202 protein-coding genes, 1 other RNA gene and 1 pseudogene (2 of these 204 cut by a window edge) are annotated in these 230,686 nt (G+C 63.3%); 77 read left to right on the forward strand and 127 right to left on the reverse strand.

The annotated features are described in order from the left end of the window. The 6 genes from odhB to sdhC all read right to left on the reverse strand — a co-directional run. Positions 1-41, reverse strand: partial view of a 2-oxoglutarate dehydrogenase complex dihydrolipoyllysine-residue succinyltransferase gene (gene odhB / locus KSS93_RS20795; protein ID WP_217885782.1) — the start only. Its footprint begins 1,216 nt before the window's first position; the window shows 41 of its 1,257 coding nt (coding positions 1-41); the start codon lies at positions 39-41; its stop codon lies beyond the left edge, outside the window. Between the two features lie 42 nt (positions 42-83). Continuing rightward, positions 84-2,915, reverse strand: coding sequence for a 2-oxoglutarate dehydrogenase E1 component (locus tag KSS93_RS20800; protein WP_217839482.1), 2,832 nt, complete (start codon positions 2,913-2,915; stop codon positions 84-86). A 246-nt stretch (positions 2,916-3,161) separates the two neighbouring features. Further along, positions 3,162-3,866 (reverse strand): succinate dehydrogenase iron-sulfur subunit, encoded by a 705-nt coding sequence (locus tag KSS93_RS20805; RefSeq protein ID WP_012315348.1) that lies wholly within the window; start codon positions 3,864-3,866, stop codon positions 3,162-3,164. 11 nt (positions 3,867-3,877) lie between these two features. Continuing rightward, positions 3,878-5,650: a succinate dehydrogenase flavoprotein subunit gene (gene sdhA / locus KSS93_RS20810; protein ID WP_194790991.1), complete on the reverse strand. Its 1,773-nt coding sequence runs from the start codon at positions 5,648-5,650 to the stop codon at positions 3,878-3,880. A 3-nt stretch (positions 5,651-5,653) separates the two neighbouring features. Beyond that, positions 5,654-6,022: a succinate dehydrogenase, hydrophobic membrane anchor protein gene (sdhD, locus tag KSS93_RS20815; RefSeq protein WP_217839483.1), complete on the reverse strand. Its 369-nt coding sequence runs from the start codon at positions 6,020-6,022 to the stop codon at positions 5,654-5,656. Further along, positions 6,016-6,402, reverse strand: a complete 387-nt coding sequence (sdhC, locus tag KSS93_RS20820) for a succinate dehydrogenase, cytochrome b556 subunit (protein WP_217839484.1) — start codon at positions 6,400-6,402, stop codon at positions 6,016-6,018. Before sdhC ends, sdhD begins: the two co-directional genes overlap by 7 nt. A 352-nt stretch (positions 6,403-6,754) precedes the next feature. Between sdhC and gltA the strand changes: the two genes are divergently transcribed. Continuing rightward, complete coding sequence (gene gltA / locus KSS93_RS20825) at positions 6,755-8,044, forward strand: citrate synthase (RefSeq protein WP_217885783.1); 1,290 nt, start codon at positions 6,755-6,757, stop codon at positions 8,042-8,044. A gap of 99 nt (positions 8,045-8,143) precedes the next feature. On the opposite strand, the gene KSS93_RS20830 is transcribed toward gltA, so the two are convergent. From KSS93_RS20830 to KSS93_RS20855, 6 genes are all read right to left on the reverse strand, one after another. Further along, on the reverse strand, positions 8,144-8,749 hold the full coding sequence (locus KSS93_RS20830; protein ID WP_217885784.1) for an START domain-containing protein: 606 nt from the start codon (positions 8,747-8,749) through the stop codon (positions 8,144-8,146). 32 nt (positions 8,750-8,781) lie between these two features. Next, positions 8,782-9,036, reverse strand: coding sequence for a YkgJ family cysteine cluster protein (locus KSS93_RS20835; protein ID WP_217839486.1), 255 nt, complete (start codon positions 9,034-9,036; stop codon positions 8,782-8,784). 107 nt (positions 9,037-9,143) lie between these two features. Further along, complete coding sequence (locus KSS93_RS20840) at positions 9,144-9,614, reverse strand: hypothetical protein (RefSeq protein WP_217885785.1); 471 nt, start codon at positions 9,612-9,614, stop codon at positions 9,144-9,146. 60 nt (positions 9,615-9,674) lie between these two features. Then, positions 9,675-11,117, reverse strand: coding sequence for an aminotransferase-like domain-containing protein (locus tag KSS93_RS20845; protein ID WP_217839488.1), 1,443 nt, complete (start codon positions 11,115-11,117; stop codon positions 9,675-9,677). A 261-nt stretch (positions 11,118-11,378) separates the two neighbouring features. Next, positions 11,379-12,188: an OmpA family protein gene (locus tag KSS93_RS20850; RefSeq protein ID WP_217885786.1), complete on the reverse strand. Its 810-nt coding sequence runs from the start codon at positions 12,186-12,188 to the stop codon at positions 11,379-11,381. Continuing rightward, positions 12,185-12,505, reverse strand: coding sequence for a DUF4398 domain-containing protein (locus tag KSS93_RS20855; protein ID WP_437182136.1), 321 nt, complete (start codon positions 12,503-12,505; stop codon positions 12,185-12,187). Before KSS93_RS20855 ends, KSS93_RS20850 begins: the two co-directional genes overlap by 4 nt. Before the next feature lie 806 nt (positions 12,506-13,311). Between KSS93_RS20855 and KSS93_RS20860 the strand changes: the two genes are divergently transcribed. Both KSS93_RS20860 and KSS93_RS20865 read left to right on the forward strand, forming a co-directional pair. Next, positions 13,312-14,298 carry a LysR substrate-binding domain-containing protein gene (locus KSS93_RS20860; protein WP_217885788.1) on the forward strand — a complete coding sequence of 329 codons (987 nt, stop codon included), beginning with the start codon at positions 13,312-13,314 and terminating at the stop codon, positions 14,296-14,298. Between the two features lie 207 nt (positions 14,299-14,505). Beyond that, positions 14,506-15,399 (forward strand): dihydrodipicolinate synthase family protein, encoded by an 894-nt coding sequence (locus tag KSS93_RS20865; protein WP_217885789.1) that lies wholly within the window; start codon positions 14,506-14,508, stop codon positions 15,397-15,399. A 548-nt stretch (positions 15,400-15,947) separates the two neighbouring features. Here KSS93_RS20865 and KSS93_RS20870 read toward each other — a convergent pair. The 3 genes from KSS93_RS20870 to KSS93_RS20880 form a co-directional block, all read right to left on the reverse strand. Next, a complete protein-coding gene (locus KSS93_RS20870) occupies positions 15,948-16,757 on the reverse strand; it encodes a substrate-binding periplasmic protein (RefSeq protein ID WP_217885790.1) in 810 nt (269 codons plus the stop codon). Positions 16,758-16,839: 82 nt separating this feature from the next. Then, positions 16,840-17,769 (reverse strand): electron transfer flavoprotein subunit alpha/FixB family protein, encoded by a 930-nt coding sequence (locus KSS93_RS20875; RefSeq protein WP_217885791.1) that lies wholly within the window; start codon positions 17,767-17,769, stop codon positions 16,840-16,842. After that, complete coding sequence (locus KSS93_RS20880; protein ID WP_217839499.1) at positions 17,770-18,519, reverse strand: electron transfer flavoprotein subunit beta/FixA family protein; 750 nt, start codon at positions 18,517-18,519, stop codon at positions 17,770-17,772. Positions 18,520-19,059: 540 nt separating this feature from the next. Between KSS93_RS20880 and KSS93_RS20885 the strand changes: the two genes are divergently transcribed. Then, positions 19,060-20,742: an electron transfer flavoprotein-ubiquinone oxidoreductase gene (locus KSS93_RS20885; RefSeq protein WP_217885792.1), complete on the forward strand. Its 1,683-nt coding sequence runs from the start codon at positions 19,060-19,062 to the stop codon at positions 20,740-20,742. A 60-nt stretch (positions 20,743-20,802) separates the two neighbouring features. On the opposite strand, the gene KSS93_RS20890 is transcribed toward KSS93_RS20885, so the two are convergent. The 4 genes from KSS93_RS20890 to KSS93_RS20905 form a co-directional block, all read right to left on the reverse strand. After that, complete coding sequence (locus tag KSS93_RS20890; RefSeq protein ID WP_217885793.1) at positions 20,803-21,204, reverse strand: type II toxin-antitoxin system MqsA family antitoxin; 402 nt, start codon at positions 21,202-21,204, stop codon at positions 20,803-20,805. Positions 21,205-21,338: 134 nt separating this feature from the next. Beyond that, complete coding sequence (locus tag KSS93_RS20895; protein ID WP_217885794.1) at positions 21,339-22,664, reverse strand: MFS transporter; 1,326 nt, start codon at positions 22,662-22,664, stop codon at positions 21,339-21,341. Positions 22,665-22,724: 60 nt separating this feature from the next. Beyond that, complete coding sequence (locus KSS93_RS20900; protein ID WP_217885795.1) at positions 22,725-23,210, reverse strand: histidine kinase; 486 nt, start codon at positions 23,208-23,210, stop codon at positions 22,725-22,727. A gap of 144 nt (positions 23,211-23,354) precedes the next feature. After that, on the reverse strand, positions 23,355-23,831 hold the full coding sequence (locus tag KSS93_RS20905; RefSeq protein ID WP_217885796.1) for a sigma-70 family RNA polymerase sigma factor: 477 nt from the start codon (positions 23,829-23,831) through the stop codon (positions 23,355-23,357). A gap of 217 nt (positions 23,832-24,048) precedes the next feature. Between KSS93_RS20905 and KSS93_RS20910 the strand changes: the two genes are divergently transcribed. Genes KSS93_RS20910 through KSS93_RS20920 form a run of 3 tightly spaced genes read left to right on the forward strand, consistent with a single transcriptional unit; the run spans position 24,049 to position 28,600 of the window. Continuing rightward, the gene (locus KSS93_RS20910) at positions 24,049-25,227 is read left to right on the forward strand and encodes an efflux RND transporter periplasmic adaptor subunit (RefSeq protein ID WP_217885797.1); all 1,179 of its coding nucleotides are present in this window, start codon (positions 24,049-24,051) and stop codon (positions 25,225-25,227) included. A gap of 1 nt (position 25,228) precedes the next feature. Further along, positions 25,229-27,193 (forward strand): MacB family efflux pump subunit, encoded by a 1,965-nt coding sequence (locus KSS93_RS20915; RefSeq protein WP_217885798.1) that lies wholly within the window; start codon positions 25,229-25,231, stop codon positions 27,191-27,193. Positions 27,194-27,196: 3 nt separating this feature from the next. Beyond that, positions 27,197-28,600: an efflux transporter outer membrane subunit gene (locus tag KSS93_RS20920; protein ID WP_217885799.1), complete on the forward strand. Its 1,404-nt coding sequence runs from the start codon at positions 27,197-27,199 to the stop codon at positions 28,598-28,600. Positions 28,601-28,717: 117 nt separating this feature from the next. Here KSS93_RS20920 and pvdP read toward each other — a convergent pair whose 3' ends face one another. Further along, entirely contained in the window at positions 28,718-30,340 is a 1,623-nt protein-coding gene (pvdP, locus tag KSS93_RS20925) for a pyoverdine maturation tyrosinase PvdP (protein ID WP_217885800.1), read from the reverse strand. Positions 30,341-30,488: 148 nt separating this feature from the next. Here pvdP and KSS93_RS20930 point away from each other — a divergent pair, with 148 nt between their 5' ends. Continuing rightward, on the forward strand, positions 30,489-31,421 hold the full coding sequence (locus KSS93_RS20930; RefSeq protein ID WP_217885801.1) for a siderophore-interacting protein: 933 nt from the start codon (positions 30,489-30,491) through the stop codon (positions 31,419-31,421). Positions 31,422-31,562: 141 nt separating this feature from the next. Here KSS93_RS20930 and KSS93_RS20935 read toward each other — a convergent pair whose 3' ends face one another. From KSS93_RS20935 to KSS93_RS20945, 3 genes are all read right to left on the reverse strand, one after another. After that, positions 31,563-32,957 carry an aspartate aminotransferase family protein gene (locus KSS93_RS20935; protein ID WP_217885802.1) on the reverse strand — a complete coding sequence of 465 codons (1,395 nt, stop codon included), beginning with the start codon at positions 32,955-32,957 and terminating at the stop codon, positions 31,563-31,565. A 206-nt stretch (positions 32,958-33,163) separates the two neighbouring features. Continuing rightward, complete coding sequence (locus KSS93_RS20940; protein ID WP_217885803.1) at positions 33,164-34,486, reverse strand: ATP-binding protein; 1,323 nt, start codon at positions 34,484-34,486, stop codon at positions 33,164-33,166. After that, positions 34,483-35,166, reverse strand: a complete 684-nt coding sequence (locus KSS93_RS20945; protein WP_217885804.1) for a response regulator — start codon at positions 35,164-35,166, stop codon at positions 34,483-34,485. Before KSS93_RS20945 ends, KSS93_RS20940 begins: the two co-directional genes overlap by 4 nt. 223 nt (positions 35,167-35,389) lie before the next feature. Between KSS93_RS20945 and dsbD the strand changes: the two genes are divergently transcribed. From dsbD to KSS93_RS20965, 4 genes are all read left to right on the forward strand, one after another. After that, positions 35,390-37,102 (forward strand): protein-disulfide reductase DsbD, encoded by a 1,713-nt coding sequence (gene dsbD, locus KSS93_RS20950; protein ID WP_217885805.1) that lies wholly within the window; start codon positions 35,390-35,392, stop codon positions 37,100-37,102. Beyond that, positions 37,102-37,932, forward strand: coding sequence for a TlpA disulfide reductase family protein (locus KSS93_RS20955; protein WP_217885806.1), 831 nt, complete (start codon positions 37,102-37,104; stop codon positions 37,930-37,932). The genes dsbD and KSS93_RS20955 overlap by 1 nt, the downstream gene beginning before the upstream one ends. Before the next feature lies 1 nt (position 37,933). After that, positions 37,934-38,692: a thiol:disulfide interchange protein DsbG gene (gene dsbG, locus KSS93_RS20960; RefSeq protein ID WP_217885807.1), complete on the forward strand. Its 759-nt coding sequence runs from the start codon at positions 37,934-37,936 to the stop codon at positions 38,690-38,692. Positions 38,693-38,761: 69 nt separating this feature from the next. Further along, complete coding sequence (locus KSS93_RS20965) at positions 38,762-39,067, forward strand: hypothetical protein (protein WP_217885808.1); 306 nt, start codon at positions 38,762-38,764, stop codon at positions 39,065-39,067. 10 nt (positions 39,068-39,077) lie between these two features. Here KSS93_RS20965 and KSS93_RS20970 read toward each other — a convergent pair whose 3' ends face one another. From KSS93_RS20970 to KSS93_RS21015, 10 genes are all read right to left on the reverse strand, one after another. Continuing rightward, a complete protein-coding gene (locus tag KSS93_RS20970) occupies positions 39,078-39,524 on the reverse strand; it encodes a hypothetical protein (protein WP_217885809.1) in 447 nt (148 codons plus the stop codon). A 32-nt stretch (positions 39,525-39,556) separates the two neighbouring features. Continuing rightward, positions 39,557-39,850, reverse strand: coding sequence for a hypothetical protein (locus tag KSS93_RS20975; RefSeq protein ID WP_217885810.1), 294 nt, complete (start codon positions 39,848-39,850; stop codon positions 39,557-39,559). 66 nt (positions 39,851-39,916) lie between these two features. Next, positions 39,917-40,183, reverse strand: coding sequence for an immunity protein TriTu family protein (locus KSS93_RS20980; protein WP_217885811.1), 267 nt, complete (start codon positions 40,181-40,183; stop codon positions 39,917-39,919). A gap of 27 nt (positions 40,184-40,210) precedes the next feature. Beyond that, the gene (locus KSS93_RS20985; protein ID WP_217885812.1) at positions 40,211-40,465 is read right to left on the reverse strand and encodes a hypothetical protein; all 255 of its coding nucleotides are present in this window, start codon (positions 40,463-40,465) and stop codon (positions 40,211-40,213) included. A gap of 135 nt (positions 40,466-40,600) precedes the next feature. Continuing rightward, the gene (locus tag KSS93_RS20990) at positions 40,601-40,918 is read right to left on the reverse strand and encodes a hypothetical protein (protein WP_217885813.1); all 318 of its coding nucleotides are present in this window, start codon (positions 40,916-40,918) and stop codon (positions 40,601-40,603) included. A 57-nt stretch (positions 40,919-40,975) separates the two neighbouring features. Then, positions 40,976-41,320, reverse strand: coding sequence for an Imm45 family immunity protein (gene imm45, locus KSS93_RS20995; protein WP_217885814.1), 345 nt, complete (start codon positions 41,318-41,320; stop codon positions 40,976-40,978). Positions 41,321-41,348: 28 nt separating this feature from the next. Further along, the gene (locus KSS93_RS21000) at positions 41,349-41,810 is read right to left on the reverse strand and encodes a hypothetical protein (RefSeq protein WP_217885815.1); all 462 of its coding nucleotides are present in this window, start codon (positions 41,808-41,810) and stop codon (positions 41,349-41,351) included. Positions 41,811-42,018: 208 nt separating this feature from the next. Continuing rightward, entirely contained in the window at positions 42,019-42,405 is a 387-nt protein-coding gene (locus KSS93_RS21005; RefSeq protein WP_217885816.1) for a hypothetical protein, read from the reverse strand. 16 nt (positions 42,406-42,421) lie between these two features. Beyond that, positions 42,422-46,963, reverse strand: coding sequence for an RHS repeat-associated core domain-containing protein (locus KSS93_RS21010; RefSeq protein ID WP_217885817.1), 4,542 nt, complete (start codon positions 46,961-46,963; stop codon positions 42,422-42,424). A 141-nt stretch (positions 46,964-47,104) separates the two neighbouring features. Next, entirely contained in the window at positions 47,105-60,046 is a 12,942-nt protein-coding gene (locus KSS93_RS21015; RefSeq protein ID WP_217885818.1) for a non-ribosomal peptide synthetase, read from the reverse strand. A 321-nt stretch (positions 60,047-60,367) separates the two neighbouring features. On the opposite strand from KSS93_RS21015, the gene KSS93_RS21020 reads away from it, so the two are divergent. Continuing rightward, positions 60,368-60,895, forward strand: coding sequence for an RNA polymerase factor sigma-70 (locus KSS93_RS21020; RefSeq protein ID WP_217885819.1), 528 nt, complete (start codon positions 60,368-60,370; stop codon positions 60,893-60,895). Positions 60,896-61,210: 315 nt separating this feature from the next. Here the strand turns inward: KSS93_RS21020 and KSS93_RS21025 are convergent, their stop codons facing one another. Both KSS93_RS21025 and KSS93_RS21030 read right to left on the reverse strand, forming a co-directional pair. Further along, positions 61,211-62,224, reverse strand: coding sequence for a GNAT family N-acetyltransferase (locus tag KSS93_RS21025; protein ID WP_217885820.1), 1,014 nt, complete (start codon positions 62,222-62,224; stop codon positions 61,211-61,213). Between the two features lie 63 nt (positions 62,225-62,287). After that, a complete protein-coding gene (locus tag KSS93_RS21030) occupies positions 62,288-63,082 on the reverse strand; it encodes a substrate-binding periplasmic protein (protein WP_217885821.1) in 795 nt (264 codons plus the stop codon). 181 nt (positions 63,083-63,263) lie between these two features. On the opposite strand from KSS93_RS21030, the gene KSS93_RS21035 reads away from it, so the two are divergent. Both KSS93_RS21035 and ppnP read left to right on the forward strand, forming a co-directional pair. Beyond that, positions 63,264-63,815, forward strand: coding sequence for a 3'-5' exonuclease (locus KSS93_RS21035; RefSeq protein ID WP_217885822.1), 552 nt, complete (start codon positions 63,264-63,266; stop codon positions 63,813-63,815). Positions 63,816-63,887: 72 nt separating this feature from the next. Further along, positions 63,888-64,172, forward strand: a complete 285-nt coding sequence (ppnP, locus tag KSS93_RS21040) for a pyrimidine/purine nucleoside phosphorylase (RefSeq protein WP_217839525.1) — start codon at positions 63,888-63,890, stop codon at positions 64,170-64,172. 113 nt (positions 64,173-64,285) lie between these two features. Here the strand turns inward: ppnP and KSS93_RS21045 are convergent, their stop codons facing one another. Further along, the gene (locus KSS93_RS21045) at positions 64,286-64,978 is read right to left on the reverse strand and encodes an alpha/beta family hydrolase (RefSeq protein WP_225917230.1); all 693 of its coding nucleotides are present in this window, start codon (positions 64,976-64,978) and stop codon (positions 64,286-64,288) included. 50 nt (positions 64,979-65,028) lie between these two features. Here KSS93_RS21045 and ccoN (KSS93_RS21050) point away from each other — a divergent pair, with 50 nt between their 5' ends. From ccoN (KSS93_RS21050) to ccoP (KSS93_RS21065), 4 genes are read left to right on the forward strand one after another with little or no spacing between them, the layout of a single operon-like run. Then, on the forward strand, positions 65,029-66,453 hold the full coding sequence (gene ccoN / locus KSS93_RS21050) for a cytochrome-c oxidase, cbb3-type subunit I (RefSeq protein ID WP_217839526.1): 1,425 nt from the start codon (positions 65,029-65,031) through the stop codon (positions 66,451-66,453). Positions 66,454-66,466: 13 nt separating this feature from the next. Beyond that, positions 66,467-67,075 (forward strand): cytochrome-c oxidase, cbb3-type subunit II, encoded by a 609-nt coding sequence (gene ccoO, locus KSS93_RS21055; protein WP_217839527.1) that lies wholly within the window; start codon positions 66,467-66,469, stop codon positions 67,073-67,075. Positions 67,076-67,080: 5 nt separating this feature from the next. Then, a complete protein-coding gene (locus KSS93_RS21060) occupies positions 67,081-67,284 on the forward strand; it encodes a cbb3-type cytochrome oxidase subunit 3 (protein WP_217839528.1) in 204 nt (67 codons plus the stop codon). Continuing rightward, positions 67,281-68,219: a cytochrome-c oxidase, cbb3-type subunit III gene (gene ccoP / locus KSS93_RS21065; protein WP_217839529.1), complete on the forward strand. Its 939-nt coding sequence runs from the start codon at positions 67,281-67,283 to the stop codon at positions 68,217-68,219. The genes KSS93_RS21060 and ccoP (KSS93_RS21065) overlap by 4 nt, the downstream gene beginning before the upstream one ends. Positions 68,220-68,346: 127 nt before the next feature. Here ccoP (KSS93_RS21065) and KSS93_RS21070 read toward each other — a convergent pair whose 3' ends face one another. The 4 genes from KSS93_RS21070 to KSS93_RS21085 all read right to left on the reverse strand — a co-directional run bounded on the left by KSS93_RS21070 (position 68,347) and on the right by KSS93_RS21085 (position 74,285). After that, the gene (locus KSS93_RS21070; protein ID WP_217885823.1) at positions 68,347-69,462 is read right to left on the reverse strand and encodes a type VI immunity family protein; all 1,116 of its coding nucleotides are present in this window, start codon (positions 69,460-69,462) and stop codon (positions 68,347-68,349) included. A 180-nt stretch (positions 69,463-69,642) separates the two neighbouring features. Then, complete coding sequence (locus KSS93_RS21075; RefSeq protein ID WP_217885824.1) at positions 69,643-70,758, reverse strand: type VI immunity family protein; 1,116 nt, start codon at positions 70,756-70,758, stop codon at positions 69,643-69,645. 11 nt (positions 70,759-70,769) lie between these two features. Continuing rightward, complete coding sequence (locus KSS93_RS21080; protein ID WP_217885825.1) at positions 70,770-72,026, reverse strand: VRR-NUC domain-containing protein; 1,257 nt, start codon at positions 72,024-72,026, stop codon at positions 70,770-70,772. A 15-nt stretch (positions 72,027-72,041) separates the two neighbouring features. Continuing rightward, positions 72,042-74,285 (reverse strand): type VI secretion system Vgr family protein, encoded by a 2,244-nt coding sequence (locus KSS93_RS21085; RefSeq protein WP_217885826.1) that lies wholly within the window; start codon positions 74,283-74,285, stop codon positions 72,042-72,044. Between the two features lie 513 nt (positions 74,286-74,798). On the opposite strand from KSS93_RS21085, the gene ccoN (KSS93_RS21090) reads away from it, so the two are divergent. The 12 genes from ccoN (KSS93_RS21090) (at position 74,799) to KSS93_RS21145 (ending at position 86,843) form a co-directional block, all read left to right on the forward strand. Continuing rightward, entirely contained in the window at positions 74,799-76,241 is a 1,443-nt protein-coding gene (ccoN, locus tag KSS93_RS21090; protein WP_060508211.1) for a cytochrome-c oxidase, cbb3-type subunit I, read from the forward strand. After that, a complete protein-coding gene (gene ccoO / locus KSS93_RS21095) occupies positions 76,241-76,849 on the forward strand; it encodes a cytochrome-c oxidase, cbb3-type subunit II (protein WP_217839536.1) in 609 nt (202 codons plus the stop codon). The genes ccoN (KSS93_RS21090) and ccoO (KSS93_RS21095) overlap by 1 nt, the downstream gene beginning before the upstream one ends. A 5-nt stretch (positions 76,850-76,854) precedes the next feature. Next, positions 76,855-77,049, forward strand: coding sequence for a cbb3-type cytochrome oxidase subunit 3 (locus tag KSS93_RS21100; RefSeq protein ID WP_217885827.1), 195 nt, complete (start codon positions 76,855-76,857; stop codon positions 77,047-77,049). Beyond that, complete coding sequence (gene ccoP / locus KSS93_RS21105) at positions 77,046-78,026, forward strand: cytochrome-c oxidase, cbb3-type subunit III (RefSeq protein WP_217885828.1); 981 nt, start codon at positions 77,046-77,048, stop codon at positions 78,024-78,026. The genes KSS93_RS21100 and ccoP (KSS93_RS21105) overlap by 4 nt, the downstream gene beginning before the upstream one ends. A 315-nt stretch (positions 78,027-78,341) precedes the next feature. Next, entirely contained in the window at positions 78,342-79,757 is a 1,416-nt protein-coding gene (ccoG, locus tag KSS93_RS21110; RefSeq protein ID WP_217885829.1) for a cytochrome c oxidase accessory protein CcoG, read from the forward strand. 15 nt (positions 79,758-79,772) lie between these two features. Beyond that, positions 79,773-80,303, forward strand: coding sequence for a FixH family protein (locus KSS93_RS21115; protein ID WP_217885830.1), 531 nt, complete (start codon positions 79,773-79,775; stop codon positions 80,301-80,303). 131 nt (positions 80,304-80,434) lie between these two features. Then, positions 80,435-82,906, forward strand: coding sequence for a heavy metal translocating P-type ATPase (locus KSS93_RS21120; RefSeq protein ID WP_217885831.1), 2,472 nt, complete (start codon positions 80,435-80,437; stop codon positions 82,904-82,906). After that, positions 82,888-83,100: a cbb3-type cytochrome oxidase assembly protein CcoS gene (gene ccoS / locus KSS93_RS21125; protein WP_217885832.1), complete on the forward strand. Its 213-nt coding sequence runs from the start codon at positions 82,888-82,890 to the stop codon at positions 83,098-83,100. The genes KSS93_RS21120 and ccoS overlap by 19 nt, the downstream gene beginning before the upstream one ends. Continuing rightward, complete coding sequence (locus KSS93_RS21130) at positions 83,093-83,776, forward strand: sulfite exporter TauE/SafE family protein (protein ID WP_217885833.1); 684 nt, start codon at positions 83,093-83,095, stop codon at positions 83,774-83,776. Before ccoS ends, KSS93_RS21130 begins: the two co-directional genes overlap by 8 nt. Positions 83,777-83,936: 160 nt before the next feature. Beyond that, positions 83,937-85,319: an oxygen-independent coproporphyrinogen III oxidase gene (hemN, locus tag KSS93_RS21135; RefSeq protein WP_217885834.1), complete on the forward strand. Its 1,383-nt coding sequence runs from the start codon at positions 83,937-83,939 to the stop codon at positions 85,317-85,319. A gap of 187 nt (positions 85,320-85,506) precedes the next feature. Then, entirely contained in the window at positions 85,507-86,241 is a 735-nt protein-coding gene (gene fnrA / locus KSS93_RS21140) for a Crp/Fnr family transcriptional regulator FnrA (protein WP_217885835.1), read from the forward strand. A 53-nt stretch (positions 86,242-86,294) separates the two neighbouring features. Then, the gene (locus KSS93_RS21145) at positions 86,295-86,843 is read left to right on the forward strand and encodes an adenine phosphoribosyltransferase (protein ID WP_028692867.1); all 549 of its coding nucleotides are present in this window, start codon (positions 86,295-86,297) and stop codon (positions 86,841-86,843) included. 107 nt (positions 86,844-86,950) lie between these two features. Here the strand turns inward: KSS93_RS21145 and recR are convergent, their stop codons facing one another. Next, positions 86,951-87,553 (reverse strand): recombination mediator RecR, encoded by a 603-nt coding sequence (gene recR / locus KSS93_RS21150; RefSeq protein WP_217885836.1) that lies wholly within the window; start codon positions 87,551-87,553, stop codon positions 86,951-86,953. A 147-nt stretch (positions 87,554-87,700) separates the two neighbouring features. Here recR and KSS93_RS21155 point away from each other — a divergent pair. Then, positions 87,701-89,055, forward strand: a protein-coding gene (locus KSS93_RS21155; protein ID WP_217885837.1) for an IS3 family transposase whose coding sequence is annotated in 2 segments (ribosomal slippage) — positions 87,701-88,171 and positions 88,174-89,055 — 1,353 coding nt in all. Because the reading frame shifts where the segments join, the coding sequence is not laid out codon by codon here. A 457-nt stretch (positions 89,056-89,512) separates the two neighbouring features. Here KSS93_RS21155 and KSS93_RS21160 read toward each other — a convergent pair. Together KSS93_RS21160 and dnaX are read right to left on the reverse strand one after the other, a co-directional pair. Continuing rightward, complete coding sequence (locus tag KSS93_RS21160; protein ID WP_023535908.1) at positions 89,513-89,848, reverse strand: YbaB/EbfC family nucleoid-associated protein; 336 nt, start codon at positions 89,846-89,848, stop codon at positions 89,513-89,515. A gap of 65 nt (positions 89,849-89,913) precedes the next feature. After that, positions 89,914-92,001, reverse strand: a complete 2,088-nt coding sequence (gene dnaX, locus KSS93_RS21165) for a DNA polymerase III subunit gamma/tau (protein ID WP_217885838.1) — start codon at positions 91,999-92,001, stop codon at positions 89,914-89,916. 132 nt (positions 92,002-92,133) lie between these two features. Between dnaX and KSS93_RS21170 the strand changes: the two genes are divergently transcribed. Further along, positions 92,134-92,886 carry a substrate-binding periplasmic protein gene (locus KSS93_RS21170; RefSeq protein ID WP_217885839.1) on the forward strand — a complete coding sequence of 251 codons (753 nt, stop codon included), beginning with the start codon at positions 92,134-92,136 and terminating at the stop codon, positions 92,884-92,886. Between the two features lie 880 nt (positions 92,887-93,766). Then, a complete protein-coding gene (locus tag KSS93_RS21175) occupies positions 93,767-94,045 on the forward strand; it encodes a hypothetical protein (RefSeq protein WP_217885840.1) in 279 nt (92 codons plus the stop codon). Between the two features lie 229 nt (positions 94,046-94,274). Here the strand turns inward: KSS93_RS21175 and KSS93_RS21180 are convergent, their stop codons facing one another. The 4 genes from KSS93_RS21180 to KSS93_RS21195 form a co-directional block, all read right to left on the reverse strand. Continuing rightward, complete coding sequence (locus tag KSS93_RS21180; RefSeq protein ID WP_217885841.1) at positions 94,275-96,218, reverse strand: hypothetical protein; 1,944 nt, start codon at positions 96,216-96,218, stop codon at positions 94,275-94,277. A 21-nt stretch (positions 96,219-96,239) separates the two neighbouring features. Next, positions 96,240-96,665 carry a hypothetical protein gene (locus KSS93_RS21185; RefSeq protein WP_225917232.1) on the reverse strand — a complete coding sequence of 142 codons (426 nt, stop codon included), beginning with the start codon at positions 96,663-96,665 and terminating at the stop codon, positions 96,240-96,242. 117 nt (positions 96,666-96,782) lie between these two features. Continuing rightward, positions 96,783-97,394, reverse strand: a complete 612-nt coding sequence (locus KSS93_RS21190) for an SH3 domain-containing protein (RefSeq protein ID WP_217885842.1) — start codon at positions 97,392-97,394, stop codon at positions 96,783-96,785. A 1-nt stretch (position 97,395) separates the two neighbouring features. Next, positions 97,396-98,442 (reverse strand): N-acetylmuramidase family protein, encoded by a 1,047-nt coding sequence (locus KSS93_RS21195; RefSeq protein ID WP_217885843.1) that lies wholly within the window; start codon positions 98,440-98,442, stop codon positions 97,396-97,398. A 470-nt stretch (positions 98,443-98,912) separates the two neighbouring features. Here KSS93_RS21195 and KSS93_RS21200 point away from each other — a divergent pair, with 470 nt between their 5' ends. The 4 genes from KSS93_RS21200 (at position 98,913) to KSS93_RS21215 (ending at position 103,238) form a co-directional block, all read left to right on the forward strand. Beyond that, the gene (locus KSS93_RS21200; protein ID WP_217885844.1) at positions 98,913-100,205 is read left to right on the forward strand and encodes a site-specific integrase; all 1,293 of its coding nucleotides are present in this window, start codon (positions 98,913-98,915) and stop codon (positions 100,203-100,205) included. Between the two features lie 947 nt (positions 100,206-101,152). Beyond that, positions 101,153-101,362 carry a hypothetical protein gene (locus tag KSS93_RS21205; protein WP_217885845.1) on the forward strand — a complete coding sequence of 70 codons (210 nt, stop codon included), beginning with the start codon at positions 101,153-101,155 and terminating at the stop codon, positions 101,360-101,362. Next, positions 101,349-101,834: a hypothetical protein gene (locus KSS93_RS21210; protein WP_217885846.1), complete on the forward strand. Its 486-nt coding sequence runs from the start codon at positions 101,349-101,351 to the stop codon at positions 101,832-101,834. Before KSS93_RS21205 ends, KSS93_RS21210 begins: the two co-directional genes overlap by 14 nt. A gap of 594 nt (positions 101,835-102,428) precedes the next feature. After that, the gene (locus tag KSS93_RS21215; RefSeq protein ID WP_217885847.1) at positions 102,429-103,238 is read left to right on the forward strand and encodes a hypothetical protein; all 810 of its coding nucleotides are present in this window, start codon (positions 102,429-102,431) and stop codon (positions 103,236-103,238) included. Between the two features lie 540 nt (positions 103,239-103,778). Here the strand turns inward: KSS93_RS21215 and KSS93_RS21220 are convergent. After that, the gene (locus tag KSS93_RS21220; protein WP_217885848.1) at positions 103,779-104,201 is read right to left on the reverse strand and encodes a hypothetical protein; all 423 of its coding nucleotides are present in this window, start codon (positions 104,199-104,201) and stop codon (positions 103,779-103,781) included. Between the two features lie 23 nt (positions 104,202-104,224). Then, positions 104,225-104,569: a hypothetical protein gene (locus KSS93_RS21225; protein ID WP_217885849.1), complete on the reverse strand. Its 345-nt coding sequence runs from the start codon at positions 104,567-104,569 to the stop codon at positions 104,225-104,227. A gap of 177 nt (positions 104,570-104,746) precedes the next feature. Between KSS93_RS21225 and KSS93_RS21230 the strand changes: the two genes are divergently transcribed. After that, complete coding sequence (locus tag KSS93_RS21230; protein WP_217885850.1) at positions 104,747-104,977, forward strand: helix-turn-helix domain-containing protein; 231 nt, start codon at positions 104,747-104,749, stop codon at positions 104,975-104,977. A gap of 136 nt (positions 104,978-105,113) precedes the next feature. Here the strand turns inward: KSS93_RS21230 and KSS93_RS21235 are convergent, their stop codons facing one another. Continuing rightward, on the reverse strand, positions 105,114-105,485 hold the full coding sequence (locus KSS93_RS21235; protein ID WP_217885851.1) for a trypco2 family protein: 372 nt from the start codon (positions 105,483-105,485) through the stop codon (positions 105,114-105,116). 423 nt (positions 105,486-105,908) lie between these two features. Between KSS93_RS21235 and KSS93_RS21240 the strand changes: the two genes are divergently transcribed. The 5 genes from KSS93_RS21240 to KSS93_RS21260 all read left to right on the forward strand — a co-directional run bounded on the left by KSS93_RS21240 (position 105,909) and on the right by KSS93_RS21260 (position 109,537). Next, positions 105,909-106,634 (forward strand): recombinase family protein, encoded by a 726-nt coding sequence (locus KSS93_RS21240; RefSeq protein WP_217885852.1) that lies wholly within the window; start codon positions 105,909-105,911, stop codon positions 106,632-106,634. Positions 106,635-106,961: 327 nt separating this feature from the next. Next, a complete protein-coding gene (locus tag KSS93_RS26830; protein ID WP_367616818.1) occupies positions 106,962-107,315 on the forward strand; it encodes a hypothetical protein in 354 nt (117 codons plus the stop codon). A gap of 84 nt (positions 107,316-107,399) precedes the next feature. Next, positions 107,400-108,101 (forward strand): hypothetical protein, encoded by a 702-nt coding sequence (locus tag KSS93_RS21250; protein WP_217885853.1) that lies wholly within the window; start codon positions 107,400-107,402, stop codon positions 108,099-108,101. Between the two features lie 274 nt (positions 108,102-108,375). Then, positions 108,376-108,954: a hypothetical protein gene (locus KSS93_RS21255; RefSeq protein ID WP_225917233.1), complete on the forward strand. Its 579-nt coding sequence runs from the start codon at positions 108,376-108,378 to the stop codon at positions 108,952-108,954. Between the two features lie 94 nt (positions 108,955-109,048). Next, on the forward strand, positions 109,049-109,537 hold the full coding sequence (locus KSS93_RS21260) for a hypothetical protein (protein WP_217885855.1): 489 nt from the start codon (positions 109,049-109,051) through the stop codon (positions 109,535-109,537). A gap of 232 nt (positions 109,538-109,769) precedes the next feature. On the opposite strand, the gene KSS93_RS21265 is transcribed toward KSS93_RS21260, so the two are convergent. From KSS93_RS21265 to KSS93_RS21290, 6 genes are all read right to left on the reverse strand, one after another. Further along, complete coding sequence (locus KSS93_RS21265; protein ID WP_217885856.1) at positions 109,770-110,693, reverse strand: hypothetical protein; 924 nt, start codon at positions 110,691-110,693, stop codon at positions 109,770-109,772. A 350-nt stretch (positions 110,694-111,043) separates the two neighbouring features. Next, an RNA gene (gene ffs / locus KSS93_RS21270) (signal recognition particle sRNA small type) lies at positions 111,044-111,140 on the reverse strand. A gap of 428 nt (positions 111,141-111,568) precedes the next feature. Beyond that, positions 111,569-113,923: an NAD-dependent DNA ligase LigA gene (ligA, locus tag KSS93_RS21275; RefSeq protein WP_217885857.1), complete on the reverse strand. Its 2,355-nt coding sequence runs from the start codon at positions 113,921-113,923 to the stop codon at positions 111,569-111,571. 253 nt (positions 113,924-114,176) lie between these two features. Continuing rightward, complete coding sequence (gene zipA, locus KSS93_RS21280) at positions 114,177-115,064, reverse strand: cell division protein ZipA (RefSeq protein ID WP_217885858.1); 888 nt, start codon at positions 115,062-115,064, stop codon at positions 114,177-114,179. 206 nt (positions 115,065-115,270) lie between these two features. Beyond that, the gene (gene smc / locus KSS93_RS21285; RefSeq protein WP_217885859.1) at positions 115,271-118,759 is read right to left on the reverse strand and encodes a chromosome segregation protein SMC; all 3,489 of its coding nucleotides are present in this window, start codon (positions 118,757-118,759) and stop codon (positions 115,271-115,273) included. A gap of 3 nt (positions 118,760-118,762) precedes the next feature. After that, the gene (locus KSS93_RS21290; RefSeq protein ID WP_217885860.1) at positions 118,763-119,422 is read right to left on the reverse strand and encodes a GntR family transcriptional regulator; all 660 of its coding nucleotides are present in this window, start codon (positions 119,420-119,422) and stop codon (positions 118,763-118,765) included. Positions 119,423-119,680: 258 nt separating this feature from the next. On the opposite strand from KSS93_RS21290, the gene xdhA reads away from it, so the two are divergent. The 4 genes from xdhA to guaD all read left to right on the forward strand — a co-directional run bounded on the left by xdhA (position 119,681) and on the right by guaD (position 125,842). Beyond that, the gene (gene xdhA, locus KSS93_RS21295) at positions 119,681-121,135 is read left to right on the forward strand and encodes a xanthine dehydrogenase small subunit (protein WP_217885861.1); all 1,455 of its coding nucleotides are present in this window, start codon (positions 119,681-119,683) and stop codon (positions 121,133-121,135) included. Beyond that, positions 121,128-123,527: a xanthine dehydrogenase molybdopterin binding subunit gene (gene xdhB, locus KSS93_RS21300; RefSeq protein WP_217885862.1), complete on the forward strand. Its 2,400-nt coding sequence runs from the start codon at positions 121,128-121,130 to the stop codon at positions 123,525-123,527. The genes xdhA and xdhB overlap by 8 nt, the downstream gene beginning before the upstream one ends. A 152-nt stretch (positions 123,528-123,679) precedes the next feature. Continuing rightward, entirely contained in the window at positions 123,680-124,525 is an 846-nt protein-coding gene (gene xdhC / locus KSS93_RS21305; RefSeq protein ID WP_217885863.1) for a xanthine dehydrogenase accessory protein XdhC, read from the forward strand. 12 nt (positions 124,526-124,537) lie between these two features. After that, positions 124,538-125,842, forward strand: a complete 1,305-nt coding sequence (guaD, locus tag KSS93_RS21310) for a guanine deaminase (protein ID WP_217885864.1) — start codon at positions 124,538-124,540, stop codon at positions 125,840-125,842. 323 nt (positions 125,843-126,165) lie between these two features. Here guaD and KSS93_RS21315 read toward each other — a convergent pair whose 3' ends face one another. Next, entirely contained in the window at positions 126,166-126,921 is a 756-nt protein-coding gene (locus tag KSS93_RS21315) for a GntR family transcriptional regulator (protein ID WP_217839581.1), read from the reverse strand. Between the two features lie 356 nt (positions 126,922-127,277). Between KSS93_RS21315 and KSS93_RS21320 the strand changes: the two genes are divergently transcribed. Then, positions 127,278-128,627, forward strand: coding sequence for an NCS2 family permease (locus KSS93_RS21320; RefSeq protein ID WP_217885865.1), 1,350 nt, complete (start codon positions 127,278-127,280; stop codon positions 128,625-128,627). A gap of 309 nt (positions 128,628-128,936) precedes the next feature. Here KSS93_RS21320 and uraH read toward each other — a convergent pair whose 3' ends face one another. Next, positions 128,937-129,290, reverse strand: coding sequence for a hydroxyisourate hydrolase (gene uraH / locus KSS93_RS21325; RefSeq protein ID WP_217885866.1), 354 nt, complete (start codon positions 129,288-129,290; stop codon positions 128,937-128,939). A gap of 388 nt (positions 129,291-129,678) precedes the next feature. Between uraH and puuE the strand changes: the two genes are divergently transcribed. The 7 genes from puuE to KSS93_RS21360 all read left to right on the forward strand — a co-directional run bounded on the left by puuE (position 129,679) and on the right by KSS93_RS21360 (position 136,711). Then, complete coding sequence (puuE, locus tag KSS93_RS21330; protein WP_217885867.1) at positions 129,679-130,605, forward strand: allantoinase PuuE; 927 nt, start codon at positions 129,679-129,681, stop codon at positions 130,603-130,605. Continuing rightward, the gene (gene uraD / locus KSS93_RS21335; RefSeq protein ID WP_217839585.1) at positions 130,605-131,120 is read left to right on the forward strand and encodes a 2-oxo-4-hydroxy-4-carboxy-5-ureidoimidazoline decarboxylase; all 516 of its coding nucleotides are present in this window, start codon (positions 130,605-130,607) and stop codon (positions 131,118-131,120) included. Before puuE ends, uraD begins: the two co-directional genes overlap by 1 nt. 109 nt (positions 131,121-131,229) lie before the next feature. Next, a complete protein-coding gene (locus KSS93_RS21340; RefSeq protein WP_011532943.1) occupies positions 131,230-131,733 on the forward strand; it encodes an ureidoglycolate lyase in 504 nt (167 codons plus the stop codon). A 55-nt stretch (positions 131,734-131,788) separates the two neighbouring features. Beyond that, positions 131,789-133,117: a urate hydroxylase PuuD gene (locus KSS93_RS21345; protein WP_217885868.1), complete on the forward strand. Its 1,329-nt coding sequence runs from the start codon at positions 131,789-131,791 to the stop codon at positions 133,115-133,117. A 200-nt stretch (positions 133,118-133,317) separates the two neighbouring features. Then, the gene (locus KSS93_RS21350; protein ID WP_217885869.1) at positions 133,318-134,673 is read left to right on the forward strand and encodes a nucleobase:cation symporter-2 family protein; all 1,356 of its coding nucleotides are present in this window, start codon (positions 133,318-133,320) and stop codon (positions 134,671-134,673) included. Between the two features lie 118 nt (positions 134,674-134,791). Next, positions 134,792-135,577 (forward strand): outer membrane protein OmpK, encoded by a 786-nt coding sequence (locus KSS93_RS21355; protein ID WP_217885870.1) that lies wholly within the window; start codon positions 134,792-134,794, stop codon positions 135,575-135,577. 351 nt (positions 135,578-135,928) lie between these two features. Further along, on the forward strand, positions 135,929-136,711 hold the full coding sequence (locus KSS93_RS21360; protein ID WP_217839589.1) for an outer membrane protein OmpK: 783 nt from the start codon (positions 135,929-135,931) through the stop codon (positions 136,709-136,711). A 138-nt stretch (positions 136,712-136,849) separates the two neighbouring features. On the opposite strand, the gene KSS93_RS21365 is transcribed toward KSS93_RS21360, so the two are convergent. Next, complete coding sequence (locus KSS93_RS21365; protein ID WP_217885871.1) at positions 136,850-137,764, reverse strand: DUF808 domain-containing protein; 915 nt, start codon at positions 137,762-137,764, stop codon at positions 136,850-136,852. A 132-nt stretch (positions 137,765-137,896) separates the two neighbouring features. On the opposite strand from KSS93_RS21365, the gene KSS93_RS21370 reads away from it, so the two are divergent. Next, positions 137,897-138,508: a TetR/AcrR family transcriptional regulator gene (locus tag KSS93_RS21370; protein ID WP_217839591.1), complete on the forward strand. Its 612-nt coding sequence runs from the start codon at positions 137,897-137,899 to the stop codon at positions 138,506-138,508. Between the two features lie 124 nt (positions 138,509-138,632). Here the strand turns inward: KSS93_RS21370 and KSS93_RS21375 are convergent, their stop codons facing one another. Continuing rightward, the gene (locus KSS93_RS21375) at positions 138,633-139,073 is read right to left on the reverse strand and encodes a GlcG/HbpS family heme-binding protein (protein WP_217885872.1); all 441 of its coding nucleotides are present in this window, start codon (positions 139,071-139,073) and stop codon (positions 138,633-138,635) included. A 256-nt stretch (positions 139,074-139,329) separates the two neighbouring features. Between KSS93_RS21375 and gcl the strand changes: the two genes are divergently transcribed. The 6 genes from gcl to KSS93_RS21405 all read left to right on the forward strand — a co-directional run bounded on the left by gcl (position 139,330) and on the right by KSS93_RS21405 (position 147,002). Then, complete coding sequence (gene gcl / locus KSS93_RS21380) at positions 139,330-141,105, forward strand: glyoxylate carboligase (protein ID WP_217885873.1); 1,776 nt, start codon at positions 139,330-139,332, stop codon at positions 141,103-141,105. Positions 141,106-141,171: 66 nt separating this feature from the next. Further along, positions 141,172-141,954, forward strand: coding sequence for a hydroxypyruvate isomerase (gene hyi, locus KSS93_RS21385; protein WP_217885874.1), 783 nt, complete (start codon positions 141,172-141,174; stop codon positions 141,952-141,954). Between the two features lie 152 nt (positions 141,955-142,106). After that, entirely contained in the window at positions 142,107-143,000 is an 894-nt protein-coding gene (locus KSS93_RS21390; RefSeq protein ID WP_217885875.1) for a 2-hydroxy-3-oxopropionate reductase, read from the forward strand. 263 nt (positions 143,001-143,263) lie between these two features. After that, positions 143,264-144,538, forward strand: a complete 1,275-nt coding sequence (locus tag KSS93_RS21395) for a glycerate kinase type-2 family protein (protein ID WP_217885876.1) — start codon at positions 143,264-143,266, stop codon at positions 144,536-144,538. After that, positions 144,535-145,950, forward strand: a complete 1,416-nt coding sequence (gene pyk, locus KSS93_RS21400; RefSeq protein WP_217885877.1) for a pyruvate kinase — start codon at positions 144,535-144,537, stop codon at positions 145,948-145,950. The genes KSS93_RS21395 and pyk overlap by 4 nt, the downstream gene beginning before the upstream one ends. 185 nt (positions 145,951-146,135) lie before the next feature. Next, positions 146,136-147,002 carry an urea transporter gene (locus KSS93_RS21405; protein ID WP_217885878.1) on the forward strand — a complete coding sequence of 289 codons (867 nt, stop codon included), beginning with the start codon at positions 146,136-146,138 and terminating at the stop codon, positions 147,000-147,002. Here KSS93_RS21405 and KSS93_RS27020 read toward each other — a convergent pair. After that, positions 146,978-147,673 carry an RHS repeat-associated core domain-containing protein gene (locus KSS93_RS27020; RefSeq protein WP_437182059.1) on the reverse strand — a complete coding sequence of 232 codons (696 nt, stop codon included), beginning with the start codon at positions 147,671-147,673 and terminating at the stop codon, positions 146,978-146,980. The two genes, KSS93_RS21405 and KSS93_RS27020, sit on opposite strands and share 25 nt — an antisense overlap. 153 nt (positions 147,674-147,826) lie before the next feature. On the opposite strand from KSS93_RS27020, the gene KSS93_RS21415 reads away from it, so the two are divergent. The 3 genes from KSS93_RS21415 to KSS93_RS21425 all read left to right on the forward strand — a co-directional run bounded on the left by KSS93_RS21415 (position 147,827) and on the right by KSS93_RS21425 (position 152,071). After that, entirely contained in the window at positions 147,827-148,648 is an 822-nt protein-coding gene (locus tag KSS93_RS21415) for an ion transporter (protein WP_217885880.1), read from the forward strand. A 217-nt stretch (positions 148,649-148,865) separates the two neighbouring features. After that, positions 148,866-149,864: a sulfate ABC transporter substrate-binding protein gene (locus KSS93_RS21420; protein ID WP_217885881.1), complete on the forward strand. Its 999-nt coding sequence runs from the start codon at positions 148,866-148,868 to the stop codon at positions 149,862-149,864. A gap of 182 nt (positions 149,865-150,046) precedes the next feature. Further along, positions 150,047-152,071, forward strand: coding sequence for a mechanosensitive ion channel family protein (locus KSS93_RS21425; RefSeq protein WP_217885882.1), 2,025 nt, complete (start codon positions 150,047-150,049; stop codon positions 152,069-152,071). 120 nt (positions 152,072-152,191) lie between these two features. On the opposite strand, the gene KSS93_RS21430 is transcribed toward KSS93_RS21425, so the two are convergent. Next, a complete protein-coding gene (locus KSS93_RS21430; RefSeq protein WP_437182137.1) occupies positions 152,192-153,118 on the reverse strand; it encodes a class I SAM-dependent methyltransferase in 927 nt (308 codons plus the stop codon). Positions 153,119-153,164: 46 nt separating this feature from the next. Beyond that, positions 153,165-154,058 carry a DMT family transporter gene (locus tag KSS93_RS21435; RefSeq protein ID WP_217885884.1) on the reverse strand — a complete coding sequence of 298 codons (894 nt, stop codon included), beginning with the start codon at positions 154,056-154,058 and terminating at the stop codon, positions 153,165-153,167. Between the two features lie 133 nt (positions 154,059-154,191). Here KSS93_RS21435 and KSS93_RS21440 point away from each other — a divergent pair, with 133 nt between their 5' ends. From KSS93_RS21440 to KSS93_RS21450, 3 genes and pseudogenes are all read left to right on the forward strand, one after another. Next, on the forward strand, positions 154,192-154,629 hold the full coding sequence (locus tag KSS93_RS21440; protein ID WP_217885885.1) for an Lrp/AsnC family transcriptional regulator: 438 nt from the start codon (positions 154,192-154,194) through the stop codon (positions 154,627-154,629). A 565-nt stretch (positions 154,630-155,194) separates the two neighbouring features. After that, positions 155,195-156,646 (forward strand): annotated as a pseudogene (locus KSS93_RS21445) (NCS1 family nucleobase:cation symporter-1); the annotation flags it as partial. Positions 156,647-156,663: 17 nt separating this feature from the next. Then, the gene (locus KSS93_RS21450; RefSeq protein ID WP_217885886.1) at positions 156,664-157,392 is read left to right on the forward strand and encodes an aspartate/glutamate racemase family protein; all 729 of its coding nucleotides are present in this window, start codon (positions 156,664-156,666) and stop codon (positions 157,390-157,392) included. Between the two features lie 88 nt (positions 157,393-157,480). On the opposite strand, the gene KSS93_RS21455 is transcribed toward KSS93_RS21450, so the two are convergent. Beyond that, on the reverse strand, positions 157,481-158,677 hold the full coding sequence (locus KSS93_RS21455; protein ID WP_217885887.1) for a D-amino acid dehydrogenase: 1,197 nt from the start codon (positions 158,675-158,677) through the stop codon (positions 157,481-157,483). Positions 158,678-158,776: 99 nt separating this feature from the next. Here KSS93_RS21455 and KSS93_RS21460 point away from each other — a divergent pair, with 99 nt between their 5' ends. The 4 genes from KSS93_RS21460 (at position 158,777) to KSS93_RS21475 (ending at position 164,523) form a co-directional block, all read left to right on the forward strand. Next, positions 158,777-159,676 carry a LysR family transcriptional regulator gene (locus KSS93_RS21460; protein WP_217885888.1) on the forward strand — a complete coding sequence of 300 codons (900 nt, stop codon included), beginning with the start codon at positions 158,777-158,779 and terminating at the stop codon, positions 159,674-159,676. Positions 159,677-159,820: 144 nt separating this feature from the next. After that, on the forward strand, positions 159,821-162,046 hold the full coding sequence (locus tag KSS93_RS21465; RefSeq protein WP_217885889.1) for a type VI secretion system Vgr family protein: 2,226 nt from the start codon (positions 159,821-159,823) through the stop codon (positions 162,044-162,046). 3 nt (positions 162,047-162,049) lie between these two features. Beyond that, complete coding sequence (locus KSS93_RS21470; protein WP_217885890.1) at positions 162,050-163,303, forward strand: VRR-NUC domain-containing protein; 1,254 nt, start codon at positions 162,050-162,052, stop codon at positions 163,301-163,303. Positions 163,304-163,401: 98 nt separating this feature from the next. Beyond that, positions 163,402-164,523 (forward strand): type VI immunity family protein, encoded by a 1,122-nt coding sequence (locus KSS93_RS21475; protein WP_217885891.1) that lies wholly within the window; start codon positions 163,402-163,404, stop codon positions 164,521-164,523. Positions 164,524-164,531: 8 nt separating this feature from the next. Here the strand turns inward: KSS93_RS21475 and KSS93_RS21480 are convergent, their stop codons facing one another. Then, positions 164,532-164,870, reverse strand: a complete 339-nt coding sequence (locus KSS93_RS21480; RefSeq protein ID WP_217885892.1) for an FKBP-type peptidyl-prolyl cis-trans isomerase — start codon at positions 164,868-164,870, stop codon at positions 164,532-164,534. Between the two features lie 40 nt (positions 164,871-164,910). Next, positions 164,911-165,852 carry a DMT family transporter gene (locus KSS93_RS21485; RefSeq protein WP_217885893.1) on the reverse strand — a complete coding sequence of 314 codons (942 nt, stop codon included), beginning with the start codon at positions 165,850-165,852 and terminating at the stop codon, positions 164,911-164,913. A gap of 138 nt (positions 165,853-165,990) precedes the next feature. On the opposite strand from KSS93_RS21485, the gene KSS93_RS21490 reads away from it, so the two are divergent. Continuing rightward, on the forward strand, positions 165,991-166,884 hold the full coding sequence (locus tag KSS93_RS21490; protein WP_217885894.1) for a LysR substrate-binding domain-containing protein: 894 nt from the start codon (positions 165,991-165,993) through the stop codon (positions 166,882-166,884). Here KSS93_RS21490 and KSS93_RS21495 read toward each other — a convergent pair. From KSS93_RS21495 to ccmA, 12 genes are all read right to left on the reverse strand, one after another. Then, complete coding sequence (locus tag KSS93_RS21495; RefSeq protein WP_217885895.1) at positions 166,881-167,288, reverse strand: GFA family protein; 408 nt, start codon at positions 167,286-167,288, stop codon at positions 166,881-166,883. The genes KSS93_RS21490 and KSS93_RS21495 overlap by 4 nt on opposite strands. A gap of 949 nt (positions 167,289-168,237) precedes the next feature. Beyond that, complete coding sequence (locus tag KSS93_RS21500; RefSeq protein ID WP_217885896.1) at positions 168,238-169,176, reverse strand: 2-hydroxyacid dehydrogenase; 939 nt, start codon at positions 169,174-169,176, stop codon at positions 168,238-168,240. Between the two features lie 76 nt (positions 169,177-169,252). After that, entirely contained in the window at positions 169,253-169,663 is a 411-nt protein-coding gene (locus KSS93_RS21505; protein ID WP_217885897.1) for a hypothetical protein, read from the reverse strand. Between the two features lie 13 nt (positions 169,664-169,676). Next, on the reverse strand, positions 169,677-170,864 hold the full coding sequence (gene ccmI, locus KSS93_RS21510; protein WP_217885898.1) for a c-type cytochrome biogenesis protein CcmI: 1,188 nt from the start codon (positions 170,862-170,864) through the stop codon (positions 169,677-169,679). Further along, the gene (locus KSS93_RS21515; protein ID WP_217885899.1) at positions 170,857-171,333 is read right to left on the reverse strand and encodes a cytochrome c-type biogenesis protein; all 477 of its coding nucleotides are present in this window, start codon (positions 171,331-171,333) and stop codon (positions 170,857-170,859) included. Before KSS93_RS21515 ends, ccmI begins: the two co-directional genes overlap by 8 nt. Next, a complete protein-coding gene (locus KSS93_RS21520; RefSeq protein WP_217839621.1) occupies positions 171,330-171,866 on the reverse strand; it encodes a DsbE family thiol:disulfide interchange protein in 537 nt (178 codons plus the stop codon). The genes KSS93_RS21515 and KSS93_RS21520 overlap by 4 nt, the downstream gene beginning before the upstream one ends. Continuing rightward, entirely contained in the window at positions 171,863-173,836 is a 1,974-nt protein-coding gene (locus KSS93_RS21525) for a heme lyase CcmF/NrfE family subunit (protein ID WP_217843626.1), read from the reverse strand. The genes KSS93_RS21520 and KSS93_RS21525 overlap by 4 nt, the downstream gene beginning before the upstream one ends. Positions 173,837-173,847: 11 nt before the next feature. Further along, positions 173,848-174,303, reverse strand: coding sequence for a cytochrome c maturation protein CcmE (gene ccmE, locus KSS93_RS21530; protein WP_217839622.1), 456 nt, complete (start codon positions 174,301-174,303; stop codon positions 173,848-173,850). Then, positions 174,300-174,476: a heme exporter protein CcmD gene (gene ccmD / locus KSS93_RS21535; RefSeq protein ID WP_217885900.1), complete on the reverse strand. Its 177-nt coding sequence runs from the start codon at positions 174,474-174,476 to the stop codon at positions 174,300-174,302. The genes ccmE and ccmD overlap by 4 nt, the downstream gene beginning before the upstream one ends. After that, the gene (locus tag KSS93_RS21540) at positions 174,473-175,240 is read right to left on the reverse strand and encodes a heme ABC transporter permease (RefSeq protein WP_217885901.1); all 768 of its coding nucleotides are present in this window, start codon (positions 175,238-175,240) and stop codon (positions 174,473-174,475) included. Before KSS93_RS21540 ends, ccmD begins: the two co-directional genes overlap by 4 nt. 46 nt (positions 175,241-175,286) lie before the next feature. Then, a complete protein-coding gene (ccmB, locus tag KSS93_RS21545; RefSeq protein ID WP_217885902.1) occupies positions 175,287-175,955 on the reverse strand; it encodes a heme exporter protein CcmB in 669 nt (222 codons plus the stop codon). Then, positions 175,952-176,584 (reverse strand): cytochrome c biogenesis heme-transporting ATPase CcmA, encoded by a 633-nt coding sequence (gene ccmA, locus KSS93_RS21550; protein WP_217885903.1) that lies wholly within the window; start codon positions 176,582-176,584, stop codon positions 175,952-175,954. The genes ccmB and ccmA overlap by 4 nt, the downstream gene beginning before the upstream one ends. A 240-nt stretch (positions 176,585-176,824) precedes the next feature. Between ccmA and fliK the strand changes: the two genes are divergently transcribed. From fliK to KSS93_RS21565, 3 genes are all read left to right on the forward strand, one after another. Beyond that, complete coding sequence (gene fliK / locus KSS93_RS21555; RefSeq protein ID WP_217885904.1) at positions 176,825-178,396, forward strand: flagellar hook-length control protein FliK; 1,572 nt, start codon at positions 176,825-176,827, stop codon at positions 178,394-178,396. Further along, on the forward strand, positions 178,393-178,728 hold the full coding sequence (locus KSS93_RS21560) for an EscU/YscU/HrcU family type III secretion system export apparatus switch protein (protein ID WP_217885905.1): 336 nt from the start codon (positions 178,393-178,395) through the stop codon (positions 178,726-178,728). The genes fliK and KSS93_RS21560 overlap by 4 nt, the downstream gene beginning before the upstream one ends. An 80-nt stretch (positions 178,729-178,808) precedes the next feature. Further along, positions 178,809-181,556: a dermonecrotic toxin domain-containing protein gene (locus KSS93_RS21565; RefSeq protein ID WP_217885906.1), complete on the forward strand. Its 2,748-nt coding sequence runs from the start codon at positions 178,809-178,811 to the stop codon at positions 181,554-181,556. Positions 181,557-181,671: 115 nt separating this feature from the next. On the opposite strand, the gene KSS93_RS21570 is transcribed toward KSS93_RS21565, so the two are convergent. The 49 genes from KSS93_RS21570 to rfbG all read right to left on the reverse strand — a co-directional run. Beyond that, positions 181,672-182,067 carry a DUF2802 domain-containing protein gene (locus KSS93_RS21570; RefSeq protein WP_217885907.1) on the reverse strand — a complete coding sequence of 132 codons (396 nt, stop codon included), beginning with the start codon at positions 182,065-182,067 and terminating at the stop codon, positions 181,672-181,674. A gap of 1 nt (position 182,068) precedes the next feature. Beyond that, positions 182,069-182,548, reverse strand: coding sequence for a chemotaxis protein CheW (locus KSS93_RS21575; RefSeq protein WP_016393802.1), 480 nt, complete (start codon positions 182,546-182,548; stop codon positions 182,069-182,071). Positions 182,549-182,618: 70 nt separating this feature from the next. Then, positions 182,619-183,521 carry a CheW domain-containing protein gene (locus KSS93_RS21580; protein ID WP_217885908.1) on the reverse strand — a complete coding sequence of 301 codons (903 nt, stop codon included), beginning with the start codon at positions 183,519-183,521 and terminating at the stop codon, positions 182,619-182,621. Then, positions 183,521-184,309: a ParA family protein gene (locus KSS93_RS21585; RefSeq protein WP_217885909.1), complete on the reverse strand. Its 789-nt coding sequence runs from the start codon at positions 184,307-184,309 to the stop codon at positions 183,521-183,523. The genes KSS93_RS21580 and KSS93_RS21585 overlap by 1 nt, the downstream gene beginning before the upstream one ends. Positions 184,310-184,487: 178 nt before the next feature. Further along, the gene (gene motD, locus KSS93_RS21590) at positions 184,488-185,345 is read right to left on the reverse strand and encodes a flagellar motor protein MotD (protein WP_217885910.1); all 858 of its coding nucleotides are present in this window, start codon (positions 185,343-185,345) and stop codon (positions 184,488-184,490) included. A gap of 2 nt (positions 185,346-185,347) precedes the next feature. Next, positions 185,348-186,088, reverse strand: coding sequence for a flagellar motor protein (locus KSS93_RS21595; protein ID WP_217885911.1), 741 nt, complete (start codon positions 186,086-186,088; stop codon positions 185,348-185,350). Continuing rightward, positions 186,088-187,218: a protein-glutamate methylesterase/protein-glutamine glutaminase gene (locus KSS93_RS21600; RefSeq protein ID WP_217885912.1), complete on the reverse strand. Its 1,131-nt coding sequence runs from the start codon at positions 187,216-187,218 to the stop codon at positions 186,088-186,090. The genes KSS93_RS21595 and KSS93_RS21600 overlap by 1 nt, the downstream gene beginning before the upstream one ends. 45 nt (positions 187,219-187,263) lie before the next feature. Then, positions 187,264-189,486, reverse strand: coding sequence for a chemotaxis protein CheA (locus KSS93_RS21605; RefSeq protein ID WP_217885913.1), 2,223 nt, complete (start codon positions 189,484-189,486; stop codon positions 187,264-187,266). 12 nt (positions 189,487-189,498) lie between these two features. Next, positions 189,499-190,287: a protein phosphatase CheZ gene (locus KSS93_RS21610; RefSeq protein WP_217885914.1), complete on the reverse strand. Its 789-nt coding sequence runs from the start codon at positions 190,285-190,287 to the stop codon at positions 189,499-189,501. A gap of 18 nt (positions 190,288-190,305) precedes the next feature. Further along, entirely contained in the window at positions 190,306-190,680 is a 375-nt protein-coding gene (locus KSS93_RS21615; protein WP_217839637.1) for a chemotaxis response regulator CheY, read from the reverse strand. A 103-nt stretch (positions 190,681-190,783) separates the two neighbouring features. Then, positions 190,784-191,524: an RNA polymerase sigma factor FliA gene (gene fliA, locus KSS93_RS21620; protein ID WP_217839638.1), complete on the reverse strand. Its 741-nt coding sequence runs from the start codon at positions 191,522-191,524 to the stop codon at positions 190,784-190,786. Beyond that, positions 191,521-192,354: a flagellar synthesis regulator FleN gene (gene fleN / locus KSS93_RS21625; RefSeq protein ID WP_016393812.1), complete on the reverse strand. Its 834-nt coding sequence runs from the start codon at positions 192,352-192,354 to the stop codon at positions 191,521-191,523. Before fleN ends, fliA begins: the two co-directional genes overlap by 4 nt. A 114-nt stretch (positions 192,355-192,468) precedes the next feature. Further along, a complete protein-coding gene (gene flhF / locus KSS93_RS21630) occupies positions 192,469-193,779 on the reverse strand; it encodes a flagellar biosynthesis GTPase FlhF (protein ID WP_217839639.1) in 1,311 nt (436 codons plus the stop codon). Between the two features lie 11 nt (positions 193,780-193,790). Next, positions 193,791-195,920, reverse strand: a complete 2,130-nt coding sequence (gene flhA / locus KSS93_RS21635) for a flagellar biosynthesis protein FlhA (RefSeq protein WP_217839640.1) — start codon at positions 195,918-195,920, stop codon at positions 193,791-193,793. A gap of 1,110 nt (positions 195,921-197,030) precedes the next feature. Continuing rightward, the gene (flhB, locus tag KSS93_RS21640) at positions 197,031-198,173 is read right to left on the reverse strand and encodes a flagellar biosynthesis protein FlhB (RefSeq protein WP_217839641.1); all 1,143 of its coding nucleotides are present in this window, start codon (positions 198,171-198,173) and stop codon (positions 197,031-197,033) included. A 2-nt stretch (positions 198,174-198,175) separates the two neighbouring features. Continuing rightward, positions 198,176-198,952, reverse strand: coding sequence for a flagellar biosynthetic protein FliR (fliR, locus tag KSS93_RS21645; RefSeq protein ID WP_217885915.1), 777 nt, complete (start codon positions 198,950-198,952; stop codon positions 198,176-198,178). Positions 198,953-198,959: 7 nt separating this feature from the next. After that, positions 198,960-199,229, reverse strand: a complete 270-nt coding sequence (fliQ, locus tag KSS93_RS21650) for a flagellar biosynthesis protein FliQ (RefSeq protein WP_016393817.1) — start codon at positions 199,227-199,229, stop codon at positions 198,960-198,962. 21 nt (positions 199,230-199,250) lie between these two features. Further along, on the reverse strand, positions 199,251-200,006 hold the full coding sequence (gene fliP / locus KSS93_RS21655) for a flagellar type III secretion system pore protein FliP (protein ID WP_217839643.1): 756 nt from the start codon (positions 200,004-200,006) through the stop codon (positions 199,251-199,253). Next, positions 200,006-200,467, reverse strand: a complete 462-nt coding sequence (gene fliO / locus KSS93_RS21660; RefSeq protein WP_217885916.1) for a flagellar biosynthetic protein FliO — start codon at positions 200,465-200,467, stop codon at positions 200,006-200,008. The genes fliP and fliO overlap by 1 nt, the downstream gene beginning before the upstream one ends. Then, positions 200,468-200,923 (reverse strand): flagellar motor switch protein FliN, encoded by a 456-nt coding sequence (gene fliN, locus KSS93_RS21665; protein ID WP_217885917.1) that lies wholly within the window; start codon positions 200,921-200,923, stop codon positions 200,468-200,470. Between the two features lie 47 nt (positions 200,924-200,970). Then, positions 200,971-201,939 (reverse strand): flagellar motor switch protein FliM, encoded by a 969-nt coding sequence (gene fliM, locus KSS93_RS21670; protein ID WP_217839646.1) that lies wholly within the window; start codon positions 201,937-201,939, stop codon positions 200,971-200,973. A 10-nt stretch (positions 201,940-201,949) separates the two neighbouring features. Continuing rightward, entirely contained in the window at positions 201,950-202,447 is a 498-nt protein-coding gene (fliL, locus tag KSS93_RS21675; RefSeq protein WP_217839647.1) for a flagellar basal body-associated protein FliL, read from the reverse strand. Positions 202,448-202,578: 131 nt separating this feature from the next. Beyond that, positions 202,579-203,937: a flagellar hook-length control protein FliK gene (locus KSS93_RS21680; protein ID WP_217885918.1), complete on the reverse strand. Its 1,359-nt coding sequence runs from the start codon at positions 203,935-203,937 to the stop codon at positions 202,579-202,581. A gap of 72 nt (positions 203,938-204,009) precedes the next feature. Further along, positions 204,010-204,357 carry an Hpt domain-containing protein gene (locus KSS93_RS21685; RefSeq protein WP_217885919.1) on the reverse strand — a complete coding sequence of 116 codons (348 nt, stop codon included), beginning with the start codon at positions 204,355-204,357 and terminating at the stop codon, positions 204,010-204,012. Positions 204,358-204,415: 58 nt separating this feature from the next. Continuing rightward, a complete protein-coding gene (locus tag KSS93_RS21690; RefSeq protein ID WP_217885920.1) occupies positions 204,416-206,107 on the reverse strand; it encodes an ATP-binding SpoIIE family protein phosphatase in 1,692 nt (563 codons plus the stop codon). An 8-nt stretch (positions 206,108-206,115) separates the two neighbouring features. Further along, positions 206,116-206,421 carry an STAS domain-containing protein gene (locus KSS93_RS21695; RefSeq protein ID WP_217885921.1) on the reverse strand — a complete coding sequence of 102 codons (306 nt, stop codon included), beginning with the start codon at positions 206,419-206,421 and terminating at the stop codon, positions 206,116-206,118. Between the two features lie 324 nt (positions 206,422-206,745). Continuing rightward, the gene (gene fliJ, locus KSS93_RS21700) at positions 206,746-207,198 is read right to left on the reverse strand and encodes a flagellar export protein FliJ (RefSeq protein WP_217885922.1); all 453 of its coding nucleotides are present in this window, start codon (positions 207,196-207,198) and stop codon (positions 206,746-206,748) included. A gap of 3 nt (positions 207,199-207,201) precedes the next feature. Further along, positions 207,202-208,563, reverse strand: a complete 1,362-nt coding sequence (fliI, locus tag KSS93_RS21705; RefSeq protein WP_217885923.1) for a flagellar protein export ATPase FliI — start codon at positions 208,561-208,563, stop codon at positions 207,202-207,204. Continuing rightward, on the reverse strand, positions 208,553-209,323 hold the full coding sequence (gene fliH / locus KSS93_RS21710) for a flagellar assembly protein FliH (RefSeq protein ID WP_217885924.1): 771 nt from the start codon (positions 209,321-209,323) through the stop codon (positions 208,553-208,555). The genes fliI and fliH overlap by 11 nt, the downstream gene beginning before the upstream one ends. 156 nt (positions 209,324-209,479) lie before the next feature. Next, positions 209,480-210,499 carry a flagellar motor switch protein FliG gene (gene fliG, locus KSS93_RS21715; protein ID WP_217839655.1) on the reverse strand — a complete coding sequence of 340 codons (1,020 nt, stop codon included), beginning with the start codon at positions 210,497-210,499 and terminating at the stop codon, positions 209,480-209,482. Next, entirely contained in the window at positions 210,492-212,270 is a 1,779-nt protein-coding gene (gene fliF / locus KSS93_RS21720; RefSeq protein ID WP_217885925.1) for a flagellar basal-body MS-ring/collar protein FliF, read from the reverse strand. The genes fliG and fliF overlap by 8 nt, the downstream gene beginning before the upstream one ends. Positions 212,271-212,285: 15 nt before the next feature. After that, the gene (gene fliE, locus KSS93_RS21725; RefSeq protein ID WP_217839657.1) at positions 212,286-212,618 is read right to left on the reverse strand and encodes a flagellar hook-basal body complex protein FliE; all 333 of its coding nucleotides are present in this window, start codon (positions 212,616-212,618) and stop codon (positions 212,286-212,288) included. A 106-nt stretch (positions 212,619-212,724) separates the two neighbouring features. Further along, complete coding sequence (locus tag KSS93_RS21730) at positions 212,725-214,101, reverse strand: sigma-54-dependent transcriptional regulator (protein WP_217888782.1); 1,377 nt, start codon at positions 214,099-214,101, stop codon at positions 212,725-212,727. Next, entirely contained in the window at positions 214,101-215,312 is a 1,212-nt protein-coding gene (locus KSS93_RS21735) for a sensor histidine kinase (protein ID WP_217885926.1), read from the reverse strand. Before KSS93_RS21735 ends, KSS93_RS21730 begins: the two co-directional genes overlap by 1 nt. A gap of 180 nt (positions 215,313-215,492) precedes the next feature. After that, positions 215,493-216,968, reverse strand: a complete 1,476-nt coding sequence (gene fleQ, locus KSS93_RS21740; RefSeq protein WP_217839660.1) for a sigma-54 dependent transcriptional regulator — start codon at positions 216,966-216,968, stop codon at positions 215,493-215,495. A gap of 167 nt (positions 216,969-217,135) precedes the next feature. After that, positions 217,136-217,432 carry a flagellar protein FliT gene (locus KSS93_RS21745; protein WP_217885927.1) on the reverse strand — a complete coding sequence of 99 codons (297 nt, stop codon included), beginning with the start codon at positions 217,430-217,432 and terminating at the stop codon, positions 217,136-217,138. Positions 217,433-217,445: 13 nt separating this feature from the next. Continuing rightward, on the reverse strand, positions 217,446-217,841 hold the full coding sequence (fliS, locus tag KSS93_RS21750) for a flagellar export chaperone FliS (RefSeq protein ID WP_217885928.1): 396 nt from the start codon (positions 217,839-217,841) through the stop codon (positions 217,446-217,448). A 167-nt stretch (positions 217,842-218,008) separates the two neighbouring features. Then, entirely contained in the window at positions 218,009-219,418 is a 1,410-nt protein-coding gene (fliD, locus tag KSS93_RS21755) for a flagellar filament capping protein FliD (protein WP_217885929.1), read from the reverse strand. Positions 219,419-219,495: 77 nt separating this feature from the next. Next, positions 219,496-219,858 carry a flagellar protein FlaG gene (locus KSS93_RS21760; RefSeq protein WP_217885930.1) on the reverse strand — a complete coding sequence of 121 codons (363 nt, stop codon included), beginning with the start codon at positions 219,856-219,858 and terminating at the stop codon, positions 219,496-219,498. 69 nt (positions 219,859-219,927) lie between these two features. Beyond that, positions 219,928-220,782, reverse strand: coding sequence for a flagellin domain-containing protein (locus tag KSS93_RS21765; protein ID WP_217885931.1), 855 nt, complete (start codon positions 220,780-220,782; stop codon positions 219,928-219,930). A gap of 217 nt (positions 220,783-220,999) precedes the next feature. Next, positions 221,000-221,248 carry a hypothetical protein gene (locus KSS93_RS21770; RefSeq protein ID WP_217885932.1) on the reverse strand — a complete coding sequence of 83 codons (249 nt, stop codon included), beginning with the start codon at positions 221,246-221,248 and terminating at the stop codon, positions 221,000-221,002. Further along, entirely contained in the window at positions 221,245-222,537 is a 1,293-nt protein-coding gene (locus KSS93_RS21775; protein WP_217885933.1) for a motility associated factor glycosyltransferase family protein, read from the reverse strand. The genes KSS93_RS21770 and KSS93_RS21775 overlap by 4 nt, the downstream gene beginning before the upstream one ends. Before the next feature lie 52 nt (positions 222,538-222,589). Next, positions 222,590-223,534, reverse strand: coding sequence for a ketoacyl-ACP synthase III (locus KSS93_RS21780; protein ID WP_217885934.1), 945 nt, complete (start codon positions 223,532-223,534; stop codon positions 222,590-222,592). Between the two features lie 518 nt (positions 223,535-224,052). Beyond that, positions 224,053-226,956 (reverse strand): TIGR00180 family glycosyltransferase, encoded by a 2,904-nt coding sequence (locus tag KSS93_RS21785; protein ID WP_217885935.1) that lies wholly within the window; start codon positions 226,954-226,956, stop codon positions 224,053-224,055. Positions 226,957-227,009: 53 nt separating this feature from the next. Continuing rightward, positions 227,010-227,744, reverse strand: a complete 735-nt coding sequence (locus KSS93_RS21790; protein ID WP_217885936.1) for a cephalosporin hydroxylase family protein — start codon at positions 227,742-227,744, stop codon at positions 227,010-227,012. Positions 227,745-227,845: 101 nt separating this feature from the next. Next, on the reverse strand, positions 227,846-228,697 hold the full coding sequence (locus tag KSS93_RS21795; protein ID WP_217885937.1) for an NAD-dependent epimerase/dehydratase family protein: 852 nt from the start codon (positions 228,695-228,697) through the stop codon (positions 227,846-227,848). Beyond that, a complete protein-coding gene (locus tag KSS93_RS21800) occupies positions 228,694-229,917 on the reverse strand; it encodes a class I SAM-dependent methyltransferase (protein WP_217885938.1) in 1,224 nt (407 codons plus the stop codon). The genes KSS93_RS21795 and KSS93_RS21800 overlap by 4 nt, the downstream gene beginning before the upstream one ends. Then, a complete protein-coding gene (locus KSS93_RS21805) occupies positions 229,914-230,474 on the reverse strand; it encodes a dTDP-4-dehydrorhamnose 3,5-epimerase family protein (RefSeq protein WP_217885939.1) in 561 nt (186 codons plus the stop codon). Before KSS93_RS21805 ends, KSS93_RS21800 begins: the two co-directional genes overlap by 4 nt. Continuing rightward, a protein-coding gene (rfbG, locus tag KSS93_RS21810) for a CDP-glucose 4,6-dehydratase (protein ID WP_217885940.1) crosses the window boundary here: on the reverse strand, positions 230,471-230,686 show its end. Its footprint extends 867 nt past the window's final position; the window shows 216 of its 1,083 coding nt (coding positions 868-1,083); its start codon lies off the right edge, out of view — the gene reads right to left on this strand; it ends in the stop codon at positions 230,471-230,473. Before rfbG ends, KSS93_RS21805 begins: the two co-directional genes overlap by 4 nt.

The following is a 230,686-nucleotide window of genomic DNA, read 5'->3' on the forward strand; positions in this document are numbered from 1 at the left end:
ACCGATTCCGGGAAGGTTGGGGCTTTGATCTCGATAGCCATTATCAGTGTTTCCTTAAATTCGGTTTCAGGTGCGCGAAGGCGTTAGACAGTGAAGGCGTCTTGCAGCAGTTTTTCCTGCTGTTCGGCGTGCTTCGATGCGTAACCACAGGCTGGCGCGGCGGATGCGTCGCGGCCGGCGTATTCCAGGACCAGTGCCTTGTTGTGGCGGCCCAGGATACGGCGCATGTGGTGCTGACTGCTGTACCAGGCGCCCTGGTTCATCGGTTCTTCCTGGCACCACACCGCAGCCTTGAGGTTGGTGTACTGGGCCAGGATTTCGACCAGGTCATCCTCAGGGAACGGATACAGCTGCTCCAGACGCAGGATGGCAATGTCTTCGCGGCCTTCGGCACGGCGTTTTTCCAGCAGGTCGTAATAGACCTTGCCGCTGCACAGCACCAGGCGCTCGACCTTGGCCGGATCGATCGCGTCGATTTCCGGGATCACGGTCTGGAACGAACCTTCGGCCAGGTCTTCCAGGGTCGAGATGGCCAGCTTGTGGCGCAGCAGCGACTTCGGAGTCAGTACTACCAGCGGCTTGCGCAGCGGGCGGATGACCTGACGGCGCAGCAGGTGGTAGATCTGTGCCGGGGTGGTCGGTACGCAGACCTGGATGTTGTGCTCGGCGCACAGCTGCAGGTAACGCTCCAGACGCGCGGAGGAGTGCTCCGGGCCCTGCCCTTCATAACCGTGTGGCAGCAGCATGGTCAGACCGCACAGGCGGCCCCACTTGTGCTCGCCGCTGGTGATGAACTGGTCGATCACCACTTGCGCACCGTTGGCGAAATCGCCGAACTGGGCTTCCCAGATCACCAGCGCGTTCGGCGTGGTGGTGGAGTAGCCGTATTCGAACGCCAGTACGGCCTCTTCCGACAGGAACGAGTCGTACAGGTCGAAACGTGGCTGGCCCGGGAACAGGTTCTTCAGCGGTACGTAGGTGCTGGCGTCCTTCTGGTTGTGCAGCACCGCGTGACGGTGCGAGAAGGTGCCACGGCCGATGTCCTGGCCGGTCATGCGGATCGGGTGACCTTCGAACTGCAGGGTGGCGTAGGCCATGGTCTCTGCATAACCCCAGTTGATCGGCAAGCCACCGGCCTGCATCTTCTGACGGTCTTCGTAGATCTTCGCCACCTGACGCTGCACGACGAAGCCTTCCGGCAGTTCCAGCAGCTTGGCCGACAGCTCTTGCAGGGTCTTGAGGTCGAAGCGGGTGTCGTGACGCGCGGTCCAGGCGTGGCCCAGGTACGGACGCCAGTCGACGAACAGCTCGCGGTTCGGCTCCTTGACCAGGCTCTTGACCACGTGCAGGCCGTTGTCCAGCGCGTTGCGGTACTCGTCGATCTTGGCCTGGGCGCGCTCGGCATCGATACGGCCAGCCTGGATCAGCGCGTCGGCGTACAACTCGCGGGTGGTGCGCTGCTTGGTGATCTGCTGGTACATCAAAGGCTGGGTGCCGTTCGGCTCGTCGGCCTCGTTGTGGCCGCGACGACGGTAGCAGACCAGGTCGATGACCACGTCACGCTTGAACTGCATGCGGTAATCGATGGCCAGCTGGGTGACGAACAGTACGGCTTCAGGGTCGTCGCCGTTCACGTGCAGGATCGGCGCCTGGATCATCTTGGCAACGTCGGTGGCGTACTCGGTGGAGCGCGCATCCAGCGGGTTGCTGATGGTGAAACCGACCTGGTTGTTGATCACGATGTGCACGGTACCGCCGGTCTTGAAACCGCGGGTCTGCGACATCTGGAAGGTTTCCATGACCACGCCTTGGCCGGCGAACGCAGCGTCACCGTGGATCGAGATCGGCAGGACCTTGTCGCCAACGGTGTCGTTGCGGCGGTCCTGACGGGCGCGAACCGAGCCTTCCACCACTGGCGAGACGATTTCCAGGTGGGAAGGGTTGAACGCCATGGCCAGGTGGACTTCGCCGCCCGGGGTCATCACGTTCGAGGAGAAGCCCTGGTGATACTTCACGTCACCGGAGCCCAGCTCGTTCATCTTCTTGCCTTCGAACTCGTCGAACAGCTCGCGCGGGTTCTTGCCGAAGGTGTTGACGAGCACGTTCAGGCGGCCACGGTGGGCCATGCCGATGACCACTTCCTTGGTGCCGTAGGAGCCGGAGCGCTGGATCATCTCGTCCAGCATCGGGATCAGGCTTTCGCCACCCTCAAGGCCAAAACGCTTGGTGCCCGGGTACTTGGTGCCCAGGTACTTCTCCAGGCCCTCACCGGCCGTGACGCGCTCGAGCAGGTGGGTCTGCACGTCGGCGGAGAAATCAGGGCGGCCACGGACGCTTTCGAGACGCTGCTGGAACCAGCTGCGCTGCTCGGAATCGACGATGTGGGTGAACTCGGCGCCAATGGTGCGACAATATGTCTTCTCGAGTGCCTCGAAGATTTCGCGTAGGCTCGCCTCCTCTTTGCCGATGAACAGGTCGCCGGCACGGAAGGTCGTATCAAGATCGGCATTGGTCAAGCCGTAGTGATTGATCGACAGGTCTACGGGCGCAGGGCGCTGCCACAACCCCAAGGGGTCGAGCTTGGCAGCCTGATGGCCGCGCATACGATAGGCCTGGATCAGTCGCAGCACTTCAACCTGCTTCTTCTCGTGTTCTGTGCTCACGCTCCCGGCGGAAACCGGTTGGGCGCGGCGCTGGTTCTTTGCCAGCAATACGAAATGGTCGCGGATCGTCGAGTGCGATACATCGGTAGCGGTGCTGCCGTCGGCGGGCAACTTCTGGAAGTAGGTGCGCCACTCTTCTGGCACAGCGTTAGGGTCGTGCAGGTAGAGCTCGTAGAGCTCTTCCACATATGCAGCGTTACCACCTGAAAGGTGGGCGCTTTCCCACATGCGCTGCATCACGCTTTCTTGCATGCTTGGTCACCCTCGGTTAGGGGACTGATCGGCGAGAGCCATAGAAAACATGGAAAAGTCCGAACACAGCGACTGAACCACGCCACCTGGATCCTGCTGATTTTCCGGGTACCAGCCCGGAAAGCCCCTGCTGGTCTCATATCTTCATAGGTAATGGGCGCGGGCTTTGTGGGCCCTTGCCCGAGTTTTACCTCAGTGCGGGCTCACCACCCGCACCTCGGCATGCTGCAGTTACAACGCTTTGAATCAGGTGCCGCTTTGCAGCAGCATGTTACGTACGTGGCCGATTGCCTTGGTCGGGTTCAGACCCTTCGGGCAGACGTTCACGCAGTTCATGATCCCGCGGCAGCGGAATACGCTGAACGGGTCATCCAGGGACGCCAGGCGCTCCTGGGTCTTGGTGTCGCGGCTGTCGGCCAGGAAGCGGTAGGCCTGCAGCAAGGCAGCGGGGCCCAGGAACTTGTCCGGGTTCCACCAGAACGACGGGCAGGAAGTCGAGCAGCAAGCGCACAGGATGCACTCGTACAGGCCGTCCAGCTTGTCGCGGTCTTCCGGCGACTGCAGACGCTCGATGGCCGGAGCCGGCGTATCGTTCTGCAGGAACGGCTTCACCTTCTCGTACTGCTTGTAGAAGATGCTCATGTCGACGACCAGGTCACGAATGACCGGCAGGCCCGGCAGCGGGCGCAGCACCAGCTTGTTGCCCTTGACCACGCCCGACAGCGGGGTGATGCAGGCCAGGCCGTTCTTGCCGTTCATGTTCATGCCGTCGGAACCGCATACGCCTTCACGGCACGAGCGACGGTACGAGAAGCCCTCGTCCTTTTCCTTGATCAGTGCCAGCACGTCCAGAACCATCAGGTCCTTGCCGCCGGTATCGACGTCGAACGACTCCATCTTGGGGGCCGAGTCGGTGTCGGGGTTGTAGCGATAAACTTCGACTTTCAACATAGCAGCCACCCTTAGTAAGTCCGGACTTTTGGTTCGAAGGCAGGAACTGTCTTCGGCGCAAAGTTGACGCCGCGCTTGGCAACGCGCTTCTCACCCGGGTAGTACAGGGTGTGGCACAGCCAGTTTTCGTCGTCACGGTCTTCGAAGTCTTCACGGGCGTGGGCGCCGCGGGACTCTTTACGGGCTTCGGCCGCAATGGCGGTAGCTTCGGCGACTTCCAGCAGGTTCTGCAGCTCCAGCGCTTCGATGCGCGCGGTGTTGAAGGCCTGGGACTTGTCGTTGATCTTGACGTTGGCGATGCGGTCACGCAGGCCGGCCAGTTGCTCGATACCCTTCTGCATGTATTCGCCGGTACGGAACACACCGAAGTAGTTCTGCATGCAGCTTTGCAGCTCGCGCTTGAGGCTGGCAACGTCTTCGCCGCTGGTACGCTCGTTGAGCTTGTTCAGGCGGTTCAGGGCAACGTCGACATCGGTGTCGCTGGCGTCGCGGTATTCCACGCCGTCGGACAGGGCTTTTTCCAGGTGCAGGCCGGCAGCACGGCCGAACACCACCAGGTCGAGCAGCGAGTTGCCGCCCAGGCGGTTGGCACCGTGAACCGATACGCACGCCACCTCGCCTACGGCGAACAGGCCCGGGATGATGTGGTCCTTGCCTTCGGCGTCCATGGTGATGGCCTGGCCATGGATGTTGGTGGCAACGCCGCCCATCATGTAGTGGCAGGTCGGCACGACCGGTACCGGCGCAACCACAGGGTCGACGTGGGCGAAGGTCTTGGACAGCTCGCAGATGCCTGGCAGGCGGCTGTGCAGCACTTCCTCACCCAGGTGGTCCAGCTTCAGCAGTACGTGGTCCTTGTTCGGGCCCACGCCGTTGCCGGCGATGATCTCTTTGACCATGGAACGGGCAACCACGTCGCGGCCGGCCAGGTCTTTGGCGTTCGGCGCGTAACGCTCCATGAAGCGCTCGCCGTGGGCGTTGATCAGGTAGCCACCTTCACCGCGGCAACCCTCGGTGACCAGTACACCGGCGCCGGCGATGCCGGTCGGGTGGAACTGCCACATCTCGATGTCCTGCACCGGCACGCCGGCACGCAGGGCCATGCCGATACCGTCACCGGTATTGATCAGGGCGTTGGTGGTGGAGGCGTAGATACGGCCAGCACCGCCAGTGGCCAGTACGGTGGCCTTGGACTTGATGTACATGGTTTCGCCGGTTTCGATGCAGATCGCGATCACACCGACGAAGGCGCCGTCCTGGTTCTTCACCAGGTCAACGGCATAGTACTCGTTGAGGAAGGTGGTGCCTGCCTTCAGGTTGCCCTGGTACAGGGTGTGCAGCAGCGCGTGACCGGTACGGTCGGAAGCTGCGCAGGTACGGGCAGCCTGGCCACCTTTACCGAAGTCCTTGGACTGGCCACCGAACGGGCGCTGGTAGATGCGGCCGGTTTCGGTACGCGAGAACGGCAGGCCCATATGGTCCAGCTCGAACACCGCAGCCGGGCCTTCCTGACACATGTATTCGATAGCGTCCTGGTCACCGATGTAGTCGGAACCCTTGACGGTATCGTACATGTGCCAGCGCCAGTCGTCGTTCGGGTCGGCCGAAGCGATGGCGCAGGTGATGCCGCCCTGGGCGGATACGGTGTGCGAACGGGTCGGGAACACCTTGGTGACTACTGCGGTCTTGTGGCCGCCTTGAGCCAGTTGCAGCGCAGCGCGCATGCCGGCGCCGCCGCCACCGATGATGATGGCGTCGAACGAAATGGTTGGAATGTTAGCCATGAATCAGATACCCCAGAGAATCTGCACACCCCAGACGAAGTACGCGAACATCGCAACGCCGCATACAGCCTGGAACAGGAAACGGATCGCAGTCGCCGACTTGCCGAACGACATCGGCGTCAGGTAGTCGGTGGCGATGGTCCACATGCCGACCCAGGCGTGAGCGCCCAGTGCGACAAGTGCCAGCAGACTGAAGATCCGCATCGCGTTGTTGGAGAACAGACCATGCCACTGGGCGTAGTCGATGCCTGGGTGAACGGCGAGGTAGCCGATCAGGAAAATGAAGTAAGCCGCGAGAACGACCGCCGACACGCGCTGTGCCATCCAGTCATAGAGGCCCGAACGCGAGAGGTTCGTGACGTTAGTTACCATACCCAAACTCCTGCCAGAACGATCAGCACCACGGAGATGACGATCACGATTTTCGAGCCCAGCTTGCCGCCTTCCAGCGTCTCACCGACACCCATGTCCATGATCAGGTGGCGCACACCTGCGACGAGGTGGTACAGCAGGCCGGACAGCAGGCCCCAGGTCACCAGTTTGGCCAGCGGACTGGTCAGACACGCCTTCACCTCGGCAAAGCCTTCCTCGGAACCCAGCGACTTGCCCAATGCATAAAGCATGATGGCAAGGCCGAGGAACAGGATGACGCCGGAAACGCGGTGAAGAATGGACGTGTATGCGGTGATCGGGAGTTTGATGGTCCTTAGGTCTAGGTTTACAGGTCGTTGGCTTTTCACGGCTTTTTTCACACTGAAGAGCCCCTAGCGAACAGGGCAAAGTTGTTGGTAAGTGTACTGGTCAGGTACCCACCACCCAGGAGAGCGACGACACCCAGCGGGTCAGGCAAGAAAGCCTCTGGGAGTCGGCTGCCGAGTATAGACAGTTAGGTTGCTCATGACAACGCAAGGGGCTAGCCCGAATAGCGCATTGCCTTTAGTGAACAAAAGGCGTAAACGGGCGACAATTTCTTGAAAAATCAGCCTTGAGGCGGTGTTTCAACCAGCCTTTAGGCAAATTGACATTCGTTTTTATCCCTCTATAGTGGTGCGGGCCCTGCGTGGGGGGTCTGTCTGATGATTTCAAGCATTAATAGGAGGCCACATGGCTGACAAAAAAGCGCAGTTGGTCATCGAGGGCAATGCCCCCGTAGAGCTGCCCATTTTAACCGGCACCGTTGGTCCCGATGTAATCGACGTCCGCGGGTTGGGGGCATCCGGTCATTTCACTTTTGACCCAGGTTTCATGGCGACCGCCTCGTGCGAGTCGAAGATCACCTACATCGACGGCGACAAGGGCATCCTGCTGCACCGCGGCTACCCGATCGAACAGCTCGCCGAGAAATCCGACTACCTCGAAACCTGCTACCTGCTGCTCAACGGCGAACTGCCGAACGCCGAGCAGAAGGCCCAGTTCGTCAGCACCGTGAAAAACCACACCATGGTTCACGAGCAGCTGAAGTCCTTCTTCAACGGTTTCCGCCGCGACGCTCACCCGATGGCGGTGATGTGCGGTGTGGTTGGCGCCCTGTCGGCGTTCTACCACGACTCGCTGGACATCAATAACCCGCAGCACCGCGAAATTTCCGCAGTTCGCCTGGTCGCGAAAATGCCGACCCTGGCGGCGATGGTCTACAAGTACTCCATGGGCCAGCCCATGATGTACCCGCGCAACGACCTGTCGTACGCGGAGAACTTCCTGCACATGATGTTCAACACCCCGTGCGAGATCAAACCGATCAGCCCGACGCTGGCCAAGGCCATGGACCGGATCTTCATCCTCCATGCCGACCACGAGCAGAACGCCTCCACCTCCACCGTGCGCCTGGCAGGTTCTTCGGGCGCCAACCCGTTCGCCTGTATCGCTGCCGGCATCGCCGCATTGTGGGGCCCTGCCCACGGCGGTGCGAACGAAGCCGTTCTGACCATGCTCGATGAAATCGGCGACGTGTCGAACATCGACAAGTACATCGCCAAGGCCAAGGACAAGAACGATTCGTTCAAGCTCATGGGCTTCGGTCACCGCGTTTACAAGAACCGCGACCCGCGCGCCACCGTGATGAAGCAGACCTGCGACGAAGTGCTCGGCGAGCTGGGCATCAAGAACGACCCGCAGCTGGAACTGGCCATGCGCCTCGAAGAGATCGCGCTCACCGATCCGTACTTCATCGAGCGCTCGCTGTACCCGAACGTCGACTTCTACTCGGGCATCATCCTGAAAGCCATCGGCATCCCGACCAGCATGTTCACCGTGATCTTCGCCCTGGCACGTACCGTGGGCTGGATCTCGCACTGGAAGGAAATGCTCTCCGGCCCGTACAAGATCGGCCGTCCGCGTCAGCTGTACACCGGCGAACAACAGCGCGACATCGTTGAGCTGAAAGACCGCAAGTAAGCGCCCTGGCGCTGAAATGAAAAAGCCCCGGCAGTGATGCCGGGGCTTTTTTATTGGTTTGCGGGCCCGGCTTGCCGACGATAGGGCCGGGCCTGCCAATCACTTCTTTTCAGCCCGCTCGCGCAAGCTCTTCAGGGTATTGAACGGCGCATCCACCACGAACTTGTTGGCCAGCCACGACGGCACGCTGCCACCCGGCTCGGTGTGCACCTGATAAGTCACCTCGGTGCTGTCGCCCTTGGGCACCAGCTTCCAGAACCCCTCCACCTGGGCGACCCGCACGAAGCCCTTCTCCTCCGGAAGGTAGGTCGGCTCTTCTTTCAGCGTGCGAGTCACGCTGCCGTCGGCCTCCTGCACGGTGGTCACGCGCAACACCGAATCACGCGGCGTCACCGGCCACGGCGTGTTGAACTGGGTGTAGGTCCAGCTCTGGTCACCTTCATGCTTGAGCAGTTTTTGCGACTTGCATTCGTGTACCCAGGCGCAAGCGCCGGCCACATCCTCTTGCAGCGCCTTGACCTTGGCCAGCGGCGCCTTGATCACCGTCACGCCGCGGTACGCCTTGTACTTGGAGCCAGCCACTTCGCTCAGGGACACCTTGATGCCCTCCTCGTCCTTGGCCACCTGCCAGTTCTCGGCCCAGGCGCTTGGCGCCAGCACCACACCCAGGCCACACAGCAGGGCGATACGCTTGATCGATCTCATCATCTTGTTCCTTTTGTCGAAGATCCAACCTGTCACGCCGCCGTCATCTGCTCCAGCCAACCAATGATCCGGATGGCTTCGTCCCGGTCATTGCCACACACCTCCACCTCAGCCTTGAAGCCCCCACACACCTTGGGCCGTTCGGGCTTGCCGAACAGCATGCACAGGTTGTCGACATCGAGCTGCAGGCAGCGTTCACCGGCCGGCTTGCCCTGCGGCATGCCAGGGATCGGCGAACTGATGGACGGGGCGATGCAGCAGGCACCACAGCCCTCGCGGCAATTCATGAAAACAGGACTCCCAGAAGCAGAACGGGACGAACGTCCCTGGATACTAACCGCTCAAACATACGTTTGAAATTGCCAGGCAGATGAAATCGTCGGTGACCCGGCAGTCAGTTGCGGAATTCGAAATCGATGGCTGCGCCTTCCACATCACGACGGCTGTCGTTGCGCATCTGCAGCTGCATCTCGTTGCTGATCAGCCGCCCATTGAGCTGGAACGGGCTGCTGTCGGACTCAGGCTTGGCGGGGAACATCGACGGCAGCAACGGCTTGCGCACCACCGGTGCGTCGCCGACATCCGGCTCGAGCTTATTGACCATGCCCTTGGGCAGGCTCAGGTCGAGCTTGGCCTTGGGCAAGGGTTTGGCGACCGCCTTGCTCGCCGGCCTGGCCTTGGGTTTGGGTTTGGCCTGGGCTTTTGGCTTGGCTTTGGCCGGCGCCTTCGCGTCAGGCGCGCCCTGCGCTTTGGTTGCAGGTTTGGCCTGTACCTTGGCCGCAGGCTCGGCTGCCATTGCCTGCCCCATGGGCAAGGCCGGCATAGCAAAACACAGGGCAAGGATCAGGGGACGTAACGCTTTCATGGCAACCGCAGCAGAGTCTAAAGACGCTTATGCTCCCTGTTCCCCGCCTTTCTGACAAGCCTACAAAAGTGAGACTGTCGACTCCCTGCACAATTGCTGGGCCAGAAGGCCAAGAGTAATCACCGCGCGCTCGGCCTCCTTGCTCCAGGGAATACCGCAGTTGAGCCGAATGCAGTGGTTGAACTGCTCGGTGTTACTGAAGATCAGCCCCGGCGCAATGCTGATGCCCTGCTCCAGCGCGCGCACATGCAGCTCTTGGGTGTTCACCCGCCCAGGCAGGCTGATCCACAGGATGAAGCCGCCAGTCGGGCGGGTCATCTGTGTACCTTCAGGGAAGTGCTGCTGCACCGCCAGCTGGTAAGCGCTGAGGTTCTTGCGGTACTCCTGGCGGATGTAACGCAGGTGGCGATCGTAACCGCCGTTTTCCAGATACGCCGCCACGGCCATCTGCGTGACGCTGCAGGCCGAATGGGTGGTGAAGGTCTGCAGGCGCTGGATCTCGTCCTGGTAGCGACCGGCGATCATCCAGCCCACCCGCACCCCCGGCGATAGCGTCTTGGAGAAGCTCGAGCAGTAAATTACCCGGTCAAGCCGGTCATAGGCCTTGAGCGCCTTGGTGCGGCCCTGCTCGAACATCAGCTCGCCGTAGATATCGTCCTCGACGATCTGGATGTCGAAGTCCGAGGCCAGGCGCAGCAGCTGCTTCTGCCGCTCTTCGGGGATGGTGCCACCCAGCGGGTTGCTCAGCCGCGCGGTCAGCACCAGGGCCTTGATCGACCACTGGTTGGCCGCCAGTTGCAATGCCTCCAGGCTGATGCCGGTGGACGGGTCGCTTGGGATCTCGATGACCTTCAAGCCGAGCAGATCGGCCAGTTGCAGCAACCCATAGTAGGTCGGCGACTCGGCGGCGATCAGGTCGCCTGGGCGGGTGAGCACGCGCAAGGCCATCTGCAGGGCATCGACGCAGCCATGGGTGACCACCACCTCGCGCGGGTCCACCAGCACACCGGCATCACGCATGCGGATGGCGATCTGCCGGCGCAGCGGCTCGAAGCCCGGGCTGAACATGTAGCTGAACGCGCGCGGGCTGTGAAAGCGGGTGACCTTGGCCAGTTGCTGGTGCAGCGCCCGCACTGGCAGGTAGTCGACATGGGGCACTGCCGCGCCAAAGGGAAACACCCCGTCGCGCCGCGCTTCGGTGAGTACCTGCTGGATGATGCTGGCACGGGTGACCAGCCCCGGGCGCTCGACCCGGGCGATGTCCGGGGTTTGCGCGGTCAGCGCGGGCGTTTGATGCACGTAGTAGCCCGACTGAGGCCGGGCGCGAATCAGCCCCTGGTCCTCGAGGTTGGCGTAGGCCTGCAGCACGGTGGCGTGGCTGACATTGAGCTGGGCGCTCATCTTGCGTACCGAGGGCACCCGCTCGCCTGGCTGGTAGACACCACGGCGGATGTCATCAGCCAGTTGCTGGGCTATGCGCTGGTACAGCAGCAGGTTGGTCATGGCGTGGTCTCGAAGCGCGGACAGGTCGTTGTTCTTGTGTGGCCTACAGCCAGGCCAGAATACCGTAACAGTTGCAAAGTGTACTGGGACAGATCACAGATTAGTCAACAATACAGTTGCCTTACAGCGAAGCGGTGAACAACTGACCAGCGCGCTTGAAGGTATGAACGTGCGAGCGCGCTTGCCCCGCGAGAGCGGTTGAGCTGCCAACCCCATCGCGGGGCAAGCCCGCTCCCACGCACCACCAGCCCCCACCTGACCTCAACGCGCCAGCGAGAGCTTGCCTTTCTCGTCCGAGAAGACGATCTCCACCCGGCGGTTCTGCGCCCGGCCGCGCTCCGAGGCGTTGGCCTCGACCGGGTATTGGTCGCCATAGCCGAGCACTTCGATACGCGACTCCTTCACCCCCAGGTCGACCAGCATGTCGGCCACCGACTGGGCGCGCTCGCGAGACAGACGCAGGTTGTCTTCCGGGGTGCCGGTGCTGTCGGTATAACCCTCGATGCGCACGATGCGCCGCGGGTTGAGCTGGAGGAACTGCACCAGTTTGAGCACAGTGCGGCTGGCGGAGTTCTTCAGTTCGGCCTGATTGGTGTCGAACAGCACATCGCCCAGGGTCATCACCAGGCCACGGTCGCTTTGCTCAGAGGCCAGCGCGGCAATTTGCGCCTCGACCACCTTGCCCTGCTGCTGCACGCTGGCCAGCTTGGCCTCACGCAGGGCCAACTGCAGGCGCTGGCGTTCGAGGTCGAGCTTGGCCAGGCGCTCCTGATTCAGCGCAAGCTTGGCATGCTCGGCAGCGATCTCGCTGTAGCGCTGGCTCAGGTAGGCATAGTGGCGCACATCGCTGCCGGTGCCGATGTAGCCGGCCAGGCGCTCGGCCCGGCCGAGCGACTCACCGGCGCGAATCACGTCGCGCGGCGCGCTGCGCAGTACATCGGAATCGTCCTTGACCTTCTGGAACGCCGCAGTGGCATCATCCAGCGCCGATTCGCTGCGCTGGCTGGCGCACCCCTGCAACCCAACCAGGGCCAGCAGGGCCAGTGCGGCCATTGGCTTGAAGCGGCTCATGGCTGCACCTCCAGTTGCTTGCGCAGGCGCTTGATGCGCGACTGCACCACCTGCAGCTGCTCTTCGCTCTTTTGCGTCAGCACCCGGGCCTCGGCCAGCCGGGCATCGAGCTCGGCCTGCTCGGCGCGCATGCGGGCATCGCGGTAGCTTTCGCCGGCCATGTTGGCCTTGGCGCGGGCCAGCTTGTCTTCGGCCAGTTTGAACTCAGGCACCTGTTCACTGGCGCCGACAGCCTTGGCCTGCTCCAGTGCCTGCTCGGACAGGCGCATCTGCTCCTGGGGAGCGGGGTCGTTGGCACAGCCCGCCAGGCCGGCCATGGCCAGGGCTATTGCTAAGAAACGTGTATTCAAGCCGATTGAGCCTCTTACGCCTGATGACTGGGTGAGAGCCACGAACGCTCATGGCAGAGGGTTCGCGCACAAAGCGGCAATAGTAACCTTGTTGGCGGGGATTTGCGTATCTGGCTGCGGGATGTGTTTCTTTGCCGACCCCATCGCGGGGCAAGCCCGCCTTCACGCAGCAGGGTGCGTGGGGGAGCAGGCTTGCCCCGCGACAGGGTCGACGCCGAAGGCGCCGAACTCCGTCAGAACAGCACCGGTGCAGCTCGCTATACGAAGCATCGATCAAACAGATCATCTGCTGCGTTCATGAATGATGCCCGCAAGGCCCAGGCCAGAACCGCCGCAAACGGACGTTTCATGGCCTGCGACGGGCATCAGGGGCAATGAACAAGGGGAAGCCATCGTGCAGCACCGGCGTGCGGCTGCGGGTTGCCGCGGGAAAGGTAAGTGAGGTTCTTGGCCCTCGGGGTGCTATTGAACGAGCAGCTCATGGGGCAACACGCGCAAGCTCAAATTCCAGGTAAGCAAGCAGTTGAAACAGAGAAACGCGCAAACCCTGTTGCGCCCTGCACTGCCTCAGCAACTCCAATACATCGGCGATATGGCTCACTTTTATAATGACTCCCGATCAACTGTCTACGCCTGCAACAAGGCGGTTTCATTGAACACTTGAATTCGGATAATCTCGAAAGTGCCCGCCTTGTTGCCTGACCAACAGTCTATGGCCTGCTACGACGGCGCCAGAATCGACATTTTATAAGGTCTATTGGTTACCTCTTGTTATGGTCAAACATACCGAACCGGATCAGACGCTGATCAAGATGCCGTCGCTGCGGGCAGTGAAAGCCTTCGTTGCCGCCGCCCGCTACCAGAACTTCACCCGCGCCGCCGAGGCGCTGTGCGTGACCCAGGCGGCCATCAGCCGGCAAATCCGCGAGCTGGAGGAGCACCTGGGCGCCGAGCTGTTCAGCCGCACCGGCCGCGCGGTGGAGCTGACCGCCGCCGGGGCGATCTTCTTCGATGCGGTGCAGTTGTCGTTCACCAACATCGCCCAGGCCGCCGAGCGCGTGCGCAACAGCCAGTTGCCCAAGCAGCGGGTGACGCTGTGCTGCTCGCCTGCATTCGCCAACTTCTGGCTGGGGCCGCGGCTGCCGGCGTTTTTCGAAGCCTACCCCGAGATCGACCTGGACCTGGTGGTCACGCAGAACTTCCTGACCCTGGAGAACGGCCTGCGCCCGGACATCATCATCTGCAAGATGGCCAAGGGCGGCGACGGCTACCACAGCCAGCCGCTGATGTGCGACGTGATCTACCCGGTGTGCACGCCGCAGTACCTGGCGCAGCACCCCGAGGCGGCAACGCTCGAGGGCATCCGTGACAGCGCACTGCTGAACCTGAGCCCCTACGGGCGCTCGCAGGTGGCCGAGCACGTCGACTGGAAGGTCTGGTTCGCCTACCAGGATGTCGACTTTGCCCAGCGCGCCAGCCACGCACCGTTGCTGTTCAGCGCCAACGACTACAACGTGCTGCTGCAACTGACCCTGGCCCACCAGGGCGTGGCCCTGGGCTGGCACTACCTGGTCGCCCCGCTGGTGGAACAAGGGCTGCTGGTACGGCCGGTAGAAGAGCGCCTGGTACACCGCAATACCCTGCACTACCTGAGTATCAACGAAACCCGCAGCCACGACCCCAGTTGCTGCAAGTTGCGCGAATGGCTGGCAGAACAGTTCGAAGGCGAAGCACTGGAAGACGATAACGCCGATAGATAACCCCAGCTCATCAATTCATAACCTTAAATGTTGCTGTTGTACTTCACTCGCCTTCCCTACTCTTTACCTCAGCACCCTGACCGGCCCTGAGGTTTTATCCGACCTCACCCAAACCTACTGAAGTTTGAATAAAACTGGCCATTGCGCCAGCGGACTTCTGCACCTTGAAAACAAAACTTATACAAAACAATTAGAGGTCAAACCACGATGTCCGCATTCAAGTTCTCTGGCATCAACCTGGCCATCACCACCCCGTTCGACGCCCAGGGCAAGATCGACTTCGCCCGTTTTGAGGCACTGATCGAGCGTTACCTGGCGGCAGGCATACAGGGCTTCGTGCTGAGCTCCGGCACCGGCATGCACGTGTACCTGAGCAAGGACGAGTCCAAGCAACTGGTGGCCTTCGGTGCCCAGGTGATCGACGGCCGCGCCCGGGTCATCGCCCAGACCTCCGCGCTGCTGGCCGATGAAGTGGTCGAGCGCACCCGCCACGCCGCCGACTGCGGCGCCGACGGGGTGATGGTGCTGCCGCCGTTCTTCGAGGGCCCGACCGACGATGCGGGCATCATCGACTTCTACACCACCGTTGCCAGCGCCGGCCTGCCGGTCATCGGCTACAACGTGCCCCAGGCCGTGGGCGTGGAAGTGACCCCGGCCCTGTTCGAACAGCTCAGCCAGATCCCCAACTTCGTTTCGGTCAAGGACAGCAGCGGCGACCTCGCCGCCCAGGCCGCGCTGATCCGCACCGGCCTGCCGACCATGAACGGCGCCGACCCGCTGGCGCCCTACGCCCTGTATGCCGGCGCCGCCGGGCTGATCTGGGGCGGCGCCAACATGGCCCCGCGCAGTTGCGTGGCATTCGTCAATGCCGCGCTCCAGAAGCAATGGGACCGCGCCCGCGACCTGTGGCGCGATATCGAGCCGGCAATGTCGCTGATCTGGCAGGGCGACTACGTGCAGTCGGTGTATGCCGGTGCCGAGCTGGCCGGTTACGGCGCCGGCAACCCGCGCCGCCCGCTGGCGCGCCTGGGCGCCGACAAAGCCGCCACCCTCGAGGCCGCGCTGGCCCCGCTGCTGGCCCGCGAAGCCAGCCTGGCCTGAACCTTCGGAGCGCCAGGCAGTTGCAGGGGTTGGGCGAGGCGCACGAGATCCTCGACGCCAAGGGCATCCAGGCGGTGACCGGCAGCGCTTTGTACACCTCGGGCCTGTACATGCCAACCTCAGCGTGCGCGAGTGGCGGGCGGGGGCGGAGTGAGCATCAAGGCATAGGCTGCCTGCATCGGCCTCATCGCCGGCAAGCCGGCTCTCATAGAACAAACTATAACTCATTGATTTAACACGGTCCCTGTGGGAAGCGGCCTTGCCGGGGCGCCGTCCGGTCGGGATGGGGCGCGAAGCGGCCCCAAGGTCTCGGCCTCATGCAAGATTGCCGGGGCTGCTGCGCAGCCCATCCCGACCGGACGGCGCCCCGGCAAGGCCGCTTCCCACAGGGACCGTGGAGCATCTGCCAGACCAGTTCTCTGCGCGACAGCGCAGCCCGGAAGGGCTGGGGGATCTCCTACATGAACTGTTAGCCCTGCGCCTTACCTGTAGGAGCCGGCTTGCCGGCGATGAGGCCGATGCAGGCTTTACTCCCACAGAACAGCCGGTTACTGCACCGCAGGCTGCATCTGCGCCTTCCAGCGCTCCACATTACGCTGCAGCACCGCCTCCGAAGCCCCGGAAATCGGCAGCTCGGTGAGCTTCTTGGCCAACTGCCCACGCAACCAGCTGTCGTTGCACGCCGAGTTATGCGAAACCGCCAGGTACAGCCCCGGCCGGTCCACCGGCAGGCCGCGGGCGATCAGGCTGTCGCCAACCCCCAGGCTCTGCGCCAGGGCCATGCCCGAGTAGCGCCCGGCCAGAACATAGTCCACCTGCCCGAGCACCAGCTTCTGGAACGCCTGGGTCAGGTTTTGCGAAGGGTCCAGCTTGAGCTGGGCCTTGGCGAACGCCTCGAAAGCCGGGGTCAGGCGCGCCTTCTGCGAAACGCTGCCCTTGTAGCGGGCCAGGTCCGCCGGGCCGTTGAACTCCAGCACAGCGTCGTGGCGGGTCCATACCAGGTATTCGTTGAGCTGCAACGGCGGGTGAATGTAGTCCAGCGCGGTCAGCTGGGTGACCTGCATCGGCGTATCGAGCAGCAGGTCCATGCGCCCGCTGCGCACCTCTTCCAGTGCCTGCTCGCGCTTGCCGGCATGCAGCACCTCCACCTTCAAGCCCAGCTCGCCCGCCACCTGGCGCAACAGGTCGACGTTGGCGCCGATCAGGTGGTTCGGGTCTTGCGGGTCCTGCCAGGAATACGGCGGCGCATCCGGGCTGCCGGTGACTACCAGGCGCTCGCACTTGCCCGCCGCCCACACCGGGGCGGACAGCAACGCCAGTGCACAGGCCAGCACCCTTGAACTCGAACCAAACGCCATGCCCAGCACTCCTCGTCTTCCATAAAAAAAACCCGGCCCCCCATGACAGGGGCCGGGCTTCTTTATAGGTGAAGCAGGCGGATCAGACCAGCTTTTCCAGCTCTGGCACTGCTTCGAACAGGTCGGCGACCAGGCCGTAGTCGGCTACCTGGAAGATCGGCGCCTCCTCGTCCTTGTTGATCGCAACGATCACTTTCGAGTCCTTCATGCCGGCCAGGTGCTGGATCGCGCCGGAAATACCAACGGCGATGTACAGCTGTGGCGCAACGATCTTGCCGGTCTGGCCGACCTGCATGTCGTTGGGCACGAAACCTGCGTCGACCGCAGCGCGCGAGGCACCGACGGCAGCGCCGAGCTTGTCGGCCAGGCTGTACAGGTGCTTGAAGTTGTCACCGTTGCCCATGCCGCGGCCGCCGGAAACGACGATCTTGGCAGCGGTCAGCTCTGGGCGGTCGGACTTGGCCAGCTCTTCGCCGACAAAGGCCGAGATGCCGGCATTGTGCGCAGCGCCGACAGCTTCGACGGCAGCCGAGCCACCTTCGGCGGCCACGGCGTCGAAGCCGGTGGTACGCACGGTGATGACTTTGACCGAGGCGCTCGATTGCACGGTGGCAATGGCGTTACCGGCGTAGATCGGGCGCTTGAAGGTGTCGGCGGCTTCGACCGAGATGATCTCGGAGATCTGGTCGACGTCCAGCAGCGCGGCAACGCGCGGCAGGATGTTCTTGCCGTTGGTGGTGGCCGGGGCCAGCACGTGGCTGTAACCCTTGGCCAGCTCGACGATCAGCGGCGCGACGTTTTCCGGCAGCACGTGGGCGTAGGCGGCGTTATCAGCGACCAGTACCTTGGCAACACCGGCAATCTTGGCGGCGGCTTCGGCAACGCCACCGACGTTCTGGCCTGCGACCAGCACGTGGATATCACCACCGATCTTGGCGGCAGCGGCGACAGTGTTCAGAGTGGCCGGGGCTACGGCACCGTTCTCGTGTTCAGCGACAACCAGGATAGTCATTTAGATTACCTTCGCTTCGTTCTTCAGCTTCTCGACCAGTTCGGCCACCGATTTGACCTTGATGCCAGCGCTGCGGGCAGCCGGGGCTTCAACCTTGATGGTCTTGTTGGTGGAGGCCAGCGTTACGCCCAGCGCATCTGGAGTGACGGTTTCCAGCGGCTTCTTCTTGGCCTTCATGATGTTCGGCAGCGACGCGTAGCGCGGCTCGTTCAGACGCAGGTCGGTGGTGACGATGGCTGGCAGGTTCAGCGCAACGGTCTGCAGACCGCCGTCGATTTCACGGGTGACGTTGAGCTTATCGCCCGCCACTTCAACCTTGGAGGCGAAAGTGCCCTGGGCGTAGCCGGTCAGCGCGGCCAGCATCTGGCCGGTCTGGTTGTTGTCGCTGTCGATGGCCTGCTTGCCGAGGATGACCAGCTGCGGCTGCTCTTTATCGACAACAGCTTTCAGCGCCTTGGCCACAGCCAGGGAGTTCAGCTCATCGGCGGCTTCGACCAGGATGGCGCGGTCGGCACCCAGGGCCAGGGCAGTACGCAGTTGCTCCTGGGCGGTGGTCGGGCCAACGGAAACCACGACGATCTCGGTCGCCACGCCTTTTTCTTTCAGGCGGACGGCTTCTTCGACGGCGATTTCGCAGAAGGGGTTCATGGACATCTTGACGTTTGCAAGGTCGACGCCGGAGTTGTCCGCCTTGACGCGAACCTTGACGTTGTAGTCGACCACTCGTTTGACAGCTACAAGAACCTTCATGGATTCCTCGTTACTCTCCGGTGAAAAGAAGATCGCCTGGGGGCTGCCCGGCGAATGCGCGTGGGTACAAGGGCACCTCTGAAAACGTAACGCAGCAGGTAGATTTAAGGAAAACCATCACATGACCGATCAGTCTTGTTCAGACCCCAAGGGCAAAACCCGCGGGTCATTTTCTGTCGTGGCGTGTAGACTCCACTACAAAACCTGATTCGGCCCGTAAACCCTGCTCCACGCCTGGTCTTTAGGGGTGCACCTGCGCCCGACGGACAGCCTACGGCGAGCGTAAAAGCGCTCGTATCTTGACCGTAACACCCAATCGGGTCAATACGGCAAATTGGCCAGCCTCCAGCCGCGCTCCTGTGATTTTACTGGGCTCCGGCAAATTCAAACAAACGTTTGTATTGGACCCGTCAAGTGGTGTAGATATAATGCGCGGCCAAGACAAAACGGTGTAGTCCGTCATTCCCGCTGCTACAGCCCAGTCAGCCGCGCATGACCGTCCCCGCACCCAAAAAAGACAAAGCAACAGCACGAGCCTTGATGAGTAGGAGAGAACCAGTGGAACGCGAATACATGGAATTCGACGTGGTCATCGTCGGCGCAGGCCCGGCGGGCCTCTCGGCCGCCTGCCGCCTGAAGCAGAAGGCCGCCGAAGCCGGTAGCGAGATCAGCGTCTGCGTGGTCGAGAAAGGCTCCGAAGTCGGTGCCCACATTCTCTCCGGCGCCGTGTTCGAGCCCCGCGCCCTGAACGAGCTGTTCCCCGACTGGAAAGAACTCGGCGCGCCGCTGAACACCGAAGTGAAGCGCGATGACATCTACGTGCTCAAGGATGCCGGCAACGCCACCAAAGTGCCTGACCTGTTCGTGCCCAAGACCATGCACAACCAGGGCAACTACATCATCTCCCTGGGCAACCTGTGCCGCTGGCTGGCCCAGCAGGCCGAGAACCTTGGCGTGGAAATCTACCCGGGCTTCGCTGCCCAGGAAGCGCTGTTCGACGAGCAAGGCGTGGTGCGCGGCATCATCACCGGCGACCTGGGTGTGGACCGCGAAGGCAACCCGAAGGACGGCCTGTACACCCCGGGCATGGAACTGCGCGCCAAGTACACCCTGTTCGCCGAAGGCTGCCGCGGCCATATCGGCAAGCAACTGATCAAGCGCTTCGACCTGGACAACGAGTCCGACGTGCAGCACTACGGCATCGGCCTCAAGGAAATCTGGGAAATCGACCCGGCCAAGCACGAGCAGGGCCTGGTGGTGCACACCGCCGGCTGGCCGCTGGACGTGGTCAGCGCCGAGAACACCGGCGGCTCGTTCCTTTATCACCTGGAAAACAACCAGGTGGTGGTCGGCCTGATCGTCGACCTGTCGTACTCCAACCCTTACCTGTCGCCATTCGACGAGTTCCAGCGCCTCAAGCACCACCCGGTGATGAGCCAGTACCTCGAAGGCGGCAAGCGCATCAGCTACGGCGCCCGCGCCATCTGCAAGGGCGGCCTGAACTCGCTGCCCAAGATGGTGTTCAACGGCGGCGCCCTGATCGGCTGTGACCTGGGCACCCTGAACTTCTCCAAGATCAAGGGCAGCCACACCGCAATGAAGTCTGGCATGCTCGCCGCCGAAGCGGTGGCCGACGCACTGATTGCCGGCAGCGAAGGCGGCGACCTGCTCAATGGCTACGTCACCGCATTCAAGGCCAGCTGGCTGCATGAAGAGCTGTTCGCCAGCCGCAACTTCGGCCCGGCGCTGCACAAGTTCGGCCCACTGCTCGGCGGCGCGTTCAACTACGTCGACCAGAACTGGTTCGCCGGCAAGCTGCCATTCACCCTGCACGACACCAAGCCGGACTACGCCTGCCTCAAGCTTGCGGCCGACTCGAAGAAAATCGACTACCCGAAACCCGACGGCAAGCTCAGCTTCGACAAGCTCAGTTCGGTATTCCTCTCCAGCACCAACCATGAAGAGGAACAACCCTGCCACCTGAAACTGGCCGACCCGAACATCCCGATCGCCAGCAACCTGCCGCTGTACGACGAACCGGCGCAGCGCTACTGCCCGGCCGGCGTGTACGAGGTGGTGGCTCAGGAAGACGGCAGCAAGCGCTTCCAGATCAACGCGCAGAACTGCGTGCACTGCAAGACCTGCGACATCAAGGACCCGGCCCAGAACATCACCTGGGTCACCCCGGAAGGCGCCGGCGGGCCGACTTACCCGAACATGTAAGGCCCCTGCCCTTGCGGCAAAAAAAGCCCCCAGGCCTTGCGGCCCGGGGGCTTTTTCGTATCAGGCGCTGCGCACTTCATCGAACAGTTCGGGGTGGCGATCAAGCAGCTTGAACAGCTTGATCAACGCCACCGGCGGGCGGGTCTTGCCGTTTTCGTAGCGGGAGAAGGCATTGACGCCACCGCCAAAGATCTCGCCGGCTTCGCGCTGGTCGAGGTCGAACTTGCGCCGGATGGTGGCGATGAAGCCTGGGTCGACAGCCTGCGCATTGACTCGTTTGTTAAAGGCCAGCATCAGGTCGCTGATACGCCCTGACTCCTCCATATCCAATATTCCCTCGCCGCATGCCGGGCAGTAATCGCCCCGAATATCCGTAATCAACAGCGTTTGCCCCTTGTATCGATACGGCATGTCCTGCGCTTCGGCGACCAACTCAGCCCCACCACAAAGTGGACATTTCATTTCAAAGCTCCTTGAAGGGCGGACAATGGGGCGTTCTCTGTTCCATGAGAAATTAACCTTCCAGGTTATTTTTGGCCAATTGGTTATTCCAATCACCCGGAAGTCTGCCCCGCCCGAGGCCCGGCACTAGCCCCTCATTTGTCACCACACATGATCGGCGCCGGCTCTGCGACAAAGGCCAGCGGCTCGCGACGCCCGAAGTACAGCGCCGTCAGCAGCCCCACCGTGCCCATGACCAGACAAAAGCCGACACACACCCACGGGCTCCAAGGCATCAGCGCAATCAGCGCCAGCGGCGTGGTGCTGGCCCACAGGGCATAGGCCACGTTATAGGTGAACGAGATGCCCGACACCCGGATCTGTGCCGGGAACAACCCGACCATCACCGAAGGCACCACCCCCACCACCCCGCACGACAGCCCGGCCAGGGCATAGGCCAGCCAGGCCGCGCCCCACTGCCCCACCAGGCTGGCATACAGCGCGCCAATGCCCAACGGCAGCAACAGGCTGTAGATCATCAGCGCGCGCCAGGCGCCGATACGGTCCACCAGGAGCCCGGCCAGCACGCAGCCGATATTCAAAAAGACAATCCCCACGCTGCTCAGGGCGAAGGTGTGCCCGGCGCTCATGCCGAAACGCTGCTGCATCACCGTGGGGGTGATCACCACCAGCACCACCACCGCAGACGTGAGTACACAGGTCAGCAGCGCCGCCGGGATCAACGCCCGCCGGTGCTCGCTCAGCACGCTGCGCAGCGGGAAGCTCACCGGCGGCTCCCGGCGCTCACGCAGGGCCAGGAACACCGGCGTTTCGCTCAACCAGCGGCGCAGCCACACACCAATCACGCCAAACACGCCACCGAGCAGAAACGGGTAGCGCCAGGCGTAGTCGAGGATCTCCTGCGGGCTGTACAACTGCGCCAGCGCCGTGGCGGTGAGCGCGCCCAGCAGGTAGCCAAAGGTCAGCCCGGCCTGCAAAAAGCCCAGTGCATAACCGCGCCGCCCCACAGGCGCGTGCTCGGCGACGAAGGTCCAGGCACTCGGCACCTCGCCCCCCACCGCCGCCCCCTGCAAAATGCGCAGGGCCAGCAGAATCAAGGGCGCGGCATAGCCGATGTCGGCGTAGGTCGGCATCACCCCGATCAGCAGGCACGGCAGCGCCATCATCAGGATGCTCAGGCTGAACACCCGCTTGCGCCCCAGGTGGTCGGCAAAGTGCGCCATGAGAATGCCGCCCAAAGGCCTTGCCAGGTAACCGGTGACGAAGATGCCAAAGCTCTGCAGCAGGCGCAGCCACTCGGGCATTTCGGGCGGGAAGAACAACTGGCTCAGGGTCAGGGCGAAGAACACGAAGATGATGAAGTCGTAGATCTCCAGGGCGCCACCCAGCGCCGCGAGGCCCAAGGTCCGGTGGTCGCTGCGGCTGAAACGGGGCGTGCGGGCGGTATCGATGGCAGTCATGGCAGTTCCGCAGGTCGGCAAAAGGCCAAGAGGATAGCAAATGCCGGCCCTGCAGGCCGCTCAGGAGCTGCGGCTGAACACGGTGTGGCCGAAGTTCATGCGCCGGGGGTAATGCCCCGCACCTGCGGCAAACGCCTCGGGCAGCGGCACCTGCCCCACCACCAGCGGCATGTCGATGATCGCCATGAACGCCTGCAACGCGTCGTTATCGGGTGCACGCGGCAGGCTCACGCTCACCGCCTGGCGCTCGCCCGGCGGCACGGTCGGCACGCGTATCTGTTTGGAGTGGTACAGCAAGGCATGCCGGATCTGCGAACTGACCCGGCAGAACCGCGCCAAATCGACGCCGGCGTGGCTGGCCAGCTCGATGTTGCCCAGCAGCAGGTGAAAGGGTTGCAGGGCGCTGTGCACCAGGCGCTGCAGCTCGTCGAAGCTCTCCACCGGGGCGATGCGGTAGTAGCCAAGGCCATTGAGCAGCCGTTCCAGTTGCAGGCGCTGCAGAGGATGCTCGTCAGCGATGAGGATACGCAGGGATTTGTTGGCCATCGTCCGAACCCGGGCAGTCAGGTGTGAAGGTTCCATGACCAGGACTGCGCCGATACCGGCAAGCCGCAGGCTGGCTGCCCGGGCGGTCTTTCTAGAGCGTTGTCGTGAAACTGCGGGAAATCAAGTTGCCAGCATGGGAAATTTTCAGCCTTCCCACTGCCGCATGCGCTGGCGGCAGTGCTTCATGGCATTGACGATGTGCTTTTCCACCAGGCTGCGGGAGATACCCAGCCGCTCGGCGATCTGCTGGTGCGACAGGCCATCGAGCTTGCGTAGCAGAAAACACTCGCGACAAACCGCACCCAGCTCGTCCAGGGCCTGCTGCATCAGCGCCAGGCGCTGGTCCAGCTGCATGCTCTGGGACGGCGCCGGGCTGTGCCAGCGCTCGTCGCTGTCGAGTACTTCCAACGGCTCGGCCTGGCGCACCTGGTGACGCCGATGGCGATCGACCACCAGGTTCAACGCGGTACGGTAAAGGAACGCCCGCGGGTGCTCGATGCGCTCGCCCTCGCTGCGCTCCAGTACCCGCAGGTAGGCATCATGGGCGACGTCTTCGGCGGCCTGCCGATTACCCAGGCGGGCACAGAGAAAACTCACCAATTCGCGATAGTAATGTTCCACGACGGCACCTGGCGTCTCCCTGCGCAAGCGCTGTAGGCACGGGCAGCGGGTAGGCTGATATCAGCGTGCAATCTTACAAATTATAATGATTCTCAGCAACATGAAGCACAACCAGACGCTTCCTACCCGCTAAATCGGAATGTGCCGCTTTCGTTTAACTGGAGTTCTTGAGTGCAATACCGTCACTTAGCCCGATCAACCCAGGTTGGAAGCCCGCATGACTCGCACACCCGACACCCGCCGCCGCCTGCTGATGGCCACCCTTGGCCTGCTGGGCCTGGGCAGCCTGCTGGCCTGGAAGACCCTGCCGCTGGGCGGCGCTCCGGTCAGCACCGTGCCGGTAACCCGCAGCGACATCGAAAGCAGCGTCACCGCCCTGGGAACCTTGCAGCCGCTGCGCTATGTGGACGTCGGCGCCCAGGCATCCGGGCAAATTCGCAAGCTGCACGTGGAGGCCGGTGACCGCGTGGAGGAAGGCCAGTTGCTGGTAGAGATCGACCCGTCCACCCAACAAGCCGCCCTGGACGCCGGCCGCTACTCGATCGAAAACCTCAAGGCGCAACTGGCAGAGCAACGCGCCCAGCATCAGCTTGCCCAGCAGCAGCTCAAACGCCAGCGTGACCTTGCCGCCAGCGGCGCCACCCGCCAGGAAGACCTGCAAACCGCCGAATCACAGCTGAAGGTGACCCAGGCGCGCATCCAGATGTACCAGGCGCAGATTCTTCAGGCCCAGGCCAGCCTGCGCAGCGCCGAAGCCGAGCTTGGCTACACGCGCATCTACGCCCCCATGAGCGGCACTGTAGTGGCGGTGGACGCCCGCGAAGGCCAGACCCTCAACGCCCAACAGCAAACGCCGCTGATACTGCGCATCGCCCGGCTGTCGCCAATGACCGTGTGGGCCCAGGTGTCCGAGGCTGACATCGGCAAGGTCAAACCCGGTATGAGCGCCTATTTCACCACCCTGTCCGGCGGCAAGCGCCGCTGGGCCAGCACCGTGCGGCAGATCCTGCCGGTACCGCCCAAGCCCCTTGAGCAAGCCAGCCAGGGCGGCGGCAGCCCGGCCAGTGCCAGCGCCGGCACCACCGGCAACAAAGTGGTGCAGTACACCGTTCTGCTGGACGTCGAAAACCCCGACGGCGCGCTGATGGCCGAGATGACCACCCAGGTGTTCTTCGTTGCAGGGCAGGCCAGCCAGGTGCTCAGCGTGCCGCTGGCGGCACTGGGCGACACCGCCGAAGAGAACCTGCGCCTGGCCCAGGTGCTCAAGGGCGATGGCAAGATCGAGGCGCGCCAGGTGCGCACGGGCCTGAGCGACCGCCTGCGCGTGCAGGTGCTCGACGGCCTGCGCGAGGGCGAGCGCCTGGTGATCGGTGCACCAGCCGCCAGCGGGAGCTGACATGAGCACTCCTTTGATCGAGCTGTGCGACATCCGCAAGGTCTACGGCGGCATCGACTCGCCCACCGTCGAGGTACTGCGTGGCATCAGCCTGAGCATCCACCCCGGCGAGTTCGTCGCTATCGTCGGCGCTTCGGGCTCGGGCAAGTCGACCCTGATGAACATCCTCGGCTGCCTCGACCGCCCCACTTCCGGCAGCTACCGCTTCGCCGGTCGTGATGTGGCCGAGCTGGGCAGCGACGAGCTGGCCTGGCTGCGGCGCGAGGCCTTCGGCTTTGTGTTCCAGGGCTACCACCTGATCCCCTCGGGCTCCGCCCAGGAAAACGTCGAGATGCCGGCCATCTATGCCGGCATCCCGCCCGCCGAACGCCACGCCCGGGCCCGCGCCCTGCTCGAGCGCCTGGGCCTGGCCAGCCGCACCGGCAACCGCCCGCACCAGTTGTCCGGCGGCCAGCAACAGCGCGTGTCAATCGCCCGCGCCCTGATGAACGGCGGCCATATCATCCTCGCCGACGAACCCACCGGCGCGCTGGACAGCCACAGCGGCACCGAGGTAATGGCCCTGCTCGACGAACTGGCAAGCCAGGGGCACGTGATCATCCTTATCACCCACGACCGCGAAGTGGCGGCCCGCGCACAGCGGGTGATCGAGATTCGCGACGGGCAGATGGTCAGCGACTCGGCCGCCGAACAGCCCGTCCAAGCCCCGCGTGAGCAGTTGCAGGCCATTGATCTGCGCCAGCGCCTGGACCGCGGCGCCACGCTCAAGGGAGCCTGGAAGGGCGAACTGGTCGAAGCCCTGCAGGCAGCCTGGCGGGTAATGTGGATCAACCGCTTTCGCACCGCACTGACGCTGCTTGGCATCGTCATCGGCGTGGCTTCGGTGGTGGTCATGCTGGCGGTGGGCGAAGGCAGCAAGCGCCAGGTCATGGCGCAGATGGCCGCCTTCGGCTCCAACATTCTTTACCTTAACGGCAAGCACGCCACCGAACGTGAGCCTGCAGGTATCGTCACACTCGATGACGTCGCCGCCATCGGCGAACTGCCCCAGGTCATGCACGCCATGCCGGTGATCGGCGACAAACTGATGGTGCGCCAGGGCAACAACAGCCAGCAGTTCTACGTTGGCGGCAACAACACCTGGTTCCCCGAGATCTTCAACTGGCCGGTGGTCGAAGGCAGCTTCTATACCGAAGCTGATGAGGCCAGCGGCGCGGCAGTGGCGGTAATCGGGCAAAAAGTCCGCGACAAGATGTTCGGCGAAGGCAGCAACCCGATCGGCCAATACCTGCTGATCGGCAACGTGCCGTTTCAGGTGATCGGCATCCTGCTGGCCAAGGGCGCCAGCTCCGGCAGCGAAAACGCCGACGAGCGCATCGCCGTGCCCTACTCCGCCGCTGCCATCCGCCTGTTCGGCAGCCGCGACCCCGAATACGTCGCCATCGCCGCGCAGGATTCCAGCCGCGTGGGCGAAACCGAGCAGGCCATCGACCGCCTGCTGCGCCAGCGCCACCAGGGCAAACACGACTTCGAGCTGACCAACGACGCAGCATTGATCCAGGCCGAGGCGCGCACCCAGAACAGCCTGTCGCTGATGCTTGGGGCGATTGCCGCGATCTCGCTGCTGGTGGGCGGCATTGGGGTGATGAACATCATGCTCATGACCGTGCGCGAACGCACCCGCGAAATCGGCATCCGCATGGCTACCGGCGCCCGCCAGCGCGACATCCTGCGTCAGTTCCTCACCGAGGCGGTGATGCTGTCGATGGTCGGCGGCGTCACCGGTATCGTGCTGGCCCTGGCGATCGGCGCCGGCCTGTTGCTGGCCGGCATCGCCGTGGCCTTCGCCCTGCCCGCCATCGTCGGCGCCTTCGCCTGCGCGGTCATCACCGGCGTGCTGTTCGGCTTCATGCCGGCGCGCAAGGCCGCCCGTCTCGACCCGGTCAAAGCCCTTACCAGCGAATAGTCCATGCCAATCCCCAGCCGTATCAGCCTGTTGACCCTGAGCCTGTGCCTGGCCGCCTGCAGCACACCGCCGCCGCCGGCCAGCGCAATCACCCCGCCACCCGCCTGGCAAGGGCCTGCCCAAACCGCACAAGCGCAACCAGACGGGCAATGGTGGCAAGCATTCGCCAGCCCTGAACTGAACCAGTTGATCGAGCGCGCGCGCCGCAACAGCCACGACCTGGCCGCCGCCGCCGCGCGCGTGCGCCAGGCCCAGGCCAGCGCGATCATCGCCGGTGCCCCGTTGCTGCCCGAGCTGCAACTGGGCCTGGACGGCAGCCGCCAACGCCTGCTGCGCGGCGAAGGCAACGACCAGCTCGACGCCAGCAGCAGCGAACGCACCAGCACCTCGTTCGGCCTGCAGCTCAGCGCCAGCTACGAAATCGACTTCTGGGGTGGCCTGCGCGCCGCCCGCGACAGCGCCCTGCGCAGCCTCGACGCCAGCCGCTTCGACCGCCAGACCGTCGAACTGACCTTGCTCGGCGCGGTGGCCGACAGCTACCTGCAGGGCCTGGCCCTGGACGAACAGCTGCGTATCGCCCGCCTCAACCTGGAAAACGCCCGCGATGTGCTCGGGGTGGTCGAAGCCCGCGAACGCTCGGGCTCGGCGACCCGCCTCGAGCTAGCCCAACAGCGCAGCTTGGTGGCCGCCCAACAGCGCCAGCTGCCGTTGCTGGAGCAGCGCCGCCAGGACAACCGCGTAACCTTGGCCACGCTGCTGGGCGAGCCGGTCCAACAGCTGCCGACCAGCACCCAGAACATCCGCGCGCTGCGCTGGCCCGGCATCGGCAGCGGCGTGCCCAGCGAACTGCTGGGCCGGCGCCCGGACATCGCAGCCGCCGAAGCGCGCCTGGCTGCGGCCAGTGCCAACGTGCAGGTGGCCCGCGCCGCTCTGCTGCCACGTTTGGTATTGGGCGCGAACCTTGGGAGCGGCGCGCGGACCTTCGCCAATGTGCTCGACAGCCCCTACTACACCCTCACCGCAGGCCTGACCGCGCCGATCTTCAATAACGGCCGCCTGCGCGCCGAACGCGACCTGGCCAAGGCCGAGCAGCAGGAGCTGCTGGAGGATTACCGGGCCAGCATCGTCAATGGTTTCGGTGATGTGGAAAAGGCCCTGAACGCGATCGACGGTGTAGAGCGCCAGCGCCAGTGGCAGGACGAGGAAGTGGCCCAGGCGCGCATCGCCTTTGACCTTGCCCAGCAGCGCTACCGCGCCGGCGCCGAGACCCTGCTCAGCGTGCTTGAGACCCAGCGCACGCTGTACCTGGCCGAGGACGAACAGGCGCAGCTGCGCCTGGCCCGGTTGCAGGGCAGCGTGGCGTTGTACAAGGCGTTGGGTGGTGGGTGGGAGACAGTGAGGATGTAGGGGATGTCCCTTTCGAGGGAGGGTCAGGGCTAACAGGGGTTCGGCGAAGGTTATGCAGCGCCCTCAAGATCGAGCGCCGCAAGGCTCTAGACGATCACCCAATCCCCCCGCCAGCCCCTACGAAACAATATTCTTCATCGACAAATGCCGCGCATACCAAGGCCGCTGCGGCACCTTGCGCAACAACCCATCGATCTTGCCCTCCTCGCCAAAGGTGATGCGCAAGGCCAGCTTCATCACCTCCACATCCATCTCCACCGACTTGCCCGGGCGCATGCCCGGCTGGGTGCTGCAACCGTGGGTGTCCGGCCCCAGCCAGGGGTCGTCCACCTCCACCCAGCGCCCCGGGGCGAACCAGGGCACGCCGTTGACCTCAAGGCGCGTGACCTGCCCTGGGTGGTAACGCTCCTGGGCACGGAACCAGTCATCGATACGGTCGTCGATCCAGCCATGGAAGGCCCAGAACACCGGGTTGACGTGGGACGAGAACGGGTCGCCAAGAAAGTCGTTTTCGCGCTCGAACCAACGCGCAGCAAAATCCGACGGGTCTCGGGCGAACGGCACCGGTGCGCCGCTGATGGGGTCGCGCGGGACGGTCGCCCAGCACATGTGCAGCCAGTCGTGCAGGTTCATCTCAAGCTCCGACCCCAGCGCCCCCAACGACAGCTTCGACAGGTACAGCGGGTCCTGGTACTGCGATTCCCACACCTGGAAATTGCTGCAGAAGGTCTCGCCGGCCTTGATCGCCCCCACCCACTGCCCATAGGCCTGGTCACCGGGGGCCTGCCAGGGGGGCGGCACGCGGTAGCCGTCGTGGTTGTCGTAGTAGCGGGCAAAGCCTGCGCGGTCGGCCTCCACCGCCGGCTGCGGCAGCGGGAAGCGCTGCCATGACGGCAAATCCTGCAGGGTGCGCGCGTGCATCAGCATGTGCCGGTGCATGAACAGAAAATCGATTCCCGAGCCATTGCGGTGCTTGCGCGGGCCGCGCGCATCGCGCTCCAGATCCCGCGGGCCGGGCTGCCAGCCCAGGCCACGCAGGGCATCCTGTTTGCTCGTTGGCAGTTTGTGCCAGCGGTCGCGGGTGGCGTGCCACAGTTGGTGGAACAACCGGTGCTCGGCACTGATCACCCAGGCCAGCATCGCCGGTGTATAGGGCAGGCGCTCGCGGGCCTCGGGGAACAGGCGCTTGACCGCGACCAGGCGGCTGTCCTGCAGCACCAATGTCAGCGGCCGGTCCAGCCGCTGTACCCGTACGCTCAAGGTGCCGCTGCCGGCGTTGGCAAACACGCCCCACACCTCGTCCAGGCTGGCCACGCATTCGTAGTCAACGCCACCTTCGCGGCCCACCAGGCGCCAACGCACTTCGCCGCTGCCGGCACCGACCAGATCGCCCAGCACGCGGTAGGCAGGCTGCGCCTCTGCGCGCAGACCTGCACCGGTGTCGACGAAGCCACGCAGCCCACGGCCCTTGGTGGCAACGTCGAGGAACATCTCGACACCCTGCCTGGGCAGCCCCTCAAGGCCACCATCGGCACCTTCGAAACGGATATCCCACACCCCGCGTAGCAGATCCGCCAGTACCTGACCACTGTAATCGGCCAGCTCAACGCTGGCCTCGCCAGGCGTGACCACGTCATCTTCGGGGTCGTGGGTCAGCTCTTTATGCGCGTAATAGGCCGCTGTGCCGGCAGCACCCGCCACTGCCAGGCCTGCGATGAAACCTCGTCGGGAAATGGTCATTGCGCCTCGATTCGTCTGTGCTTGCTGCGGCTTCTATCCAAGCTAGGACGTACGCTGGGCGGGGAAATTTAATGGCGCACGGGGGCCGGCTAATTCAGCAGGCCAGGCACTCGTCTGTTGTGTATCCCCCGCTGCCAGAGGCAAGCCCATGACCTCCCTGCTTTCACGCCTGATCCGCCCAAGCAAGGCCACCGCCTACAGCATCTTCGACATCGAGCTCAAGGCCATCGAGCGCCTGAGCCCTTCGCTGTGCCGCTACGTGTTCACCGGTGCCGATGTGGCGCAGATGACCACCCTGGCGCCCGACCAGCGCATCAAGCTGTTCTTCCCCACCCCCGCCGGCGCGCCACCCAACCTGCCCAAGGACGGCCAGTGGCAGCAGGCGCGCCGCGACCTGGCACCCCAGCACACGCCACCGATGCGCACCTACACCATCCGTGCGCTGCGCCGCGAAGCGCTGGAGGTAGACGTCGACTTCGTCCTGCACGGTGTGAACGGCCCGGCCTCGGCCTGGGCCACCACAGCCCAGGTGGGTGACCGCCTGCAGATGGTCGCGCCCAACCTGGCCTACCACCGCGACCCCGGCGGCTACGAGTGGAAGCCGCCACACAGCGCCCAGCGCATCCTGCTGGTGGGCGACGAGACCGCCCTGCCGGCAATCGCCGGCATTCTCGAACAACTGGCCGACCACGCGCCGCAGCGCGAGGTGCAGGCGTTCATCGAAGTGCCGCTGGAGAGCGACTGCCTGCCCCTTCGCCACAGCCCCGCCACCCGCCTGCACTGGCTGCCCCGCGACCTGCTGCGCTGCGAACACGGGCAAGGCATGCACCATGCCGTGCACGAACTGGCCAACCTGCCTGGGGTGCAGGTGACCAAGGCCGTGGAGCTGGAGGATATCGATATCGACCAGCGCATTCTGTGGGAACTGGCCAGTGATGCGAAAGGCGACTTCTACGCCTGGATTGCCGGGGAGTCGGGCACGGTAATGGATATTCGCCGTTATCTGGTCAAGGAGCGCGGGTTGGCGCGGGAGAGTTTGACCCTGATGGGGTATTGGCGTGCCGGGCGTACCTTTGATTGACTGTTTGAAACAGTGGGGGCTGCTTTGCAGCCCATCGCGACACAAGGCCGCTCCCACAGGATCGCGCAAAGCCTGAACCTTGCGCCCCACCTGTAGGAGCGGCCTTGTGCCGCGATGGGCCGCAAAGCGGCCCTAAATACCTCAGGCCAACGCCGCCCGCAGCGCCTCGGCAAAGCGCCCGGCCACTTCGTCCACCTGCTCGGCGCTGATGATCAGCGGCGGCAGGAAGCGCACCACCGCACCATGCCGGCCACCCAGCTCGAGAATCAGGCCACGGCGCAGGCACTCACGCTGCACCTTCGGCGCCAGGCTGCGGTGGGCCAGCGGGTGCCCCAAGGCGTCCACTTCACCCGCCGGGTCCACCAGCTCCACGCCCAGCATCAGCCCGCGCCCGCGAATGTCACCCAGTTGCGGGTAATCGCGCTGCAGCGTCTGCAGGTGCCCGCGCAAGCGCTGGCCCATGGCTTCGGCGTGTTCGCACAGGCGGTGCTCCACCAGGTACTGCATCACCGCCGAGCCCGCCGCCATGGCCATCTGGTTGCCACGGAAGGTGCCGGCGTGGGCGCCCGGCGTCCACTGGTCGAGCCAGTCGCGGTACACCGTCACCGCCAGCGGCAGGCTGCCGCCTATGGCCTTGGACAGGGTCACCACGTCCGGCACGATGCCGGCGTGCTCGAAGGCGAACATCTTGCCGGTACGGGCAAAGCCGCTCTGGATCTCGTCGACGATCAGCGCCACGCCGGCCTGTTCGGTGATACGGCGCAGGCCGCGCAGCCACTCGATATCGGCCGGAATCACACCGCCCTCGCCCTGCACCACCTCTACGATTACCGCCGCCGGCAGCGCCACCCCGGCCTCGGGGTCGTTCAGCAGGTTTTCCAGATAGTGCAGGTTGGCGCGCACGCCGGCCTCGCCACCGAGGCCGAACGGGCAACGGTAGTCATAGGGGTAAGGCAAAAACTGCACGCCGCTGCTCAGCAGCGCGCCCAGCGGCTTCTTCGGGCCCAGGCTGCCCATCAGGCTCAGGGCGCCCTGGGTCATGCCGTGGTAGCCACCCTGGAACGCCAGCACGGTGCTGCGCCCGGTGGCAGTGCGCACAAGTTTGAGCGCCGCCTCCACCGCGTCGGTGCCGGTCGGGCCACAGAACTGGATCTTCGCCTCGCGGCGCAGCGCTTCGGGCAGCAGGGCGAACAGGTCCTGGACGAACTGGTCCTTGACCGGGGTGGTCAGGTCCAGGGTGTGCAGCGGCAGCTCGTCGGCCAACACGCGCTGGATGGCCTCGACCACCACCGGGTGGTTGTGCCCCAGGGCCAAGGTGCCGGCGCCGGCCAGGCAGTCGATGAACTGGCGGCCCTCGACATCTTCCACATGAATGCCCCGGGCGCGCTTGAGCGCCAGCGGGATGCGCCGCGGGTAGCTGCGGGCGTTGGACTCCTGTTGCTGCTGGCGCAGCAGCAGCGGCGAGTCGGCGAATTCATACAGGGCCTGGGGCTCGTTGGCCGGCAGGGCCCGGGCAAGGCTGGACGCGGTGGACATGGAGAAACCCTCGCAAGCAAGCGGATGTGCCCGCCACGCGTCCTGTAACCGGATGTGTGTCGGGTAGTTATCGCTTGGAAAACGCTTGGGCGGGGTGCGGATTTAGCGCTTGTTGCGGGATTTGTTCACCCAGGCCTGCACCGCCCCTGCAGGAGCGGCTTCAGCCGCGAACACCGGCGCAGCCGGTGCCAGATAACGCGGTGGGTTCAGCCAGCAGTGCGTGCCGGCACCTGCAGACACACCCGCAAGCCATCGGCCTGGCTGTCAAAGCGCAGACTGCCGGCGCAGCGCTGGACGATGGCATGGACGATGGCCAGGCCCAGGCCGCAGCCACCGCTCTGGCTGTTGCGCCAGAAACGTTCGGTGAGGTGCGCCAGGTCTTCCTGGCGGATGCCCGGGCCATGGTCGCGCACCACGAAGTCCACCTGGCCATCGAGCGCCTGCACATCCAGCTCCACCGCAGCATCGCCACCATGGCGCAGGGCGTTGTCCAGCAAGTTGCGCAGCGCCGCCACCGCCAATGGCGCCGGCATGCCCAGGTAAACCCGCGCCGCCTCGTCCGGCAGGTGCAGCAAGATGCGCCGGTTGTCACCACCACCGGCATCCTGGATGGCCTGCAACGCCACCTGCTCGGCGCTGCACTGCACACCGTCGTCGAACGACAGGCTGCCCTCCACCCGCGCCAGCATCAGCAACTGCTCCAGGGTGCGGTGCATGCGGTCGGTACCCTGCTCGGCATGCTCAAGGGCCTGCTCGCGCACCGCACCGTCAGTCATGCGTGCCACCTGCAGGTGGGTCTTGATAGCGGTCAGCGGGCTACGCAGCTCGTGGGCGGCGTCATCGGTCAGGCGCCGCTCGCGCTCGATGGTCTGGGCGATGCGCAGGAACAGCTGGTTTTGCGTATCGAGCAGCGGCTGCAGCTCGCTGGGCAGGTTGCCCACCTGCAACGGCTCAACGCTGTCGGCGCGCCGCCGGCGCAGGGCGTCACGCATGCGGTTGAGCGGCGCCAGGCCCTTGCCCAGGCCGATCCACAACAGCCCCAGGCTGCCGAGCAGCGCCATCAGCACCGGCGCCGAGGCGGCCAGCAGAATCGACTGGTTCAGCGCCTCGCGCTCCATGTGGCGGTCGGCGGTGGTGATGCGCACATCGCCATGGTTGTAGGTGAAGGTGCGCCACGATGCGCCGTCGATGGTCTGGTCACGGAAACCGCTGCGCTGGTCGTCCATGGCACCATCGTGCTTGTGGTTGCTGGCAAGGATTTCGCCACGCAACGAGCTGACCTGGCAGGCCATGCCGTCCGGCACGCTGAGCTGGTCGGCAGAGAAGTGCGCATCCTCACCCTTGGCCGCCAGCGGTTGCGGCAGTTGCTCCACCAGCCCGGCGACCATGCGCGCCGACGCCACCAGGCGCTGGTCGAGGGAGAACATCATCTGCTGACGCAGGTCGCGCAGCATCCACGCCGCCGCCAGTACCCAGATAACGATGAAGGCGCTGCCGAGGATCAGCGACAGGCGTACCCGCAGGCTCATGAGGCCGCCTCCCCTGGCGCCTGCGCCGGCCCCAGGCGATAGCCCAGGCCGCGCACGGTCTCGACGATACCGTTGCCGAGCTTGCGCCGCAGGTGGTGAATATGCACGTTCAGGGCGTTGCTCTCGACCTCGTCGCTAAAGCCGTACACGCAGTCCTTGAGCTGCTCGCTGGACAGCACCCGGCCGGGGTTCTGCAGCAAGGCTTGCAGCAGCGCCTGCTCGCGCCGCGACAGGTCCACCGGCTGGCCGGCCAGGGTGGCGGCGCAGCTGCTGGGGTCGTAGACCAGCGGGCCATGCTCGATGACGTTCACCGCACGCCCGGCCACCCGGCGCAACAGGGTGTGCAGGCGCGCGGCCAGCTCGCGCAGGTCGAAGGGTTTGAGCAGGTAGTCGTCGGCGCCAGCCTGCAAACCGTCGACCCGGTCGGTGACCGCATCACGGGCGGTGAGCACCAGCACCGGCAGGGTCTCGCCCTGCTGGCGCAGGCGGCGCAGCAGTTTCAGGCCGTCTTCGTCAGGCAGGCCGAGGTCGAGGATCATCACGTCGAACTGCGCGGCCTTGAGCATCTGCCGGGCCTGCGAGGCGCTGGCCACCCGGTCCACGGTCAGGCCCTGGGCCGAAAGGCCGGCGCAGATGCCGCTGGCGATCAGGTCGTCATCCTCGCAGAGCAGAACGTGCATGGGGTGGGTCTCCGGGGGTGGGGAAGCTGGCATTGCACAGGGTAGGTATTAAGGGGGGATTATGTACCGTTTCCGGGTGGGTTGGGCATTGTCTTGAGGCAGGCACGAACGCCGCCAGGCGCAGCCTTGAGATAAGATCAAGCCATCCAGGCAGGCCGGTTAACCTTTAGTTAATACCCCCCGGCCAGCATGCCCTCATTCCAAGTTCTGCCAAGGCGTCGACATGCGTGTTTTTCTCCTCCTGCTGGCATTCCTGCTCGCCGGCCCGCTCAAGGCCAACCCGTTTGACGTCAAACCGGACTTTTTGCCGGTCAATGACGCGTTCGTGCTCAGCCAAGACCGCCTCCCGGACGGCCAGATGCGCCTGTACTTCCAGATCAAGGACGGCTACTACCTCTACCAGAAGCGCCTGAAATTCGACGGCCTGCCCCCTGAGCAGCACCCGCAACTGCCACAGGCCGAGAACCACCACGACGAATTCTTCGGCGACAGCGCCGTCTATCGTCAGCAGCTCGAACTGCTGATACCGGCCAACGCCACCGGCGAGCTGCGCCTGGGCTGGCAGGGCTGCGCCGACGCCGGCCTGTGCTACCCGCCGCAAACCACGGCCATTGCCCTGGGCGGCGCGCAACCGGCAGACGCAACGCTGGCTGGCGACCAGGCCCTGGCCAGCAATCTGCAACACGCAAGCCTGACCTGGAGCCTGCTGGCGTTCTTCGGCCTGGGCCTGCTGCTGGCCTTCACCCCCTGCTCGCTGCCGATGCTGCCGATCCTTGCCGGGCTGGTGCTGGGCAACGGCGCCAGCGCCCGGCGTGGCTGGGTGCTGGCCGGGGTGTACGTGCTGAGCATGGCCCTGGTGTACGCAGCCCTGGGGGTGGTCGCCGCACTGCTGGGCGCCAGCCTGCAAGCCTGGCTGCAGCAACCCTGGTTGCTGGGCAGCCTGGCGGCGCTGTTCGTGCTGCTGGCCCTGCCGATGTTCGGCGCCTTCGAACTGCAACTGCCCGGCGCCCTGCGCGACCGCCTCGACCAGGCCGGGCGCGGCACCCGTGGTGGCAACCTGTATGGCGCGGCATTGCTTGGCGCGCTGTCGGGGCTGCTGATGGGCCCGTGCATGACCGCGCCACTGGCCGGCGCGCTGCTGTTCATCGCGCAGAGCGGCGATGTGCTGCAGGGCGCGCTGGTGCTGTTCAGCCTGGGGCTGGGCATGGGCGTGCCGCTGCTGTTGCTGGTCACCCTGGGCAACCGTTACCTGCCGCGCCCCGGCGCCTGGATGAACCTGGTCAAGGGCGTGTTCGGCTTCGTGTTCCTGGGCATGGCCCTGTACACCGTGCGCAACCTGCTGCCCGCCCCGCTGCTGCTGGCCCTGGCCGGCGCCTGGCTGATCACCCTGGGCTGGGCCGCCTGGCCGGCCCTGCAACGCCTGCCGGCCCTGCGCGCGGTGCCACTGCTCGGTGCGCTGTGGGGCGGCCTGCTGCTGGTGGGCGCTGCGGCCGGTGGCAGTGACCTGTGGCAACCGCTGCAACCTTTCACCGCCAAAACCGGTGGCAGCGCCCCCGCTGCCAGCCACGACAACTTCACCACGGTAAGCACCCCCGCCGCCCTGCAACGGGAACTGGATGCGGCCAAGGCCCGCGGCCAGTGGGTGCTGGTGGACTACTACGCTGACTGGTGCGTGTCGTGCAAGGTCATGGAAAAACAGGTATTCGCCCGCCCCGACGTGCAGGCCAGCCTTGAAGGCGTGCACCTGCTGCGCCTGGACGTGACCGCCGACACCCCGGCCAGCCGCGAGCTGCTGCAACGCTACCAGGTCCCCGGCCCGCCCAGCCTGGTGTGGGTCGGCCCCGAAGGCGACGAACGCCGCGCCCGGCGTATCACCGGCGAGGTCGATGCCGCAGCCTTCCTGCAACACTGGGCGCAGACCAGGAGCCAAGGCTGATGCTGACCGTCACCCTCGGGCCCTTGACCATGGCCCTGAACCATCTGCTGCTGCTGGCAGCGCTGGGCATCGCCAGCCTGGTGGGCTGGCGCGTGGCCAAGCGTGGCGGTGAAAACCCCGAATCGGCGCTGTTCAACCTGTTCCTGCTCGGCCTGCTGTTCGCCCGCCTGGGTTTCGTGCTGGCCTACTGGCCGATGTACCGCGACGACCTGCTGCAGGTCATCGACATCCGCGACGGCGGTTTCCTGCTGTGGGGCGGCCTGTTCGGCGTGGTGCTCGGCACCCTCTGGCAAGGCTGGCGCCGCCCCGGCCTGCGCCGCCCGCTAGGCTGGGCGCTGTGCAGCGGCGCGCTGTTCTGGGTACTGGGCAGCTTTGCCAGCCATCTGTACAGCAAGGGCACGGAGCTGCCGCAACTGAGCCTGCGCGACAGCCGCGGCCAGGCCGTGGCCCTGCACGACTACCGCGGCAAGCCGCTGGTCATCAACATCTGGGCCACCTGGTGCCCGCCGTGCCGGCGCGAAATGCCGGTGCTGCAGCAGGCCCAGCACGGCTATCCCCACGTGACGTTCCTGTTCGTCAACCAGGGCGAAACCCCGGAGAACGTCAGCACCTTCATGGCCACCACCGGCCTGATGCTGTCCCACGTGCTGTTCGACGGCAGCGGCGAGCTGGCCCGCAAGGTCGGCTCCATGGCCCTGCCCACCACGCTGTTCTACAACGCCGACGGGCGCCTGGTCGGCAGCCACCTGGGCGAGCTGTCGCGGGCCAGCCTGCGCCACGCCCTGGAACCCTTCGACCCCAGCGACGCCCCCGCGCCACAAGGAAACTGACATGCGCCTGACTGCCCTGCTGCCCCTCACCTTCACCCTGCTCGCAAGCCCGCTGCTGCACGCCGAGGACCTGCCAAAGGCCATCCAGCAACTCCAGGCCAAGGGCGCGGTGATCAAGGGCAGCTTCGATGCCCCCAACGGCCTGCGCGGCTACGCCGCCGAGTACCAGAGCAACGGCATCGCCCTGTACCTCACCCCCGACGGCAAGCACGTGCTGGTAGGCAGCCTGTTCGACGAGCAAGGCCAGGATCTCAGCGCAGAGCCGCTGCAAAAGCTGGTGTATGCCCCCATGAGCAAGGCCATCTGGGCGAAGATGGAAAACACCGCCTGGATCGCCGACGGCAAGCCCGACGCGCCGCGCATCGTCTACCTGTTCAGCGACCCCAACTGCCCGTACTGCAACATGTTCTGGCAGCAGTCGCGGCCGTGGGTGGAGTCGGGCAAGGTGCAGTTGCGCCATATCATGGTCGGCATCATCCGCGAGGACAGCCCCGGCAAATCGGCCGCCCTGCTGGCCGCCAAGGACCCGGCCAAGGCCCTGCAAGAGCACGAGAAGGCCGGCAAGGCCAGCACCCTCAAGGCGTTGGACAAGGTGCCGGAGGCTATGCAGAAGAAGCTCGATACCAACATGGCCCTGATGGAGGAGCTGGGGCTGGCCGCCACACCAGCGATCTTCTACCAGGATGAACACGGCCAGTTGCAGAGCCAGCAAGGTGCGCCGCGGCCGGAGATGCTGGGGAAGATTCTCGGCAAGCGTTAACCGGCACGAGGGTCCGATAGGGCAATTACCCTTGAATGCCCTGAACCTTGAAAGGTCGGCGCCGTTGGCGTGCAAAAACGCCACGGCGTCGGCGAATGCGGCGTACAAGCTCTGCTCGGCTGTATCGCAATCTTCAATCACATCCATCTGCGCTTGCGCGACCGTGAAGACGTAGGCCAGGTAGCCTTGCGGCTTCAACTTGAGGGCAAACTGCCGGAAGCAGCGCACGCCATCCAGCACGATGAACTCGTCGTACCCCCGGGCCTTGCCCTGCTCCATGGCCGCGACAGGGCGCTGTTACACTTCATCCTGAAACATCGATATTCACCACCGTGTGCCTTGAGACGTCTGCCCTTTACAGATGTCACGCATTAATAAGCCATCATTAGCGCCAGAGGTAGTGCAACGTCACATCGTACTCATTGTCATTCACACACAAGAGGGTATCTGGCGACTCGAAAGCGAGTGACAGATCGCAACTCGAGTGACTGGCTAGGTAACGCTGCAGAAACAAGTCGAAATCACTGCCTTGCAGCGCTACGCCTACCACGCCTTCGTACACCACCCAACCAGAAAACGCCCCTGTCAGTCCGGTCAGCGCAATGATTGCGCGCTGCAACGCAGCAGGCGCCACGGGATGCGCCAGGCGCGCCTGCAGGCCCACATCTTCAAGCGAGCGCAAACGCGTCAGAGCCAGGCGCTGCCATGCCAGCGTTTCATTGTCGAGCAAGACAACCTGATAAGCATCAACGCCTTCCAGCGTCGAGGCATAGCGTCGCGCCTTGCTGATCAGCAATCTTTCGCTCAACGAATCACGGCCCACGATGAGCATGCATTCATTCTGCCGGGTATCTGACGGCCCGCTCATCGATCCCCATACACACGGATGACTTGCCGGGTGCCTGCATCGATATCCACATGTACCCCACCCACTTCGGCGGCGGTTGCCGTCATCCAGTTCTGCGCCTTGACCTCCTCGGCATAGAAACTGACGGTGTAGTACTGCACCCCGTCGCGCTCGTGCAGTACATCTTCGAACGCGATGTTGAAATTCTCCACGTCATACCTGCCCGAGCTGACCAGATCACTCGCACGTACCGTCTCGATTGCCTTGAACAGGAACGGGGTATATTTTTTGTCCAGCCTGAACCTGTTCATAGGCCGGCCTTTACTGGTAACGCCGCTCTACTCGCCACTCTCTTCTCCTCAACTAGCTGCCGCCTATCAAGGCCTACCCATCGCGTTGAGAAACGCATCGAAGCCAGACTTGAGCTGCGAGGTATCATCAAACTCGACTCGCTTCTCCAACACAAAGCGCTCACTCTCCAAGTCCATGATCTCGGCCACAAAACTACCCTGCTCCCACACCGTGAACCGAGCCAAGAATCGCTCGTCAGCCACCTCGGCAACGATACTGTTGGTCCCCTGCTTCGAAACCTCGACCGTCAGGTCGTCCAGAGACGTCAGGTAGTGTTCGAACGCCAGAAGCATTTGGCCGCCCTCTTCCATTGGAGTCCCTCAAGGCGTGTATGGATGGTGACAGTACTGCGTTACCAGCCGCCTGACGTCGTTATCATAGGCATCGCCATTCTCGCGTTCCGAACTCTCGATTTTTTGCTCAATCAGCTGCTTGTAGGTTTCCGGCAATACGGAAAATACCTTGGCCCAGTCATCGGCATTGCCATGCATCGCCAGGAGCTTGTCCAGCGATGTATTGATCAACGGGCTGGCGGTATAGAGCAGTGACTCGGATTCCCGACAGTCGAACTTCAAATACAGAGTGCCTTGATCAAGGCGTTTGCCTCTTCCCTGGTCAACACTCCGACACCCTCATCATTCATGAATCACACCCTCTGAAAACCATCTGGGCGACAGCCCAGGTAAACCCGCGCTTTGCCAGGGCTCGGGCTACTTCAAGTGGATATAGCTGATAGCCTTCAACCTGCCCTTGACCCTGTCGTATTCCTTGACTGTATCGACAAACGCAATGAGCCCGGCATGGGCTACCTCCTCAAGCGAGGCTGGCCTGATTTCGCCCTTCAGTGAAAAACCGCACGCGTTGGCAAAGTCCCCGACCTCATCAATCACCCGCCAGAAAACAACATATTCCTGGCAGTAGAAGTAAATCTTCTCGTCATGCAATTCGGGAATCACGCAAAACTCGACACCATCACTCTGGCGCTCGAACGCTCCGGCATCCCTGTGGACGAAGTACACCTGCTTCATATCAGCGCCTCACGCGGCCATCACGCTAGTTGATCACATGCCTATCGATGCTGCCCCTCATTTGGAGCCCCCAGGCAAATCGGCCAAGACAGGCACCGGGTAGCAACGTAACAACCATACATCGGCAACGTCACATTCTGGATAAACCCAGGTACTCCAGTTGCTGACCAGCCATTCATGCCGTACCCCCACTGACTGTGTCGACTCGCACTCCCTGGGCAAACGTACCAGCAGCAGACCTGCCTTGTGACCGGTAGCGACCACAAGGCCAAACTGGGAGAAATCATCTGGCATGCTGACCAGCAGCAGGTCGACAACGGCTTCATACTGCCACTGCGCCGCACATCTGAACACGCAGCCATTGCCGAGATCGCCTGCTTGCCATTCGATAAGTCTTTCCATTGACCACCCCGCTTGGGATCAACGCCCGTCAGACGAAACTGAACGAAAAGTCCCTGAACGTCACCTCTATCGTGGCATCTTCAAAAATTATTTCGTGATGAAAGACGCCCTCCTCCAGCAGCAGCATTTCATCAATGAGCAGGTCACCATGGGTGGCTTGGCCTGCCGGCCAGACTGTCTTTCTTTTCTGTAACGCATAGCGTGAAACGCCGATGTAACGCAACTCGAGCGGGTTTCCATAGGCGCCCAGCAAGTAGAGCGTCAGCCCGCAAGAAAATGCCTCACCGTCGTGATGCTCATCCACCACCATCCGTTGAAGCTTGGCATCGTGCAAGCATCGTTGATCGCGCGGGGAGTAATGCCACTCAGCACTCATGAACTCAAAAATATGCAAAGGCAACTGCGCCTTGATACTTTGCACATAGGCGGGATAGGCACTGCTGTCCAACAGATAGCCATCGTCCCGCACGGTAAATTTGATGATGTTCATAGCTTGTGGGTTGCACCTCCAATACTCGGGGTCCGCCGATCATCGCAGAGCTGGCGGCTTGGTTCTGCGGACCAGACCCAGCGCACCGACGGCGTGTTCATCGGACCCGTACACACGAACTCCTCGCCGGGTGAGTGCTTCCAGATTTTAAATGCAGGTTGGATCTGCTTCTGAGGGCTGCTCAGCGCGACAGCCGAATGCTCTGCTTTTAGCCACCCACTCTTTGAGCCTTCCTGCGCCTGACCTCGGGAGTCAAGGCAAAACAATCCTCAAGTGGTTCGCCCTCCAATGCCCAATGGGCGATGAGCTCGCTATGCACTTGAGCATTATCGAACAGCGCGTTCAAAACCTTGACCAGCGTTTCATCTGCATGGCTGGTCCCTGAGGACAACAGGTCATTGCATATATCCAACGCCAAGGTCATCAGTTCACGCTGCCCTTGAGGGGAATAGTCGCCACTCAAATAGGCCGCAATGTATCTTTCCAGCCATTCTTTGGTCCGATACTCCTCAGAAAGCTCATATGCCCAGTCCTGTGTATATTCATCACCCAGCGGCAAGCCAAGATCACGGCCTATCTTTCTGACTTCGTTCATTTTTAACTCCCTATGATCAATTGGCGTGCGATGAGTTGAACGGGAATGATGTTCGCACCGAACCGTCTGGTTTCACCACCACCCTTGCCATGTCAGGAACGATTTCCGTCCCGTCGGGTAAGTAGCCTCGTCCTTTGATATGGCTTGGTAGTGGCATGTCATGCACACCCGGGCCTTTTTTAGCGACATCGGCAACGAACCCGGCAGCGGCGTTGTCATCCAGATATTGTCCCACCTGATGCCCTTTGCCTCGGGCCCGATCGATCAGTTGGTTCGCCTTGAGTTTCTGCCCATGGTCCAGGAAGGTGTGGCCGTAAGTGGGCCTGCTTTTCGGGTTGCCCCATTTCAGTTGATCGCAGCTCAAGCCGAGTGCGTCGACCCACCCCATGGGGTTCGGCGCATAGCGGTACAGGTTGGTACCACCCTTCAATCCTATTGGGTCCTGTTGGGTGAACCGCCCGATGTCCGGATCGTAGTACCTGAAGGTGTTGTAGTGCAGACCCGTTTCGCGATCCAGATACTGTCCTTGGAAGCGCAGGTTCTGCTGGCTGGCCTGGACGGGCGAATGCCACTCCTCCCGGGTGTTGCCCCAAACTTGGAACTCCCCTTGCCAGACGCTCATCCCCTGCTCGTCTGTCAGTTGCTCCGGCAGGCCGGCAAGGTTGGTGTGGAAGTACAGGACCTGCTCATGACCCGTTAGCCCGTCGACTCTGGCCAGCGGTTCATGGCTGGCCTCGTGCGGATACAGATAGAGGCTCGGCTTGTTGTCCTGTATCTCCTGAAGCAGGCGCACCCCCTGCCACAGAAACGCGGTACGGCTTACCGGCTCGGCATGATCACCACGGTAGACACGTTTTTCCGTTCGCCTGCCCAACGGATCATAGCCAAACTCGATCCGCTCGCGAAGCGGTCCGCGCTGCTGGCGCACCCGCACCAGACGATGCTCGGCATCATACTCAAAGTGCTGAACCAGGCGGGTTCCACTACGCTTTTCAGCCAACCGTCCGAAGCGATCGTAGCGATACCGCCGGCCTTGAAACTCTGTGACCTGATCATTGCGAACCACCCTCCCGCTCGCAAGCCCATTGGCCATGTTTCCGGCAGGGTCGTAGGCGAATTGCTCGGCCTGCGGCGCCCGATGATGCGGCATCTGACGTGATGCGACGCATATGCGCTCAGTAGGGCCGTAGCCATAGCTGGTTCTGCCCTGGAAGCTACCCTGACCAGCGGCACCAGCTTGAAAACGCCCAATAATATTCTCAAGCTCCAACCCCACCCCGCTGCCGCAGCGCTGAGTCTGGGTAAGTACTTCTGCTATCAGGTTGTCGCTGGCATCGTACTGGTAATCCTTTTGCAGCAGTGGCAGCACTGCCTGCGGGCGATCGCGGTACTCCAGAGCCCTTTGCACCACCCGGTGAGTACGGTCATGGCGCGTTCTGGTCTGCAACGCGCCCTGGGTGCGCATCACCTCAGCATGCAACTCGTCCCGCTCGAAGTCGCTGATCACCCGGCCGTCAAGGTTGATCTGGTGAAGGCGGCCACTACCGTAGTGCAGGAAGTTGATTCGCCGTTGATCCGGCAAGGTCAATGTCTGCAGGTTACCTAGCGGATCAAAGCTGTATCCGAGCTTTTGGTTACCCTGACATTCGCTCGTCAAGCGCCCCATCGCATCGTAGGTGAAGTCCAACTGCCGAGTGTGCCCGGCCAAACTTTTGAAGCAGATCGACAGCAGGTTGTCGCCATCATCGTATCGGTAAGACGTTTCACCATCGTCTGTTTGCTTGAGCAGCAAACGCCCAACCAGGTCGTACTGAAAACGCTGGACCTGGGCCGCGACCTCAGGCTGCGCAGGGGCACCGCTCGCCGCCGATTGCGCTTCGCCAGACGGGTTCAAGGTGCGCTGCAGGACATTGCCCAAAGCATCATGGGACAAACTGAAGCCACCACCATCGAGATTGCGCTGGGCGCTCAGCCGGTCCAACGCATCCCACTGAAAGCGATAGCGTTCACCGTTCTCGTTTTCCAGCCAGAGCAGACGGCCATAGGCATCCCAGCCCAAGCGCAAGGTCAAGCCCATCGCGTCAGTGCGTTGCACAAGCCGACCACTGTCATCGTACTGCCATTGGGTCGCCTGTTGAGCTGGGTCGACATGGCATGTGAGCTGACCAGAAGCGTTGATCTGGTAACGCTCGACCCTACCGTCGGCCAGTTCACGTCCAAGCAGGTGGCCCCGCGCATCAAAACGATAACGCGTGATGACCCCGGCAGCGTTGCGTTGCTCGCTCAGGTGGCCGTACAGGTCATAACGGTAGGAAGTCTGATGCCCTGAGCAGTCACGCGAGGCGATCAGTTGGCCCCGCTCATTCCAGCGAAACGCCTGCTCCTTGCCCTGCGCATCGACAATACGTTCCAACCGTCCCAAACGATCATGGCCGTAACGTGTGACTTGCCCCAACGGATCGGTTTCATTCAGCAAATTGCCGCGTCGATCATAGCTGAAGCGACTTACTCGCCCGGCGCTGTCAGTGATGCGGGTGGGCAAGACCCAATGCTCGGTGTAGGCGTAGCTTTCACAACGTCCCAGGGGATCGCAGGCGCTGACCTGACGCCCCAAGGCGTCATAGCCGTAACTCCACTCACCGCCTTGGGGGTCAATACTACGACGCAACAAACCGTCGACATGATCGTGGCGCCAGCACTGCCCAGCAGCATCGATGTAGGTGTGAACCTCGAATAGCCCACCCCAATGGTAATGTTCCACACGGCCGAGGCCATCGGTCACCTGGGTATGCCCATTCTCCAAGTCATAGCAGAAACGATAGTCCTCCCCATCACTTCCCCAATGCCGTACCACACGCCATTCGTGGTCTGGCCCTGGCTCCAATAGAGCCGGCATGCGGCTAGGGGTGCCGTCATGGTTACGCGGCTGTTCCGGGGGGCGTACAGGCGTAAACGATGCCCATTCATAATGACGCGTCGCACCTGCAGCCAGTGTGTGGCTGGCTAAAAGTCCTTGGTTGGTATACGCAAAATGCCTCGAGCGCTGCCCCTCGGCATCGACGACGGTTTCCAGCTGTCCTGTCGAAGTATATTGATACCGCACCAGACATTGGCGTTGCTCCACGACGAACGCCTGCCCCTGACCCAGGTGCAACCTGTGGACTTCCACTACCCGACGCGGTTGCTGGCTGGCATAACGAAGCTCGATGAATGTCCGTGCGTAGGTATCGCCGAGAAACTGCAATCGTCCGAACTGGTCGTAGTGGAGTTCCAGACAGTTGAGGTTGCGATCACCTATCTTGACCAACCGAGACCGCCTCGTATCCAGCGGGTCGGTATGAAATACCTGGTAAAGCCCACTGTTGAGGTCCTCGACAATGGTGCAGCCATTGTCCTGATGAAAAAATGCCAGTCCATCAAGGATGCTCACGAACGCACTACCGACCTGCAAACGGCCGAGCTCTAGACGCGATCCCTGATCGTCGACGTAGATCCAAAGCTCACCACCCTGAGGGTGCTCGATACGCTCCAGGCGCACTTCATATGGCACGCTCCACCCCATGCCGAACAGGCCATCGGTACGCTTGTCACTGCTGTCATAGCGGCGCGCCCAACTGATCGGTACCAATGCGGGCAGGCTGAAGTCGATATCCTCGGGGCCTTCCTGGAACTTGCTGCCTGTAGAGGGTGCTACAGGGTTGGCAACGCCGCATTTCATGCCCCGTTTGAGCATGCCCCGCCGGGCAATGAGCATCCCGGCCACCAGGCCGATGATCTTCGCCGCCGCACTCTTGCCATCGTGGATATCGCGCACCGTCACCGTACCGCCGCCAATGCGCACGTTAGGTGAAAACTGCATGCCGATAGGCGCATCGCAGGTGGTCTTGTCCCCCACCCGGGCAGCTGGCTGGCCATTGATGAACACCTTGTCCGAGCCCTGGGCGACGAACTGCCCAGGTTCTGGAGGGTGCTTGTCACAGGTGACTGTATCCTCGAGCGCATCCACCGAGCCTGACGCCTTTGGTGTAGTCACCGGAGGGTTGAAAATACTGTCGATGTCCTGCGCCAAACCAACCAGCGGCATCATGCCGACTGCGAGCATGGCGTAGCTGCCGATGTTTTCCAGGATGGACGGTTCTTCTGCCTGCTCCGACTGCGCATCCGGCGCGCCCGGCACACCCGCTGCGCGCGCTGCGGCAGTGCCGTTGATAAACGTGTCGTGAGAACCGCTGGTGATCTCGCCGTGCTTCTCGGGCGGGAACATCGAATTGCCGACCCAGTTGCTGAAGTCGCTGATGTGATCGCCGATGCTCTTGTCTTCGCCCGTCGGCAGGCTGGCTGCGGCACTGACGATCACGCCGGCGACCAGCGGGGTGAGGAATGCGGCTGTGCCACCGGTCCCGACCACTGCTACTACCGCACCACCAATGGCAGCACCCACCGCAACGGCGGCAGCGGCATAGACCGCAGCCTCCACCAGGCCACTGACCAGCTCGGCCGCCAACGGCGGGTGCAATATGAAATCACCCAGACGGGCGGCGTGCAGGCTGTCGTCCATGAAACCTGAAGTCCTTGCGCGGTGCGGCTGTGAAGCGGGGCAGGGTAGCATCCATGCCCGCGGCATTGACATGCTGGCAAAAGCCCATCGCAGGGCAAGCCCGCTCCCACGGGGCCCTGCGATGGTTTGAATGCCGGCCTATTACAACGCCTCAAGCTCCGCCATCAGGTCACTCAGGCGATCGACCTTGTCCTCATCCAGCGCACTGGCCTGCAGGCCCTCCACATACCCGGCCAGCTCCTCCACCGTGCTGCACTCGAACATCGCCCGCAGCGGCACATTCAGCGCCAGCACCTTCTGCACCCGCGAGGCGATCTGCGTGGCCAGCAGCGAATGCCCGCCCAGCTCGAAGAAGTTGTCGCGCACCCCTACCCGCTCGGCCTTGAGCACATCGGCCCAGATACCGGCCAGGGTTTGTTCCAGCTCGCTGCGCGGCGCCAGGTAGGCTTGGCTGTGCTGGCCGCCGATGTCGATGGTCGGCAGCGCCTTGCGGTCGAGCTTGCCGTTGGCGTTGTGCGGCAGGTTGTCGAACCAGCCCCAGTGCAGCGGCACCATGTACTCCGGCAGTTCGGCGCGCAGGCGCTGCTTGAGCTGGTCGAGCAGCGCGGCGTCGGCGGCCACGCCCTGGTGAGCCACCAGGTAGCCGACCAGGTGCTTGCCGTTGACGCCTTCCTGCACGCCTACAGCAACATCGCGCAGCTCGGGTTGCTCGTGCAGGCGCGCCTCGATTTCGCCAAGCTCGATGCGGTAGCCGCGAATCTTCACCTGGTGGTCGATGCGGCCAACGTACTCCAGCACCCCGTCCGGGCGTCGGCGGGCCAGGTCGCCGGTGCGGTACAGGCGCTCGCCCGGCGCGCCGAACGGGTGCGGGATGAACGCCTGAGCGGTACGCAGCGGGTCGCCTACATAGCCACGGCCCACCCCGGTGCCGGCCACGCACAGCTCACCCACCGCACCCAGCGGCACCAGGGCCTGGTCTTCGCCGAGCAGGTACAGGCGGTTGTTGTCGGTAGGCGTACCGATCGGCAGGTAGCTGCCCTGGGTCGAGGCGGCATCGACGCGGAAGAACGCCACGTCGTCGGAGCACTCGGCCGGGCCGTAGGCATTCACCAGGCCAATGCCCGGGTAACGCTGCAGCCACTGCGCGGCCAGCTCCGGCGGCATCGCCTCGCCGGTGGGCAGCATCCAGCGCAGGCCGTCCAGGGCCTGGTGATCGCTGGCGAGCATGCCCTGGATCAGCGACGGCACGCTCTCCAGCACGCTGATGCCGGTGGCCTGTACATGGGCCAGCAGGCCCTGCGGGTCATGGGCGATGACATTGGGCACGATCTCGACGGTGGCGCCGAACAGCGGCGCTGCGAGGAACTGCCACACCGAAATGTCGAAGCTCTGCGACGCGGTCTGGGCGATCACGTCGCGCTCGCTCAGGGCCAGGTACGGCACCTTGCTCAGCTGGTTGTTGAGCATGCCGCGCTGCTCGACCATCACCCCTTTCGGCAAACCGGTGGAGCCGGAGGTGTAGATCACGTAGGCCAGGTTGCCCGGGCCACTGTAGATGCCAGGGTTGGCCGTGGCCACGTTGCTGGCCTGCACCTCTTCCCACACCAGCAGCGTGGGCCGCACTGCGCCGGCCACTTCATCCATCAACTGGCGCGCCTGTTCGGCGCAGGCCGCGCTGCACACCAACACCGGCGTGCGGCTGAGTTCGACGATGCGTTGCAGGCGCGCCGATGGCAGGCCTGGGTCCAGCGGCAGGTAGCCGGCGCCGGCCTTGAAGCTGCCGACGATCATGCCCAACAGCGCCAGGCCGCGCTCGGCCAGCAGCGCCACCGGCTGGTCGACCGCTACCCCCGCCGCCACCAGGGCGTGGCCCAGGCGGTTGGCGGCAAGGTTCAGCCCGGCATAGTCGAACGACGCCTCCAGGCAACGGGCCACGGTGCGCTCGGGGTGCGCCGCCACCTGGGCCTCGAACAGCTCTATATAGCTGCGCTCCAGCGGGTAGGCGTGCTCGCTGCGGTTGCAGTCGTCCAGCAGGAAGCGTTGTTCATCCGCCCCCAGCAGCGCCAATGCATCCACCTGCCCGTCAAAGCCCTCCACCAGCGCCAGCAGCAGGCGCTTGAACTCGCCCAGCAGGCGCTCGACGGTGGCGAAGTCGAAGTAGCGCTGGTCGAACGACAGGTGCAGGCCCAGGTCGTCGCCCGGGTAGCACACCGCGGTCAGCGGGAAGTTGGTGTGGGTACGGCCGGAGTCGGAGCTGGCATTCAGGTGCTGGGCGTGGTCGAGCACCGCAGTTTCCACCGGGGCGTTTTCGAACACGAACAGGCTGTCGAACAGTGGCTGGCCCTTGGGCAGCTCGCTGCATTCCTGAATGGCCACCAGCGGCAGGTACTCGTACTCGCGCAACTGCATGTTGCGCTCCAGCAACCCCTGCAGCCACTGGCGCACGCTGCGGCTTTCGCCCGGCTGCGGCAGTTGCACGCGCAGGGCGACGCTGTTGATGAACAGGCCGACGGTGCGCTGCATCTGCGGCAGGCTCACCGGGCGCCCGGCCACGGTCACGCCGAACACCACGTCACGCTCGCCGCTGTAACGCGCCAGGGTCAGGGCCCAGGCCGCCTGGGCGAAGGTGTTGACGGTCAGTTGGTGGGCCTGGGCCAATTCGCGCAGGCGCGCCCCCTGGCTGACTTCAAGGCGGATGTAACAGTCGCCCACCACCATGCCGTCACCGGCATGGTCATGGCGCAGCGGCCGGTCGCTGGGCACCGCCGTGGCCCGCTCGAAGCCGGCCAGGTTGGCCTGCCACCACTGGCGCGCTTCGTTCAGGTCCTGGCGTTGCAGCCAACCGATGTAGTCGCGGTAGCGCGGCGGCACCGGCAGCTGGGCCTGACGGCCTTCGCCCAGGGCCTGGTAGATCTCGAAGAAGTCGTTCATCAGCAGCGAGCGGCACCAGGCATCGATGAGGATGTGGTGGTTGCTCATCATGAACCAGTAGCGCTCGTCGGCCACGCGCACCAGGCGCAGGTGGAACGGCGCCTCGCGCAGCAGCTCGAAGCCGGCCTCGCGCTCTTGCTTGTGCAGCGCTTGCAGGCGCGCTTCCTGCGCTGCGTCGTCCTGGCCACGCCAGTCCTGGTAGTCCACTGCCAGTTGGCCCGGCTTGTGGATGATCTGCAGCATCGCTTCGCCGGCGTTCCAGCTGAACGATGCGCGCAGCGCCTCGTGGCGCGCCACCACGGCCTGCCAGGCCTGGGCGAAGCGCTCCGGGTCCAGGGCACTGTTGATGCGGTAGCGGTCCTGCATGTAGTAAAGGCCGGTGCCCGGCTCCAGCAGGGTGTGCAGCAGCAGGCCCTCCTGCATCGGCGTCAGCGGGTAGACGTCCTCGATCTGCGCGGCCGCGACCGGCAATGCGTCGATCTGCTCCTGGGTCAGTTGCGCCAGCGGGAAGTCCGACGGCGTGAAGCTGCCGTTGCCGTCGGCCAGGCAGTGCTCGACCAGCGCCAGCAGCTCCTGGCGATAGGCATCGGCAAGGCCTGCAATGGTGCCTTGCTCATAGCGTTCGGCACTGAAGCTGAAACGCAGTTGCAGGGCGCCGCCGTACACCTGGCCATCGATGCTCAGCCAATTGGGCAGTGGCGCGTCGAGGTCGTGGGCAAGGCCGGCCGGGGCGTCCAGCGGCTGGAACAGCGCCGCGTCGTCGAACTGCTGGTCGAACTGGCCCAGGTAGTTGAAGGTGATGCGCGCCTGGGGCAACGCCGCCATGCGCTCGCGGGCCGCGTCATCGGCCAGGTAGCGCAGCACGCCGTAACCCTGGCCCTTGTGCGGCACCTGGCGCAGTTGTTCCTTGATGCGCTTGATCGACGCGGCGCGGGCTGCTTCGCTGTCGCCCGGCTCGGGGCTCAGGCTCAGCGGGTAGGCATTGGTGAACCAGCCGACGCTGCGGGTCAGGTCCATGTCCTCGAACAGGCCGTCGCGGCCGTGGCCTTCCAACTGCACCAGCACCTGCGGGTCATCGCTCCACTGGCACAGGGTGCGGGCCAGGGCGGTCAGCAACAGGTCGTTGACCTGGGTGTGGTAGGCCGCCGGGGCCTGTTGCAGCAGCTGGCGGGTTTGCTCGACGCTCAGCTCGATGGCGTGGCTGCGGGCATGGCGGTGCAGGTTGCCACCTTGCGGGTGATCGCAGGGCAGCTCGTGGCGCACGCTGCCCAGCTGGCTTTCCCACCAGCCCAGCTCGTCGCGCAGCGAATCGCTGCCGGCATAGCTGGCCAGGCGCGCGGCCCAGTCGCCCATGGCGTGGGTCTTGGCGGCCAGGGTCGCGCCGCGGTACAGCGCCTGCAGGTCTTCCAGCAGCACCCGCCACGACACACCGTCCACCACCAGGTGATGGATGGCCAGCAGCAGGCGCTGCGCGCCCTGCCCGTCGCTCACCAGCAAGGCGCGCAGCAGCGGGCCTTGTTCCAGGTCGAGGCTGCGCTGCACGTCGGTGTACAGCGCCTGGCAGTCGTCGAAGCTGGCCACGCTAGCGGTCCACAGCAGCGGCTGCACGGCCGGCTGGGCGTACTCGCCGTGCCAGCGGCCTTGCACCTGGGCAAAGCGCAGGCCCAGGCTGTCGTGGTGCTGCACCAGCGCCCCCAGGGCCTGCTCCAGCAGCTCGGCCTGCAAGGGTTGGCGCACCTGCAACAGCACGGCCTGGTTCCAGTGCTGCGGCTGCACCACTTCGCTGTCGAAGAACCAGTGCTGGATCGGCGTCAGGCCGGTACGGCCCTGGCGCGGGCCCTGGTCGATATCGCCCGGCGCCTCGCTGTGGGTGACCACCGCGGCGAGGGTCTGGATGGTCTGGTGCTGGAACAAATCGCGCGGGGTGAACTGCAGCCCCAACTGGCGGGCGCGGCTGACCACCTGGATGGAAAGGATCGAGTCGCCGCCCAGCTCGAAGAAGTTGTCCTGTACGCCGATGCGCGGCAGGTTCAGCACCTCGCGCCAAACCTGTGCCAGTTGCTCTTCAAGTTCGTTGGCCGGGGCCTGGTAGTGCTGGCGGGCCTGCTCCAGGTCCGGCGCCGGCAGCGCGCGGCGGTCGAGCTTGCCGTTGCCCATCAGCGGCAGGCTGGCCAGCAGCACCAGGTGCGCGGGCACCATGTAGTCGGGCAGGTGCTGGCGGGCGTCGGCCTTGACCGCCTCACGCAGCGCGGCCTGGGCCTCGCTGCCGGCAGCGGCCTGCTTGCACACCAGGTAACCCACCAGTTGCTTGCCGCCCGGCAGGTCGAGGGCCAGGACCACCGCCTCGTCGACATCGGCGTGCTCCTGCAGGCGGCTTTCGATTTCGCCCAGCTCGATGCGGAAGCCGCGAATTTTCACCTGCTGGTCGGCGCGGCCGACGTATTCCACCTGGCCATCGGCAAGCAGGCGCACCAGGTCGCCGGTGCGGTACAGGCGGCCACCGGCCTGGCTGAACGGGTCGGCGACGAAACGCTCGGCGCTCAGGCCCGGGCGTTCGTGGTAACCCTGGGCCAGGCCGGCGCCGCCGATGTACAGCTCGCCGATACCGCCTTGCGGCAACAGCGCCAGGTCCTCGTCGAGGATGTAGCCGGTACGCGCCCCGATCAGCCGGCCGATCGGCACGCTGCCGGCATCAATCGGCAGTTCGTCCGGGGCCAGGCAGGCCAGCGGCATGACCACGGTTTCGGTGGGGCCGTAGGCGTTGAAGAACTGCTGCGGGGCGAAGGCCTGGCGGATGCGCTGCAGGTGCTCGCCGGTCAGCGCCTCACCGCCGGTGATCACCAGGCGCACCGGCAACTGCTCGCCCTGCCCGGCCAGGTACTGGGCCAGCTGGCTGCCGTAGCTTGGGGTGAAGCCGAGGATGCTCACCTGCTGCTCGCGCACCAGCTGGCAGATTTCTTCGGCGCCCCACTGGCCCTGGGCGCGCAGCACCACGCGGGCGCCGCACAGCAGCGGGGTCAGCAGGCGTTCGCTGGCAGCGTCGAAGTTGATCGAATAGAAATGCAGCTCGCAGTCGTCGCTGCGCATGCCGAACTCGGCGATCACCGCCTGGCAGTGCATGGCGATCTCGCCATGGCTGACCACCACGCCCTTGGGCTTGCCGGTGGAGCCGGAGGTGTAGATCAGGTAGGCCTGGTGGCCGGGCAGGTTGAGGTTAGCAAGCGGCGCGGCACTGTAGGCCGACAGCTGCGCGGCGTCGTCGTCCTGGCACCAGCTGGCCACGCCCTCGGGCAACTCGCCCAGTGCATCGAGCAAGCCGCGTTGGCCGATCAACAAGCCCAGGCGGCTGTCCTCGATCATGTAGTGCAGGCGGTCGAGGGGGTATTCCGGGTCCAGCGGCACGTAGGCGCCGCCGGCCTTGAGGATGGCCAAAAGGCCCACCACCATTTCCAGCGAGCGCTCCAGCGCCAGGCCCACCCGCACCTGCGGGCCGACACCGCGCGCGCGCAGGGCCCGGGCCAGGCGGTTGGCCTGCTGGTCCAGCTCGGCGTAGCTCAGGTGCTGGCCGGCGAAGGTCAGCGCCAGCGCCTCGGGGCTGCGCTCGGCCTGGGCGGCGAACAGCCCGTGGATGGTCTGGTTCAGCTCGAAGTCCTGCTGGCCCTGCAACTGGCCGATCAGCTCCTGTTGCTCGGCTTCAAGCAGCATCGGCAGTTCGCACAGGCGCTGCTGCGGGTCGTCCAGCAGGGCCACCAGCAACTGCTGCCAATGCTCGGCCATGCGCGCGATGCGCGGCTGGTCGAACAGGTCGCGGCTGTAGGTGAAGCAGCAACCCAGGCGGCCGTCGAGGTCGGTGACTTCCAGGTACAGGTCGAACTTGGTGGCGCTGGCGTCGTTGACCAGGTAGTCCACCTGCATGCCGGCAAGCTCGCGGCTTTGCTGGAAGGCCCAGCGCTGCACGTTGCACATCACCTGGAACAGCGGGTTATAGGCGCTGGAGCGCGGCGGCTGCAAAGCCTCCACCAACTGGTCGAACGGCAGGTCCTGGTGCGACTGGGCATCGACGATGGTTTCGCGCATCTGCTCCAGCAGCGCCGCGGCGCTCATCTGCCCGTCCAGCTCGCAACGCAGCACCTGGGTGTTGAGGAAGGCGCCGATCAGCCCTTCGCTTTCCGGGCGAACGCGCCCGGCCACCGGCGCGCCGATGCGCAGGTCGCGCTGGCCGCTGTAGCGGTGCAGCAGGGCGGCCAGGGTGGCGGTCATGGTCATGAACAGGGTCAGGCCGCGCTGGCTGTTGAACGCGTGCACGCGCTGCACCAACGCCGGGTCGAGGTCGAAGCGGTACAGCTCGCCGCAGTGGCTCTGCACCGCCGGGCGCGGGCGGTCGGTCGGCAAGGCCAGCACCGGGTGTTCATCGCCCAGGCGGGCTTTCCAGTATTCCAGCTGGCGCGCGCCCTCGCCGCCTTCGAGCCACTGGCGCTGCCACACGCTGTAGTCGAGGTACTGCACCGGCAGCGGCGCCAGCGGTGACTCGCGCTCATCGACGAAGGCTTCGTACAGCTCGCCCAGTTCGCGGGCGAAGATGTCCATGGCCCAGCCTTCAGTGACGATGTGGTGCAGGGTCAGCACGAAGTAGTGTTCACGCTCGTCGGCCTTGACCAGGCAGGCGCGCAGCAGCGGCCCGCGCTCCAGGTCGAACGGCTGGTGCGCCTGCTCATCGGCCAGTTGTTGCAGCTGTTGCTGGCGTACCTCAGAGGCAAGCGCGCTGAAGTCGTGCCAGTGCAGTTGCAGGTTGGCATCATCGGCCACGCACTGGTATGGCTTGCCGTCGATGCTGGGGAAGGTGGTACGCAAGGTTTCGTGGCGCACCAGCAGCGCCTGCAAGGCACGCTCGAAGGCGTCCACGTGCAGCGCACCCTTGAACCGCGCCATGCCGCCGACGTTATAGGCGGGGCTGTCCGGCTCCATCTGCCAGAGGAACCACATGCGCTGCTGCGAGTACGAAAGCGCCACGGCCTGGCGGCGGTCGACCCGGGCGATTGCACCCTGCTGGTTGCGCGCGCCGCTGCTTTGCAGGCGCGCCACCTCGGCGCAGAACGCCCCCAGCTCGCTGGCTTCGAACAAGGCTTTGAGCGGCAGCTCGACATCCAGGGCCTGGCGGGTGCGCGAGACGATCTGGGTGGCCAGCAGCGAGTGGCCGCCGAGGGCGAAGAAGTCATCGAACAGGCCGACCTGCGGCAGGTTCAGCACCTCGCGCCAGATGGCCGCTACCTGCTGCTGCAGCGGGCTTTGCGGCTCGACATGTTCGCGTTGTTGCCACACCGGCGCCGGCAGTGCCTTGCGCTCAACCTTGCCGCTCGGGCCCAGGGGCATCTGCGCCAGGTGAATGAGCTGCGCCGGCACCATATAGGCCGGCAACCGCTCGGCCAGTGCGGCCAGCAGCGCGGCGCTCTGCTCGACGCCGCTGTAGTAGCCCACCAGCTGGGCACCGACGGCGTCCTTGTGCACCAGCACCAGGGCCTGCTCGACACCTGGCTGGCCCAGCAGCACCGCTTGCACTTCGTCAGGCTCGACACGGAAGCCGCGTACCTTCACCTGCTGATCGAGGCGGCCCAGGTAGTCCAGCGACTCGCTGCGCACATGCCAGCGGGCGCGGTCGCCGCTGCGGTACAGCCGCGCGCCGTCGCCATCAGGCTGCGGCACAAAGCGTTCGGCGGTCAGCCCCGGGCGGCCCAGGTAGCCACGGGCCAGGCCCGCGCCACCCAGGCACAGCTCGCCAGGCACGCCCGGCGCGGTCACTTCGAACTCATCATCCAGCACCCGGCACAGCACATTGCCCAGCGGGCGGCCGATGGGCGAGCGGGCGCCATCCACCGCCTGGCAGTGCCAGTGGGTGACGTTGATGGCGGTTTCGGTCGGGCCATAGCGGTTGTGCAGTTGCACCTGCGGCAACAGTTGCAGCACGCGGTCACGCAGCGCCGCGCTGAGCGCCTCGCCGCCACTGAACAGCCGGCGCAGGCTGGTGCAGCCGGCCGCCAGCGGCTCCTGCACGAACACCTGCAACAGCGGCGGCACGAAGTGCAGCGTGGTCACCTGGTATTGCTGCACCAGCTGGGCGATGCGCTGTGGGTCGCGGTGCTCGCCGGGGCCGGCCAGCACCAGTTGGCAGCCGGTCACCAGCGGCCAGAAGCACTCCCACACCGACACGTCGAAGCTGATCGGCGCCTTTTGCATCAGCACGTCGCTGTCACCCAGCGCGTAGTGGTGCTGCATCCATTGCAGGCGCTCGGCCAGGGCGGCATGGGTGTTGCCCACGCCCTTGGGCTGGCCGGTGGAGCCGGAGGTGTAGATCACGTAGGCGAGGTTGTCGCCGTGCAGGCGCAGGCCCGGGGCCTGGCTTGGCCAGCTGTCCAGGTGCAACTGGTCAAGGGCGATGGCGCTGACGCCCTCGACTTGCGGCAGTTGCTGCAGCAGCGTGCTGTCGCTGAGCAGCAGGCCGGCCTGGCAATCGGCAAGCATGTAGGCCAGGCGCTCGGCCGGGTAGTCCACGTCCAGCGGCACGTAGGCGCCGCCGGCCTTGAGGATGGCCAGCAGGCCCACCAGCAGTTGCGGCGAGCGCTCCAGGGCGATGGCCACGCAGGTGTCGGGGCCGACGCCCTTGTCGCGCAGGTAGTGGGCCAGGCGGTTAGCCTGCTGGTGCAGGGTGGCATAGTCTAGCTGGCCGCCGTCCCACAGCAGCGCGGTGCGCTCGGGGGTCAGGCGCGCCTGTTCATTGAGCTGCTCCAGCAGTTGCCGGGGCGCCGGCTGTGGCGTCTGGCCCCACTGCAGCAGCTGGGCATGGCCGGCGGCGTCGAGCAGTTGCACCTCGCCCAGGGCCAGTTGCGGCTGCGCGCACACCTGCTCGAACAGCGCCAGCAGGTGGCCGGCCAGGCGCTTGATGGTGCTGGCCTCGAACAGCCCGGCGGCGTAGTCGAAGGCCAGGGTCAGGCGGCCCTGGTGGTCCTGCTCGCTGTGCAGTTGCAGGTCGAACTTGGCTTCGCGGCTGTGCCACGCCAGTTCTTCGGCCAGCAAGCCCGGCAGGCGGCGCAAGGCCGACAGGTCGCGCTGCTGGTGGTTGAACATCACCTGGAACAGGCCCTGTTCACGGGCCTGGGGCAGCGCTTCGATAAGTTGTTCGAACGGCAGGTCCTGGTGGGCCTGGGCTTCGAGGGTGGCCTGGCGCACCTGGGTCAGCAGTTGCGCGAACGGCAGGCGGCCGTCGAGCTCGGCGCGCAGCACCTGGGTGTTGATGAAGAAGCCGACCATGCCCTGGGTTTCCAGGCGTGGGCGGTTGGCATTGGGTACGCCAACGCGGATATCGCCCTGGCCGCTGTAGCGGTGCAGCAAAGCTTGCCAGCCAGCCAGCAACACCATGAACAGGCTGGCTTGCTGGTCGCGGGCCAGCGCCTCGAGGGCGCTGGCCAGCTTTGCCGGCACCTTCACGCTGTGGCGCGCTGCCAGGTTGTGCTGCTGGCTGCCACGGGGCTGGTCGGTGCACAGGTCGAGCACCGGTAGCTCGTCACCGAGCTTGTCTTTCCAGTAATCGAGCTGGCGGGCGCTCTCGCCTTCGGCCAGCCACTGGCGCTGCCAGTTGCCGTAGTCGGCGTAACCCAGCGGCAAGGCCGGCAGTTCGGCCTTGCCTGCGCCTGCGTACAGGCGGGCGAATTCGTCCAGCAGGATGTTCAGCGACCAGCCGTCGGCAACGATGTGGTGCAGGGTCACCCACAGCTGGTGCTCTTCGTCGTCCAGCCGTGCCAGGGTGACCCGCAGCAGCGGGCCCTGGCGCAGGTCGAACGGCTGCTGAGCCTCGTCTTCACGGCGCGCAGCCACTTCGGCCGGCTCCAGGCCTTCGAGGTCGTAGTGCTGCAGGTTGAACGGCAGGCTCGGCAGGATGCGCTGCACGGCCTGGCCATCGACCTCGTCGAACACGGTGCGCAGCGATTCGTGGCGCGCCACCAGCGCGGTGAAGCTGGCTTGCAGCGCCGCTTCGTCCAGCTCGCCACGCAGGTGCAGGCCGGCCGGAATGTTGTAGGCGGCGGACTGCGGCTCCAATTGCCACAGCAGCCACAGGCGGTTTTGCGCCAGCGACTGGGGCAGCGCCTGGTCGCGGGCCTGGGTGGCAATGGCGGCGTTGGCGTTGCCGCCTTCGGCGAGAATGGCGGCCACGGCGGCGCAGTACTCGGCCAGGGTCGGCGCCTCGAACAGGGTGCGCAGGCTTAGCTGGATACCCAGCTCGTCGGCCAGGCGTGCAGTCACCTGGGTGGCGGCGATGGAGTTGCCGCCCAGCAGCAGGAAGTGGTCATCGCCCGCCACGGCCTCGACCTTGAGCAGCTCACGCCAAATACCGGCGATGCGGGCCTGCAAGCCATCACCAGTGGTTTGAACCGCGTGGGCCTGATCCGCGCTCGGGAAGCGTGCGTAGCAATCCAGGCTGCCATCGTGCATGCGCAGGCGGCAGGCCGAGCGCTGCAGCTTGCCGCTGGAGGTCTTGGGCAGCGCACCGGGGTTGAGCAGCAGCACCACTGCCGGGGCCTGGCGGCAGGCGTCGGCGATTACCCGGCGCAGGGTGTTGATCAGCGATTCGGGGCTGTGGGCCTTCTGCACGTTGCGGCTGATCTCCACCGCTACGCCGATGCCCTCCTCGCCCTGGTCATCGACGGCGAACACCGCCACCCGGCCTTTGCGCAACAGGTCCACTTCGCGTTCGAGGGTTTTTTCCAGGTCCTGCGGGTAGAGGTTCTGGCCGCGCACGATGAGCATGTCCTTCAGGCGCCCGGTCACGAACACCTCGCCCTCGCGCATGAAGCCCAGGTCGCCGGTGCGCAGCCAGGTCTGGCCGTCCATCTGCACGAAGGTGCGGGCGCTGGCCTCGGGGTTGCGCCAGTAGCCGTGGGCGATGCTCGGGCCGCCGGCCCAGATCTCGCCCACCTGGTTGTCGCCCAGCACGGCAAGTTGCTGCGGCTCGACGATGCGCACCGGGTGGCCGGGCTGCGGGTAGCCGCAGCTCATCAGCACGCTGCCCTGGCCCGGCTCGACGCGGTTGCCGGCGAATGCCTCGGCGTCCACCTCAAGCGCGGGGATGCCCTGGCCACGGCGGCTGCCGCTGACGAACAGGGTGGCTTCGGCCAGGCCGTAGCTGGCAAAGAAGCTGCCGGCATCGAAGCCGCAGCCGGCGAACTTGGCGGCGAAGGTGTCGAGGCTGTCCTGGCGGATCGGCTCGGAGCCCGAGTAGGCCACGCGCCAGCGGCTCAGGTCGAGCTCGGCCATGGCCGCCTCGCTGACCCGCTCGCTGCACAGCCGGTAAGCGAAGTCAGGGCCGCCGCTGATGGTGCCGCCGTACTCGCTGATGGCCTGCAACCAGCGCTGCGGACGGGCGAGGAAGTAGCCCGGCGACATCAGCACGCAGGGTACGCCGCTGAAGATCGGTTGCAGCAGGCCGCCGATCAGGCCCATGTCGTGGTAAAGCGGCAGCCAGCTGACGATCACATCGTCCGGGTTGAGGTCGATGCCAAAGCCGTGGCGAATCAGTTGCTCGTTGGCCACCAGGTTGCCGTGGCTGACCTGCACACCCTTGGGCAGTGCGGTGGAACCCGAGGTGTACTGCAAGAAGGCGATGTCGTCAGCAGCCAGTGCCGGCGCCTGCCATTGCCCGGCCATGGCCGGGTCGAGGCCGTCGACCGCCAGCAGCACCGGGGCATCTTCGCCTTCGAGGGCTTCCAGGCCCTGCAAGGTGCCGAGCAGCGCATCGACGGTGAGCAGCAGGCGCGGCCGGGCATCGTCGATGATCGACAGCAGGCGCTCCTGGTGGTGCTGGCGGGCGGACTCCGGCGGGTAGGCCGGCACCGCGATCACCCCGGCGTACAGGCAGCCGAAGAACGCCGCAACGTAGTCCGGGCCGCTGGGGAACAGCAGCACGGCGCGCTCGCCAAAGCCTGCACGGGCCTGCAGCGCGGCGGCGATGGTGCGCGCGCGCTGGTCGAGGTCCCGGTAGCTGAGCACTGCCTGCTCGCCGGGCGCGTCGGCCAGAAAGCGCAAGGCGATGCGCTCCGGGGTGCTGGCGGCGCGTTGCGCCAGGGCCTGGACCAGCGAGTGCGGGAGTTCGAAGGCGTCCGTCATGGAATGTTCCTGCCAGTGTCTGGGGTGAGTCGTGCCTGGGCTGTACCGCGCCGTTCAGGCGGGCAGCGCTCGGCAACCGGATGTACACAAGGGAACGGATGGAGCGGGCAAGAAATTAGACCCGCCGGGCCTGGCCGGCGGGGTATGAAACCTGTGCGATTGAAAGCGTCATGGATCGTGGCCTGGAACCAATACAAATGAAGAATCATTAACTTCCGCATTTGACAATCATTATCATCTTGAATAATTTGTCGCTCGTCGCAGGTAGCCTCCCCTTGCCGGGATGGCCTCCCTCCCTCTCTGAGACCAGGTGAAAATTCCATGGCGGAACCAATGTCCACAAGTAAGTGCGATTCACCCCTGCTCCAGGCTTTCGTCGACAACCGCAGCATCCTGGTGAAGATCGCCGCACGTATCACCGGCTGCCGCTCGCGCGCCGAGGATGTGGTGCAGGATGCGTTCTTCCGGCTCAATGCCGCGCCGCAGATCACCTCGTCGTTCAAGGCCCAGCTCAGCTACCTGTTCCAGATCGTGCGCAATCTGGCCATCGACCACTACCGCAAGCAGGCCATGGAGCTGAAGTACTCCGGCAGCGAGGAGGAAGGGTTGAACGTGGTCATCCAGAACGCCTCGCCAGAAGCCACGCACATCAACCTGGCGGCCCTTGAGGACATTGCCGAGGCGCTGAACGAGCTGCCCCAGCGCACCCGCTACGCCTTTGAGATGTACCGCCTGCATGGCGTGCCGCAGAAAGACATCGCCAAGGAGCTGGGGGTGTCGCCGACGCTGGTCAACTTCATGATTCGCGATGCGCTGATTCACTGCCGCAAGAGCAGCCGCCAGAACTGAAGACACCGCCCCTGCAGGAGATCCCCAAGCCCTTCGGGATGCGCTGTCGCGCACATGACTAGTCTCGCAGATGCACCATGGTCCCTGTGGGAAGCGGCCTTGTGTCGCGATGGGGCGCGAAGCGGCCCCAAGATCTTGGCCTCATGCAAAATTGCCGGGGCTGCTGCGCAGCCCATCGCGACCGGACGGCGCCCCGGCAAGGCCGCTTCCCACAGGGACCATGGCGCATCTGCCAGACCAGTTCTGTGCGCGACAGCGCAGCCCGAAGGACTGAGTGATCTCCTAAAGGGATCGCTGTTCAAGCCGAATCTTGCTTCACACCAACTTGCAGTGGTCGAAAAACCGCTCGCGCCCCAGGATCATCAACGCCGCGCGCTTGTGCGGGAAATCGAATTCCTTCTCGCAGTGGAAGCACTGGTCGTGCATGTAGCCGATCATCTTGCCGTTGTCGGCGCGCGGCTCGGCCACCACCCGCTGGGTGCGCGGGTCGTCGAGGAACAGGTAATGCACCAGCGCCGACAGCCAGCTGGCCACCTTGTGCGGGCCACGGTGCGCCTCCTCGCCCACCAGCATGTGGATGCCGCGGTCGTAGTCGTCGGCCGGGTAGAACGGCGCGATACGGTCCTCCTTGGCCCAGTACGCCTCGAAGTAGGCGAACGGCTGGTCGTCGAAGCAACCGATCAGGGTCAGGGTGTGCGGGTCGGCGTCGAGCTTGTCGAGGTACTCGCGGTGCTGCGCCAGGGTGCCGCCCTCCTGCCAGAACTGCAGCACCCGCGGGTTGTTCTGCCAGCGGTTGAAACGCTCAAGGTCCTGATCGACCTCAAGGGTGCGCAACGACACCCAGGCCCCCAGCCGCGCGTCGAAGCGCCGGTACACCTCGCCTCGGGGCTTGGGTGCACGCCGTGGGTGGCGCTTGCCGTTGCTCAGCTGCATCTGCTGCGGGTAAACGCCAGCGGGCGACTGGCCCAGCCAGGGCTGCGGCAGCTGCCAGAACAGGGTGCGCTCGCACAGGTACTGCCCGGGCTGCGCGCCGGGCAGCAGCAGGCCGCTGGCAACCGCCTGGGGGACGGGGTGCGGCAGTTGCCAAGCCAGGCGCTGGCAAGCCGGGTCACGGGACAGCAACCAGTAGCAAGCGGCCCACAGGGCCTGCTCGGGGCGCTCGGGGCAAAGTTGTTCAAGGTGCACTGCAAGGGGGTCGCCCGCTGCCAGGCGGACGCTGATCAAGGGCCGGCCCTCCAGGGCAAGGCTCAGGCGGCAATCGCCCTCGTCGGCCTGCAAGGTACGCCAGCGGGGCGCGGCGAGGGGCTGCGAAGCGGCATCGAACGGCATGGTCTTGGCTCACGAAAATGAAAGAAAGGCTCACCTTTCAGAACGCGTCCAGGCCCTGCGGATTTAGTCGTGCGGGGCCTCTACGGTGATTTGAAAGGGCTGGAAGATACGCAGCAGTTCGCCGTTTTCACGCAGCTGGCGCATCAGCCCGGCGAACGCCTCGGGGCTGATCGGCGCGCCGGGGCGCAGCAGCGCGTAGTGGTGGTAGACCTGATCGACGCGCTGCGAGGCCATCAGCGCCTGGCCACTGCCGGGGTTGCGACGCAAGAAATCGCTGAGGTACGAGCGGGTGACCAGGGCCATGTCGGCGCGCCCGCGCTCGACCATCGACAGGTTGCTGTCGTGGGAATAGGTAAGGGTCGCGCGGTAGCGCTGCTTGAGGTAGGCCGGGTCGGCATTGAAGCCGGCAAACGCGTAGTGGTAGCCATTGAACAGGGCCAGGCGCTTGCCTTCAAGGCTGTCGAAATAGTGCTGGCCACGCGCGGCCTGGGCGACGAACACCTCGGCGTCTTCCAGCCCCATGTCGACGCTCTGGTGCGGGATGTCCTGCCAGCCCCACAGCGGGTTCTCGAAGATAGCAAGGTCGGTGCGGCCCTGCTGGAAGTCGCCGAAACGCCGGGGAATGGAGGTGGGCACCAATACGAAGCGGTACTGCCCCTGCAGGCGGTTGAGTGCCGCGGCCAGTTGCGGCAGCAGGCCGGTGTCGGCGCCCTGCTCGGGGCGCACGGTGTAGGGCGGGAAGTGCGCGGCACCAACCTTCACCTCGACCACCTCGCCAGCCTGGATAAAGCCCGCTACCAGCGATGCGGCCAACAGCAGCAGGAAGGAGGGCACGTTGAGGCGTGGCAGTGGGATCAAGACGGGGCACTCATCGAGGGTATTGGCCTGGATGCGCTTAAGCTAGGCGTTTTCCAGGGCAGGCACAACCGCTGGATATGCCAAAGTGCCAGGGGATGCCGCGGGCGACGAGTTTGGCTACGCTCTACAGGCCTGCGTGGTCGAGCACCCGCAAACCACCTGTATTGAAAGGGAGCCTGGCATGGGCCACTGGTTGGTGATCGACCTGGAAGCCACCACCGATGACGGCGGCTGGCCGGTCACGGAGATGGAAATCATTGAAATCGGCGCAAGCCTGGTAACCCGCGACGGGCGCGAGGTGGACCACTTCCAGCGCTTCGTGCGGCCGCGCCGGCGCCCGCAGCTGACGCCGTTTTGCCGCGAACTCACGCATATCACCCAGGCCAGCGTCGACAGCGCCGAACCTTTTGCCGAGGTGTGGGCACAGTTCGAACGCTGGCTGATTCATCACCAGGCGCAGCTGCAGGCCTGGGTCAGTTGGGGCGACTACGACCGCAAGCAACTGCTGCAGGAGTGGCAGCAGCACCAGGTGCTCAGCCTGCTGGCGCAGTTGCCGCACATCAACCTCAAGCAGCGCTTCGCCAAGGCCCGCCACCTGCAACGCCCGGCAGGGCTGAACAGCGCCCTGCAACTGGCCGGGCTGCAGTTTACCGGCCAGCAGCACCGCGCCCTGGAAGACGCACGCAACACCGCCCGCCTGCTGCCCCTGAGCCTGCCGGCGGGCAACGCCTGAAACAGATGACGCAGGGGTTGGCCTTGGGCATACTGGCCAGCCCTTTTTTCAGCCTTTTTTCAGGAGTCGCCCATGTTCAAGGTCAACGAGTACTTCGATGGCACCGTCAAGTCGATCGCCTTCGAAGGCCATGAAGGTCCGGCTACTGTCGGCGTGATGGCCCCGGGCGAATACGAGTTCGGCACTGCCAAGCGCGAGATCATGCACGTGGTGTCCGGCGCCCTGACCGTCAAGCTGCCGGGCAGCGACAACTGGGAAACCTTCAACGCCGGCGACAAGTTCAACGTGGCTGCCGACAGCAAGTTCCAGTTGAAGGTGGCCGTGGATACCGCCTACCTGTGCGAGTACCGCGACTAAGCGTCAGCCTGTACCGGCCTCTTCGCGGGTAAACCCGCTCCCACAGGGATATCAGTGGTCTGAAGACCAGCTATTGACCTGTGGGAGCGGGTTCACCCGCGAAGATGCACACATCATTTCAGCAAGAACCCCGCCACCTTTTCTGCCGCCGCCTGCAGATGCTGCTCATGGCTGAACCCCGACGCCTTCAGCGGTTTCAGGTCATGGTCCCCCGCCACCAGCCAGCTCACCTCGATCGCCGGCGATAACTCATACCCCTGCACCGCCTCCCGATTGCCCAAGGCATCGCGCTCGCCCTGCACGATCAGCGTCGGCGTGCGCAAACCGGCCAGGTGCTCGACCCGGGGTTTTTCCGGCTTGCCCACGGCATAGAACGGATACCCCAGGCACACCAGCGCATCAGCACCCAGCTCATCGGCCAAAAGGCTGGCCATGCGCCCGCCCATGGACTTGCCGCCCACCGCCAACCGGCCTGCGACCAATGGCCGCACCTGCGCATACACCTCGCGCCAGCATTGCAGCAGCACCTTCTGCGGGTTGGGCGGCCGGCGGCCACCGTCGAGCCGGCGCTGGGCCATGTACGGGAACTCGAAGCGCACCACGCCTACGCCAAGCGCGGCCAGCCTTTGCGCCATTTCGTCCATGAACCCGCTGTCCATCGGCGCACCGGCGCCGTGGGCCAGGATCAACCACGGGCCAACGCCGCGATCGCCGCCGACCTTGGGTGGATCGCAGCGCAAGCCTGGGGCATTTGCAATCTGCGCCCATTGATCCCCGTCAATACCGGCACTTTGCCCATTAATCATGCTTCTCCTCGCTGTATAGCCTGCCAATAACCGTGGATGGGAACCCATACATGAACACAACCAGCAGTACCGCCTACAACTACAAGGTGGTCCGCCAATTCGCCATCATGACGGTGGTGTGGGGCATCGTCGGGATGGGGCTCGGCGTCTTCATCGCCGCCCAGCTCGCCTGGCCCTCACTGAACTTCGACCTGCCGTGGACCAGCTTCGGCCGCCTGCGGCCGCTGCACACCAACGCGGTGATCTTCGCCTTCGGTGGTTGTGCCCTGTTCGCCACCTCCTATTATTCGGTGCAACGCACCTGCCAGACCACCCTGTTCTCGCCAAAGCTTGCCGCGTTCACCTTCTGGGGCTGGCAACTGGTGATCCTGCTCGCCGCCATCACCCTGCCGCTGGGCTACACCAGCTCCAAGGAGTACGCCGAGCTTGAGTGGCCGATCGACATCCTGATCACCATCGTCTGGGTGTGCTACGCCATCGTGTTCTTCGGCACGCTGATGAAGCGCACCACCAAGCACATCTACGTGGGTAACTGGTTCTTCGGCGGGTTCATCCTCACCGTGGCGCTGCTGCATGTGGTCAACAACCTGGAGCTGCCGGTCAGCCTGACCAAGTCGTACTCGGTGTACGCAGGCGCCACTGATGCCATGGTGCAGTGGTGGTACGGCCACAACGCGGTGGGCTTCTTCCTGACCGCAGGCTTCCTGGGGATGATGTACTACTACGTGCCCAAGCAGGCCGAACGCCCGGTGTATTCGTACCGGCTGTCGATCGTGCACTTCTGGGCGCTGATCACCCTGTACATCTGGGCCGGCCCGCATCATTTGCACTACACCGCGCTGCCCGACTGGGCGCAGTCGCTGGGCATGGTGATGTCGCTGATTCTGCTGGCACCAAGCTGGGGCGGCATGATCAACGGCATGATGACCCTGTCGGGGGCCTGGCATAAGCTGCGCAGCGACCCGATCCTGCGCTTCTTGGTCGTCTCGCTGGCGTTCTACGGCATGTCCACCTTCGAAGGCCCGATGATGGCCATCAAGACGGTCAACGCCCTCTCCCACTACACCGACTGGACCATCGGCCACGTGCATGCCGGCGCCCTCGGCTGGGTAGCGATGATCTCCATCGGCGCGCTGTACCACACCATCCCGAAAGTGTTCGGCAAGGAGCGCATGTACAGCATCGGCCTGATCAACGCGCACTTCTGGCTGGCCACCATCGGCACCGTGCTGTACATCGCCTCGATGTGGGTCAACGGCATCGCCCAGGGCCTGATGTGGCGCGCGGTCAACAGCGACGGCACGCTCACCTACTCGTTCGTGGAAACCCTGGTAGCCAGCCACCCAGGCTTCGTCGTGCGCTTTGTCGGCGGCGCGATCTTCCTCAGCGGCATGTTCCTGATGGCCTGGAACACCTGGCGCACCGTGCGTTCGCCGGCGCTCGACGCCGCCCCTGCGAACGCCCAGCTGGCTTGAGGAGACCTGCCTGATGAAACATGAAGTCATCGAGAAAAACGTCGGCCTGCTGGCCCTGCTGATGGTGTTCGCCGTCAGCATCGGCGGCCTCACACAAATCGTCCCGCTGTTCTTCCAGGACGTCACCAACAAGCCGGTCGAGGGCATGAAGCCCTACACCGCGCTGCAACTCGAAGGCCGCGACATCTACATTCGCGAAGGTTGCGTTGGCTGCCACTCGCAGATGATCCGCCCGTTCCGCGCCGAAACCGAACGCTACGGCCACTACTCGGTGGCCGGCGAAAGCGTGTGGGACCACCCGTTCCTGTGGGGCTCCAAGCGCACCGGCCCGGACCTGGCCCGCGTAGGTGGGCGCTACTCCGATGACTGGCACCGCGCGCACCTGTACAACCCGCGCAACGTGGTGCCTGAGTCGAAGATGCCGTCCTACCCGTGGCTGGTGGCCGCACAGGTGGACAACAGCCACACCGACGTGAAGATGCGCACCCTGCGCACCCTCGGCGTGCCCTACACCGACGACGACATCAACGGTGCCCGCGACGCGGTCAAGGGCAAGACCGAGATGGACGCCCTGGTGGCCTACCTGCAGGTGCTCGGCACCGCGATCAAGAACAAGAGGTGAGTGCGATGGAAATGGACATCGGCATGATCCGCGGCCTGGGTACCCTGGTGGTGATGATCGCCTTCATCGGCCTGTCGCTCTGGGTCTTCAACCGTCGCCGCGACCGTGATTTCGCCGAAGCGCGCCTGCTGCCCTTCGTCGACGACCGCCTGCCCCCGAGCGGGCAGGAACCTGTCATGACTGCCGTAGTGAGGAGTAACGGGCAATGACCACCTTCTGGAGTACCTATATCAGCGTACTGACCATCGGTAGCCTGATCGGCCTCACCTGGCTGCTGCTCGGCACCCGCAAGGGCCAGGGCAACACCACCGACCAGACCATGGGCCACAGCTTCGACGGCATCGAGGAGTACGACAACCCGCTGCCCAAGTGGTGGTTCTGGCTGTTCGTCGGCACCTTGGTGTTTGCCGTGGGCTACCTGATCCTCTACCCGGGCCTGGGCAACTGGAAAGGCATCCTGCCGGGCTACGAGAACGGCTGGACCGGCGTCAACGAATGGCAGAAGGAAATGGACAAGGCCGACGCCAAGTTCGGCCCGATCTTCGCCAAGTACGCCGCCATGCCGGTGGAGGAAGTGGCCAAGGACCCGCAGGCACTGAAGATGGGCAGCCGGCTGTTCGCCTCCAACTGCTCGGTGTGCCACGGCTCCGACGCCAAGGGCGCCTACGGCTTCCCCAACCTGACCGACAAGGACTGGCGCTGGGGCGGCGAGCCGGACACCATCAAGGCCTCGATCATGAACGGCCGCCACGGCGTGATGCCCGGCTGGGCCACGGTGATCGGCGAGCAGGGTGTGGCCGATGTGGCGGCGTTCGTGCTCACAGGCCTGGATGGCCGCAGCCTGCCGGCAGACGCCAAGGCCGACCCGGCCAAAGGCAAGGAGATCTTCGCCAGCAACTGCGTGGCCTGCCACGGCCCCGAAGGCAAGGGCACCCCGGCCATGGGCGCGCCCAACCTGACCCACCCGCAGGCGTTCATCTACGGTTCGAGCTTTGCCCAGTTGCAGCAGACCATCCGCTACGGCCGCCAGGGCCAGATGCCGGCCCAGGCCGACATCCAGGGCAACGACAAGGTGCACCTGCTGGCGGCGTATGTGTACAGCCTGTCGCAGGATCAGATGCCTGAGTCGGTAACCGCCAAATAACAACACCCTGTGTGCGGGCTTGCCCTGCGATGGCGTCGCCGATCAGAGCGCTATCGCGGGGCGAGTCGGCTTGAATCACCCGACCTTTGGCCGGGTGCAAGCCAATGCGCTGGCCGCCGCAGCCTCACTACGCCTCGCCGGACCAGTACCAGAAGGTCGCGCCCCAAGGGGAACCCTTGAACTCCGGCATGACCTCGCCAGCATTGAAGAACCTACGGGCGTTCTTCTGTGCCGGGCTGAACCAATAGCCGGTGTCGGTACAGGTCTCCCCTGCCGCAATTGTTTTCGGGCTCTGCGCGGTCGGCTCTTCCTCATCAAAGCGTTCGTACCAACGCAGCGAGCGTTCCTCGTCATAGCCATTGCCATACTCGGAGTACGATTGCAGCGTATCCGGGTCTGACGCACGCAACGGCTTCAATACACGGTTAACAGCAACATAACTCTTGGGCATTTCCGTTGCTGAGCCGAGCTCAGGCAGGGCACCGGCCCTGACGATCAACCCGCCGCCGTACTCGAGACAATGGATGCCTCCTTGAGAGGACAGCTTGCGGCGTACCGAGTCCAGGCCGCCCAGACGCTCTAGCAGCGTTCGGCTCACGATGGTGAACCAGTTGACGCCCTTGATAGACCCTATCAGCCTCAGCGAATGAGCCATGGCCAAGGTATCGACCTCTAACCCCGGATACTTTTGCGAAAGCTCATATTCGACAGGCATGTACTTATCGAAATCATACGGCAACAAAGTGGAAAGACCGCCATAGCCGTGCTCGGCATCAACTTGCTCGCTGAGGTACTGCACCCATGTCTGGAAACGCTCGACGCCGCCAGGTGTATCCAACATCGACCATGGGACTGTCATTTTCATATACGATCTAACGTGATCACCATTCGACTCGCGAGTATTGAGCACCGTCAAATCGTATGTACTAGCTTCGTAAACGGAACCTGCACTGTTCACTGCAAGCTCAAATCGATTCGACCCACTAGTGATTTCCCCCAAGGCGAGCCCCATTGCCTGCGGGGTGTATTTTTTATACCGTTTGTACATAATGCCGCGCAAAACGCCACCAAACTCTTCCGAAAACTTTCTAAAACAAGCCGCTATACTTTCCTTCACCGCCGGTACGTAGCCATTTCGAAAATACAGCGTAACAACCACACCCAACCTGACTACCGGAACGCCTTCAAAAGAGTCGAACTCAAGATTGCCGAGTTCTTGTTTGATTTTTTCAATACCGCTCATTTTCACTCCCTGGATTGTTCAGGGTAGCCTTCGAGGGAGGACACCTTGCTTCCATAACATACGCGGCAGCCTGCCGGGTTGTGAGCGATAACCCTGCTGAATGCCTTGCTTGACTAAACAATGAAATGCCGGGGCTGGAGGCAGAGGAGAATCTTCACCGCGACGCAGTCACCTGCCTCATTACTCCTCGCCAGACCAGTACCAGAAGGTCGCCCCCCAAGGGGAACCCTTGAACTCCGGCATGACCTCGCCTGCGTTGAAGAACCGGCGGGAGTTCTCCTGCGCCGGGCTGAACCAATACCCGGTATCGGTACAGGTATCACCTGCCGCAATTTTTGTTGGGCTCTGCGCAGCCGGTTCTTCCTGGTCGAAGCGTGCGTACCATCGCAGCGAGCGTTCCTCGTCATAGCCATTGCCATACTCGGAGTACGATTGCAGCGCATACGGGTCTGACGCACGCAACGGCTTCAAGATGCTGTTGGCAGCAACGTACAGCTTGGGCATTTCCGTTACTGAGCCAAGCTCAGGCAGGTCACCGGCCCTGACGATCAACCCGCCACCGTACTCGAAACAGTGGATGCCTCCTTGAGATGACAGCTTGCGGCGTACCGAATCCGGGCCTCCCAGGCGCTCAAGCAGTGTTTTCCCCAAGACAGTGAACCAATTGACCCCTTTAATCGATCCAATGAGGTTCAGCGAAAAGGCCATGGCCAGGGTATCGACCTCTAACCCCGGATATTTTTGCGAAAGCTCATATTCGACCGGCATGTATCTATCGAAGTCAAAAGGCAACAAAGTGGAAAGACCGCCATAGCCGTGCTCGGCATCCATTTGCTCGCTGAGGTACAGCACCCATGCCTGGAACCGTTCGACGCCATCAAGCGTGCCCAACTCCTCCCAAGGCACGGTCATCTTAATGTAAGATCGTAGAGAATCGCCGCGCTCTTCACGGGTATTGAGCACCGCCAAACTGTACACACCAACATCATAGGCGGAGGAAGCGCTACTCAAATGCAATGCAAATCTGCTCGGCTTCTCTGTAATCGCGCTCAAAGCGCTCTCCAGTGACTTACGGGTATATTTTTTATATCGCTTAAAATACATACCCCGAAGAGAACCCTTAAACTCTTCAGAAAATCTCTTAAAGCAACCCGCTATGCGCTCTATGACCTCAGGAATATAGCCATTCCGAAAGTACAGCGTGACGACCACGCCCAACCTGACTACCGGAACACCTTCAGAAGAGTCGAACTCGAGATTATCGAGTTCTTGTTTGATTTTCTCAATATTGTTCATTTTCATATCCATCAAGCATTCGCACCAACAAGTGCCGCAGGCGCACTCAGAATAGGCACAAGTTTCGTCCAGAACAAATGAGCCATCCGAACCAAAAACGCAAGAGCAACTATAAGAGATGCTGGAATAGCAGCAACAAAAGCAACCACCGTCGATGCATTCGCGACGATAACCACCAAGGCAACGCCCCCGGCGATTATCCCCAGCCACTGCACCCAAGTAATCTCCTTCAACATCTCAAGGGATAGATCCGTGTATTTCTGCACCTCCTTCCACATCTCTCGCACCTGCTCATCTGTCCATCGCATCACTTCTCCCGTGCTCTCACTCACCCACTCCCAGGCTTTCCCGGCCTCCTGGCGGATCCACTCACCTTTCTGCGTCAGCCAGGCACTGACGTCCTCGAAATACTGCCTTACCTCTTGAGACAAGGCCTCGATTGCGTTTTTTCCGTCCTCACGCAAACCCTCCACCACTTCTTGTGCAAGCGTCCAAGCTTCAAGATAAGCGGGTTTCGCTGTCGGCGCAGGACCATAAACGGGTACTGGTGTCGGTGCCTCCTTCGGCCGTTCGACGGGGAATAGCCATTTCCGGGGGTCCGACGCTAGCGTCGGATTGGTCTGAGCATTATATTCACGGTCCTTTTCGCGCTCTCCGTTATCTCGGCAGTCGGTCACTTCCAGCACCGAAAATTTTTTCGGTCCACCCGCAATCTCGATATAGTCCGAACGCTGCTCAGGTCCTAGTTCATCACCCGGAAACTTTACCTCGACGATACGCTCCAGATTATCCGGATGCACAACACCCTGATGATCCGGACCCGCTTGCCCCGGCCACCTGACACTCTTGTCCTTCACAATTGTGATATCAGGCCGCCTTAATTTCCCTCCAAGGAACCCTTTCGGAAAAGGCGTCAATGAATGCCGTCGCCCTGGATCCTGCGCGCCTAAAGAGGAACTCAGAAACGGCCTGGGCGGCTCAAATCTCATATCAAAGCTCACTTCAGCCTTGTAGTCCCAATTAAAGCCAAAACGGTACTCATCCGCCCTGATCAAGCCGCTCATGACAATTTGCTTTAGCTCAATGGAATATTCATCCCCACTCTTACTGCCCCGTATGCCCAGCCTTGGAAACTTGATGGCAAACTCGGCCTTTTCCATCAAATACTTTTTATTTCCGGGAGAAGGCAGCGGGGCTTCCTTCACCGTACCCTCGATACTTGTAGTGGTACAACCCTGCGGCAGTTCTGGCAATCGTGGCGAAACCATGCGTCATCCCTCTGACTAGATATCTTTGTGGTCCATGTTCAATTCCTGCGGCGCAGCTTCACCCGCCCGGAACAATTGCTCTACCGGCTGAGGCTTAAGTTGCTGCGTCAGCAAATTCAGATCCGCCGGCCCCTCTGTCACGACCTGGAAGGTGTACCCCTTGTCATCGCTGTACCCCGCCAACCGCGTCCCGTCGGGTTGTACGAGCACGTAGGCCGCCCCCACCAGAGGCTCACCGGTTTTCTCGTCAAGCAACTGATAACGCGCACGGTGCTTCTGGAGGGCCTCAGGCACCTTGCCCGCCAACGCCGTGGCCGCTGCCCCCGGCAACAACGGCGGCAGAATGCCGATGCCACTGCCACTGCCCGGCGAGCCGCCAGCATTGAGCAGCACCTGCGCCCCCATCACCGTCACCCCGCCGGCATCGAGGGTGATAAAGCTGCCGCCACCGCTCAGGCTGATCTGCATGCCGGCGTCGATCACCACTTTGTCGCCGGCCTTGATGTGCACTTCCCGGCCGGCTTCCACCAGTTGCGCGGTGCCGATTTTTACGTGCTGGTTGTTGCCCACGGTCAGGTGGTCGTCCACCTTGATCTCGGTCTTGCGGTCGCCCACTGTGGTGCGGTGCTCTTCGGACTGGAACTTGCTGTAGCTGTTGGCTACCACCAGGTCATGGCGCTCGTTGCCGACGTGGATCTTCTGATCGTTCTGGATGTTCTGGTCCCAGTCGCGCTGGGCGTGCACGAAGATCTGCTCCTGGCCTTTCTTGTCCTCGATGCGCAGTTCGTTGAAACCACCGCCGCCGGGGCTGCTCAGGGTCTTGAAGGTGCTGCGGGTCTTGTGCATCGGCAGCTCGTAAGGCACCGGGTTGACGGCGTGGTACAGGCAGCCGCTGACCAGCGGCTGGTCGGGGTCGCCTTCGAGGAAAGTCACCAGCACTTCCATGCCCACCCGCGGGATGGCCACGCCGCCATAGCGCTCGCCGGCCCAGCTGGACGATACCCGCAGCCAGCAACTGGTGGTTTCGTCGCCCTTGCCTTCACGGTCCCAGAAGAACTGCACCTTCACCCGGCCATATTCGTCGCAGTAAATCTCCTCGCCCTTGGGGCCGGTGACCACGGCGCTCTGGCTGCCCAGTACCTGGGGTTTCGGGTGTTTGAGCTGGGGGCGGTAGAACACGTCCCATGGCGTTGCGAAGAAGCGGTTGCGGTAGCCCTGGTGGAAGTCGTCCTTGTCGTCGGTGGTGTCGCTGGTCACCGACTCTTCCAGCACCTGCGGCTGCTTGCCTTCGTGGTGCACCTCGGTCAGCAGCCACAGGTCGTTCCACTCCACACGCGGGTGCTCGGACAACTCCATGAAGTGGCCGCTGACCAGCCGGGTCACGTCACCGCGGCCTTCGGCCAGGCGGTAGTCGGCGCGGTGGCGCTCCAGGGCGCGCTGGCTCAGTTGCTTGCCGCGGGCGCGGTCGGTGAAGCCGGCCGGGTAGTCGTAGTCTTCCAGGTCCGGCTCGTCGATGGTCGGCTGGTCGGGCTTGTAGGCGGCCTCCATCAAAAGGCGCGGCTTCTCGAAGTCGTAGTCACGCCGGCTGACGCGGCTGGTGCGGGTTTCAAAGCGCACGTTGAAACGCTTGATCACCGGCTCGTCGGCGACCATGCCGGTGTCCTGCACGTAGGCAGCCGGCTGGCCGAGCTTGGGGAAGAACGCCTGGTCGTCGCCGAACACCAGCAGGTGGCCATCGCGGCTGTGCTCGAAGTGGTAGTGCAGGCCCTCCTCTTCGCACAGGCGCTGCACGAAGTGCAGGTCGGACTCGTCGTACTGCACGCAGTATTCGCGCACCGGGCACGGTGTGCCGAGGCTGAAGCGGTAGGCGTCGCTCTGCAGGCCGTGTTCTTCGAAAATCTTGGCGATGATCTGCGGCGCGGTCAGTTGCTGGAAGATGCGCTGGTTGGTGCGATGCGCCAGGTAGGCCAGGTGCGGTACCAGCACCAGCCGGTAGCGGTGCAGGCGCTTGCCCGAGTCGCCCTGGGCGACCTGGTACACCTGGGCGTGGATGCCGTTGCCGTCCGGGTCGTAGGCGAGAAATGCCTGCTTGTGCAGCAGGCTTTCCAGGTCAATGTCGGGGCGCTCGCTGACCAGCTCCACCTCGAAGCGGTACGGCTGGCTGATGGCTTCAAAGCCTTCGAACGAGAGCACCTGGAAGTCGACATCGATCTCGTCGAAGGCCAGCGTGAAGTTGGCCTTGAGGCCTGAATGCAACATGGCGGCGGTTCCCTGTGCCCGAATTGGACGGGAACCGTAGCAGTTGAGGGGGTGGCATTTGCTGGGTCAAATGCTGTTAAGGAATGCTCCTACGTAGCACAAGGAGCATTCCTACTTGGCGTCACGTTCAGCAACACACCATGGCGACCTCATTGATACGGACGAGCCTCTCCCCCCTGCGCGCTCCAGGCCCTCCCTTGCACCCCCTCCGAACGCAACTAAGCTTGTTGCCTCAGTGGCTTCGCTCTGTGAAGAGCGCAGCAGACGTGGCGCACAGCCTGACGCCGCGCGTTAAAAAAGATTGACCGTTCGATCAGAAAAAGGCGAAAAACGGTACACATTACAAAGATTTATTTGTGTACAATCGTTCAGCCCAATCACCCCGGGACGGTGGTGCAGAGGGCCTGGACACGGGTCGGCGCAAGTCTCCTTGCGTTGCCATAACCCTGGTGGTTATAGAAACTGGCGCCGATTTCAACCAACAAGAATGACCCAAAACCGTGGAACCTTAGCATGAGCACAGCAATCAGCCCGACTGCTTATAACTATAAGGTCGTCCGCCAGTTCGCCATCATGACGGTGGTCTGGGGGATCCTTGGCATGGGGCTCGGCGTCTTCATCGCCTCGCAACTGGTCTGGCCCCAGCTCAACCTGGACCTGCCATGGACGAGCTTTGGCCGCCTGCGCCCGCTGCACACCAACCTGGTGATCTTCGCCTTCGGCGGCTGCGCCCTGTTCGGCACCAGCTACTACGTGGTGCAGCGCACCTGCCAGACCCGCCTGATCTCCGACAGCATGGCCGCCTTCACCTTCTGGGGCTGGCAGGCGGTAATCGTCGGCGCGCTGATCACCCTGCCGATGGGCTACACCACCACCAAGGAATACGCCGAGCTCGAGTGGCCGCTAGCGATCCTGCTGGCCATCGTCTGGGTCACCTACGGGCTGGTGTTCTTCGGCACCATCGTCAAGCGCAAGACCAAGCACATCTATGTCGGCAACTGGTTCTACGGCGCCTTCATCGTGGTTACCGCGATGCTGCACATCGTCAACCACATCTCGCTGCCGGTGAGCCTGTTCAAGTCGTACTCGGCCTACGCCGGCGCCACCGACGCGATGATCCAGTGGTGGTACGGGCACAACGCGGTGGGCTTTTTCCTCACCACGGGTTTTTTGGGGATGATGTACTACTTCGTGCCCAAGCAGGCCGAGCGGCCGATCTACTCGTACCGGCTGTCGATCGTGCACTTCTGGGCGCTGATCACCCTGTACATCTGGGCCGGCCCGCACCATTTGCACTACACCGCCCTGCCCGACTGGGCGCAGTCTCTGGGCATGGTGATGTCGATCATCCTGCTGGCGCCAAGCTGGGGCGGCATGATCAACGGCATGATGACCCTGTCGGGGGCCTGGCATAAGCTGCGCACCGACCCGATCCTGCGCTTTTTGGTGGTGTCGCTGGCGTTCTACGGCATGTCCACCTTCGAAGGCCCGATGATGGCCATCAAGACCGTCAACTCGCTGTCGCACTACACCGACTGGACCATCGGCCACGTACACGCCGGCGCCCTCGGCTGGGTGGCGATGATCTCCATCGGCGCGGTGTACCACATGATCCCGAAACTCTACGGCCGCGAGCAGATGCACAGCGTCGGCCTGATCAACGCGCACTTCTGGCTGGCCACCATCGGCACCGTGCTGTACATCGCCTCGATGTGGGTCAACGGCATCACCCAGGGCCTGATGTGGCGCGCCATCAACGACGACGGCACCCTCACCTACTCGTTCGTCGAAGCGCTGCAAGCCAGCCACCCGGGCTACATCGTCCGCGCCCTGGGCGGTGCGTTCTTCGCCTCGGGCATGCTGCTGATGGCCTACAACGTGTTCCGCACCGTTCGCGCGGCCAACCCGGTACAGGCTGAGGAAGCCGCCAAGATCGTCGTCGTGGGAGCGCACTGATGAAGCATGAAGCCGTCGAGAAGAACATTGGCCTGCTGGCCTTCTTCATGGTCATCGCTGTCAGCATCGGTGGCCTTACGCAAATCGTCCCGCTGTTTTTCCAGGACGTCACCAACAAGCCGGTCGAAGGCATGAAGCCGCGCACCGCGCTGGAAGTCGAAGGCCGCGATATCTATATCCGCGAAGGTTGCGTGGGCTGCCACTCGCAGATGATCCGCCCGTTCCGCGCCGAAACCGAACGCTACGGCCACTACTCGGTGGCCGGTGAAAGCGTCTGGGACCACCCGTTCCTGTGGGGCTCCAAGCGCACCGGCCCGGACCTGGCCCGCGTAGGTGGCCGCTACTCCGACGACTGGCACCGCGCGCACCTGTACAACCCGCGCAACGTGGTGCCTGAGTCGAAGATGCCGTCCTACCCGTGGCTGGTCGAGAACAAGCTCGACGGCAAGGACACCGCCAAGAAGCTCGAAGTGCTGCGCACCCTCGGTACCCCTTACACCGACGAAGACATCGCCGGTGCCCGCGACGCGGTCAAGGGCAAGACCGAGATGGACGCCCTGGTGGCGTACCTGCAAGGCCTTGGCACCATCATCAAGAGCAAACGGTGACGCTGATGGATATCGGGATGATTCGCGGCCTGGGCACCGTGGTGGTGCTGGTGGCTTTCGTGGGCCTGGCGCTGTGGGTGTTCAGCCCGCGGCGCAAGCAGGACTTCGATGAAGCGACGCAATTGCCGTTCGCGGACGACCCCGAGGCCATCCGCCACGTCGAGCAAGCGAAAAACGCTTCTGGGAGCAAACAACAATGACAACCTTCTGGAGTCTGTACGTCACCGTACTCACCCTGGGCACCATCTTCTCGCTGACCTGGCTGCTGCTGTCGACCCGCAAGGGCCAGCGCGAGGAGATCACCGACGAGACCGTGGGCCACGCCTTCGACGGCATCGAGGAGTACGACAACCCGCTGCCCAAATGGTGGTTCTGGCTGTTCGTCGGCACCATCGTGTTCGCCCTGGGCTACCTGGTGCTGTACCCGGGCCTGGGCAACTGGAAAGGCGTGCTGCCGGGCTACGCGTACCTGGACAACGACAAGCAGACCGAGTTTTCCAACGGCCAGGCCGGCTGGACCGGCGTGCACGAGTGGGAAAAGGAGATGGCAAAGGCCGACGCCCGCTTCGGGCCGATCTTCGCCAAGTTCGCCGCCATGCCCCTTGAAGAGGTGGCCAAGGACCCGCAGGCACTGAAGATGGGGGCGCGGCTGTTCGCCTCCAACTGCTCGGTATGCCACGGCTCCGACGCCAAGGGTGCCTACGGCTTCCCCAACCTCACCGACAACGACTGGCGTTGGGGCGGCGAGCCGGAAACCATCAAGACCACCATCATGGGCGGGCGCCACGGGGTGATGCCGGCCTGGGGCACGGTGATCGGCGAGCAGGGCGTGGCTGACGTGGCGGCCTTCGTGCTGAGCAACCTGGACGGGCGCAAGCTGCCCGAAGACGCCAAGGCCGACCCGGTCAAGGGCCAGCAGATCTTCGCCACCAACTGCGTGGCCTGTCACGGTCCCGAAGGCAAGGGCACCCCGGCGATGGGCGCACCCAACCTGACCCACCCGCAGGCGTTCATCTACGGCTCGAGCTTCGCCCAGCTGCAACAGACCATCCGCTATGGCCGTCAGGGCCAGATGCCGGCGCAGGAGCAACTGCAGGGCAACGACAAGGTGCACCTGCTGGCGGCTTATGTGTACAGCCTGTCGCATCAGGAAGCGGCTGCGCAGAAAACGGAGTAAGCAGGCATAGCCTCTTCGCGGGCAAGCCCGCTCCCACAGGTGCTGCGCAACCCTTGAGCGAGCAGTGAACTTGTGGGAGCGGGCTTGCCCGCGAAGAAGCCGGTACAGGCAACTCATTTCCCGCTGCTCCATGACCTGGATCAATTGACACCCGCCATATCACGTTTATCCAAGCCGCCCAACGCGACTAAGTGTCGCAGCAAGGCCCCGGCGCGCCATCACAGGCGTATCATGGGCCGCAGAGCGCCGTAAGAGCGCGCCAGACCGCGGCCAAGCACGGGTCGCGGCGTTTCTCCACTGCCGTGGGACTTGATGATGAGCAAGCAAATACCGGTACATGACGTCACCCCGCCTGCCAGCAAAGGGAAGGATTCCGTCGACCTCTACGCCTCGCGCGAAAAAATCTACACCCGCGCCTTCACCGGCCTGTTCCGCCGCCTGCGCATGGTCGGCGGTGCTGCGCTGTTCTTGCTGTACTTCGGCACCGTGTGGCTGAACTGGGGCGGCCGCCAGGCCGTGTGGTGGGACCTGCCCGAGCGCAAGTTCTACATCTTCGGCGCCACCATCTGGCCGCAGGACTTCATTCTGCTGTCGGGCATATTGATCGTCGCCGCCTTCGGCCTGTTCTTCATCACCGTGTATGCCGGGCGCGTATGGTGCGGCTACACCTGCCCGCAAAGCGTGTGGACCTGGGTGTTCATGTGGTGCGAGAAGGTCACCGAGGGTGACCGCAACCAGCGCATGAAGCTGGACAAGGCGCCGATGAGCGCCAACAAGTTTTTGCGCAAGCTGGCCAAGCACAGCCTGTGGCTGCTGATCGGCCTGGTCACCGGCCTGACCTTCGTCGGCTACTTTGCCCCGGTGCGCGAGCTGGTCATCGAATTCTTCACCGGGCAAGCCGACGGCTGGGCCTACTTCTGGATCGGCTTCTTCACCCTGGCCACCTACGGCAATGCCGGCTGGCTGCGCGAGCAGGTATGCGTGTACATGTGCCCCTATGCGCGCTTCCAGAGCGTGATGTTCGACAAGGACACCCTGATCGTCAGCTACGACCCGCGCCGCGGCGAAACCCGCGGCCCGCGTAAAAAGGACGCAGACTACAAGGCCCAGGGCCTGGGCGACTGCATCGACTGCACCATGTGCGTGCAGGTGTGCCCCACCGGCATCGACATCCGCGACGGCCTGCAGGTCGAGTGCATCGGCTGCGCCGCGTGCATCGATGCGTGCGACGCGATCATGGACAAGATGAACTACCCCAAGGGCCTGATCAGCTACACCACCGAGCACAACCTGTCCGGGCAGAAGACCCACATGCTGCGCCCGCGCCTGATCGGCTACGCCATGGTGCTGCTGGTGATGATCGGCGCCCTGGCCACCGCCTTCGCCACCCGTTCGCTGGTAGGCTTCGATGTGGCCAAGGACCGCGTGCTGTACCGCGAGAACGCCCAGGGCCGGATCGAGAACGTGTACAGCCTGAAAGTGATGAACAAGGACCAGCGCGACCACGTGTATGTGCTGGACGCCACCGGCGTGCCCGACCTGCAACTGACCGGCCAGCGCGAGATCCGCGTGGCCGCCGGCGACATCGTCAGCCTGCCGGTGCAGCTGTCGGTGGCCCCGGAAAAACTGCCCTCGACCACCAACGAAATCATCTTCACCCTGAAGGACGCCGACGACAGCGGCCAACAGGTCGAAGCCAAGAGCCGCTTCATCGGCCCACAGATCCGCTGAGAGAGACCACGCACCATGCCTGCCGCTACCGCCACCAGCCCCTGGTACAAGCACCTCTGGCCCTGGATCATCATCGGCATCCTGACCACCTCGGTGTGCCTGAGCCTGACCATGGTCAGCATTGCCGTGCGCAACCCCGACAACCTGGTCAACGACAACTATTACGAGGCCGGCAAGGGCATCAACCGCTCGCTGGACCGCGAGCTGCTGGCCCAGACTCTCAACCTCAAGGCCAGCATTCACCTGGACGAACTGACCGGCGAAGTGGACGTGCGCCTGAGCGGCAACAGCAACCCGCAAACCCTGGAACTGAACCTGATTTCCCCCACCCAGCCGGACCGCGACCGCAAGGTGCAACTGGCCCGCAGCGAGCCTGGCCGCTATGTAGGCCAGCTGGACGACAAGGTCGAGGGGCGGCGCTTCGTCGAGCTGCTGGGCAGCCAGGATGAGCATGTGTGGCGCCTGTTCGAAGAAGAGAAGGTCGAGCATGGGGTGGCCTTGCAGTTGGGGGATGAGGCATTGCAAGGTGCCGAGCACCAGCAGTAGCCGCACCGCCGCCCCCTGTGGGAGCGGGCTTGCCCGCGAAGGCGTCTGGCCTGCAATCTTCATTGCCGGAACCATCGCATTCGCGGGCAAGCCCGCTCCCACAGGGTCCGCACCAGCCAGTAGATAATCTTATGACCCACCCCACCCCCTGCTACCACTGCGCTCTGCCCGTCCCCGCCGGCAGCCGCTTCACCGCCGTGGTCCTTGGCCAGCCACGGGCGTTCTGCTGCCCGGGCTGCCAGGCGGTGGCCGAGTCCATCGTCGCCGGGGGGCTGGAGCATTACTACCAGCACCGCAGCGACAGCAGCGCCAACCCCGAGGCCCTGCCCAAACAGTTGCAGGACGAACTGGCGCTGTATGACCGCGACGACGTGCAACGCAACTTCGTACGCCACGAGGGCGAGCTGGCCGAAGCCACCCTGCTGGTCGAGGGCATCAGCTGTGCAGCCTGTGGCTGGCTGATCGAGAAGCACCTGCGCAACCTTGCAGGGGTCAACGAAGCGCGCCTGAACCTGTCCAACCACCGCCTGCTGGTCAGCTGGGCCGACGACCAGTTGCCGCTGTCGAGCCTGCTGGCCGAGCTGCGCCACATCGGCTACGCCGCCCACCCCTACCAGCCCGACCAGGCTGCTGAACACCTGGCCGCCGAAAACCGCAGCGCCCTGCGCCGCCTGGGGGTGGCCGGGCTGCTGTGGTTCCAGGCGATGATGGCGACCATGGCTACCTGGCCTGAATTCAACATCGACCTGTCGCCCGAGATGCACACCATCCTGCGCTGGGTCGCACTGTTTCTGACAATCCCCATCGTGTTCTACAGCTGCGCGCCGTTTTTCAAGGGCGCCGCCCGCGACCTGCGCACCCGCCACCTGACCATGGACGTATCGGTGTCGCTGGCCATCGCCCTGGCCTTCGGCGCCGGTATCTGGACCGCCATCACCGGCAGCGGCGAGCTGTACTTCGACACCGTGGGCATGTTCGCGCTGTTTCTGCTCACCGGCCGCTACCTGGAGCGCCGCGCCCGCGAGCGCACCGCGACGGCCACCGCGCAACTGGTCAACCTGCTGCCGGCCTCGTGCCTGCGCCTGGGCGCCGATGGCCAGGCCGAACGCATTCTGCTGGGCGAGCTGCGCTGCGGCGACCGCGTGCAGGTGCTGCCGGGGGCGGTGATCCCGGCTGACGGCTGCATCGTCGCCGGGCGCTCCAGCGTCGATGAGTCGCTGCTGACCGGTGAGTACCTGCCGCAACCCCGGCGCAGCGGCGACCGGGTCACCGGCGGTACGCTGAATGTCGAAAGCACCCTGACCGTCGAGGTTCAGGCCCTGGGCCAGGACTCGCGTTTGTCGGCCATCGTGCGCCTGCTCGAGCGCGCCCAGTCGGAAAAACCCCGCCTGGCCGAAATCGCCGACCGTGCCTCGCAATGGTTCTTGCTGTTCAGCCTGGTGGCGGCGGCGGTGATCGGTTTGGTGTGGTGGCAGCTGGATGCGGGGCGGGCGTTCTGGATTGTCCTGGCCATGCTGGTGGCCACCTGCCCCTGCGCCCTGTCGCTGGCCACCCCCACCGCGCTGACCGCAGCCACCGGCACCCTGCACAAGCTTGGCCTGCTGGTGACCCGTGGCCATGTGCTCGAAGGCCTGAACCAGATCGACACGGTAATCTTCGACAAGACCGGTACGCTCACCGAAGGCCGCCTGGCCCTGCGCAGCATCCGCCCGCTGGGCCGGCTTGACGCCGACCAGTGCCTGGCCCTGGCTGCGGCACTGGAGAACAGCTCCGAGCACCCCATCGCCCGCGCCTTTGGCCGCGCCGCACAGGCCGCCGAAGCGGTCAACGCAGTGCCCGGCCTAGGCCTGGAAGGCGAGGTGGACGGCCAGCGCCTGCGCATCGGCCAAGCCACTTTCGTTTGCGCCCTGAGCGGCGCCGAAGTGCCCGCCGTACTCGAACCACGCGGCCAATGGCTGCTGCTGGGCGACCGCCAAGGCCCGCTGGCCTGGTTCGGCCTGGACGACCGCGTGCGTGACGACGCCGCAGACCTTGTGGCCGCCTGCAAGGCCCGCGGCTGGCAAACCCTGCTGTTGTCTGGCGACAGCTCGCCGATGGTCGCCGAGGTGGCCGCGCAACTGGGCATCGACCAGGCCGTTGGCGGCCTGCGCCCGGACGACAAGCTCAGCCGCCTGAAGCAATTGCAGGGCGAAGGGCGCAAGGTGTTGATGCTCGGTGACGGGGTCAACGACGTGCCGGTGCTGGCCGCCGCCGACATCAGCATCGCCATGGGCAGCGCCACGGACCTTGCCAAAACCAGCGCCGACGCCGTGCTGCTGTCGAACAACCTGCAGGCGCTGGTGCAGGCCTTCGCCCTGGCCCGCCGCACGCGCCGCAACATTGTCCAGAACCTGCTGTGGGCGAGCCTGTACAATGGCCTGATGCTGCCGTTCGCCGCACTGGGCTGGGTGACCCCGGTCTGGGCGGCAGTCGGCATGTCGGTCAGTTCGCTGATCGTGGTGCTCAACGCCCTGCGCCTGACCCGCCAGGGCAGCGTTGCCAGCCCTGCCACCTGCGCGTCGCCCACGCCTGGAAGGAAGACCCTATGCCCGCCCTCTACGTGATGATCCCCGCCGCCCTGCTGCTGGTTGGCGTGGCCGTGTACATCTTCTTCTGGGCGGTGGACAGCGGCCAGTACGACGACCTGGAAAGCCCAGCCCACAGCATCCTGTTCGACGACCAGGACCCACGCCACCAGGCCGCAGTAAAACCTGAAGACGAAAAGCCCGACGACAAGGACCCTGCCCCGCGTGCCTGACCTGCTCCCCCTGCTGGGCTCGGCCCTGGTGCTTGGCCTGCTCGGCGGTGGCCATTGCCTGGGGATGTGCGGCGGCCTGATGGGCGCCCTGACCCTGGCTATCCCCCCCGAGCAGCGCGGCCGCCGCTTGCGCCTGCTGATTGCCTACAACCTCGGGCGTATCTTGAGCTACGCCACTGCCGGGCTGCTGCTGGGGCTGGCTGGCGTCGCCGTGGCCAGCAGCCCGCTGGCCATCGGGCTGCGGGTGGTGGCGGCGCTGCTGCTGATTGCCATGGGGCTGTACCTGGCCGGCTGGTGGAGCGGCCTGACCCGCATCGAGGCGCTCGGGCGCGGTTTATGGCGCCATGTACAGCCCGTGGCGACGCGGCTGCTGCCGGTGTCCAGCCTGCCCCGGGCGCTGCTGCTGGGGGCGCTGTGGGGCTGGCTGCCGTGCGGGCTGGTGTATAGCACCCTGTTGTGGGCAGCCAGCCAGGGCGATGCGCTGCACAGCGCGGCGCTGATGCTGGCGTTCGGCGTAGGCACCTGGCCGGTGCTGCTGGCCACCGGGCTTGCGGCGCAGCAGGTTGGCGCGCTGCTGCGCAACCGCGGGGTGCGCATGGCCGGCGGAGTGATGGTGATGTTGTTCGGGGTGTGGACATTACCCGGGCCGCATCAGCATTGGTTGATGGGGCATTGAACGAATCGCGGGGCAAGCCAGCTCCCACGGGTACAAACGCGCAATCCTGTGGAAGCGGGCTTGCCCCGCGATCGGCAGGCCAGCTTGATGCAAATCAACATGCCCTCCCCGGCTCCGCCCTAGACTCCGGACACTGCAGCTTTATCCGGGGACTACCCACATGCTCGACGACCTACGCTGGGACGCCGACCTGATCCGTCGCTACGATCTGGCCGGGCCCCGTTACACCTCCTACCCGACCGCGGTGCAACTGCATGGCGAAGTGGGCTCGTTCGACCTGCTCCACGCCCTGCGTGAAAGCCGCCGGGCCACGCGCCCGCTGTCGCTGTACGTGCACGTGCCGTTCTGCGCCAACATCTGCTACTACTGCGCCTGCAACAAGGTCATCACCAAGGACCGTGGCCGCGCCACGCCTTACCTGCAGCGCCTGGAGCAGGAAATCCAGCTGCTCGCCTGCCACCTCGACCCCAAGCAGCGCGTCGAGCAGTTGCACTTTGGCGGCGGCACGCCGACCTTTTTAAGCCATGTGGAGCTGCGCCAGTTGATGGCCAGCCTGCGCCAGCACTTCAACCTGCTGGACGACGACTCCGGCGACTACGGCATCGAGCTCGACCCGCGCGAAGCCGACTGGTCGACCATGGGCCTGCTGCGCGAACTGGGGTTCAACCGCGTCAGCCTGGGCGTGCAGGACCTCGACCCGGCCGTGCAACGCGCGGTCAACCGCCTGCAAAGCCTGGAACAGACCCGCGCCCTGACCGAAGCCGCGCGCACCTTGCAGTTCCGCTCGGTGAACCTCGACCTGATCTACGGCCTGCCCCGGCAGACTCCGGAAGGCTTCGCCCGCACCGTCGAAGAAGTCATCCGCCTGCAACCGGACCGCCTTTCGGTGTTCAACTACGCGCATTTGCCCGAGCGCTTCATGCCACAGCGGCGTATCGACGAAAGCGAGCTGCCCAGCCCTGCGGCCAAGCTCGAGATGCTGCAGGCCACCATCGAGCAACTGACCGGCGCCGGCTACCGCTATATCGGCATGGACCACTTCGCCCTGCCCGACGACGAGTTGGCCATCGCCCAGGAAGAAGGCACCCTGCAGCGCAACTTCCAGGGCTATACCACCCACGGCCACTGCGACCTGATCGGCCTGGGGGTGTCGGCCATCAGCCAGATCGGCGACCTGTACTGCCAGAACAGCAGCGACCTCAACACCTACCAGGACGCGCTGTCCAGCGCCCAGCTGGCGACCCAGCGCGGCCTGTTGTGCAACCAGGACGACCGCCTGCGCCGGGCGGTGATCCAGCAACTGATCTGCCACTTCGAGCTGGATTTCGAGGCCATCGAGCGGCAGTTCCTGATCGATTTTCGCGGCTACTTCAACGAACAGTGGCCCGAGCTTCAGGCCATGCAGCGCGACGGCCTGATCAGCCTCGACGCCAAGGGCATCCGCGTGCTGCCGGCCGGCAGGCTGCTGGTGCGCTCGGTGTGCATGGTGTTCGACGCTTATCTTGCCCAGCACAACCGCCAGCGTTTTTCCCGGGTGATATAGCGGTAATTGAGGCGTTTCACCGCATGGACAGCGCGCCTTGCCAGGCACACTATGGACAGTGGAAGGCCCCGGCACACCCTTGCCAGGGCCGCCACCAGCACGCACCAAAAATGCGCACGCTGGCCTACTACCCTAGCCGTGGGTTACCCTTACGGCTTATGTGTGCTTTACCACAAGGATTAAAGCTATGCCCGAGCCAGTCAAACTGCGCCCCCACAACCAGGCCCATTGCAAGGATTGCAGCCTGGCCCCCCTGTGCCTGCCTTTGTCCCTCAACCTCGAGGACATGGACGCACTGGATGAAATCGTCAAACGCGGGCGCCCACTCAAAAAAGGCGAGTTCCTGTTCCGCCAAGGTGACAATTTCGGCTCGGTCTACGCAGTACGCTCCGGCGCCCTGAAAACCTTCAGCCTGAGCGACGCCGGCGAAGAACAGATCACCGGCTTCCACCTGCCCAGCGAGCTGGTCGGCCTGTCGGGCATGGACACCGAGGCCTATCCGGTGTCGGCTCAAGCGCAGGAAACCACCTCGGTGTGCGAGATCCCGTTCGAGCGCCTCGACGAGCTGTCGGTGCAATTGCCACAGCTGCGCCGCCAACTGATGCGGGTGATGAGCCGCGAGATCCGCGACGACCAGCAAATGATGCTGCTGCTGTCGAAAAAGACCGCCGACGAGCGCATCGCCACCTTCCTGGTCAACCTGTCGGCACGCTTCCGCGCCCGCGGTTATTCGGCCAACCAGTTCCGCCTGAGCATGTCGCGCAACGAGATCGGTAACTACCTGGGCCTGGCGGTGGAAACCGTGTCCCGCGTGTTCACCCGCTTCCAGCAGAACGGCCTGCTCAAGGCCGAGGGTAAAGAGGTGCACATCCTCGACCCGATCCAGCTGTGCGCGCTGGCCGGCGGCGCAATGGAATCCTGACCCGGGCGTTAACAGGGTATACTGGCGCCTTGGTTTTTCAGGATACCCGCCCCATGCACAGCGACACCTTCGACCTCAAAGCCCTGATTCGCCCGGTAGTGGACTTCCCCAAGCCGGGCGTCATCTTCCGCGACATCACCCCGCTGTTCCAGTCGCCGCGCGGGCTGCGCTATGTTGCCGACCAGTTCATCGAGCGCTATGTCGAGGCCGAGTTCAGCCACATCGGTGCCATGGACGCGCGGGGCTTTTTGATCGGATCGATCATCGCCCACCAGTTGAACAAGCCACTGATCCTGTTCCGCAAGCAGGGCAAGCTGCCGGCCGATGTGTTGAGCGAGGGTTACCAGACCGAGTACGGCGAAGCCTTCCTCGAAGTGCACGCCGACAGCCTGTGCGAAGGCGATTCGGTGTTGATTTTCGATGATTTGATCGCCACCGGCGGCACCCTGCTGGCGGCGGCCAACCTGGTGCGCCGCACCGGCGCGCAGGTGTTCGAGGCGGCGGCGATCATCGACCTGCCCGAGCTTGAAGGTTCGCGCCGGTTGCAGGCGGCAGGTGTGCCGACCTTCTGCCTGACCGAGTTTTCGTTGAGCGAGTACTAAGTCCGGCCAGAAAACCATCGCGGCACAAGGCCGCTCCTACAGAGGGTCGTGTAGCCCTGTAGGAGCGGCCTTGTGCCGCGAAGGGCCGCAAAGCGGCCCCCTTCATATCAAAGCGAAATCGGCTTGCGCCCGGCAAACGCGTGGGCCAGCGTACCGCCATCCACCAGCTCCAGCTCCCCGCCCAACGGCACGCCATGGGCAATGCGCGTGGCTGCCAGCCCCTTCTCGGCCAGCAGCTGGGCGATGTAATGGGCCGTCGCCTCCCCTTCCACCGTCGGGTTGGTGGCCAGGATCACTTCATTGAAAGTGCCCTGCTCGTCGATACGCGCCATCAGCTGCGGAATGCCGATGGCATCCGGCCCCAGCCCGTCGAGCGGCGACAAATGCCCCTTGAGCACGAAGTAGCGCCCGCGGTAGCCGGTCTGCTCCACCGCATACACATCCATCGGCCCCTCCACCACGCACAGCTGGGTATCGTCGCGGCGCGTGTCGGCGCATTGCGGGCACAGCTCCTGCTCGGTGAGGGTGCGGCACTGACGGCAGTGGCCAACCCCTTCCATGGCCTGGCTCAGGGCCTGGGCCAGGCGCGTGCCGCCGCTGCGGTCGCGCTCCAGCAGTTGCAGGGCCATGCGCTGGGCGGTTTTCTGGCCGACACCGGGCAAGATGCGCAGGGCGTCGATCAGTTGGCGGATGAGGGGGCTGAAGCTCATGGGAAAGGCCTGATAAATCGGTAAGAGGCGGTTTATACCGACGTGGGGCAGTAGCGTCAAATTTGCCATGACACCGATAGCATTACCGACGCTGTACTTGGACTGCCCCCAAGAAGTTGGACAAAAAATCCAACCCTTGGGGGACCTATGAGCAAATACACAGAGCAGTTCAAGCTCACAGCCATCTCAGCGTACCTGGATGGCAATAATGGCTTCCGCAAGGTGGCCCAGCTTTTCGGTGTCGACTACAGCTTGCTACGCCGGTGGGTTTCAAGCCATCAGAGCAAGTTCAGCCTTTCTCCGCGCTCTAACGGGCAGCGCTATGACGACGACTTCAAGCGGCAGGTGCTGAGCTTTATGCACGAGCATCGTCTTTCCATGCGTCAAACCGCAGCGCATTTTGGCCTCGCCCAATCGTCGCAGATAGGCAATTGGCAGCGGCAGTACTACAGTGGTGGCCTTGTAGCTCCTGTAGACCGCCAGAAAAAGCCGATCAAAGTGCCGAAGAAGATCAAACCAGCAAAACCCACAGATACCGACGACTCGCAAAAGCCCCGAGACCAGCTGTTGGCGGAGCTCGAATACCTGCGGATGGAGAATGCTGTCTTAAAGGAGCTCAAGGCTTTGCGGGAGGAAAAGGAACGAATACCAGGCAAAAAGTCCTGATCGCTTCCAAGCTCAAGCCTAGGTTCCCTTTGCCTGATCTGCTGCGGCTGATCGGGCTGGCTCGCAGCACCTTTTACTATCAGGTGCAGAGCCAGCAGAAGCCGGACAAGCATGCCGAGCTAAAAGAGAAGATTCAGCAGGTCTATCACAAAGAGAAAGGGCGCTACGGCTATCGACGCGTTGCACTCGTGATCAGGAAAGGTGGGGTGCTGGTCAACAAGAAGGTCATCGAGAAGCTGATGGTTACCCTGGGTCTGAAATCACTGGTGCGGCCCAAAAAATATAAGTCGTACCGAGGTACTGTTGGCAAGATAGCGACGAATCTGCTGGAGCGAAATTTCGTCGCCCAGCGTCCTAACCAGAAATGGGTGAGTGACGTAACCGAGTTCAAGGTGGCTCAACAGAAGCTCTACCTTTCGCCAGTGATGGATTTGTACAACGGGGAAATCATCGCCTACGAGACGGCTACTCGCCCTCAGTACAGCCTGGTTGGAAACATGCTCGACAAGGCGCTCAAGACCTTGGGAGAGAAGCCCAGGCTAGTGCTCCACACCGACCAGGGGTGGCAGTACCAGCAGGCTCAGTATCGCCACACGCTCCGCAGTCGCGGCGTGAAACAGAGCATGTCTCGCAAAGGCAATTGCCTGGACAATGCAGCTATGGAAAGCTTCTTCGGCACGCTCAAGTCAGAGTTTTTCTACCTCAAGCGTTTCGAGAGTATTGATGAATTGAAAGCGGGCTTGGATGAGTACATTCACTACTACAACCATGACCGCATCAAGCTAAGGCTTAATGGCCTGAGCCCTGTCGATTACAGGACCCAGGCGGCAGCTTAAAACTGTCCAACTTTTGGGGGGCAGTCCATACTTGTGGGAGCAACTGTCTTGCTCGATTTCTAAATGCTGGCGTCCACCCTGTGGGAGCGGCTTTAGCCGCGAACACCGGCAACGCCGGTGCCATCCACCGCGTCGTCTGTTTCGCGGCTAAAGCCCCACAGGTACAGCGCCAGATTCAGGATCTGTGCAATCCTGTGGGAAGCGGCCTTGTGTCGCGATTGGGCCGCACAGCGGCCCCAGAATATCGGCATCCTGCAAAATCGCCGGGGCTGCTGCGCAGCCCTATCGCGACACAAGGCCGCTTCCCACAAGAATCGAGTCGGCTTTTAAAAATTGAGCAAGACACTTGCTCCCACAGGGAATGGAGCACGCGTTCAAAATGAGTTGTACGCCTGTATACGCACAAAAAAACCGCCGGTGGTTACCCATCGGCGGCTTTTTGAACAGACCGGATGCCTTAGAACGGCATCTTGAAGCCTGGCGGCAGTTGCATGCCGGCGGTCATGCCGCCCATTTTCTCCTGGCTGCTCTGCTCGATCTTGCGCACGGCGTCGTTCAGCGCGGCGGCGATCAGGTCTTCCAGCACTTCCTTGTCGTCTTCTTCAGTCGACATCAGGCTCTGGTCGATGCTCACGCGCTTGACGTCGTGGCGGCCGGTCATCACCACGCTCACCAGGCCACCACCGGACTGGCCGGTGACTTCGGCGTTGGCCAGCTCTTCCTGCATCTTCTGCATCTTTTCCTGCATTTGCTGGGCCTGCTTCATCAGGCCGGCCATGCCACCTTTCATCATGGGGAAGTACCTCGATCTGGGTCATGTAATACAGCCGGGCACAAGGCCGGCTGCATGGTTATCCGTTATTGGCCCTGGCTGGCCAGGGCGTCTACAGGCTCAATAGTATCCTGCCTCACCGTCGCGCCGAACTGCTTGATCATCTGCTGGATGAGCGGGTCTTGCTCGATCGACAGCACGGCGTCGTTCTGGCGCTCGGCGCGCTTGCGAGCGGCGGCCTGGGCCGGGGTTTCCTGCTCGGGGCGGATCAGCTCGATCTTCAGGCGGATCTCGCGGCCCAACTGCTGGTTGAGCGCATCGTTGAGCCGGCGCTGCTGCGTCGAGTTGAACAGCGCGCCCTGGCCCGGGTCCAGATGCAGCAGCCAGTCGTCACCGTCGGCGGCGATCAGCGTACAGTTCGCGGCGATGTTGCCTGTCATACCCGAGACAGGCAACTGCGGGAATAATTCCAGCCATTGCAGGGCCAGGCCTGTAGCCGGCTTGGACGCCGGCAGCGGCTCGGGGGCCTTGGCGGGCGCTTCTTCCTGCACGTGCTCGGCCAGCTCGTCGAGGTAGCTGAAGCCGGCCGGGTCGACGTCGGGGGCGTAGTAGTCTTCGTCTGCCGGCGGTTCGTCGTCGCGGTCCATGCCTGCCGGGTTATAAGCAGACGGATCGAACGGCGGCTCGTCGTAGTCGGGCTGGCTGAAAGCTGGCGCGGGCGCAGGCTCGGGCTCGGCGACTGGCGGCGGCGCGACCGGCTCGGGTTCCAGCTGGGCAGTGGCAACAGGCTCTTCCCAAGGCAGGTCGATCACCTCTTCCACGGGAGCAGGCTCGGGCTCTGGTTCCGGCTGGGGCTCGGGCACTGCTGATTGCGGTTCAGGCTCAACAACAGGGGCTGGCTCAGGCTCAGGCTCAGGCTCAACAAGCGGCTGCAGCGGCTCGCTGGCGACCGGGGCTGGAGCCGGCACAGGCGCTGCAACGGGCGCCGCCGGGGCAACGGTAGCCACCGCGGCCACCGGTGTTGCCGGATCAGCTGTGGCCGGGCTGATCCCCACTGGCTTTAGCACCGGCCGTGGTGCGTCGTCGCTGTCGGCCGGGCGGAACGCCAGCATGCGCAGCAGCACCATCTCGAAACCGCCACGCGGGTCTGGCGCCAGGGGCAGGTCGCGCCGGCCGATCAGGCCCATCTGGTAGTAGAACTGCACGTCTTCTGCCGGCAACGCCTGGGCCAGCGCCAGCACGCGCTCGCGGTCGCCCTGGCCGTTGTCGACCGCCTCAGGCAGCGCCTGGGCAATGGCCACGCGGTGCAGCACGTTGAGCATCTCAGACAGTACGCCGTTCCAGTCCGGGCCCTGCTCGGCCAGGTCACGTACCGCCTGCAGCAGCGCCCGGGCATCGCCTTCAAGCAGTGCCTGCAGCACGCCGTACACCTGGCCGTGGTCGAGGGTGCCGAGCATCGCCCGCACATCGGCGGCCAACACCTTGCCTTCACCAAAGGCGATGGCCTGATCGGTAAGGCTCATGGCGTCGCGCATCGAGCCGTCGGCTGCGCGGCCCAGCAGCCACAGGGCATCGTCCTCGAACGGCACGTTCTCGGCGCCGAGCACGTGGCTCAGGTGCTCGACTACCCGCTCCGGGCTCATGTTCTTCAGCGAGAACTGCAGGCAGCGTGACAGGATGGTGGCCGGCAGTTTTTGCGGGTCGGTGGTGGCGAGGATGAACTTGACGTAGGGCGGCGGCTCTTCGAGGGTCTTCAACAAGGCGTTGAAGGAGTGCGTCGAGAGCATGTGCACTTCGTCGATCAGGTAGACCTTGAAGCGCCCGCGGCTCGGGGCGTACTGCACGTTATCGAGCAGCTCGCGGGTGTCTTCGACCTTGGTGCGGCTGGCGGCGTCGATCTCGATCAGGTCGACGAAGCGGCCCTCGTCGATCTCCCGGCACACCGAGCAGGTGCCGCACGGGGTGGAGGTGATGCCGGTTTCGCAGTTCAGGCACTTGGCGATGATACGGGCGATGGTAGTCTTGCCCACGCCACGGGTACCGGTGAACAGGTAGGCGTGGTGCAGGCGCTGGTTGTCCAGGGCGTTGATCAAAGCCTTGAGCACATGGGTCTGGCCGACCATTTCGCGGAACGAGCGCGGGCGCCATTTACGTGCAAGAACCTGATAACTCATCAAAAAACCATCGTGACCGGAGCGGGCGGAAAGAGCGCTAATGCTAGCGGAGCGAGGGGGAAATTGCACCCTGCGGTTCTGGTCTAAGCTCACTGGCAGGCATGGCGCAGGGCTGATCAGGGAGGATGGGGCGTGCGGCGAGTCCTGGCGATGCTGTTGTTATGGGCCACCCACAGCCTGGCCGGGGCGGCAGAGCTGCGTTTTTCCATTGCCGAAAGCTGGAGCATGCCGCTGGTACGCATCGAGCACGAGCAGCCGGTTGAAGGCATCATCTACGACATTATCCAGGCCATCGCCCAGGAAACCGGCATCACCCCGCGCTACCACGTGATGGCCCGGCTGCGTGTGGAGGAGGCCATGCAAAGCGGCGACATCGATGTGCGCTGCTACGTCGCCACACAGTGGCTGACCGACCGCCCTGGCGAATATATCTGGAGCATTCCGCTGATCGAGCAGCGCGACCTGCTGGTCGGCCGCCCCGGCGACACTACCCCTACCTCACCTGAAGCACTGCCAGCCCAGGCCATCGGTACGGTGCTGGGCTACACCTACCCGACGCTTGAGCCGCTGTTCGCCAGCGGCCGGCTGCAGCGTGAAGACAGCCGCAGCCAGTTGCTGGTACTGCGCAAGCTGCAGGCCCAGCGTTACCGGCATGCGGTGAGCAACCAGCTGTCGCTGCAGTGGTACAACCGCCAGTTGCCGCCGGAGCAGCGTTTGCAGGTGCTGGCCGTGCTGCAGGAGCAGGCACTGGGCTGCATGGTGCGCAGTGACCCGGCACTGCCGACCCAGGCGGTGCTGCGGGCGTTGGTGCGGATCAAGCAGTCGGGGGAGATCGAGCGGATTATTCGGCGGTATACCGATGGGCCTGCTGCGCCATCGAGGTAGGGGGTGGTTTGTTGGCGATGGGGGTTGCGGTCGGGATTTCGAGGGGATTGCATCAGGGCTGACAGGTGTTCGCCGGAAGTTCGTGTCAGGGCCGCCAGGTGTTCGCCACAGCCCTTGCAGCGCCTATGAGATCGAGCGCCGCCCGCGCGGCGCATCGCGGGCAAGCCCGCTCCCACATTTGTTTCGGGCCAGTCTGTTCTGTGCCATCACCTGGTCCGCCTTGTTGGTACTACGCGGTTTCAGCGTGGGCGTGGCTGCCGCCCCATATGACTCAAGGCATGCACCAAGGCAGGCGCCGGTACTTGCACAGAAATAACTGGCCCGAAACAAACTGTGGGAGCGGGCTTGCCCGCGATGCGCCGCGCGGGCGGCGCTCGATCTCATAGGCGCTGCAAGGGCTGTGGCGAACACCTGGAGGCCCTGACACGAACTTTCGGCGAACACCTGGCAGCCCTGACACAAACACCTTGAAAGCGCTGACTCGCCCAACCACCGCATTGTTTGCGCCTGGACCGGCCTCATCGCTGGCAAGCCAGCTCCTACAGAGGCATCGGCCGAGCTCAAGGAAGCGCCCTACGCATTCGCCAGATATTTCCCACACCACCACGAACACCATGGAAATATCCTACGAAACCTGTCGATGTGCGTCTGATTGTCCGGGGAATCACTGCCCACTAGGCTCTGCCGGTCGCTGAGGGTTCAGCGATCGGGTGTGGAAACCCGCATAAGTATTCAGGTACGTGTCGTCATGGCGGCTGTGCGCGGGAGGCTCTATGCCTCCCGGGTATTCCTGAATGCGCCCGGGTTTCCACCCCGTGTACAGCTGCCACCCTTTCGTGTGGAAACGAGCGGTGCAGCATTCATGCATTCAGGTGACCACATGAAAAAAATCGTCCCCGACCCACCCCATCAATTCATCCTCCCCCCTGAAAAGTCCCTCGCCCGCGCAATCCAGGATGGCGTGGTACCGATGGAATACGTGCTGATGAATGTCTCCCACTACCTGATGTTCGCCTTCAGCGACAGCCACCGCGCGCTGGACCGCATCAAGGACGAGGAAACCCGACAGTTGCTGCAGCTCGGCCTGCGCGCCATGCAGATTGCCTGGGGCCAGGCGGATGCGCTGGCTAGCGCTGTGGAGAACCGTACAGAGCATTGAGACTGTGCCGGCGATGAAGCCCAGCAGGTGCCTTGAAGTGATCGCATCAAGGCTGACCGGTGTTCGCCGAAAGCCTTCTGGCGCCTAAGAGATCGAGCGCCGCCCGCGCGGCGCATCGCCGGCAAGCCGGCTCCTACATTTGTTTCGGGCCAGTCTCTTGCGCCTGGGCCGCCCTCATCGCCGGCAAGCCAGCTCCCACGCTGGTGCAGTACCCCCGGCGCAATGCCCATCAGTACCCGTGCAACTCCCGGAACGGCTGCCCTTTGTGGTAGTCGATCCACTCCTGCACGTCATACGGCAGGTACAGCTGCCGGCGCGCCCGGGACAGGGCGATATACACCGCGCAAATACGTGCATCGAAGGCATAGGCATCGCGAAACGGCTGGGTGCTCATCAGCTCCGGGGTCAGCAGCACCTGGTCGAACTCAAGGCCCCCGGCCTCCTGCGCCATCATCAGCGTGAGGCTGGCGCGGGTATCGCTGACCCGCGCATCCAGGCAGGTCAGGTCGGCGAACTTGTAGCCGCCCTGCAGCCGCGCCTCGACCCACAGGAACGACTCGTCGAAGCGTTCGGACTCGCGCACCTGCTGCCAGTCGGGCAAGTGGGCAAAGTACGGGTGGGCATCGGCTGCATCCTGGCCGCTGGCGTAGAACGCCGCGCGGAACAACCCCACCGCGCTGGCCATGAAGCGGCGCATATCGGGCCAGTCGGGGAACGCCAGCAGGCAGTTGCCCTCGGCCAGTTCCATGGCCCAGCGCATGGTGTCCCAGCGCGAGGCGGTGAGCACCACGCAGCCTTCGGGCGGCACGAAGCCCTGGGGGTAGTGCTCGATGCCCACATCGACACTGCGCGCCGCCTCGAACTGCACCTTGGACTTGCGTGAATGCATGCCGATCAGCGGGTTGATCAGGCGCTCGACCTTGGGCCCGGAACGCACGGCAAAAGCCATGTCCTTGTGCCGCACCTGGCGTTCGCGCCGCACCACCTCGCCAGTGGCCTTCTGGTATTCGTCGCCCAGGGTGATCAGCACCTGGCGGCCGCGCTCGATGATCTGCAGCAGCGAGGCCGGGGCGTCCTGGCTCTCGTCGATGATCACGTGGCTGAAGCGCCCGGGCACGCTGCAACCGGCAAGGCTGGCACGCTTGATCAGCAGCAGCGCCTCAAAACCGGTCTGCGCACCCCACGCCGGGTTGGCCTCCAGGTAGCGCCACAGGCGGCTGGCGTATTCGAGCAGCGCCTGGGCATCCGCCGCGCTCAGGGCCTGGCGGAAGAACGGCAGGTGGCGGTTGGCCAGGCTGTAGTCGCGGCTCTGGCAGTAGCTTTGCAGCACCTCCAGGCAGATCTCCAGGGCGTGTTCGGCGTCGTACTGGCGCAAGCCCAGAATGCCCAGCTCCTCGGCCAGCTTGCGCTTGCCCGGCACCGGCGTGCGGCTGTTGGCCGGGCGGGCATCCTTGAGCAGCACGCGGGCGAACTGGCCAAAGGTGGTGCCAACCTTGGCCTGGGCATCCAGGCCCATGCGCTGGCGCAGCGCGCCGAGCTTGGCCGGGGTGCGCGCCAGTGCGAGCACCCGGCCGCCGGGCAGGCAGTCCATCAGCGCGCCGAGCAGGTAGCTCTTGCCGATACCGGCATACCCCTGCACGTGGATATCTTCGTCGAGGTTGGCGCGGATCACCTTGAGCAGCTTGTCCTGCTCGACGGTGAGCCAGCGCTCCTTGTCAAAACCTGTGACCACCTGCTGGCTGAACGGGTTGTCACCCTGCTGACGGCGAATGCGAAACTCGAAGTCCCACTTTCCATCGGCCAGCAGGTACTCGCGGGCGGCCACTTCTTCGGCATCCAGCAGGCGCAACTTGGAGCCTTTGATCACCTCAAGGCCGAAGTACAGCTTGCGTGCATCGAACAGCCGGCGCGCTTCCGACAGCAGCCCCACCCCAGGCGAATGAACACCCTCGACAGCCCAGGCCAACAGTTTGCCTAGCACCTTTTCTGCGCCGCGCGCATCCAGCTGGCCCTGGCTCTGGGCCAGGTTCTGGATCACCAGCAGCGCCGCCAGCTCCGGCTCGCTCAGCGCGTCCAGCTCAGGCGCGCCTTCGGCCTCGAGCAGGCCCTGGCACACCTCGAGGGTGATCGGCAAAAAGACCGGACGGGAAAAGTCGAAGTGTTCAGGCTGCATGTGGGCTCAGGGTACAAGGGTTCATTCAGGGTTGGCCGGTGGCTCGCCCACCGCCAGTTCGAAGCGGTAGGCGCCCAGCGAGCCGGCCATGTCGCCGGCGTGGCGGGCGTCGGTTTCAGGCTCGTCGAGCGCGCCATCCAGTTCGTGCAGGGCCAGTTCCAGCAGCTTGCGCAGGTCGCGGCGGTTGGCCGCAGACACGCTCAGTTGCAGCTCAAACGCGGCAGCCACAGGGGCCGGTGCTGGCGGCACGGCTTCGGCGAGAATCTGCTCGTGCTCGTCTTCCATCTGGTCGAGCACCCGCGACAGCTCCAGCACCCGCTCGGGCTGGCTGGCCATCTGGTCCTTGATTTCCAGGCGGCGCGCCTGCCACTCACGGATTTTTTGACGGGTAAGCTCGTCGACGTGTTCCACGGTCGCTGTCTCCTGGCCGAACGGACGGGTGCGCATGATAAGGCGCCACGCGGGATCGTGCTGGAATTAAAACCCTGGGAGGACGAGAGGGAAAGAGGCAGGGGCGTAAGAAAAGTCGACGGGGCCGTGGTTCGGCCCCGAAACCACGCAGGCTCAGCCTTGTGGCGGTACCAGCTTGGTGAACTGATCGGCGCGGATCCAGCCCTTGAACGAGCGGTCATCGCCGTTGACGTACTCCACCCGGGCCCAGCCATCCTTGTACTCGAGCACGCCGACCACATCGTTCTTGATGATGTAGGGGCGTTTGCCGGCTTTGCTGCCCGGGTTCTTGAGCAGGTAAGCCTTGTCGGCAGCAATGCTGACCAGGCCGATCCAGGGCCGGGTGTCGATGCGCTGCAGTGGCAGGCCTTTGGCGATCATCGGCCCCAGCACACTCGAACAGCCGGGGTGTTCATCGCCGCGCGCCACGGTCAGCACCACGCCTTTATCGGACGCCGCAATGCTGCCGGGCAGCGCCTCTGTGCGCCAGGTGGTGATCGGCGCGGGCGACGGGCCATCGATCGCCCCCTGGAGGTAGAAGGTGCAACGCCGGCTCACGCCTTCGCCCAGCTCTTCGAGGTAGTAGCCCTGGACCTGGTGGTCCGGGGTCACTGCCAGCATCATCGCATCGTAGCGGCCAGGCTTGATGGCACTGCCGGCGGCAAACAACGGCGTCGCCACCAGTGCACCCAGTGCCAGCAGGCCTGCACAAAGAATCCGGTTCATATCAGCGCTTCCCTTCCAGTTTTTCGTAGGCTTGCTTGATCAGCACGTCATAGTTGCCGTAGTCATCGCCATTGTAACTTTGCGCCATGCCGGCGTAGTTCTTGGCCTTGGCCGCGGGGATAAACGCAGGGGTTTTCTTGCAGTAGTTCAGAAACGCCTCGAGTTGCTTGCTGGCGTTGATTTTCATTGCTGCCACAAATTCGAACACGTTCTTGTGACCGCACTTTCCATAGTTGATGCCGAGGGTCTGGAACATGCCATAGGAGGCCGATTGCAACGCCGCGTCCTGGTCCAGGGCAAAGGCGGTGGCCAAGGTTTCCCAGGCTTTGTCCTGGTCCTTGTTGTTGTGCTGCCACTGCGGGCCGGCTTTTTTCTTGTAGCGGTACGACAGCAGCGGGTGGGTCTGGTCGTATTTGCCGTTGGTCAGACGCTGGAACCAGTGCCCTTCGAAGGCAATGATCGGCAGGCCGTTTGGCGCAAAGCCAGAGCGGCCACCGGACTCCACCTGGGCAAAGGCCTTGATCAAGTTCGCCGGGATGCCATCGCCCAACTGGGTGGCGGCGTACTGGTAATCGGCGTCACTCAGGGTGGTGCCGCCATCGCAGGTGGATTTGAGCGCCTGCTCGCGGTTGCGCCGCTCGGCCTCGATGATCGCCCGGGCGCGCGCCAGGTAGTTGTTTACCGTAGCCTGGATCATGTCCGGGCCCTTGTTGCTGAAAGCATTGAAGAAGGTCGGCAGGCGCAGCGTGGGGTGCTGCTTGACCGGTACGCGCAGGGCCTCTTCGATCAGGCTGTTGAAGGTGCGCCCGCCTGGGTCGACCACCCCGTCAGGGTGCGCGTACTTCAAATGGCGGAACTGGTACTGGGTGATGCACTGCACCAGTTGATTGTCACACCGGCCGTTTTCCTGCAATGGCAGGCCCAGCCTTGGAATGATCAGATTGAACAGGTACTGGATGCACTGAACATCGGCAGGCACATTGCGGGCCTTGCCCGGCGAGCCTACCGAAGCCGAGATAAGCTTGGGCAACCCTTTCAGGTTTTTCATTGCGTACATCCTTGTTAGTTGATGCGGCGATATCAATTTGATATCAGTCCATTGCCGTAGTCATATATTGAAACATATGGCGTGCGAAAACTAACAAGGTGGTTTTGAGTTGTCCAGAGATGGACTTTGAAGTTGTGAAGCAGATACGCGAAGACACGCAAGAAGCGTGGGCGGCGACTGGGAGGCAGGTATCAGCAGAGGTGGACCGTGGGCCCAAAATGGAGGCGGCCCCACCAGCCACACCCCGGCACTCGATGTTCCCGCTATGGCTGCTCCCTTCCGGGCCATGCCTAGGTCGCATGCAAGCATGCTGGTAATCAATGCGGGGCTTACGGGGCAAGGGTTTGAGGCTGATGAGGTGCCAACATGTCTATCCGTCCAGGCACTCAGCGTGGGCGCTCAAAGCTTGGGGTGCGGCCAGAATTGTTCCACTCAATTGGTCCACTTTATTGGTCCACTCTGGTGTTTCCATGGCCTACATCGTCCGTCGTCAGTCCGTTTACTACCTCAACCTTCGACTACCAAAGCATCTGTTTCCGACCCGCCAAACCCTACGTATCTGTCTCGGCCTCAGAGAACGTCAAGCCGCCACGTTTCTCGCTAGCACACTGGCCCGGCAAGTACATCACCACCTCAGTGAGCACCCTCTAGAAGACCTCCAGACGCTACGTGCCCTTTGCACGCAGTGGCGAGAAGCTACCCTTCAACCAATCATCCAGAGTGCATCACGGAGGGTTACAAGCGTTACCGTCGCACCACGGAGCGATGGCCCTACCCTCGCCTCTCTGTCGAAGCTCTACATTGAGGAAGGCAAACGGGGCAGCACATGGCGGCAGGGCAGCGTCGAAGAAGTGGAGCGTGCATTGTCCGATCTGTTCGAGCTGATGGGCGATATGCCCGCTGAATCCTTCGACGCTCAGCAAGCCCGACTGCTGAAGGAACGACTCAGCCGGTGCCCCCAGTACTTCGGCTTACGGCCCGAATTCAAAGGAAAGAGCCTGAAGCAGGTAGTAGAGTCGAGCAGCACGTACAAGACCATCACCGCAGTGACCGTAAACAACCGACTAAGGAAGCTCACCGCCTTTATGAACTGGTGCAAGGCAAACGGGTACGTCGCTGACAACCCCTTAGCGGGAATGAAGGTCATGACAGGATCAGCCAAAGAAGCCCGACTTTCTTTTGACCGCCACGACCTTGCAACCCTGCTCGACCATGAGACCTTACGGAACGAAGCCCGCAAACATCCTTGGCGGTACTGGTTGCCGCTCCTTGGGCGCACTACTGGGGCACGACTGGAAGAACTGTGCCAGTTACGTGTCGATAACCTCATAGAACAACATGGCATCCACTGCATCCGCATTGATGACAATCATGAAGACCAAAATCTCAAGAACGCTAGCAGCCGTCGTATCCTGCCCATCCACCCCGTACTGCTCGACCTTGGCTTCCTACAGCACGTCGAGTCGGTGAAATCTACTGGAGCAGTTCGGTTATTCCCCGAATTGGAAGCTGTCCGAGGCAAGCTAGGTCATGCTCCATCTAAATGGTTTGGCAGGTACAAGACAAAGCTGGGTATCACTGACACCCGGAAGACCTTCCACAGCTTCCGTCACACGCTCATTGATGACCTAAGGGATGCAGGCGTTCAGGACTCGTTAATCAAGCGCATGGTGGGGCACGAGGACAGCTCTGTCACATTTGGTATCTACGGAAGCAGGACACCAATAAGGGCGATGCAGGAGGCGCTAGCCCACATCAAGTAGCATTCAAGGCAGTCTAGTATTTTATTAGTTACGCCATTGAAGCATATAAAAGGTACGCCCGTGCTCCATTCTCAAGCTGGAATGGGGCACGCCTTCCGCACTATCACATCCGACACATACGTTAAGGGCGTGCCTGTTGAGGTTACTGCTGATATGCTGAGGAAGTTGTTCTGAAGAATAACGTGAAAGTATTAGTGACGAACAAAGCAGCCTGAAAGTACTTTCAAGAACATATGTAACGCTATTGACTTTTTTGTGTATTTCCATTACAATATGAATGTAATCAGCAATAGTATTTTAGTGCCTCCTAGTCTTCGCGGCCATTCGGCTCGCAGGTCAGTTTTACCTAGTAAACCAAACTCATCAAAGTTAATTCCATTGAATTTTATTCCTGACGGCTACTTGTTGCCACTCCTTCAATAAGTTGTCGCCTCGCTACTGACAAGTACCCCGCAGGTCAGTAGCACTTTTTCCTTCTCCATTTCTCCCGAGGGCCGTTACAGGTCTTCGGGGGATTTACTTTATCCACAATAATATCTGTTAAAAGTTAAACAACTCATTGCCCTATGGAGGTATTTATGAAAGACATTCGCTTGTGCAAGACCTGCAATAAGTCAATTAATAATATGCGTAGTCACGCAATCACGTGCAGCAGTAGTTGCCGTGGAAAACTCTTCAGGGCAAATCGAGCCAATTACACTTTGATTCATTTCAAAGTACCCAACGATATCCATACAGACTTGTCGATCGCAGCATTCCAAGCTGGAAAAGGCATTAGCCAATATCTTAATGAGATGGTGATTAAACATGGATAATAAATTCATTTGCAGTCAGATAAAGTATCATCAAGCCCTAAGGGCTGCCGCTTTGGCAACCGGCAATCGAAGTGAGTTTCAACGCTGCTGCGAGGCCATTGAATCTTTGAATAAACAATGGGTGTTCAGGGCATGAATGACGTCTTTATCACTGGGCTGAAGCGTGCCATTGTTCGAAGAGAAAAGCTCAATGAGAAACAACTTACTATTACCAAGCCTACTCAGCCCGACACAACCGAAGAAGTTTCTGACGACCTAGATGAGGCTTACAGGATCAAGATTATCACTCAGACGATTAACTACATTAACAAACAAAAGGAAACGCTCAATGACCGCAGCTAAAGAGAAGATCACGATCAATGGAACCCCTCCAAAGTGGAGTGACGCCGAATTTCAAACCCGCGTCGAGTCATGGGTCAATGTTTATCACAACACTACAAATAGTATGGAGTTAGTCCAACACCCTCTCCCACACGGGCACTTGCAAGCCGTTATTGATAAAGCAGCAGCCGGTTATACTATTGCAATAAACTATCCAGTACATCATGAAAGCTTGCACCATGCATGCTACATGACCAAGCCACAGTCAATGCAAGCTGAGGACATTGCGGATATCAAGGTCAAGGTCAAAAACGAATATGTTGAATGGCTCGAATCAGAACACGCACGGTATCAAGATTTGCTAAGGCAGCAGCTGATCCAAACTCAACAGGAAAAGGAACTGAAAGTCCAGGAAGACAAGAAGGCCAAACAGCTTGCAGAGATTGAGAAGCAAGTTCAGGCGTGCTACAAGCCTCTTGTGATTCCAGAGTAACCGTCAACTCGACCCAGGCTCAATAACAATGAAATTAACAGAGTGCCCGCATCAGCTTTTGGTTGGTGCGGGCTTTTCTTTGCATAGGGAAAGGTGGTTTCACTTCGATAAACATTGGGGATGAGCGATCGAGTGCTCAGCACACCCAACATTCGCACAGAAACTTCGTCAGTTTTGAACGAATAGGACATTTGTTCTTTTTATTGAGAGATAATATTGAAATTGCGGCAGGAAGGCGTCAAGCGATTGATTCTGAACGTTTTAACTCGCCGGGCATGGACGGGTGGCGGGTCGAGGCTATCGTTGCTCAAATCGAAACAGGAAAGTATACAGAGACTTGATGTGTAGTAGATGAGAATTGATTTTATCTAAATAAGAATTGCTTGCATTTGCGACCGATTTCGTGTAGAATACGCACCCTAAATCCAGTACACCCCGGTGCTACGCGCCCATCTCCACACGACCGCTTTCGTAAGAACGAACTGCGCATCATAGGGAGCTTCGTCGTGTCTGCGATTTGAGAATTTGCACCGAAACCAAACCGGCACCACCCGAGAGGAAATGCCATGAACAGAACTTGAAAAGGACGAAATAATGAAAATTCAAAACGCCGCTGCTTCCAAAGCTTTTGATGCCAACCTGGCTGCAAATGATGACGCTCGCATCCAGCAAATCATGGAATTGCACCTGACAGGTATGTCTCGCCGAAACATTGCTGCTAGCACAGGTGCAACCGAGCATTTTGTCCGCAAAATTACTCAGGGTGTGCCGGTGGTGAAACAGCAACCAAGAACAACGTTCGAAAAATCAGCAGCTCAAGTTTACGAGCTTGCGACCCGAGGGCAAGGAATCAAGGACTACGAACTCCGTAGCATTCTGCACCATGAGTATGGTTGTGCATGGAACCATTCTGAAGGACTTTACAAAAGCCTGTATGACCAAGACACCATCAAGCGGGTCAAGACGAAGGTTCGGGAACAGGCTACCACCAGTGGGCAAGAGGCCAAATTCATTCCCGACTGGATTGACAATTCAGCTCCAACTGCAAGCCGCGTAACTCTTGAGCAGGCTGCAAGCGTGCTTTCTTCTCGCCTTGATGAACTGATGGATGAATTCATGTTTGAGTTCAGCAGTAATGAAAATACCGACTCTGTTAGCAAGCAGCGATTTGCGGCTCGTCGCCATGTACTCAAGCTCGTTAGTGGATTGGGTCAAGAACCTGTGTCCACTTTGCTCGAAAGAACGAAAAACATTACTGACGTGCTTGATGGCTATGTCGATAGCCCTGCACCAAAGCGAGTAGCAGGTCAGCTGGCAGTCGATAGGTTCATCCCAGAACCTAACACACATGACTACTTCCTCGATTTCGTCGAAGAGCAAGGGTGGCTGAAATCGGCGGCATGACTGCCCATTCACCCAGTCGCGCCCACCATATCTTAGAGTGGGCGAGAGTGTGTGGGTGAAGCGAATGTGCTTACTTGTTCGTTGACGAACGATAGGTTTCTTCAGGGTGTACACCCTGCAATGATTCTCTGAGGAATTGGAAAGGAGAGGATGGGTAAACCATCCCAAACTAGAGAGAAGATTACTCTTAGCTTCGCTAATAATATTGCTTTCCTGTACTGAGTACAGAAGACAGATCAAGAGAGTGGTAGGCTGTCTGCCTCCCTATTGAGAAGCATTCACTCACTCTGTTCGCTCACCTGCGATCACTGAGTGTATGAGAGATGATTTTCTGATTGTCAATCAGTGATCGCCAAGGAAACCGGTAGGTTGACGCTCTTGAGGATTCATCCTCGACAATCATTCTTCAGCGTCAACGCTGAATAGGGTAATCCTAGATCATCCGAAAGTGAAGGTGAGGAACGATCCCACAAACACCGTGTCATCATCCTCACCGTTCGACGGTGTGAACTGCCACCGCTTGCACGTGCAAGGAATTCGTCAGTAAGACGATGGGCGAATGTCCAACATTGGTTGGAATGCAATGCGGAAAGTTTGGCTTTCACCAACCTCAATCCATGTAGCCACTTCCCTTTTGAATTGAGCGTTCCCTGAGCAAGGTCCAGCCCCTTGAGGGTCGGAGCCAACACCAACGAGCCTTCTACCGGACTTCACATGGAAGCTGGCCTTCTCGTTGTTATCTAGTCGAGCGACAAGCTTCCCATCAAGATAAATGCCGAAGAAACAATGACCACCCTGGGCAGCTCCTTCACGAATCACAGTGACCGTGCCGCCCTTGCCCTGCTCCTCTCCTTGCAGTGCAAGAAGTCGGTTAGCCGGTGCTGGGATAGCCTGACCAATGGAGGGCGGTGCAGCACAGCCGCTGAGAACTGCAATCGCAGCTGCGGCAATCAATTTACGCATGACCTTCGTCCTTGTTCTGAAATTCATTGCTCGCCAGCAAGAGCATGAGCTACTTCTTTCTTGCATTCAGCATATTCTGCCTCCGCAAAGTCCTGGATAGCTCTCTTCTTGTACTCTTCGCCGCTGTAGAAAGGCTTGGCATATGCCTTGTCGATCAGGTCGTGCAGAAACTCATGGTCTTTGTGATGCTCCATTTCATCCGGTAGCGTAATACCTGCTTGCCTATCCCCCATGATCTGCTCAGCGACTTGGTACGAGGCCATACAGTTGACCTTCTGAGCCAACTCCTTGGCGGAAGGCTGAGCAGCGTTGGAGACGCCAATGACCGCATACGCAGCCAAACCAAGATAACGAATTTTGCCCTTCATTTTTTCCACTCCAAATCATCACCGTCAAATCAGGACGCGATCCCACACCTGCCATTGAGAGCTGACGCACAGCACCCCATGACTTCCATGGTGCCATACGCATCCATTTTTTCACAATATATTGTGAAGACCGGACCGCCCACACCCCCGAAAGTGCTCCTTCAGCGGCGTGGAGCGATGGCATTGGAAATCGGGATAGCTTTTGGGCGTGTACTACGGCAGAAAAGACAAGAAGCAGGTCTCACTCAAGAGCAGCTGGCGTTGGAAGCAGACGTACAACGCAATTACGTCAGCTTGATAGAGCGAGGCATCAACCAACCTACGATTGCTGTCTTGTTCAAGCTAGCCGGCGCGCTGAAGTGCAGCCCATCCGCCCTCCTCCTCTTGGTAGAGGAGGAGTTAAGGTGACACGGGGTGTGCGAATGCATTGATGCTGAATGAAATAATCTCTATGACTATCTGGTCCAGAGCTACACCGTGTTTTCCCGCCTAGCATGATGCCCCTTCCGGCTACACACAGGAAGGAGCAACTTCCATGGCAATTTTATGCATCATTTCGCTTAGAAGGGAAAACCATCGGTATCCCAAATTGAATGCGGGAAGTACTACCAGACTTGTCTGTAGCCTCGGCACCAGCATTCAGGCCAAATGACGCAATACCAACCTTCAGTCCTCCCTTACCCGACTCAGAGCTTTCAGCAGAGACAGCAACGTCAAATTCAACACGCTCCACAATCCTGCCTTGTTCAGGGACAGCCGCCTTTAACGTACGTCCGTAGCCTTGAGCAGCATTCGAGTATGTCTGCATGTGTGTGGGGTTAACTTGTGCATCAGTGCCCCCAAGCGCCTCACTTGCAGTCAGAATCCCCTCAGCGATCTGGGTAAGGCTGGTGGCGATGAAGTCTTTTAAATCCATTTGTGTATCCTCTAGGTTGACGTGTGCTCGGTGTACAAATGCCGTTGCAGGGTCTAGCCAGATTCCCCTATACCCCATGTCGATTTCGCCTCAATCTCATTTTCGATTGTGCTGGTAAGCTCAATTGTTCAAGCTTCCCGGTGTAAGGCTCTGATTCTGATTTGGGTGACACAATGAGTAAGGACGTCTTGCTGATGCTAGTCACCATCACTGGTGTGGTCGCTGTGTATCGGGCTAACCGTTATGGCGATAAGGCTGGTCGTACGAGTGCCGTCATGATTTAAGTGATGGTGTCAAGGAAATATATTTATTGCTATTACATTCCTAATACGACCGACTAAGGCTTGTTACAATCCTTGAAGGCCAGTAGAATGACCAACATCAGCAAGGCAAGGTGCCAAGCAGAACGAGATTGGTTATCAAATGAAAGTCATTGCCTACTATCGTGTCTCTACCAAGTCTCAGGGCGAGAGTGGTTTGGGTATCGAAGCCCAGCACGACTACATCGCTGTAGCTGCTGAACAGAATGACTGGGAAGTGATTGCTGAGTACACTGATACAATCTCCGGTTCTGTAGCACCAGCAGAGCGCCCTGAATGTGCCAAGGCCATCGCGGCGTGCAAGGAACATGACGCCATACTGGTAGTTGCCAAGCTGGACAGGCTCAGCCGTGACGTTGAGCACATCGCTGGCATGATGAAGCGCAATAACTTCAAAGTGGCTACCATGCCCCACGCCACTACTGTTGAGCTTCACATTCACGCCATGTTGGCTGAGCAAGAACGTACCTTCATAAGCGAACGTACCAAGGCCGCTCTCAAGGCGTTGCAACAACGTGCAGACAAGGGTTGTGTGGAAAGCCAAGCAAAGATTGCTCGTCGCAATGCTGCACCTGTAGAAGCCCGTCGCAATGCCACTGGTAAAGATGGAGCAGCAACCCAAGCGAACGTGAAGAAAGCAACAACCCATGCCGCCATGGTACTACCACACATCAAGGAATGTCTCTTCGACAATTGCACCACGTTGCGTTCTGTAGCTGAATGCCTGAATGCCAAGGGTGTAACCACTTCACGCGGGGGGGAGTGGAGTGCAACAGCAGTGATGCGGGTAATGACCGCCCTCAACTTGTCATTTAAAAAGGCTGCGTAAAGCAGCCCAATACAGAGCTTTTCAGCCTCACCCTGTGGGGGTAGAGTGGATAGTACATCAAACGCCTCGCTAGGAGCTTCCTGTAAGTTCTGGCGAGGCGTTTTCGTTTCCACATACCATCAGCCAGCATTGGATTTTCAAAATGTTAGGCATCGGCCTACTCGACAGCGCGAGGGGCGTTAAACCCAATAGATCAATCTCCGTGGCGGATTTCTGTAATCAGAACGATGCCGGCTCTGCTCGAGAACCAAACCTGAAATTGCGGGGGGATTGGGTCTGTGGCAAAAGGGTGTACGCTCACCCGATCACATCTGACAGAGCCTTACCATGGATGACGACAAAGCCGCAGTAGCCGCAGACACGCTTGAACTGCTGATGATGAACCAAACGGCCATCCGGGCAGCCCTGGAAGAGCTTTCTCTGTGGATCTGCCAGCGTGGCTCGACGCACATCCACTCCAACGTACTCACAGCCCTGCAGACGCTCGATACGAACGCACAGAGCATTGTGCCAAGGGATTGCCCGTCTCCGTTCAGAACAGAGCTGAGAGAAGGTTACAGACATACTGAAGCCGCCTACGGGCGGCTTTTTCATGTTCGTGATATTCAGGAGATGATATCGATGGTGCTAGAGATAGAACGGGAACGGCAAAAGCACCGAGCCAGTCGGCATGACCAATAGCCCAAACGACGAAATAATCACCTGCACATTCCAAGCCGCGACAAGGATGAAGTACAGTGGCTTATCAAGGATAAGGAGAGATTTATGGATAGTAAGCGGGCGGTCGAACTTGGCGCCAAAGTAATGGCACTTCAGGCACTGATGATCGCCTATGTGACTGACGGACGAACCTCTGCACAACCAGCTGAATATCGCGAGCTTTATTCAGACGTCACAATTGATCTAGAAGAAGCCAAATACGCAAATCCTAACCCGCACAACTCCCTAGAAGTCCTTATGGCCTTCTGCAAACTCCAAGAAATGACCACATATGCCAGCCGCCGAGTATACATTCAAGAACTATACTCAGACATACTACTAGACCTAAAACGAAAACAGCGTCACGCCCCTTCTCCTCGCGGCTGGGAAAAGGCGAACACCGCTTTAGGTGATGAACTAACACCAGTGCGCTCTCAATGGCTCAAGGCCAAAAACTTCATCTTTTCCGCGACACCCGATTTCGAAAACTCAATTAAAGAATCAATCAACTCCATAGAGTCGAGCCTAATGATCTTACTCAACTCTCCCAACGGCACACTTGGAAAGATAATCAAGAATGCAAACCTTGATACAGATATAGAGCGTCTAATATCCCAAGCTTACGGTTATGCAAGCAACAAGAGCTTTGTGAGGCATGGTGGAACTAGTGACTCGACTCTTTCCAAAGCAGAGGCCGAGTTCTTCCTGGAATTCGCTGCAACAGCAATAATATATATCACTCAAAAGCTCAAGCCACGCAAGCCATAACCCCCGACAACGCTACAGGCAAGCCATCATGGGAAATTTCTCGAAGTCACTATCAGAGAGAAGCAAGCACACTAGTATATCCAAAGGGCACTGCTTGATATGCGGACAACTAGGCCAACTCTCGTGGGACCATGTACCCCCCCGAGGCAGCATCTCCATCACCAAAGTCGAGCAAGTGCACCTAACTGAGATGCTTGATCTTCGCCCGCCTACAGTACAAGGAATCACATCCCCTAACGACAGCAAGTTCAAAACTATATGCCGGGCGTGCAACATGACAGCATTAGGACAGAACGACGGAGAAATTTCCAAAATTTGCAAGACCCTGAGCCAGAAGATCCGAGACTTCTATATATATGCAAATAACCCAGTTTCTTTCGTAAGCGCTCCTATTAATGCAGAAATGTACGCAAGAGCAATGATTGGACACATTCTCTCCGCCACGTCGGTAACCGAGTGTTTAAAACCCAGTAATCCCGCCCCATATTTTGACCCACTTAAAAGATTTGTGCTCGGCGATAGCAAGGCGCTTAACGAATCGCACGACATATACTACTGGTTCTTCCCTCACCGCCACCACCAAAGCATAAAACTTTTCGGATTCAGAAACAAAGGCAACACTTGCTGCATGAGCCTACTCTCTTTTTATCCACTTGCATTTCTGCTTACGGAAAAAGGCAAGGGCATCTATCCCGCCGGAGCACAAAAACTAGACTTATCTGACAAGAAGATTACAGTCAGCCTATCGCTTCACAACGTTCATTTCTCCACTTTTCCTGCGGTTCCTCTCGAAGGAGATCAGATCGCAGCGCTAATAGACAGCTCGTCCATCATTAGCTTTCCGGTAAAATAGGTAAATAACTCAAATAACAACCCGCTGGAAACTTGAAGAAATCTTAGTTAAGATAACAAGCCAGAAACACTCCCTCAAACCCAAAGTACACAGAATGCAAACAAGCGAAATTATCAGCATGGGCGGCCTACTCACAACAATAGCGGTCGCAGCAGGTGGTTGGCTTTGGCAACGCTGGCAGGAGCGCACTAGTGTACGTGTCGCTATTGTTGCAGAGGTACTAGCACTCCAGCAGATTGCCAAAGAGCGAAATTATCAGTCCACTTTAGGCGAAGTAGCAGAGTCTCTACTCGCAATACCAGAAGCACAACGCTCACCAGTATCATTGCAAGTTCCGATTCCAGAACACTACTGCCGGGTCTATCTTGCCAATCTCGGTAAACTTGGCTACCTCCCACCACGAGACGCCCAACTAGTGGTCAGCTTTTATCAGTACATGGACAGTGTTGTGCGAGACGTGACACCAGGCGGAATCCTTTACGGAGGGTGCAACGACCCCGACGCCTTTACCAACTCGGCCAATGTGCTTAAGCTCGGCACAGATGCCGCTCAAAAACTCGCAGATCGATATGCAAAAAACTGAGCAGACCAATACCCAATTAAGCGAAATCGATTTAGGCTGAAGATATACCTACCCGATAAATTAAGGGCAACACCAAATCAAGCCGCCTAAAGGCGGCTTTCTTATACCTATGATATTAGGATCATGACAAGCAATACTTAGCCAACACAACAACACTTAAACCAGCTCTAAACATTGACGAACTCAAGCAGCCTACGCATAAACCATCAGTCAGCGCATTAGCTTTGAAGTCTTACCGGAGCCCATCGAAAAGATTCTTAGCAGTCAATGGCACTCGGTCTATTTGACCAGCCTCAAGCACCCTAACAATAGAGTGGTCCTGATCACCCTCCACCCGGCCGTAGAAGAGGTAATAACGGTCCCGCTCAAACGTCTGCCAAGCACGGGACTCAAAAATATCCAATTCGCAATGACCACTGAGCTCATGCCCTGGGGATTTGAAGTTAAAAAACACCCTGCCGTACGCACCTTTAACGATAGACGTCGGCTTACCGAAAAACAGGAAGCTCTTACCCAAGTAGGGCTTTATATTCCGCTGAGCTTTTTCAATCGAAACTATTAGATCATGTAACCGAATGGCATCTTCTTGTCCAAACTGAACAGCAATGTTCAAGTTTACTTGAGCCAGCTGTACCAATCGCTTGACGGTCTTGAACCGCCCCGGGTTTAGCAGATTTCCGTCTGCGTCGAAGAAGTTCTCGAACCCTCCTCTTCCATTTACTGCGGTGCCATTCTGAGCCTCTTTCCTTTTGGGCTTGGGATAATCGTCGTCATCGTCATCCCCTTCAGGCTCCTCATCGTCCGCAAGGCTCTTCCAACCCGCAAAGGTCACAAGGTTGATCGCTCGCTTTTCTTTGGCAGCTTCATCGCCACCTCCTCCCGCCCCACCTTTCTTTCTATGCGGGCAGTCGACCGTATCGAAGCCTGGTAGGTGGAAGTAGAAGGCATCAACCCCATCCTTTCTCTTTGGTGCTTTACGAGGTCGTCTGCTGCACATGACACCGCAATCCGGGCAGTAGACTCGCCCGTGGTGCTCATCATCAATGTAAAGCTCAGGAGGAAGCTTAGGTGAGGCTTTGAGGTCCGCTGGATCTACAGATTCTGGCTGCGGGTCGAGGGGGTGGAAAGCAAGGTAAGGGATCGATATCTGCGACATACATTCCTTTGCATAACTGGAATTTGGCTGGCTGTGCTGAGCACCACCTGGACACCAAGTGTCCTGACCGCAAGTAACGGAGAATCAACAAAGCGATGACACGATCGCAGCTAGCTTGGCATTGGAGCTCGACACGCATGCCGCGACGCGGATAGTAGCTTATTGCCACATAAATTTTTGCGGGTCAATTGCGAGTTGTGAACGGATGCGAGCTTGAGCTTGGGCAGAAAGCCCCTGGGAGGGTAGAATCGGGCACAGTGCACCACTCAGGTGTACTACGGCACTGGTCCACTTCGAGATTCTGAGAGAAAAAAGCCCTTTAGAATTAAGGACTTAAAGATTGGAGGCAACCCCACCAGCCACACCCCGGCACTCAATGTTCCCGCTATGGCTGCTCCCTTCCGGGCCTGACCAGGTTAACGGGTAATCAATGCGGGGGGACCGGTGGGGCCACCATTACGCAGCTCGCTAAACAGCGAGCCGCGCCATTGTACCGTTCCGTGGCGAAGATACAACCGTTGAGGGAGAAAAAAGCATCATTTCTCAAGGACTTGTGCGGCGAAGGCCGGGTAACGTCGGGCGCAAGCCTGCTCTGGCCCCACCGCAGGCGAGGCCTGCTCCCACAAGGGTGTGCAGAGCCTCGGCCCGGCGCGTATCTGTAGGAGCGGCTTTAGCCGCGAAGCAGGCAGCGCGGTGGCTGGCACCGGCTCCGCCGGTGTTCGCGGGCAAGCCCGCTCCCACAGGATCGTGCTTAGCCTTACTCCAGCGCTGTACCTGAAGCTGCCTTATGCCGCGATTGGGGCCGCAAAGCAGCCCCGGCGATTTTGCATGGGGTCGAGATCCAGGGGCTGCTTTGGGGGATTGCCAGGTCGTGCCTACAGGCTGATGCCCTGCCCCGCCATGAAGGCGACGAACTGCTCTTCGTCCAGTACTTTGACCCCCAGCTCGTTGGCCTTGGCCAGCTTGGAGCCGGCACCGGGGCCGGCGACCACGCAGTGGGTCTTGCCCGACACGGAGCCGGCCACTTTCGCACCCAGGCTTTCCAGCTTCTCCTTGGCCACGTCGCGGCTCATGCGCTCCAGGGTGCCGGTGAGCACCCAGGTTTGCCCGGCCAGGGGCAGGCCTTCGGCGGTTTTCTTCTCGCACGACCAGTGCATGCCGAACTCGAGCAACTGGGCTTCGATGGCACGGGCCAGTTGCTGGTTGGCCTCGACCTTGAAGAACTCGCGCACGCCTTCGGCCTGCTTGGCGGCCAGGGCCTGGCGCAGGTCGATGCCGTCGGCGGCGATGATCTTGTCCAGGGTGCCGAGCTTGTCTACCAGCTTTTCCGCACCGGTGGGGCCCACCGAGGGGATGTCGAGCTTGGCCAGCATGCCGGCCAGGGTGGTGCTGGCGGCGAATTCTGCGGCCAGCTCGCCTTCATCCTGCAACTGCATGCCGGCGGCCAGCAGCGCCTGGATGACCTCGCGGTTGTGCGTGTCTTCGAAGAAGTTGTGGATCTCGTATGCCACTTCCAGGCCGATATCCGGCAGGTAAGTGAGCACTTGCGGCAACGCCACCTGCACCCGTGCCAGGCTGCCCAGCGCGCGGGCCAGCACCTTGGCGGTCTCCTCGCCCACATCAGGGATGCCCAGGGCGTAGATGAAGCGCGCCAGGGTCGGGCGTTTGCTGGCTTCGATGGCGGCCAGCAGCTTGTTGCTGGACACCTCGGCAAAGCCTTCCAGGCCGACGATCTGCTCGAAGTGCAGCTTGTACAGGTCGGCCGGCGAGCGGATCAGGCCTTCGTCCACCAACTGCTCGACGCTTTTTTCGCCCAGGCCGTCGATGTCCATGGCGCGGCGCGACACGTAGTGGATGATTGCCTGCTTGAGCTGCGCGGCGCAGCTCAGGCGGCCTACGCAGCGGTACACCGCGCCTTCGCTGGTGGTTTCCTTGCCCTTGCTGCGCTTGACCAGCTGGGTGCGCTCGACCTGCGAGCCGCACACCGGGCAGGCGCTAGGCACCTGCACCGGGCGCGCGCCCTCGGGGCGGCGGTCGAGCACCACCTGCATCACCTGCGGGATCACGTCGCCGGCACGGCGGATGATCACCGTGTCGCCGATACGCAGGCCCAGGCGGGCGATTTCGTCCATGTTGTGCAGGGTGGCGTTGGACACGGTCACACCGGCCACCTTCACAGGTTTGAGGCGCGCCACCGGGGTGACGGCGCCGGTGCGCCCGACCTGGAACTCGACGTCGAGCACTTCGGTGAGCTCTTCCATGGCCGGGAACTTGTGGGCGATGGCCCAGCGCGGCTCGCGGGCACGGAAGCCCAGCTCGCGCTGGGAGGCCAGGCTGTTGACCTTGAACACCACGCCGTCGATCTCGTAGGGCAACTCGTTGCGCCGGGCGCAGATGTCGCGGTAGTAGGCCAGGCACTCTTCGATACCGGCGGCATGGCGCAGCTCGCGGCTGATGGGCATGCCCCAGGCCTTGAGCTTTTCGAGGATGCCGATGTGGCTGTCGCCAAACGGCTCGGACACCTGGCCGACGCCGTAGCAGCAAAACTCCAGCGGGCGGCTGGCGGTGATCTTCGAGTCCAGCTGGCGCAGGCTGCCGGCGGCGGCGTTGCGCGGGTTGGCGAAGGTCTTGCCGCCGGCTTCGGCCTGGGCGGCATTGAGCCGGTCGAAACCGGCCTTGCTCATGTACACCTCACCGCGTACCTCGAGCACCGCCGGCCAGCCCTCGCCCTGCAGCTTGAGCGGGATGTTGCGCACGGTACGCACGTTGGCGCTGATATCCTCGCCGGTGGTGCCGTCGCCACGGGTGGCGCCCTGCACCAGCTGGCCGTCGCGGTACAGCAGGCTCACCGCCAGGCCGTCGAGCTTGGGCTCGCAGCTGTAGTCCACCGCATCGCCCGCTGCGAACAGGTCGCCGGCGGGCAGGTCGAGGCCCTCGTTCACCCGGCGGCCGAAATCGCGCAGGTCGTCTTCTTCGAAGGCGTTGCCCAGGCTGAGCATCGGGATTTCGTGGCGCACCTGGCTGAACGCCGACAACGCCGCGCCGCCCACGCGCTGGGTGGGCGAGTCGGGGGTAACCAGGTGCGGGTGCTCGGCCTCCAGGGCCTTGAGCTCGTTGAACAGCCGGTCGTATTCGGCGTCGGGCACGCTGGGCTCGTCGAGCACGTAGTAGCGGTAGTTGTGCTGGTCGAGCTCGGCGCGCAGTGCGTGGATTCGGGTTTCGGCGGTCATTTTCGGGTCTCTTGCAAGACAGGCGGGCATGCCCTTGGCCTCGTGCTGCCCCCTCAAGCAACGGGGCCGCTGTGCGGCCCATCGCGGGCAAGCCCGCTCCTACAGGGGTCGCGTATTACCTGTAGGAGCGGGCTTGCCCGCGATGGGCTGCACAGCAGCCCCGATCGATGGAGGTGACAGCACCAGCCCCTGGCTACTCACTTGCCTGAATCATCGCAGCGCGGGCCGAGGCTGGACCCGCGTGCCTGGATACTTAGCGCTTCTGGGTCAGCGCGCGGCGCTCGAACTCGACGATGCGCTGGCGGTAGTGCTCGATGGTCTGGGCGGTCAGCACGCTGCGCTGGTCGTCCTTCAGTTCACCGTTGAGCTCGTGGGCGAGCTTGCGGGCAGCGGCGACCATCACATCGAACGCCTGCTTGGGGTGACGCGGGCCAGGCAGGCCGAGGAAGAAGCTCACCGCACGGGTGCTGAAATGGTCGATGTCGTCCAGGTCGAACACGCCGGGCTTGACCGCGTTGGCCATGGAGAACAGCACTTCGCCGTGGCCGGCCATGCTTTCGTGGCGGTGGAAGATATCCATCTCGCCAAAGCGCAGGCCGCTTTCCAGAATGTTCTGCAGCAGTGCCGGGCCCTTGAAACCGTTCTCGTCGCGGGAAATGACGCTGATCACCAGCACCTCTTCCACCGGCGGCAGGTCCTTGGCGGCGTTGCCGGTAGCGGCAAAACCACTGTTGCGGCTGTTTTCTGCGGCCAGCTCGTCATCGCTGTCAGCGAACAGGTCGGGCTCGCGCTGTTCGGCGGCCAGGTTCAGGTCGCCCTGCTGTGGTTCGCTGTTGTTGCGCTTGCCACGCTTGGGCTTGGCCGGCTTGGCTTCGCGCTCACGCTCGCGTTCACGGGCAGGAGCGCTCACCGACGGCAGGTCGGTCTCGTCCAGCTCAGGTTCTTTTTGCGTTTCCAGCACGCGGGACGGGCCGAGCACCTCGGCGCTGCCTTCGTCGTCCGGCACGTTGGCGTAGCTGCGGTCCAGGCGGAACTTCAGCTTGCCCTTGCCGCCACGCATGCGGCGCCAGCCATCAAAAAGAATACCGGCGATGACAATGATGCCGATGACGATCAGCCACTCGCGCAGACCGATTTCCATGTAATCCCGTGCCTCTATAAAAAATATGCTTGAAAACAAAGGCTTCAAAGGCCTTTAACACGTGGCGCCAACTCTATGTTCTGACAGGCGTTTTACCCACGCAAAAAACAAGTGACATAAAGCTAGCACGACCAAAGGCAACTTTACACCGTCTGTCGCATTTGCCAGGGGCAAATACCTGCACGATACCGCCCGATCTGCGTGAATCACGCATCGACCATGGCCATGGCTGCCTCCACGTCAACTGCAACAAGACGTGAACAACCTGGTTCATGCATGGTCACGCCCATCAATTGATCGGCCATTTCCATGGCAATCTTGTTATGGGTGATGTAGATGAACTGCACGGTTTCACTCATTTCCTTGACCAGGCGGGCATAACGCCCGACGTTGGCGTCGTCCAGCGGTGCGTCGACTTCGTCGAGCATGCAGAACGGCGCCGGGTTCAACTTGAAGATGGCAAACACCAGCGCCAGGGCAGTGAGTGCTTTCTCGCCGCCGGACAGCAAATGGATGGTGCTGTTCTTCTTGCCCGGCGGGCGCGCCATGATCGTTACCCCAGTATCGAGTAAATCTTCGCCCGTCAGTTCCAGATAAGCGCTGCCGCCACCGAAAACTTTTGGGAAAAGTGCCTGTAATCCGGCATTTATCTGATCAAAGGTATCCTTGAAGCGGTTGCGGGTTTCCTTGTCGATCTTGCGGATGACGTTCTCGAGGGTCTCCAGCGCTTCTACAAGATCGGCGTTTTGCGCATCCAGATAACGCTTGCGCTCGGACTGCTGCTCGTATTCTTCGATGGCCGCGAGGTTGATCGCGCCCAGGCGCTGGATGCGCGCCTCGACCTGCTCAAGCTCCTGTTCGCAGCCTTGCTCGCTGGCATCGGCCTCAAGGGTGTCGAGCACCCCCTGAAGATCGTAGCCGTCGGCGAGCAATTGTTCCTGCAAGGTCGTGCGCCGCACATCCAGGCCCTGGGACTCCAGGCGCTGCTGTTCCAGCTGGCCGCGCAGCATCTGCGCCTGTTGCTCGGCCTGGGTGCGGCGGCGCTCGGCGTCGCGCAGCTCACGGTCGGCTTCGTCCATGTGCAGGCGCGCCTGGCGCATTTCTTCGTCCACGCCCATGCGCCGTTCCAGCAGCTCTTCGAGCTTCAGGCGCAGTTCTTCGAGCGGGGCCTCGCCCTCTTCGAGGTTCAGGCTCAGTTGCTCCTGGCGCTCGCTCAGGCGCGCGGCCTGCTGCTCCAGGCGCTCCAGGGCCTGGCGGGTGGAATCGTGCTGGGCACGCAGCGAACCCAGGCGCACGGCCAACTGGTGGGCGTGGTCCTTGTGCTGGCGGGCCTCCTGGCGCACCCGATCGAGGCCTTCACGCAGGGTGTCGCGGCGGGCCATCAGTTGCTCGCGCTGCTCGGTGTGCTGGGCCATCAGCTCCAGGGCTTCCTGCAGCAGCAGGCGGGCCTCGCCCAACTGCTCGTGCTCGATGGCGCGCTGCTCCTGCAGCTCGGCGAGTTCTTCCTGCAGGCGCCGGCGGCGCAGCTCGAGCTGCTCGGCACGGGCACGGCCGGCAGACAGCCGCGCCTTCAGCTCGCCATGCCGGCGGCCTTCGTCCTGGCCCTGGCGGCGCAGTTGTTCGCGCTGTTCTTCATGCTCGAGCTGCTGCTCGCGCAGGCGCTGCAACTGCGCGTCCAACTGCTCGAGCAGCGCTTGCTGCTCCAGTTGCTCCTCGCCCAGGCGCTCGATTTCCTGACCGCGGGCCAGCACCCCGCCCTGGGACTCACCACCGCGGCTGACCCGCAAAAAGTGCCGACCAACCCAGTAGCCATCACGGCTGACCAGGCTCTGGCCGTCAGCCAGCGAGGCACGCTGGGCCAGCGCCTGCTCGAGGTTTTCCACCGGCCGCACCTGGCCCAGCCACGGCGACAGGTCAGTACGCCCCTCGACCTTGTCCAGCAGGCTGCCGGCGATACGCGTGCCCTCACCCGCCCCCAGCAGCAGGCGCAGTTCGCCCTGCTCCAGCTGGTTGAAATCCAGGTTGGCGAAGTCATCCAGCAACACAGCCTGCAAATCGGCGCCAAGCACGGTCTCGACCGCCAGCTCCCAACCGGGCTCGACCCGCAGCCCTTCGGCAAGCCGCGGGCGCTGCTCAAGCCCCTGGCCGCGCAGCCAGTCGGCGGCGCCGGCACCTGGCTCGAGGGCGGCCTGCTGCAAGGCCTCGAGGGAGGCCAGGCGGCCGCCCAGGCGTTGCAGGTCGCCTTGCTGTTGCTGCTGGGCCTGGCTTGCCTGCTGCAATTGCTCGCGCACGCCTTCCAGTTGCTCGACCACCTGCTGTTCTTGCAGGTGCAACTCTTCGAGCAGCATTTCGCTGCTGGCCAGTTGCTCGGCCAGCTCGACGGTTTCGGCGCCCTGCGGGTCGGCGCCCAGTTGCTCGCCTTCTTCGCCCAGCTTGCGCTGGCGTTCGGCCAGGCGCTCCAGGCTGCTTTCCAGCTGCGCCAGGCGCGCCTGCTGCACTTCGGCCTGGCGGCGCGGCTCGGCGGAGCGGGTGTTGAAGCTGTCCCACTGCTCCTGCCAGCCGTGCATGCCCAGCTCGGCTTCTTCCAGCGTGGCGGCGGCCTCTTCGGCGGCGGCGAGGGTCAGCTCCTGCTCGGGCTCGATCATCGCCAGCTCTTCGCCGAGGGTGGCCAGCAGGGTGCGGTCATGGCCCAGGTGCGATTCGGTTTCCAGGCGGGTGCGCTCGGCCTCTTTCAGGTCGTCCTGCAACTGGCGCAGGCGCTGCTGGCCGTGCTGGATGCTCTGCTCCACCCGGGCGATATCGCCGGCCACCGAATAGAAGCGGCCCTGCACCTGGTTGAAGCGCTCGGACAGCTCATGATGGCCATCGCGCAGGCGCTCGATGCTGGCATCGGCGTTGCGCTGCTCGGCCACCAGCGCCTCGAAGGCTACCTCCTGGTCGCCAATCACCGTTTCGCGCTGGCGCACGCGCGCGTCCAGGTCGCGCCAGCGCAAGGCCGACAGGCGCGCCTTGAGCTGGCGTTCCTGGGCCTTGTACTCGCGGTACTTCTCGGCGGCCTGGGCCTGGCGCTGCAAGCGTTCGAGCTGGCGCTCGAGCTCTTCGCGCAGGTCGGTCAGGCGGGCGAGGTTCTCCTGGGTGCGGCGGATGCGGTTCTCGGTCTCGCGGCGGCGCTCCTTGTACTTGGATATGCCGGCCGCCTCCTCGATGAAGTTGCGCAGCTCTTCGGGCTTGGCTTCGATCAGCTTGCTGATCATGCCCTGCTCGATGATCGAATAGCTGCGCGGGCCCAGGCCGGTGCCGAGGAAGATGTCGGTAATGTCGCGGCGCCGGCACTTGGTGCCGTTGAGGTAGTAGGTGTTCTGCGCGTCGCGGGTGACCTTGCGGCGGATCGAGATCTCGGCGTAGGCGGCGTACTCGCCCACCAGGGTGTTGTCGCTGTTGTCGAACACCAGCTCGATGCTGGCTTGGCTGACCGGCTTGCGGCTGGTGGAGCCGTTGAAGATCACGTCGGTCATCGACTCGCCGCGCAGGTTCTTCGCCGAGCTTTCGCCCATCACCCAGCGCACCGCGTCGATGATGTTGGACTTGCCGCAGCCGTTGGGGCCCACCACGGCGGCCATGTTGCTGGGGAAGTTGACCGTGGTGGGGTCGACGAACGACTTGAACCCGGCCAGGCGAATGCATTTGAGGCGCATCGGTCAGGCCCGCGCCATGGCCGCCAGCACCAGCTCGCAACTGCGCTGGCAATAGGCGGCGAGTACCTCGCGAATACCCGCCAGGTCGCGGGCGACCACCACTTCGAGCAGGCGCGCGAACAGGCTGAGGTAATCGTCCATGTTGGCCTGGCGCTGGTCCAGCGCCAGGTAATAGGCGCGGCTCATGGCCGGGTGCAGGTTCTCGACGGTTTCCTGCAGGTACGGGTTGTTGGCGAACGGGTAGGCGGCGCGCATCACCGCAAAACTGTCGGCGACGAAGGCTTCGATATCACCACGGGCATGGGCCTGCTGCAGGCGCTGCTGGATCTCCAAAAACGGGCGCAGGTCGGCCTCGAGGCGCCAATGTTGGGCAACTGCGTTACCCAGCAGGATGTAAAGCTCGCCCATCAGCGTGCACAGGCTGCGGATGTTGTGCTCGTCCAGCTCGGTCACGTGGGCACCACGGCGCGGCAGGATCGCCACCAGGTGGCGGCGTTCGAGGATCAGCAGCGCCTCGCGCACCGAACCGCGGCTGACGTTGAGGGCCTGGGTGACCTTCTGCTCCTGGATGCGCTCGCCGGGCGCGAGTTCGCCGCGGATGATCCGCTCGGCCAGGTAGTGGGCTATCTGCTCGGAGAGGCTGTCCGGCGCCTTGAACGTCATGGTTTTCCTTCAAAATCGGGAGGCTATGCACAAGCGCGCGATTGTAGCGCACTTGCTGCTTGCGCGAGGCGCTTTGTGTGACCGCAAGGTCAACCTTTGCGCCCGGCCCGAACTATGCTTGGGAAAAGGCACATTGCGGCGGTTCGGGCGGCGCTCGGGCAGATTCCTGACCTTTGAGTCAAAAATTTATTGACCACGGGGTCAGGGGTTGCTTAGAGTCCGCCGGAACAACAATAAAACCATTGCGAGGCCTTCCCCGTGATCCAGTTTCTCGTCAACCAGGCGCTGCACAGCGAGCACGCCCTGGACCCGAACATGACGGTGCTGCAGTACCTGCGCGAGCACCTGGGCAAACCCGGCACCAAGGAAGGCTGCGCCAGCGGCGACTGCGGTGCCTGCACCGTGGTGGTGGGCGAGCGGGTGCTGGACGAGCTGGGCAACGACAGCCTGCGCTACCGCAGCCTCAACTCTTGCCTGACGTTCGTCTCCGCCCTGCACGGCAAGCAACTGATCAGCGTCGAAGGCCTCAAGCACCAGGGCGAGCTGCACAGCGTGCAAAAGGCCATGGCCGATTGCCATGGCTCGCAATGCGGTTTTTGCACCCCGGGCTTTGTAATGTCGCTGTTCGCCCTGCAGAAGAACAGCCAGGGCCACGACCTGCACCAGGCCCAGGAAGCCCTGGCCGGCAACCTGTGCCGCTGCACCGGCTACCGGCCGATCCTCGAGGCCGCCGAACAAAGCTGCGCCCGTCCCTGCCAGGACCAGTTCGACGCACAACAAGCGCAGACCATCGCCCGCCTGAAGGCCATCGCCCCGCAGCAAACCGGCGAGCTGAACACTGGCGACAAGCGCTGCCTGGTGCCACTGACCGTGGCCGACCTTGCCGACCTGTACAGCTCGCACCCAGAAGCGCGCCTGCTGGCCGGCGGCACCGACCTGGCCCTGGAAGTCACGCAGTTCCACAAGACCCTGCCGGTGATGATCTACGTCGGCCACGTGGCCGAGCTCAAGCGCATCGACAAGACCGCCACCCACCTGGAGATCGGCGCCGCCACCCCGTTAACCGACTGCTACGGCGCGCTCAACCAAGAGTACCCCGACTTCGGCGCCCTGCTGCACCGCTTCGCCTCGCTGCAGATCCGCAATCAGGGCACCTTGGGCGGCAACATCGGCAATGCCTCGCCGATCGGCGACTCGCCGCCCCTGCTGATCGCCCTGGATGCGCAGATCGTGCTGCGCCAGGGCGAGCGCCAGCGCACCCTGGCGCTGGAGGATTACTTCATCGACTACCGCGTCACCGCACGCCAGGACAGCGAGTTCATCGAGAAGGTCATAGTGCCGCGCGCCAGCAACGCCTGGACGTTCCGCGCCTACAAGGTTTCCAAGCGCCTGGACGATGATATTTCTGCAGTATGCGCCGCCTTCAACCTGCACCTGGAAAACGGCCTGGTCAGTGACGTGCGCCTGGCCTTCGGCGGCATGGCGGCCATCCCCAAACGCGCCCGCGCCTGTGAGGCCGAGCTGCGCGGCAAGCCCTGGACCCAGGCCAGCATCGAGCGAGCCTGCCAGGCCCTGGCCGAAGACTTCACCCCGCTCAGCGACTTCCGTGCCAGCCGCGAATACCGCCTGCTGACCGCGCAAAACCTGCTGCGCAAGTACTTCATCGAACTGCAATCGCCGCACATCGAAACCCGGGTGACCGCTTATGTCTAACCATCACGCCGTCAAGAGCCAGGCCGAAATGGCCGCACTGTTCAGCCAGGACCTGACCACCGGAGTCGGCCGCAGCCTCAAGCACGACAGCGCCGACAAACATGTAGCGGGCGAAGCGGTGTACATCGACGACCGCCTGGAATTCCCCAACCAGCTGCACGTGTATGCGCGCACCGCCGACCGCGCCCATGCACGCATCCTGCGCATCGACACCAACCCCTGCTACCAGTTCGAGGGGGTGCGCATCGCCATCACCCACGAGGATATTCCGGGCCTGAAAGACATAGGCCCGGTGGTGGCCGGCGACCCGCTGCTGGCCATCGACAAGGTCGAGTTCTTCGGCCAGCCGGTGCTCGCCGTGGCCGCCCGCGACCTGGACACTGCGCGCCGCGCGGCCATGGCTGCAATCGTCGAGTACGAGGACCTGGAGCCAGTGCTGGATGTGGTCGATGCGCTGCGCAAGAAGCACTTCGTGCTCGACAGCCACACCCACCAGCGCGGCGACTCTGCCGCCGCCTTGGCCAGCGCCCCGCACCGCATCCAGGGCAGCCTGCATATTGGTGGCCAGGAACACTTCTACCTCGAGACCCAGATCAGCTCGGTGATGCCCGGCGAAGACGGCGGCATGATCGTCTACTGCTCCACGCAAAACCCCACCGAGGTGCAAAAGCTGGTGGCCGAGGTGCTGGATGTACCCATGCACAAGATCGTCGTCGACATGCGTCGCATGGGCGGTGGCTTTGGCGGCAAGGAAACCCAGGCCGCCAGCCCCGCGTGCCTGTGCGCGGTGATCGCGCGCCTGACCGGCCAGCCGACCAAGATGCGCCTGCCGCGGGTCGAGGACATGATGATGACCGGTAAGCGCCACCCGTTCTACGTCGAGTACGACGTGGGCTTTGACGACACGGGCCGGCTGCACGGCATCAACTTCGACCTGGCCGGCAACTGCGGCTACTCGCCGGACCTGTCCGGCTCGATCGTCGACCGCGCCATGTTCCACTCCGACAACGCCTACTACCTGGGCGATGCCACCGTGCACGGCCACCGCTGCAAGACCAACACCGCCTCCAACACCGCCTACCGCGGCTTTGGCGGCCCGCAAGGCATGGTGGCCATCGAGCAGGTGATGGACCACATCGCCCGCCACCTGACGCTGGACCCGCTGGCGGTGCGCAAGGCCAACTACTACGGCAAGACCGAACGCAACGTCACTCACTACTACCAGACCGTCGAGCACAACATGCTCGAAGAGATGACCGCCGACCTTGAAGCCAGCAGCGACTACTTCGAGCGCCGCGAGTCGATCCGCCGCTTCAACGCCAACAGCCCGGTGCTGAAAAAAGGCCTGGCGCTGACCCCGGTAAAATTCGGCATCTCGTTCACCGCTACCTTCCTCAACCAGGCAGGTGCATTGATTCACATCTATACCGACGGCAGCATCCACCTCAACCACGGCGGCACCGAGATGGGCCAGGGCCTGAACACCAAGGTGGCGCAGGTGGTGGCGCAGGTGTTCCAGGTGGACTTCGAGCGTATCCAGATCACCGCCACCAACACCGACAAGGTGCCCAATACCTCGCCCACCGCCGCCTCCAGCGGCGCCGACCTGAACGGCAAGGCGGCGCAGAACGCGGCCGAAATTCTCAAGAAACGCCTGACCGAGTTCGCCGCCCGGCACTTCAACGTGACCGAGGAAGACATCGAGTTCCGCAACGGCCATGTGCGCGCCCGCGACCAGATCGTCAGCTTCGAGCAGCTGGTGCAGCAGGCCTACTTCGCCCAGGTGTCGCTGTCGACCACAGGCTTCTACCGCACCCCGAAGATCTTCTACGACCGTAGCCAGGCCCGTGGCCGGCCGTTCTACTACTACGCCTTCGGCGCCGCCTGTGTGGAAGTGATCGTCGACACCCTGACCGGCGAGTACAAGATGCTGCGCGCCGACATCCTGCACGATGTGGGCGACTCGCTGAACCCGGCCATCGACATCGGCCAGGTGGAAGGCGGCTTCATCCAGGGCATGGGCTGGCTGACCACCGAGGAGCTGGTGTGGAACGCCAAGGGCAAGCTGATGACCAGCGGCCCGGCCAGCTACAAGATCCCGGCGGTGGCCGACATGCCGATCGATATGCGGGTGAAGCTGGTGGAAAACCGCAAGAACCCCGAGGACACGGTGTTCCATTCCAAGGCCGTGGGCGAGCCGCCGTTCATGCTCGGCATCGCTGCCTGGTGCGCGATCAAGGATGCGGTGGCGAGCATCGCCGACTACCGCGTGCAACCGAACATCGACGCGCCGTCGACGCCGGAGCGGGTACTGTGGGGCTGCGAGCAGATGCGCAAGGCGGTGGCTGCGGCGCAGCCTGCGGAGCCCGAACTGGAAACCGTCACCCACTGACACCGCGCCCCCTCTGTAAGAGCGGCCTTGTGCCGCGAAAGGGTCGCGCAGCGGCCCCAGGATCTGTGCAGCAATGAAGATTTTTGGGGCTGCCGTGCAGCCCTTTCGCGGCACAAGGCCGCTCCTACAGGGGAACGAGGAGGATTGAAGACATGCACCAATGGATCAACGCCCTCGCCGACCATCAAGCCCGCGGCGAACCCTGCGTGCTGGTGACCATCATCGAAGAGCGCGGCTCCACCCCGCGCAACGCCGGCTCCAAAATGGTCGTCAGCGCCAGCGCGCTGTACGACACCATCGGCGGCGGCCACCTGGAGTTCAAGGCACTGCACATCGCCCGGCAGATGCTCGAAGAGCACCGCCACACCCCGCACCTGGAGCGCTTCAGCCTCGGTGCCAGCCTGGGCCAGTGCTGTGGCGGCGTCACCGTGCTGCTGTTCGAACCCATGACCGGGGTGCAGGCCGAAATCGCCGTGTTCGGCGCGGGCCATGTCGGCCGCGCTCTGGTACCCTTGCTCGCCGCCCTGCCCTGCCGGGTGCGCTGGATCGATTCGCGCGAGCAGGAGTTCCCCGAGCACATCCCCAAAGGGGTGAGCAAAATCGTCAGCGAAGAGCCGGTGGACGAAATCGCCGAGCTGCCGGCCGGCAGCTACTGCATCGTCATGACCCACAACCATGCGCTCGACCTGGAACTCACCGCCGCCATTCTCAAGCGCAACGACTTCACCTGGTTCGGCCTGATCGGCTCGAAGACCAAGCGCGTCAAGTTCGAGCACCGCCTGCGCGAGCGCGGCTTCGAAGATGCCCTGCTGGCGCGCATGCGCTGCCCCATGGGCCTGGCCGAGGTCAAAGGCAAGCTGCCGATCGAGATCGCCGTGTCCATCGCCGCCGAGATCATTGCCACCTACAACGCCTGCTTTGGCCAGCACGACGCTGGCGCCAATGCAGGCCCCATTGCCCAGTTGCTGCCGCCTTCCCGGCGCAGCCAAGCCCTCTGACGAGCGTATTCAATGACCGCTACACGCAAAGCCTACCGCGCCGCCATCCTGCACAGCATCGCCGACCCCGCCGAAGTGGGCCTGGATGCCTCGCAGCAATACTTCGAGGACGGCCTGCTGGTGATCGACGACGGCCGCATCAGCGCCGTCGGCCATGCCAGCGAGCTGCTGCCCACCCTGGCTGCCGACATCGAAGTGCTGCATTACCAGGACGCGCTGATCACCCCAGGCTTCATCGACACCCATATCCACTTCCCGCAGACCGGCATGATCGGCTCCTACGGCGAGCAGTTGCTGGACTGGCTGAACACCTACACCTTCCCCTGCGAGAAGCAGTTCGCCGACAAGGCCCACGCCGACCAGGTGGCGAAGATCTTCATCGAGGAGCTGCTGCGCAACGGCACCACCACCGCCTTGGTATTCGGCAGCGTGCACCCCGAGTCGGTCAACGCCCTGTTCGAGCAGGCCCAGCGCCTGGACCTGCGGATGATCGCCGGCAAGGTGATGATGGACCGCAACGCCCCGGACTACCTGACCGACACGGCTGAATCGAGCTACCGCGAGAGCAAGGCGTTGATCCAGCGCTGGCACGGCAAGGGCCGCCTGCACTATGCCGTGACCCCGCGCTTTGCCCCCACCAGCACCCCGGAGCAGTTGAGCGTGGCCGGCCAGTTGCTCAAGGAGCACCCGGGCGTATACATGCACACCCACCTGTCGGAGAACCTCAAGGAGATCGACTGGGTAAAAGAGCTGTTCCCCGAGCAGAACGGCTACCTGGACGTGTACGACCACTTCGAGCTGCTGGGCGAGCGCTCGGTGTTCGCCCATGGCGTGCACCTGTGCGACAGCGAATGCCAGCGCCTGGCCGAGACAGGTTCGGCCATCGCCTTCTGCCCCACCTCCAACCTGTTCCTCGGCAGCGGCCTGTTCAACCTGCCCCAGGCCGAGCGCCACAAGGTCAACGTGGGCCTGGGCACCGACGTGGGCGCCGGCACCAGCTTCTCGCTGCTGAACACGCTGAACGAGGCGTACAAGGTGATGCAGATGCAGGGCGCGCGCCTGCACCCGTTCAAGTCGCTGTACCTTGCCACCCTCGGCGGCGCCCGCGCGCTGCGCCTGGACGACCGCATCGGCAGCCTGCGCCCGGGCAACGATGCCGACTTCGTGGTGCTGGACTACAAGGCCACGCCGCTGCTGGACTACCGCATTCAGCAATCCAAAAGCATCGAAGAGACCCTGTTCGTGCTGACCACCCTGGGCGATGACCGCACCGTGCGCGAAACCTACGCTGCAGGGCGTTGCGTGCACAAACGCTGATCAGCGCCCTCCCTGTGGGAACAACTGTCTTGTGCTGCCTGTACTGGCCTCATCGCCGGCAAGCCGGCTCATAGAACAAACTACAACTTATTGATTTGACACGGTCCCGGTGGGAAGCGGCCTTGTGTCGCGATGGGGCGCGCAGCGCCCCCTGGATATGCCTGCTATACGTTGAAATTCTGGGGGCCGCTACGCGCCCCATCGCGACACAAGGCCGCTTCCCACAGGGATCGCGTCAGCTTTCAGAAATTGGGCAAAGCAGTTGCCCCCACAGAGGCCGCTCCTACAGGGAGCAACGCAGGCCCTGAGGCCGGGGCAAACGATCAACCCTTGAGCGAAGCCTTGGGCTTTTTCAGCAGATGGGAGAACACCGCATGCAGGTCGTCCGAGGCGCTTTCTTCGTCCAGGTTGAGCTTGCTGTCGATGTGGTCCATGTGGTGCATCATCAGGCTCACCGCCTGCTGCGCGTCACGCGCCTCGATGGCGTCGATCAGTTGCATGTGTTCATCGTACGAGCAGTGCGAACGGTTGCCGCTTTCGTATTGGGCGATGATCAGCGAGGTTTGCGACACCAGGCTGCGCTGAAAGCTCACCAGGGGTGCGTTGCCGGCAGCTTCGGCCAGCTTGAGGTGGAACTCGCCGGACAGGCGAATGCCGGCGCCACGGTCGCCACGGGAGAAGCTGTCACGCTCCTCGCGGACCATCTGGCGCAGTTCTTCCAGCTGCTCGCGGGTGGCGTGCTGCACGGCAAGTTCGGTGATGGCGCGCTCGACCATGCGCCGCGAGAAGAACACCTGGCGCGCTTCTTCAACCGTAGGGCTGGCCACCACCGCACCGCGGTTGGGGCGCAGCAATACCACGCTTTCGTGGGCCAGGCGCGACAGGGCGCGGCGGATGATGGTGCGGCTGACGCCAAAGATTTCGCCCAGCGCTTCCTCGCTCAATTTGGTGCCCGGGGCAAGGCGCTGCTCGAGAATGGCCTCGAAGATGTGCGCATAGACGATGTCGTCCTGGGTACCGCTGCGGCCGGCCTTGCCAATGCGCGCAGGTTTTTTCAGAGGTTGCAGCTGTTCGTTCATGGGCTCTCGAGCACGAAGGATCTGCCAGTCGGACCGTGACTGTAACGCCTGTCGACGGGTGGGTGGCAAGTCCGGAAGTTGGTAATAGGCCAAGGTATGGCGCCATTGTACACAGGCTGACCCGTTTCTGCAGGTGGCCTTTTACCTATATAGCCGTTGTACGGCGGTTTTTGCACGGGAAAGATAAAACATTATTTGCATTCTTTGTACACAAAAGCATAATCCTCCGAGCAACTTACTGACCCAAAAGTCAACAAACTGGTCGGTTGTCTGCCACACCCCTCCCACGAAGCCCCCAAGTGCATCGCTCAGGACCAGGCTTCGATAAAACAAGAAAGACTTGAGGAGTACTCGCTGTGGAAAGCCGCAAATCCGAAGCCCCTACGCTGGATCTTGCCCCACCGCTCGAAACGAGCTGGCTGGAGCGGATTTTCAAACTCAAGCAACACGGCAGCACCGTAAAGACCGAACTGATCGCCGGGGTGACCACCTTCATCACCATGGCCTACATCATCTTCGTCAACCCCAACATCATGGCCGATGCCGGTATCGACCATGGCGCAGCGTTCGTCGCCACCTGCATCGCCGCCGCCCTCGGCTGCCTGCTGATGGGCCTGTACGCCAACTGGCCGGTGGGGTTGGCGCCGGGCATGGGGCTCAATGCGTTCTTCACCTACACCGTGGTCGGCACCATGGGCTACAACTGGGAAACGGCACTGGGGGCGGTGTTCGTCTCGGGTGTGCTGTTCATGTTCCTGACCCTGTCGAGGGTGCGCGAGTGGTTGCTCAACAGCATCCCGGTCAGCCTGCGCCATGCCATGGGGGCCGGGGTCGGCTTGTTCCTCGGGCTGATCGGCCTGAAGACCGCCGGTATCATCGTCGCCAGCCCGGCCACTCTGATCAAGCTGGGCTCGCTGCATGAGCCTGGGCCGCTGCTGGCAGCACTGTGCTTCTTGCTGATCGCCATCCTCAGCTACAAACGGGTGTTCGGCGCCATCCTCATCAGCATCATCGGCGTGACCCTGGCCGGTTGGGGCCTGGGGCTGGTCAAGTTCGGCGGGGTGATGTCGATGCCGCCGAGCCTGGCACCGACCTGGATGGCCATGGATGTGGCCGGCGTGTTCAACGTGAGCATGATCAGCGTGGTGCTGGCGTTCCTCTTCGTGCACATGTTCGACACCGCCGGCACCCTGATGGGCGTGGCCCAGCGCGCCAACCTGGTGGCACCGGACGGGCGTATCGAAAACCTGTCGCGGGCCTTGAAGGCCGACAGTGCTTCGAGCGTGTTTGGCGCGGTGGTGGGCGTGCCGCCGGTAACCAGCTATGTGGAAAGTGCTGCGGGTGTGGCGGCAGGCGGGCGTACTGGCCTGACTGCCGTGGTGGTGGGTTTGCTGTTCGTCGCGGCGATGTTCTTCGCCCCGCTGGCCGGCATGATCCCGGCCTACGCCACCGCTGGCGCGCTGATCTATGTGGCGATGTTGATGATGGGCAGCATGGCGCATATTCATTGGGATGACGCCACCGACAGCATCCCGGCGATCGTCACGGTGATCATGATGCCGCTGACCTTCTCGGTGGCCGACGGCATTGCCCTGGGCTTCATCAGTTACGTGGCGCTCAAGGCCGGTACCGGCAAGTACAAGGAGATCTCGGCCAGCCTGTGGGTGCTGTGCCTGATCTTCATTGCCAAGTTCGTGTTCCTTTGAGCTGAGCCGCTGCACAAGAAGGGCGCCATAGGCGCCCTTCTTTGTTGCCCTCAGCAAACCACGCACTTTCCCCGCCTGTAGGAGCGGCCTTGTGCCGCGAAAGGGCTGCAAGGCAGCCCCGGCAGTTTTGCATGATGCAGATATCCCGGGGCCGCTACGCGCCCCATTCGCGGCACAAGGCCGCTCCTACACAGGCCGCGCCAAGGCGACATGCCTTAAAGAAGCAGCCCGCACAAAAACTACAGACGAAAAAAAGCCCGCCAGTGTGAGAGCGGGCCAAGGACCTACGAAGATTCTTCTAGCGACCAACTAGCTTCCACGGTAGGTCGAGTAACTGTACGGCGAGATCAACAGCGGCACGTGGTAGTGCTCCTGCTGCTCGTCGATGCCAAAGCGCAGCACCACCACGTCGAGGAACGCGGCATCCGGCAACGCCACGCCTTTGGCGCGGTAGTAGGCGCCAGCGCTGAACTGCAGCTGGTAAACGCCGGTACGATAGTCATCACCCTGCAGCAGCGGCGCGTCGACGCGGCCATCGCTGTTGGTCAGGGCGGTGTTCACCAGCTCCAGCTGCTGGCCTTCGACACGGTACAGCTCGACCTTGATCGAGCTGCCCGGGCAGCCATGCGCGGCATCCAGTATGTGTGTAGTCAAACGTCCCATTTGCTTGTCGCCTCTTGTCGTATGCGTGGGCAAAAAATACACGCCAGCCACCGGGCGCACTGCCCGTGGTGGGTGGGAATGGGGCCATTAAGACAGTTTCCCGATAAATTGTACACAATTTTTTGAACCCTTCTGTCTTCCGCCCCAGCCCTGCCCCACAACGGTGCCAACAGTCGCAAATACAGGCCCGGTGCTGGCGCAATCGTGCTTAGCTGACCAATCAGGCAGGTTTCTTGCAATGCTTTTCAGCCTGACCGACGGGAAGAAATGCTGAAAAACAGGCTTACAAATGATTTCAGAAGTTGTATACAATCACCCCATCCGGTGGTGCGACATCCCGACGCGGCCCGCCCACCACCCGCACTAACGTACAAGAAGGAAGACTGCAGTGAGCGCTGACTACCCTCGCGACCTGATCGGTTACGGCAACAACCCACCTCATCCGCAATGGCCGGGGAATGCCCGCATTGCGCTGTCCTTCGTGCTCAACTACGAAGAAGGTGGCGAGCGCAACATTCTGCATGGCGATAAAGAGTCCGAAGCCTTCCTCTCTGAAATGGTCGCCGCCCAGCCGCTGCAGGGCGCGCGCAACATGAGCATGGAATCGCTCTACGAATACGGCAGCCGCGCAGGCGTCTGGCGCCTGCTCAAGCTGTTCAAGGACAGCGGCGTGCCGTTGACCATCTTCGCCGTGGCCATGGCCGCCCAGCGCCACCCCGACGTAATCCGCGCCATGGCCGAAGCCGGCCACGAGATCTGCAGCCACGGCTACCGCTGGATCGACTACCAGAACATGGACGAGGCCCAGGAGCGCGAGCACATGCTCGAGGCCATCCGCATCCTCACCGAACTCACCGGCGAGCGCCCGGTGGGCTGGTACACCGGCCGCACCGGCCCGAACACCCGCCGCCTGGTGATGGAGGAAGGTGGTTTCCTCTACGACAGCGACACCTACGACGACGACCTGCCCTACTGGGAGCCGAACAACCCCACCGGCAAGCCGCACCTGGTGATCCCCTACACCCTGGACACCAACGACATGCGCTTCACCCAGGTGCAGGGCTTCAACTGCGGCGAGCAGTTCTTCCAGTATTTGAAAGACGCCTTCGACGTGCTCTACGAAGAAGGCGCCGAAGCGCCGAAGATGCTCTCCATCGGCCTGCACTGCCGCCTGGTCGGCCGCCCGGCACGCCTGGCCGCGCTCAAGCGCTTCGTCGACTACGCCAAAAGCCACGACCAGGTCTGGTTCGCCCGTCGCGCGGATATCGCCCGCCACTGGCACGCCACCCACCCGTACAAGAAAGAGAACGCCTGATGACCGCCTTCACCACCCTCAAGCCCTCCACCCTGAGCCGCGCCGCCTTCGTCGAGGCCTTCGCCGACATCTACGAGCACTCGCCGTGGGTCGCCGAAAAAGCCTACGACCTGGGCCAGCTGGGTGAGCTGGACGAGATCGAGGCGCTGCACCAGCGCATGAGCGACATCCTGCTCAGCGCCAACCACGCAGACCAGCTGGCACTGATCAACGCTCACCCGGACCTCGCCGGCAAGGCCGCCGTGCAGGGCGAGCTGACCGAATCGAGCACCAACGAGCAGGCCGGCGCCGGTATCCACCAGTGCACCGCCGAGGAGTTCGCCCGCTTCACCGAACTGAACGACGCCTACAAGGCCAAGTTCAAGTTCCCGTTCATCATGGCGGTCAAGGGCAGCAACCGGCACCAGATCCTCGCCTCCTTCGAAAAACGCATCCACAACGATACCGATGCCGAGTTCAAGGAAGCCCTGGCGCAGATCAACCTGATTGCCCTGTTCCGCCTGCTGCAGCTTTGAGGACTGAGCGCCGCCGTGGCCCGAGTGCGTGACGCGTCCGCACCCAGGGCCTGGCCGGCAAGCCGGTCCACCCTATTTTGATAACAACGAACATAGAAGAGATAACCGCATGCGCACCCTGATGATCGAGCCCCTGACCAAAGAAGCCTTCGCCCCTTTCGGTGACGTGATCGAAACCGACGGCAGCGACCACTTCATGATCAACAACGGCTCGACCATGCGCTTTCACAAGCTCGCCACGGTCGAAACCGCCGAGCCTGAAGACAAGGCGATCATCAGCATCTTCCGCGCCGACGCGCTGGAAATGCCGCTGACCGTACGCATGCTGGAACGCCATCCGCTGGGCAGCCAGGCTTTCATCCCGCTGCTCGGCAACCCCTTTCTGATCGTGGTCGCGCCAGTTGGCGATGCACCTGTATCAGGCTTGGTCCGTGCCTTCCGCAGTAATGGCAGGCAGGGCGTTAATTACCATCGCGGCGTTTGGCACCACCCGGTGCTGACGATCGAAAAGCGGGATGACTTCCTGGTGGTTGATCGCAGTGGTTCTGGCAACAACTGCGATGAGCATTACTTCCCCGAGGAACAGATGTTGATCCTCAATCCCCACCAATAAGAAAAGGTCGGTCATTCAGGCTCGCCTGAAAGGTGACCGGCGAGAGGTACATACTGTGGAAGCACACCTTCACGAATGGCTGAACCTGAGCATTCGCTGGGTTCACATGATCACCGGTGTCGCCTGGATCGGTGCATCGTTCTACTTCGTCTGGCTGGAGAACCACCTGAACCGCAGCAACCCGCGCGATGGGTTGTCGGGTGACCTTTGGGCCATCCACGGTGGTGGTATCTACCACCTGGAAAAATACAAGCTCGCACCGCCGAAAATGCCCGAGAACCTGCACTGGTTCAAATGGGAAGCCTACTTCACCTGGATGTCCGGGATCGCCCTGCTGTGCGTGGTGTTCTACTGGAACCCGACCCTGTACCTGCTGGCACCCGGCAGCACCCTGAGCGGTGCCGAAGGCGTGGCCATCGGTATCGGTTCGCTGGTCGCCGGCTGGTTCATCTACGACTTCCTCTGCGACTCGCCCCTGGGCAAGCAACCGGCGCTGCTCGGTGGCGTACTGTTCGTGCTGATCATCGCTGCCTGCTTCGGCTTCAGCCTGGTGTTCAGCGGCCGCGGCGCCTACCTGCACACCGGTGCGATCATCGGCACCATCATGGTCGGTAACGTGTTCCGCATCATCATGCCGGCCCAGCGCCAGCTGGTGGCGGCGATCGAGAACAACCAGACCCCCGACCCGGTACTGCCGGCCAAGGGCCTGCTGCGCTCGCGTCACAACAACTACTTCACCCTGCCGGTGCTGTTCATCATGATCAGCAACCACTTCCCGAGCACCTACGGCAGCCAGTACAACTGGCTGATCCTGGCCGGCATTGCAGTCGCTGCGGTACTGATCCGCCACTACTTCAACACCCGCCACGACAGCAACAAGTACGCCTGGACCCTGCCGGTCGGCGCCCTGGCGATGATCTGCCTGGCCTACGTCACCGGCCCCAAGCCGCTGCCGACCGCCCCTGAGCAGGCCGCTGCCAAAGTCGAGTACCAGCCGCTGCCGGCCACTGCAGTCGGAGGCAAGACCGCCGCCCAACTGCGTGAAGAAGAAGCCGCCAAGGCCGCTGCCGCCCCTGCCGCCCCGGCAGAGCAGCCAGCCCAGGCCAGCGCCCAGCCGCCAGCCGGTGGCTTCGACAAGATCCACAACGTCATCCAGGAGCGCTGCACCGTGTGCCACTCGGCCAAGCCGACCAGCCCGCTGTTCAGTGCAGCCCCTGCCGGCGTGATGTTCGACACCCCGCAGCAGATCCAGGCCCAGGCCGCGCGCATTCAGGCGCAAGCGGTTGCCAGCCAGATCATGCCGCTGGGCAACATCACCCAGATGACCGTCGAGGAACGCAAGCTGGTAGGTGACTGGATCGCCAAAGGCGCCCAGGTCAACTGACTCCCAGGCAACCTGCTCACCTGTAGGAGCAGGCTTGTCTGCGATGAGGCCGGCACGTCCGGCCTCACTTTCAAGCTTCAAGCAACAAGCAAGCATCGAGCGTACGTCTTCACCCGGGAACCACAGCCTCCTTCGCCGGAGCCTGCCAGGTGAAGCCGCCCGCTTGGGTCCGAGAATAAAAACAAAACTCGAGGTGCTGCATGTCCGAGTCACCCAAGGCGTACATCCCTGTTGCGCCACCACGACAGCCCCTGCCCCTGTTCCAGCTGATCCTGGTAGGCCTGCAACACGTTCTGCTGATGTACGGCGGCGCCATCGCCGTGCCGCTGATCATCGGCCAGGCTGCGGGCCTGTCCCGCGAGGAAGTCGCCTTCCTGATCAACGCCGACCTGCTGGTCGCAGGCGTTGCCACCATCATCCAGTCCTTCGGTATCGGCCCGGTCGGCATTCGCATGCCGGTCATGATGGGCGCCAGCTTCGCCGCAGTCGGCAGCATGGTGGCCATGGCCGGCATGCCCGGCGTCGGCCTGCAGGGGATCTTCGGCGCGACCATCGCCGCCGGCTTCTTCGGCATGCTGATCGCGCCGTTCATGTCCAAGGTCGTACGCTTCTTCCCGCCGCTGGTGACCGGTACGGTCATCACCGCCATTGGCCTGTCGCTGTTCCCGGTAGCAGTCAACTGGGCCGGTGGCGGCCATGAAGCCGAAACCTTCGGCTCGCCGATCTACCTGATGGTTGCAGGCCTGGTGCTGGCCGTCATCCTGCTGATCAACCGCTTCATGCGTGGCTTCTGGGTCAACGTGTCGGTGCTGGTGGGCATGGGCCTGGGCTACGTGCTGGCCGGCTCCATCGGCATGGTCGACCTGTCGGGCCTTGGCGCTGCGCCTTGGCTGCAGGTGGTCACACCGCTGCACTTTGGCATGCCGACCTTCAGCCTGGCGCCGATCCTGTCGATGTGCCTGGTGGTGGTGATCATCTTCGTCGAGTCCACCGGCATGTTCCTGGCCCTGGGCAAGGTCACCGATCGCGAAGTCACCCCCGGGATGCTGCGCCGTGGCCTTCTGTGCGACGCCGGCGCGTCGTTCATCGCAGGCTTTTTCAACACCTTCACCCACTCCTCGTTCGCCCAGAACATCGGCCTGGTGCAGATGACCGGGGTGCGCTGCCGTTACGTCACGGTGATGGCCGGCGGGCTGCTGATCCTGCTCAGTCTGCTGCCCAAGGCGGCCTACCTGATCGCCTCGATCCCGCCTGCGGTACTGGGCGGCGCATCCATTGCCATGTTCGGCATGGTCACCGCCACCGGCATCAAGATCCTCCAGGAGGCCGACATCAGCGACCGCCGCAACCAGTTGCTGGTGGCGGTGAGCGTGGGCTTTGGCCTGATCCCGGTGGTACGCCCGGAGTTCTTCGCGCAGATGCCGCAGTGGATGGAGCCCATCACCCACAGTGGTATCGCCATGGCCACCCTCAGCGCCCTGGTGCTGAACCTGTTGTTCAACATCCTCGGCGGCGCCGAGCGCGCAGCGCATAACGACGCCTGTCACCAGCACTGAAGTCCCCTTTATCGCGGGGCAAGCCCGCTCCCACGTTGGATACACGCTCACGCGTGGGAGCGGGCTTGCCCTGCGAAAAGGCCACACGCAAATAAAAACAATAAGCAGGGAACACGACATGAAGCGCATCACCACGTCCATCGTCCTGGGCAGCAGCCTGCTCGCCACCCTCCCCTCGCACGCCGGCGAATGGCTGCAGTGGCACGGCGAAAGCCTGACCTACCTGTACGGCAAGGACTTCAAGGTCAACCCCGACATCCAGCAGACCATCACCTTCGAACACGCCAACAAATGGAAGTACGGCGATACGTTCCTGTTCATCGACAAGATCTTCTACAACGGCAAGCCCGACCCGGGCAAAGGCGTCACCACCTACTACGGCGAATTCAGCCCGCGCCTGTCGTTCGGCAAGATCCTCGACAAGAAGCTGGCCTTCGGCCCGGTGAAAGACGTCCTGCTGGCCATGACCTACGAGCGCGGCGAAGGCGACAACGAGGCCTACCTGATCGGCCCCGGCTTCGACCTGGACATCCCCGGCTTCAACTACTTCACCCTGAACTTCTATGTGCGCAACACCGAAGGCGCGCGCCCCGGCGACAACGTCTGGCAGATCACCCCCGGCTGGTCGTACACCATCCCGGTGGGCAAGTCGGACATCCTGATCGACGGCTACATGGACTGGGTGCCCGACAATGACCAGAACAGCCGCGGCACCTACCACGCCAACCTGCACTTCAACCCGCAGGTCAAATACGACCTGGGCAAGGCCCTGAACCTGGGCGCCAAGCAGTTGTACGTGGGCTTTGAGTACAGCTACTGGAAGGACAAGTACGGCATCGACAGCCGCGGCAACCTGCAGAGCAACCAGAGTGTCGCCAGCGCACTGATCAAAGTACACTTCTGAAAAACTGACCAAACGCACAACTTTGATTCACATGCTCCAGGACGGAGCACTTGAGGCCCGGCGCGCAAGTGAGTAATCTGCGCGCCCCCTCGATCGGGGCAGGATGGAACCTGCCCGCGTTTGCTGACCGCTCAGTCAATGAATTCGGGCGGTTGGCCAACGTGTTGCCAGCCTGAAACACCCATTTTCATCCGTTCAGAAAGCCGTCGAGCAGGACCGCTGCGCCCAACCCGGAAATGTTGGCACAGCGCTTGCCAAACAGCTGTGGCCAATCGAAAAAAGCTGACCCAAAAGACAAGAACAGCGCCCGAGCGCTGACAACAGATCCAAATCAAGGGAGCGACACACGCAATGCGTACCATCAACAGCCTGATCCTCGCCGGCGGCCTGCTGGCCTGCGGCGCCAGCCAAGCCGACGACCTGCTGCAGTGGCAGAACAACAGCCTGACCTACCTGTGGGGCAAAGGCTTCAAGGTCAACCCGGCCGTGCAGCAGACCGTCACCTTCGAACACGCCGACGCCTGGAAGTACGGCGACAACTTCATCTTCGTCGACAAGATCTTCTACCAGGGCAAGAAGGACGAAGGTAACGGCCCGAACACCTACTACGGCGAAATCAGCCCGCGCCTGTCGTTCGGCAAGATCTTCGACCAGAAGCTGGAATTCGGCCCGGTGAAGGACGTATTGCTGGCCATGACCTACGAGTTCGGCGAGGGTGACACCGAGGCCTACCTGATCGGCCCGGGCTTCGACCTGGCCATCCCAGGCTTTGACTACTTCCAGCTGAACTTCTACCAGCGCACCACCGACGGCAGCCGCCCGGGCGACAACGTCTGGCAGATCACCCCGGTGTGGTCCTACACCCTGCCTGTGGGTTCGTCCGACATCCTGATCGACGGCTTCATGGACTGGGTGGTGGACAACGACGAGAACCGGCGCGGCACCTACCAGGCCAACCTGCACTTCAACCCGCAGATCAAGTACGACCTGGGCAAGGCCCTGCACCTGGGCGAGAAGCAACTGTACGTGGGTGTGGAATACGACTACTGGAAGAACAAGTACGGCATCAAGGATTCCGACGGCTTCACCACCGACCAGAACACCATGAGCTTCCTGGTGAAAGTGCATTTCTGATCGCTGAAGCCAAGCGCCGGCCCCCTGTAGGAGCCGGCTTGCCGGCGATGGGGCCGGGCCTGCATAAAACCATCCAGCATTCATGCAGGTTTCAAGGGCCCTATCGCCGGCAAGCCGGCTCTTACAAGGGCCCCCTCATCATTTGGCCGGGCGCAAAGCCTGCCACAGCTTGCCCATCACACTCACCACGGCCAGCACCACAGCCCCGGCAATCACCCCCGCCACGCCATTGAGCAGCGCCCCGGTCAAAGCACCGCCACGCCCGTCGGCAAACGCCTCGATGGCGTGATGCAGCGGCGCGATGCCGTGCACCAGAATGCCGCCACCGACCAAAAACATTGCCGCGGTACCCACCACCGACAGCCCCTTCATCATGTACGGCGCCGCCCGCAAAATACCGTTGCCGATGCTGCGGCTCAGGCTGGAGGCCTTCTGCGTCATCCACAGCCCCAGGTCATCGAGCTTGACGATACCCGCCACCAGCCCGTAAACCCCCAGGGTCATGACCACGGCAATGCCCGACAGCACGATGATCTGCTGGCTCAGCGGCGCATCCGCCACGGTGCCCAGGGTGATGGCGATGATCTCGGCCGACAGGATGAAGTCGGTGCGCACCGCGCCCTTGATCTTGCCCTTCTCGAACGCCACCAGGTCGACGCTGGCATCGGCCACCGCCTCCTTGCGCACCTGGTGCTGGGCGTCGTCTTCTTCCTTGCTGTGCAGGAACTTGTGCGCCAGCTTTTCGAAGCCCTCGAAGCACAGATAGGCGCCGCCGAGCATCAGCAGCGGGGTCACCGCCCAGGGGATGAACGCACTGATCAGCAGCGCCGCCGGCACCAGAATCGCCTTGTTCACCAGCGAGCCCTTGGCCACCGCCCACACCACCGGGATTTCCCGCTCGGCACGCACGCCGGTGACCTGCTGCGCATTCAGCGCCAGGTCATCGCCCAATACGCCGGCGGTCTTCTTTGCCGCGACCTTGGTCATCAGCGAGACGTCGTCGAGCACGGTGGCGATATCGTCGATCAGTACCAGTAAGCTGCTGCCTGCCATGTCAAAATGTTTCCAGTGGGTTCGAATGGCCGGATTCTAGCCCAAAGACGCTGCCTTGAGCGCCCGTCCGGGCGGGTGCTACCATGCCAAACCCCGTTTGCAGGGGGCCAGACACGAGGAAGACCCCTGACAATGAGCACCATTCGCGAGCGCAACAAGGAGCTGATCCTGCGCGCGGCCAGTGAAGAATTCGCCGACAAGGGCTTCGCCGCCACCAAGACCAGCGACATCGCGGCCAAGGCCGGGCTGCCCAAGCCGAACGTCTATTACTACTTCAAATCCAAGGACAACCTGTACCGCGAGGTGCTCGAGAGCATCATCGCGCCGATCATGCAGGCTTCGACGCCGTTCAACGCCGACGGCGACCCCAAAGAAGTGCTGAGCGCCTACATTCGCTCCAAAGTGCGCATCTCCCGCGACTTGCCGCATGCCTCGAAAGTGTTCGCCAGCGAGATCATGCACGGTGCGCCGCACCTCTCGCCCAGCCAGGTGGAGCAGCTCAACGAGCAGGCCCGGCACAACATCGAATGCATCCAGCGCTGGATCGACCGCGGGCAGATCGCCAATGTCGATGCCCACCACCTGATGTTCAGCATCTGGGCGGCCACGCAAACCTATGCCGACTTCGACTGGCAGATCTCGGTGATCACCGGCAAGGCCAAGCTGGCCGACAGTGATTACGAGGCAGCGGCCGAGACCATCATCCGCCTGGTGTTGAAAGGCTGCGAGCCCGAGGCAGCCTGACAGGGCCAATGGGGCTGCTTCGCAGCCCATCGCGGCACAAGGCCGCTCACAGGGGGTCGCAAACACCTGTAGGAGCGGCCTTGTGCCGCGATGGGCCGCAAAGCGGCCCCATGTTTCGAAAGGCTTAAGCCGCCACCCCGGCATCCGCCGTCAGCCCGGCTTCCTCGATCGCACTGATCGCGCACTGCTCGTCGATATCCGACGTATCGCCGCTGATCCCCACCGCACCCAGCACCTTGCCAGCCTGATCGCGAATCAGCACTCCACCCGGCGCCGGTACCACCGGCCGTTCACCCAACCCGTTCAAAGCCGCGAAGAACGCCGGGCGTTGCTGCGAGTCCAGCGCCAGCAGGCGCGAGCCCTTGCCCAGGGCAACCGCGCCCCAGGCCTTGCCGATCGCCACTTCCGGGCGCAGCAGGCTGGCGCCGTCCTCGCGTTGCAGCGCCAGCAGGTGGCCGCCGGCATCCAGCACCGCCACGGTCAGCGGCGCGGCATCGATCTTGCGGCCTGCGGCCAGTGCGGCGTTGACCACGGCAACGGCAGTTTTCAGGTTCAAGGCAGTCATGCAAAGGTCCTCTTCTTGTTGTGAGAAGCCCGAGGGCAGTTGAAAACCGATAGACAAGATAGAACACAACAAAGACACATGTTGTATACAATTTTTTGATTCAACCTTGCTCACTGCGACCAAATGCCGCTTTTGACGGCCCCAATGGCCACCCAGACCTCACCGACGAAAATGCGTTGACCTGACGGGCAAAGCATGAATACACTTTGCCGCAACGCAAGTTGTATACAATTACAAAATCGATGAGGCACAAACCATGAGCAAAATGAGAGCAATCGATGCAGCCGTTCTGGTCATGCGCCGTGAAGGTGTAGATACCGCGTTCGGCATTCCAGGAGCCGCCATCAACCCGCTGTACTCGGCCCTGAAAAAAGTCGGTGGCATCGATCACGTCCTCGCTCGCCACGTCGAAGGTGCCTCGCACATGGCCGAGGGCTACACCCGTGCCAACCCGGGCAACATCGGTGTGTGCATCGGCACCTCCGGCCCTGCCGGCACCGACATGGTCACAGGCCTGTACAGCGCCTCGGCCGACTCCATCCCGATCCTGTGCATCACCGGCCAGGCCCCGCGTGCCCGCCTGCACAAGGAAGACTTCCAGGCCGTCGACATCACCAGCATCGTCAAGCCGGTGACCAAGTGGGCCACCACCGTGCTGGAACCCGGCCAGGTGCCCTACGCCTTCCAGAAGGCCTTCTATGAAATGCGCACCGGCCGCCCGGGCCCTGTGCTGATCGACCTGCCGTTCGACGTGCAGATGGCCGAAATCGAATTCGACATCGATGCCTACGAGCCGCTGCCGGTCAACAAGCCAGCCGCCACCCGCAAGCAAGCGGAAAAGGCCCTGGCCATGCTTAACGAAGCCGAGCGCCCCCTGCTGGTTGCAGGTGGTGGCATCATCAACGCCGACGCCAGCGAAAAACTGGTCGAGTTCGCCGAACTGACCGGCGTGCCGGTGGTACCCACCCTGATGGGCTGGGGCACCATCCCGGACGACCACGAGCTGATGGTCGGCATGGTCGGCCTGCAGACCTCGCACCGCTACGGCAACGCCACCATGCTCAAGTCCGACCTGGTGCTGGGTATCGGTAACCGTTGGGCCAACCGCCACACCGGTTCCGTCGACGTCTACACCGAAGGCCGCAAGTTCGTGCACGTCGATATCGAACCGACCCAGATCGGCCGCGTGTTCACCCCTGACCTGGGTATCGTCTCGGATGCCGGCAAGGCGCTGGACGTGTTCCTCGAAGTGGCCCGCGAGTGGAAAGCCGCTGGCAAGCTTAAGTGCCGCGCCGCCTGGCTCAAAGACTGCCAGGAGCGCAAGGCGACCCTGCAGCGCAAGACCAACTTCGACAACGTGCCGGTCAAGCCGCAGCGCGTGTACCAGGAAATGAACGAGGTGTTCGGCAAGGACACCACCTACGTCAGCACCATTGGCCTGTCGCAGATCGCCGGCGCGCAGTTCCTGCACGTGTACAAGCCGCGCCACTGGATCAACTGCGGCCAGGCCGGCCCGCTGGGCTGGACCATCCCTGCCGCCCTCGGCGTGGTCAAGGCCGACCCGAAACGCAAGGTGGTCGCGCTGTCCGGTGACTACGACTTCCAGTTCATGATCGAAGAACTGGCAGTGGGCGCACAGTTCAACCTGCCGTACGTGCACGTGCTGGTGAACAACGCCTACCTCGGCCTGATCCGCCAGGCCCAGCGTGGCTTCGACATGGATTACTGTGTACAACTGGCGTTCGAGAACATCAACGCCACCGACGCCGCCACCTACGGTGTCGACCACGTCGCCGTGGTCGAGGGCCTGGGCTGCAAGGCCATCCGCGTGTTCGAGCCGGGCCAGATCGCCCCTGCCCTGCTCAAGGCACAGAAGATGGCCGAAGAGTTCCGCGTACCGGTGGTGGTCGAAGTGATCCTCGAGCGCGTCACCAACATTTCCATGGGCACCGAGATCAACGCGGTCAACGAGTTCGAAGACCTCGCCCTGGTCGGCAACGACGCGCCGACCGCCATCTCGCTGCTGGACTGATCGCCTGACGCCCCCGCGCGGCCCCGATAACCGGGCGCCGGGGGCCTTCAACGCAAGGAGACAACCATGCCTCGCTTCGCTGCCAACCTGTCCATGCTGTTCACCGAACAGGACTTCCTGGCCCGCTTCAAGGCTGCCGCCGACGCCGGCTTCAGCGGTGTCGAATACCTCTTCCCGTACGACTTCAGTGCCGCCGAAATCAAGCAGCAGCTGGACGCCCACGGCCTGACCCAGGTGCTGTTCAACCTGCCGGCCGGCGACTGGGCCAAAGGTGAACGCGGCATCACCTGCCACCCCGACCGCGTCGAAGAATTCCGCGCCGGTGTCGACAAGGCCATCGAGTACGCCAAGGTGCTGGGCAACACCCAGGTCAACGCCTTGGCCGGCATTCGCCCGCAAGGCCTGCAGTGCGCCGAGGTGCGCAAGACCTTCGTGGAAAACCTGCGCTACGCCGCCGACAAGCTCAAAGCTGCCGGTATTCGCCTGGTCATGGAAATGATCAACACCCGCGACATCCCGGGCTTCTACCTGAACACCACCAAACAGGCCCTGGAAATCCAGGCCGAGGTGGGCAGCGACAACCTGTTCCTGCAGTACGACATCTACCACATGCAAATCATGGAAGGTGACCTGGCGCGCACCCTGGAAACCAACCTCAAGCTGATCAACCACGTGCAACTGGCCGACAACCCGGGCCGCAACGAGCCGGGCACCGGCGAGATCAACTACCGCTTCCTGTTCGAGCACCTGGACCGCATCGGCTACCAGGGCTGGGTGGGCGCGGAATACAAGCCCAAGACCACCACCGAGGCGGGCCTGGGCTGGCTCAAGAGCCATAACGCTATCTAAGGAACAACTCGAAACCCTGTGGGAGCGGGCTTACCCGCGAACACCGGCGAAGCCGGTGCCATCCACCGAGTTGTCTGTTTCGCGGGCAAGCCCGCTCCCACAGGGGGCGGCGGCGCGCTTGAGATACCACAAATACAAAGAGGCACATTCTCATGGCTAAAATCGGTTTCATCGGCACCGGCATCATGGGCAAGCCCATGGCTCAGAACCTGCAAAAGGCAGGTCACAGCATCTTCGTTTCCACCCACCACGACGCAGCCCCGGCCGACCTGGTCGCCGCCGGTGCCGTGGCTCTGGCCAACCCGAAGGAAGTGGCCCAGGAAGCCGAGTTCATCATCGTCATGGTGCCGGACACCCCGCAGGTTGAAGCCGTGCTGTTCGGTGACAACGGCGTCGCCCAGGGCGTCGGCCCGAACAAGGTGGTGATCGACATGAGCTCGATCTCCCCTACCGCCACCAAAGCCTTCGCCGAGAAGATCAAGGCCACCGGCGCTGCCTACCTGGACGCCCCGGTGTCCGGCGGCGAAGTCGGTGCCAAGGCTGCGACCCTGAGCATCATGGTCGGCGGTTGCCCGAAAGCCTTCGAGCGCGCCCTGCCGCTGTTCGAAGCCATGGGCAAGAACATCACCCGCGTGGGTGGCAACGGTGATGGCCAGACCGCCAAGGTCGCCAACCAGATCATCGTCGCCCTGAACATCCAGGCCGTGGCCGAAGCCCTGCTGTTCGCTGCCAAGAACGGCGCGGACCCTGCCAAAGTGCGTGAAGCACTGATGGGCGGCTTCGCTTCGTCGAAGATCCTCGAAGTGCATGCCGAGCGCATGATCAAAGGCACCTTCGACCCGGGCTTCCGCATCAACCTGCACCAGAAGGACCTGAACCTGGCCCTGCAAGGCGCCAAGGAGCTGGGCATCAACCTGCCCAACACCTCCAACGCCCAGCAAGTGTTCAACACCTGCCAGGCCCTGGGCGGCGGCAACTGGGACCACTCGGCGCTGATCAAGGGCCTGGAGCACATGGCCAACTTCTCGATCCGCGACGACAAGTAAGACCTTACCGGCCTCTTCGCGGCGGTTCGGCGCCCCGACAAGCCCGCTCCCACAGGTTCAGCGCTGAACCTGAAGGCAACGGCAATCCTGTGGGAGCGGGCTTGTCGGGGCGCCGAACCGCCGCGAAGAAGCCAACGCCTATGAACCTGCGACCACTGGTCCATAGGTGAACCCGAGCAACACCCGCCCCTGGTTCGGCCTGCACGGAGGCAGTTCCAGGGGCGTTTTCGATTCTGCAGAACAACAATAAATGGGAGCCTGCCATGTCGGTCGATCCGCAAAAACTTCTCCGCGACCTGTTCGACACAGCCATCGCTGCCGCCCACCCGCGTCAAGTCCTCGAACCCTGCCTGCCCGCTGACCGCAGCGGCCGGGTCATCGTCATCGGCGCCGGCAAAGCCGCCGCCGCCATGGCCGAAGTGGTCGAAAAAAGCTGGCAGGGCGAGGTCTCGGGCCTGGTCGTGACCCGCTACGGCCATGGCGCCAACTGCCAGAAGATCGAGGTAGTCGAAGCCGCCCACCCGGTCCCCGACGCCGCAGGCCTGGCCGTGGCCAAGCGCGTGCTGGACCTGGTCAGCAACCTCAGTGAAGACGACCGCGTCATCTTCCTGCTCTCCGGCGGTGGCTCGGCCCTGCTGGCCCTGCCCGCCGAAGGCCTGACCCTGGCCGACAAGCAGCAGATCAACAAGGCGCTGCTAAAATCCGGCGCCACCATCGGCGAGATGAACTGCGTGCGCAAGCACCTCTCGGCGATCAAGGGCGGCCGCCTGGCCAAGGCCTGCTGGCCAGCCACCGTCTACACCTATGCCATCTCGGATGTGCCGGGCGACCTGGCCACGGTCATCGCCTCCGGCCCCACCGTGGCCGACCCGAGCACCTCGGCCGATGCCCTGGCAATCATCAAGCGCTACAACATCGACGCGCCCAAAGCAGTCATCGACTGGCTCAACAACCCCGCCTCGGAAACCGTCAAAGCCGATGACCCGGCGCTGGCCCGCAGCCACTTCCAGTTGATCGCCAAACCCCAGCAGTCGCTCGAGGCCGCCGCCGTCAAGGCGCGCCAGGCCGGCTTCAGCCCGCTGATCCTCGGCGACCTGGAAGGCGAGTCGCGCGAGGTGGCCAAGGTGCACGCCGGCATCGCCCGGCAAATCGTCCTGCACGGCCAGCCACTCAAAGCCCCCTGCGTGATCCTTTCCGGCGGCGAAACCACCGTCACCGTGCGCGGCAATGGCCGTGGCGGGCGCAATGCCGAGTTCCTGCTGAGCCTCACCGAAAGCCTCAAGGGCCTGCCGGGCGTGTACGCCCTGGCCGGTGACACCGACGGCATCGACGGCTCGGAAGAAAACGCCGGCGCCTTCATGACCCCCGCAAGCTACGCCCGCGCCGAGGCCCTGGGCCTGTCGGCCAGCGATGAGCTGGACAACAACAACGGCTACGGCTACTTCGCCGCCCTCGATGCGCTGATCGTCACCGAGCCGACCCGCACCAACGTCAACGACTTCCGCGCCATCCTGATCCTCGAGACTGCCCAATCATGACGCCTGATAAAAAAGTAAAGATCCTCGCCACCCTCGGCCCTGCGATCAAAGGCATCGACGACATCCGCCAGCTGGTCGAAGCCGGGGTGAACATCTTCCGCCTCAACTTCAGCCACGGCGAGCACGCCGACCACGCCCTGCGCTACCAGTGGATCCGCGAAGTCGAGCAACAGCTGAACTACCCGCTGGGCATTCTCATGGACCTGCAAGGGCCCAAGCTGCGCGTCGGCCGCTTCGCCGAAGGCAAGGTGCAGCTGCAACGCGGCCAGGCCCTGCGCCTGGACCTGGACAACACCCCGGGCGACAACCGCCGGGTCAACCTGCCGCACCCGGAAATCATCGCCGCCCTGCAGCCAGGCATGGACCTGCTGCTGGACGACGGCAAGCTGCGCCTGCGGGTCACCGCCAAGCACAGTGACGCCATCGACACCGAAGTGCTGAACGGTGGCGAGCTGTCCGACCGCAAGGGCGTCAACGTGCCGCAAGCGGTGCTCGACCTCTCGCCGCTCACCACAAAAGACCGCCGCGACCTCAGCTTCGGCCTGGAGCTGGGCGTGGACTGGGTGGCCCTGTCATTCGTGCAGCGCCCCGAGGACATCGTCGAGGCGCGCCAGCTGACTGGTGAGCGTGCCTACCTGATGGCCAAGATCGAGAAGCCCTCTGCAGTGGAACAGCTGCAGGCCATCGCCGAGCTGTCCGACGCGATCATGGTCGCCCGTGGCGATTTGGGCGTGGAAGTGCCGGCCGAAAGCGTGCCGCAGATCCAGAAGCAAATCATCAACACCTGCCGCCAGCTGGGCAAACCGGTGGTGGTGGCCACGCAGATGCTCGAGTCGATGCGCTTCTCCCCGGCCCCGACCCGCGCCGAGGTCACCGACGTGGCCAACGCCGTGGCCGAAGGTGCGGACGCGGTGATGCTGTCGGCCGAAACCGCCTCGGGCGACTACCCGCTGGAAGCTGTGCAGATGATGAGCAAGATCATCCGCCAGGTGGAGAACGGCCCGGACTACCAGGCCCAGCTCGACGTCGGCCGGCCCAAGGCCGAGGCCACCGTGTCGGACGCCATCAGCTGCGCCATCCGCCGCATCAGCGGCATCCTGCCAGTGGCGGTGCTGGTCAACTACAGCGAGTCGGGCACCTCGACCCTGCGTGCTGCACGCGAACGGCCACGGGCACCGATCCTCAACCTCACGCCAAACCTCAAGACCGCCCGCCGCCTGAGCGTGGCCTGGGGCGTGCACTCGGTGGTCAACGACCGCCTGCGCCAGGTTGACGAGGTGGTTTCCACCGCCCTCGAGATCGCCCAGGCCCAAGGCATGGCCAGCCGTGGCGACACGCTGCTGATCACCGCCGGTGTGCCTTTCGGCAAGCCGGGCTCGACTAACACCTTGCGGATCGAGACGCTGGTGTAAGGCACAGCATCAACCCTGTGGGAGCGGGCTTGCCCGCGAAGAGGCCAGCCGCCGCAACGATGTTGCCTGGGCTGGCGCATTCGCGGGCAAGCCCGCTCCCACAGCGGCCGTGATACACCTGACAACTGCGCAAAAATCGAGGCCCAAAGAGGCCCTGCGCTTACCCCCAACCTCACTGACTGCCCATGTACACCAAAAATTTCGTCAACCCGTGCCCTGACTGGGCTACGGCTTTGCTCAACGGCTTCAGCCAGGTGCTGCTGCTGCGCAGCCCCCTGTGCGGCCTGTGCTGCCTGCTGGCCATCCTGCTGACTGCCCCGGCGCTGGTCGGCGGCGCCCTGCTCGGCGCTCTCGCCGGCCTGCTCACGGCCCAGCGCCGCGGCTACGACCGCGCCGACCGCCAGGCCGGGCTGTACTGCTACAACGGCGTGCTGATCGGTATTCTGATCAGCGCCGTGCTGCCCTGGTCGGCCATCCTGCCGCCGCTGATCATCGCCGCCGGCGGGCTGTCGAGCATGCTCACCCACCAGTGGCGCAAGCGCGGCGGCAAGCTGCTGTTGGCCTATACCGCACCGTTCGTGCTGCTCGGCTGGGCCGCCCTGATGATGGCCGAACCTGCCGCCACCGCCTACGTCGAGGCCGACCCGCTGTACGCCCTGCTGCGCGGCGTGGGGCAGATCTTCCTGCTCGACAAGCCCATGGCCGGGCTGCTGGTCGTCATCGGCATGTACTTCGCCAACCCCTACGCCGCCACCTGGGCGGTGATCGGCTCGATGCTCGGCGGCGCCGTGGCGCTGCTGGCCGGCGAGGGGCAAGCCGTCTGGATGGGGTTGTACGGGTTCAATGCCGCGCTAGCGGCGCTGGCCTTCAGCCGCCAGGGGGAGCGGCCGTGGGTGACCTTGCTGGCCATTGCCCTGGCGCTGCTGCTGCAGCCGCTGTTCAACCTGATGCCGGTGGCGGGGTTGACGGCGCCCTTTGTCGCCGCCTGCTGGCTGATGCATATAGGTACGTACATCACGTGTATGAATCAACGTCGTATGTCTTCGACATAATCGTTTGGAACTGCCATTTGCTGCCTCACAGGAACTGATGGTTGCGTAACCGGAGTAATGAATGCATGGGTGGAGGGAATAAGTTCGACGCGCTCGAACTTTTTCCAACGCAAGTGAAGCCCCGTGGATCGGGGCGGTGCTGGGATATAAACATCGCCCTTTTTAAAGTACACACCCGATAGCTCAGCAATTGGCTGCAACTGGGCAACGATCCGTGAACTGATCGTCGGTGAGTTCCCGGTAAACTCATAAGTCGTGAATGTTTCACCGTTGACCTTCATAACCCGCAAAGACTTGCCGCGGACTTCTGGTTTGGCAAGCGGCTTCAAGTGGCCTTTCAAGTCCTTCTTGACCAAGCCGAACAGCGAAAGGCTCCTTGTCAGTCCCGTGTTCTGCCCCATCTGCCCTGTCGGGTCTACTTTGTTGACTGGATCATCATTGCAGTAGGCGTAAGCATTGATACCCCCGGCCCCAAATGGACTGATGCTGTCAGGGCTTGTGAAGCGCATCAGGGAGGGTGCGTAGCGCCGATTACCATTTCCCAGCAGGTAGCCTGAAAGGTATTCATCGAACAGCTGACCGGTGTAAGCCAAGGTTGTTGCCGAACCTGCTAGGTAGCCAAATGGTGAATAGGCGTTAACCTGATAAGGTTTCGTTTTCAAAGGGATCATGGTCGCTCCAATTTCCAACTCTGCACTGCATGTTTGCCGAAAACACGAGGTTGAAAAACTGGTAACAATATCAGTTGCCATCGCATGTCGCCGATTGCGGACAGGCCATCAACCCTTCTAGGCTGTTCACATCAGTATTTCGAGCCAATGCACATGCCCGTATCGCAATCCCTGCGCGAACGCCTCTACATCATGGTCTTCCAGACCGACACCATTGCCGGCCGCCGCTTCGACAAAATTCTCCTGCTGATCATCCTGGCCAGCCTGGTGACGGTGATCCTCGACAGCATCGATGAGGTGCACCAGGGCTACGCCGGGCTGCTGGCAGCCATCGAATGGGGGTTCACGGCGATATTCCTGGCCGAATACCTCACCCGCCTGTACTGCTCGCCCAGGCCCTTGCGCTATGCGTTCAGCTTCTACGGGCTGGTGGACCTGCTGGCGATCGTGCCGGGGATCATCGCCCTGTACTACAGCGACGCGCAGTACCTGCTGATCATCCGCGTCATCCGCATGCTGCGGATCTTCCGCGTGCTCAAGCTCAGCCCGTATTTGAAGCAGGCCCATTACCTGCTGGCGGCGCTGCAGGGCAGCAAGCAGAAGATCATCGTGTTCCTGGTCAGCGTATCGACCCTGGTGACCGTATTCGGCACCCTGATGTACGTGGTCGAAGGGCCCGAGCATGGCTTTACCAGCATCCCCAAGGGCATCTACTGGGCCATCGTCACCCTGACCACCGTGGGCTTTGGCGACATCGTGCCGAAGACGCCGCTGGGGCAGGTGCTCTCGTCGCTGGTGATGATTACCGGTTATTCGATCATTGCCGTGCCGACCGGCATTTTTACCGCCGAGCTTGCCAATGCCATGCGAGGCGAGCAGTTGCAGCATGACTGCCCGGTGTGCAGCAAAAAGACCCATGAGCATGGCGCGGCGTTTTGTTCGCGCTGCGGGAACGTGCTGTTTCCCAAGCAATGAAGCCTGCCTGTGCCGGTCTCTTCGCGGGTAAACCCGCTCCCACAGGATCACTGCAGGCCTGAACGCTGCACGGTCCCTGCAGGAGCCGGCTTGCCGGCGATAGGGCCAGCAGCCACACCGACATAACCAAAGCTGTTTTTGTTCTTTAGCCTCCACACAGCCACCCGCTATAGTCGCAGGCACTCTGCCACTCCCCATTCAATAACAAGGACGCAACGTGAAAAGACTCTTCAGCGCCTCGCTACTCGCCGCAGGCCTGGCCCTGGGCAACCTGGCCCAGGCCGCGCCAACCCTGCTCAACGTTTCCTACGACGTGATGCGCGACTTCTACAAGGACTACAACCCAGCCTTCCAGAAGCACTGGGAGGCCGAGCACAACGAGAAGGTCAACGTGCAGATGTCCTTCGGCGGCTCGAGCAAGCAGGCCCGCGCGGTGATCGACGGCCTGCCGGCCGATGTCATCACCATGAACATGGCCACCGACATCAACGCCCTGGCCGACAACGGCAAGCTGGTGCCGGACAACTGGGTGACCCGCCTTCCGAACAACAGCGCGCCGTTCACCTCGGCCACCGTGTTCATCGTGCGCAAGGGCAACCCCAAGGCGCTGAAAGACTGGCCCGACCTGCTCAAGGACGGCGTGCAGGTGATCGTGCCCAACCCCAAGACCTCGGGTAACGGCCGCTACACCTACCTCTCGGCCTGGGGCTACGTGCTCAAGCAGGGCGGTGACGAAACCAAAGCCCGCGAGTTTGTCGGCAAGCTGTTCAAGCAGGCGCCGGTGCTGGACACCGGTGGCCGCGCCGCCACCACCACCTTCATGACCAACCAGATCGGCGACGTGCTGGTGACCTTCGAGAACGAAGCCGAAATGATCGCCCGCGAGTTCGGCCGCGACCAGTTCGAGGTGGTCTACCCAAGCGTGTCGGCCGAAGCCGAGCCGCCGGTCAGCGTGGTCGACAAGGTGGTGGCGAAAAAGAACACCCAGGCTGTGGCAGAGGAGTACCTCAAGTACCTGTGGTCCCCGGCTGCCCAGGAGATCGCCGCACAAAACTACCTGCGCCCGCGTGACGCCACGGTGCTGGCCAAGTACACCGACCGCTTCCCGAAAGTCGATTTCCTGTCGGTGGAGAAAACCTTCGGCGACTGGCGCACCGTGCAGAAGACCCACTTTAATGATGGTGGGGTGTTCGACCAGATCTACACCGGCCAGTAATTGATACATGCAGGCCCGGCCTCTTCGCGGCTAAAGCTCCACACAGGGTTTGTGCGATACCTGTAGGAGCGGCTTTAGCCGCGAAGAGGCCGGCGCAGGCAACACACCAATCGAACTTTCCCCGCCCCCACCAATCAGCTCCTTGAGTAACCCTGCCCCTCACCGGCCCAAGGAGTACTCTCGTGCTGCGCGCTTTCTTCACCCTGCTGCTTGGCTGCCTGCTGAGTACCCATCTTCTGGCCGCAGAGCCCGCCCCCGCGGATGAACCACCCGCTGAACCTGCCGCAGTATTGCAAGGCGGCCTGCTCGGCGCCTTGGCCGACGGCCTGGACAGCGCCGCCCAGGAGCTGGACCTGGACGCCCATCTGGTGGACGCCTGGCGCCTGCGCACCGACCGCGCCGCCAAGGAAGTGGAGCGCCTGGTCGACAAGCACTCTGCCACCGACTCGCTGCACCTGGCCGGCAACTTCCTGCTGCTCACGCTCACCTGGGTGGCCAGCTTTGCGCTGCTCACAAGCCTCGGCCGCTGGGCCGCCAGGCGTGCATGCGCCAGCGCCTGGCTACGCCCGCGCAAACGCGCCAGCAGCCTGCTCGGCTACCTGCTGCCCTTTACCCTGCCGGCGTTGGCCAGCCTGCCGCTGACCCTTTACGCCAGCCGCTTTCTCGACCCCTCGGTGGCCCGCGCCCTGGGCCTGAGCCTGGCCTACGCCACCAGCAGCGGGCTGTTCTCCACCTCGATCATTCTGTGCCTGATCACCCTGTTCGACGCCGGCCACAAGCGCGCGGCCGTGGCCCTGATCAAGCGCCTGACCCCGCGCCCGCTGTTTCTGATCGGCTTTCTCGCGGCCTGGAGCGACGCCCTGACCAGCCCGCAGATCGCGCGCCAGCTGGGCGGCAACATCACCGCCAGCATCGCCGTGCTCACCGGCCTTGCCGCCACCTTCATCTTCGCAAGCCTGGTGATCCGCCTGCGCCGGCCGGTCGCCCACCTGATCCGCAACCGCAGCTACAAGGACCGCGTGCAGCACCGCGCCGTGCAAGAGACCCTGCGCATCTTCTCGGCGGTGTGGTACCTGCCGATCCTGCTGATGATTCTGGTCTCGGCCATCCACCTGGTCGGCGCTGGCGAAGAAAGCCAGAAAGCCCTGCAGAACGCCTTGCTGACCACCGTGCTGCTGGTCTCGACAGTGTTCCTCAGCACCTTGCTGCAGCACCTGCTGGCGCCGCGCGAAACGGACCCGGCGCAGCGCGTGCGGCCTTACAAGGAGCTGCTGCGCAGCCTCGCCCACGCGCTGCTGCGCATTGCCATGGCGATCACCTTCATCGAGCTGCTGGGGCGTATCTGGGGCTTCTCGGTGATCGATTTTGCCCTGAGCAACAGCCTGGGCCAGGCCATCAGCAATTCGCTTTCGAGCATCGGCCTGATCCTGCTGGTCACCTGGCTGCTGTGGGTGGTGCTCGACACTGCCATCCAGGAGGCCCTCAAGCCCCCGGTCGGGCGCAGCAAGGCGCGCCAGCCCAGCACCCGGGTGCGGACCATCCTGCCGATGCTGCGCAACGCCATCAAGGTGATCCTGATCGTCATCTGCACCATCACCACCATGGCCAACCTGGGCATCAATGTCGCGCCTTTGCTGGCCGGCGCCGGGGTGATCGGCCTGGCCATCGGCTTCGGTTCGCAGCAACTGGTACAGGATGTGATCACCGGGCTGTTCATCCTGATCGAGGACACCATCTCGATTGGCGACTGGGTGGTGCTCGACTCCGGCCACGCCGGCAGCGTGGAAAGCCTGACCATCCGCACCCTGCGCCTGCGCGACGGCAAGGGCTTCGTGCATTCGGTGCCGTTCGGCCAGATCAAGGCGGTCACCAACCAGTCACGGCAGTTCGCCTATGCGTTCTTCTCGGTGCAGTTCACCTACGACAGCGATGTGGACCAGGCGCTGGGGTTGATTCACGAGGTGGGGCAGTCGATCAGCGAAGACCCGCTGCTGCGTATCAACCTGCAGGGGCCGTTGCAGGTGTTCGGGGTGGACCGCATGGACTTGAACGGATTTGTGCTGACGGCGCAGTTCCGCACCATCTCCGGGGGGCAGTATGCGGTTAGCCGGGCGTTCAACGAGCGGCTGAAAAAGCGCGTGGACCAGGCCGAGAAAGTCAGTTTTGCCCAGGTGTATCCGTTGCCGGTGCAGGCCTTGGGGGCTTGAGCTTGCGTGGCCCGGCCCCTTCGCGGGCAAGCCCGCTCCCACAAGATCACCACAGGTCTGGATGCTGTTGCGGTCCCTGTGGGAGCGGGCTTGCCCGCGAAGGGGCCGGGGCAGGCTGAATCAGATCTGCCGGAACACCAGCGCCTTCAACCCACCCTCAGGGTCGGCGTCGGGAAACTCCGGCGGGTTTGCAAGCCGCTCGACAAACGCCAGCCCCGGCGCATGCTCGGCCATGCCGTCGATCAAGAACTGCGGCCCGATGCCGGGGTCATTCACGCAGGCCAGCACCGTCCCGCCGTCACTCAACAGTTCAGGCAAGCGCCGCAGGATCTTGCCGTAGTCCTGGGTCAGCACGAAGCTGCCGCGCTGGAAGGTCGGCGGGTCGATGATGATCAAGTCATAAGGCCCGTACTTGCGCACCTTGCCCCACGACTTGAACAGCTCGTGCCCAAGATAAGCCACCCGCGAGGCATCGTGCTGGTTCAGGCGGTGGTTGTCGCGCCCGCGCGACAGCGCCGACTTGGCCATGTCCAGGTTGACCACCTGCTCGGCGCCACCGGCAATCGCCGCCACCGAAAAACCGCAGGTGTAGGCGAACAGGTTGAGCACCCGCTTGCCCGCCGCCTGCTCGCGCACCCAGCGCCGCCCGTAACGCATGTCGAGGAACAGCCCGGTGTTCTGCCGCACGCCCAGGTCGAGCAGGTAGGTCAGGCCGTCCTCGACCACCTCGCGCTGCTGGCAGGGCTCGCCCAAGAGCCACTGGCCAGGGCTGTCGGGCAGGTAGCGGTGCTGGATTAGCATGGCCTGGCCAGTCCATTGCGGGCGCTCGGCCAGGCGCTGCAGCATGGCCTGGAGCTCGGCCAGCTGGCCCGGCTCCGGCTCGCGGAACAGCGCCACCGACAGCACGCCCTGCAGCCAGTCGACGGTGACCTGCTCCAGCCCCGGCCAGCAACGGCCACGGCCGTGGAACAGGCGACGGGTTTCGCTGGGAGCAGGGTCGAGGGCGGCGAGCAGGTGTTGCTCGAGGGTGTGGATCGGCGAGGTCATGGCGGGTCGCAGGCTGGCAAAAAGCGGCATTCTACCTGCTCCGGCCCTATCGCGGGGCAAGTCGCGCCGGGCGAAACCACCACCCCTGCTGCATACCCGCCGCCGCCAACAGAATCAGCCCTACCCCCAGCCACTGCAACGGCGCCAGGCGGTGCCCGAAGGCCACCCAGTCCACCAGAATCGCCGCAATCGGGTAGATGAACGACAGCGCCCCGGTCAGCGCCGTGGGCAGGCGCTGGATGGCGCTGTACAGCAGCACGTACATCACCCCGGTATGCACGATGCCCAGGGTGACCAGGCTGGCCAGTGCCGAAGGCTCTGCCGGCAGCCCGGCAGGCCGCACGAACGGCGCCAGCAGCAAAACCCCGGTGGCTACCTGGACCAACGCGATCAGGTGCGGCGGCGTGCCCTTCAGGCGCTTGATGATCAACGCGGCGATGGCGTAAAGCAGCGCCGCCCCCAGCGCCAGGGCGATACCCAGCAAGTAGTCGTCACCCCTGCCCTGCCCGGCGCCGTGGGCGCTGACAATCGCCAGCATGCCGAGAAACGCCACGCTGAGCCAGGTGAACTTGGCCAGGGTGAGCTTCTCGCCGAGAAACACCGCCGCCAGCCCCACCAGCATGAACGGCTGCACGTTGTACACCGCCGTGCCGATGGCGATGGACGCCCGCGAATAGGAGGCGAACAGCAACACCCAGTTGCCGACGATGGCCACCCCGCTGGCGATCGCCAGCAGCAGTGCCGTGCGGCTGATCACCCCCGGCTTGAGAAAGCCCAGCACCGCGCAGATCACCAGCAAAGCGCCGGCACCGAACACGCAGCGCCAGAACACCACCTCGGCCACCGGCAGGCCCGACACCAGCACGAACCAGCCGATGGTCCCGGAAATCAGCATGGCGGCGATCATCTCCAGCGAGCCACGGCGCAATGAATTGTCCATCCCACACCTCCTGTAAACGATGGCCACAGTATGCGCAGGCGCCCGCCGCGCCATCCAGCGGATAAACAAGGCAAAACCTGGTATCGGCCTTTACTATCAAGGCAATTTCTTCAAATCGCCTGACGAGGTAGCCATGACCGATGATATCGACCAACTGCTGATCAACGCCCTGATGGAAGATTCGCGCCGTTCGCTCAAGGCCCTGGCCCAGGTCAGCGGGCTGTCGGCGCCCAGTGTCAGCGAGCGCCTGCGCCGGCTTGAGGAACGCGGCGTGCTGCGCGGCTACACGGTAGAGGTAGACCCGCGCTGCTTCGGCTACCAGCTGCAGGCCATCGTGCGCATTCGCCCGTTGCCCGGGCAGTTGCAGGAGGTGGAGCGGCAGATCATCGCCATCCCCGAGTTCACCGAGTGCGACAAGGTCACCGGCGAAGACTGCTTCATCGCCCGCCTGCACGTGCGCTCGATGGAGCAACTGGACACCCTGCTCGACCGCCTGAATGTGCTGGCCGAGACCAATACCGCGATCATCAAGAAAACCCCGGTGAAGCGGCGCCTGCCGCCGATGGCGTAACACATGAGGCAGATGCGATCCCTGTAGGAGCGGCACAAGGCCGCTCCTACAGGTGATTTTTGTACACACTAATGTCACCTTAAGTGCCATTTTTGTGTGCACTTCCTACAGGTAACGCACCAATAGGTTACACACTTCCCGTAACTAATTCTGACCAATTGATCAACTAAGAACACACTTCAAAAATTAAACCTGTTCATTTGGTCAATTTATATTCCATTTATTTCATTAACTTATATTTCAAAAATTTAGATTCAAAATAATGGCCAACTAAAAACTGGATTCACCCTGGCACGGAACTGGCTTTTATGTGTTCGTGTTTTGTATACAACTTAAACAAAACATAAATACACAAGAACTCGCAGCGTCGCCCTACAGGCGACCGTTGCGCCCAGAACCCTGTGATGCCAACGCCTGCACCGACGAGATGGCGAGCCCGTGCGCCAGCGCCCGCTCATCGCAGTCACACGCATCAGGAGCCGCCGGAATGCCTAGCAGCCTCGACCTTGCCCCTGAACTTTCCGTTGCCAGCACCAGCCCTACCACCCTCGAAGGCCAGCCGGCCAACCTCGAACTGAGCCCGCGCCTGCACAACCGCGACCTCGCCCCGACCAAGGCCGAAGGCCGCCGCTGGGGCGGCTACAGCATCTTTGCGTTGTGGACCAACGATGTGCACAACATCGCCAACTACTCCTTCGCCATGGGCCTGTTCGCCCTGGGCCTGGGCGGCTGGCAGATTTTGCTGTCGCTGGCGATCGGCGCGGCGCTGGTGTACTTCTTCATGAACCTGTCCGGCTACATGGGGCAGAAGACCGGCGTGCCGTTCCCGGTGATCAGCCGCATCGCCTTCGGCATCCACGGCGCGCAAATCCCGGCGCTGATCCGCGCGGTAATCGCCATCGCCTGGTTCGGCATCCAGACCTACCTGGCATCGGTGGTATTACGGGTACTGCTGACGGCCGTATGGCCACAGGTGGCCGTGTACGACCACGACAGCATCCTTGGCCTGTCGAGCCTGGGCTGGGTGTGCTTCGTGGCGATCTGGCTGGTGCAACTGGTGATTCTCGCCTACGGCATGGAGATGGTGCGCCGCTACGAGGCCTTCGCGGGCCCTGTGATCCTGCTGACCGTGGCCAGCCTGGCGGTGTTCATGTACTTCAAGGCCGACGCGCGCATCGCCTGGTCGGTGGCAGAACCGCTGACCGGCTATGAGATGTGGCGCAACATCTTTGCCGGCGGCGCACTGTGGCTGGCGATCTACGGCACCCTGGTGCTGAACTTCTGCGACTTCGCCCGCAGCGCACCGTGCCGCAAGACCATCCGCGTGGGCAACTTCTGGGGCCTGCCGGTGAACATCCTGGTGTTCGCCGCCATTACCGTGGTGCTGTGCGGCGCGCAGTTCCAGATCAACGGCCAGGTCATCGACAGCCCGACGCAAATCGTCGCCAGCATCCCCGACACCGCCTTTCTGGTACTGGGCTGCATGGCCTTCCTGATCGTCACCGTGGCGGTCAACATCATGGCCAACTTCGTCGCCCCGGCCTTCGTGCTCAGCAACCTGGCGCCGCGCCACCTGAACTTCCGTCGCGCCGGCTTGATCAGCGCCACGCTGGCGGTGGTGATCCTGCCGTGGAACCTCTACAACAGCCCGCTGGTGATCGTGTACTTCCTCTCAGGCCTTGGCGCCCTGCTCGGCCCGCTGTACGGCGTGATCATGGCCGACTACTGGCTGCTGCGTAAGGGCTGCATCAACGTGCCAGAGCTGTACAGCGAAAACCCCGCCGGCGCCTACCACTACAGCCGCGGCATCAACCTGCGCGCCGTGGCCGCGTTCCTGCCGGCCGCCCTGCTGGCCATCGTCCTGGCCCTGGTGCCGAACTTCCACAGCGTCGCGCCGTTCTCCTGGCTGATCGGTGCCGGCATCGCCGCCGCCGTGTACCTGCTGGTCGCGCCGCGCCATCGCCAATACCACGACGTGAGCGGTGAATGCATCGCCGTCGACCACAGCAGCCACTGAATTGCGGGAGCTTTTGCATGCGTATTCTGATCGCCAACGTAAACACCACCGAAGCCATCACCGAGGCCATCGCCGAACAGGCCCGCAGCGTTGCGGCGCCCGGCACCGAGATCGTCGGCCTGACCCCCTGGTTCGGCGCAGAATCAGTGGAGGGCAACTTCGAGAGCTACCTGGCCGCCATTGCCGTGATGGACCGCGTGCTGGCCTACGACCAGCCCTATGACGCGGTGATTCAGGCCGGTTACGGCGAGCATGGCCGCGAGGGCCTGCAGGAGCTGCTGAGCGTGCCGGTGGTGGACATCACCGATGCCGCCGCCAGCACCGCCATGTACCTGGGCCACGCCTACTCGGTGGTGACCACCCTGGACCGCACCGTGCCGCTGATCGAAGACCGCCTGAAGCTCTCAGGCCTGTATGAGCGCTGCGCCTCGGTCCGCGCCAGCGGCCTGGCGGTGCTGGAACTGGAAGCCGACCCGCAGCGCGCGGTCGAGGCCATCGTCGAGCAGGCCGAACGCGCCGTGCGCGACGACAAGGCAGAGGTGATCTGCCTGGGTTGCGGCGGCATGGCCGGGCTCGACGAACAGATCCGCCAGCGCACCGGGGTGCCGGTGGTGGACGGTGTGAGTGCGGCGGTAACCATGGCCGAGTCGCTGGTGCGCTTGGGCCTGAGCACCTCGAAGGTACGCACCTATGCCACGCCGCGGGCGAAGAAGGTGATCGGCTGGCCGATGCGCTTCGGGCGTTGATCAGTCCGCCCCCCCTGTAGGAGCTGGCTTGCCAGCGATGAGGCCGGCAGCCATGACGCACAGGTCCGACCTCATCGCCGGCCAGCTCCTACAGGGGGATCACCCCGGCCAGGCGCTCGGCACTGCCACAGGCCAGGGTGAACCCCAGCGCCCCATGCCCGATGTTCAACCACAGGTTGCGATAGGCCGTATCCCCGATCAGCGGCACCCCGCTGGGTGTCGCCGGGCGCATCCCCGCCCAGGCCTGCGCCGCGTCATACTGCGCTGCATCCGGCAAGGTCGCCCTGGCCAACCGCTCCAAAGTTGCCAGCCGTTGCCGCTCAAGCCCTTCGTCGAAGCCGACGATATCCACCATCGCCGCTACCCGCAGCTGGTCGTGCAGGCGGGCATAGACCACCTTGCGTTCGTAGTCGGTCACGCTCAACTGCGGCGCCCGCTGCCCGGCAAGAATCGGTGCCGTCAGGCTGTAGCCCTTCAACGGGTACAACGGCAGGCGCACCCCAGGCAACCCCAGCGCAGCACTGCGATGGCCGGCGCACAGCACCACCTGCTGCACCGCCAGCCGCTCATCGCCAAGCTGCAATGCCACCACCCGCCCCTGCTCATGCAGCAGGCGCTTCACTGGCTGCCCAAGGATAAACCCGCATCGGCCGGAGGCCTGCAAGCGCGCTGCCAAAGCCAGGCAAAACCGATGACAGTCGGCAACCTCATCATCCGGGGTATGGATACCGCCAATGAACGGTGCATCGGCCAACGCGGGTTCAAGTTGACGCACTGCATTGCCATCGAGCACCTGCTGCGCGCCTGCATCGATCAGGCCCGCCCGCGCCTTGGCGAACGCCGTTTCGCTGCGAAACGCCACCAGCTTGCCGTTGCGCCGCCAGGCAAAACCCGCCAGTGCATCCTCCCCGCGCCAGCGCGCCAAGGTGGCCTGGCTGTGCAGGGCCAACTCCAGCAGACGGGCGCCGTTGCGCCGGTTCACAGAGCGCCGGCAAGCGCCCAGAAAGCCCGCCAGCCAGCGCCACTGGGCCGGGTCCATGCGCAGCCGCAGGCGCAAGGGTGAGTCACCTTGCAGCAACCAGCCCAATGCCTGCCACGGCACCCCGACATCGGCCAGCGGCGACACATAGCGGTACGACAGCTGCCCGCCGTTGGCGAAGCTGGTACCACTGCCCAGGCTGTCGCGGCCCTCGACCAAAGTCACCTCCCGGCCTTCGCGCACCAGGGCGTAAGCCGTGGCCAAGCCGATCACGCCACCACCGATCACCGTCACTCGCTTGCTCATCATCGCCCCCCGTCTGTTGCGCTCAGGCTACGGCCGATGACAGCCAGCGGATAATGCCGGAACATGCCCAGGGTATGAGCAAAGGTTATGGAGTGCGCCATGCGCCTGCGACATATCGAAGTTTTCCAGGCTATCCGCCAGGCCGGGTCCGTCAGCGCTGCCGCGCAATTGCTGCATGTCAGCCAGCCGGCGGTGTCCAAGGTGTTGCAGCACGCTGAACAGCAACTGGGCTTTGCCTTGTTCCGCCGGGTGCGCGGCAAGCTGCAGGTGACCCCCGAGGCCTTGCTGCTGGAACACGAGATGGACAAGGTCAGCGACGGCCTGGACGCCGTGCGCCGGCTGGCCGTGAGCCTGCGTCGGCAACCGGCGCTGGCGCTGCGTATCGGCGCCACGCCGGCGTTGGCCCAGGCACTGCTGCCGCAGGTTATAGCCGCCTGGCAGCAACGCCATCCCGCCACCCGCTGCGAGCTGGCCAGCCTGCATAGCCGCGAACTGGTGCAGCACCTGCTGATGCGCGAGATCGACCTGGCGCTGACCCTGCACGACCCCCAGCATCCAGGGCTCAAGGTAGAGCCGCTGGCCAGTGGCGAACTGAGGGTGGTGGCACCGTTCGGCTACTGGCCTGCGCAGCAGGCTGGCAGGCCATTACCGGTGGATGAGCTTGCCGATGCACCGCTGATCGGCCTGAGCAGCAGCGATCCGCTGGCCAGCCGGGTCAACCAGTGCCTTCGGGGTATCGAGCCGCCCGCGCGCATCGATGTGCAGGTGCAGACCTACGCCCTGGCGCGGGCCATGGCCGAAGCCGGGGCGGGTTTGGCACTGATCGACCCGTTCACCGCGCATGGCTTGCCGGCCGGGCAGTCCAGGCCGTTGCAGCCGGGGGTTGCGGTGACGGTGTATGCGCTGACCCGGGCCAGTGAGGCGGTGCAGCATGGATTGGAAGAACTGGTGGGGGATTTTGCACAGAGGGCGCGGGGGATGATCGCGATCGCCTCATAGCGGTCGTTGGTAACCAAATGTGGCCGTAAGTAGGAGTCTTCTTAGTGTTGCGTAGGAGCGTTCCCAACCCCTGAATCCCCCGCAGAATCGCGTCTTTCCAGCTGCTACGGTTCCCGTCCGACCCACAGGCAGGGAACCGCCGCCATGTTGCATTCAACCGCCAAGGCCCGCTTCACGCTGGCCTTCGATCACCTAGCTTGCGACTTTCAGGTGCTGTCGTTCACTGGCCGCGAAGCCATCAGCCAGCCTTACCGCTTCGAGCTGGAGCTGGTCAGCGAACAGCCGGACATCGACCTTGAAAGCCTCCTGCACCAGCAGGCTTTCCTCACCTTCGGCGATGACGGCCAAGGCATCCACGGCCAGGTCTACCAGGCTGCGCAAAGCGACGCCGGCCAGCGCCTGCAGCGCTACCGGATCAGCCTGGTACCACGCCTGCTGTACCTGAGCCTGCGCTACAACCAGCGGATCTTCCAGCAGCGCACCGCGGCGCAGATCATCGCGACGATCTTGCAGGAGCACGGCATCACGCCCGACCACTTTCGTTTCTCCCTCGGCACCCCGTGCCCACCGCGCGAGTATTGCGTGCAGTACGACGAGTCCGACCTGCACTTCGTCCAGCGCCTGTGCGAGGAAGAAGGCCTGCACTACCACTTCGAACACCACCGCCAAGGCCATCTGCTGGCGTTCGGCGACGACCAGACCTTCTTCCCCAGGCTCGCCCGGCCGACTGCATACGTACAGGACGCTGGCCTGCTCGCCGACACGCCGGTGATCCACCAGTTCGGCCTGCGCCTGGAAACCCGCACCACCCGGGTCAGCCTGCGCGACTACGACTTCGAGATGCCGCGCCTGCTGCTGGAGGCCAGCCACGGGCCAGGCGCCTCGGCACAGGACACACCAGACCTTGAGCACTACCACTACCCCGGCCACTTCACCGACCGCGCCTGCGGCCGGCAGTTGTGCCAGCGCGCGCTGCAGCGCGAACGCGCCGATTACTGCCAGGCCCAGGGCTGCAGTGACGAGCCGGGACTGGCCAGCGGTAGCTTCATGACCCTGGCCGGGCACCCGCGCCGCGAATGGAACGACCTGTGGCTGCTGACCGAAGTACGCCACGAGGGCCATCAGCCACAAGTACTGGAGGAGTCGATACCGCAGGGCTGCGCTTCGCGCTACGCCAACCAGTTCCTGGCCACGCCCTGGAGCACCTTCTACCGGCCCCCGCTCGAGCACGAAAAGCCCCAGGTGCTCGGCTGCCAGACTGCCGTGGTCACTGGCCCGGCGGGCGAGGAAATCCACTGCGACGAATACGGCCGGGTCAAGGTGCAGTTCCACTGGGACCGCGAAGGCCAGGGCATTGATACCAGCAGTTGCTGGCTGCGGGTGGCCAGCGGCTGGGCCGGCCCGGGCATCGGTGCGCTGGCCATCCCGCGGGTCGGCATGGAGGTGCTGGTGGAGTTTCTCGAAGGCGACCCCGACCAGCCGCTGGTCACCGGCTGCCTGTACCACGCCGAGCACCCGCTGCCGTACCCGTTGCCAGCACACAAGACCCGCAGCCTGTTCAAAACCCGCAGCAGCCCTGGCGGTGGCGGCAGCAACGAGCTGTACCTGGAGGACCGCAGCGGCCAGGAGCAGATCTTCATTCATGCCCAGCGCGACTGGGAGCAACGCATCGGCAACGACCAGAAGACCCACGTCGGCCATGAGCGCCACGACCGTGTGCTGGGCAACAGCTTCAGTGCGTTCCAGGCCGAGGAGCACCGCACCACGCATGGGGACCGCAAGACCGAAGTGCGGGGCAACGACCACCTCAGTGTGGGCAACGACCAGCACATGAAAATCGGCTGCGCGCAACTGATCGAGGCGGGCCAAGAAATCCATATCAAGGCCGGCGAGATGCTGGTGATCGAAGCCGGGCTGGAGCTGACCCTGGCGGCGGGTGGCGGCTTCATCAAGCTCGATGCGGGCGGGGTGAGCCTGGTCGGCGCACAGGTGGCGTTCAACGGCGCGGGGGCGCCGGTTAAAGGGCGTGGGGTTGCGGTGGAGTTGCCACGGTTGCCGGGTTTGGCGCAGCCGCAACGCGCCCCGGAGCCCCTGAGTGAATTGCGTCAGTATCGGGGCCGTTATCAGATGACCGATGCACAGACCGGCAAGCCGCTACCCCGGGTGCCGTATGTCCTGCAGCAAGCACAGGGCCGCCGTATTGCCGGCTACAGCGATGGCCAGGGCCGGACCGCCGAAGTCGTCAGCCAGAGTCCGGAACCACTGGAGCTGCTGACCCCTGAACGCAGGGCCGAGCCCGTCCGCCCCCTGATCAGGGCAGGGGAGCCTGGGGCTGGCGCCATCCTTTTCGATCTGAAAGACCCGGAGTGAGTCATGGCAATGAAGCAAGCGACTGAAACCAATCACGGTTGCACGACCACCAGCATCGAAGGGCGAGTGGAAATAGCAGCGCTGCCGACTGAACAGAACAAGCGCTATCTGGTGGAAAAAGCCGATTACGGTGTGCGCTTTCCGAGGTTGACCCTGCGCCAGAGCCCGAGTGGGCAACTCATGCCTGTAGAGATGAAGCAGTTGGTGATGAGTGGGCTCATCCGCCTGGACGAGTATCGGCATGACTATCGGTTTGATTACAAGGCGGAGGTGAGTTTTGACATGACGACCCATCCCCCCAGGCCTTTTTTAAGTTCAAGTGGCGGCAATAAAGATCCGGACCGCAGGCATACCTTGAATCCTTTTCCGAAAGGTTTGACGCGCGGGCTGCTCAGGCGGCCAGACGTGATTATCGTGAAAGATCCGGGTGTGCGCTGGCCAGGGCAGGCAGGGACTGACCATGATGGGGTCATGCATGAAAACAACTTGGAGCGGGTGGTAGAAGTCAAGTTTCCAGGGGATGATTTTCATTTTTCACAGCGCCGTGATTATGAGGCCATTGCCGGTGGCGCTCGACGACTGTCATTGCTGAACATATTTGACTGTAGAGATGACGACACCAAGGCAAGAGAGATGAGTTACCACACGGCTCACCAGCCAGCACAAGAACGGAACTCAGAAAGAAGTCCTTCACTGGTGGCCAATGACGACGGTTCATTAGTTTCCGTTCCCGCCTATGGACCAACGACAGCTGCAAGGGCAGCAGTCGTTCAGTGGTGGGTGGGTGTTGAGCGAACGGTTGGTGCAATTTATGACGAAGCCTCTAGAGAAATCAGTGAGCTCTCTGACGAGCTAAAGGCGTTTTTCAGCGACACCCTTCAATGGATCAGTGAAGCCGGTAGCTGGATGAGAATCGAAGCCGAACAGGCATGGACATGGATCAGTGACGTCTCTGGAGAGGCTATCCGCTGGACCGACCAGCAGTTGCAAGCGATTTGGCTTGATGTCCAGGCGTATACGGATATCACGCTTGAGATGTTGAAGGTGGTCGACTGGGCACAATTACTGGCGGATGCCGGAACTCGCGTGCTCACCGCCGTAGTGATCGTGTCGGTCGCCGGGGTGCTTTTCACCGTCTGCGCTCCGGCTTCAATCGTGGCGGGCCTGCTGGTACTGCTCAGGTTGGCTGCCTCGTTCTGGCGTGTATTAGTGCCCACTTTGGGTGGGGCCGCGCTTGTTCCCGCGCCAGCGGGTTGATCCTGAATCCGCAAACATTCATAGACAAAACCTTGGTGTTCTACGGGGGTTAGGGATAGCTACGTTTATCTTGGTTTTTAACTGAAAGGACATAGACGTTGAGTAACTCGAGCAGCCTGGATCAACAGGCCTCAAGCATCCTGTCTCAATTAGAGCAGAGCGAGAAAGCAGCCACCCTGGGCTTGGTAGCGACCTTTTTTTTCAAGGAAGGCTATAGCCAGGAAATAAAAGCGCGAATGATAGAGGGGTTCGAGCGATTTGCGTTTGAACATGGAGGTCAAATCAATCAAATGATTCATGGTCGATCGACAGGATATACGAAGCAACGATTCGATCGAGCCGTGAAGAAATTGCGCAATACTGGACCCAATGAGGTATTCGAGTTGTACCTGGGTAGTGGAAGTCGCCTTGAAGAGGTCGACGAAATCAGCCTGGCGGCCCTCAATACCTATGAGGTACATGGGGATCGCTTCCGGTCATTTTTGAGAATGGTCTTGCCTTGGGCGATATTGAAAGAACCTGATGGCCCGGAGCGATTCCAAGGCTGGTTACTCTACCTCGCCGATCTGGTGGGTGCAGACCACGGCTGTGCGGGGTTGTCATGCATATTACCCTACGATTTCGATCGCTACCTTCCTCTTGAGTACGAACTTGCAAAGCAATATCCAGGGCTTGAGGTAGCGACTCAGCCGCAAAGTCTGTCGCTGTACCTGTCCGAGGCCATCAAGGGCGTCAATTGGTACACCGTCATCAGCCAGCGATTCGTCGAGCGCATCGGCGGGCAAGACAACCTGGAGCGCAAGCTGCGCGCCTGTGCAGGCGTTGAGTGCTTCAACTATGACAATGGCCTTGTCATTCGCGCTGGCGCCTTGCCCGAACTCGGCACCCCCGAAAAACCGCCGGCTGCGTATGTGGCGGTGAACCGAATCCTCAAGCCGCTGCGTATCACCAACCCACAATCGCTGCACTACTACTCGCCGTACAACAACATGTTCGATGAGACCAGCAGCGAACGCTGGTACGCCCGCTTCGACGTCGACGATTCGACCCCTGCCATCCCGACCAAGCTCGCCGCCGGCCAACCCTGTTCGGTCACAGGTTTCTGGTCCAGCCCTGCAGGCCCCAATTCGCGGCGCCATTTCACCGCCGGCGAGATCATGCCGGAGTTCAAAGGCTCCAGCTGGGGCGCCACGTTCTGGCACTGGGCGGGTGAGGACTGAGCAATGCTTCAATCGTCGCGGGTCAGCACTTCCAGCAGTTCGATTTCGAAGGTCAGGTCCGAGCCCGGCGGGATCGAACCCACGCTGCGCTCGCCATAACCCAAGTGCGCCGGCACCTGCAGCCGGCGCTTGCCGCCCACGCGCATGCCCATCAGGCCCTGGTCCCAGCCCTTGATCACCCGGCCGGTGCCGATCACGCACTGGAACGGCTTGCCCCGCGCCCAGGACGAGTCGAACTCGCTGCCGTCGGCCAGCCAGCCGGTGTACTGGGTAGTGATCAGCGCGCCCTTGACCACGGCCTTGCCGTCGCCCTCCTGAATATCGATGACTTGCAGCTCACTGCTCATGGCAGGCTCCTCTAAGCGGTTGCGAATGGCCGCCGTTTTGTCAGGAATGCACAGGTTTGGCAAGTTCCTTGGGTGGTTCGTGCTGGTGCATCGACCACAGCACACCACCGATTACCAGCACGATCGCCGCCGCTTCCAGCAAGCTCGGCCCGCTCTGGCGCCAAAGGAAGGCGTACAGCAGCGCGAACAGGGTCTCGAACACGATCAACTGGCCGCTCAAGGTTAACGGCAAGCGCTTGGACGCCGCGTTCCACAATGCCATCGCCAGCCACGAGCCAAGCACCGCGCACCCCAGGCTGGCCAGCCAGAACAGCCACCAGCGCGAAGCCGGCGCCTCCACTTGCAACTGCTGCGGTTGCCACAAGGCCAGCACCGCCACTAGCACCACGCTGGCAAGGCCAGTCAGCACGCCGCACAGCACCGACCACTGGTGGCTGTCGAAATGCCCGCACTGTTTGAGGTAGCGGCTGTTCTGCACTGCGTACCAGGTCCAGCAGGCCAAAGCCGCCAGGGCGTAGAACAGCCCCATGAGCTTGTCGCCCAAGTCGCCCGGGGCGAAAGCGAAGGTCTCCAGGTTGATGCAGAGCATGCCGCCAAGGATCAGCGCCAGCGGCCCCACCAGCCGGGCCAGGGGCACCGAGCCGCTGTCGTTGCGCCCGTACAGGGTGATAGTCAGCGGCAGCACACCGACGATCAGCGAGGCCGGGGCCACGCCCAGGCGCTGGATCGCCGCCACCAGGCAGATGAAGTACGCGAGGTTACCGATCACTGCCAGGCGCAGCAGCATCCAGGCGTCGGCCAGTGTCAAGCGGCGCAGTTGCCGGGCCATGGGCAGCGCCAGCAGCAGCGAGATCACGCCCACCATCAGGTAGCGCACACTGGTCAACAGCATCGGGTTGAACTCCGGCAGCAGCTCCGGAACCATCAGCACCATGCCCCATAACGCACCGGCCAGGCCGGCATACATCACACCGCGTTTCACGTCCGCGCTCCTCTGTCGGAATGTGCGCAGGCTAGCGCCGCAACCGGGCCTTAAGCAAAAGATCAATACGCATGCAGCCATTCCCAGCAGGAATGCCTCGCCCTATGATGAGCCCACCTGCCCTGCCCGGACACTGCCATGAGCCGCTACAGCCGCCACCTGCCCCCGCTGGACACCCTGATCGCCTTCGAGGCGGTGGCCCGTACCGGCAGTTTCACCCGCGCCGCAGGCGAGCTGTACCTCACCCAAAGCGCGGTCAGCAAGCAGATCCGCCTGCTGGAGGATCACCTGGGCGCGCAGCTGTTCGAACGCCGCGCCCGGGGTGTCAGCCTGACCTTTGCCGGCGAGCACTTCCAGGGGGTGGTAGAGCCCATGCTCGACCAGTTGCTGGCCAATGTGCAGCGCCTCAAAAGCGGCCATGGCGACCGCCATGTCAGCGTCATCTGCACCCATGCGGTGGCGCAGTACTGGCTGTTCCCGCGCTTGCTGCGCTTCAGCGAGCAGCACCCGGAGCTGACGGTGAACATTCACGCCAGCAACGACATCAACGAGAGCCTGATCGGCGAGTACGATTTCGGCATTCTTTACGGGCATGGCCGCTGGCGAACCTTGCAAGCCAGCAAGCTGTTCGACGAGGTGGTGTTCCCGATCGCCAGCAGCCATCACCCCTTGGGCAGCGGCGAGAGCCTGGCCGAGTTGCAAACGCTACCCTTGATCCAGCTGGATGCCTCGGCCTGGAACTGCCTGGACTGGCACGACTGGTTCGCTCATTTTGGTGTGCGCTACCAGGCGCCGGCCGATGCCTTGACCTTCAACCAGGTGAGCCTGGTGTTCGATGCGGTGCTGCAGGGCATGGGCGTGGGACTGGGTTGGGAGGCCATGGCCCGGGACCGCATCGCCGCCGGGCTGATTCGCCCGGTGTCGGACTTCGTGGTGCGCACCGGGCAGGCCGACTACCTGGTGCACGACCGCCAGACCCTGCCCTCGCCGGCCGCCCAGGTGTTTGCCGACTGGTTACTCGGGCAGCCTTAACTGAACTCCTCGAAGGCCTGCTCGCCGGTCAGCTCGCGGGTGTTATTGGCGAAGCAATACCAGGCGGGTTTCTGCTCGATGAAGATTTGCAGGTTGAAGTCCCAGGCTTCGTCGCCGTCGATCAGGCCGATGGGAATGGCGTAGCTGTCGTTCTGCTTGAGGCGGTAGAACAGGTGCGTGCCGCACTGGCCGCAGAAGCCGCGCTGGGCCCAGTCGGAGGAGTCGTACACGCTGGGGGGGCGGCCTTCGATTTTTGGGGGTTGGCTGCAGTGCACGACCAGCAGCGGGCCGCCGGTCCATTTTCGGCACATGCTGCAGTGGCAGGCGCTGATGTGGGTGGTGTCGGGGGTCAGCTTCAGGTGCGTGGCGCCGCACAGGCAGGTGCCTTGTTTTTCCTGGGGCATGGGGGGCTCCTTGCTGGTGATGGTGGGGAGTGGAGTATAGGTTCGGGTTCGGGTTCGGGTTCGGGTTCGGGTTCGGGTTCGGGTTCGGGTTCGGGTTCGGGGCTTTAGGGTGATTGCTTTGGGAGATGTATGCGCATTCGTTGACGATAAGCGCTTTTCGTCACCTTTCCGCCCTTACGGCGGCTTACTTTTGTCTTGGCAAAAGTAAGCAAAACCGCCTGCTCCTATCATCCGGCCCCCTACGCTGCGCTTCGGGGTTCCCTCGCTCGGGCTTGCTCGGAGGTACGCGCCGACGGGCCGTCCCTGGCCCGATCGGCGCTCGACCGGCATCCATGCCGGTCGCCCTCCTACGCAATCCCTACGCTCGGCCTCCTGAAGTCGCGATTTGTGTTGCCTGAACTACCGCGCGCTTAGAAGCAAGATCAAGAGCCAGATCAAGAGCCAGATCAAGAGCTGGGATGTGGGTTTGATTGTTATTGATGTGTTGTTTGTTCTGACGCCATCGCGGGTCAAGCCCGCTCCCACGTTAGTTGTGCGTACCAAATTCAAGCGTGAGCGGGCTTGCCCGCGATTAAATCCTGAGTTCCCACGGTGGCAACTAGCGACCGAGCTGCGTACTCCCAGGCGCCGCCACTAACTTCGCGACTTCAGGAGGCCGAACGCAGGGATTGCGTAGGGGGGCGACCGGCATGGATGCCGGTCGAGCGCCGATCGGGCCAGGGACGGCCCGTCGGCGCGTACCCCCGGAGCAAGCCCGGAGTGAGGGTACCCCGGAGCGAAGCGCAGGGGCCGGATGATGGGAGCGAGCGGTTTTGCTTACTTTTGACAAGACAAAAGTAAGCCGCCGTAAGGGCGGAAAGGTGAATAAGCGTCACTACAAATAATGAATGCGCATACAACTTTCAAAACAACCCAACAACCCAACAACCCAAAAACTCAGAACCTCAAACTACCCAAGCACCGGCGTAACCACCCCACCCCCACCAAAAAACCCCTGCAAATTCCGCAAAACCAAAGCCACCGTATCCCGCGCCGCCTCAGGCGACTGCCCCGCCACATGCGGCGTCAACACCGTATTGCCAAGCCCCCGCAGCACCTCAGGCACCAAGGGCTCATCATCGAACACATCCAGCGCCGCCCCGGCAATCCCGCCGCTCTGCAACGCCTGCACAAGCGCCGCGGTATCCACCACACTCGCCCGGGCAATATTCACCAGATACCCCTCGGCCCCCAAGGCCTCCAAAACAGCCCCATCCACCAGGTGCCTCGTCCCGGCCCCGCCAGGCGTGGCAACCACCAGAACGTCCACCGCATCGGCCAGGTGCAACGGGCTGTCATACCAGGTGTAGGGCACATCAGCCCGGGGCGTGCGGCTGTGGTAGCTGACACTCATGTCGAACCCCAGCGAAGCCCGCCGGGCAATGGCCTGCCCCACCGCACCAAGGCCAATCACACCTAAACGCTTGCCACTGACCGAAGGGCTGATCACCCGGTTCCACTCACCACGCCGGGTGCTGGCATCGGCCCGCGGGATATCGCGCAACAGCGCCAGCAACAGGGCCATGGCATGGTCGGCCACCGGCCCCGCATTGGCCCCGGCACCGTTGGTGACCGTGATGCCGCGGGCAAACGCCGCCGCCAGGTCCACCTGCTCGTAACCGGCACCGATCACGCAGATGATCTGCAACCCAGGCAAGGCATCGATTTCAGCGGCTGTCAGGCCCAGCGGCCCACGGGTAAGCACGGCGTCGATCTCGCCGGCATGCCGGGCGATGGCGTCGGCGCGCATCTGTGGCGACGGTGCGCGGATCAACCGGTAGCCGGCGTGCTCCAGCAACGGCAGGTAATCGTCTACGGTTTCCACCAGCACCAGGACTGTCTTGTTCATGCCACCTCCGGTCAATGGGAAGGGGCATTATGCAGCGGGCCGACCATGGCATGCCATCTCGGCCACAAGGCGCTCGTTACTGGGCGAAAGCCCGGCCCAGGCCGCCCGGCACACCACTGCTGTCGGTTTCCTGCCACGGGCCGTTGGGGCTCAGCGACCAGCTCCAGCCGCTGTTCCAGCGGTAATAGGTGCGCTGGCGGTAGAAGGTGTTCGGCTGCTTCTCCAACACGTACACCCCAAGTTTGGGGTCCCAGTGGCTGGCGCCACCTGGTGGTGGGGCGAAGCTGGCCGAGGTGCGCGGCATGGGTTTGGGGATGGCCGCCGGGCCGCTTGGCTGGCTGCCGGGCAGCGGCTTGACCACCGGCCCCTGGGGTTGCGGCGTGCTCTCGATTGGCGGCAGCGGCTCGCGCTCCACCGGCTGGTGCACCGTACACGCAGAAAGCCCCAAAGCCAGGGTGATCAGGGTCAGGCGGACGGTGCTGTTCATGATGGCTGCTCGCTCAAGAGTCGGGGCTGTCGATGGTCAGGTGCTGGGTGGCCTGGGTGCCGGTGGCCAGCGGCGCGCTCTGCGCCTTCCATTCACCGCGGGTCGGCTGGCCGGCACGGGAGACACGTGCAACCAGTTGGACTTCGGCGAAATCCGACAGTTTCATCTGCGGCATCATCGCGTCCGCATCCGACAGCTCCACCTCGATGGGCAACTGCGCCACGGTCACGCGCTTGGCCGCCAGCGGCATCGGCGGGCCGTTGCTGGCGCGGGCGAAGATGAACACGGTGTCGTCCGGGCGCACCTTGTCTTTCAGCGCTGCAGCCAGCTCCACTCGCACCTTCAGGCGTGCGCTTTCGGCCACCTTGCCGCTACCGGCCTTGAGCCGGTCAGCGGCGCGGTCGATACCGCCCTGCAAGGCAGCGCGCGAGGCGTCGCCCTCGGGCAGTTGCGCCAGCAGGCGCTTCCAGAAGTCGATAGCCTCTTGGTAGCGCTCGCCCTCGAACGCGGCGATACCGCGCAGGCCCAGGCTGGTGACCTCGTTCGGGTCGGCCTTCAGCGCCTCGTCGGTGAGCGCCTGGACCTGCGTCGACCACCGCTTGTCGGCCGCAAAGTACAGTGCCTGGGCCCACTGCCCCAACAGCTCCGGCTGGCGGCCGGCCAACGCCACCGCACGCTCGAAGGCCTTGGCTGCATCGCCCGGGCGCTGCTCGGCCATATAGGCACGGCCAAGGAAGTACAGACCCTCGGCCGAGTCCGGCTGGGCCTGCACGGCGCGCTCCAGGCGTGTGGTCATCTCTTGCATCGACTGCGGCGCGCTGGCGAATTCACGGGTCAGTTCAACCTTGTCGGCAGCGCCAAAATGCAGGTACAGCCCCAACCCCATGGCGGGCACCAGCAACGCCGCCAGCAGCGGGATCAACCGGCCCAGCTGGCCCTGGCGCACGCTATCGTCGCGCTCGGTGTCGGCCAGCAGCTCGCGGGCAGCTTCATCGCGCCCATTGGCCAGTTGCGCGTCATCCAGCACGCCGGCGGCCTGCTGGGCGGCAAGCTCCGCCACACGTTCTTCATACAACGCCACGTTGAGCGCGGTGCGGTCCTGTTCGGCCTGCTGGCGACGGCGGCCACGCAGAATGGGGATCAGCAGAAAAGACAGGGCGGCGAGCAGCAGCAGGCCGGCGCTAAGCCAGAATTCAGTCATGGGTGCGTTCTTTTTCCAGCAGTTTGGCGAGCCGCGCGTGTTCCTCGGCGGACAATTCGGTTGGGCCGGCCGCAGCCTGGCCACGGCGGCGCCGGACGATCACCGCCAGCACCACGAAGCCGCCGGCCAGCAAGATCCCGGGGCCGAACCAGAGCAGCCAGGTACGCCCGCTCAAGGCCGGCTTGTAGCGCACGAAGTCGCCGTAGCGGTCGACCATGAAGTCGATGATCTGCTGGTTGCTCTGGTTCTCGCCGAGCATGCGGAAGATCTCGCGGCGCAGGTCTGCGGCAATCGGCGCGTTGGAGTCGGCGATGTCCTGGTTCTGGCACTTGGGGCAGCGCAGCTCCTTGGTCAACTGCTGGTAGCGCTCACGCTCGGCTTCGTCGCGAAACTGATAGGTGTCGATGGCCGCCCGGGCCATGCCGGCCAGGCTCACGCCCAGCACGGCAGCTGCCAGCCAGCGCTTCATGGCCGGGCCTCGTCGACCAGCCCTTGGTACAGCGGCGCCAACTGCTCGCGCCACACCGTGGCATCGACCACGCCAACGTGCTTGTAGCGAATGATGCCTTTGGCATCGACCAGGAAGGTTTCCGGTGCGCCGTACACGCCCAGGTCCAGGCCCAGCGAGCCCTGCGGGTCGGCGATGTTGAGCTGGTAGGGGTTGTGGAACTCGGCCAGCCACTTCAGCGCGGCGGCGCTGTCATCCTTGTAGTTGACCCCGTGGATTACCACGCCCTGCTGCGCCAGCTGGTTGAGGTAGGGGTGCTCGACCTTGCACGACGGGCACCAGGTCCCCCACACGTTGACCAGCGCCGGGCGGCCGAGCAGGTCGGCCTGGGTCAGCGCCCGATCGCCCTGCACGGTCTGCAGCGCAAACGCCGGGAACGGCTTGCCGATCATCGCCGAGGGCAGCTCGTCGGGCTTGAGGAACAGCCCTTTGTACAAAAAGACCGCCACCAGCAGGAACACCGCCAGTGGCACGACCATGATCCAACGCTTCATGCAGTCGCTCCAGACACGCCCAGGGCCTCACGCACCCGGGTCTTGACCTTGACGCGGTAGCGCCGGTCGAAGGCCGCCAGCAAGCCGCCCAGGCCGGTCAAAAGACCGCCCAGCCAGATCCAGCGCACATAGGGTTTGATATGCACCCGCACCGCCCAGGCGCCGTTTTCCAGCGGCTCGCCCAGGGCGACGTACAGGTCGCGGGTAAAGCCTGCATCGATACCGGCCTCGGTCATCATCGACTGCTGCACGGTGTACAGGCGCTTCTCCGGGTGCAGGACGCTCACCTCGCGGCCGTCGCGGGATACGCGGATGGTGCCCTTGTCGGAGATGAAGTTCGGCCCTTCGAAGTGCCTGGCGCCTTCGAACAGGAAGTGATAACCGCCAAGCTCGACGCTCTCGCCCGGCGCCATGCGCAGGTCACGCTCGGCGCTGTTGTTGCTCGACAGCACCACGCCCAGGGCGCACACCACCAGGCCCAGGTGAGCCAGCTGCATGCCCCAGTAGCTGCGGGTCAAACCCGCCAGGCCCTTGCCCAGGCCCTTGTGGCGGGTCTTGTCGAGGATGTCGCGCACACCGCTGAGCACCACCCAGGCGGCCAGGGCGAATACGCTCAGCGCCGGCCAGTCGAAGTCGTCGACGATCAGCCCGGCCACTGGCGCCAGCACGGCGCTGCCCACCAGCACCGGGGTGAGCATGCCGGCCAGCCATTTGCCGGGGGTGTCCTTCCAGCGCACCAGCACGCCCACGCCCAGCACCAGCATCAGCAAGGCCATCAACGGCAGGAACAGCGCGTCGAAGTACGGCGGGCCGACCGACAGCTTGGCCCCGGTCAGGGCGTCGAGCACCAGCGGGTACAGGGTACCCAGCAGAATCATCGAAGCCGCCACCACCAGCACCAGGTTGTTGGCCAGCAGCAGCGTTTCGCGTGACCACAGGGCAAAGCCGACCTGGCTCTTGACCACTGGCGCGCGCAGGGCGAACAAGGTCAGCGAGCCGCCGACCACGAACAACAGGAAGATCAGGATGAAAATGCCGCGCGACGGGTCGGCGGCAAAAGCGTGCACCGAAGTCAGCACCCCGGAGCGCACCAGGAAGGTACCCAGCAGGCTCAGCGAGAACGCGGCGATGGCCAGCAGCACGGTCCAGCTCTTGAACACGCCGCGCTTTTCGGTCACCGCCAGCGAGTGAATCAGCGCCGTGCCCACCAGCCAGGGCATGAACGAGGCGTTCTCCACCGGGTCCCAGAACCACCAGCCACCCCAGCCCAGCTCGTAGTAGGCCCACCACGAACCCAGGGTGATGCCCACGCCGAGAAACGCCCAGGCAACGATGGTCCAGGGCCGCGACCAGCGCGCCCAGGCCGCATCCAGGCGGCCGCCCAGCAGCGCAGCGATGGCGAAGGCGAAGGCTACCGAGAAGCCCACATAGCCCATGTACAGCATCGGCGGGTGGACGATCAGGCCAAAGTCCTGCAGCAGCGGGTTGAGGTCGCGACCGTTGGCCGGCACCTGCGGCAGCAGGCGCGAGAACGGGTTGGAGGTGATGATCAAAAAGCTCAAGAAGCCCACGCTGATCATGCCCATCACCGCCAGCACCCGGGCCAGCATCACCTGCGGCAGTTGGCGCGAGAACACCGACACGGCGAAGGTCCAGCCCCCCAGAATCAGCGCCCACAGCAGCAGCGAGCCCTCATGGGCGCCCCACACGGCGCTGAACTTGTAGTACCAGGGCAAGGCGCTGTTGGAGTTGCTGGCCACATAGGCGACCGAGAAGTTGTCGGTCATGAAGGCGTGGGTCAGGCAGGCGAAGGCGAACGCCAAAAAGGCGAACTGCCCCCAGGCCGCCGGGCGTGCGAGGCCCATCCACAGGCTGTCGCCGCGCCAGGCGCCGAGCAGCGGCACGCTGGCCTGCACGGCAGCGAAGCAGATCGCCAGGATCATCGCCAACTGCCCGAGTTCGGGTATCACCAGAGCTGCGTTCATGGCTTGGCCTGCGTGTCGGTGGCGGCCTGGCCGCTCTCTTTGAGGGCCTTGGTGACTTCTGGCGGCATGTATTTCTCGTCGTGCTTGGCCAGCACTTCGTCAGCTACCACCACGCCGTCGGCGTTGAGCTTGCCCAGGGCGACGATGCCCTGCCCTTCGCGGAACAGGTCGGGGAGGATGCCGCGGTAGGTGATGGGTACCGATTTACTGTAGTCGGTGACCACGAAGCGCACATCCAGCGAGTCGGCCGAGCGCTGCACCGAGCCCTTCTCGACCATGCCGCCGGCGCGAATGCGCGTGTCCAGCGGCGCTTCGCCGTTGGCGATCTGGGTGGGGGTGTAGAACAGGTTGATGTTCTGTTGCAGGGCGCTCAGGGCAAAGCCCACGGCCACGCCGACACCGGCCAGCAGGCCGAGGATGATGAACAGGCGTTTCTTGCGCTGCGGATTCACGGTTTGGTCTCCCGGCGCAGTCGTCGCGCCTCTTCTTGCAAATAGCGACGCCGGGCCAGCAGCGGGGTGGCGACATTCAGCGCCAGCACCGCCAGGCAGATGCCATAGGCCGACCAGACGTACATGCCATGGTGGCCCATGGCGAGGAAATCACTGAAGGATGCAAAGCTCATCGCGCACCCTCCCGCCCCAGGCTGTTCAACACTTCATCCCTGACCCAACTGGCGCGCGCCTCGCGCTTGAGCACTTCAAGGCGCATGCGCAGCAGCAGCACCGCGCCGAAGAAGCAGTAAAAGCCCAGCGCCGTGCACAGCAGCGGCAACCACATTTCGGCCGGCATCGCGGGTTTTTCGGTAAGGGTGAAGGTGGCGCCCTGGTGCAGGGTGTTCCACCACTCCACCGAGTACTTGATGATCGGGATGTTCACCACCCCGACGATGGCCAGCACCGCGCAGGCCTTGGCCGCGCTGTCGCGGTTGCTGATGGCCTGGCCCAGGGCGATGATGCCGAAGTACAAGAACAGCAGGATCAGCATCGAGGTCAGGCGCGCGTCCCACACCCACCAACTGCCCCAAGTGGGCTTGCCCCAGATCGCTCCTGTGACCAGCGCCACGGCGGTCATCCAGGCGCCGATCGGCGCGGCGCACTGCAGCGCCACATCGGCCAGTTTCATCTTCCACACCAGCCCCACCACCCCGGCCACCGCCAGCAGCACGTAGCACGACTGCGCCAGCATGGCCGCCGGCACGTGGATATAAATGATGCGGAAGCTGTTGCCCTGCTGGTAATCCTGCGGGGCGAAGGCCAGGCCCCAGGTGATGCCCACCACCAGCAACAGCAGGGCAGAAACCGCCAGCCACGGCAGCATGCGGCCGCTGATGGCATAGAACCATTTCGGCGAGCCCAGTTTGTGGAACCACGTCCAGCTTATTTTCATCAGGGTAAATCCAGGGTGTTGGCCGGGCTGCAGTGCCCGGCACTCGTTATTCGCCGACGCTGATTTTCAGCCCGGCGGCGATCGCAAAGGGTGCCAGTGTCACGGTCAAGGCAGCCAGGCTGGCAAGCCAGAGCAGTTGGCCGGTGGCCGGCATATTCTGCAACGCGGCCTGCAACGCACCACTGCCCAGGATCAATACAGGGATATACAACGGCAGAATCAACAGTGCCAGCAGCAGGCCGCCACGCTTGAGCCCGACCGTCAGCGCCGCGCCCACCGCGCCCAGCAAACTCAGCACCGGGGTGCCCAGCAACAATGAGGCTAGCAGCACCGGCAGGCAGCTGGGCGGCAGCCCCAGCATCAGCGCCAGCAACGGCGCCAACAATACCAGCGCCAGCCCGGAAAATATCCAGTGCGCCAGCACCTTGGCCAGCACCAGCAGCGCCAGTGGGTGCGGCGAAAGCACCCACTGCTCCAGCGAACCGTCCTCGAAATCGCTGCGAAACAGCCCGTCCAGCGACAGCAACACCGCCAACAACGCCGCCACCCAAACCAATCCCGGCGACAAGGTTTGCAACAATTGGCTTTCCGGGCCGACCGCCAAGGGGAACAGCGCCACCACAATGGCAAAGAACACCAGCGGGTTGGCAAGCTCTGCCGGGCGACGGAACAGCAGGCGCGCTTCGCGGCGTAACAGCAGTAGGAATACGCTCATGCCGCCCATTGCCCCAGGTTCAGTTCGCGGTAGCCGGACGGTGTGAGCGCCAGTGTGTGGTGGGTGGTCAGCACCACCGTGCCGCCCTGCTCGCAATGCGCCGCCAGGTGCGCCTCCAGTTGCGCGACGCCCTGTTTGTCGAGGGCGGTGAAAGGTTCGTCGAGAATCCACAGCGGCGGGCTGTCCAGGTACAGCCGGGCCAATGCCACGCGGCGCTGCTGGCCGGCCGACAGGGTGTGGCAGGGGACATCCTCGAAGCCGCGCAGCCCAACCGCCTCCAGCGCCTGCCAGATGGCCCCCGAGGTGGCCGGCCGGTGCAGGGCGCACAGCCAGGCGAGGTTTTCTTCAGCGGTGAGCAGGTCCTTGATGCCGGCGGCATGGCCGATCCACAGCAGAATGCTGGCCAGGGCATGGCGCTGCTCGGCCAATGGCAGGCCGTTGAACAGGATCTGCCCGGCGGTCGGCTGCATCAGCCCAGCCAGTAAACGCAGCAAGCTGGTCTTGCCGCTGCCGTTGGGCCCGGCGATCTGCAGCATGTCGCCGGGGCGCAATTCGAAGTCCAGGTGCTCGAACAGCAGGCGCCAGTCGCGCTCGCAGGCCAGGCCTGCGGCTTGGAGGTGAAGGGTCACGGTATCGCCTTATGCATTGGCCATGGGCCGGTGTTGCATGCTTCGCGGGTAAACCCGCTCCAACAGGCCTTGCGCTGGCCCTGTGGGAGCGGGTTTACCCGCGAAGCCGCAAACACCGCTCTGCGGCCTGTGTCTCAAGTCGCCCCGGGCCCTGCCGTTATACTGGCAGGCGGGCGCGCGGCATTATTGCATGTGTCGCCGCGCTGCCACGAGGGCTGGTTCGACAGGTTGTATACAATCATGACTGAAATCAATAGTCTCGGCGCACAAACTGCGTTAAACACGCAGGTGGTCAAGGCGAACATGACCGGCGACCTGCTGCGCCTGCTGCAACCTCAGCCTGGGGTGGTGGCCGAGGGCGAGACCGCGCAGGCCGAGGTGCTGTCGCTGCGCCAGGTGGGCCAGACCTACATGATGCTGATGCGCCTGAGCGCCAATAGCGGCCAGCAGACCCAGGTGCAGACCAGCGCCAGCTTCCCCCTGCCCCAGGGCAGCCAGGTCAGCGTCACGCAAACCCAGAACAACGAACTGGCGCTGGTGGTGCAGGCCGGCAAGGCCAACAACCTCGCCACCCTCACCCGCCTGGACACCAGCCAGACCCCGGTGGGTACTTTACTGCAAGGCAAGGTGGTGACCACCCAGGCGCTACCGCAAAACCCGGGCGAGGTGGCCAGCTACCGCTCGCTGGTAACCCTGCTGAGCAGCAGCCAGGCCGGCACCACCCTGACCATCGACAGCCCCCGCCCCCTGCCGGTGGGCAGCCTGCTCAGCGCCGTGGTGCAGGGCGACCAGTCGCTGCGCTTCGTGCCCCTGAGCGGCCGCCAGGACCAGTTGGCCGTGGCCCAGCAACTGGCCACCCAGCAAAGCCAGCAAGCCTCGTTACCGGGCCTGCTCAACGCCCTGCAGCAAGTTGCCCGCTCGCCCGACACCGGCGCCGAGCTGCGCGCCAGCGCCGAACGGCTGCTGGCCAGCCTGCCCCAGGCGCGCGAGCTGGCCGACCCGAAAACCCTCGCGCAAAGCCTGAACAACAGTGGCGCCTTCCTCGAAGCCAAGCTGCTGGGCGGCCTGGCCGGCAGTGTGGCGCCCGACCTCAAGGCGCAACTGGTGCGCCTGGTCGCCCAACTGCCCGCCCCGCCCGCCGGCACCCCGGCCAGCCCCACGCTGGTCGCCAGCACCCTGGCCCAGGCCTTGCCGGGCTTTGCCCGCAACGCCCTGGGCATGCTCGGCCAGGTCAGCCCGCGCCCGCAGCCAGGCGCCTTTCCCCTGCCCTCGCGCCTGTTGCAGGCGCTGGAGGACGAAGGCGACCTGCAACAGCTGCTGCGCCTGGCCGCCGGCGCCGTGTCGCGCCTGCAAAGCCATGCGCTGTCCAGCCTGCAACAAAGCGGCACTCTGGAAAACGGCAACCTGCAAACCAGTTGGCAGACCGAAGTGCCGATCCGCCACGGGCAGGAGTTCATCCCCCTGCAGATCAAGCTGCAGCGCGAGGAAACCCCGGAACAAAAGGCAGGCCGCGAGCGCGAGCAAGAACAACGCGACCCGCTGCAGGCCCTGTGGCGCATTGAACTGGCCTTCGACCTGGCCCCGCTGGGGCCGCTGCAGGTGCAGGCGCAACTGGCCCAGGGGCGTTTGACTGGCCAGTTGTGGGCCGAGCAGGAGCGCACCGCGCGGCTGATCGACAGCCAGTTGGGCACCCTGCGCGAGCGCCTGCTGGCCCGCGGCCTGGATGTCGGCGACCTGGAGTGCTTCCCCGGCACCCCGCCACAAGGGCCGCGCACGCGCCTGGAACAACGCTGGGTGGACGAGACCGCATGAAGCACAAGCAACCGCGCCAGGCCATCGCCCTGAGCTACGACGGCCAGCAGGCCCCCACCCTCAGCGCCAAGGGCGACGACGAGCTGGCCGAGGCCATCCTCGCCATTGCCCGCGAACACGAAGTGCCGATCTACGAGAACGCAGAACTGGTGCGCCTGCTGGCACGCCTGGAGCTGGGCGAGCAGATCCCCGAGGCGCTGTACCTGACCATCGCCGAAATCATCGCCTTTGCCTGGCAACTGCGTGGCAAGGTGCCGGCGGGCTTTGACGACACACCGCCGGGCGAGCGCGACGTCACCCCGAACCTGCCGCGCCTGCCACATGCACCATGAAACCTGGCGGTAACCCGCTGGCACCTGACTGACCCGCACCCTCGTCATTGTGGATACCCCTTTAGCTTTTGGGCACCCCAATGACCTCAGATTTCATAAACGCTGCCGGCGTGCATTATATCCGCCAGCACCTCGAGAACTTCCCCCGCCCCGACCGCGCCGCAGCCGAGGCCATCCGTAACTGGGCGCGGGAACGCGGCCAAACCCTGGACCCCGACCGCACCGACGTGGTGGTGTTGCACCATCAATGGCGTCACGGCATCGGTGATGTCGGGGTGATCACGCAAAAAATGACCCTTACCCAGGCCGTGCTGGCCAACTGGCAGGGCGAGTCGAACAACAACCTGATCGGCGCCACCTTTGGCATGCCCTGGGCCGGCAACTTCCCCGACAGCCAGCACATTACCCTGGTCGACCGGCTCAAGCCGCCAGGCATCTTCCAGAACGGAACCGGCTACCAGATCTACAACGGCCTGTTCCGCCAGGCCACCCCTGCCGAATACAGTGCCCGCACCCACGTGCAACTGGCTGCCGAAGATTTCCAGCGGTTCATCTGGAACCTGAACTTCCACAATGCCTACAGGACGATGCTCGACCGCTACTGGCACTCGAACACAGACAGCCACCGCCTGGCGACCAAGCTGGCCTTCATTACCGCCTGCAACCGCCAAGTCGCCGAGGGCAGCCTGGCTGACGATGCCCGGCGCCTGGCCTGGCGCGCCGCCGGGCTTGAGCAAGCGCCGCACCCGGTACATGTCCGCTTCCTCAACATCTACGGCTACGTAGCCACCGACCTGGTTCAGATCACCGACAGCAGCAGCGGCCTGACCCTGCTGTATATCCCTGGCAACAGCGCGCCCCTGCACAGTTTTGCCAACCAGGCCAGCCTGCAGGACTGGATCACCCAGCAGTGCCGCAACCTCGAAACCCGCGCAGCTTTACAACAGCACTTCGCCCTCGCCGACCTGCCCGACGGCCTGGAATTCAGCGGCCTGGCCACGGCACTGGACGGCCTGGCGGTGTACCCGGCGGCCAACTACCTGCCCAGCAACCGCATGGGCTTGACCACTGCAGGCGTCTGGCACCCACACACCTACATCAACTACAAGGCCGACAAGTACAGCCCGCTGATCGAGGGCGAGCTGTTCCACGCCCTGACCCAACAGCAACGCAGCCGCAGCTACGCCGATGCCGACTACCGGATTACCAGCGACAGCGACATCACCAAGGCCCGCTGGCGTGGCTACCTGAACTCGACGATCAACCTGCTGGCGCCCCTGGCCATCGTGCTGCCGGAACTGGCGCCGATCTTCGCCCTCGGCGGCGTTGCCCAGTTCGGCCTGGGGCTGGACCAGGCGATCAACGGCCACGGCCAGCAGCAACGCGCAGAAGGCGTGGGCACTGCCACCTTCGGCCTGCTCAATGCCCTGCCACTGCTACATGCCGGCGTATCCAAGGGTGCGTCACTGTTCAGGATCAAAGCCGACGGGTTCGTCGTACCCGGCGAGTTCAATGGCAGGCGCGGCTACCTGTTGAGCCCGGTCTCGCCGCCACACTGGCCGCTCGAGGAGGCCGCACAGTACTTCCACTTCCCTGATGCTATCGCGCCGCTGGAAGGGGCCGATGGCGTCGCTGCCGAGGCCGTTATCCGCACGCCGCGCTACGACGGTACGCCCGACCTGCTGTGGGCATCGGTCGATGGCTACAACGCCGGAGTTATCTACGACGTACAGACCGATAGCTTCATCCTCGAAGGCGACGAGAACGAGCTACAACCACAACACTACGTGCCCCAGGCCGGCAGCCGCGACTTGCAGCCGATCGACGTGCGCAACCGCATCGCCACCGACCCGATGCGCATGGGCACCCTGCGCGCCCTGGGTATCGACCTGCACCTGCCGGTACAGATTCCCGCAACCCCCTTGGCCAATGCACGGGCCATACCCAAGCAATTCACCTGCCTGTGGGTTGGGGACAAGGTGCTGGACGCCCAACTGCTGACCAACCTGGGCAACAACGCCGAGCGCCTGGGCACCAGCCAGTACCGCCTGAGGCTGTGCCTCTCCCGGGCAAACCCCACCGCCCATGCCGAAAACCTGCGCTTGCTCGGCGCTCACGCGCCGGGGCTGGAAGTGCTGGCGCTGGAAGATCAGCGCTGGTTCGCAGCTTTTCGCGACAGCCCTTACCATGCCCAGTACCAGGCCGCGCTGGATGGCGGCAACTACTCGTCGGCCTCGGATGTGTTGCGCTATTCGATGCTGCACAGCGAGGGAGGCATCTACATGGATGTCGACGACAGCCTGCTGGCGGCGGGTGAACGCTCCTACACCCGAAACGGTGAACCCTTCGGTAGCCCGGGCGAAGCGCTGGATGAGGTGGACATGAACACCACCGAAGACGGCCTGTTGCTGTTCTCGCCGATGTCTAACGAGAAGCTGGGCATGAACTGTCAGTTCAACTCCAGCCTGATCGGCAGCCATGCCGGCAACCCGACATTGCTGGCGATCAGCGAAGAAATGCGTGCGCGATACCTGGCCGAAGCTGACTTTTACGCCAGCCGGCCCAGCTTGCAGGAGGATCCGCAAGGGTTTTACAACTATGCAAGCAGACTCAACCGCCTTACCGGCCCGGGGCTGCTGACCGACATGGTCGACCGGCACCTGCCGTCATTACGGGTGATGCGCCATATCATCAACCTGTACCAGATGCCGCGCATCAACGCCGGGCTGTACGTAGACCTAACGGCTTACAAGGCGGCGTCGCGCCACTTGCTGCCCTTCAGCCGGTTTGTCCGGGTGGGTGGCTTCCACTCCTGGGCCAGGCCCTGAAAAGACGAAGGGCCGCTGTGCGCCCCATCGCCGGCAAGCCGGCTCCTACAGGGTTTGGTGCAGGAACCGGCTTGCCGGCGATGGGCCGCACAGCGGCCCCACTCGATCTCGAATCTTACTCGCCGCGGTGCAGCTTGCTCATCAACTGCGCCTCGGCCTGGGTCAGGCCGCAGGTCTGGGTCAGTTCCTCGACGCTGGCACCCATACCCACCAGCTTGGCCGCCTGGGCGAAGGTAACGTTGTTCGGGTCGCGCTGCTCCAGTTGCTGCAGCTTGTCCGGCAACGGCGCCACCACCGCACGCAGCTCGTGAATCGCCTCGCCCATGCGCACGGTACCGTTCTGGTAGTCGTCCAGGCGCTTGGCCAAATCCTTGATGCGCTGGTCACGCAGCGCATCGCCCTCGGCCTGCTGGGCTGCCAGCTCGCGCTGGCGCTTGCTGTAGTTGAGGAAGAACCACAGGCTCAGCGCCCACAGCAGCGCCAGGAAGATGACAGCAACCTCGAAAATCAACTCAGATGTTCTCCAGCTCAGACCACTCTTCCTCGGTCATCATCTTGTCCAGCTCGACCAGAATCAGCAGCTCGCCGTTCTTGTTGCACACGCCCTGGATGAACTTGGCCGACTCTTCGTTACCGACGTTCGGTGCGGTTTCGATCTCGGACTGACGCAGGTACACCACCTCGGCCACGCTGTCGACCAGGATGCCGACCACTTGCTTGTCAGCCTCGATGATGACGATACGGGTGTTGTCGGTCACGTCGCTTGGCATCAGGCCAAAGCGCTGGCGGGTGTCGATCACCGTCACCACGTTGCCGCGCAGGTTGATGATGCCCAGCACGTAGCTCGGCGCGCCCGGTACCGGGGCGATCTCGGTGTAGCGCAGGACTTCCTGCACCTGCATGACGTTGATGCCGTAGGACTCGTTGTCCAGACGGAAGGTTACCCACTGCAGGATCGGATCTTCGGAACCTTGTGCAGACGACTTTTTCATTCCCCTAGCCCTCAAAATCCGCCATCGGCGGTGTGCTCGTTCAATTGGCCGCGGCAGTAGCGGCGTTGATTCAGTTGTGTTTGGTGTTCATCTGCTTGACCGCGCCACTGGCGATCAGCTCGGCCAGCGCGGCCACGTCCAGCAACGCGCACATGTGTTCGATCACCGTGCCGGCCAGCCACGGGCGCTGGCCACGCTGGCTGCGCCACTTGATCTCGTTGGGGTCCAGGCGCAACGAGCGGCTGACCTGGTGTACCGCCAGCCCCCATTCGTAACCTTGTACCGAAATCACGTACTGCAAACCCTGGCGGAAGTCGTCACGGTAGCGGTCAGGCATGACCCAGCGCGCCGTGTCGAGCACCTTGAGGTTGCCCGCCTGGCAACTGAGGATGCCGAGGAACCAGTCCGGCTGGCCGAACAGCGGCGTCAGCTCCTGGCCGGCCAGGCTGTAGATAGAGCCCAGGCACACCAGCGGTACCGCAAGGGTCAGCCCGGCGACGTCGAACAACAGGCACTCGAACGGCTCGGCGGCCCAGTCCGGGCGGCCATCGATGCTGGCGGGTGGCACTGGCGCGGCAGGCGCCGGCAGGTGCACCTCGACCAGCGGAGCCACAGGCTCCGCCACCTGGACCTCGGTCAGTACGGGTATGCTGGCCTCGGCCACCACCTGGCTTTCCACCACGCTGACCACCGGCTCCGGCTGAGGCTGCGCCGGTGGCAGGATGGTCGGCAGCACCTTGGCCTGGGGCTCGGCGAATGGCCGCGCAGCGACAGGTGGTGGTGCGACCTGGCGGCGCGCATCGGCGGCCTGCTCTTCGCGCACCGCGGCTTCGAAATCATCCTCAGGCGCAGCGCTGGCCGGCGGCGTTTCGGCCGGCATGTCGAACGACTCGGTGGCCTCCTGCAGCAGGCCGTCGAGGTACGACTGCAGGGCCATCTGCGGCTTGCTGGTAATGTGCGGCGCTTGGTTCATCAGGCCACCTGCAATGCGTTGCGGTAAGTAAGCAGGTGCTTGAGCAGCGCGCGATAGGCGATCACGCCGCGGCTCTTGCCATCGAACTGCGAGGGGGTGACACCTTTGCGGCTGGCATCACGCAGGCGCGTGTCGACCGGAATGTATCCCTGCCAGACCTGCTCGCCGTAGGTGTCGCGCAGCACCTTGAGGGTGCCAAGCGAAGCCTGGGTGCGGCGGTCGAACAGGGTCGGGACGATTTGATAGGGCAGCGCCTGCTTGCGCGAGCGGTTGACCATGGCCAGGGTACCGACCATGCGCTCCAGGCCCTTGACCGCGAGAAATTCGGTTTGCACCGGGATCACCAGCTGCTGGCTGGCGGCCAGGGCGTTGACCATCAGCACGCCGAGCAACGGCGGGCTGTCGATCAGGGCAAAATCGAAATCCTGCCACAGCTGCGCCAAGCTCTTGGCGATCACCAGGCCCAGGCCGTTCTGGCCCGGCGACTGGCGCTCGAGTACCGCCAGGGCAGTGCTCGAGGGCAACAGCGAAATACGCTCGTCACTGGTGGGCAGCAGCAGTTGGCCCGGCAGGCCTTCAGGCACGCTGCCCTTGTGCAGGAACAGGTCGTAGCTGCTGTGCTCGAGTGCGTCAGGGTTGTGCCCGAAATAGCTGGTCATCGAGCCATGGGGGTCGAGGTCGACCACGACCACGCGCTTGCCCGCCTCGGCCAGCAGGCCGGCCAGGGCGATGGTGGTGGTGGTCTTGCCGACGCCACCTTTTTGATTGGCTACTGCCCAGACTCTCATAGGACAAATTCTATCTCATTGATTTGGCGCGAGACTCTGTAGGAGCGGGCTTGTCCCGCGAACACCGGCAGAGCCGGTGCCACCAGCGCGCCGCCTGGTTCGCGGGGCAAGCCCGCTCCTACAGGGGCGGCGCAACATCATTTATCTGTGTTGCCATCCGCGTCGGAGAATTGACGAGTTACTGCCCCGCCACCGATGCTGGCGTGGCTGGTGCACTTTGTGTGCCAGCCCGGCGCAAAGCGGCATCTGGCGTGGCATTGGCGCTGCCGCTACCGGTCAGGCTGCGGCGCACTTCGAGGTTGCGGGAAATCACCAGCACCACGCGGCGGTTGCGCGAGCGGCCGTCGGCCGTGTCGTTGCTGGCCACCGGCTGGTACTCGCCGTAGCCAACAGACGCCATGCGCGCCGGGTTCACCCCTTCCATCGCCAGCAGGCGCACGATGCTCGCCGCCCGGGCCGACGACAGCTCCCAGTTGGTCGGGTACTGCGCCGTGCGGATCGGCAGGTTGTCGGTAAAGCCCTCGACGTGCACCGGGTTGGCGAACGGCTTGAGAATCTTCGCCACCTTTTCGATGATCTCGAAGGCGACATCGCTGGGCATGGCGTCGCCACTGCCGAACAGCAGCGCCGAGTTGAGCTCGATCTCCACCCACAGCTCGTTGCCGCGTACGGTCATCTGGTCGCTCTTGATCAGGTCACCGAAGGCATCACGCACATCATCGGCGATGCTCTTGAGCGGGTCGACGCTGGTCTGGGCAAGGCCGGCGTCAGTCTGCTCGCTGTCCTTGATCAACGGCTCGGCCGGCTTGACCGTCACCGGGCGCTCTTCACCGATGGGGATCGGCCGGGTGCTGCGCTCGGGGTCGTTGAATACCCCGATCAGCGCCTGGGAGATCTGCTTGTACTTGCCCTCGTTGATCGAGGAAATGGAGTACATGACCACGAAGAAGGCGAACAGCAAGGTGATGAAGTCGGCATACGACACCAGCCAGCGCTCGTGGTTTTCGTGTTCCTCTACGCGACGACGACGGGCCATGGTTACTCCATGAAGCCTTGCAGCTTGAGCTCGATCGAGCGCGGGTTCTCGCCTTCGGCGATCGAAAGCAGGCCCTCGAGGAGCATTTCACGGTAGCGCGACTGGCGCAGGGTCACCGCCTTGAGCTTGTTGGCGATCGGCAGCAGGATCAGGTTGGCACTGGCCACACCATAAATGGTGGCAACGAAGGCCACGGCAATGCCCCCGCCCAGTTGCGACGGGTCGGCCAGGTTGCCCATCACGTGGATCAGGCCCATGACCGCACCGATGATACCGATGGTCGGCGCGTAGCCGCCCATGCTCTCGAACACCTTGGCCGCCTGGATGTCGCGGGATTCCTGGGTCAGGAAGTCGACTTCGAGGATGCTGCGGATGGCCTCGGGCTCGGCGCCGTCCACCAGCAGTTGCAGGCCCTTGCGCGCATAGGGGTCAGGCTCGGCATCGGCCACGCCTTCCAGGCCCAGCAGGCCCTCCTTGCGTGCGGTGAGGCTCCAGTTGACCACCCGGTCGATACCACCGGCCAGGTCGACCCGTGGCGGGAAGAGGATCCAGCGCACGATCTGCAGGGCACGCTTGAACGACGACAGCGGCGACTGCAGCAAGGCTGCAGCCAGGGTGCCGCCGAGTACGATCAGCGCCGCCGGGCCGTTGAGCAATGCGCCGACATGGCCGCCTTCGAGCAGGTTGCCGCCAACGATGGCGACGAACGCCAGAATCAGGCCGATAAGGCTCAGGACATCCATCAGACGCAAGCCTCGACCAGGTGTCTGCCAATGTCGTCCAGGCTGTAGACCGCGTCAGCCAGGTTGGCTTTGACGATGGCCATGGGCATGCCGTAGATCACGCAGCTGGCTTCATCCTGGGCCCACACGGTGCTACCGCCCTGCTTGAGCAGGCGCGCGCCTTCACGGCCGTCGGCGCCCATGCCGGTGAGCACCACCGAGAGCACCTTGTCGCCGTACGACTTGGCAGCCGAACCGAAGGTGATGTCGACACAAGGTTTGTAGTTGAGGCGTTCGTCACCTGGCAGGATCTTCACCGTGCCACGGCCATCGACCATCATCTGCTTGCCGCCAGGGGCCAGCAGCGCCAGGCCCGGGCGCAGCACGTCGCCGTCTTCGGCTTCCTTGACGCTGATCTTGCACAGTTTGTCCAGGCGCTCGGCAAACGCCTTGGTGAAGGCTGCCGGCATGTGCTGGATAAGCACGATCGGCGCCGGGAAACCGGCAGGCAGTTGCGTCAGTACGCGCTGCAGCGCCACCGGGCCGCCGGTGGAGGTACCGATGGCCACCAGCTTGTAAGGCTTGCGCTTGGGCGCCGGCGAGTGGCTGGCGGCCGGGGCAGCGCTGCGGGTTGGCGCAGGTGCTGCGGTGCGCGCAGCCGGCGCGCTGGCGCTGAAGCTGCTGGCCGGCGCCGGGCTGCTGGCAGCTGGCGCTGCGGCAGGTGCCGGGCTTGAGTAAGCGCTGAAACGGCGGTTGCTGCGCGAGATGGTGTGGACCTTCTCGCACAGCATCTGCTGGACCTTTTGCGGGTTGCGCGAGATGTCTTCGAAGTTTTTCGGCAGGTAATCGACGGCACCGGCATCCAGCGCATCCAGGGTGACCCGGGCGCCTTCATGGGTGAGCGAGGAGAACATAAGCACCGGCGTCGGGCAACGCTGCATGATGTGCCGTACCGCGGTGATGCCGTCCATCATGGGCATTTCATAGTCCATGGTGATGACATCGGGCTTGAGCGACAGCGCCTGGTCGATCGCTTCCTTGCCGTTGGTCGCGGTGCCCACGACCTGGATGGTCGGGTCAGCCGAGAGAATTTCCGAGACACGGCGGCGGAAGAAACCGGAATCATCCACCACCAGGACCTTGACTGCCATAAACACTCCATTAGGTGGCGCACCCGCCAGGGCGCGCCACCAGAATCAAATACGCCGCGCGGCGTAACGCTTGAGCATGCTCGGGACGTCGAGGATCAGCGCAATGCGGCCGTCACCGGTAATGGTGGCGCCGGACATGCCTGGCGTGCCCTGCAGCATCTTGCCCAGCGGCTTGATCACCACTTCTTCCTGGCCCACCAGCTGGTCGACCACAAAGCCTATGCGCTGGGTGCCGACCGAGAGGATGACCACGTGACCTTCGTGCTGCTCCTCGTGCGCCTGGTCCTGGACCAGCCAGCGCTTGAGGTAGAACAGCGGCAGCGCCTTGTCGCGCACGATCACCACTTCCTGGCCATCGACCACGTTGGTGCGCGACAGGTCGAGGTGGAAGATCTCGTTGACGTTGACCAGCGGGAAAGCGAACGCCTGATTGGCCAGCATCACCATCAGGGTCGGCATGATCGCCAGGGTCAGCGGCACCTTGATGACGATCTTCGAACCCTGGCCCTTGGCCGAGAAGATGTTGATCGAGCCGTTGAGCTGGGAAATCTTGGTCTTCACCACGTCCATGCCGACACCGCGGCCGGACACGTCGGAAATCTCGGTCTTGGTCGAGAAGCCCGGGGCGAAGATCAGGTTGTAGCAGTCCGACTCGCTCAGGCGGTCGGCCGCGTCCTTGTCCATCAGGCCCTTTTCCACGGCCTTGGCACGCAGCACGCTTGGGTCCATGCCCTTGCCGTCGTCAGAGATCGACAGCAGGATGTGGTCGCCTTCCTGCTCGGCCGACAGCACCACGCGGCCGGTACGGGCCTTGCCCGAAGCCTCGCGTTCGTCGGGCATCTCGACACCGTGGTCGACTGCGTTGCGCACCAAGTGCACCAGCGGGTCGGCCAGGGCTTCGACCAGGTTCTTGTCGAGGTCGGTCTCTTCACCGACCAGCTCCAGGTTGATCTCTTTCTTGAGCTGGCGGGCCAGGTCGCGAACCAGGCGCGGGAAGCGCCCGAAGACCTTCTTGATCGGCTGCATGCGGGTCTTCATGACTGCGGTCTGCAGGTCGGCGGTGACCACGTCGAGGTTGGACACGGCCTTGGACATGGCCTCGTCGCCGCTGTTCAGGCCCAGGCGCACCAGGCGGTTACGCACCAGTACCAGCTCGCCGACCATGTTCATGATCTCGTCCAGGCGCGCGGTGTCCACACGTACGGTAGTTTCCGCTTCGCTGGCGCCGTGTTTTTCGGCGGCAGGTGCAGGTGCGCGGGCCGGGGCCGGGGCCGGGGCCGGAGCGGCAGCAGGCTTGGCCGCAGCAGCGGCTGCCGGAGCAGGTGCCGGCTTGGCGGCAGGCGCGGCGTCGGCTTTCGGCGCAGCAGCCACCGCCGCAGCAGCAGGGGCTTCGGCAGTTGCCGCAGCGCCACCGAACTTGCCCTTGCCATGCAACTGGTCGAGCAGCGCTTCGAATTCGTGCTCGCTGATGTCGTCACCGGCAGGCGCGGCAGCAGGTGCTGCACTGGCAGCCGGCAACGAGTCGACCGCGAAGTTACCCTTGCCGTGCAACTGGTCGAGCAGCGACTCGAACTCGGCGTCGGTGATTTCGTCACTGCCGGCAGCCGGCGCTGCGGCCGGTGCACTGGCCGGTGCTTGCGCACTGAACTGGCCCTTGCCATGCAACTGGTCGAGCAGCGATTCGAACTCGGCGTCGGTGATTTCGTCACCGTTGCCGCTGACCACTTCGCCCTGCATCTGCTCGTGCACGGCCGCTTCGGCCTTGACCGCGTCCAGCGAGTCGAGCAGTTGCTCGAACTCGGTGTCGGTAATGTCTGCCTCGGCGGCGACTTCGGCCACCGGCTCAGGCGCCGCCGCAGGGGCAGGCGCCTCGGCACCGCCGGGCTCGGCCAGGCGCGACAGCGCGGCCAGCAGCTCCGGGGTGGCTGGGGTGATGTCGCTGCGCTCGCGCACCTGGCCAAACATGCTGTTGACCGTGTCGAGTGCCTCGAGCACCACATCCATCAGTTCCGCGTCGACCCGGCGCTCACCTTTGCGCAGGATGTCGAACACGTTCTCGGCGATGTGGCAGCACTCCACCAGCTCGTTGAGCTGGAGGAAGCCGGCGCCCCCTTTTACAGTGTGGAAACCGCGGAAAATCGCATTGAGCAGGTCCGCATCGTCAGGCCGGCTTTCCAGCTCGACCAGTTGCTCGGACAGTTGCTCGAGGATTTCGCCGGCTTCTACCAGGAAATCCTGGAGGATTTCTTCATCGGCGCCGAAGCTCATTAAACGTGCTCCTTAAAAACCCAGGCTGGACAGCAGATCGTCGACATCGTCCTGACTGGACACGACGTCTTCACGCTTATCGGCATGAATCTGCGGACCTTCACCCCGAGTCGGATGTTTTTCTTGATCTTTTTCAGCACGCAGCTGCTGGTGGTCATGTTCGATACCGGCAAAGCGGTCGACCTGGCTGGCCATCAGCACGAGCTTGAGCAGATTGCTTTCGACTTCGGTGACCAAGGCGGTCACCCGTTTGATCACCTGGCCGGTGAGATCCTGATAATCCTGGGCCAGGACGATATCGTTGAGGTGGCTGGAGACTTTCTGGTTACCTTCGGCGCTTTGCGTCAGGAAACTGTCGACCCGCTTGACCAGCTCACGGAATTCAGGCGCTGCCACCTCGCGGCGCATGAAGCGCTGCCAGTCGGCGGACAGGCTCTGGGCCTCGGCGGCGAGGTCGTTGAGCACCGGGGTGCACGCCTCCGCCAGATCCATGGTGCGGTTGGCCGCACCTTCGGTGAGGCGAACCACGTAGGAGAGGCGCTCGGTGGCATCGGTGATCTGCGACACTTCCTCGGCCTGCGGCATGGCCGGGTCGATCTGGAAGTTGACGATTGCACTGTGCAGTTCGCGGGTGAGCTTGCCGACTTCCTGATACAGCCCGCGGTCGCGGGTCTGGTTCAGTTGGTGGATCAGTTGCACCGCATCACCGAACCGGCCGCGCTCGAGGCTTTCGACCAGTTCCTGGGCATGCTTCTTCAGGGTAGTTTCGAACTCACCCAGAGAGTTGTTGGTTGACTCCATTGCGCCCCCTGACGTGACTCAGCCGTTGACGCGTTCGAAGATCTTCTCGATCTTTTCTTTGAGCGCCTGGGCGGTGAATGGCTTGACCACGTAACCGTTGACGCCGGCCTGGGCGGCTTCGATGATCTGCTCGCGCTTGGCTTCGGCGGTGACCATCAGCACCGGCAGGTGCTTGAGGCGCTCATCTGCACGCACGGCGCGCAGCAGGTCGATACCGGTCATGCCGGGCATGTTCCAGTCGGTTACCAGGAAATCGAAGTTCTCGCTGTTGAGCATCGGCAGTGCCGTGTTGCCGTCATCAGCTTCCTTGACGTTGGTGAACCCCAGGTCACGCAACAGGTTCTTGATGATCCGCCGCATCGTCGAAAAGTCGTCAACGATGAGGATTTTCATGTCTTTGTTCAATTAGACCTCCAAGCAGTCTTTAACGCGCTCGGCGCCGAGCGCGCGCTCAATCAATTCGGCACTACAAAAAACGACTGCATCGAACCGGGGTTCAACGCGCCCGCCATTCCCCAAGGCGGCTGCGCAGACGCGCGGCGCACTGGCTGTGCAGCTGGCTGACCCGCGATTCGCTGACCCCCAGGACCTCACCGATTTCCTTGAGGTTCAGCTCTTCGTCGTAGTACAGCGCCAGCACCAGGCGTTCACGCTCCGGCAGGTTGGCGATCGCATCGGCCAGCGCACCCTGGAAGCGCTCGTCTTCCAGGTCACGCGACGGCTCCAGCTGCCCGCTCGCTCCATCCTCGTGCAACCCCTCGTGTTCGCCGTCCTGCAAAAGGTCGTCGAAACTGAACAGGCGGCTGCCCAAGGTATCGTTCAAAATCCCGTAGTAATCATCGAGACTCAATTGGAGTTCGGCAGCAACCTCGTGATCTTTAGCGTCACGGCCCGATCTTGCTTCAACAGCGCGAATTGCGTCGCTGACCATGCGCGTGTTGCGGTGCACCGAACGAGGTGCCCAATCACCCTTGCGCACCTCGTCGAGCATGGCGCCGCGGATGCGGATACCTGCGTAGGTTTCGAAGCTGGCACCCTTGCTGGCGTCGTACTTGTTGGCGACTTCCAGCAGGCCGATCATGCCGGCCTGGATCAGATCTTCGACCTGCACGTTGGCCGGCAGGCGCGCCAGCAGGTGGTAGGCGATGCGCTTGACCAGCGGCGCGTAACGTTCCACCAGCTCGTACTGGGCGTCCTTGGACGCCTTGCTGTACATCTTGAAACCGCTCGCACTCATAGCACCGGCCCCGCACTGGTGGGTTGTACCAGACGCTCGACGAAGAACTCCAGGTGCCCGCGCGGGTTGGCAGGCAGCGGCCAGCTGTCGACCTTCTGCGCGATGGCCTTGAAGGCCAGCGCACACTTGGACCGAGGGAAGGCCTCGTAGACCGCCCGCTGCTTCTGCACAGCCTTGCGCACGCATTCGTCGTAAGGCACCGCGCCGACGTATTGTAGGGCGACGTCGAGGAAGCGGTCCGTGACCTTGGTCAACTTGGCGAACAGGTTGCGCCCTTCCTGCGGGCTCTGGGCCATGTTGGCCAGCACGCGGAAACGGTTCATGCCGTAGTCGCGGTTGAGCAGCTTGATCAGCGCGTAGGCGTCGGTGATCGAGGTGGGCTCGTCGCACACCACCAGCAGCACCTCTTGCGCGGCGCGGACAAAGCTGACTACCGAGTCACCGATACCTGCAGCGGTGTCGATCACCAGCACGTCGAGGTTGTCACCGATCTCGCTGAAGGCCTGAATGAGCCCGGCGTGCTGCGCCGGGGCCAGGTGCACCATGCTCTGGGTGCCAGAGGCGGCCGGCACGATGCGTACACCGCCCGGGCCCTGCAACAGCACGTCGCGCAGCTCGCAGCGGCCTTCGATGACATCGGCCAGGGTGCGTTTTGGGGTGAGACCGAGCAACACGTCGACATTGGCCAGGCCCAGGTCGGCGTCGAGCAGCATGACCCGGCGGCCGAGTTCAGCCAGCGCCAGGGACAGGTTCACTGAAACGTTGGTCTTGCCGACGCCACCTTTGCCACCGGTGACGGCGATCACCTGTACGGGATGCATGCTACCCATGTCTGTTGTTTACCTTGTCTCGCTTGAACCCAAGCCACATGAGGGGCTGAACGCTCGCGGCCATGGACCGGCCGGGCAACCCCATGATGTAGGTACTTTGCACAGTATTCACCCTCAACCCGCCCGTTTGCCGGGGTTGTGGTAGAGATCAGCGAACATGTCGGCCATTGCCTCCTCGCTGGGCTCGTCCTGCATCTGCACGCTCACCGCACGGCTGACCAGCTGGTGCTTGCGCGGCAATTGCAGGTCATCCGGAATGCGCGGGCCATCGGTCAGGTAGGCCACCGGCAGTTCGTGGCTGATGGCCAGGCTCAGCACTTCGCCGAGGCAGGCCGTTTCGTCCAGTTTGGTCAGGATGCACCCTGCCAGCCCACAGCGCTTGTAGCTGTGATAAGCGGCAGTCAGCACCTGCTTCTGGCTGGTGGTTGCCAGCACCAGGTAGTTCTTCGAGGCGATGCCGCGGCCAGCCAGGGTTTCCAGCTGCATGCGCAGGGCCGGGTCGCTGGCCTGCAGGCCCGCGGTATCGATCAGCACCACGCGCTTGCGCAGCAGCGGCTCCAGGGCCTGGGCCAGCGACTCGCCCGGGTCGACGTAGGTGACAGGCACGTTGAGGATACGGCCCAAGGTCTTGAGCTGCTCCTGGGCGCCGATACGGAAGCTGTCCATGCTCACCAGTGCCAGGTTGTTGGCACCGTACTTGAGCACGTAACGGGCAGCGAGCTTGGCCAGGGTGGTGGTCTTGCCCATGCCGGCCGGGCCGACCATGGCGATGACCCCGCCCTCCTCGATCGGTTCGACCGACGGCACTTCGATCATGCGCGCCAGGTGCGCCAGCACCATGCGCCAGGCCTGGCGCGGCTCTTCGATTTCGGCGGTCAGTTCCAGCAGCTCGCGGGCCAGGCCGCCCGACAGGCCCAAGCGCTGCAGGCGGCGCCACAGGTTGGCCTGTTGCGGCTTGTTGCCCTGCAGCTGGCTCCAGGCCAGCGAGCCGAGCTGCACTTCAAGCAGCTCGCGCAGGCCCGACAGCTCCGAACGCATGGCGTCGAACACGCGGGTATCGACCGCCGCCGGTGCAGGCGCAGCGGCAGGCGCCGGGGCTTCGACATGGGGCTCGACCAGCGGCTCGGAGGCGGTCAGCGACAAACCGGCGAACAGCTGGCGATTGCCCTCGCCCAGCTCGCTGCGGCCGTCGATTTCGGCCTGGGCGGTGACGATGCGCGACTGCGTCTTGCGCAGCTCGTCCTCGAGTTCGGCGTTGGGTACGCGCGGGGCCAGGGCGGACAGCTTGTAGTCCAGCGCGGCCGTCAGTTCGACACCGCCGGCGATGCGCCGGTTGCCGATGATGGCGGCATCGGAGCCGAGCTCATCCCGGACCAGCTTCATGGCCTGACGCATATCAGCGGCGAAAAAACGCTTAACTTGCATAACCCACTACCTCAGCCATTAGGCCCCACGGTGGCAACGATGGTGACTTGCTTGTTGTCAGGTATTTCCTGATACGCCAAAACATGCAAATTCGGTACAGCCAGGCGGCCGAAGCGCGACAGCATGGCTCGGATCGGGCCGGCTACCAGAAGGATGGCCGGCAAGCCCTGCATTTCCTGGCGCTGGGCTGCCTCGATCAACGAACGCTGAAGCTTTTCGGCCATGCTCGGTTCAAGAAGAACACCATCTTCCTGACCCTGTCCGGCCCTTTGCAGACTATTGAGCAAGATCTGTTCCAACCTTGGCTCCAAGGTGATCACAGGCAGCTCGGACTCAACGCCGACAATGCTTTGCACGATTGCGCGGCACAGGCCGACACGCACGGCGGCCACCAGCGCGGCGGTATCTTGACTCTTGGCGGCATTGTTGGCGATGGCTTCGGCAATGCTGCGGATGTCACGCACCGGCACCTGCTCGGACAGCAGCGCTTGCAGAACCTTCAGCAGCCCCGACAAGGAAATGACGCCCGGCACCACTTCTTCAGCCAGCTTCGGCGAGGCCTTGGCCAGCACCTGCAGCAATTGCACGACTTCTTCATGGCCGATCAGCTCATGACAGTGCTTCTGCAGGATCTGGTTGAGGTGGGTAGCGACCACGGTACTGGCATCGACCACGGTGTAGCCCAGCGACTGCGCCTGGGCGCGCTGGGCCAGGTCGATCCACACCGCCTCCAGGCCAAACGCCGGGTCACGGGCAGCGATGCCGTTGAGGGTGCCGTACACCTGGCCTGGGTTGATGGCAAGCTCGCGGTCCGGGTAGATCTCGGCCTCGGCCAGGATCACCCCCATCAGCGTCAGGCGATAGGCGCTGGGCTGCAGGTCGAGGTTGTCGCGAATGTGCACGGTGGGCATGAGAAAGCCCAGGTCCTGGGAGAGTTTTTTGCGCACGCCCTTGATCCGCGCCAGCAACTGACCGCCCTGGTTGCGGTCGACCAGCGGAATCAGCCGGTAGCCGACTTCCAGGCCGATCATGTCGATGGGGTTGACGTCGTCCCAGCCCAGCTCCTTGGTTTCCATGGCGCGCTGCGGCGAAGGCAGCAGTTCCTGCTGGCGCTGGACCTCTTGCAGGGCCACGGCCTTGGCCTTCTGCTGCTTCTTCCACACCAGGTACGCAGCGCCGCCAGCCACGGCGCCCAGGCTGAGGAAGGCAATGTGCGGCATGCCCGGCACCAGGCCCATGACTATCATGATGGCCGCCGAGACGGCCAGCGCCTTGGGCGAATCGAACATCTGCCGGTTGATCAGCTTACCCATGTCCTCGGAGCCCGAGGCACGGGTGACCATGATCGCGGCGGCGGTGGACAGCAGCAGTGATGGCAATTGCGCCACCAAACCGTCACCGATGGTCAGCAGGGCGTAGATCTTGCCGGCATCGCTGAAGGTCATGCCGTGCTGCAGCATGCCGATGAGCATGCCCCCGATGAGGTTGATGAAGAGGATCAGCAGGCCGGCGATGGCGTCGCCGCGGACGAACTTGCTGGCACCGTCCATCGAGCCGTAGAACTCGGCCTCCTGGGCCACCTCGGCGCGGCGCGCCTTGGCCTGGGCCTGGTCGATCAGGCCGGCGTTGAGGTCGGCGTCGATGGCCATCTGTTTGCCGGGCATGGCGTCGAGGGTGAAGCGTGCGCTTACCTCGGAGATACGCCCGGCACCTTTGGTCACCACCACGAAGTTGATGATCATGAGGATGGCGAACACCACCGCACCGACCACGTAGTTACCGCCAATCACCACTTCACCGAAGGCCTGGATGACCTTGCCCGCAGCGCCGTGGCCTTCCTGGCCGTGGAGCATGACCACGCGGGTGGAGGCGACGTTCAGCGCCAGGCGCAGCAGGGTGGCCACCAGCAGGATGGTGGGGAAGGCGGCGAAGTCCAGCGGGCGCAGGGCGTACACGCAGACCAGCAGGACCACGATCGACAGGGCGATGTTGAAGGTGAAGAACACGTCGAGCAGGAACGGTGGTATCGGCAACATCATCATTGCCAACATCACCAGCAGCAGCAGCGGCACGCCGAGATTGCCCCGGCCGAGACCGGCCAGGTTGTTACGGGCGCTGCTGATTAACTGAGTGCGATCCACCGCGAGTCCTCTTCAAGCAAAACTTTGACGCCTGCGTGGCGCCTGGCGCTGGCTTTGCAAGAAGCTTTCCAACTTTTTTGGGTGAGGGGAAATCGGGGGGTTAGGCGGGTTCGGGTTCGGGTTCGGGTTCGGGTTCGGGTTCGGGTTCGGGTTCGGGTTCGGGTTCGGGTTCGGGTTCGGGTTCGGGTTCGGGTTCGGGTTCGGGTTCGGGTTCGGGTTCGGGTTCGGGTTCGGGGATTATGGTTATTGCTTTGGAAGATGCATGCGCATTCGTTGACGATAAGCGCTTTTCGTCACCTTTCCGCCCTTACGGCGGGTAACTTTTTGAAGGATCAAAAAGTCACCAAAAAATCCCTGCTCCCATCATCCGGCCCCCTACGCTGCGCTTCGGGGGTTCCCTCGCTCCGGGCTTGCTCCGGAGGTACGCGCCGACGGGCCGTCCCTGGCCCGATCGGCGCTCGACCGGCATCCATGCCGGTCGCCCTCCTACGCAATCCCTACGCTCGGCCTCCTGAAGTCGCGATTTGTGTTGTCTGAACTACCGCGCACTTAGAAGCAAGATCAAGAGCCAGATCAAGAGCCAGATCAAGAGCCAGATCAAGAGCCAGATCAAGAGCAGAGATATTGGTTTAGCTTTTATTGATTTGTTGTTTGTTCGGGCCCTATCGCCGGCAAGCCGGCGATTGCAATCCTGAGTTCCCACAAATGCAACTAGCGGTTAGCTGCGCCAGTGCAGGCGCCGCCCCTAACTTCGCGACTTCAGGAGGCCGAACGCAGGGATTGCGTAGGGGGGGGGCGACCGGCATGGATGCCGGTCGAGCGCCGATCGGGCCAGGGACGGCCCGTCGGCGCGTACCCCCGGAGCAAGCCCGGAGTGAGGGAACCCCGGAGCGAAGCGCAGGGGCCGGATGAATGGAGCGAGGATTTTTTGGTGACTTTTTGATCCTTCAAAAAGTTACCCGCCGTAAGGGCGGAAAGGTGAATAAGCGTCGCTATAAATAATGAATGCGCACACTATTTCCAAACCAACCAAGACAACTTAAAAAACTAACAAACCAACAAACCAACAAACCAACAAACCAACAAACCAACAAACCAACAAACCAACAATCACTCATCCCGCCGCAAATCATCAGGAATCGGCAAATCCTTCTTCAACGGATCAGGCGCCTTGCCCTTACCAGCCCGGTACTGGCGGATCTGGAACACATAGGCCAACACCTGCGCCACCGCCAGGTACAACCCCGCCGGGATCTCCTGCTCAAGCTCGGTGGAGTAATAGATAGCCCGCGCCAGGGCCGGCGATTCGAGGATCTGCACCTTGTGCTCCACCCCGATCTCGCGAATCTTCAAGGCAATGAAATCGGTACCCTTGGCCAGCAGCAACGGCGCCACCCCGCCCTTCTCCGGGTCGTATTGCAGAGCCACGGCATAGTGCGTCGGGTTGGTGATGATCACGTCGGCCTCCGGCACCGCCGCCATCATGCGCCGCTGCGACATCTCCCGCTGCAACTGGCGAATCCGTTGCTTGACCTCGGGCTTGCCCTCGCTGTCCTTGTACTCGTCCTTGATCTCCTGCTTGGTCATCTTCAGCTTCTTGTGGGTCTGCCACAGCTGGAACGGCACGTCCGCCGCCGCAATCAGCAGCAAGCCCGCCGACATCCACAAGGCACTCCAACCCACCACCTGCACGCTGTGGATGATCGCCTGCTCCAACGGCTCGTTGGCAATCGCCAGCAGCGCCTGGCGGTCGTTGCTCAGCACCACCAAGGCCACCAGCAGGATCACGAAGAACTTGGCCAGGGCCTTGAGCAACTCGGTCAAGGCATTCATCGAGAACATCCGCTTGATCCCCGACAACGGGTTCATGCGGCTGAACTTGGGTTGCAGCAGGCTGCCGGAGAACAGAAAACCACCCAGGGCGATGGGCGCGACGAAGGCCACCACGAACAACAGGATCAGCACCGGCTGCGCCGCCCAGATGGCCATCTTGCCCGAGGCCAGCAAGAAGGCGCCCATGCTGCGCTCATCAACGATCACCTCGCGGGTGAGGCTGAAGTTCATGCGCATCATCGCCATCAGCGACTCGGCCAGGTACCCGCCAAACGCCAACAGGCCGCCGGCACCAGCCAAGGTCACACCGACCGTGTTCAGCTCCTTGGAGCGGGCGATCTCACCTTTTTCGCGCGCGTCGCGCTTGCGTTTGTCGGTGGGTTCTTCTGTCTTGTCCTGACCGCTCTCGCTCTCAGCCATGCTCAGCCCGCCCTCGCCAGCTCACGCAGCCACAGCAGCGCTTCGCTGGCCAATGCCTGGTAATGGGAAAGAATATCGGCCAGCCCGACCCAGAAGATGCCAAGGCCCAGCACCAGGGTGAGCGGGAAGCCGATGGAGAAGATGTTCAACTGCGGCGCGGCGCGGGTCATCACGCCGAAGGCGATGTTGACCACCAGCAGGGCAGCGATTGCCGGCAGAATCAACAAAAGGCCGGCACCAAGCACCCAGCTCATGCGCCCGGCCATCTCCCAGAAGTGGTTGACCACCAGGGCACTGCCGATGGGCAGGGTGGTGAAGCTTTCGGTCAGCACTTCGAACACCACCAGATGGCCGTTCATCAGCAAGAACAACACGCTCACCAGCATGGTCATGAACTGGCTGACCACCGCCACGTTGACGCCGTTGGCCGGGTCTACCATCGAAGCGAAGGCCATGCCCATCTGCACGGCAATGATCTGCCCGGCAATGACGAACGCCTGGAACAGCAACTGCAGCGAAAACCCGAACAGCGCACCCACGATTACCTGCTCGGCGCACAACAGCACGCCGCGCAGGCTCAGCGGGTCGATTTCGGGCAACGCCGGCAGCCCCGGCACGATCACCACGGTAATGGCCACCGCCACATACAGGCGCACCCGCGCCGGCAGCATCTTGGTGCCGATGATCGGCATGGTCATCAGCACACCCATCACCCGGAACATCGGCAGGATGAAGGTGGCGACCCAGGTGCCGATCTGCGCGTCGGTCAGCTCCAGCATGGCGGCGTCAACCGATCAGCTGCGGGATGCTGGTGTAAAGGCCGGTGATGTACTCCATGAACTTCTGCACAAGCCAAGGGCCTGCAACGATCAGGGTGACCAGCATCACCAGCAGGCGCGGCAGGAAGCTCAGGGTCTGTTCGTTGATTTGCGTGGCAGCCTGGAACATCGCCACCACCAGGCCCACCAGCAGGCTGGGCACCACCAGGATGGCCACCATCAGGGTGGTCAGCCACAGGGCGTCACGGAACAGGTCGACGGCAACTTCAGGGGTCATGGGTCGCTCTCCTGGGCAGCGTCAGACGCCGCCAAAACTGCCGGCAAGGGTGCCCATGATCAGCGCCCAGCCGTCCACCAGCACGAACAGCATGATCTTGAACGGCAACGAGATGATCAGCGGCGACAGCATCATCATACCCATGGCCATCAGCACACTGGCCACCACCATGTCGATGATCAGGAACGGGATGAAGATCATGAAGCCGATCTGGAACGCGGTTTTCAGCTCGGAGGTGACGAACGCCGGCACCAGAATGGTCAGCGGCACCTGATCGGGGCCGGCAAGGTCAGTGCGCTTGGACAGGCGCACGAACAGGTCCAGGTCGCTCTGCCGGGTCTGCGCCAGCATGAAGTCCTTGAGCGGGCCCTGGGCCGTTTCTATGGCTTGCTGGGCGGTCATCTGCTCGGCCAGGTAGGGCTGGATGGCCTGGGTGTTCACCTTGTCGAACACCGGCGCCATGATGAACATGGTCAGGAACAGCGCCATGCCGGTGAGCACCTGGTTCGACGGCGTCTGCTGCAGGCCCAGGGCCTGGCGCAGGATGGAGAACACGATGATGATGCGGGTGAAGCTGGTCATCAGGATGACGAACGCCGGGATGAAGCTCAGCGCCGTCATGATCAGCAGAATCTGCAGGCTGACCGAATACTCCTGCTGGCCGTCCGCACCATTGGACAGGGTGATGGCCGGGATCGACAGCGGGTCGGCGGCCAGGGCCAACGGCGCAGCCAGCAGCAGCGCCAGGGTCAACAGCAAGCGCGGGGCGCCCTTCATCACGTCTTGTCCTTTTGATCCTTGCCCATCAGCTCGAGCAGCCGCTGGGCGAATTCCGGCGTGGCCTGGCGCGCCGCAGCGGGCACCTCGACAGGCTCGGCCAGCACATGCAGGGCCTCGATGCTGCCCGGCGTGTGGCCGATCAGGATCTGCTCCTTGCCTACCTGCACCAGCAGCAAACGGTCACGCGGGCCGATGGCGCGGGTGCCGACGATCTCGATCACTGGCGCGCCGCGCTGGGCACTGCCCTGCATGCGCCGCAACAGCCAGGCCAACACGAAGATCAGCCCCACCACCACCAGCAAACCCAGTACCGTCTGCGCCAGCTGCGCGCCCAGCCCGCCCGGCGCGGGGGCCGCAGCAGCCGCGGCAGATGCGGTGGCCGGCTGGGCTGCGGCAATCGCCGCCTCGCTGACCAGCAAGGCCACCAGGGCCGTGAGGGCCCGCACCCTGCCCTTCACTCAGCGCAGCTTCTTGATGCGTTCGCTGGGGCTGATCACGTCGGTCAGGCGGATGCCGAACTTCTCGTTGACCACCACCACCTCGCCGTGGGCGACCAGGGTGCCGTTGACCAGCACGTCCAGCGGCTCGCCGGCCAGTCGGTCGAGTTCGATCACCGAACCCTGGTTGAGCTGCAGCAGGTTGCGGATGTTGATCTCGGTGCTGCCCACTTCCATCGAGATGCTCACCGGGATGTCCAGGATCACGTCCAGGTTGGGGCCTTCGAGGCTGACGTTTTCGCTGGGTTTCGGCGAGCTGGGGAACTCTTCCATCGCCATGGCGTTGCCATGGCCGTCAGCGGCCAGCAGTGCATCGATGTCGGACTGGCCGGCGTCGCCGGTTTCTTCCAGTGCTGCTGCCCACTCGTCGGCCAGGGCCTGCTCTTCGGGCGAGTTGATCTCGTTTTCGTTAGCCATGATTTCCTCGACAGCCATTCAATTCGTTTAGTGCGACCGGCACGCCGTCAGCGGCGCGGGATCGGGTCGATGACCTGCAGCGACAGGGTGCCTTTGTGCGAGCCCAGGCGCGCCTTGAACGCCGGCACGCCATTGGCGCGCAGCACCAGGTGCTCGGGCAGCTCCACCGGGATCACATCGCCCGGCTGCATGTGCAGCACATCGCGCAGTTTCATCTGGCGACGGGCGACCGTGGCCGAAATCGGTACGCTGACGTCCAGCACGTCCTCGCGCAGGGCCTTGACCCAACGCTCGTCCTGGTCGTCCAGGTCGGACTGGAAGCCGGCGTCGAGCATTTCGCGCACCGGCTCGATCATCGAGTACGGCATGGTCACGTGCAGGTCGCCGCCGCCGCCGTCCAGCTCGATGTGGAAGGTCGATACCACCACCGCCTCGCTGGGGCCGACGATGTTGGCCATGGCCGGGTTGACCTCGGAGTTTATGTACTCGAAGTTGACCGGCATGATCGCCTGCCAGGCTTCCTTGAGGTCGACGAAGCACTGGTCCAGCACCATGCGCACCACGCGCAGCTCGGTAGGGGTGAATTCACGCCCCTCGATCTTGGCGTGGCGGCCGTCGCCACCGAAGAAGTTGTCCACCAGCTTGAACACCAGCTTGGCGTCGAGGATGAACAGCGAGGTGCCGCGCAGCGGCTTGATCTTCACCAGGTTGAGGCTGGTGGGCACGTACAGCGAATGCACGTACTCGCCGAACTTCATCACCTGCACGCCGCCCACCGCCACGTCCGCCGAGCGGCGCAGCAGGTTGAACATGCTGATGCGGGTGTAACGGGCGAAACGCTCGTTGATCATCTCCAGGGTCGGCATGCGCCCCCGAACGATACGGTCCTGGCTGGTCAGGTCGTAGCTCTTGATGCTGCCCGGGTCGCCAGCGCTCTCGGTTTGTACCAGACCATCGTCCACCCCATGCAGCAGGGCGTCGATCTCATCCTGGGACAGCAGGTCCTGCACGGCCATCTGTGTGCTCCTACTGCAATACGAAATTGGTGAACAGCAACTGGTCGACGACCGGCTTGCCGACTTCCTTCTGCGCCACTTCCTGCACCACCGCGGTGGCTTTCTGGCGCAGCATCTCCTGGCCTACGGGGCTTGCAGACAAGGTGTCGAAGCCTTGGCCGGAGAACATCATCACCAGGTTGTTGCGGATCACCGGCATGTGCACCTTGAGGGCGTCCAGGTCGGCCTGGTTGCGGCCCTGCATGGTGATGCTCAACTGCATGTAACGCTGGCGGCCGTTCTGGTTGAAGTTGACCACGAAGGCAGGGGCCAGCGGTTCGTAGATCGCCGGCTGCTTGACGTTGCTCGCCGCGGCTTCCGGCGCCGGAGCCGACTCGCTCTTGTGCATGAAGAACCAGGTGGCGCCCACCGAGAGGCCGACCGCCAGCAGCAGGGCCACTACCACCAGCAGGATCAGCTTGAGTTTGCCTTTAGCGGCGGGGTCTTTCACTGCGTCGCTCTTCGCCATGCCAATAATCCGTCGTCCATCAGGGTTTCAAAGAAGGATGACGAGGCTTGAGCAAGTGTTATGCCAGATTTGGCCGGAAGGAAATTTCAACAACGTCCGCCGCCCCCACAGGCATGGGAGCGGCGGCGCAATCACGCGTAATAATCGACCGTGCTGTCGCCGATCACCACCTGCTGCTCGACCGGGCGCGTAGCATCCGCCAGCTCGCCACCCTCGCCTGCACCATTGGCGGCGCGGCGAGCCGCCACACCGGACAGGTTCGAGCCATCTTGCTGGGCTTGCTGCTGTTGCTGGCCGCGCGACTGGTCGGCCACGCTCACGTCGGGCTGGGCCAGGCCCTGCTGGGCGAACAGCTCGCGCAGGCGATGGACCTGGCTGTCGAGGGCGTCGCGCACCCCGGCATGGCCACTGACGAAGTGAATCTGGGTGGATTGGTCCGCCGCGACATTGACGCGGATGTCCAGGCGCCCGAGCTCGGCCGGCTCCAGCTGGATGTCAGCCGACTTGAGGTTCTGGCTGGACAGGTACATCACCCGGTTGACCAAGCCTTCGGCCCAGGCGCCCTGGTTCATGGCCAGGGGTTGCGCCAAGGGGCTGGGTGCCACTGGCACGGCATTGGCGGTCTTGGCGGTGGCGGCCTGGGTGAGGCTGGCCAGGCGGTTGGCAAAGTCGTCGACGCGGGTATCGCTGCTGGCGCTCTTGAGGTCTTTGAGGCCGTCGTCGATGAGCCCGGCAAAGGCCTTGTCGCCACCTTCGGAGCTGCCCGGCTCGGTTTCAGCCTTGCCCACCAGGTTCGCCAACGTATTGACGGCCGCCTGATTCGGGTCGGTCGGCTGCTGGCTGGTGTTTTCGCTGCGGCTGCTGGCGGCATGGGCCGAGGTGGTGCCCTTGGCCTGGGCGCTCTGCTCGAGGGCCAGGCGCAGGGTCGGCATGTCTGCCAGCGGGTCGGCCGCAGGGTCGAACTCTTCGGCGGTCACTGCCTGTAGCGGTGGCTGCTGCGCGGGCTGCGGCTGCTGCGCTGCAGACTGCAACATCGGCGCAACGGCCTCTGCCTGGGCCTGCAACAGCTGCGCGCCCGGCTGGGCATCGGTGACCTGGCCGGCCACCAGAGCCGAGTCCAGCAGTGCCGCTGCATCGCCATCACCGGCCTGGGTGGCGTCGGCAACCGGGGTAGCCGGGGCGCTGTCGTCAGCTGCCGCCGTGGCTGGCAAGCTGTTGCCGTCATCGGCAACGTCGGCCTTGCCGGTATCGTCCTTTTTGCCGCTGGCGGCAGGCTCGGGCTTGTCCTTCGGTTTGGGCTGGGCAGGCGCCTGGGCCACCTTGTCATCCCGTGACAGAACCTTGTCACGGCCCTGCCGGGCCATGACCTTGTCGAAGCCTGCGCCCTGATCGGCCGTGGGCTGCAGCGATTTGTCCGACGCGCCGGCAACCGGGCGCGAAGCCTTGTTCAACAGGCCGGCTTGCAGCAATGGGTTGGGTGCGACAGGCATTGAAACATCTCCACGCCAGAAACTTTAAAAAACGTCTGGGTGAGGAAAAGCAAAACTCGCGCCAGTATTAACTCAGCCTGTCGAAATACGCTGCCGCTCGCTGCGGTAAAAGCGCTGCACCTCAATGTATTCCTGGTCGATACGGTTGATCAGGTCTTCAATGCCGTACAACGGCACCTGCCTCACCCGCTCCTCCAGTTGCTGGCACAGCCGGGCCAGCCCCACGGCGCCCATGTTGCTGCTGCTGCCCTTGAAACTGTGCGCCGCCAAGCCGAGCTCCTCGGCGTCCTTGGCCTCGTGCAGCTGGCTCAGGCGCCGCTCGGAATCTTCGAGGAAGGTTTCCAGCAATTGCAGGTAGCCATCTTCCATGACCTCCCGCAGGTCGCTCAAAACCTTGTGATCGATATGCATGTCCACCACTTGCTCACTCCCTGATCAAGCCTGTTTCACCAAGGCCCGACACACCGCCCGGGCCCACCTACCAATCGAACGTCACCTGCGCCAGGCGCCCGCCGTCAAGCCATTGCGCAGTGCACCCCAGGCGCCTGACCAGGCTCAGCCCGCGACCGCTGAAGCCTTGCTCCTGCGGGCCACGCGCCAATACCCTGGCGACGTCGAAACCGGCCCCGCTGTCGCGCACCTCGATCATCAGACGCCCGCCCCGGGGGCGGGGTTCCACCTTCAAGCCAATGCGTACGAAGCCCTCGACCTGGTTGGCCAGCCGCTCGCCACGCTGGCGATAGTATTCCGAGAACCCCTGGGCGTCGCGCTTGAGACACGAATCCAGCCCCAGCACCCCGTGCTCCAGAGCATTGGAATACAGCTCGCTGAGCACACTGTGCAACATGCCGCTGACCGGCCTCAACCCGTGGATTTCCTGCAACAGTTGCACCAGGTACGGCACCGGGTTGAAGCGGCGCAGGCTGTCGCCGCGCAGCTCGAAGTCCATGGCCCAGTCCAGCGGGCTGGAACGGCCACTGTCGGAATACACCACCGGCTGCGGCGCCACGCTGTCAGGGCCGAGCATGCGCACATCGCACAGGCTGATATCGTCCCGCGGCTCGCCGCCGAAGCGCGCCAGGGCCTGCATCACTTCATCGAACAAACGCGCCGGCTCGCGGTTGGCGGCCAGCACTTGCCGCAAGCGGTGCACGCCGAACAGGTGCTCCTGGGCATCGCAGGTGTCCACCACGCCATCGGACAGCAGCAACAACCGCTCCCCCTCAGCCAGTGGCAATACATGGGTGCTGTCGTCGAACTGCTCGGGGGGCAAGATGCCCAACGGCAGGTGGCGCGACGCAAGCATCCCCAACACCTCGCCATTTTCAGCCAGGTGGTAGGCATCAGGCATGCCGCCGCTCCACACCTCCACCGTGCCGCGCTGGAAACTCAGGTTGAGCAGCAACGCACAGCAAAACATGTCCACCGGCAAGATGCGCTTGAGCTTGGCGTTCATCTCGCGCAGCGTCTCGACCAGCCCGTAGCCCTTGGCCGTCATGCCATAGAACACCTCCGCCAATGGCATGGCGCCGACCGCGGCAGGCAGGCCGTGGCCAGTGAAGTCGCCGAGCAACACATGCATGTCGCCGCTCGGGGTGAACGCAGCCAGCAGCAGGTCGCCATTGAACAGCGCGTAGGGCGACTGCAGGTAACGGATATTTGGCGCGCTCAGGCAGCCGGAATGCGCCACTTTGTCGAACACCGCCTTGGCCACCCGCTGCTCGTTGAGCAGGTGATGGTGGTGGCGGGTGATCTGATCGCGCTGTTCCAGCACCGTGGCCTGCAGCCGGCGCAGGCGGTCCATGGCGCGGATTTTCGCCGCCAGAATCACCGCACTGTAGGGCTTGGCCATGAAATCGTCGCCGCCGGCCTCCAGGCAGCGCACCAGCGCCTCTTCCTCGTTGAGCGAGGTGAGAAAGATGATCGGTACCAACGCTTCGCCGGCCAGCGTCTTGATTTGCCGGGCGGCCTCGAAACCGTCCATCACCGGCATCAACGCATCCAGCAACACCAGTTGCGGGCGCTGCTCGAGGAACAGGCGCACCGCCTGTTCGCCGTTTTCTGCAGTGCACACCTCGTGGCCCTGGCGGCGGACGATCTGCGCCAGCAGCATCCGGTCGGTGGCACTGTCCTCGGCCACCAGCACACGTAACGCCCGAGCGTCAGGCATGGCGACGCTCAACTGATATCGAAGAGTTTTTCGAAGTTGGAGATGGCCAGGATCTTGCGCACATCGGGGCTTGCGTGGACCACGCGGATGTCCGAGTCCTCGCCACCGACGTGGTCGCGCAGCAACAGCAGCATGCCCAGCGCCGAACTGTCGAGATAGGTGGCCTCCCTCAGGTCGACCACTACCGAGTCCGGGGCCGGGTGCTGGCGCTCGTAGGCATCACGAAACTCCTGATACTTGCCGAAATCGAAGCGCCCCTTGACCTTGATCGTGAGCTTTTTCCCATCCTGTGAAAAATCAGTTTCGACTGCCATGCGAGCGATTCCTTCGATGATGGCGAATGCAACTTATGGAAGGTTTAGCAGTGCCCACCCCGGGGTGCAAGCTTGCCCTGCCTTGTGTTGTCGCGCAGAGAACTGGTCTCGAAGATGCGCCACGGTCTCTGTGGGAAGCGGCCTTGTGTCGCGACGGGCTGCGCAGCAGCCCCGGCAATCTTGCATGAGGCCGAGACCTTGGGGCCGCTTCGCGGCCCATCGCGACACAAGACCGCTTCCCACAGAGACCGTGTTGAATCAATGAGTTGCAGTTTTTCTATGGGAACGGCTTTAGCAGCGAACACCGGTGCAGCCGGTGCCAGCTCAAAGGGGATTTTGCCGGGGCAGGCGCTGGGACAGCTCGTCGAGCAGGCGCTGCTCGCGCTTGTCTTCGGCGCGCCGGGCTTCGTCCATGTAGCGCTGCACCAGCTTGCGCAGGCCTTCCACCCGGGCATAAGCCTGCTGCCAGGCGCCGCGGGCGTTGTTGAGGTTGTTCTGGTGCCAGGCCATGCTCTGGCGCTGCTGGGTCATGGCGGTTTCCAGCTGGCCGAGAAAGCGCTGGTAGTTGACCAGCCAGTTACCGTTTACGCCATTGCCGCCACGGTTGATCCACTGCGCCTGGTACCCCTCGCGGAAGGTTTCAAGCTCGGCCAGCTTGGCCTGGGCCTGGGCCAGTTGCTGCTGGAAGTGCCCAAGGCGCTGGGCAGCCTTGCGCTCGGCCTCCTCGGCCATTTCCACCACCGGCGCCAGGCGCGCGGCGCGACTTGGCTGGCCCATGGCTTAGCGGCCTGCCCCGGGCGGAGTGAAGATCGCTTCAAGCTCGGCGCGGCTCTGGGCCATGGATACATTCTCGTCCAGGCCCTGGCGCAGGTAATCGACCATTTTCGGTTGCAGGGCGATGGCCAGGTCAGTTTCCGGGTCGCCGCCAGCCACGTAGGCACCGACGCTGATCAGGTCGCGGCTTTGCGACAGGCGCGACCACAGCTGCTTGAGCTTCTGCGCCTGGCGCAGGTGATCGGCATCGACCACCTGGGGCATGACCCGGCTGATCGAGGCTTCGATGTCGATGGCCGGGTAATGGCCCTCTTCGGCCAGCCGGCGCGACAGCACGAAGTGGCCGTCGAGCACGCCCCGCGCCGAGTCGGCGATCGGGTCCTGCTGGTCGTCACCTTCGGACAATACGGTATAGAACGCGGTGATCGAGCCACCGCCGGGTTCGCCGTTGCCGGCACGCTCCACCAGCTTGGGCAGCTTGGCGAACACCGACGGCGGGTAGCCACGGGTGGCCGGCGGCTCGCCGATGGCCAGGGCGATTTCCCGCTGAGCCTGGGCGAAACGGGTCAGGGAGTCCATCAGCAACAGGACGTTCTTGCCCTTGTCGCGGAAATATTCAGCGATACGGGTGCAGTACATGGCAGCCCGCAGGCGCATCAGCGGCGCATCGTCGGCGGGCGATGCCACCACTACCGAACGCTTGAGCCCCTCTTCACCGAGGATGTGCTCGATGAACTCCTTCACCTCGCGCCCCCGTTCGCCGATCAGCCCGACCACGATGATCTCGGCCTCGGTGAAGCGGGTCATCATGCCCAGCAACACCGACTTACCCACACCGGTACCGGCGAACAGGCCCAGGCGCTGGCCGCGGCCAACGGTGAGCAGGCCGTTGATGCTGCGAATACCTACATCAAGCGGCTGACTGATGGGGTCGCGGTTGAGCGGGTTGATGATCGGGCCGTCCATCGGCACCCAGTCTTCGGCCTTCATGCCGCCCTTGCCGTCCAGCGCGCGCCCGGCGCCGTCGAGCACCCGGCCGAGCATGCTCATGCCCATGGGCAGGCGGCCGCTGTCGTCCAGCGGCACCACCCGCGCCCCGGGCGCGAGGCCAACGATACTGCCCACCGGCATGAGGAACACCTTGGCGCCGGCAAAGCCCATCACCTCGGCCTCCACCTGCACCGGGTGGTAGCTGTCGTCGTTGATCACCAGGCAGCGGCTGCCCACCGCGGCGCGCAGGCCTTCGGCCTCGAGCGTCAGGCCGACCATGCGCAGCAGGCGGCCCTCGACCACCGGCTGGTCGGGCAGCTTCACCGCGCCTTGGTAGCTTTCCAGGCGCTTGCCGAAGCTGGTGCGGTCAAGGCGCATCGTCTTCACCGGCTGGCACGTCCAGCTCTACCGAAATGTCCGGGGCGGCCGGGTGCAGCGACTGGTCATGGGACTGGTCGTACAGTTGGGCTATGGCCTTTTCGATACGGGTTTCCATGGTCGCATCGATGCGGCTGTGGGCCGTTTCGATGCGGCAGCCGCCAGGCATCAGCGCTTCGTCTTCGAGCAGCTTCCAGCTTTCTTCGTGGCGCTCGCGCAGGGCCTTGGCCAGCTCGAAGTCCTGCGGGTTGAGGTGGATGCGAATATTGTCGGCGCCCATTGGCAGCAGCTTCAGGGCTTCACGCAGCACATGAGTGATCTGGCTGGAGTCGGCTTTCAGCTCGCGGCCGATCACCTGGCGGGTCATGTGTGCCACCAGTTGCACCAGGCCCTTCTCGATCTGGGTGTCCTGCTCGGCGATGGGCTCGAGCAGGTGCTGCATGAGTTGCTCGAGGCTGGCCAGCTTGGCGGCCAGGGCGACTTCCGCCTCCTGGCGCACCTTCAGCTGGGTGCTGTGGAAGCCTTCACGCTCACCGGTGGCGAAGCCTTCGTTGTAGGCCTCCTGGCGGATGGCCTCGAGCTCTTCGAGGGTCAGTGGCTGGACTTCCTCCAGCGGTACCTCCTCGACCTCCTCGACGATTTCCGGCTCAGGCTCCGGCTCGGGTTCGGGCTCTGGATCGAAGCTGGGCAGCGCCCACACATCGACGCCCTCGAGGTCGCGGGCGCGGATCAGGTCGCTGGGGTGTTCGGTGGTGGACATACTTTAAGCTTCTCGAACCGTGTTCAGCCAACGCCTACCCTGTGGGAGCGGGTTTACCCGCGAAAGCGTCAGCAAGGATAACGCCGTCGCGAGGGCTGACGCATTCGCGGGTAAACCCGCTCCCACAGGATTTGCGCCAGCCCGATGCGATCGGGCTTAGATCATTTCCTCGGCGCCCTTGCCACCGAGCACGATCTCGCCGGCCTCGGCCATGCGGCGGGCGATGGTGAGGATTTCCTTCTGCGCCGTTTCCACGTCGCTGACCCGCACCGGGCCCTTGGCCTCGAGGTCGTCGCGCAGCAGCTCGGACGCACGCTTGGACATGTTCTTGAAGATCTTGTCCTTGACCCGCTCGTCGGCGCCCTTGAGCGACACCACCAGCACGTCCGAGGACACCTCGCGCAGCAGCGCCTGGATACCACGGTCGTCGACGTCGGCCAGGTTGTTGAAGACGAACATCAAGTCTTCGATCTGCTCGGACAGGTCGCTGTCGATCTCGCGGATCGAGTCCATCAGCGCACCCTCCACCGAACTGTCGAGGAAGTTCATGATGTCGGCGGCGCGCTTGATGCCGCCCAGGGTGGTGCGCGCGGCGTTGGAGTTGCCCGAGAACTGCTTCTCGAGGATCTGGTTCAGCTCCTTGAGCGCGGCCGGCTGCACGGTGTTCAGCGACGATACGCGCAGGACGATGTCCAGGCGCACCTTGTGATCGAAATTGCTCAGCACTTCACCGGCCTGGTCGGGGTCGAGGTAGGCGACCACGATTGCCTGGATCTGCGGGTGCTCGTAGCGGATGACGTCGGCCACGGCGCGCGGCTCCATCCATTTGAGGCTGTCCAGGCCGCTGGTGTTGCCACCCAGCAGAATGCGATCGATCAGGCCGTTGGCTTTGTCTTCGCCCAGGGCCTGGTTGAGCATCTTGCGGATGTAGCCGTCGGAGCCGACGCCCAGGCTGGTCTGGTCGCCGACGATCTCGACGAACTCGCTCATCACCTGCTCGACCTGTTCGCGATGGACGTTGCCCATCTGCGCCATGGCCACGCCGACCCGCTGCACTTCCTTCGGGCCCATGTGGCGCAGCACCTGCGCAGCATCGGTCTCGCCCAGCGAGAGCAGGAGGATAGCCGCCTTGTCGACGCGGCTCAGCTTGGCGGTAACGGCTCGGTTGTCACTCATCGTCGTTGATCCACTCTTTCACGACCTGGGCCACGCGGCCCGGGTCTTCGGCCACCAGGCCCTTGATTGCGTTGAGCTGCGCCTCGTAACCCTCGGTCGGGCTCGGCAACAGAATGCTTGTCGGGCCACCCAGGCTGACGCGGTCGTTGGCCAGTTCGCCATCCAGACCGATCATGCCGCCCAGCTCCATGTCGCTATCTGCGGCAGCTTGCTTGCCACCGCCGGTGATGTTGTTGAGCACCGGACGCAGTACGCCAAATACCAGCACCAGGATGAACAGCACGCCCAGCACCTGCTTGACGATGTCCCAGAACCACGGCTGCGAGTAGAACGGAATGTCTGCCAGCTCGTCGCCACGGTCGGCGGCGAACGGCACGTTGATCACGGTCACGCTGTCGCCACGGCTGGCATCGAAGCCCACCGCGTCCTGCACCAGGCGGGTGAAGCGCGCCAAATCCTCGGCGCCCCAAGGGGTGCGGGTGGCTTCGCCGCTGGCGGCGTCGAGCTTGACCTGATCGTCCACCACCACGGCTACCGACAGGCGGGTCAGACGCCCCTGCTGCTGGCGGGTGTGGCTGATGGAGCGGTCCAGCTCGAAGTTCTTGGTGCTTTGCTGGCGCTTGTCGCTCGGGTACGGGGCGAGCATCGGCTGGCCGGTAGCCGGGTCCATGATCTGCTGGCCGTTGGAGTCGACCAGCGGCTGGCCTGGCTGGATCGGGCCTGTGGCGCCAGCAGCACCACCGGTGGTCTGCGGCGCGGTGGCCGGGCCTGGCGGCTGGTTGCTCAGGGCGCCCGGCACGCCTTGCGGGCCCTGGCTGCTGGAGCGCTGTTCGTTGACCGACTGCTCGCTGCGCAGGGCCGGCTGGTCGGGGTTGAACTGCTCGGAGGTGGACTCGACAGCGCTGAAGTCGACGTCGGCCGACACTTCGGCCTTGTAGCGGTCGTTACCCAGCACCGGCTGCAGGATATTGTGCACACGCTGGGTGAGCATGCCTTCCATGCGGCGGCTGTAGTCGAACTGCTTGCCGGCCATGGTCAGGGCGGTGTCCTGGATCTGCTCGGAGAGCAGGTTGCCCTTCTGGTCGACCACGGTCACCTGGGACTTGTCCAGTTCAGGCACGCTGGTGGCTACCAAGTTGACGATGGCCATTACCTGGCCGGCTTCCAAAGCACGGCCCGGGTACAGCTCGACCAGTACCGAGGCGCTTGGCTTGCGCTCGTCACGCACGAACACCGAGCTTTTCGGGATGGCCAGGTGCACGCGGGCAGCCTTGACGTTGTTCAGGCTCGATACGGTACGCGCCAGCTCGCCTTCCAGGCCACGGCGGTAGCGGGTGGCTTCCATGAACTGGCTGGTACCCAGGCCCTGCTCCTTGTCGAGCAGCTCGAAGCCGATATTGCCATCGCTCGGCGCCACGCCGGCCGCTGCAAGTTTCAGGCGCGCACGGGAGAGGTCGTCGGCCTTGACCAGCAGGGCGCCGGAGTTCGGCTCCACGCGATAGGGAATGTCGGAGCTGGCCAGGGTGTCCATGACCTGCTTGGTGTCCATACCGGCCAGGCTGCCATACAACGGACGGTAGTCCGGCTGCTGCGACCACAGCACCACGGCAAAACCGATGGCCACGCTGGCGGCCAGACCGACCAACAGGCCGACCTGACGCAGCATGGGCATCTGCGAAATGTTTTCCAGGAACGCCATGCCGAACAGCGGCGGCTTGGCTGCTGGCGGGCCGCTTTTGGCGGGGGCGTTATCGACGACTGCTTCGGCCATGACTCAACTCTCGCCTTAAACCGGCATCTGCATGATGTCCTGGTACGCTTGCACCAGCTTGTTACGCACCTGGGTCAGTGCCTGGAACGACACGGAGGCCTTTTGCGAGGCGATCATCACGTCGGTCAGGTCGACACCGCTCTTGCCGATCTCGAAGGCGTTGGACAGCTGGGTGGAAGCCTGCTGCACATCGTTCACCTTGCCGATGGCCTGGCCGAGCATGTCGGCAAAGCTGCTCTGCCCCGGTGCCAGCTCGGGGGCGGCAGCGACTTTGGGCAGGGACATGGCATCGGCCTGCATGGCACGCATGTCCAACATCAGACGATTGAATTCAACACCTTGGGTCATGGACTTCTCTCTCCGGCGGCCGCATTTTTTTGACAGTCATGCAGCGGATAGGCTGGAACTAGCAAGAGGAGTGCCAGCCCGCCCATCGGTCATTCAAAACGGTGTATCAGCCGAACAGGCTGGCTTCCACATCAAGCCCTGCGTCACGCATCTGCGCGAGCTTGTAGCGCAGCGTGCGCGGGCTGATGCCCAGGCGCTCGGCCGCCTCCTTGCGACGCCCGCGCTCGGCGCGCAGGGTGTCGATGATCATCTGGTATTCGTGGCGGCGCATGTCATCGCCCAGGCCACCGGCCTCGACCGTCAAATCCTCGGATAATGGCACCGTAGTGGCCACCGCCGGACTCGACAACGGAATGACGCCTGCCAGACAGAAATCCGCCGCCTCGATCACCCCGCCCTGCTGCAGGATCAGCGCACGCTGCAGCGCGTTGTCCAGTTCACGCACGTTGCCCGGCCAGGCATGGGCCTGCAGGCAGGCGCGGGCATCGGCCGACAGGCGTACCGGGGCGTGCTTCATCTTGCCGACATGGCGCGCAAGCAGGCGCTCGGCCAGCGGCAGAATGTCGGCCGGGCGCTCGCGCAGGGCGCGCCAGGCCAGGGGGAACACCGACAGGCGGTAGTACAGGTCTTCGCGGAAACGCCCGGCGGCAACTTCACCGGCCAGGTCGCGGTTGGTGGTGGCCAGCACGCGAATGTCCAGGGCGATCGGCTTGCGCCCCCCTACCCGCTCCACTTCACGCTCCTGCAGCACCCGCAGCAGCTTGGCCTGCAAGGCCAGGGGCATTTCCGAAATTTCATCGAGCAGCAAGGTGCCGCCATCGGCCTGCTCGAACTTGCCAGGCTGAGCGGCGATGGCGCCGGTGAACGAGCCCTTCTCGTGGCCAAACAGGGTGGCCTCGAGCATGTTGTCGGGGATTGCCGCGCAGTTGATTGCCACGAACGGCGCCGCTGCCCGGGGCGACTGCTGATGGATGTAGCGCGCCAGCACTTCCTTGCCGGTGCCGGACTCGCCGGAAATGAGCACGGTGGAGTCGCTGCGCGCCACGCGCGCGGCCAGCTCCAGCAACTGCCGGCTGGCCGGCTCGCTGGCCACCGGGCCGTCCTGCTCGGCATCCCCCAGCTGGCCTGCTGCGTGGCGCTCCACCAAGCTGATCAGCGCACGCGGCTCGAACGGTTTCACCAGGTAGTCCACCGCCCCCTGGCGCATGGCATCCACGGCTCGCTCGACCGCAGCATGGGCGGTCATCAGCAGCACCGGCAGTTCGGGGTGGTTGCGCCCCAGTTGCGCCAGCAGCTGGTGGCCATCCATGCCGGGCATGTTGACGTCGCTGACCACCAGGCTGAACGGCTCCTCGCCCACTGCCTGGATGGCCTCCTCGGCCGACCCCACGGCGCGGTGGGCGAAACCACCGATCTCGAGGGTATCGACCAGGGCCTGGCGCAATACACGGTCGTCTTCGACCAGCAATACCTTGATATCCATCATTGCGCCTCCTGCGCACCGATCAACGGCAGCACCACCTGGGCACAGGTGCCACGCCCAGGCCTGGAACGCAGGCTCAGGCTGCCCTGGTGGGCACGCACCACCGCCTGCACCACCGCCAGGCCCAGCCCGGTACCGGTGGCCTTGGTGGTGAGGAACGGCTCGCCCAGGCGCGCCAGCAATTCGGGGTCGATACCCGTGCCGGCATCGCTGATGCAAAGGTGCAGGCTTTGCTCGCGGCGGTACAGGTGCACCTTGAGGCGCGCGGGCTCAGTACTGGCCTGCAGGGCGTTGTCGATCAGGTTGAGCAAGGCGCCGACCAGGGTGTCGCGATTGCACAGTAACTCACCCAGATGGGTGTCGCACTGCCAGCGCACTGCATGGCCTTGTACATGGGCCTGGGCCGCATGCTGCAAGGCCTGGAACAGCGCCTTGGGGGTCAGCCGGTCGCCCAGCGGCAGCTCGCCGCGGGCGAACACCAGCATGTCGCGCACCTGGTGCTCAAGCTCCAGCAGGCGCTCTTTAAGGCTGCCAGCAAAACGCTGACGGGTTTCGAACGGCAGATCGCGTTCGCCGTCGGCCAGGTGGCCTGCGTAGAGCATGGCCGCCGACAGCGGCGTGCGGATTTGATGGGCCAGCGAGGCCACCATGCGGCCCAGGGACGACAAGCGCTCGTGGCGCGCCAATTGGTCCTGCAAGCGACGGGTTTCAGTCAGGTCGGTCAGCAACACCAACTGGCCAGGTTCGGCGTCCAGCGAGCGGGTGGCGATGGACAGGCGGCGGCCGTCGCGCAGCGACACTTCATGGCCGTCATCCTTGCGCGGGGCGAAACTGCGGGCGATCACCTGGCGCCACAGCTGGCCGATCAGCGGCTCACCCAATAGCTCGCAGGCTGCCGGGTTGGCTTCGCAGACGTAGCCTTGGGCGTCGATCACGATCACCCCGCCCGGCAGCAGGTCCAACAGGTTCTGCAGGCGGTTGGCCAGGCGCTCTTTCTCGCCAAGCTCGGCCATGCGCTGCGCACTGACCACCTCCAGCTCGCCCTTGAGCTCGCTGACGCGTGCCTCGAGCATGCCGTAGGACTCGGTAAGCTGGGTGGAGACCTGGTTGAACAGGGCGAACGCCTGCTCCAGGCCCAGCCGGCTTTCCTGCTCGACCGGAATGCTCGCCTGCAAAGCAGGAACTCGGGACTTGTGGGCGGCCTGGGGCATCGTGCTCTCTCGCATGGCTGACCGTCATAAAAACGGTGTGATGCCAGCGGTGTAGCAATACCCGTGCCGGGGATGGGGAATTGCACGGGGACAACCAGCCCCATCGCGGGGCAAGCCCGCTCCCATGCGAGTTTCAGCGTGGGAGCGGGCTTGCCCCGCGATGGGGCTCAGGAGCAGGCGTCAATCCTCCGCCTGCTCCTCGCCGCCCTGGCGGCTCATGCCGTACTTGCGCATCTTTTCCACCAGCGTGGTGCGGCGGATGCGCAGGCGTTCGGCGGCGCGGGCGACGATGCCGTTGGCATCGTCCAGCGCCTGCTGGATCAAACCCTGCTCGAGGCTGCCGAGGTAGTCCTTCAGGTCCAGGCCTTCTGGCGGTAGCATGGCGGGGTTGGCGAAGCTTGGCGTGTGGCCGTTGATCGCCACGCGCTCTTCGAGGTCGCTGCGCAGGCTGTCCACCAGTTGCTCGTCTTCGTCGTCGACGTAGCGGAATTTCTTCGGCAGCTCCGACACACCGATCACCCCGTACGGGTGCATGATCGCCATGCGCTCCACCAGGTTGGCCAGCTCGCGCACGTTGCCCGGCCAGCCGTGGCGGCACAGCGACATGATCGAGGCGGAGTTGAAGCGGATCGAGCCGCGCTTTTCGTGCTCCATGCGCGAGATCAGCTCGTTCATCAACAGCGGGATGTCCTCGACGCGCTCGCGCAGCGGGGCCATCTCGATGGGGAAGACGTTCAGCCGGTAGTACAGGTCTTCGCGGAAGGTGCCGTCCTCGATCATGCTCTCGAGGTTTTTGTGGGTGGCCGCAATGATGCGCACGTCGATGCTCTGGGTCTTGTTGCTACCCACGCGTTCGAATGTGCGCTCCTGCAATACCCGCAGCAGCTTGACCTGCATCGGCAGCGGCATGTCGCCGATTTCGTCGAGGAACAGCGTGCCGCCGTTGGCCAGCTCGAAACGCCCGGCACGGCTGGTGATGGCCCCGGTGAAGGCGCCCTTCTCGTGGCCGAACAGTTCGCTTTCGAGCAATTCTGCAGGGATGGCACCGCAGTTGACCGGCACGAACGGCGCTTCGCGGCGCTTGGAGTGATAGTGCAGGTTGCGCGCCACCACCTCTTTACCGGTGCCGGACTCACCCAGAATCAGCACGCTGGCGTCGGTATCGGCCACCTGCTGCATCATCTGGCGCACATGCTGGATGGCACGGCTGGTGCCGACCAGGCTGCGGAACAGGTTGGGCTCGCGCTGGCGACCGCGCTCGCGGGCCTGGTCGTACATCTCGCGATAGACCTGGGCACGGTGCAGCGAATCGAGCAACTGGCTGTAGCTCGGCGGCATCTCGAGGTTGGACAGCACGCGGCGGCGCAGGTCCTCGGGGAACTCGGCCGAAGAAATTTCACCCAGAAGCAGCACCGGAAGGAACTCATCCCACCCTGCCACTGTCTTAAGCAACCCGAGCACACCGGCTGGAGCATTTACCGCCCCGATCAGCACGCACAGCACTTCGCGGCTCGACGACAAGGCCTCGACCGTTTGCTGCCAGTTGTCACTGGAGCACGGCAGGTTTTCTTCGCCGAGGAAATTCAGGACCACCGCCAGATCGCGGCGGCGGGCGCTGTCGTCATCGATCAGGAGAATCTTGGTTTCACGCCACATGCAATAGCAACTTCCCTAGTCATATCGGCGCCCGTGGGGCGTGCTCGACATCATTCCGACTGAATGGTCAGTGTTCGGACGTCTGAAATTCGAAAACAGCCACTAGTTAAGTCAAAAAACAGCGTGCAGTCAATTTAATGGCGCGCTATTTCTCGTGTTATTCGTGGTCAGGTGAACAGATGGTATACCTTCGCCGCGTTTTTTGCCTGACGTAACTGCGCCATCTCGTCGACTATCGATTGACGCTCACCACTTGCCACGTCGATCAGCTGACGGTAGACCTCCAGCAGCTCTTCCAGGCTGGCGCGCACTTCGGCTTCGTTGACCAGCGCTTCGGCCAGTACATCCTCGACGCAAATGCGGCACTCAAGGTCGAGAGCGCCGACCGCATCCCAGTCGCGACTGGCCAACGCTGCCAGCAACGCATCCCGGGTTCGCTCGATACGCTCGATCACCTCGCTCATACAACCTCCCGGCTCAAGGCGCCGTCGACTGCCCGCCGACCGCATCCCAGCCTTCCTTGACGGTGGTCAGCAAGCCGCGGACCTCCTCCAGAATAGCCGGGTCGTTGTGCATGTTGGCCTCGCTCAGTCGGCGGGTCATGTACAGGTACAGGTTGTCGAGGCGATTGAGTTCATCGGTCATGTTGTCGCGGTCGAGGCCGTCACGCAGCCCGCCAATGATGCCGATGGCCTTGCCGATGGCAATACCCTTGCCGGCAAGGTCGTTGCGCTGCATGGAGCCACTGGCCTGGGCAATACGGTCCAGGCCGCCTTCCATCAGCATTTGCACCAGACGATGCGGGCTCGCCTCGGAGGTCTGCGCCTGGGCGCCGATCTTCTGGTACTGCCGAAGGGCTAACATTGGGTTCATGGGGTACCTCGTCACCACGGGGGTTGCTGTATGACCGGGCTATCGGCGCGGCGTCAAAAAACTTTAGCGAGAATACAAAAAGCCCGACGGAGCGTCACGCTTCGTCGGGCTTTTGGCGTTGGCCTTTCAACCTCGGGCTATGCCGGGCCGCTCAGGCCTTATGCCGGTCAGGAGTTCTTCTGCTGAGCCGCCATTGCCTCGAAGATGGACGTCACGGTGTCGCGCTGGGAGTTCAACTGGCCGACCAGGGTGTCCATGTTGTTGTACTTCTTGGTCAACGACGCCTCGAGGTCCTTGATGCGCGCATCCAGGGCGGTCTGCTCCAGCTCCAGCGATTTTTTCGCCGACTCCAGCGACTTGTTGCGGGTGTCCAGCACGCCGCCGCTGGTCGAGAACGGCTCCATGGCCTTGACCATGCGGTCGAGCACGCCGCCATCACCGTTGAACAGGTTCTGCACTTCGCCACCGAGCTTCTGATCGTTGATGGCCTTGGTGAACTTGGTGCTGTCGAACTCCAGCATGCCGCTGGCCTGGGAGGTATTGATACCCAGCTGCGACAGTACGGTCAGCTGCCCGGAACCTGCCGTCGCCGGCACCACCAGCTCGTTGCGCAGTGCAGTCAGGATGCTGCGCACTGCCGAGTCACCCGCCAGCGCCGGCGTGTTCCAGGTGCCGTCGGTACCCTGCACCGACTTGCTCACGGTATTGATGTTCAGCACCAGCGAGTTGTAGGCGTCGACGAAAGACTGCAAGGAGGTCTTCAGGCCATCGGTGTTGGCGGTCACGCCAATCGAGACCGCCGAGTTGGTGTCGGTCTTGGCCAGCAGCTCGAAGGTCATGCCACTGATCGCGTTCTCGACCTTGTTCGACTTGCTGGTAAGGGCCATGCCATCGATGTTGAATTCGGCATCCTTGGCCAACTCGCCAACGCGCCCGGCCCCACCGGCAGCGGTCATTTCGGCAGCCGGATCGATAGTCATCACGCCAGTGACGGAGATGTCCGAGTCCTTGCCCATGGTGTCGGAGCTCAACACCAGTCGCGAGCCCTGCCCGTCGTTGACGATGTTGGCCGTGTAGCCCTTGGACGTTGCCTGGGCGTTGATGGCGTCACGGGTTTGCTGCAGCGTGGCACCGGCCGGAATGGTGACATCGAAACTGGTGCCGTTCTGGGTCAGGGTCAAGGTGCCGCCACTGGCAGACACCACCGAGCTGCTGTCGGTGTAACGGTCACTGGCCACCCGCGAGGCGGTAGCCAGTTGCGAGACCTGCACCGAATAGCTGCCATTGACCGCAGAGCTGCCGGCAGTGGCCTTGACGGTCTTGTCGTTGGAGCTGGTAGCCACCGAACCCAGGAACGCCGGGTCAGTAGCGCTATTGAGCTTCTCCAGCGTACTTTTGAACGCCGTCAGCGCACTCTTGAGGCCACCGACGGCCGAAATCGACGCGGTGTTGGCCGAGGTACGGCGGTCGAGCTGGCTTTGCTTGGGGGTTTTCTCAGCATTAACCAGGGCCTCCACAATGGCCGTAGTATTGAGGCCGGAACCCAGGCCCAAACTCGGTAGAATTGGACTTGCCATTACAAACTCCTTATCTGGTTAACGCCAACAAGCTCAACCACCCCTGCAACTTAAGGGGCGAATCGGTCGGCCAGCTGTCAGGCCTTGATATCGAAAAGCACGCTGTTGGCATCCTGCAGGCTGCGGGCCAGCTCCAGCGCGGTTTCCGAGGGGATCTGGCGAATCACTTCACCGCTGTCGCGGGCGACCACCTTGACGACCCATGTGCCGGTGGAGTCATCCACCGAAAATTCCAGGTTGCGTTGCAACGACTGGACGAAATCCTGTATTTCCTTCACCGCCGAGTGTAGCTCGGCCTCGCTACCGGGTGCGGCAGCGTCTTGTACCTGCGATGCATCACGGACCTGGCCTAAGGCCTTGAGCGCAGCATCATCCTTATGCATGTTGCCGGCTACCGACGACACCGGATACGACGGGCTCGACTTTACGCTTATGTCCATCGTGCATCACCTCTGAAAGTAAAAAGCGAGAGAGTGCGCAGGCACCCTCTCGCTGATTGCATCGCGCTATTACTGAAGCAGTTTCAGTACGGCGGATGGCAGTTGGTTGGCCTGGGCCAGAACTGCGGTCGAAGCTTGCTGCAGGGTTTGCTGCTTGGTCAGCTGAGCGGTTTCTGCGGCGAAGTCGGTGTCTTGAACGCGGCCCATGGCGGCAGCCGAGTTCTCGTTCATGCTTTGCAGGTTGTTGATGGTCGACTGGAAGCGGTTCTGGATGGCACCCAGGTCCGACTTGGTGTCGTTCACGGTTTGCAGAGCGGTGTCGATTGCGTCGATTGCAGCGTCAGCCGAGGTGTGAACAGCGGCGTCGGTGGTGCCCGAGATCGCCAGGGTACCGGTGCCAACACCCAGAGTCGAAGCTGCGAACGAGGTGCTCAGGGAAACGGTCAGGGTCTGGCTGGTGCCAGTCATCGCGCCAACCTGGAACTCCATGTCGCCAGCAGTACCGTCCAGCAGTTGCTTGCTGGTACCGAAGGTGGTGGACGAAGCGATACGGGTGATTTCGTCGGACTTGGCAGCGAACTCTTTGTTCAGAGCGGCGCGTTCAGTGGTACCGTTCGAGTCGTTTCGAGCTTGCAGAGCCAGCTCACGCATACGCTGCAGGATGTTGGTGATTTCCGACAGAGCGCCTTCAGCGGTCTGGGTGATCGAGTTACCGTCGTTGGCGTTCTTGATGGCAACGGTGGTACCGGTAACCATGGTCTGCAGCTTGGTGGCGATCTGCTGGCCGGCGGCGTCGTCTTTGGCGCTGTTGATGCGCAGGCCCGAGGACAGGCGGGTCATCGAAGTGCCCAGAGCGTCAGAAGCTTTGTTCAGGTTCTTCTGCACGCCCAGCGAAGTGGTGTTGGTGTTTACGGTTAAAGCCATGACGAATTCCTCGTTGGATGGATACTGCGGCTTCCGGCCCTGGCATCCGCCGGGTGTGGCCTAGAGAACCTTCGTAATGGTTATCGTCGGTTTTGCAAGTTGCTTTAGGGGTTTCGCAAAAAAAAATGCCATCACCGCGCCACCCCTTGTATTCCGCGCCTTCCAGCCCGCCTCTCGCGCCACGCCGAAAAAAACCAAGTGTGACGCACATCACATTTCAGTGCGCTGCGCCCTGCCCGATCAGGTGCACCAGCTCGTATTCCAGGTAATCCGCCAGGGCCAGCCAGTCCTGGCGCTGCTGTGCATCCAGCATTGCCTGCAGCAGTACCGTGCCGGCTTGCGGCTCGAGCTGTGGCAGCACGGCCTCGAACAACTCGACCATGCGTACACCGCCCTCTACATCGCGCCCCAGGCGCATCAGTGCGGCACACTCGCGGGCCGCCTCCACGTGACTGCTCGCACTCATGAACAGAACTCCGCATCGAACTCGGTACCGGCAATCAATGCGCCGTCTCGGCTGGTGTTGAAAAAGCGCACCTCGGGGTGGCGGGCAATGAAGCGCTCAAGCTCGATCAAGTAACCGCGGAAGTTGAGCTGGGTGCGCACCCGCTGGCCATGCCCGTCGAGCACCCAGTGGCTGGCATGGCTGATCGACGGGCCCAGGGCGCCATCCTCCCAGCCAGTATGGGTGCGCCCACCCGGGAAGGCGAAATCGGCGCCGAACAATGTGATGCGCTTCACCCCAAGCTGGACCGCCAGATCCACAGCGGGGTGCAGCACGCTGCCGCCGACGAACAGCTCGGCACGGGGAATTTGCTGACGCACCTGCGCATACAGCTCGCTGGCGGAATAGGCGCTGTAACGCGGGCCTTGCCATTGGCTGAGCAGCTCGACATCGAGCATGGGCATGTAGACCAGCATGATGCCTTGCGAACCCTCTGACGGCAGGTGACTGATACGGATGGCGTGATCGACGCTGACGACGATGTCGGGCTGGATACCAGCCCGCTGCAACGGTAGGTAGGCGGTATCGACGCAGATCAGCAGCGGCCGCTCGGAGCGCCCGCGAATGGCTGCCAGCGCCGGCAGATGCCGGGCAAGGCTCGGGCCAGTGGCGATCACGTAGCAGTCGCGGCCCTTTGCAGAGCCGAACAGGCTGGCGACATCCGGGTCCTGCTGCAGCAGCGGCAGGCTTGCCTCAAGCAACCCCTGCAACCTCGCATCCGCCACATCGAAGCGGCGATTGTTGTAGGCTAGGTGGCTCTCGCTGATCAGCCGGTCACGGATTTTTGCGTTGAAGTCGTCGGCCAGCACCAGCTCGGAGGGCAAGGCGAAAAACGGTAGCTGGATTTCGCTGCTATCGCCGGCAAACGCCAGCTCGACGCGGGGGTCGAGCAGCCAGTCGCTGTGGTCCAGCAACTGCACCACCAGCGCAAACAACGCGCCGTTGAGTAGAAACACTCGCAATCGCTGAAGGGTTGGGCGCTCCAGCAACACCCTGGGCAAGTCGCCAAGGCCCACGCCGTAGAGGTGAACCACCTCATTGCCTTCGGCAAGGCTTGTGGCCTGCAGGCGCGCCTCGGCAACCCGGTCATGACGGCTGGTGAGCTGAATACCAGAGATACTTAAGGTAGAGCCCAGCCCCTCAACCAGCTCAGCTTCGAGCGGCTCGCCCGCTTGCTGTTGCAGGCGCTCGAACAGCGCCGGCCAGCGTGCCTGCAGAACCTCAGCGTTCGCCTGGAAAAATTCGCTCATGTTCGAGCTTCCCTTACCTGCAAAACGCTGAAGCCTACCTGACTACGCCGGTTTATTCAGCCCGGTGAAGAATGGCCGAGCCCCACGACAGGCCAACGCCGAAGCCACTGATGGCCACGCGCTTCCAGGTGCCGTCGTTCAGGCGCTTTTCCAGCAGCAGCGGAATGCTCGACGAAACCGTGTTGCCGGTCTCCAGCATGTCCTTGACGAACTTGTGCGCCTCGGACTTCTCCGGCTCTTCCTCGAAGCGCCGCGCCACGGCATCGACGATCGCCGCGCTGCCCTGGTGAATGCAGAAGGCGTCGATGTCACTGTTCTGCAGGCCCGACTCGCCGAGCAGCTCGTGCAGGTGCGCCGGCACCTTGATCAGGGCGAAGTTGAACACCTGGCGGCCGTTCATGTAGAACTCGCCGTCGGTGACTTTCAGGTAGGGTGCGCCCGCGCCATCGGTACCGAACTTCGATTTGCCCAGCTGCCAGGCGGCGTCTTCGGCCATCCAGGTAGCGGTGGCAGCATCACCGAACAGCATGGTGGTGTTGCGGTCTTCGGGGTTGACGATCTTGGAGTACGGGTCGGCGGTGACCAGCAGGCCGTTTTTCAGCCCTGCGGCCTCCATGAAGCCCTTGAGCGCATAGATGCCGTAAACGTAGCCAGAACAACCCAGGGAGATGTCGAAGGCAGCCACATGGGTCGGCAGGCCGAGCTTGTGCTGGACGATCGCGGCGGTGTGCGGCAGGCCCTCTTCGTCACCGTTCTGGGTGACGACGATCAGCGCATCGATGGCTTCGCGCTTGAGTTCGGGGTTGGCGGCGAACAGGTTGTTGACGGCCTCGACGCACAAGTCGGAGGTTTCCTGTTCATCTGCTTTGCGCGGCAGGAAGGCCGAGCCGATCTTGCCGAGGATGAAGGTTTCATCCTTGTCGAATTTTGCGCCTTGCGCGTAGTTGTCCAGGCCGGCAGCGGGCACGTAGCTCGCGATGCTTTTAATGCCGATCATCATGGCTTCCCAATAAAAAACAGCTCAATACCACCGCCCGGATGACTGGGGCAGCGCCTGAAAAAACGGAATCCGCCGCCCCACGGGTGGCGCAGGCGAGCGGCAAATGCACGCCGGCCCCATTAACGATTAAAGAGGGAGATGCCCGCTCTGACCGATAGGTCACGAAATATTGCAGACAATCGCATATTTTGCCCGGGTGCGTCACCCCGGCGAGGCGGAAAGTGGAGTAATGGCGGCACAGATACAGCGCCGGGAGCGGGTTTGCCCTGCGATGGTCATGCGCCCCCTGTGGGAAGCGGCCTTGTGTCGCGATTGGGCTGCGCAAGCGGCCCCAGGATCTTTGCCACCCTGCAAAATCGCCGGGGCTGCTTGCGCCGCCCAATCGCGACATAAGGCCGCTTCCCACAAGAATCGAGTCGCCTTTTAGAAATTGAGCAAGGCAGTTGCTCCTGCAGGGACAGCGCTGACGCCAGGCTTCGCGCAATCCTGCAGGAGCGGGCTTACTACCTTGCCTATCAGGCGATCAACTGCAGCCAGTCAAACGCCGCCGAAGCCGGCTTGAGGTCGCGCCCCTGGACCGCGCCCAGCCACTGCGCCGACCACTTGTCGCGCAAGGCTGCCAGCGCCGCCGGGTCCTCGGCCTGCACACCGAAGCTGCGCACCTGCGCCTGTGGCGTCCACACCGTCAGCAAGCCCTCGGCAGCGGCTTTCAAGCACAGGTCGACATCGCCATAGGCGCTGGCGAATGCCTGCTCATCCAGGCCCTGCAACGCCCGGTACAGCTCGCTGCCGATCATCAGGCAAGCACCGGAGACCGCCGTGCAGTTCTGCTCCACCGCCAAACGCTGCAGGTAGCCAGTCGCCTCCCCGGCTTCGCCGGCAAAGGCCGGCAGCACCTGGCCATCGGCCGTCAGCAGCAGGCCGGCCTGGCCGAGCTTGCCTTTTGCGTCGAGCAACTTGGCGCCAACCACCCCAACCTCGGGGCGCTGTGCCTGGTTGAGCAGGCTTTCGACCCAGTTGGCATTGACCACTTCGGCATCGGCTGCCAGCAGCACCAGGTATTCCCCCTGGGCCTCGGCCGCAGCAGCATTGCGCAGCGCCGCCGGGCTCAGGCGCTCGGCGCTTTGCAGCACGCGCACCTTGCCGGCCCCCTGCTGCTGTTGCGCCAGCCATTCGAGCAACTGTGGCGACTGGCTGGCGTTGTCGGCGATCAGCACTTCGTAGCGGGCATAGCGGGTGCGCTGCAGGATGCTGCTGACACAACGCTGCAGTGGCTCCAGGTTGTCTTCGCTGAGCAACAGGATGCTCACCAGCGGCCGCTCGACATGGCGATAGTCGATGCGCAAGGTGCCTGCCTGCGGCGCGCTGACCTGGGCTTTATAGCCACGGCTCACCAGGTGCCGGCTCAAGGCCTGGCGGGCATGCTCGTCGTCCCCGGCTTGCGGTACGGCAGTAATCAGCAGCGGCTCATCAAGGTGGGCCAGGCCGCTGAGGCCGCCCCGCTCGATCAGGCGCAACAGCAGGTCGTATTCCAGGGCATCAGTGAACTGTTTGTCGAAACCGCCCGCCTCCACCAGCGCTTCACGGCGCAGCAGCCAGTGGCGCGCCATCAGCGCCGGGTTGCTTTGCAGCAGGTCGAGGTTGACCCCCGGGCGCAGCAGCTCGTGCCAGGCACCGTTGGCCTGGCGCTGGATCTCGTCCACCGCGACCGCGCGGCACTCTGGCGCGTTCATCAGCTCAAGGCCGGCGCGCAGCAGGCCGGTGGCGGTGAACTGGTCACCGGCCTCGGCCAGCAGCAGCCATTCGCAGGAGGTCTGCCGGGCAATCTGGTTGATCCGCTCGACATAGTCCTCGCGGCTGACCTTGATGAAATGCAGGGTGTTGTGCAGCGAGGTGGCCATCGGCGGCTCGCCGGTGGTGAACACCATGATGCGGAACGCCTTGCTCAGGCCACCGACCAGGCTGTCGAAGGTGTCCTGCAGTGCGGTCTGGTTGTTGTCCAGGTCCAGCAGCAAAATGCCGAACTGCGGCCCGCCCTGGTGCAGCGCCAGGTGCTCGGCGATGGCGCTTTGTGCCGCCGCGTCAGGCTTGCGTGCCTGCAGCCAGTCAAGCAGGCGCCCGGAGCGCATATTGCCAAGCAGTTGCCGGCCGCTCTGGTGCGGCACGCTGTTCAGGCGCTCCAGCCAGGCGAACAGCGCCTGGCTTTCCTCGGTATCCCCACGCTCGCGCAGCTGCTCGGCCAGGCCGCGCACCACCTCGCGGTTGAACGCATTGCGCTTGAGCGCATCCCACAGGCGCGACCACACCGTGCCCGGCGTATCGTTGGCCTGGGGCTGCAACAGCTGCTCCTGGCGCAGCAGCAGCGGCTCCAGTTCCTGCAACTGCAGGCGGCCGGCCGGCATGGCGTGGATCAGGAATTCGAATGCGGTCAGTTGGTCGAAGAACGCCTGGTTGTAGAACGGCATCTCGACGTACTGCGCAGGCTGGAAGGTACGCACCGGCGGCTTCAACGGGTCGGCCCAACTCGACACCCAGAGCAGTTCCAGGGTCAGCGCCCGCCCCTTGAGCAAGCCATCGGCCATGGCCGCGAAGCTGTCCAGCGCCAGCTGACGACGGCCCGCATGGTCCAGGCCCTCGATAGCGGTCGGCAGGCCGGCAAAGAAGTCGGCGTAGCGTTCACGCTCGGCAACCGCCTTGGCATCGGTGAACGCCAACACGTGATACACCTCGGTGTTATGCTCCGAGACGCCGTAGTTGGTTTCCCGTACCGCATAGGGGATCGGCAGCAGGCGCGCCTTGGCATTGGTCAGCAGGAAGTAGGCATGGCCGATTTCCTGCCACTCGAAGCTGGTGCCGGCCGGCAGCAGCTCGAACCACTGCTGCAGCAGCGCGGTGCGGGTGATGGCGTAGAACGGCGGGATGAACTCGCCCATGAAGTCCAGCAGGCGCTGCTCGGCGCGCGGTTCGGCGTAGTCTTCGCGAACCTTTTTATTGCGCCGGTGGTACAGCACCTGGGTGGCCTGGGCCAGGTAGTTCAGGCAGTAGCCGTGGCACAGGCCGTAGTCAGGGTTGGCGTCAAGGAAGTCCAGCGACTGGTTCATGCCGTCGAACAGCAGGAAGTCATCATCGGCGGCGAACGCCATGTAGGGCGTACGCACAAGGTTTACGCCGTAGGTCAGCTTGGCCTGCAGGCCCATGTAGGAAAACTGCGGCAAGTGCAGGTATTCCACGCCCGGGTACTGGGCGGCCATCGCCGCTGCCGATTCGGTCGAGGAGTCCAGTACCAGGATCGAGCACGGGTAGTCCTGGTAGTACTGCAGCGTGCGTTGCAGGAACGCCTGACGGTTGTGCGTCATCACTACCAGCGTCAAGCGCTCGCGCAGTGGGGTTGCCTGGTCTGCCGCAAAATTGCCTTGCATAGTCTTCACCACCATTGGCGTTGCCGCCGAAGAAATCGAACTGTGTAAGTGTCTCAGCGAACCCGGCGCAGGTAGCCGTCCGGCGCCACGGTGATCATCAGCTTGTTCTGCATCTGGTAGTCGATCTCGAAGCTGTCGTTACCCTTGAGGTATTCCCAGACTGCGGTCTTGGGGTTGTCACCCACATCCCACGGGCGGTCGGGGAAGGAGCCGGCCGGCATGTCTTCGACCACCGTGTCCATCACCACGCAGTAGCTGCCCACGGCCACCAGCGGCGCGTACAGCTCCAGCTCCTTGAGCACGTGCGCGTGGGTGTGGTTGGAGTCGAGCACCACGATGACCTTCTTGCCCTCGGCAATCGCCCGCACCTGTGCGGCAATGCCCTCGTCGATGCTCGAGCCCTGGATCATGCGCACGCGCTTGCTCATCGGGTGCGCCTCGATGGCTTCGCGGTTGTGCGCGCGGATGTCGATGTCGATGCCCAGCACCTCGCCATGGCCCTGCAGCTCCAGCAGGGAGGCGTAGTAGAGGATCGAGCCGCCGTGGGCGATGCCGCACTCGATGATCAGGTCCGGCTTGACCTGCCAGACGATCTCCTGCATGGCCATCATGTCCTGGGGCAGCTGGATGATCGGCCGGCCCATCCACGAGAAGTGGTAGGTGTACTTGTGTTCGGCGGACTTGTCGTAGAAGTCGCGGGACAACTGCTGCAACGCCTTGTCTTCACCTTGGGCGGCAATTTGCGCGGTGCATTCGGCTTCGAAGGCCTTGATCGGCGAGTCGGTCATTTATCGGGTCTCGGTAGACAGGTGTGCTGAACGGGCGCTTTTGACGGCGTGGCAGTGGCCAGCAGTCATACGGCGGTTTGATTCGGGGTAACTGGAATACTTCACTGGCAGGCCCCCAGCAGTGCCCGCAACTGGCGGGCATCGCCCCAGAACGCCATGGGCTCATAGGCCGGGTAAGGGTAATGCCCCAGGTTCAGCGCAATCTTTGCGCCGCGGCTGGCGATATGCGCCTCCACCAGGTTGCGTACAGATATCGGCCGGCCGCTGCAGCAATTGACTACGCCTGTGAAATCGCGCAGTCCGAGCAGCCCGGCCAGGTTGGCGACCACCGCCTGCACAGGCAGGAAATCGCGCAGCTGTTCGCCGCCAGACATGTCAAAGCACGCCTGCCCTGCGTCAATGGCGCGGTCCAGCGCCGCCAGCAGGCTGTTGGGGTTCTGCCCCTCACCGTACAGGTAGAACAGCCGCACCCATTGCAAGTTGAACGGTAGCTGCCGGGCCAGGCTCTGCAGAAACTGCTGCAGGCTGTGCTTGGCCAGCCCGTAGGGGTTGGCCGGCTGGCACAGCAGCGCCTCGCTCAAGGCGCCGTCCTGCAGCCCGTATTCGAAGCAGGTACCGGTGACCTGCACCTGGCTCACCCCGGCTTCGACCGCACGGCGAATGAAGCCATAGTCGGCCATCAGGTTGTGTTCGAGGTGGAACAGGCCCTGGTAGTTCGGCAAGCCGGGCCAGGCCAGGTGCACCAGCGCATCGATGCCCTCGCACAACGCCCCCACCGCCAACTGCGGGTCGTGAATGTCGGCGCTGACGAACTCGACCTGCTCGAACCACGGCAGCGCCCGGGCCGGCTCCTGCCGGCGCGCCACGGCACGCACCTGGTGCCCGCGAGCGAGCAGCTCGGCGACCAGGTGCCGGCCGACAAAACCGGTGGCACCGGTGACCAGCACTTTCATAGGACAGTCAGCTCCGGCACGGCGATGACGAAACGCCCGCCCCACTCACGGATGTGCGCCTGCTGCTCGCTGACTTCCTTGAGCAGGTTCCACGGCAATACCAGCACGTAGTCAGGCTGTTCGATGGCCAGGCGCTCCGGCGCCACCACCGGAATACGGCTGCCCGGCAGGAACTTGCCCTGCTTGTGCGGGTTGGCGTCGGCGACCCATGCCAGCAGGTCGGGCTTGACCCCGGCATAGTTGAACAAGGTGTTGCCCTTGGCGGCAGCGCCATAACCGACCACGCGCTTGCCCTCGGCCTTGGCCTGCAGCAAGAAGCGCAGCAGCTGCTGCTTGATGCGCTCGGCTGCTGGCGCCAGGGTGTTGTAGAAGGCCGCCGTGGTCACCCCGACCCGCGCCTCGATACCCAGCAAATCATCGACACTGCCCTGGCGCGGCTGCGGGCCGCCGGCACGCTGGGCGAACACCCGCAGCGAGCCGCCGTGGGTGGGCAGTTCGCTGACGTCGAAGATCTCCAGGCCGTTGCGCGCGCACAGGGTGTTCACCGCCGTCAGCGACAGGTAGGAGTAGTGCTCGTGGTACAGGGTGTCGAACTGGTGCTCGGCCATCAGGCACAGCAGGTGCGGGAACTCGAAGGTGGCCACGCCATCGGCCTTGAGCAAGGTGGCAAAGCCGCGCAAGAAGTCGTTGATGTCCGGCACGTGGGCCAGCACGTTGTTGGCCGCCATCAGGTCGGCCGACCAGCCCTCGGCCACCAGCGCCCCGGCGGTTTGCTCGCCGAAGAACACCTCGCGAATCTCCAGGCCCTTGGCACGCGCCGCCTGGGCGGTGCTGCGGGTGGGCTCCACGCCCAGGCACGGGATGCCGCGTTCGGCTACGTACTGCAGCAGGTAGCCGTCGTTGGCGGCGATTTCCACCACGCGGCTTTGCGCGCCGAGGCCAAAACGCTCGACCATCTGCGCCACGTAATCGCGGGCATGGGCCAGCCAGGAGCTTGAGTAGGAGCTGAAATACGCGTAGTCGGCATCGAACAGCGCATCGGCCCGGGTGTAGTCCTCGGTCTGCACCAGCCAGCAGTGCTCGCACACTGCCACTTTCAGCGGCACCCAGGCTTCGGCGGCGGCCAGCTGGTCGGCACGCAGGTAGGCGTTGGACGGCGGCGCGGTGCCGAGGTCGATCAGGGGCAGGCTCAGGCAGGTACCACAGCCACGGCAGTTCATGGACATACTCCGGCAAACGAGGGCGTCAGCCAGGGGTGTTCGGCATCCCGGGCAGACAGATTCTTGACAGCCAGCGGCCAGTCGATGGCCAGCTTCGGGTCATGCACCGACAGCCCGCCTTCACGGCCCGGGGCATAGTCGGCGCTGTGCAGGTACAGCAGTTCGGCCTCCTCACTCAACACCTGGAAGCCATGGGCGAAACCGGCCGGGATCAACAGGCTGCGGCCATCACCAGCGCGCAGGTGCTCGGCGTGCCAGTGCAAAAAGGTCGGCGAGCCCTGGCGCAGGTCCACGGCCACATCCCACACCTTGCCGCGCAGGCAGGTGATGAGCTTGGCTTCCGGGCTATCGCCGAGCTGGTAGTGCAGGCCGCGCACGCTGCCCTGGCCGACGGTGTGCGAGTGGTTGATCTGGCGCACGTGGAACGGCGTGCCCAGCTCGCCCAGGCTGCCCTCGCAGAACAACCGCGAAAAGCGGCCACGGGCGTCGCCATGGCTTTTGTGTACCACGCTGAACAGGCCGTCCAGGGGCAAGGCTTGCAACTGCAGGTCGGTCACGACAGCTCCGCGTACAAGTTCAACTGGTCGAGGGTGAAGGCGCGCATGTTGTCGCCGCGCTGCCAGGCCAGGTGCCAGTCCAGGGTGTGGCGCAGGCACTCGTGCAGCGACCAGCGCGTACGCCAGCCCAGCACCTGGCGGGCGCGGGAGCTGTCCAGGCGCAGCAGGCCGGCTTCATGCAGCTCGCTTTGCTCCACCTGCACGCCCGGGGC

The organism is Pseudomonas xanthosomatis, from assembly GCF_019139835.1.
GTDB classification, from domain to species: domain Bacteria; phylum Pseudomonadota; class Gammaproteobacteria; order Pseudomonadales; family Pseudomonadaceae; genus Aquipseudomonas; species Aquipseudomonas fakonensis.

Bases quoted from the DNA above. Each gene is read 5' to 3' on its own strand.
- KSS93_RS21250 (WP_217885853.1), top strand. From the start codon at position 107,400: ATGGATAGTAAGCGGGCGGTCGAACTTGGCGCCAAAGTAATGGCACTT.
- KSS93_RS20890 (WP_217885793.1), bottom strand. From the start codon at position 21,204: ATGAAATGTCCACTTTGTGGTGGGGCTGAGTTGGTCGCCGAAGCGCAG.
- KSS93_RS20910 (WP_217885797.1), top strand. From the start codon at position 24,049: ATGACTCGCACACCCGACACCCGCCGCCGCCTGCTGATGGCCACCCTT.
- KSS93_RS26830 (WP_367616818.1), top strand. From the start codon at position 106,962: ATGGATGACGACAAAGCCGCAGTAGCCGCAGACACGCTTGAACTGCTG.
- fliS (WP_217885928.1), bottom strand. From the start codon at position 217,841: ATGAACCCAATGTTAGCCCTTCGGCAGTACCAGAAGATCGGCGCCCAG.
- KSS93_RS20955 (WP_217885806.1), top strand. From the start codon at position 37,102: ATGCTGACCGTCACCCTCGGGCCCTTGACCATGGCCCTGAACCATCTG.
- hemN (WP_217885834.1), top strand. From the start codon at position 83,937: ATGCTCGACGACCTACGCTGGGACGCCGACCTGATCCGTCGCTACGAT.
- pvdP (WP_217885800.1), bottom strand. From the start codon at position 30,340: ATGACCATTTCCCGACGAGGTTTCATCGCAGGCCTGGCAGTGGCGGGT.
- KSS93_RS21370 (WP_217839591.1), top strand. From the start codon at position 137,897: ATGAGCACCATTCGCGAGCGCAACAAGGAGCTGATCCTGCGCGCGGCC.
- fliA (WP_217839638.1), bottom strand. From the start codon at position 191,524: ATGAGTGCGAGCGGTTTCAAGATGTACAGCAAGGCGTCCAAGGACGCC.
- fliK (WP_217885904.1), top strand. From the start codon at position 176,825: ATGACTGAAATCAATAGTCTCGGCGCACAAACTGCGTTAAACACGCAG.
- KSS93_RS21120 (WP_217885831.1), top strand. From the start codon at position 80,435: ATGACCCACCCCACCCCCTGCTACCACTGCGCTCTGCCCGTCCCCGCC.
- KSS93_RS21190 (WP_217885842.1), bottom strand. From the start codon at position 97,394: ATGAACCGGATTCTTTGTGCAGGCCTGCTGGCACTGGGTGCACTGGTG.
- KSS93_RS21795 (WP_217885937.1), bottom strand. From the start codon at position 228,697: ATGAAAGTGCTGGTCACCGGTGCCACCGGTTTTGTCGGCCGGCACCTG.
- KSS93_RS21760 (WP_217885930.1), bottom strand. From the start codon at position 219,858: ATGGACATAAGCGTAAAGTCGAGCCCGTCGTATCCGGTGTCGTCGGTA.
- fliF (WP_217885925.1), bottom strand. From the start codon at position 212,270: ATGGCCGAAGCAGTCGTCGATAACGCCCCCGCCAAAAGCGGCCCGCCA.
- KSS93_RS21000 (WP_217885815.1), bottom strand. From the start codon at position 41,810: ATGAACATCATCAAATTTACCGTGCGGGACGATGGCTATCTGTTGGAC.
- KSS93_RS20845 (WP_217839488.1), bottom strand. From the start codon at position 11,117: ATGACCAACCTGCTGCTGTACCAGCGCATAGCCCAGCAACTGGCTGAT.
- KSS93_RS21765 (WP_217885931.1), bottom strand. From the start codon at position 220,782: ATGGCTTTAACCGTAAACACCAACACCACTTCGCTGGGCGTGCAGAAG.
- KSS93_RS21435 (WP_217885884.1), bottom strand. From the start codon at position 154,058: ATGGACAATTCATTGCGCCGTGGCTCGCTGGAGATGATCGCCGCCATG.
- KSS93_RS21695 (WP_217885921.1), bottom strand. From the start codon at position 206,421: ATGGCAGTCGAAACTGATTTTTCACAGGATGGGAAAAAGCTCACGATC.
- fliM (WP_217839646.1), bottom strand. From the start codon at position 201,939: ATGGCCGTGCAGGACCTGCTGTCCCAGGATGAGATCGACGCCCTGCTG.
- KSS93_RS21060 (WP_217839528.1), top strand. From the start codon at position 67,081: ATGGAAATGGACATCGGCATGATCCGCGGCCTGGGTACCCTGGTGGTG.
- fliL (WP_217839647.1), bottom strand. From the start codon at position 202,447: ATGGCGAAGAGCGACGCAGTGAAAGACCCCGCCGCTAAAGGCAAACTC.
- dsbD (WP_217885805.1), top strand. From the start codon at position 35,390: ATGCGTGTTTTTCTCCTCCTGCTGGCATTCCTGCTCGCCGGCCCGCTC.
- recR (WP_217885836.1), bottom strand. From the start codon at position 87,553: ATGAGCTTCAGCCCCCTCATCCGCCAACTGATCGACGCCCTGCGCATC.
- KSS93_RS27020 (WP_437182059.1), bottom strand. From the start codon at position 147,673: ATGATCCCTTTGAAAACGAAACCTTATCAGGTTAACGCCTATTCACCA.
- KSS93_RS21730 (WP_217888782.1), bottom strand. From the start codon at position 214,101: ATGGATATCAAGGTATTGCTGGTCGAAGACGACCGTGTATTGCGCCAG.
- dsbG (WP_217885807.1), top strand. From the start codon at position 37,934: ATGCGCCTGACTGCCCTGCTGCCCCTCACCTTCACCCTGCTCGCAAGC.
- ccoO (WP_217839527.1), top strand. From the start codon at position 66,467: ATGAAACATGAAGTCATCGAGAAAAACGTCGGCCTGCTGGCCCTGCTG.
- ccoN (WP_060508211.1), top strand. From the start codon at position 74,799: ATGAGCACAGCAATCAGCCCGACTGCTTATAACTATAAGGTCGTCCGC.
- KSS93_RS20850 (WP_217885786.1), bottom strand. From the start codon at position 12,188: ATGAGCCGCTTCAAGCCAATGGCCGCACTGGCCCTGCTGGCCCTGGTT.
- sdhD (WP_217839483.1), bottom strand. From the start codon at position 6,022: ATGGTAACTAACGTCACGAACCTCTCGCGTTCGGGCCTCTATGACTGG.
- KSS93_RS21230 (WP_217885850.1), top strand. From the start codon at position 104,747: ATGGCATTGGAAATCGGGATAGCTTTTGGGCGTGTACTACGGCAGAAA.
- KSS93_RS20880 (WP_217839499.1), bottom strand. From the start codon at position 18,519: ATGAAGGTTCTTGTAGCTGTCAAACGAGTGGTCGACTACAACGTCAAG.
- KSS93_RS20980 (WP_217885811.1), bottom strand. From the start codon at position 40,183: ATGCTTCTGGCGTTCGAACACTACCTGACGTCTCTGGACGACCTGACG.
- KSS93_RS21160 (WP_023535908.1), bottom strand. From the start codon at position 89,848: ATGATGAAAGGTGGCATGGCCGGCCTGATGAAGCAGGCCCAGCAAATG.
- KSS93_RS21690 (WP_217885920.1), bottom strand. From the start codon at position 206,107: ATGCCTGACGCTCGGGCGTTACGTGTGCTGGTGGCCGAGGACAGTGCC.
- KSS93_RS20990 (WP_217885813.1), bottom strand. From the start codon at position 40,918: ATGAAGCAGGTGTACTTCGTCCACAGGGATGCCGGAGCGTTCGAGCGC.
- KSS93_RS20920 (WP_217885799.1), top strand. From the start codon at position 27,197: ATGCCAATCCCCAGCCGTATCAGCCTGTTGACCCTGAGCCTGTGCCTG.
- KSS93_RS21440 (WP_217885885.1), top strand. From the start codon at position 154,192: ATGACCGATGATATCGACCAACTGCTGATCAACGCCCTGATGGAAGAT.
- KSS93_RS21390 (WP_217885875.1), top strand. From the start codon at position 142,107: ATGGCTAAAATCGGTTTCATCGGCACCGGCATCATGGGCAAGCCCATG.
- KSS93_RS21605 (WP_217885913.1), bottom strand. From the start codon at position 189,486: ATGAGCTTCGGCGCCGATGAAGAAATCCTCCAGGATTTCCTGGTAGAA.
- KSS93_RS20855 (WP_437182136.1), bottom strand. From the start codon at position 12,505: ATGGCCGGCCTGGCGGGCTGTGCCAACGACCCCGCTCCCCAGGAGCAG.
- fliD (WP_217885929.1), bottom strand. From the start codon at position 219,418: ATGGCAAGTCCAATTCTACCGAGTTTGGGCCTGGGTTCCGGCCTCAAT.
- KSS93_RS21255 (WP_225917233.1), top strand. From the start codon at position 108,376: ATGACAGCATTAGGACAGAACGACGGAGAAATTTCCAAAATTTGCAAG.
- KSS93_RS21460 (WP_217885888.1), top strand. From the start codon at position 158,777: ATGCGCCTGCGACATATCGAAGTTTTCCAGGCTATCCGCCAGGCCGGG.
- fliH (WP_217885924.1), bottom strand. From the start codon at position 209,323: ATGTCCACCACCGAACACCCCAGCGACCTGATCCGCGCCCGCGACCTC.
- KSS93_RS20865 (WP_217885789.1), top strand. From the start codon at position 14,506: ATGTCCGCATTCAAGTTCTCTGGCATCAACCTGGCCATCACCACCCCG.
- KSS93_RS21350 (WP_217885869.1), top strand. From the start codon at position 133,318: ATGTCCGAGTCACCCAAGGCGTACATCCCTGTTGCGCCACCACGACAG.
- fleN (WP_016393812.1), bottom strand. From the start codon at position 192,354: ATGGGTAGCATGCATCCCGTACAGGTGATCGCCGTCACCGGTGGCAAA.
- ccoP (WP_217885828.1), top strand. From the start codon at position 77,046: ATGACAACCTTCTGGAGTCTGTACGTCACCGTACTCACCCTGGGCACC.
- ccoN (WP_217839526.1), top strand. From the start codon at position 65,029: ATGAACACAACCAGCAGTACCGCCTACAACTACAAGGTGGTCCGCCAA.
- KSS93_RS21560 (WP_217885905.1), top strand. From the start codon at position 178,393: ATGAAGCACAAGCAACCGCGCCAGGCCATCGCCCTGAGCTACGACGGC.
- KSS93_RS21215 (WP_217885847.1), top strand. From the start codon at position 102,429: ATGAAAATTCAAAACGCCGCTGCTTCCAAAGCTTTTGATGCCAACCTG.
- KSS93_RS21600 (WP_217885912.1), bottom strand. From the start codon at position 187,218: ATGGCAGTCAAGGTCCTGGTGGTGGATGATTCCGGTTTCTTCCGCCGC.
- xdhC (WP_217885863.1), top strand. From the start codon at position 123,680: ATGCACCAATGGATCAACGCCCTCGCCGACCATCAAGCCCGCGGCGAA.
- KSS93_RS21540 (WP_217885901.1), bottom strand. From the start codon at position 175,240: ATGAAAATAAGCTGGACGTGGTTCCACAAACTGGGCTCGCCGAAATGG.
- KSS93_RS21265 (WP_217885856.1), bottom strand. From the start codon at position 110,693: ATGTCGCAGATATCGATCCCTTACCTTGCTTTCCACCCCCTCGACCCG.
- KSS93_RS21145 (WP_028692867.1), top strand. From the start codon at position 86,295: ATGCACAGCGACACCTTCGACCTCAAAGCCCTGATTCGCCCGGTAGTG.
- dnaX (WP_217885838.1), bottom strand. From the start codon at position 92,001: ATGAGTTATCAGGTTCTTGCACGTAAATGGCGCCCGCGCTCGTTCCGC.
- KSS93_RS21680 (WP_217885918.1), bottom strand. From the start codon at position 203,937: ATGCCTGTCGCACCCAACCCATTGCTGCAAGCCGGCCTGTTGAACAAG.
- KSS93_RS21505 (WP_217885897.1), bottom strand. From the start codon at position 169,663: ATGAACAGCACCGTCCGCCTGACCCTGATCACCCTGGCTTTGGGGCTT.
- KSS93_RS20945 (WP_217885804.1), bottom strand. From the start codon at position 35,166: ATGCACGTTCTGCTCTGCGAGGATGACGACCTGATCGCCAGCGGCATC.
- KSS93_RS21005 (WP_217885816.1), bottom strand. From the start codon at position 42,405: ATGAACGAAGTCAGAAAGATAGGCCGTGATCTTGGCTTGCCGCTGGGT.
- ccmB (WP_217885902.1), bottom strand. From the start codon at position 175,955: ATGAGCGTATTCCTACTGCTGTTACGCCGCGAAGCGCGCCTGCTGTTC.
- KSS93_RS21395 (WP_217885876.1), top strand. From the start codon at position 143,264: ATGTCGGTCGATCCGCAAAAACTTCTCCGCGACCTGTTCGACACAGCC.
- KSS93_RS21045 (WP_225917230.1), bottom strand. From the start codon at position 64,978: ATGATTAATGGGCAAAGTGCCGGTATTGACGGGGATCAATGGGCGCAG.
- KSS93_RS21025 (WP_217885820.1), bottom strand. From the start codon at position 62,224: ATGCCGTTCGATGCCGCTTCGCAGCCCCTCGCCGCGCCCCGCTGGCGT.
- KSS93_RS20835 (WP_217839486.1), bottom strand. From the start codon at position 9,036: ATGAATTGCCGCGAGGGCTGTGGTGCCTGCTGCATCGCCCCGTCCATC.
- KSS93_RS20875 (WP_217885791.1), bottom strand. From the start codon at position 17,769: ATGACTATCCTGGTTGTCGCTGAACACGAGAACGGTGCCGTAGCCCCG.
- KSS93_RS21515 (WP_217885899.1), bottom strand. From the start codon at position 171,333: ATGAAGCGCTGGCTGGCAGCTGCCGTGCTGGGCGTGAGCCTGGCCGGC.
- KSS93_RS20830 (WP_217885784.1), bottom strand. From the start codon at position 8,749: ATGAGATCGATCAAGCGTATCGCCCTGCTGTGTGGCCTGGGTGTGGTG.
- fliQ (WP_016393817.1), bottom strand. From the start codon at position 199,229: ATGACCCCTGAAGTTGCCGTCGACCTGTTCCGTGACGCCCTGTGGCTG.
- ccoG (WP_217885829.1), top strand. From the start codon at position 78,342: ATGAGCAAGCAAATACCGGTACATGACGTCACCCCGCCTGCCAGCAAA.
- KSS93_RS20940 (WP_217885803.1), bottom strand. From the start codon at position 34,486: ATGAGCCTGCGGGTACGCCTGTCGCTGATCCTCGGCAGCGCCTTCATC.
- KSS93_RS21500 (WP_217885896.1), bottom strand. From the start codon at position 169,176: ATGAACAAGACAGTCCTGGTGCTGGTGGAAACCGTAGACGATTACCTG.
- KSS93_RS21180 (WP_217885841.1), bottom strand. From the start codon at position 96,218: ATGCAGCCTGAACACTTCGACTTTTCCCGTCCGGTCTTTTTGCCGATC.
- imm45 (WP_217885814.1), bottom strand. From the start codon at position 41,320: ATGGAAAGACTTATCGAATGGCAAGCAGGCGATCTCGGCAATGGCTGC.
- KSS93_RS20895 (WP_217885794.1), bottom strand. From the start codon at position 22,664: ATGACTGCCATCGATACCGCCCGCACGCCCCGTTTCAGCCGCAGCGAC.
- KSS93_RS21235 (WP_217885851.1), bottom strand. From the start codon at position 105,485: ATGGATTTAAAAGACTTCATCGCCACCAGCCTTACCCAGATCGCTGAG.
- fliR (WP_217885915.1), bottom strand. From the start codon at position 198,952: ATGCTGGAGCTGACCGACGCGCAGATCGGCACCTGGGTCGCCACCTTC.
- KSS93_RS20975 (WP_217885810.1), bottom strand. From the start codon at position 39,850: ATGAACAGGTTCAGGCTGGACAAAAAATATACCCCGTTCCTGTTCAAG.
- gcl (WP_217885873.1), top strand. From the start codon at position 139,330: ATGAGCAAAATGAGAGCAATCGATGCAGCCGTTCTGGTCATGCGCCGT.
- KSS93_RS21070 (WP_217885823.1), bottom strand. From the start codon at position 69,462: ATGAGCGGTATTGAAAAAATCAAACAAGAACTCGGCAATCTTGAGTTC.
- KSS93_RS21260 (WP_217885855.1), top strand. From the start codon at position 109,049: ATGCAAACAAGCGAAATTATCAGCATGGGCGGCCTACTCACAACAATA.
- fliN (WP_217885917.1), bottom strand. From the start codon at position 200,923: ATGGCTAACGAAAACGAGATCAACTCGCCCGAAGAGCAGGCCCTGGCC.
- KSS93_RS21745 (WP_217885927.1), bottom strand. From the start codon at position 217,432: ATGAGCGAGGTGATCGAGCGTATCGAGCGAACCCGGGATGCGTTGCTG.
- KSS93_RS21785 (WP_217885935.1), bottom strand. From the start codon at position 226,956: ATGCAAGGCAATTTTGCGGCAGACCAGGCAACCCCACTGCGCGAGCGC.
- KSS93_RS21115 (WP_217885830.1), top strand. From the start codon at position 79,773: ATGCCTGCCGCTACCGCCACCAGCCCCTGGTACAAGCACCTCTGGCCC.
- KSS93_RS21490 (WP_217885894.1), top strand. From the start codon at position 165,991: ATGAGCCGCTACAGCCGCCACCTGCCCCCGCTGGACACCCTGATCGCC.
- hyi (WP_217885874.1), top strand. From the start codon at position 141,172: ATGCCTCGCTTCGCTGCCAACCTGTCCATGCTGTTCACCGAACAGGAC.
- KSS93_RS21455 (WP_217885887.1), bottom strand. From the start codon at position 158,677: ATGAGCAAGCGAGTGACGGTGATCGGTGGTGGCGTGATCGGCTTGGCC.
- KSS93_RS21415 (WP_217885880.1), top strand. From the start codon at position 147,827: ATGCCCGTATCGCAATCCCTGCGCGAACGCCTCTACATCATGGTCTTC.
- KSS93_RS21240 (WP_217885852.1), top strand. From the start codon at position 105,909: ATGAAAGTCATTGCCTACTATCGTGTCTCTACCAAGTCTCAGGGCGAG.
- KSS93_RS21010 (WP_217885817.1), bottom strand. From the start codon at position 46,963: ATGGACGACAGCCTGCACGCCGCCCGTCTGGGTGATTTCATATTGCAC.
- KSS93_RS21015 (WP_217885818.1), bottom strand. From the start codon at position 60,046: ATGACGGACGCCTTCGAACTCCCGCACTCGCTGGTCCAGGCCCTGGCG.
- KSS93_RS20900 (WP_217885795.1), bottom strand. From the start codon at position 23,210: ATGGCCAACAAATCCCTGCGTATCCTCATCGCTGACGAGCATCCTCTG.
- fliP (WP_217839643.1), bottom strand. From the start codon at position 200,006: ATGAAGGGCGCCCCGCGCTTGCTGTTGACCCTGGCGCTGCTGCTGGCT.
- KSS93_RS20805 (WP_012315348.1), bottom strand. From the start codon at position 3,866: ATGTTGAAAGTCGAAGTTTATCGCTACAACCCCGACACCGACTCGGCC.
- KSS93_RS20970 (WP_217885809.1), bottom strand. From the start codon at position 39,524: ATGCTCATCGTGGGCCGTGATTCGTTGAGCGAAAGATTGCTGATCAGC.
- fliJ (WP_217885922.1), bottom strand. From the start codon at position 207,198: ATGGGCCAGCCAAGTCGCGCCGCGCGCCTGGCGCCGGTGGTGGAAATG.
- KSS93_RS21450 (WP_217885886.1), top strand. From the start codon at position 156,664: ATGCGTATTCTGATCGCCAACGTAAACACCACCGAAGCCATCACCGAG.
- flhF (WP_217839639.1), bottom strand. From the start codon at position 193,779: ATGCAAGTTAAGCGTTTTTTCGCCGCTGATATGCGTCAGGCCATGAAG.
- uraD (WP_217839585.1), top strand. From the start codon at position 130,605: ATGACCGCCTTCACCACCCTCAAGCCCTCCACCCTGAGCCGCGCCGCC.
- KSS93_RS21020 (WP_217885819.1), top strand. From the start codon at position 60,368: ATGGCGGAACCAATGTCCACAAGTAAGTGCGATTCACCCCTGCTCCAG.
- KSS93_RS21100 (WP_217885827.1), top strand. From the start codon at position 76,855: ATGGATATCGGGATGATTCGCGGCCTGGGCACCGTGGTGGTGCTGGTG.
- KSS93_RS21405 (WP_217885878.1), top strand. From the start codon at position 146,136: ATGTACACCAAAAATTTCGTCAACCCGTGCCCTGACTGGGCTACGGCT.
- KSS93_RS21470 (WP_217885890.1), top strand. From the start codon at position 162,050: ATGGCAATGAAGCAAGCGACTGAAACCAATCACGGTTGCACGACCACC.
- fleQ (WP_217839660.1), bottom strand. From the start codon at position 216,968: ATGTGGCGTGAAACCAAGATTCTCCTGATCGATGACGACAGCGCCCGC.
- KSS93_RS20860 (WP_217885788.1), top strand. From the start codon at position 13,312: ATGGTCAAACATACCGAACCGGATCAGACGCTGATCAAGATGCCGTCG.
- zipA (WP_217885858.1), bottom strand. From the start codon at position 115,064: ATGGAAATCGGTCTGCGCGAGTGGCTGATCGTCATCGGCATCATTGTC.
- flhB (WP_217839641.1), bottom strand. From the start codon at position 198,173: ATGGCTGAGAGCGAGAGCGGTCAGGACAAGACAGAAGAACCCACCGAC.
- pyk (WP_217885877.1), top strand. From the start codon at position 144,535: ATGACGCCTGATAAAAAAGTAAAGATCCTCGCCACCCTCGGCCCTGCG.
- KSS93_RS21355 (WP_217885870.1), top strand. From the start codon at position 134,792: ATGAAGCGCATCACCACGTCCATCGTCCTGGGCAGCAGCCTGCTCGCC.
- ligA (WP_217885857.1), bottom strand. From the start codon at position 113,923: ATGACCGCCGAAACCCGAATCCACGCACTGCGCGCCGAGCTCGACCAG.
- KSS93_RS21615 (WP_217839637.1), bottom strand. From the start codon at position 190,680: ATGAAAATCCTCATCGTTGACGACTTTTCGACGATGCGGCGGATCATC.
- KSS93_RS21205 (WP_217885845.1), top strand. From the start codon at position 101,153: ATGAATGACGTCTTTATCACTGGGCTGAAGCGTGCCATTGTTCGAAGA.
- KSS93_RS21225 (WP_217885849.1), bottom strand. From the start codon at position 104,569: ATGAAGGGCAAAATTCGTTATCTTGGTTTGGCTGCGTATGCGGTCATT.
- ccmI (WP_217885898.1), bottom strand. From the start codon at position 170,864: ATGACTGAATTCTGGCTTAGCGCCGGCCTGCTGCTGCTCGCCGCCCTG.
- KSS93_RS21290 (WP_217885860.1), bottom strand. From the start codon at position 119,422: ATGACGTTCAAGGCGCCGGACAGCCTCTCCGAGCAGATAGCCCACTAC.
- KSS93_RS21195 (WP_217885843.1), bottom strand. From the start codon at position 98,442: ATGAAAAACCTGAAAGGGTTGCCCAAGCTTATCTCGGCTTCGGTAGGC.
- KSS93_RS21175 (WP_217885840.1), top strand. From the start codon at position 93,767: ATGAAAAAAATCGTCCCCGACCCACCCCATCAATTCATCCTCCCCCCT.
- KSS93_RS21580 (WP_217885908.1), bottom strand. From the start codon at position 183,521: ATGAACCAAGCGCCGCACATTACCAGCAAGCCGCAGATGGCCCTGCAG.
- ccoS (WP_217885832.1), top strand. From the start codon at position 82,888: ATGCCCGCCCTCTACGTGATGATCCCCGCCGCCCTGCTGCTGGTTGGC.
- KSS93_RS21780 (WP_217885934.1), bottom strand. From the start codon at position 223,534: ATGATCGGCATTAAAAGCATCGCGAGCTACGTGCCCGCTGCCGGCCTG.
- KSS93_RS21085 (WP_217885826.1), bottom strand. From the start codon at position 74,285: ATGTTGCATTCAGGCCTCAAGGCCAACTTCACGCTGGCCTTCGACGAG.
- smc (WP_217885859.1), bottom strand. From the start codon at position 118,759: ATGCGCCTCAAATGCATTCGCCTGGCCGGGTTCAAGTCGTTCGTCGAC.
- ccmD (WP_217885900.1), bottom strand. From the start codon at position 174,476: ATGAGCTTTGCATCCTTCAGTGATTTCCTCGCCATGGGCCACCATGGC.
- KSS93_RS21075 (WP_217885824.1), bottom strand. From the start codon at position 70,758: ATGAACAATATTGAGAAAATCAAACAAGAACTCGATAATCTCGAGTTC.
- xdhB (WP_217885862.1), top strand. From the start codon at position 121,128: ATGTCTAACCATCACGCCGTCAAGAGCCAGGCCGAAATGGCCGCACTG.
- KSS93_RS21375 (WP_217885872.1), bottom strand. From the start codon at position 139,073: ATGACTGCCTTGAACCTGAAAACTGCCGTTGCCGTGGTCAACGCCGCA.
- KSS93_RS21495 (WP_217885895.1), bottom strand. From the start codon at position 167,288: ATGCCCCAGGAAAAACAAGGCACCTGCCTGTGCGGCGCCACGCACCTG.
- fnrA (WP_217885835.1), top strand. From the start codon at position 85,507: ATGCCCGAGCCAGTCAAACTGCGCCCCCACAACCAGGCCCATTGCAAG.
- sdhA (WP_194790991.1), bottom strand. From the start codon at position 5,650: ATGGCTAACATTCCAACCATTTCGTTCGACGCCATCATCATCGGTGGC.
- KSS93_RS21595 (WP_217885911.1), bottom strand. From the start codon at position 186,088: ATGGATGTCCTGAGCCTTATCGGCCTGATTCTGGCGTTCGTCGCCATC.
- KSS93_RS21565 (WP_217885906.1), top strand. From the start codon at position 178,809: ATGACCTCAGATTTCATAAACGCTGCCGGCGTGCATTATATCCGCCAG.
- KSS93_RS21775 (WP_217885933.1), bottom strand. From the start codon at position 222,537: ATGAGCGAATTTTTCCAGGCGAACGCTGAGGTTCTGCAGGCACGCTGG.
- fliI (WP_217885923.1), bottom strand. From the start codon at position 208,563: ATGCGCCTTGACCGCACCAGCTTCGGCAAGCGCCTGGAAAGCTACCAA.
- KSS93_RS21790 (WP_217885936.1), bottom strand. From the start codon at position 227,744: ATGACCGACTCGCCGATCAAGGCCTTCGAAGCCGAATGCACCGCGCAA.
- KSS93_RS20915 (WP_217885798.1), top strand. From the start codon at position 25,229: ATGAGCACTCCTTTGATCGAGCTGTGCGACATCCGCAAGGTCTACGGC.
- KSS93_RS21210 (WP_217885846.1), top strand. From the start codon at position 101,349: ATGACCGCAGCTAAAGAGAAGATCACGATCAATGGAACCCCTCCAAAG.
- KSS93_RS20870 (WP_217885790.1), bottom strand. From the start codon at position 16,757: ATGGCGTTTGGTTCGAGTTCAAGGGTGCTGGCCTGTGCACTGGCGTTG.
- KSS93_RS21080 (WP_217885825.1), bottom strand. From the start codon at position 72,026: ATGGTTTCGCCACGATTGCCAGAACTGCCGCAGGGTTGTACCACTACA.
- guaD (WP_217885864.1), top strand. From the start codon at position 124,538: ATGACCGCTACACGCAAAGCCTACCGCGCCGCCATCCTGCACAGCATC.
- KSS93_RS21465 (WP_217885889.1), top strand. From the start codon at position 159,821: ATGTTGCATTCAACCGCCAAGGCCCGCTTCACGCTGGCCTTCGATCAC.
- KSS93_RS20840 (WP_217885785.1), bottom strand. From the start codon at position 9,614: ATGAAAGCGTTACGTCCCCTGATCCTTGCCCTGTGTTTTGCTATGCCG.
- KSS93_RS20930 (WP_217885801.1), top strand. From the start codon at position 30,489: ATGACCTCCCTGCTTTCACGCCTGATCCGCCCAAGCAAGGCCACCGCC.
- KSS93_RS21035 (WP_217885822.1), top strand. From the start codon at position 63,264: ATGGGCCACTGGTTGGTGATCGACCTGGAAGCCACCACCGATGACGGC.
- KSS93_RS20935 (WP_217885802.1), bottom strand. From the start codon at position 32,957: ATGTCCACCGCGTCCAGCCTTGCCCGGGCCCTGCCGGCCAACGAGCCC.
- KSS93_RS20800 (WP_217839482.1), bottom strand. From the start codon at position 2,915: ATGCAAGAAAGCGTGATGCAGCGCATGTGGGAAAGCGCCCACCTTTCA.
- KSS93_RS21220 (WP_217885848.1), bottom strand. From the start codon at position 104,201: ATGCGTAAATTGATTGCCGCAGCTGCGATTGCAGTTCTCAGCGGCTGT.
- KSS93_RS21315 (WP_217839581.1), bottom strand. From the start codon at position 126,921: ATGAACGAACAGCTGCAACCTCTGAAAAAACCTGCGCGCATTGGCAAG.
- KSS93_RS21365 (WP_217885871.1), bottom strand. From the start codon at position 137,764: ATGGCAGGCAGCAGCTTACTGGTACTGATCGACGATATCGCCACCGTG.
- ccoO (WP_217839536.1), top strand. From the start codon at position 76,241: ATGAAGCATGAAGCCGTCGAGAAGAACATTGGCCTGCTGGCCTTCTTC.
- KSS93_RS21770 (WP_217885932.1), bottom strand. From the start codon at position 221,248: ATGAGTGCGAGCAGTCACGTGGAGGCGGCCCGCGAGTGTGCCGCACTG.
- motD (WP_217885910.1), bottom strand. From the start codon at position 185,345: ATGGCCCGTCGTCGTCGCGTAGAGGAACACGAAAACCACGAGCGCTGG.
- KSS93_RS21610 (WP_217885914.1), bottom strand. From the start codon at position 190,287: ATGGAGTCAACCAACAACTCTCTGGGTGAGTTCGAAACTACCCTGAAG.
- KSS93_RS21800 (WP_217885938.1), bottom strand. From the start codon at position 229,917: ATGAACTGCCGTGGCTGTGGTACCTGCCTGAGCCTGCCCCTGATCGAC.
- ppnP (WP_217839525.1), top strand. From the start codon at position 63,888: ATGTTCAAGGTCAACGAGTACTTCGATGGCACCGTCAAGTCGATCGCC.
- KSS93_RS21520 (WP_217839621.1), bottom strand. From the start codon at position 171,866: ATGAAGCGTTGGATCATGGTCGTGCCACTGGCGGTGTTCCTGCTGGTG.
- KSS93_RS21480 (WP_217885892.1), bottom strand. From the start codon at position 164,870: ATGAGCAGTGAGCTGCAAGTCATCGATATTCAGGAGGGCGACGGCAAG.
- KSS93_RS21185 (WP_225917232.1), bottom strand. From the start codon at position 96,665: ATGCGCACCCGTCCGTTCGGCCAGGAGACAGCGACCGTGGAACACGTC.
- KSS93_RS21200 (WP_217885844.1), top strand. From the start codon at position 98,913: ATGGCCTACATCGTCCGTCGTCAGTCCGTTTACTACCTCAACCTTCGA.
- KSS93_RS21360 (WP_217839589.1), top strand. From the start codon at position 135,929: ATGCGTACCATCAACAGCCTGATCCTCGCCGGCGGCCTGCTGGCCTGC.
- KSS93_RS21735 (WP_217885926.1), bottom strand. From the start codon at position 215,312: ATGCCCCAGGCCGCCCACAAGTCCCGAGTTCCTGCTTTGCAGGCGAGC.
- KSS93_RS21340 (WP_011532943.1), top strand. From the start codon at position 131,230: ATGCGCACCCTGATGATCGAGCCCCTGACCAAAGAAGCCTTCGCCCCT.
- KSS93_RS21585 (WP_217885909.1), bottom strand. From the start codon at position 184,309: ATGAGAGTCTGGGCAGTAGCCAATCAAAAAGGTGGCGTCGGCAAGACC.
- fliG (WP_217839655.1), bottom strand. From the start codon at position 210,499: ATGAGTGACAACCGAGCCGTTACCGCCAAGCTGAGCCGCGTCGACAAG.
- KSS93_RS21575 (WP_016393802.1), bottom strand. From the start codon at position 182,548: ATGAAAAAGTCGTCTGCACAAGGTTCCGAAGATCCGATCCTGCAGTGG.
- KSS93_RS21430 (WP_437182137.1), bottom strand. From the start codon at position 153,118: ATGACCTCGCCGATCCACACCCTCGAGCAACACCTGCTCGCCGCCCTC.
- KSS93_RS20885 (WP_217885792.1), top strand. From the start codon at position 19,060: ATGAGTAGGAGAGAACCAGTGGAACGCGAATACATGGAATTCGACGTG.
- ccoP (WP_217839529.1), top strand. From the start codon at position 67,281: ATGACCACCTTCTGGAGTACCTATATCAGCGTACTGACCATCGGTAGC.
- uraH (WP_217885866.1), bottom strand. From the start codon at position 129,290: ATGGGACGTTTGACTACACACATACTGGATGCCGCGCATGGCTGCCCG.
- gltA (WP_217885783.1), top strand. From the start codon at position 6,755: ATGGCTGACAAAAAAGCGCAGTTGGTCATCGAGGGCAATGCCCCCGTA.
- fliE (WP_217839657.1), bottom strand. From the start codon at position 212,618: ATGACCCAAGGTGTTGAATTCAATCGTCTGATGTTGGACATGCGTGCC.